General features: G+C 44.8%; 232 protein-coding genes, 3 tRNA genes, 1 other RNA gene and 1 pseudogene (2 of these 237 only partly in view). 109 read left to right on the top strand and 128 right to left on the bottom strand.

Features of this window, described 5'->3' with window-relative positions; genetic code table 11:
* From leuS to B2W60_RS02230, 7 genes are all read right to left on the bottom strand, one after another.
* Positions 1-2,190, bottom strand: the 5' portion of a protein-coding gene (gene leuS / locus B2W60_RS02260) for a leucine--tRNA ligase (RefSeq protein ID WP_292361643.1). It extends 264 nt beyond the left edge of the window; the window shows 2,190 of its 2,454 coding nt (coding positions 1-2,190); it begins with the start codon at positions 2,188-2,190; its stop codon lies beyond the left edge, outside the window.
* 161 nt (positions 2,191-2,351) lie between these two features.
* On the bottom strand, positions 2,352-2,738 hold the full coding sequence (locus B2W60_RS02255) for an H-NS family nucleoid-associated regulatory protein (protein WP_292363534.1): 387 nt from the start codon (positions 2,736-2,738) through the stop codon (positions 2,352-2,354).
* A 75-nt stretch (positions 2,739-2,813) separates the two neighbouring features.
* Positions 2,814-3,068 carry a YfhL family 4Fe-4S dicluster ferredoxin gene (locus tag B2W60_RS02250; RefSeq protein WP_292361641.1) on the bottom strand — a complete coding sequence of 85 codons (255 nt, stop codon included), beginning with the start codon at positions 3,066-3,068 and terminating at the stop codon, positions 2,814-2,816.
* Positions 3,069-3,126: 58 nt separating this feature from the next.
* Entirely contained in the window at positions 3,127-3,615 is a 489-nt protein-coding gene (gene coaD / locus B2W60_RS02245) for a pantetheine-phosphate adenylyltransferase (protein ID WP_292361640.1), read from the bottom strand.
* Positions 3,616-3,624: 9 nt separating this feature from the next.
* Positions 3,625-4,197, bottom strand: a complete 573-nt coding sequence (gene rsmD / locus B2W60_RS02240; RefSeq protein WP_292361639.1) for a 16S rRNA (guanine(966)-N(2))-methyltransferase RsmD — start codon at positions 4,195-4,197, stop codon at positions 3,625-3,627.
* On the bottom strand, positions 4,181-5,482 hold the full coding sequence (locus B2W60_RS02235; RefSeq protein ID WP_292361638.1) for a M16 family metallopeptidase: 1,302 nt from the start codon (positions 5,480-5,482) through the stop codon (positions 4,181-4,183). Before B2W60_RS02235 ends, rsmD begins: the two co-directional genes overlap by 17 nt.
* Positions 5,472-6,833, bottom strand: coding sequence for a M16 family metallopeptidase (locus B2W60_RS02230; protein ID WP_292361637.1), 1,362 nt, complete (start codon positions 6,831-6,833; stop codon positions 5,472-5,474). The genes B2W60_RS02235 and B2W60_RS02230 overlap by 11 nt, the downstream gene beginning before the upstream one ends.
* 63 nt (positions 6,834-6,896) lie before the next feature.
* On the opposite strand from B2W60_RS02230, the gene ftsY reads away from it, so the two are divergent.
* The 4 genes from ftsY (at position 6,897) to rpoH (ending at position 10,503) form a co-directional block, all read left to right on the top strand.
* Positions 6,897-7,961, top strand: coding sequence for a signal recognition particle-docking protein FtsY (gene ftsY / locus B2W60_RS02225; RefSeq protein WP_292361636.1), 1,065 nt, complete (start codon positions 6,897-6,899; stop codon positions 7,959-7,961).
* Positions 7,958-8,620, top strand: coding sequence for a cell division ATP-binding protein FtsE (gene ftsE / locus B2W60_RS02220; RefSeq protein ID WP_292361635.1), 663 nt, complete (start codon positions 7,958-7,960; stop codon positions 8,618-8,620). Before ftsY ends, ftsE begins: the two co-directional genes overlap by 4 nt.
* Positions 8,617-9,543, top strand: a complete 927-nt coding sequence (ftsX, locus tag B2W60_RS02215; protein WP_292361634.1) for a permease-like cell division protein FtsX — start codon at positions 8,617-8,619, stop codon at positions 9,541-9,543. The genes ftsE and ftsX overlap by 4 nt, the downstream gene beginning before the upstream one ends.
* Positions 9,544-9,642: 99 nt before the next feature.
* Positions 9,643-10,503 (top strand): RNA polymerase sigma factor RpoH, encoded by an 861-nt coding sequence (gene rpoH / locus B2W60_RS02210; protein ID WP_292361633.1) that lies wholly within the window; start codon positions 9,643-9,645, stop codon positions 10,501-10,503.
* A 59-nt stretch (positions 10,504-10,562) separates the two neighbouring features.
* Here the strand turns inward: rpoH and fdxA are convergent, their stop codons facing one another.
* Positions 10,563-10,886 carry a ferredoxin FdxA gene (gene fdxA / locus B2W60_RS02205; RefSeq protein ID WP_069296830.1) on the bottom strand — a complete coding sequence of 108 codons (324 nt, stop codon included), beginning with the start codon at positions 10,884-10,886 and terminating at the stop codon, positions 10,563-10,565.
* 152 nt (positions 10,887-11,038) lie between these two features.
* Here fdxA and B2W60_RS02200 point away from each other — a divergent pair, with 152 nt between their 5' ends.
* The 17 genes from B2W60_RS02200 to infA all read left to right on the top strand — a co-directional run bounded on the left by B2W60_RS02200 (position 11,039) and on the right by infA (position 22,004).
* Complete coding sequence (locus tag B2W60_RS02200; RefSeq protein ID WP_292361632.1) at positions 11,039-11,335, top strand: LapA family protein; 297 nt, start codon at positions 11,039-11,041, stop codon at positions 11,333-11,335.
* A 9-nt stretch (positions 11,336-11,344) separates the two neighbouring features.
* The gene (lapB, locus tag B2W60_RS02195; protein WP_292361631.1) at positions 11,345-12,526 is read left to right on the top strand and encodes a lipopolysaccharide assembly protein LapB; all 1,182 of its coding nucleotides are present in this window, start codon (positions 11,345-11,347) and stop codon (positions 12,524-12,526) included.
* The gene (gene arsC, locus B2W60_RS02190; RefSeq protein WP_292361630.1) at positions 12,523-12,873 is read left to right on the top strand and encodes an arsenate reductase (glutaredoxin); all 351 of its coding nucleotides are present in this window, start codon (positions 12,523-12,525) and stop codon (positions 12,871-12,873) included. Before lapB ends, arsC begins: the two co-directional genes overlap by 4 nt.
* Positions 12,874-12,882: 9 nt before the next feature.
* Positions 12,883-13,476 (top strand): NAD(P)H:quinone oxidoreductase, encoded by a 594-nt coding sequence (gene wrbA / locus B2W60_RS02185; RefSeq protein ID WP_292361629.1) that lies wholly within the window; start codon positions 12,883-12,885, stop codon positions 13,474-13,476.
* Positions 13,473-13,838 carry a DUF2069 domain-containing protein gene (locus tag B2W60_RS02180; RefSeq protein WP_292361628.1) on the top strand — a complete coding sequence of 122 codons (366 nt, stop codon included), beginning with the start codon at positions 13,473-13,475 and terminating at the stop codon, positions 13,836-13,838. Before wrbA ends, B2W60_RS02180 begins: the two co-directional genes overlap by 4 nt.
* Before the next feature lie 47 nt (positions 13,839-13,885).
* Entirely contained in the window at positions 13,886-14,110 is a 225-nt protein-coding gene (locus B2W60_RS02175) for a hypothetical protein (RefSeq protein ID WP_292361627.1), read from the top strand.
* Positions 14,111-14,200: 90 nt separating this feature from the next.
* Positions 14,201-15,004 carry a biotin--[acetyl-CoA-carboxylase] ligase gene (locus B2W60_RS02170; RefSeq protein ID WP_292361626.1) on the top strand — a complete coding sequence of 268 codons (804 nt, stop codon included), beginning with the start codon at positions 14,201-14,203 and terminating at the stop codon, positions 15,002-15,004.
* The gene (locus B2W60_RS02165; RefSeq protein WP_292361625.1) at positions 15,001-15,846 is read left to right on the top strand and encodes a type III pantothenate kinase; all 846 of its coding nucleotides are present in this window, start codon (positions 15,001-15,003) and stop codon (positions 15,844-15,846) included. The genes B2W60_RS02170 and B2W60_RS02165 overlap by 4 nt, the downstream gene beginning before the upstream one ends.
* 22 nt (positions 15,847-15,868) lie before the next feature.
* Positions 15,869-15,959, top strand: a tRNA-Ser gene (locus B2W60_RS02160).
* A gap of 285 nt (positions 15,960-16,244) precedes the next feature.
* Positions 16,245-16,341: signal recognition particle sRNA small type (gene ffs, locus B2W60_RS02155), an RNA gene on the top strand.
* 41 nt (positions 16,342-16,382) lie between these two features.
* The gene (dnaX, locus tag B2W60_RS02150; protein WP_292361624.1) at positions 16,383-18,167 is read left to right on the top strand and encodes a DNA polymerase III subunit gamma/tau; all 1,785 of its coding nucleotides are present in this window, start codon (positions 16,383-16,385) and stop codon (positions 18,165-18,167) included.
* Between the two features lie 16 nt (positions 18,168-18,183).
* A complete protein-coding gene (locus B2W60_RS02145; protein ID WP_292361623.1) occupies positions 18,184-18,492 on the top strand; it encodes a YbaB/EbfC family nucleoid-associated protein in 309 nt (102 codons plus the stop codon).
* A 12-nt stretch (positions 18,493-18,504) separates the two neighbouring features.
* On the top strand, positions 18,505-19,104 hold the full coding sequence (gene recR, locus B2W60_RS02140; protein WP_292361622.1) for a recombination mediator RecR: 600 nt from the start codon (positions 18,505-18,507) through the stop codon (positions 19,102-19,104).
* Positions 19,105-19,133: 29 nt separating this feature from the next.
* The gene (locus B2W60_RS02135) at positions 19,134-20,312 is read left to right on the top strand and encodes an EAL and HDOD domain-containing protein (protein WP_292361621.1); all 1,179 of its coding nucleotides are present in this window, start codon (positions 19,134-19,136) and stop codon (positions 20,310-20,312) included.
* Positions 20,313-20,338: 26 nt separating this feature from the next.
* On the top strand, positions 20,339-21,034 hold the full coding sequence (gene aat, locus B2W60_RS02130; RefSeq protein ID WP_339612335.1) for a leucyl/phenylalanyl-tRNA--protein transferase: 696 nt from the start codon (positions 20,339-20,341) through the stop codon (positions 21,032-21,034).
* Positions 20,949-21,737 carry an arginyltransferase gene (locus tag B2W60_RS02125; protein ID WP_292361619.1) on the top strand — a complete coding sequence of 263 codons (789 nt, stop codon included), beginning with the start codon at positions 20,949-20,951 and terminating at the stop codon, positions 21,735-21,737. The genes aat and B2W60_RS02125 overlap by 86 nt, the downstream gene beginning before the upstream one ends.
* A 48-nt stretch (positions 21,738-21,785) precedes the next feature.
* Positions 21,786-22,004 (top strand): translation initiation factor IF-1, encoded by a 219-nt coding sequence (gene infA, locus B2W60_RS02120; protein WP_009726411.1) that lies wholly within the window; start codon positions 21,786-21,788, stop codon positions 22,002-22,004.
* A 49-nt stretch (positions 22,005-22,053) separates the two neighbouring features.
* Here the strand turns inward: infA and B2W60_RS02115 are convergent, their stop codons facing one another.
* Positions 22,054-22,539 carry a disulfide bond formation protein B gene (locus B2W60_RS02115; RefSeq protein WP_292361618.1) on the bottom strand — a complete coding sequence of 162 codons (486 nt, stop codon included), beginning with the start codon at positions 22,537-22,539 and terminating at the stop codon, positions 22,054-22,056.
* A gap of 70 nt (positions 22,540-22,609) precedes the next feature.
* On the opposite strand from B2W60_RS02115, the gene B2W60_RS02110 reads away from it, so the two are divergent.
* Positions 22,610-23,122, top strand: coding sequence for a zinc ribbon-containing protein (locus B2W60_RS02110; RefSeq protein ID WP_292361617.1), 513 nt, complete (start codon positions 22,610-22,612; stop codon positions 23,120-23,122).
* A gap of 3 nt (positions 23,123-23,125) precedes the next feature.
* Here B2W60_RS02110 and B2W60_RS02105 read toward each other — a convergent pair whose 3' ends face one another.
* The 4 genes from B2W60_RS02105 to B2W60_RS02090 are packed head-to-tail and all read right to left on the bottom strand — an operon-like array spanning position 23,126 to position 26,271.
* The gene (locus B2W60_RS02105) at positions 23,126-24,304 is read right to left on the bottom strand and encodes a cupin domain-containing protein (protein ID WP_292361616.1); all 1,179 of its coding nucleotides are present in this window, start codon (positions 24,302-24,304) and stop codon (positions 23,126-23,128) included.
* Positions 24,301-24,900 carry a histidine phosphatase family protein gene (locus B2W60_RS02100; RefSeq protein ID WP_292361615.1) on the bottom strand — a complete coding sequence of 200 codons (600 nt, stop codon included), beginning with the start codon at positions 24,898-24,900 and terminating at the stop codon, positions 24,301-24,303. Before B2W60_RS02100 ends, B2W60_RS02105 begins: the two co-directional genes overlap by 4 nt.
* Before the next feature lie 5 nt (positions 24,901-24,905).
* The gene (locus B2W60_RS02095; RefSeq protein ID WP_292361614.1) at positions 24,906-25,346 is read right to left on the bottom strand and encodes an NfeD family protein; all 441 of its coding nucleotides are present in this window, start codon (positions 25,344-25,346) and stop codon (positions 24,906-24,908) included.
* A 1-nt stretch (position 25,347) separates the two neighbouring features.
* A complete protein-coding gene (locus B2W60_RS02090) occupies positions 25,348-26,271 on the bottom strand; it encodes an SPFH domain-containing protein (protein WP_292361613.1) in 924 nt (307 codons plus the stop codon).
* A gap of 154 nt (positions 26,272-26,425) precedes the next feature.
* Here B2W60_RS02090 and B2W60_RS02085 point away from each other — a divergent pair, with 154 nt between their 5' ends.
* Entirely contained in the window at positions 26,426-27,061 is a 636-nt protein-coding gene (locus B2W60_RS02085; protein WP_292361612.1) for a CsiV family protein, read from the top strand.
* Here B2W60_RS02085 and B2W60_RS02080 read toward each other — a convergent pair.
* Together B2W60_RS02080 and B2W60_RS02075 are read right to left on the bottom strand one after the other, a co-directional pair.
* Positions 27,045-27,779, bottom strand: coding sequence for an S-methyl-5'-thioinosine phosphorylase (locus tag B2W60_RS02080; RefSeq protein ID WP_292361611.1), 735 nt, complete (start codon positions 27,777-27,779; stop codon positions 27,045-27,047). The two genes, B2W60_RS02085 and B2W60_RS02080, sit on opposite strands and share 17 nt — an antisense overlap.
* Complete coding sequence (locus B2W60_RS02075; protein ID WP_292361610.1) at positions 27,776-28,312, bottom strand: hypoxanthine-guanine phosphoribosyltransferase; 537 nt, start codon at positions 28,310-28,312, stop codon at positions 27,776-27,778. The genes B2W60_RS02080 and B2W60_RS02075 overlap by 4 nt, the downstream gene beginning before the upstream one ends.
* Before the next feature lie 67 nt (positions 28,313-28,379).
* Here B2W60_RS02075 and B2W60_RS02070 point away from each other — a divergent pair, with 67 nt between their 5' ends.
* Genes B2W60_RS02070 through B2W60_RS02060 form a run of 3 tightly spaced genes read left to right on the top strand, consistent with a single transcriptional unit; the run spans position 28,380 to position 31,016 of the window.
* Positions 28,380-29,291, top strand: a complete 912-nt coding sequence (locus B2W60_RS02070; RefSeq protein WP_292361609.1) for an ABC transporter substrate-binding protein — start codon at positions 28,380-28,382, stop codon at positions 29,289-29,291.
* Positions 29,284-30,057 (top strand): ABC transporter ATP-binding protein, encoded by a 774-nt coding sequence (locus B2W60_RS02065; protein WP_292361608.1) that lies wholly within the window; start codon positions 29,284-29,286, stop codon positions 30,055-30,057. The genes B2W60_RS02070 and B2W60_RS02065 overlap by 8 nt, the downstream gene beginning before the upstream one ends.
* A complete protein-coding gene (locus B2W60_RS02060) occupies positions 30,054-31,016 on the top strand; it encodes a FecCD family ABC transporter permease (protein WP_292361607.1) in 963 nt (320 codons plus the stop codon). The genes B2W60_RS02065 and B2W60_RS02060 overlap by 4 nt, the downstream gene beginning before the upstream one ends.
* Positions 31,017-31,207: 191 nt before the next feature.
* Here B2W60_RS02060 and B2W60_RS02055 read toward each other — a convergent pair whose 3' ends face one another.
* The gene (locus tag B2W60_RS02055) at positions 31,208-31,621 is read right to left on the bottom strand and encodes a hypothetical protein (RefSeq protein WP_292361606.1); all 414 of its coding nucleotides are present in this window, start codon (positions 31,619-31,621) and stop codon (positions 31,208-31,210) included.
* A gap of 130 nt (positions 31,622-31,751) precedes the next feature.
* Between B2W60_RS02055 and B2W60_RS02050 the strand changes: the two genes are divergently transcribed.
* Positions 31,752-32,750, top strand: a complete 999-nt coding sequence (locus B2W60_RS02050; protein ID WP_292361605.1) for a rhodanese-related sulfurtransferase — start codon at positions 31,752-31,754, stop codon at positions 32,748-32,750.
* Positions 32,747-34,414 carry a gamma-glutamyltransferase gene (gene ggt / locus B2W60_RS02045; RefSeq protein ID WP_292361604.1) on the top strand — a complete coding sequence of 556 codons (1,668 nt, stop codon included), beginning with the start codon at positions 32,747-32,749 and terminating at the stop codon, positions 34,412-34,414. Before B2W60_RS02050 ends, ggt begins: the two co-directional genes overlap by 4 nt.
* A 10-nt stretch (positions 34,415-34,424) precedes the next feature.
* Here ggt and B2W60_RS02040 read toward each other — a convergent pair whose 3' ends face one another.
* Positions 34,425-34,886, bottom strand: coding sequence for a hypothetical protein (locus B2W60_RS02040; RefSeq protein WP_292361603.1), 462 nt, complete (start codon positions 34,884-34,886; stop codon positions 34,425-34,427).
* A 34-nt stretch (positions 34,887-34,920) separates the two neighbouring features.
* Between B2W60_RS02040 and B2W60_RS02035 the strand changes: the two genes are divergently transcribed.
* Complete coding sequence (locus B2W60_RS02035; protein ID WP_292361602.1) at positions 34,921-35,685, top strand: TatD family hydrolase; 765 nt, start codon at positions 34,921-34,923, stop codon at positions 35,683-35,685.
* On the opposite strand, the gene B2W60_RS02030 is transcribed toward B2W60_RS02035, so the two are convergent.
* Entirely contained in the window at positions 35,686-35,979 is a 294-nt protein-coding gene (locus B2W60_RS02030) for a ferritin-like domain-containing protein (RefSeq protein WP_292361601.1), read from the bottom strand. It lies immediately after the preceding gene.
* A gap of 92 nt (positions 35,980-36,071) precedes the next feature.
* Here B2W60_RS02030 and B2W60_RS02025 point away from each other — a divergent pair, with 92 nt between their 5' ends.
* The 11 genes from B2W60_RS02025 (at position 36,072) to B2W60_RS01975 (ending at position 45,283) form a co-directional block, all read left to right on the top strand.
* Positions 36,072-36,983 (top strand): AAA family ATPase, encoded by a 912-nt coding sequence (locus tag B2W60_RS02025; RefSeq protein WP_292361600.1) that lies wholly within the window; start codon positions 36,072-36,074, stop codon positions 36,981-36,983.
* On the top strand, positions 36,983-37,948 hold the full coding sequence (locus B2W60_RS02020; protein WP_292361599.1) for a DUF58 domain-containing protein: 966 nt from the start codon (positions 36,983-36,985) through the stop codon (positions 37,946-37,948). Before B2W60_RS02025 ends, B2W60_RS02020 begins: the two co-directional genes overlap by 1 nt.
* Complete coding sequence (locus tag B2W60_RS02015; RefSeq protein ID WP_292361598.1) at positions 37,938-39,992, top strand: transglutaminase TgpA family protein; 2,055 nt, start codon at positions 37,938-37,940, stop codon at positions 39,990-39,992. Before B2W60_RS02020 ends, B2W60_RS02015 begins: the two co-directional genes overlap by 11 nt.
* 74 nt (positions 39,993-40,066) lie before the next feature.
* On the top strand, positions 40,067-40,804 hold the full coding sequence (locus tag B2W60_RS02010; RefSeq protein ID WP_292361597.1) for a tRNA threonylcarbamoyladenosine dehydratase: 738 nt from the start codon (positions 40,067-40,069) through the stop codon (positions 40,802-40,804).
* Positions 40,797-41,297 carry a hypothetical protein gene (locus B2W60_RS02005; protein ID WP_292361596.1) on the top strand — a complete coding sequence of 167 codons (501 nt, stop codon included), beginning with the start codon at positions 40,797-40,799 and terminating at the stop codon, positions 41,295-41,297. The genes B2W60_RS02010 and B2W60_RS02005 overlap by 8 nt, the downstream gene beginning before the upstream one ends.
* 279 nt (positions 41,298-41,576) lie before the next feature.
* Complete coding sequence (locus tag B2W60_RS02000) at positions 41,577-42,131, top strand: TMEM165/GDT1 family protein (protein WP_292361595.1); 555 nt, start codon at positions 41,577-41,579, stop codon at positions 42,129-42,131.
* Between the two features lie 58 nt (positions 42,132-42,189).
* Positions 42,190-42,684: an aminoacyl-tRNA deacylase gene (locus B2W60_RS01995; protein ID WP_292361594.1), complete on the top strand. Its 495-nt coding sequence runs from the start codon at positions 42,190-42,192 to the stop codon at positions 42,682-42,684.
* A gap of 178 nt (positions 42,685-42,862) precedes the next feature.
* Positions 42,863-43,213 carry an ArsR/SmtB family transcription factor gene (locus tag B2W60_RS01990; RefSeq protein WP_292361593.1) on the top strand — a complete coding sequence of 117 codons (351 nt, stop codon included), beginning with the start codon at positions 42,863-42,865 and terminating at the stop codon, positions 43,211-43,213.
* Complete coding sequence (locus B2W60_RS01985) at positions 43,210-43,743, top strand: rhodanese-like domain-containing protein (RefSeq protein WP_292361592.1); 534 nt, start codon at positions 43,210-43,212, stop codon at positions 43,741-43,743. Before B2W60_RS01990 ends, B2W60_RS01985 begins: the two co-directional genes overlap by 4 nt.
* Positions 43,744-43,749: 6 nt before the next feature.
* Entirely contained in the window at positions 43,750-44,574 is an 825-nt protein-coding gene (locus B2W60_RS01980) for a sulfite exporter TauE/SafE family protein (RefSeq protein WP_292361591.1), read from the top strand.
* 13 nt (positions 44,575-44,587) lie between these two features.
* Positions 44,588-45,283: an MBL fold metallo-hydrolase gene (locus tag B2W60_RS01975; protein WP_292361590.1), complete on the top strand. Its 696-nt coding sequence runs from the start codon at positions 44,588-44,590 to the stop codon at positions 45,281-45,283.
* A 4-nt stretch (positions 45,284-45,287) separates the two neighbouring features.
* Here the strand turns inward: B2W60_RS01975 and B2W60_RS01970 are convergent, their stop codons facing one another.
* Together B2W60_RS01970 and dbpA are read right to left on the bottom strand one after the other, a co-directional pair.
* The gene (locus B2W60_RS01970; RefSeq protein WP_292361589.1) at positions 45,288-46,226 is read right to left on the bottom strand and encodes a sensor domain-containing diguanylate cyclase; all 939 of its coding nucleotides are present in this window, start codon (positions 46,224-46,226) and stop codon (positions 45,288-45,290) included.
* Between the two features lie 82 nt (positions 46,227-46,308).
* The gene (gene dbpA, locus B2W60_RS01965; protein WP_292361588.1) at positions 46,309-47,691 is read right to left on the bottom strand and encodes an ATP-dependent RNA helicase DbpA; all 1,383 of its coding nucleotides are present in this window, start codon (positions 47,689-47,691) and stop codon (positions 46,309-46,311) included.
* Between the two features lie 150 nt (positions 47,692-47,841).
* Here dbpA and B2W60_RS01960 point away from each other — a divergent pair, with 150 nt between their 5' ends.
* Positions 47,842-48,696 (top strand): hypothetical protein, encoded by an 855-nt coding sequence (locus B2W60_RS01960; protein ID WP_292361587.1) that lies wholly within the window; start codon positions 47,842-47,844, stop codon positions 48,694-48,696.
* A 40-nt stretch (positions 48,697-48,736) separates the two neighbouring features.
* Here B2W60_RS01960 and B2W60_RS01955 read toward each other — a convergent pair whose 3' ends face one another.
* Both B2W60_RS01955 and B2W60_RS01950 read right to left on the bottom strand, forming a co-directional pair.
* The gene (locus B2W60_RS01955; RefSeq protein WP_292361586.1) at positions 48,737-51,040 is read right to left on the bottom strand and encodes a mechanosensitive ion channel domain-containing protein; all 2,304 of its coding nucleotides are present in this window, start codon (positions 51,038-51,040) and stop codon (positions 48,737-48,739) included.
* 180 nt (positions 51,041-51,220) lie between these two features.
* A complete protein-coding gene (locus tag B2W60_RS01950; protein ID WP_292361585.1) occupies positions 51,221-51,700 on the bottom strand; it encodes a histidine phosphatase family protein in 480 nt (159 codons plus the stop codon).
* A 172-nt stretch (positions 51,701-51,872) separates the two neighbouring features.
* Here B2W60_RS01950 and B2W60_RS01945 point away from each other — a divergent pair, with 172 nt between their 5' ends.
* Together B2W60_RS01945 and B2W60_RS01940 are read left to right on the top strand one after the other, a co-directional pair.
* Entirely contained in the window at positions 51,873-52,568 is a 696-nt protein-coding gene (locus B2W60_RS01945) for a hypothetical protein (RefSeq protein WP_292361584.1), read from the top strand.
* Between the two features lie 120 nt (positions 52,569-52,688).
* Positions 52,689-53,180 carry a hypothetical protein gene (locus B2W60_RS01940; protein WP_292361583.1) on the top strand — a complete coding sequence of 164 codons (492 nt, stop codon included), beginning with the start codon at positions 52,689-52,691 and terminating at the stop codon, positions 53,178-53,180.
* 104 nt (positions 53,181-53,284) lie between these two features.
* Here the strand turns inward: B2W60_RS01940 and B2W60_RS01935 are convergent, their stop codons facing one another.
* Positions 53,285-55,390 (bottom strand): TonB-dependent siderophore receptor, encoded by a 2,106-nt coding sequence (locus B2W60_RS01935; protein WP_292361582.1) that lies wholly within the window; start codon positions 55,388-55,390, stop codon positions 53,285-53,287.
* 265 nt (positions 55,391-55,655) lie between these two features.
* On the opposite strand from B2W60_RS01935, the gene B2W60_RS01930 reads away from it, so the two are divergent.
* The 9 genes from B2W60_RS01930 to B2W60_RS01890 all read left to right on the top strand — a co-directional run bounded on the left by B2W60_RS01930 (position 55,656) and on the right by B2W60_RS01890 (position 62,722).
* A complete protein-coding gene (locus tag B2W60_RS01930) occupies positions 55,656-56,867 on the top strand; it encodes an MFS transporter (protein ID WP_292361581.1) in 1,212 nt (403 codons plus the stop codon).
* Between the two features lie 5 nt (positions 56,868-56,872).
* The gene (locus tag B2W60_RS01925) at positions 56,873-57,724 is read left to right on the top strand and encodes a hypothetical protein (RefSeq protein WP_292361580.1); all 852 of its coding nucleotides are present in this window, start codon (positions 56,873-56,875) and stop codon (positions 57,722-57,724) included.
* A 90-nt stretch (positions 57,725-57,814) separates the two neighbouring features.
* A complete protein-coding gene (locus tag B2W60_RS01920) occupies positions 57,815-58,405 on the top strand; it encodes a DUF5610 domain-containing protein (protein WP_292361579.1) in 591 nt (196 codons plus the stop codon).
* A gap of 167 nt (positions 58,406-58,572) precedes the next feature.
* On the top strand, positions 58,573-59,235 hold the full coding sequence (locus tag B2W60_RS01915) for an SDR family oxidoreductase (protein WP_292361578.1): 663 nt from the start codon (positions 58,573-58,575) through the stop codon (positions 59,233-59,235).
* Positions 59,236-59,260: 25 nt separating this feature from the next.
* Positions 59,261-60,478, top strand: a complete 1,218-nt coding sequence (locus tag B2W60_RS01910) for an RNA polymerase sigma factor (protein WP_292361577.1) — start codon at positions 59,261-59,263, stop codon at positions 60,476-60,478.
* Positions 60,479-60,589: 111 nt separating this feature from the next.
* Positions 60,590-61,027: a YybH family protein gene (locus B2W60_RS01905; RefSeq protein ID WP_292361576.1), complete on the top strand. Its 438-nt coding sequence runs from the start codon at positions 60,590-60,592 to the stop codon at positions 61,025-61,027.
* A gap of 10 nt (positions 61,028-61,037) precedes the next feature.
* Positions 61,038-61,874: a YciI family protein gene (locus tag B2W60_RS01900; RefSeq protein ID WP_292361575.1), complete on the top strand. Its 837-nt coding sequence runs from the start codon at positions 61,038-61,040 to the stop codon at positions 61,872-61,874.
* Position 61,875: 1 nt separating this feature from the next.
* The gene (locus tag B2W60_RS01895) at positions 61,876-62,250 is read left to right on the top strand and encodes a YciI family protein (protein ID WP_292361574.1); all 375 of its coding nucleotides are present in this window, start codon (positions 61,876-61,878) and stop codon (positions 62,248-62,250) included.
* Position 62,251: 1 nt separating this feature from the next.
* A complete protein-coding gene (locus B2W60_RS01890; protein ID WP_292361573.1) occupies positions 62,252-62,722 on the top strand; it encodes a VOC family protein in 471 nt (156 codons plus the stop codon).
* Here B2W60_RS01890 and B2W60_RS01885 read toward each other — a convergent pair.
* Complete coding sequence (locus B2W60_RS01885) at positions 62,707-63,708, bottom strand: permease (RefSeq protein WP_292361572.1); 1,002 nt, start codon at positions 63,706-63,708, stop codon at positions 62,707-62,709. The two genes, B2W60_RS01890 and B2W60_RS01885, sit on opposite strands and share 16 nt — an antisense overlap.
* A gap of 101 nt (positions 63,709-63,809) precedes the next feature.
* Between B2W60_RS01885 and B2W60_RS01880 the strand changes: the two genes are divergently transcribed.
* Positions 63,810-64,133 (top strand): ArsR/SmtB family transcription factor, encoded by a 324-nt coding sequence (locus tag B2W60_RS01880; RefSeq protein ID WP_292361571.1) that lies wholly within the window; start codon positions 63,810-63,812, stop codon positions 64,131-64,133.
* Between the two features lie 128 nt (positions 64,134-64,261).
* The gene (locus tag B2W60_RS01875) at positions 64,262-64,603 is read left to right on the top strand and encodes a zinc ribbon domain-containing protein YjdM (protein WP_292361570.1); all 342 of its coding nucleotides are present in this window, start codon (positions 64,262-64,264) and stop codon (positions 64,601-64,603) included.
* A gap of 64 nt (positions 64,604-64,667) precedes the next feature.
* On the opposite strand, the gene B2W60_RS01870 is transcribed toward B2W60_RS01875, so the two are convergent.
* Positions 64,668-64,910: a DUF4282 domain-containing protein gene (locus B2W60_RS01870; protein WP_292361569.1), complete on the bottom strand. Its 243-nt coding sequence runs from the start codon at positions 64,908-64,910 to the stop codon at positions 64,668-64,670.
* 235 nt (positions 64,911-65,145) lie between these two features.
* On the opposite strand from B2W60_RS01870, the gene B2W60_RS01865 reads away from it, so the two are divergent.
* From B2W60_RS01865 to B2W60_RS01855, 3 genes are read left to right on the top strand one after another with little or no spacing between them, the layout of a single operon-like run.
* Positions 65,146-66,486, top strand: coding sequence for a paraquat-inducible protein A (locus tag B2W60_RS01865; protein WP_292361568.1), 1,341 nt, complete (start codon positions 65,146-65,148; stop codon positions 66,484-66,486).
* Positions 66,479-68,152 carry an intermembrane transport protein PqiB gene (gene pqiB / locus B2W60_RS01860; RefSeq protein WP_292361567.1) on the top strand — a complete coding sequence of 558 codons (1,674 nt, stop codon included), beginning with the start codon at positions 66,479-66,481 and terminating at the stop codon, positions 68,150-68,152. Before B2W60_RS01865 ends, pqiB begins: the two co-directional genes overlap by 8 nt.
* 12 nt (positions 68,153-68,164) lie before the next feature.
* Positions 68,165-68,752, top strand: coding sequence for a PqiC family protein (locus tag B2W60_RS01855; protein WP_292361566.1), 588 nt, complete (start codon positions 68,165-68,167; stop codon positions 68,750-68,752).
* A 43-nt stretch (positions 68,753-68,795) separates the two neighbouring features.
* On the opposite strand, the gene B2W60_RS01850 is transcribed toward B2W60_RS01855, so the two are convergent.
* From B2W60_RS01850 to B2W60_RS01830, 5 genes are all read right to left on the bottom strand, one after another.
* Entirely contained in the window at positions 68,796-70,157 is a 1,362-nt protein-coding gene (locus B2W60_RS01850) for an NAD-dependent succinate-semialdehyde dehydrogenase (RefSeq protein ID WP_292361565.1), read from the bottom strand.
* A gap of 24 nt (positions 70,158-70,181) precedes the next feature.
* The gene (gene doeA, locus B2W60_RS01845; RefSeq protein ID WP_292361564.1) at positions 70,182-71,441 is read right to left on the bottom strand and encodes an ectoine hydrolase; all 1,260 of its coding nucleotides are present in this window, start codon (positions 71,439-71,441) and stop codon (positions 70,182-70,184) included.
* Positions 71,438-72,718 carry an aspartate aminotransferase family protein gene (locus B2W60_RS01840; RefSeq protein ID WP_292361563.1) on the bottom strand — a complete coding sequence of 427 codons (1,281 nt, stop codon included), beginning with the start codon at positions 72,716-72,718 and terminating at the stop codon, positions 71,438-71,440. The genes doeA and B2W60_RS01840 overlap by 4 nt, the downstream gene beginning before the upstream one ends.
* Positions 72,719-72,751: 33 nt before the next feature.
* Positions 72,752-73,930, bottom strand: a complete 1,179-nt coding sequence (gene doeB2 / locus B2W60_RS01835) for a N(2)-acetyl-L-2,4-diaminobutanoate deacetylase DoeB2 (RefSeq protein ID WP_292361562.1) — start codon at positions 73,928-73,930, stop codon at positions 72,752-72,754.
* A gap of 242 nt (positions 73,931-74,172) precedes the next feature.
* Positions 74,173-74,913: a ferredoxin--NADP reductase gene (locus B2W60_RS01830; RefSeq protein ID WP_292361561.1), complete on the bottom strand. Its 741-nt coding sequence runs from the start codon at positions 74,911-74,913 to the stop codon at positions 74,173-74,175.
* Positions 74,914-75,116: 203 nt separating this feature from the next.
* On the opposite strand from B2W60_RS01830, the gene B2W60_RS01825 reads away from it, so the two are divergent.
* The 8 genes from B2W60_RS01825 to B2W60_RS01790 all read left to right on the top strand — a co-directional run bounded on the left by B2W60_RS01825 (position 75,117) and on the right by B2W60_RS01790 (position 80,952).
* Positions 75,117-75,758, top strand: a complete 642-nt coding sequence (locus B2W60_RS01825) for a 2OG-Fe(II) oxygenase (RefSeq protein ID WP_292361560.1) — start codon at positions 75,117-75,119, stop codon at positions 75,756-75,758.
* Between the two features lie 3 nt (positions 75,759-75,761).
* Positions 75,762-76,130, top strand: a complete 369-nt coding sequence (locus tag B2W60_RS01820) for a YidH family protein (protein ID WP_292361559.1) — start codon at positions 75,762-75,764, stop codon at positions 76,128-76,130.
* A 9-nt stretch (positions 76,131-76,139) separates the two neighbouring features.
* Positions 76,140-76,472, top strand: a complete 333-nt coding sequence (locus B2W60_RS01815) for a DMT family transporter (RefSeq protein ID WP_292361558.1) — start codon at positions 76,140-76,142, stop codon at positions 76,470-76,472.
* Positions 76,473-76,545: 73 nt separating this feature from the next.
* The gene (locus B2W60_RS01810) at positions 76,546-78,804 is read left to right on the top strand and encodes a lipopolysaccharide kinase InaA family protein (protein ID WP_292361557.1); all 2,259 of its coding nucleotides are present in this window, start codon (positions 76,546-76,548) and stop codon (positions 78,802-78,804) included.
* Between the two features lie 66 nt (positions 78,805-78,870).
* Positions 78,871-79,116, top strand: a complete 246-nt coding sequence (locus tag B2W60_RS01805) for a DUF6868 family protein (protein WP_292361556.1) — start codon at positions 78,871-78,873, stop codon at positions 79,114-79,116.
* A gap of 99 nt (positions 79,117-79,215) precedes the next feature.
* Complete coding sequence (gene rnk, locus B2W60_RS01800; RefSeq protein WP_292361555.1) at positions 79,216-79,629, top strand: nucleoside diphosphate kinase regulator; 414 nt, start codon at positions 79,216-79,218, stop codon at positions 79,627-79,629.
* Between the two features lie 28 nt (positions 79,630-79,657).
* Positions 79,658-80,704 (top strand): META domain-containing protein, encoded by a 1,047-nt coding sequence (locus tag B2W60_RS01795; RefSeq protein WP_292361554.1) that lies wholly within the window; start codon positions 79,658-79,660, stop codon positions 80,702-80,704.
* 2 nt (positions 80,705-80,706) lie between these two features.
* Positions 80,707-80,952: a DUF2007 domain-containing protein gene (locus tag B2W60_RS01790; RefSeq protein WP_292361553.1), complete on the top strand. Its 246-nt coding sequence runs from the start codon at positions 80,707-80,709 to the stop codon at positions 80,950-80,952.
* Here the strand turns inward: B2W60_RS01790 and ribF are convergent.
* A complete protein-coding gene (gene ribF, locus B2W60_RS01785) occupies positions 80,937-81,881 on the bottom strand; it encodes a bifunctional riboflavin kinase/FAD synthetase (protein ID WP_292361552.1) in 945 nt (314 codons plus the stop codon). The genes B2W60_RS01790 and ribF overlap by 16 nt on opposite strands.
* Positions 81,882-82,005: 124 nt before the next feature.
* Here ribF and B2W60_RS01780 point away from each other — a divergent pair, with 124 nt between their 5' ends.
* The 5 genes from B2W60_RS01780 to folE2 are packed head-to-tail and all read left to right on the top strand — an operon-like array spanning position 82,006 to position 86,226.
* The gene (locus tag B2W60_RS01780; protein ID WP_292361551.1) at positions 82,006-82,251 is read left to right on the top strand and encodes an exodeoxyribonuclease VII small subunit; all 246 of its coding nucleotides are present in this window, start codon (positions 82,006-82,008) and stop codon (positions 82,249-82,251) included.
* Positions 82,252-82,277: 26 nt separating this feature from the next.
* A complete protein-coding gene (ispA, locus tag B2W60_RS01775; protein ID WP_292361822.1) occupies positions 82,278-83,144 on the top strand; it encodes a (2E,6E)-farnesyl diphosphate synthase in 867 nt (288 codons plus the stop codon).
* 15 nt (positions 83,145-83,159) lie between these two features.
* Positions 83,160-84,980, top strand: coding sequence for a 1-deoxy-D-xylulose-5-phosphate synthase (dxs, locus tag B2W60_RS01770; RefSeq protein WP_292361550.1), 1,821 nt, complete (start codon positions 83,160-83,162; stop codon positions 84,978-84,980).
* 47 nt (positions 84,981-85,027) lie between these two features.
* Entirely contained in the window at positions 85,028-85,408 is a 381-nt protein-coding gene (gene queD, locus B2W60_RS01765) for a 6-carboxytetrahydropterin synthase QueD (RefSeq protein ID WP_292361549.1), read from the top strand.
* A gap of 8 nt (positions 85,409-85,416) precedes the next feature.
* Positions 85,417-86,226: a GTP cyclohydrolase FolE2 gene (gene folE2 / locus B2W60_RS01760; protein ID WP_292361548.1), complete on the top strand. Its 810-nt coding sequence runs from the start codon at positions 85,417-85,419 to the stop codon at positions 86,224-86,226.
* Positions 86,227-86,277: 51 nt separating this feature from the next.
* On the opposite strand, the gene B2W60_RS01755 is transcribed toward folE2, so the two are convergent.
* Entirely contained in the window at positions 86,278-86,922 is a 645-nt protein-coding gene (locus B2W60_RS01755; protein ID WP_292361547.1) for a retropepsin-like aspartic protease family protein, read from the bottom strand.
* A 39-nt stretch (positions 86,923-86,961) separates the two neighbouring features.
* On the opposite strand from B2W60_RS01755, the gene mobA reads away from it, so the two are divergent.
* From mobA to ttcA, 3 genes are read left to right on the top strand one after another with little or no spacing between them, the layout of a single operon-like run.
* The gene (gene mobA, locus B2W60_RS01750) at positions 86,962-88,077 is read left to right on the top strand and encodes a molybdenum cofactor guanylyltransferase MobA (RefSeq protein ID WP_292361546.1); all 1,116 of its coding nucleotides are present in this window, start codon (positions 86,962-86,964) and stop codon (positions 88,075-88,077) included.
* A complete protein-coding gene (locus B2W60_RS01745) occupies positions 88,070-89,329 on the top strand; it encodes a bifunctional molybdopterin-guanine dinucleotide biosynthesis adaptor protein MobB/molybdopterin molybdotransferase MoeA (protein ID WP_292361545.1) in 1,260 nt (419 codons plus the stop codon). Before mobA ends, B2W60_RS01745 begins: the two co-directional genes overlap by 8 nt.
* The gene (gene ttcA / locus B2W60_RS01740) at positions 89,329-90,195 is read left to right on the top strand and encodes a tRNA 2-thiocytidine(32) synthetase TtcA (RefSeq protein ID WP_292361544.1); all 867 of its coding nucleotides are present in this window, start codon (positions 89,329-89,331) and stop codon (positions 90,193-90,195) included. Before B2W60_RS01745 ends, ttcA begins: the two co-directional genes overlap by 1 nt.
* Before the next feature lie 661 nt (positions 90,196-90,856).
* On the opposite strand, the gene B2W60_RS01735 is transcribed toward ttcA, so the two are convergent.
* Complete coding sequence (locus B2W60_RS01735; protein ID WP_292361543.1) at positions 90,857-91,243, bottom strand: VOC family protein; 387 nt, start codon at positions 91,241-91,243, stop codon at positions 90,857-90,859.
* 36 nt (positions 91,244-91,279) lie between these two features.
* The gene (locus B2W60_RS01730; RefSeq protein ID WP_292361542.1) at positions 91,280-92,164 is read right to left on the bottom strand and encodes a DMT family transporter; all 885 of its coding nucleotides are present in this window, start codon (positions 92,162-92,164) and stop codon (positions 91,280-91,282) included.
* 73 nt (positions 92,165-92,237) lie between these two features.
* Between B2W60_RS01730 and dapC the strand changes: the two genes are divergently transcribed.
* From dapC to B2W60_RS01695, 7 genes are all read left to right on the top strand, one after another.
* Positions 92,238-93,434, top strand: a complete 1,197-nt coding sequence (gene dapC, locus B2W60_RS01725) for a succinyldiaminopimelate transaminase (RefSeq protein WP_292361541.1) — start codon at positions 92,238-92,240, stop codon at positions 93,432-93,434.
* Positions 93,435-93,452: 18 nt separating this feature from the next.
* Positions 93,453-94,274, top strand: a complete 822-nt coding sequence (gene dapD / locus B2W60_RS01720) for a 2,3,4,5-tetrahydropyridine-2,6-dicarboxylate N-succinyltransferase (protein ID WP_292361540.1) — start codon at positions 93,453-93,455, stop codon at positions 94,272-94,274.
* 154 nt (positions 94,275-94,428) lie between these two features.
* Positions 94,429-94,773 (top strand): ArsC family reductase, encoded by a 345-nt coding sequence (locus tag B2W60_RS01715; RefSeq protein ID WP_292361539.1) that lies wholly within the window; start codon positions 94,429-94,431, stop codon positions 94,771-94,773.
* Positions 94,763-95,905, top strand: a complete 1,143-nt coding sequence (dapE, locus tag B2W60_RS01710) for a succinyl-diaminopimelate desuccinylase (RefSeq protein ID WP_292361538.1) — start codon at positions 94,763-94,765, stop codon at positions 95,903-95,905. Before B2W60_RS01715 ends, dapE begins: the two co-directional genes overlap by 11 nt.
* Before the next feature lie 5 nt (positions 95,906-95,910).
* Positions 95,911-96,198 carry a hypothetical protein gene (locus B2W60_RS01705; RefSeq protein WP_292361537.1) on the top strand — a complete coding sequence of 96 codons (288 nt, stop codon included), beginning with the start codon at positions 95,911-95,913 and terminating at the stop codon, positions 96,196-96,198.
* Between the two features lie 72 nt (positions 96,199-96,270).
* Positions 96,271-98,400 (top strand): TonB-dependent receptor, encoded by a 2,130-nt coding sequence (locus B2W60_RS01700; protein WP_292361536.1) that lies wholly within the window; start codon positions 96,271-96,273, stop codon positions 98,398-98,400.
* 104 nt (positions 98,401-98,504) lie between these two features.
* Entirely contained in the window at positions 98,505-98,858 is a 354-nt protein-coding gene (locus B2W60_RS01695; protein ID WP_292361535.1) for a hypothetical protein, read from the top strand.
* A gap of 8 nt (positions 98,859-98,866) precedes the next feature.
* Here B2W60_RS01695 and B2W60_RS01690 read toward each other — a convergent pair whose 3' ends face one another.
* The 5 genes from B2W60_RS01690 to B2W60_RS01670 all read right to left on the bottom strand — a co-directional run bounded on the left by B2W60_RS01690 (position 98,867) and on the right by B2W60_RS01670 (position 103,218).
* Positions 98,867-99,628 (bottom strand): SDR family oxidoreductase, encoded by a 762-nt coding sequence (locus B2W60_RS01690; protein ID WP_292361534.1) that lies wholly within the window; start codon positions 99,626-99,628, stop codon positions 98,867-98,869.
* A gap of 325 nt (positions 99,629-99,953) precedes the next feature.
* A complete protein-coding gene (locus B2W60_RS01685) occupies positions 99,954-101,150 on the bottom strand; it encodes a pyridoxal-phosphate-dependent aminotransferase family protein (protein WP_292361533.1) in 1,197 nt (398 codons plus the stop codon).
* A 42-nt stretch (positions 101,151-101,192) separates the two neighbouring features.
* The gene (gene purU, locus B2W60_RS01680) at positions 101,193-102,050 is read right to left on the bottom strand and encodes a formyltetrahydrofolate deformylase (protein ID WP_292361532.1); all 858 of its coding nucleotides are present in this window, start codon (positions 102,048-102,050) and stop codon (positions 101,193-101,195) included.
* 60 nt (positions 102,051-102,110) lie between these two features.
* A complete protein-coding gene (locus B2W60_RS01675; protein ID WP_292361531.1) occupies positions 102,111-102,461 on the bottom strand; it encodes a nucleotide pyrophosphohydrolase in 351 nt (116 codons plus the stop codon).
* Entirely contained in the window at positions 102,454-103,218 is a 765-nt protein-coding gene (locus B2W60_RS01670) for an alpha/beta fold hydrolase (protein ID WP_292361530.1), read from the bottom strand. Before B2W60_RS01670 ends, B2W60_RS01675 begins: the two co-directional genes overlap by 8 nt.
* 56 nt (positions 103,219-103,274) lie before the next feature.
* Here B2W60_RS01670 and B2W60_RS01665 point away from each other — a divergent pair, with 56 nt between their 5' ends.
* A complete protein-coding gene (locus tag B2W60_RS01665; RefSeq protein ID WP_292361529.1) occupies positions 103,275-103,445 on the top strand; it encodes a hypothetical protein in 171 nt (56 codons plus the stop codon).
* A 43-nt stretch (positions 103,446-103,488) separates the two neighbouring features.
* Here B2W60_RS01665 and fabB read toward each other — a convergent pair whose 3' ends face one another.
* The 6 genes from fabB to B2W60_RS01635 all read right to left on the bottom strand — a co-directional run bounded on the left by fabB (position 103,489) and on the right by B2W60_RS01635 (position 111,013).
* Entirely contained in the window at positions 103,489-104,706 is a 1,218-nt protein-coding gene (gene fabB, locus B2W60_RS01660; protein WP_292361528.1) for a beta-ketoacyl-ACP synthase I, read from the bottom strand.
* A gap of 9 nt (positions 104,707-104,715) precedes the next feature.
* Positions 104,716-105,231, bottom strand: a complete 516-nt coding sequence (gene fabA / locus B2W60_RS01655; RefSeq protein WP_292361527.1) for a 3-hydroxyacyl-[acyl-carrier-protein] dehydratase FabA — start codon at positions 105,229-105,231, stop codon at positions 104,716-104,718.
* Between the two features lie 146 nt (positions 105,232-105,377).
* Positions 105,378-106,697, bottom strand: coding sequence for a TolC family outer membrane protein (locus B2W60_RS01650; protein ID WP_292361526.1), 1,320 nt, complete (start codon positions 106,695-106,697; stop codon positions 105,378-105,380).
* 136 nt (positions 106,698-106,833) lie between these two features.
* Positions 106,834-107,484, bottom strand: a complete 651-nt coding sequence (locus B2W60_RS01645; RefSeq protein ID WP_292361525.1) for a response regulator transcription factor — start codon at positions 107,482-107,484, stop codon at positions 106,834-106,836.
* Positions 107,485-107,499: 15 nt separating this feature from the next.
* Entirely contained in the window at positions 107,500-108,828 is a 1,329-nt protein-coding gene (locus B2W60_RS01640; RefSeq protein WP_292361524.1) for an HlyD family type I secretion periplasmic adaptor subunit, read from the bottom strand.
* Positions 108,829-108,832: 4 nt separating this feature from the next.
* Entirely contained in the window at positions 108,833-111,013 is a 2,181-nt protein-coding gene (locus tag B2W60_RS01635) for a type I secretion system permease/ATPase (protein WP_292361523.1), read from the bottom strand.
* A 124-nt stretch (positions 111,014-111,137) separates the two neighbouring features.
* On the opposite strand from B2W60_RS01635, the gene B2W60_RS01630 reads away from it, so the two are divergent.
* Entirely contained in the window at positions 111,138-111,476 is a 339-nt protein-coding gene (locus B2W60_RS01630; protein WP_292361522.1) for a hypothetical protein, read from the top strand.
* Between the two features lie 393 nt (positions 111,477-111,869).
* Here B2W60_RS01630 and der read toward each other — a convergent pair whose 3' ends face one another.
* From der to B2W60_RS01615, 3 genes are read right to left on the bottom strand one after another with little or no spacing between them, the layout of a single operon-like run.
* Complete coding sequence (gene der / locus B2W60_RS01625) at positions 111,870-113,288, bottom strand: ribosome biogenesis GTPase Der (protein WP_292361521.1); 1,419 nt, start codon at positions 113,286-113,288, stop codon at positions 111,870-111,872.
* 2 nt (positions 113,289-113,290) lie between these two features.
* Positions 113,291-114,460 (bottom strand): outer membrane protein assembly factor BamB, encoded by a 1,170-nt coding sequence (gene bamB, locus B2W60_RS01620; RefSeq protein ID WP_292361520.1) that lies wholly within the window; start codon positions 114,458-114,460, stop codon positions 113,291-113,293.
* The gene (locus B2W60_RS01615) at positions 114,450-115,091 is read right to left on the bottom strand and encodes a YfgM family protein (RefSeq protein WP_292361519.1); all 642 of its coding nucleotides are present in this window, start codon (positions 115,089-115,091) and stop codon (positions 114,450-114,452) included. Before B2W60_RS01615 ends, bamB begins: the two co-directional genes overlap by 11 nt.
* A gap of 293 nt (positions 115,092-115,384) precedes the next feature.
* Between B2W60_RS01615 and B2W60_RS01610 the strand changes: the two genes are divergently transcribed.
* Positions 115,385-116,569 (top strand): ammonium transporter, encoded by a 1,185-nt coding sequence (locus B2W60_RS01610; protein ID WP_292361518.1) that lies wholly within the window; start codon positions 115,385-115,387, stop codon positions 116,567-116,569.
* 35 nt (positions 116,570-116,604) lie between these two features.
* Here the strand turns inward: B2W60_RS01610 and lpxA are convergent, their stop codons facing one another.
* The 13 genes from lpxA to rpsB form a co-directional block, all read right to left on the bottom strand.
* On the bottom strand, positions 116,605-117,375 hold the full coding sequence (gene lpxA, locus B2W60_RS01605) for an acyl-ACP--UDP-N-acetylglucosamine O-acyltransferase (protein WP_292361517.1): 771 nt from the start codon (positions 117,373-117,375) through the stop codon (positions 116,605-116,607).
* The gene (gene fabZ, locus B2W60_RS01600) at positions 117,372-117,821 is read right to left on the bottom strand and encodes a 3-hydroxyacyl-ACP dehydratase FabZ (protein WP_292361516.1); all 450 of its coding nucleotides are present in this window, start codon (positions 117,819-117,821) and stop codon (positions 117,372-117,374) included. Before fabZ ends, lpxA begins: the two co-directional genes overlap by 4 nt.
* A gap of 93 nt (positions 117,822-117,914) precedes the next feature.
* Complete coding sequence (lpxD, locus tag B2W60_RS01595) at positions 117,915-118,928, bottom strand: UDP-3-O-(3-hydroxymyristoyl)glucosamine N-acyltransferase (protein ID WP_292361515.1); 1,014 nt, start codon at positions 118,926-118,928, stop codon at positions 117,915-117,917.
* A 10-nt stretch (positions 118,929-118,938) separates the two neighbouring features.
* Positions 118,939-119,439: an OmpH family outer membrane protein gene (locus B2W60_RS01590; protein WP_292361514.1), complete on the bottom strand. Its 501-nt coding sequence runs from the start codon at positions 119,437-119,439 to the stop codon at positions 118,939-118,941.
* 21 nt (positions 119,440-119,460) lie between these two features.
* The gene (gene bamA, locus B2W60_RS01585; RefSeq protein WP_292361513.1) at positions 119,461-121,737 is read right to left on the bottom strand and encodes an outer membrane protein assembly factor BamA; all 2,277 of its coding nucleotides are present in this window, start codon (positions 121,735-121,737) and stop codon (positions 119,461-119,463) included.
* Between the two features lie 56 nt (positions 121,738-121,793).
* Positions 121,794-123,131, bottom strand: a complete 1,338-nt coding sequence (gene rseP / locus B2W60_RS01580) for an RIP metalloprotease RseP (RefSeq protein ID WP_292361512.1) — start codon at positions 123,129-123,131, stop codon at positions 121,794-121,796.
* Entirely contained in the window at positions 123,119-124,309 is a 1,191-nt protein-coding gene (gene ispC / locus B2W60_RS01575) for a 1-deoxy-D-xylulose-5-phosphate reductoisomerase (protein WP_292361511.1), read from the bottom strand. Before ispC ends, rseP begins: the two co-directional genes overlap by 13 nt.
* Complete coding sequence (locus tag B2W60_RS01570) at positions 124,309-125,133, bottom strand: phosphatidate cytidylyltransferase (protein ID WP_292361510.1); 825 nt, start codon at positions 125,131-125,133, stop codon at positions 124,309-124,311. Before B2W60_RS01570 ends, ispC begins: the two co-directional genes overlap by 1 nt.
* Positions 125,126-125,869, bottom strand: a complete 744-nt coding sequence (locus B2W60_RS01565; protein WP_292361509.1) for an isoprenyl transferase — start codon at positions 125,867-125,869, stop codon at positions 125,126-125,128. The genes B2W60_RS01570 and B2W60_RS01565 overlap by 8 nt, the downstream gene beginning before the upstream one ends.
* Before the next feature lie 24 nt (positions 125,870-125,893).
* On the bottom strand, positions 125,894-126,451 hold the full coding sequence (frr, locus tag B2W60_RS01560) for a ribosome recycling factor (RefSeq protein ID WP_292361508.1): 558 nt from the start codon (positions 126,449-126,451) through the stop codon (positions 125,894-125,896).
* Positions 126,452-126,459: 8 nt separating this feature from the next.
* On the bottom strand, positions 126,460-127,185 hold the full coding sequence (gene pyrH / locus B2W60_RS01555; RefSeq protein WP_292361507.1) for a UMP kinase: 726 nt from the start codon (positions 127,183-127,185) through the stop codon (positions 126,460-126,462).
* A gap of 3 nt (positions 127,186-127,188) precedes the next feature.
* The gene (gene tsf, locus B2W60_RS01550) at positions 127,189-128,070 is read right to left on the bottom strand and encodes a translation elongation factor Ts (RefSeq protein WP_292361506.1); all 882 of its coding nucleotides are present in this window, start codon (positions 128,068-128,070) and stop codon (positions 127,189-127,191) included.
* A 102-nt stretch (positions 128,071-128,172) separates the two neighbouring features.
* Positions 128,173-128,925 carry a 30S ribosomal protein S2 gene (gene rpsB, locus B2W60_RS01545; protein ID WP_292361505.1) on the bottom strand — a complete coding sequence of 251 codons (753 nt, stop codon included), beginning with the start codon at positions 128,923-128,925 and terminating at the stop codon, positions 128,173-128,175.
* A gap of 261 nt (positions 128,926-129,186) precedes the next feature.
* Here rpsB and map point away from each other — a divergent pair, with 261 nt between their 5' ends.
* On the top strand, positions 129,187-129,954 hold the full coding sequence (gene map, locus B2W60_RS01540; RefSeq protein WP_292361504.1) for a type I methionyl aminopeptidase: 768 nt from the start codon (positions 129,187-129,189) through the stop codon (positions 129,952-129,954).
* 12 nt (positions 129,955-129,966) lie between these two features.
* A complete protein-coding gene (gene glnD / locus B2W60_RS01535) occupies positions 129,967-132,603 on the top strand; it encodes a [protein-PII] uridylyltransferase (protein WP_292361503.1) in 2,637 nt (878 codons plus the stop codon).
* A gap of 56 nt (positions 132,604-132,659) precedes the next feature.
* Here the strand turns inward: glnD and B2W60_RS01530 are convergent, their stop codons facing one another.
* The 37 genes and pseudogenes from B2W60_RS01530 to B2W60_RS01350 form a co-directional block, all read right to left on the bottom strand.
* Entirely contained in the window at positions 132,660-132,926 is a 267-nt protein-coding gene (locus tag B2W60_RS01530) for a ComEA family DNA-binding protein (RefSeq protein WP_292361502.1), read from the bottom strand.
* Positions 132,927-133,082: 156 nt separating this feature from the next.
* Positions 133,083-134,042, bottom strand: a complete 960-nt coding sequence (locus B2W60_RS01525; RefSeq protein WP_292361501.1) for a DHH family phosphoesterase — start codon at positions 134,040-134,042, stop codon at positions 133,083-133,085.
* Between the two features lies 1 nt (position 134,043).
* A complete protein-coding gene (gene cysC / locus B2W60_RS01520) occupies positions 134,044-134,652 on the bottom strand; it encodes an adenylyl-sulfate kinase (protein ID WP_292361500.1) in 609 nt (202 codons plus the stop codon).
* A 75-nt stretch (positions 134,653-134,727) separates the two neighbouring features.
* The gene (locus tag B2W60_RS01515; RefSeq protein ID WP_292361499.1) at positions 134,728-135,297 is read right to left on the bottom strand and encodes a sugar transferase; all 570 of its coding nucleotides are present in this window, start codon (positions 135,295-135,297) and stop codon (positions 134,728-134,730) included.
* A gap of 15 nt (positions 135,298-135,312) precedes the next feature.
* Positions 135,313-136,284, bottom strand: coding sequence for a UDP-glucose 4-epimerase family protein (locus B2W60_RS01510; RefSeq protein ID WP_292361498.1), 972 nt, complete (start codon positions 136,282-136,284; stop codon positions 135,313-135,315).
* A 3-nt stretch (positions 136,285-136,287) separates the two neighbouring features.
* Complete coding sequence (locus tag B2W60_RS01505) at positions 136,288-137,739, bottom strand: phosphomannomutase CpsG (RefSeq protein WP_292361497.1); 1,452 nt, start codon at positions 137,737-137,739, stop codon at positions 136,288-136,290.
* A gap of 27 nt (positions 137,740-137,766) precedes the next feature.
* A complete protein-coding gene (locus B2W60_RS01500; protein WP_292361496.1) occupies positions 137,767-139,053 on the bottom strand; it encodes an O-antigen ligase family protein in 1,287 nt (428 codons plus the stop codon).
* Positions 139,054-139,812 carry a glycosyltransferase family 2 protein gene (locus tag B2W60_RS01495; protein ID WP_292361495.1) on the bottom strand — a complete coding sequence of 253 codons (759 nt, stop codon included), beginning with the start codon at positions 139,810-139,812 and terminating at the stop codon, positions 139,054-139,056. It lies immediately after the preceding gene.
* Positions 139,809-140,975, bottom strand: a complete 1,167-nt coding sequence (locus B2W60_RS01490; RefSeq protein ID WP_292361494.1) for a glycosyltransferase family 4 protein — start codon at positions 140,973-140,975, stop codon at positions 139,809-139,811. The genes B2W60_RS01495 and B2W60_RS01490 overlap by 4 nt, the downstream gene beginning before the upstream one ends.
* Positions 140,972-141,907 (bottom strand): NAD-dependent epimerase/dehydratase family protein, encoded by a 936-nt coding sequence (locus tag B2W60_RS01485; RefSeq protein WP_292361493.1) that lies wholly within the window; start codon positions 141,905-141,907, stop codon positions 140,972-140,974. Before B2W60_RS01485 ends, B2W60_RS01490 begins: the two co-directional genes overlap by 4 nt.
* Positions 141,907-142,761: a class I SAM-dependent methyltransferase gene (locus tag B2W60_RS01480; protein WP_292361492.1), complete on the bottom strand. Its 855-nt coding sequence runs from the start codon at positions 142,759-142,761 to the stop codon at positions 141,907-141,909. Before B2W60_RS01480 ends, B2W60_RS01485 begins: the two co-directional genes overlap by 1 nt.
* Complete coding sequence (locus B2W60_RS01475) at positions 142,751-143,338, bottom strand: acyltransferase (RefSeq protein ID WP_292361491.1); 588 nt, start codon at positions 143,336-143,338, stop codon at positions 142,751-142,753. Before B2W60_RS01475 ends, B2W60_RS01480 begins: the two co-directional genes overlap by 11 nt.
* A complete protein-coding gene (locus B2W60_RS01470; protein WP_292361490.1) occupies positions 143,317-144,144 on the bottom strand; it encodes a class I SAM-dependent methyltransferase in 828 nt (275 codons plus the stop codon). The genes B2W60_RS01475 and B2W60_RS01470 overlap by 22 nt, the downstream gene beginning before the upstream one ends.
* A 2-nt stretch (positions 144,145-144,146) precedes the next feature.
* Positions 144,147-145,058, bottom strand: a complete 912-nt coding sequence (locus tag B2W60_RS01465) for a glycosyltransferase (protein WP_292361489.1) — start codon at positions 145,056-145,058, stop codon at positions 144,147-144,149.
* Positions 145,051-146,538: a hypothetical protein gene (locus B2W60_RS01460; RefSeq protein ID WP_292361488.1), complete on the bottom strand. Its 1,488-nt coding sequence runs from the start codon at positions 146,536-146,538 to the stop codon at positions 145,051-145,053. The genes B2W60_RS01465 and B2W60_RS01460 overlap by 8 nt, the downstream gene beginning before the upstream one ends.
* An 8-nt stretch (positions 146,539-146,546) precedes the next feature.
* A pseudogene (locus B2W60_RS01455) lies at positions 146,547-147,242 on the bottom strand (acylneuraminate cytidylyltransferase family protein); the annotation flags it as partial.
* A gap of 2 nt (positions 147,243-147,244) precedes the next feature.
* The gene (locus tag B2W60_RS01450; protein ID WP_292361486.1) at positions 147,245-148,189 is read right to left on the bottom strand and encodes a dihydrodipicolinate synthase family protein; all 945 of its coding nucleotides are present in this window, start codon (positions 148,187-148,189) and stop codon (positions 147,245-147,247) included.
* Positions 148,182-149,225 carry a GDP-mannose 4,6-dehydratase gene (locus tag B2W60_RS01445; RefSeq protein ID WP_292361485.1) on the bottom strand — a complete coding sequence of 348 codons (1,044 nt, stop codon included), beginning with the start codon at positions 149,223-149,225 and terminating at the stop codon, positions 148,182-148,184. Before B2W60_RS01445 ends, B2W60_RS01450 begins: the two co-directional genes overlap by 8 nt.
* Complete coding sequence (locus tag B2W60_RS01440) at positions 149,218-151,038, bottom strand: N-acetylneuraminate synthase family protein (RefSeq protein ID WP_292361484.1); 1,821 nt, start codon at positions 151,036-151,038, stop codon at positions 149,218-149,220. Before B2W60_RS01440 ends, B2W60_RS01445 begins: the two co-directional genes overlap by 8 nt.
* Positions 151,039-151,068: 30 nt before the next feature.
* Positions 151,069-151,914, bottom strand: coding sequence for a phytanoyl-CoA dioxygenase family protein (locus tag B2W60_RS01435; protein WP_292361483.1), 846 nt, complete (start codon positions 151,912-151,914; stop codon positions 151,069-151,071).
* Entirely contained in the window at positions 151,901-152,659 is a 759-nt protein-coding gene (locus B2W60_RS01430; protein WP_292361482.1) for a hypothetical protein, read from the bottom strand. Before B2W60_RS01430 ends, B2W60_RS01435 begins: the two co-directional genes overlap by 14 nt.
* A gap of 1 nt (position 152,660) precedes the next feature.
* Entirely contained in the window at positions 152,661-154,445 is a 1,785-nt protein-coding gene (locus B2W60_RS01425) for an ABC transporter ATP-binding protein (RefSeq protein WP_292361481.1), read from the bottom strand.
* On the bottom strand, positions 154,442-155,530 hold the full coding sequence (locus B2W60_RS01420; protein ID WP_292361480.1) for a GDP-L-fucose synthase family protein: 1,089 nt from the start codon (positions 155,528-155,530) through the stop codon (positions 154,442-154,444). Before B2W60_RS01420 ends, B2W60_RS01425 begins: the two co-directional genes overlap by 4 nt.
* On the bottom strand, positions 155,523-156,608 hold the full coding sequence (gene gmd / locus B2W60_RS01415; RefSeq protein WP_292361479.1) for a GDP-mannose 4,6-dehydratase: 1,086 nt from the start codon (positions 156,606-156,608) through the stop codon (positions 155,523-155,525). Before gmd ends, B2W60_RS01420 begins: the two co-directional genes overlap by 8 nt.
* 40 nt (positions 156,609-156,648) lie before the next feature.
* Entirely contained in the window at positions 156,649-158,553 is a 1,905-nt protein-coding gene (glmS, locus tag B2W60_RS01410; protein WP_292361478.1) for a glutamine--fructose-6-phosphate transaminase (isomerizing), read from the bottom strand.
* Positions 158,554-158,719: 166 nt separating this feature from the next.
* Positions 158,720-159,727, bottom strand: coding sequence for a sulfotransferase (locus B2W60_RS01405; RefSeq protein ID WP_292361477.1), 1,008 nt, complete (start codon positions 159,725-159,727; stop codon positions 158,720-158,722).
* Positions 159,724-160,710 carry a hypothetical protein gene (locus B2W60_RS01400; RefSeq protein ID WP_292361476.1) on the bottom strand — a complete coding sequence of 329 codons (987 nt, stop codon included), beginning with the start codon at positions 160,708-160,710 and terminating at the stop codon, positions 159,724-159,726. Before B2W60_RS01400 ends, B2W60_RS01405 begins: the two co-directional genes overlap by 4 nt.
* Entirely contained in the window at positions 160,703-161,392 is a 690-nt protein-coding gene (locus tag B2W60_RS01395) for a WbqC family protein (protein WP_292361475.1), read from the bottom strand. Before B2W60_RS01395 ends, B2W60_RS01400 begins: the two co-directional genes overlap by 8 nt.
* A 1-nt stretch (position 161,393) precedes the next feature.
* Positions 161,394-162,563: a DegT/DnrJ/EryC1/StrS family aminotransferase gene (locus B2W60_RS01390; RefSeq protein ID WP_292361474.1), complete on the bottom strand. Its 1,170-nt coding sequence runs from the start codon at positions 162,561-162,563 to the stop codon at positions 161,394-161,396.
* A 139-nt stretch (positions 162,564-162,702) separates the two neighbouring features.
* Positions 162,703-163,881 (bottom strand): nucleotide sugar dehydrogenase, encoded by a 1,179-nt coding sequence (locus B2W60_RS01385; RefSeq protein WP_292361473.1) that lies wholly within the window; start codon positions 163,879-163,881, stop codon positions 162,703-162,705.
* Positions 163,882-163,905: 24 nt separating this feature from the next.
* Complete coding sequence (locus B2W60_RS01380) at positions 163,906-165,846, bottom strand: polysaccharide biosynthesis protein (protein ID WP_292361472.1); 1,941 nt, start codon at positions 165,844-165,846, stop codon at positions 163,906-163,908.
* Positions 165,847-165,880: 34 nt separating this feature from the next.
* A complete protein-coding gene (gene rfbD, locus B2W60_RS01375; protein WP_292361471.1) occupies positions 165,881-166,768 on the bottom strand; it encodes a dTDP-4-dehydrorhamnose reductase in 888 nt (295 codons plus the stop codon).
* Positions 166,769-167,317, bottom strand: a complete 549-nt coding sequence (gene rfbC, locus B2W60_RS01370) for a dTDP-4-dehydrorhamnose 3,5-epimerase (protein ID WP_292361470.1) — start codon at positions 167,315-167,317, stop codon at positions 166,769-166,771.
* Entirely contained in the window at positions 167,317-168,198 is an 882-nt protein-coding gene (rfbA, locus tag B2W60_RS01365; protein WP_292361469.1) for a glucose-1-phosphate thymidylyltransferase RfbA, read from the bottom strand. Before rfbA ends, rfbC begins: the two co-directional genes overlap by 1 nt.
* Entirely contained in the window at positions 168,195-169,265 is a 1,071-nt protein-coding gene (gene rfbB / locus B2W60_RS01360; RefSeq protein WP_292361468.1) for a dTDP-glucose 4,6-dehydratase, read from the bottom strand. Before rfbB ends, rfbA begins: the two co-directional genes overlap by 4 nt.
* A gap of 127 nt (positions 169,266-169,392) precedes the next feature.
* Positions 169,393-169,469: transfer RNA gene (locus B2W60_RS01355), tRNA-Arg, on the bottom strand.
* 36 nt (positions 169,470-169,505) lie between these two features.
* Positions 169,506-169,582 (bottom strand) — tRNA-Pro (locus B2W60_RS01350).
* 141 nt (positions 169,583-169,723) lie between these two features.
* On the opposite strand from B2W60_RS01350, the gene folD reads away from it, so the two are divergent.
* Positions 169,724-170,578 (top strand): bifunctional methylenetetrahydrofolate dehydrogenase/methenyltetrahydrofolate cyclohydrolase FolD, encoded by an 855-nt coding sequence (gene folD / locus B2W60_RS01345; protein ID WP_292361467.1) that lies wholly within the window; start codon positions 169,724-169,726, stop codon positions 170,576-170,578.
* Between the two features lie 59 nt (positions 170,579-170,637).
* Here folD and B2W60_RS01340 read toward each other — a convergent pair whose 3' ends face one another.
* The 4 genes from B2W60_RS01340 to B2W60_RS01325 all read right to left on the bottom strand — a co-directional run bounded on the left by B2W60_RS01340 (position 170,638) and on the right by B2W60_RS01325 (position 177,438).
* Positions 170,638-173,019, bottom strand: a complete 2,382-nt coding sequence (locus B2W60_RS01340) for a phosphoketolase family protein (RefSeq protein WP_292361466.1) — start codon at positions 173,017-173,019, stop codon at positions 170,638-170,640.
* Position 173,020: 1 nt separating this feature from the next.
* Positions 173,021-174,229 carry an acetate/propionate family kinase gene (locus B2W60_RS01335; RefSeq protein WP_292361465.1) on the bottom strand — a complete coding sequence of 403 codons (1,209 nt, stop codon included), beginning with the start codon at positions 174,227-174,229 and terminating at the stop codon, positions 173,021-173,023.
* A gap of 155 nt (positions 174,230-174,384) precedes the next feature.
* Positions 174,385-175,767, bottom strand: a complete 1,383-nt coding sequence (gene cysS / locus B2W60_RS01330) for a cysteine--tRNA ligase (protein ID WP_292361464.1) — start codon at positions 175,765-175,767, stop codon at positions 174,385-174,387.
* 3 nt (positions 175,768-175,770) lie between these two features.
* Complete coding sequence (locus tag B2W60_RS01325) at positions 175,771-177,438, bottom strand: glutamine--tRNA ligase/YqeY domain fusion protein (protein ID WP_292361463.1); 1,668 nt, start codon at positions 177,436-177,438, stop codon at positions 175,771-175,773.
* Positions 177,439-177,605: 167 nt separating this feature from the next.
* Between B2W60_RS01325 and B2W60_RS01320 the strand changes: the two genes are divergently transcribed.
* Positions 177,606-178,187, top strand: coding sequence for a peptidylprolyl isomerase (locus B2W60_RS01320; RefSeq protein WP_292361462.1), 582 nt, complete (start codon positions 177,606-177,608; stop codon positions 178,185-178,187).
* A gap of 17 nt (positions 178,188-178,204) precedes the next feature.
* On the top strand, positions 178,205-178,957 hold the full coding sequence (locus B2W60_RS01315) for a UDP-2,3-diacylglucosamine diphosphatase (RefSeq protein WP_292361461.1): 753 nt from the start codon (positions 178,205-178,207) through the stop codon (positions 178,955-178,957).
* On the opposite strand, the gene B2W60_RS01310 is transcribed toward B2W60_RS01315, so the two are convergent.
* The 8 genes from B2W60_RS01310 to ffh form a co-directional block, all read right to left on the bottom strand.
* Positions 178,949-179,674 carry a thioredoxin fold domain-containing protein gene (locus tag B2W60_RS01310; RefSeq protein WP_292361460.1) on the bottom strand — a complete coding sequence of 242 codons (726 nt, stop codon included), beginning with the start codon at positions 179,672-179,674 and terminating at the stop codon, positions 178,949-178,951. The two genes, B2W60_RS01315 and B2W60_RS01310, sit on opposite strands and share 9 nt — an antisense overlap.
* A gap of 13 nt (positions 179,675-179,687) precedes the next feature.
* Positions 179,688-180,173 (bottom strand): YajQ family cyclic di-GMP-binding protein, encoded by a 486-nt coding sequence (locus tag B2W60_RS01305; RefSeq protein WP_292361459.1) that lies wholly within the window; start codon positions 180,171-180,173, stop codon positions 179,688-179,690.
* A 69-nt stretch (positions 180,174-180,242) separates the two neighbouring features.
* A complete protein-coding gene (xerD, locus tag B2W60_RS01300) occupies positions 180,243-181,148 on the bottom strand; it encodes a site-specific tyrosine recombinase XerD (RefSeq protein ID WP_292361458.1) in 906 nt (301 codons plus the stop codon).
* 119 nt (positions 181,149-181,267) lie between these two features.
* Positions 181,268-181,612 (bottom strand): 50S ribosomal protein L19, encoded by a 345-nt coding sequence (gene rplS, locus B2W60_RS01295; protein WP_292361457.1) that lies wholly within the window; start codon positions 181,610-181,612, stop codon positions 181,268-181,270.
* 13 nt (positions 181,613-181,625) lie between these two features.
* Positions 181,626-182,369, bottom strand: coding sequence for a tRNA (guanosine(37)-N1)-methyltransferase TrmD (gene trmD, locus B2W60_RS01290; RefSeq protein ID WP_292361456.1), 744 nt, complete (start codon positions 182,367-182,369; stop codon positions 181,626-181,628).
* Between the two features lie 8 nt (positions 182,370-182,377).
* Positions 182,378-182,899, bottom strand: a complete 522-nt coding sequence (gene rimM / locus B2W60_RS01285) for a ribosome maturation factor RimM (RefSeq protein ID WP_292361455.1) — start codon at positions 182,897-182,899, stop codon at positions 182,378-182,380.
* Positions 182,900-182,920: 21 nt separating this feature from the next.
* Positions 182,921-183,169 carry a 30S ribosomal protein S16 gene (gene rpsP, locus B2W60_RS01280; RefSeq protein WP_226071152.1) on the bottom strand — a complete coding sequence of 83 codons (249 nt, stop codon included), beginning with the start codon at positions 183,167-183,169 and terminating at the stop codon, positions 182,921-182,923.
* An 86-nt stretch (positions 183,170-183,255) separates the two neighbouring features.
* Complete coding sequence (ffh, locus tag B2W60_RS01275) at positions 183,256-184,626, bottom strand: signal recognition particle protein (RefSeq protein WP_292361454.1); 1,371 nt, start codon at positions 184,624-184,626, stop codon at positions 183,256-183,258.
* Positions 184,627-184,782: 156 nt separating this feature from the next.
* Between ffh and B2W60_RS01270 the strand changes: the two genes are divergently transcribed.
* From B2W60_RS01270 to B2W60_RS01230, 9 genes are all read left to right on the top strand, one after another.
* The gene (locus tag B2W60_RS01270; RefSeq protein WP_292361453.1) at positions 184,783-185,580 is read left to right on the top strand and encodes a cytochrome C assembly family protein; all 798 of its coding nucleotides are present in this window, start codon (positions 184,783-184,785) and stop codon (positions 185,578-185,580) included.
* A gap of 4 nt (positions 185,581-185,584) precedes the next feature.
* Positions 185,585-186,868 (top strand): HlyC/CorC family transporter, encoded by a 1,284-nt coding sequence (locus B2W60_RS01265; RefSeq protein ID WP_292361452.1) that lies wholly within the window; start codon positions 185,585-185,587, stop codon positions 186,866-186,868.
* Between the two features lies 1 nt (position 186,869).
* Positions 186,870-188,798 carry a hypothetical protein gene (locus tag B2W60_RS01260; protein WP_292361451.1) on the top strand — a complete coding sequence of 643 codons (1,929 nt, stop codon included), beginning with the start codon at positions 186,870-186,872 and terminating at the stop codon, positions 188,796-188,798.
* Between the two features lie 58 nt (positions 188,799-188,856).
* Positions 188,857-191,325, top strand: coding sequence for an AsmA family protein (locus tag B2W60_RS01255; RefSeq protein ID WP_292361450.1), 2,469 nt, complete (start codon positions 188,857-188,859; stop codon positions 191,323-191,325).
* Between the two features lie 52 nt (positions 191,326-191,377).
* A complete protein-coding gene (gene mutY, locus B2W60_RS01250; RefSeq protein WP_339612300.1) occupies positions 191,378-192,427 on the top strand; it encodes an A/G-specific adenine glycosylase in 1,050 nt (349 codons plus the stop codon).
* Entirely contained in the window at positions 192,424-192,690 is a 267-nt protein-coding gene (locus tag B2W60_RS01245) for an oxidative damage protection protein (RefSeq protein ID WP_292361449.1), read from the top strand. Before mutY ends, B2W60_RS01245 begins: the two co-directional genes overlap by 4 nt.
* A gap of 307 nt (positions 192,691-192,997) precedes the next feature.
* Positions 192,998-193,207: a cold-shock protein gene (locus B2W60_RS01240; RefSeq protein ID WP_069295769.1), complete on the top strand. Its 210-nt coding sequence runs from the start codon at positions 192,998-193,000 to the stop codon at positions 193,205-193,207.
* A gap of 307 nt (positions 193,208-193,514) precedes the next feature.
* Positions 193,515-194,267 (top strand): DUF4197 domain-containing protein, encoded by a 753-nt coding sequence (locus B2W60_RS01235; protein ID WP_292361448.1) that lies wholly within the window; start codon positions 193,515-193,517, stop codon positions 194,265-194,267.
* A 66-nt stretch (positions 194,268-194,333) separates the two neighbouring features.
* Positions 194,334-195,098 (top strand): elongation factor-1 alpha, encoded by a 765-nt coding sequence (locus tag B2W60_RS01230; protein ID WP_292361447.1) that lies wholly within the window; start codon positions 194,334-194,336, stop codon positions 195,096-195,098.
* A 406-nt stretch (positions 195,099-195,504) separates the two neighbouring features.
* On the opposite strand, the gene B2W60_RS01225 is transcribed toward B2W60_RS01230, so the two are convergent.
* The 3 genes from B2W60_RS01225 to ung form a co-directional block, all read right to left on the bottom strand.
* Positions 195,505-197,394, bottom strand: a complete 1,890-nt coding sequence (locus B2W60_RS01225; RefSeq protein WP_292361912.1) for an ATP-binding cassette ATPase Uup — start codon at positions 197,392-197,394, stop codon at positions 195,505-195,507.
* Between the two features lie 3 nt (positions 197,395-197,397).
* The gene (locus tag B2W60_RS01220) at positions 197,398-199,290 is read right to left on the bottom strand and encodes an ATP-binding cassette domain-containing protein (protein WP_292361911.1); all 1,893 of its coding nucleotides are present in this window, start codon (positions 199,288-199,290) and stop codon (positions 197,398-197,400) included.
* Between the two features lie 64 nt (positions 199,291-199,354).
* A complete protein-coding gene (gene ung, locus B2W60_RS01215; protein WP_292361910.1) occupies positions 199,355-200,053 on the bottom strand; it encodes a uracil-DNA glycosylase in 699 nt (232 codons plus the stop codon).
* Between the two features lie 226 nt (positions 200,054-200,279).
* Here ung and B2W60_RS01210 point away from each other — a divergent pair, with 226 nt between their 5' ends.
* The 6 genes from B2W60_RS01210 (at position 200,280) to B2W60_RS01185 (ending at position 207,869) form a co-directional block, all read left to right on the top strand.
* A complete protein-coding gene (locus tag B2W60_RS01210) occupies positions 200,280-201,329 on the top strand; it encodes a response regulator (protein WP_292361909.1) in 1,050 nt (349 codons plus the stop codon).
* A complete protein-coding gene (locus B2W60_RS01205) occupies positions 201,298-204,828 on the top strand; it encodes a transporter substrate-binding domain-containing protein (RefSeq protein ID WP_292361908.1) in 3,531 nt (1,176 codons plus the stop codon). The genes B2W60_RS01210 and B2W60_RS01205 overlap by 32 nt, the downstream gene beginning before the upstream one ends.
* Positions 204,829-204,900: 72 nt before the next feature.
* Positions 204,901-205,296: a peptide-methionine (R)-S-oxide reductase MsrB gene (msrB, locus tag B2W60_RS01200; RefSeq protein ID WP_292361907.1), complete on the top strand. Its 396-nt coding sequence runs from the start codon at positions 204,901-204,903 to the stop codon at positions 205,294-205,296.
* Positions 205,283-205,552: a GIY-YIG nuclease family protein gene (locus B2W60_RS01195; RefSeq protein WP_292361906.1), complete on the top strand. Its 270-nt coding sequence runs from the start codon at positions 205,283-205,285 to the stop codon at positions 205,550-205,552. Before msrB ends, B2W60_RS01195 begins: the two co-directional genes overlap by 14 nt.
* 54 nt (positions 205,553-205,606) lie before the next feature.
* Complete coding sequence (locus B2W60_RS01190; protein WP_292361905.1) at positions 205,607-207,205, top strand: ABC-F family ATPase; 1,599 nt, start codon at positions 205,607-205,609, stop codon at positions 207,203-207,205.
* 100 nt (positions 207,206-207,305) lie between these two features.
* Positions 207,306-207,869: a YSC84-related protein gene (locus B2W60_RS01185; protein ID WP_292361904.1), complete on the top strand. Its 564-nt coding sequence runs from the start codon at positions 207,306-207,308 to the stop codon at positions 207,867-207,869.
* 5 nt (positions 207,870-207,874) lie between these two features.
* On the opposite strand, the gene B2W60_RS01180 is transcribed toward B2W60_RS01185, so the two are convergent.
* Together B2W60_RS01180 and B2W60_RS01175 are read right to left on the bottom strand one after the other, a co-directional pair.
* Positions 207,875-208,084 (bottom strand): dodecin, encoded by a 210-nt coding sequence (locus B2W60_RS01180; RefSeq protein ID WP_292361903.1) that lies wholly within the window; start codon positions 208,082-208,084, stop codon positions 207,875-207,877.
* Between the two features lie 12 nt (positions 208,085-208,096).
* Positions 208,097-208,915, bottom strand: a complete 819-nt coding sequence (locus tag B2W60_RS01175) for a formate/nitrite transporter family protein (RefSeq protein ID WP_292361902.1) — start codon at positions 208,913-208,915, stop codon at positions 208,097-208,099.
* A gap of 242 nt (positions 208,916-209,157) precedes the next feature.
* Here B2W60_RS01175 and B2W60_RS01170 point away from each other — a divergent pair, with 242 nt between their 5' ends.
* From B2W60_RS01170 to B2W60_RS01150, 5 genes are all read left to right on the top strand, one after another.
* A complete protein-coding gene (locus B2W60_RS01170; RefSeq protein ID WP_292361901.1) occupies positions 209,158-210,957 on the top strand; it encodes a DEAD/DEAH box helicase in 1,800 nt (599 codons plus the stop codon).
* A gap of 73 nt (positions 210,958-211,030) precedes the next feature.
* On the top strand, positions 211,031-212,260 hold the full coding sequence (locus tag B2W60_RS01165; protein ID WP_292361900.1) for a nucleoside recognition domain-containing protein: 1,230 nt from the start codon (positions 211,031-211,033) through the stop codon (positions 212,258-212,260).
* Positions 212,261-212,967: 707 nt separating this feature from the next.
* Entirely contained in the window at positions 212,968-213,618 is a 651-nt protein-coding gene (locus B2W60_RS01160) for a 2OG-Fe(II) oxygenase (RefSeq protein WP_292361899.1), read from the top strand.
* Positions 213,615-214,163 carry a peptide deformylase gene (gene def / locus B2W60_RS01155; protein WP_292361898.1) on the top strand — a complete coding sequence of 183 codons (549 nt, stop codon included), beginning with the start codon at positions 213,615-213,617 and terminating at the stop codon, positions 214,161-214,163. The genes B2W60_RS01160 and def overlap by 4 nt, the downstream gene beginning before the upstream one ends.
* A complete protein-coding gene (locus B2W60_RS01150) occupies positions 214,163-214,714 on the top strand; it encodes a pyridoxamine 5'-phosphate oxidase family protein (protein ID WP_292361897.1) in 552 nt (183 codons plus the stop codon). The genes def and B2W60_RS01150 overlap by 1 nt, the downstream gene beginning before the upstream one ends.
* 11 nt (positions 214,715-214,725) lie before the next feature.
* On the opposite strand, the gene B2W60_RS01145 is transcribed toward B2W60_RS01150, so the two are convergent.
* The 4 genes from B2W60_RS01145 to B2W60_RS01130 all read right to left on the bottom strand — a co-directional run bounded on the left by B2W60_RS01145 (position 214,726) and on the right by B2W60_RS01130 (position 220,782).
* The gene (locus B2W60_RS01145) at positions 214,726-215,778 is read right to left on the bottom strand and encodes a DUF3549 family protein (RefSeq protein WP_292361896.1); all 1,053 of its coding nucleotides are present in this window, start codon (positions 215,776-215,778) and stop codon (positions 214,726-214,728) included.
* A 13-nt stretch (positions 215,779-215,791) separates the two neighbouring features.
* The gene (argJ, locus tag B2W60_RS01140; protein WP_292361895.1) at positions 215,792-217,018 is read right to left on the bottom strand and encodes a bifunctional glutamate N-acetyltransferase/amino-acid acetyltransferase ArgJ; all 1,227 of its coding nucleotides are present in this window, start codon (positions 217,016-217,018) and stop codon (positions 215,792-215,794) included.
* On the bottom strand, positions 217,018-219,723 hold the full coding sequence (secA, locus tag B2W60_RS01135; RefSeq protein WP_292361894.1) for a preprotein translocase subunit SecA: 2,706 nt from the start codon (positions 219,721-219,723) through the stop codon (positions 217,018-217,020). The genes argJ and secA overlap by 1 nt, the downstream gene beginning before the upstream one ends.
* A gap of 138 nt (positions 219,724-219,861) precedes the next feature.
* A complete protein-coding gene (locus B2W60_RS01130) occupies positions 219,862-220,782 on the bottom strand; it encodes a M23 family metallopeptidase (RefSeq protein WP_292361893.1) in 921 nt (306 codons plus the stop codon).
* Positions 220,783-220,807: 25 nt separating this feature from the next.
* Here B2W60_RS01130 and B2W60_RS01125 point away from each other — a divergent pair, with 25 nt between their 5' ends.
* Positions 220,808-221,260, top strand: a complete 453-nt coding sequence (locus B2W60_RS01125) for a DUF721 domain-containing protein (RefSeq protein WP_292361892.1) — start codon at positions 220,808-220,810, stop codon at positions 221,258-221,260.
* Here the strand turns inward: B2W60_RS01125 and lpxC are convergent.
* The 9 genes from lpxC to ftsW all read right to left on the bottom strand — a co-directional run.
* Positions 221,257-222,174, bottom strand: a complete 918-nt coding sequence (lpxC, locus tag B2W60_RS01120) for a UDP-3-O-acyl-N-acetylglucosamine deacetylase (RefSeq protein ID WP_226071202.1) — start codon at positions 222,172-222,174, stop codon at positions 221,257-221,259. The genes B2W60_RS01125 and lpxC overlap by 4 nt on opposite strands.
* A gap of 71 nt (positions 222,175-222,245) precedes the next feature.
* The gene (gene ftsZ, locus B2W60_RS01115; protein ID WP_292361891.1) at positions 222,246-223,403 is read right to left on the bottom strand and encodes a cell division protein FtsZ; all 1,158 of its coding nucleotides are present in this window, start codon (positions 223,401-223,403) and stop codon (positions 222,246-222,248) included.
* Between the two features lie 36 nt (positions 223,404-223,439).
* Positions 223,440-224,690 (bottom strand): cell division protein FtsA, encoded by a 1,251-nt coding sequence (gene ftsA / locus B2W60_RS01110; RefSeq protein WP_292361890.1) that lies wholly within the window; start codon positions 224,688-224,690, stop codon positions 223,440-223,442.
* Positions 224,690-225,475 (bottom strand): cell division protein FtsQ/DivIB, encoded by a 786-nt coding sequence (locus B2W60_RS01105; RefSeq protein ID WP_292361889.1) that lies wholly within the window; start codon positions 225,473-225,475, stop codon positions 224,690-224,692. The genes ftsA and B2W60_RS01105 overlap by 1 nt, the downstream gene beginning before the upstream one ends.
* A complete protein-coding gene (locus tag B2W60_RS01100) occupies positions 225,475-226,413 on the bottom strand; it encodes a D-alanine--D-alanine ligase (RefSeq protein ID WP_292361888.1) in 939 nt (312 codons plus the stop codon). The genes B2W60_RS01105 and B2W60_RS01100 overlap by 1 nt, the downstream gene beginning before the upstream one ends.
* On the bottom strand, positions 226,410-227,300 hold the full coding sequence (murB, locus tag B2W60_RS01095; RefSeq protein ID WP_292361887.1) for a UDP-N-acetylmuramate dehydrogenase: 891 nt from the start codon (positions 227,298-227,300) through the stop codon (positions 226,410-226,412). Before murB ends, B2W60_RS01100 begins: the two co-directional genes overlap by 4 nt.
* Positions 227,300-228,718: a UDP-N-acetylmuramate--L-alanine ligase gene (gene murC, locus B2W60_RS01090; protein ID WP_292361886.1), complete on the bottom strand. Its 1,419-nt coding sequence runs from the start codon at positions 228,716-228,718 to the stop codon at positions 227,300-227,302. Before murC ends, murB begins: the two co-directional genes overlap by 1 nt.
* Positions 228,711-229,790: an undecaprenyldiphospho-muramoylpentapeptide beta-N-acetylglucosaminyltransferase gene (gene murG / locus B2W60_RS01085; protein WP_292361885.1), complete on the bottom strand. Its 1,080-nt coding sequence runs from the start codon at positions 229,788-229,790 to the stop codon at positions 228,711-228,713. The genes murC and murG overlap by 8 nt, the downstream gene beginning before the upstream one ends.
* Positions 229,787-230,686 carry the 3' portion of a putative lipid II flippase FtsW gene (ftsW, locus tag B2W60_RS01080; RefSeq protein WP_292361884.1) on the bottom strand. The gene runs 240 nt beyond the window's last position, so 900 of the gene's 1,140 nt are visible here — the last part of the coding sequence; its start codon lies off the right edge, out of view — the gene reads right to left on this strand; its stop codon occupies positions 229,787-229,789. Before ftsW ends, murG begins: the two co-directional genes overlap by 4 nt.

Below are 230,686 nucleotides of genomic sequence, written 5' to 3'. Positions count from 1 at the left end.
CCACAGTGCATGACAGATATGAGGCGTAATCGGGGCCAGCATCAATACGACAAGTTCCAGTACTTCCTGACGGACGGCACGCGCTTGTTCATTTTGCTCTGTAAATCGAGCTAATGCATTCATCAGTTCCATTATCGCCGCAATCGCGGTATTAAAAGTATGACGCCGCCCCAAATCATCTGACACTTTCGTCAGAGTTTGATGGGCCAGACGACGCAGATCTGTAGCGGCTTCTGATAAATCCGTTAACTTTTTATTTTTTACTACGCCAGCCTCTGCGTGTTCATGCACACTACGCCACAACCGCTTGAGAAAACGATTGGCACCTTCCACCGCATTATCAGACCACTCCAGGGACATTTCAGGTGGCGCAGCAAACATCATAAACAAGCGAGCGGTATCAGCACCATATTCATCAATCAGCGCTTGCGGATCGACTGTATTGCCTTTTGATTTGGACATTTTGGCGCCGTCTTTCAGCACCATGCCTTGAGTGAGCAGGTTTTTGAATGGCTCATCACCACTCACCAGTCCTTCATCACGCAATAATTTATGGAAAAAGCGCGCATAAAGTAAATGTAATACAGCATGCTCAATACCACCGATGTATTGATCAACCGGTAACCAGTAATCTGCACGCTGATCCAGCATTGCCTCATCATTATCCGCGCTGGTGAATCTTGCGTAATACCAGGAAGATTCAAAAAAGGTATCAAAAGTATCCGTTTCCCGACGTGCCGGCTTGCCACATTCGGGACAATCACACTGATAAAATTCCGGCATGGATTTGATGGGGGAACCTGAACCATCAACTACCACATCTTCCGGCAATAACACCGGTAAATCGGCTTCTGGTACAGGTACAGCACCACAGCTATCACAATAAATGACAGGAATAGGCGTGCCCCAATATCGTTGGCGGGAAACACCCCAATCACGCAGACGATAATTCACCTGACGCTCGCCTTTATTTTGCTTACTTAATTCATCAGCGATGGCATCAAAGGCTTCTGCTGAAGTTAAACTGGTGAATTGTGCCGATTGAATTAACCGTCCCTTTTCCGTGAAGGCAGCTTGCTGCAGATCGATACTGGTATCATCTAAAGGTGCAATGACCTGACGGATCGGTAAGCTGTATTTCTGCGCAAATTCGAAATCACGTTGATCATGTGCCGGTACCGACATAACCGCACCGGTTCCATAGCCCATTAACACAAAGTTAGCGACCCAGACCGGTATACGTTCACCACTGACTGGATGAATGACTGATAAGCCGGTCGCCATGCCTTTTTTCTCAGCTGTTTCCAATGCCGCTTCGGTGGTGTCAGTTTTCTTGCATTCTTCGATAAACTGCTGCAACTGCGCATTGGTTTCAGCCATGCGCAAGGCTAATGGATGTTCAGCCGCAATGGCCAGATAACTCACGCCCATCAGGGTATCAGGACGTGTGGTATACACCTCAATATCTTCTTCGCTATCCGCGACAGCAAAGGTGATTTTTAACCCTTCAGAGCGACCAATCCAGTTTGCCTGCATGGTTTTGACCTGCTCAGGCCAGCCAGACAACTGCTGCAAGTCGTCACGCAAATCTTCTGCATAATCCGTTATCTTCATAAACCACTGGGGAATTTCACGACGTTCTACTAACGCACCGGAACGCCAGCCACGTCCATCAATCACCTGTTCATTAGCCAAAACAGTTTGATCGACCGGATCCCAATTCACCGCTGCTGTTTTGTTGTAAACCAGACCTTTCTTGAATAACCGTACAAACAGCCATTGCTCCCAGCGGTAATAATCCGGTTTACAGGTGGCAATTTCACGATCCCAGTCATACGCCAGCCCCAGACGTTGCAGCTGAGCACGCATGTAGTCAATATTTTTATAAGTCCATTCTGCGGGTGGCACCTGGTGTTTCAACGCCGCATTTTCAGCGGGTAAACCGAATGCATCCCAGCCCATCGGTTGCAGCACATTTTTCCCCAGCATGCGCTGATAGCGGGAAATAACATCGCCAATGGTGTAATTACGAACATGCCCCATGTGCAATTGACCACTTGGATAGGGAAACATGGAAAGGCAATAGAATTTTTCTTTGCTCGTGTCTTCTGAAGCACGGAAAGTTTGATGCTGTTGCCACCACGTTTGGGCAGCAGCTTCGATCACATCTGGGCGATAATCAGCTTGCATGGGTTCTCTTTGTGAATATGGTGCAGAAAACGTGGAAGGATACCTCAGCGACAGAAATGCCGAAAGCACCGAATACTTGAAAGACCATCAGCGGAATGATTTCTGCAACCAGTGCTATAAAAACTAAAGTGCAGTTATGACACTGCACTATGATGTTCTGCTTAGATTCTGAATTCTTCGAGCTTACGCCCGCGATTTAATTCTTCAACCAACCATAATGGACGCTTACCAAAGCCTTTCCATGTTTTTTGCGGATCTTGAGGATGACGGTATTTATCAGCACTTTCAGCACGTGGCTTACGTGCGCCTGACAAACCTACTCGCATATTTTTAGCAACAGCTGTAAGCGCTTCTGCAGGGGTAACTTTTTTATCTTTTGCCAAAGCTCTTACGGCATCTGCAACAGCGACAACATCGCTGTCTTTACTATTGAGTTCCGCAACTTTTTTGGTTTTCAGTTTTTTAATCTGTTTTTTTGATTGACTAATCAATTTTTGTAATTCTTGTTCGGAGAGTTTTTCAAGTTGCAAAGCAGATAAAGTACTCATCACATTACCTTTAATTTAAAACATATAAAACAGAATAATATCAGTATTACTTACTTTGTCTATTTGAAAACTTTATTAATTCCCGACTGCCACTAAAACTTTATATTTTGCATAAAGTTGATCATGTGTTTCAACGTTATCAGGATCTTTCGGAATGCAATCAACCGGACAGACTTCAACACATTGCGGCGTATCAAAATGCCCTACACATTCTGTGCATAAGGCAGGATCGATTTCATAAATCTCCTCACCTTGCGAAATCGCGCCGTTAGGGCATTCAGGTTCGCATACATCACAGTTAATGCATTCGTCAGTAATAAACAGAGACATGATTTACTCCGATAACTCTTTAATTAAACGGTAATGAAACTGATAGATTTTAACTCGACTACTTTTTCACTGCCAGCTGCTTGTTTAACGCTTCCTGAACACAAGGGGCAACAAATTGTGAAACATCACCACCTAAAGCGGCAATTTGTCTGACCAGGCTGGAAGAAATAAAGGTAAATTGTTCAGCCGGCGCCAGAAATAAAGTTTCTACTTCACTTTGTAAACGACGATTCATTGCGGCAAGTTGTACTTCGTATTCAAAATCTGAGACGGCACGTAAACCACGAATGATTACCGAAGCATTTCGCTGCATTGCATAATTAACCAGTAAACCATCAAAACTGGTAATTTCCACATTCGGTAATTCATTTAACGTTTTTTTGGCTAATTCCAATCGTTGTTCTATTGAAAAAACCGGTTTTTTACCTGTATCTGCGGCGACGGCAACAATCACTTTTTCAAATAACCGACTGGCACGCTGTACCAAATCTATATGTCCATGTGTAATAGGATCAAAGGTACCGGGATAAATGGCGATAATTGACATGCCAAAACCTTATTTCATTGCGAATAAGCAATATTTTACATCACCGGCTTGTTTATCTTTAATTAAATGCCAATTATCTGGAAGCTGATTCACTTTTTGATGTTTATTAGATTCCAGATACACCAGACTATCTTTATGTAAAAGGTTTCTCTGAGATAATAAATCAGCCATTTCAGACCAGATATTCGCTTCAAATGGTGGATCCAGAAAAACAATATCGTAGGTCCCAGCTGATTGATTCAGAAACTGCTGAGCAGGCTGTCTGAATAACGCACACTGTTCAGCAGTTAACATTGCTTTATTGGTCTGCAACTGTTTATAGGCTTGCAGATCCAGCTCAATCATATCGACCTTGTCTGCACCTCTTGAGGCGGCCTCAAAACCTAATGCACCACTGCCACTGAACAAGTCGAGACAAACCGAGCCCGGTAAATGCGGTTGCAGCCAGTTAAACAAAGTTTCCCGAATACGATCTGAGGTTGGCCTCAGTCCTTCAACGGCGGGGAAAGACAAACGCCTCCCACGCCATTGACCTCCAATAATACGTACTGATTGACGTGTAGATTTATTCAGCTTCGCCACCTACCAGAATGGTGACCATCTTTTGTGGATGAATACGTTTTTTATAAGCGGCTTTAATCTGTTCAATCGTCACCGCATCCACTCTTTCATTAAAGGTGTCCAGATGATTCAGCGGCAAATTATAAAAACCGATCATCGCCAGATAATCGGCAATTTTACTGTTGCTGTCTAAACGCAAAGCAAAGCCACCGGTGATATTTTTTTGTGCAGCAATAAGCTGCTCTTCAGTTGGCCCCTGTTCAACGAAATCCACTAATGTCTGTTTCAATACTTCCAGCGCATGCTCAGCCTGATCATTGCGGGTTTGCAGACCAAACTGATAAGTCCCGGCCTCACGCATGGGCCGGAAGAAGCTGTAGGCACTGTATGATAAACCGCGTTTTTCACGAATTTCGTCGCTGATAATAGACACGAGTCCACCGCCACCCAGAATGTGATTACCTACATATAATGGAAAAAAATCCGCATCATCGCGGGTTAATCCTGGCTGTCCCATCAAAATCGTGGTCTGACTGGAAGGGTACGGTAGACGGACTTCCTGTGCTGTTTCCAGAGGGGAGACTTTAGGCAAAGCTGCTGCTTTTGTTCCAGCAGGCAGACTTGCAGAAATAGTTTCTGCTAAAGCTTTTGCCTGATTTTTATCAGCATCCCCCACAATGACCAATACCGCATTGCTGGCTACATAATATTGCTTATAAAACTGCTCCAAATCGGCAATGGTTATTTCATTTACCGAAGTTTCAGTTCCAATGGGCATGGCCGCATAAGGGTGGTCACCAAATAATTGCTGATAAAAAGCACGGTCGGCGATAGCTGAAGGTGACTGCTTTTCACTTTGCAAACTGGTTTTCACCTGATTGATTAATCTGGCAAATGACGCTTCGGGAAATGTCGGTTGACTGATGACTTCAACAAAGGTCTCAATCGCTGGTTCTAATGCATCGGGCTTGGATAATGTTCGCAGGCTCAATACCGCCATGTCCCGCTCAGATTCGGACTTGAATTCAGCACCTACATCATCAAACGCAGTGGCAATTGCATCGGTATCTTTATTCTGTGTGCCCTGGTTAAGCATGGAGCTCGTCAATAAGGCCACTCCGCCTTTCGGATCCCGGGCAGCACCTGCATCAAATACCAGACGAATATCCATCATCGGCAGCTGTTTCGCTTCCACAAAATAGACCTGCGTACCGTTAGCCGTTTGCCAATTTTCTATTTGTGGACTGGCAATCGCTGAACCAGCTAATAAGAGCCCCGCTATTGAGGCAATGAACTTAACGAGCATGTGGATCTCCCGAGGTAGGACGTGGTGTTGCATTGTCTGATGGCAGTGGAATTAATTCAGCAATGGTCAGACCGTCTTCAATAAAATATTTTTCTGCAACCTGCTGTACCTGTTCAGCGGTGATCTCACTGATTTTATCGGGATAACTATCAGCAAGCCGCCAGTCCAATCCGACAGTTTCCAGCATACCTAATTGCATGGCTTGATAAAATACGCTGTCGAGCTGGTAAACAGAGCTGGCGATCACCTGCGTTTTGACCCGTTGCAATTCCGCCTCGGTGACCGGCTCAGTTTTGACTTTATCCAGTTGTGCAAACACCGCCTGTTTAACCTCTTCAATCGTTTTTCCCTGTGCAGGCGTTGCCGCAATAGTGAAAATATCATCCAATCGGGAAAACGCGCTGTTATAGGCACTGACACCTGCAGCAACCTGTTGCCCACGAATCAGCTCGCGAGAGAAACGACTGCTGGCGCCACCATCCAGAATGCCCGCCAGCACGTCTAATGCATAAGGCTCCCAGTCCTCAATGGCTGTGGTGACAACAGGCACTTTCCAGCCCATCATCAGATAAGGTAATTCGGCAGGTGCTTTCAATTCCAAAGTCCGCTTACCGCGTTGGGGAATTTCAACCTGAGGTTTTACCGTCGCTAACACTTCAGGTTGCAATGGGCCGAAATATTGTTTAGCCAATTGGTAAACCGCTTCTGGCTCAACATCCCCAACGACCACAACCGTAGCGTTATTAGGGGCGTACCACATTTGATACCACTCGCGCAGATCCTCTGGATCGTAATGATTGATATCGTTCATCCAGCCAATCACCGGGTGATGATATGGACTGTTCATAAAAGCCATCGCATTCATGGCTTCACGTAACAACGAACGAGGATTGTCATCGGTACGCATGCGGCGCTCTTCGGCCACCACCTCCTTCTCCTTTAACAACTCAGCATCATCGATAATCAGTTTGCGCATTCTTTCAGCTTCAAGGCGGAAACTGATTTCCAGTCGCTCTTTTTCCAAAGTCTGAAAATAGGCGGTGTAGTCACGTCCGGTAAAGGCATTTTGTGAGCCACCATTTTCAGCAATAATGCGTGAAAACTCGTTTGGGCCCAGATTCTCCGTACCCTTGAACATCATGTGTTCAAGAATATGCGAAATACCGGTAATGCCATTGTGTTCGTAACTTGAACCCACTTTGTACCAGACCTGAGAGACCACGACAGGCGCTCTGTTATCCGGTTTGACCAGTAACTTGAGTCCATTGTCCAGCTGATATTCACTGACTTGTGCAAAGCCAATAACAGGCACTACCAGCAGCGCCCAAACAAGTTTTTTTAAGTTGTGCATCTGCATCTCACAATTGATGACATGATAAGATTATTAATCGAACACTAACGACAAACCGAGAATATGTTTAGTTTCCTCAGAAAAAAAGCCAAACCCAGCGAAAACAATAGCGAACCTGCAAAGCTCACTGATCAGCAGTCAGCCGCACATGATGCGGAAATTAGCGCAGATACTCAAGTTGCCGACATTTCAGATAAACCAAGTTTTTTTGGTCGTCTTAAACAGGGACTGAGTCGCAGCAGCTCAAAACTGACTGAGGGTTTTGCTGATCTGGTGCTGGGGAGAAAAACCATTGACGACGATCTGCTTGAAGAATTGGAAACCCAGTTATTAAGTGCTGATTTGGGTATAGAAGCCACGCAGACAATCATTAATGACTTAACGCAACGCGTAGCCCGCAAACAGTTAAATGATCCTGAGGCCTTGTTTGCCGCCATGCATGCGGATATGGTCGAAATCCTCAAACCGGTATCCAAACCACTCCAGATTCCACCCTCATCAAGTCCATTTGTCATTTTAATGGTGGGTATTAATGGTGTCGGAAAAACGACTACTATTGGCAAACTGGCCAAACAATTCCAGTTACAGGGCAAAAAAGTAATGTTAGCGGCAGGTGACACCTTTAGGGCTGCAGCGGTGGAACAGTTACAGGTATGGGGCGAACGCAATCAGATCCCGGTAATTGCCCAGCAAAATGGTGCCGATTCGGCCTCGGTCATTTTTGACGCATTGCAAGCTGCTAAAGCACGACAAATGGATATTTTAATTGCCGATACGGCAGGCCGTTTACACACCCAATCCAATTTAATGGAAGAACTTAAAAAAGTAAAAAGAGTGATGGCCAAACTGGATACCAATGCCCCGCATGAAATCATGCTGGTGCTGGATGCCGGTACTGGGCAGAATGCCCTGTCACAAGCTGAACAGTTTAATCAGGCGATTGGCTTAACCGGTATTACACTGACGAAACTTGATGGTACGGCAAAAGGCGGGATCATTTTTGCGATTGCCAAGAAAATCGGTCTGCCCATCCGCTATATCGGTGTCGGTGAACAGATTGATGATTTAAGAAGCTTTGAAGCAATAGATTTTGTTGATGCCTTACTGGGTCGTGAAACCACACCATGATACGTTTTGAACAGGTTTATAAACGCTATGAAAGCCAGCAGGAAGCGCTTTCCGGGCTTAGCTTTGAATTGCTGACTGGCGAAATGGCTTTTTTAACAGGCCATTCTGGCGCAGGTAAAAGTACTTTACTGAAACTGATCGCCCTTATAGAACGCAGTTCACACGGTCAGGTTATTGTCAATAATCAAAATCTGAACCGGTTACCGAAATGGAAAATCCCCTACTACCGCCGCAAAATAGGTCTGGTATTTCAGGAACATAATTTGCTGCATGATCGCACTGTGTTTGATAACGTTGCGTTACCGTTAATTATTGCCGGTGAAAATCATCGGGAAATCGGCCGCAGGGTTCGTGCAGCGTTGGATAAGGTCGGCTTACTTGGCAAAGAACGTAACCTGCCGATTGCCTTATCCGGGGGTGAACAGCAACGTGTGGGGATTGCTCGTGCGGTGGTCAATCGTCCGCCGGTTTTGTTAGCGGATGAACCAACCGGTAATCTGGATCCGGAACTATCCCGGGAGATCATGCATTTATTCGAACAGTTTAATCAGGTCGGCGTAACGGTATTTATTGCCAGCCATGATCAGGACCTGATCAACCAGATGCCCTATCGCCACATCACCCTGCAGCAGGGAAAACTCGCTGAAAATCATTCATGAAACTATTTAATATTCATAACTACCTGCTGCGCCACATACAGGTCATGCTCTCCAGTCTTGGTGAGTTATGGCGACAACCAGTCGCCACCATGATGACCCTACTGGTAATTGGTATCGCATTGCTCTTACCCGCAGGCCTCTATGTCATCCTGAAAAACGTCGAACAGGTAAGCGGAGAATGGCAACACGCCAATCGCATTTCATTATTTCTGCAAAATGATATTGCCGACAAACGCGGCCAGCAATTGGCAGAACAACTGTTGACCTGGCCGGATATAAATGAAGTTTCCTTTCAATCTGCCCAGCAGTCCTTAAATGAATTTCGCGAGATATCTGGCCTGGAAAGTCTGTTAGATACATTACCTGCTAATCCACTGCCCGCAGTAATCATTATCGAACCGGAAGAAAATCAACAGCAGGAAGCAACTGAGGCATTATTGGCAAGACTGGCTGCGTTACCTGAAGTGGATTTAGCTCAGCTTGATATGCAGTGGCTACAGCGTTTACGCAGTATTAATGAAACAGGCCAACGCGGCATTACTATACTGGCTATTCTATTGTCGTTAAGTGTGCTTCTGGTTATAGGCAATACTATTCGGCTGGCCATTCTTAACCGTCAGACTGAAATCCGCGTTATCAAATTAGTGGGCGGCACCAATACCTTTGTCAGACGACCGTTTTTATATACCGGTATGTGGTATGGCTTGCTTGGCGGCGTATTGGCGTGGATAACATTACTGATCAGTCTGCTTATCATCAGCGGCCCGATTGATGAACTGGCCGCATTATATGACAGTCAGTTCCAGTTAAAATGGTACGCTGGTCAAATGTTATTTGGTCTGCCGCTCTGCGGATTATTACTTGGCGTCATGGGGGCATGGCTGGCAGTCAGTAGACATTTGAATGCAATTGAGCCAAGCTAGTCGGCTAATGAAACTTTCTATCCCAACTTCATTCTAATAGAGAGTTTTTGGTATTCTATTTGGTAAAATGAATCAGGTTTTCTTAGGGAGAACGCATACATGACAACCCATGCAGCCCAATATCAACTTGCCACCGCACCGATTGGCAATCTGGATGCATACACCAATCTCGTGCATCAAATTCCCGTTTTAACGGCTGAAGAAGAGCACGATTTAGCAACACGGTTACAACAAAATGGTGACCTTGAGGCAGCCCAACGTCTGGTTCTGTCGCATTTACGCTTTGTTGTTCGTATCGCCAAAGGCTACAGCGGCTATGGTTTGCCGGTTGCCGATCTGATTCAGGAAGGTAATATCGGTCTGATGAAAGCGGTCAAACGCTTTGACCCTGAAAAAGGCGTGCGTCTGGTTTCATTTGCCGTGCATTGGATTCGCGCTGAGATTCACGAGTATGTGATTCGCAACTGGCGCATCGTCAAAATCGCCACGACCAAAGCGCAACGAAAATTGTTTTTTAATCTGCGTAGCGCCAAACAGCGTCTGGGCTGGTTGAACCAGGATGAAATTGAAGCTGTTGCTGAAGATCTTGGTGTTACCGCAGCCAATGTAATTGATATGGAACGCCGTCTGGCCCAGCCGGATACATCGTTTGATTTGCCAGTAGATAGTGATGATGACGATTCAACTTATTCACCTGCAGCCTATTTAAAAGCAACGGATAACAGTGATCCATCAAAACAACTGGAACAGGATGATTATGCTGATTTTCAACAGCAGAAACTGGTCAATGCGCTAGCGACACTCGATGATCGCAGTCGCGATATTATCAGTCAGCGCTGGTTGCATGATGATGATAAAGCCACCTTGCATACACTGGCCGAACAATATCAGGTTTCCGCTGAACGGATTCGTCAGATTGAAAATAATGCGATGAAAAAACTTCGTCTGTTAATGGATTAAACAACTGCCATAAAAAAGCCCGCTGACCTTATGGAAAGCGGGCTTTTTTTTACCTGAGCTTATCGTTCCAGCAAAGGCGTTTTGTTTGGTTTTCCATCCCACTCTTCAGCATCGTCTAATGGATCTTTTTTCTCGGAAAGCACCGGCCAGACTTGAGATAATTCCGCATTAATCTGCAGGAACTCCATTTGTTCATCAGGCAAATCATCCTCGGAGAAAATAGCTTCTGCTGGACATTCAGGTTCACAAAGCGTGCAATCTATACATTCATCAGGGTCAATAACCAAAAAGTTAGGACCTTCGTGAAAACAGTCTACTGGGCAGACATCAACACAATCAGTATATTTACATTTAATACAGTTTTCAGTGACAACAAAGGTCATGGTGAAATCTCCACAAATACAATTTTTTACAGGCCAGACCTGTCAGAATGTCGGATATTCTACATGATTTACCCACACTCTGGGCAATGAAGATAATTACGGTATGATCATCTTCACCCAGCGAATTCCCCGCCTGAAAACAGGATGAACAGATGATAAGAAAAATTTTTATTCTCGCCTTATTTATCAGTGCTTTTATACTTAGCACTGCATTTGCTGCATTTAACATGCAAGTCGTGTCGCTTGATTTGTTTTTTGTTCAGTGGCAATTACCTTTAGCCGTTTTATTAATTGCTGTATTGCTGTTGGGATTGATGATTGGAGCAGCACTTATAGCGCTCAGTACCATCCGTATCCGCTATGAAAACCATCGATTAGTCAATAAATTACAAAATGCCGAACAAGAATTAAACAGCCTGCGTATTTTACCTGTGCGTGATAGTCGCTAGGTCAATATGATGATGCAATGGCTATTTTTGTTATTACCGGTTGCGGCATTGTCAGGTTGGCTCCTCGCCAGGCGACATTACCAACGCCTTCCACAAAAGCATGCTAAGACCTTCAATCCAGAATACTTCAAAGGGTTGAATTACCTTCTCAATGAACAACCTGATAAAGCAATTGATGTGTTTATCGGCTTACTGGAAGTCAATAGTGAAACGGTTGAAACCCATTTGGCTTTAGCGAATCTTTTTCGCCGTCGCGGTGAAACCGAACGCGCCATACGCATTCATCAAAATTTAATTGCCAGACCCAGCTTACATGGTGAGCAACGACTGCAGGCAATGGTGGAATTGGGTCTGGACTACATGCATGCCGGGGTATTAGACCGGGCAGAACATCTTTTTTTAGAGTTACTGCAACAACCCCACCCCCACCCGGAAGCCGCAAAACAATTAATGCGCATATATCAGCAGGAAAAAAAATGGTCTCAGGCGATCGAAATGGGCAAACAGATTGATGCGAGTAAAACCGGCCAGGTCAGGCCCTTGATTGCCCAGTTTTACTGTGAATTAGCTGAACAACATGCCGATCAGGATCGACATGAAGCCTTTACTATGCTGAAACAGGCCCTGTTTCATGATGCCAATTGCGTCAGAGCAAGTCTCCTGGAAGCCAAACTTTATCTGGCATTAAAACAGCCGCGCAAAGCGCTGGATGCACTGCAGAATATTGAACAGCAAAACCCTAAATTTCTCTCAGAAGCATTATCATATTGGCACGAAGCCTATCAGCAAATGGGAGATTTACCAGCGTTTCGTGAACAGCTATCGCAACTGATTACCCGCCATCCGAATATGACTTCCGCCCGTATTATGTTGACGCATATTGTCGCACAGCTTGAAAACACTCAAGCCGCTCAACAAATACTCTTTGAACAGTTGCATCATCATCCTTCTGTTGAAGGATTACATACATTGATTAAACTTGGCGAAAGCAACCAGATTGCACTGATACCTTTGATTGAACGTATTACCAGAACCATGGTGGAAAAAGGTGATCGTTATACCTGTAAAAACTGTGGCTTCTCAGGAAAAACCATGCATTGGCTATGTCCCGGATGTGCCAGCTGGGGAACAGTCCGTCCAACTGAAATTCATCTCACTGCTTTGGAAAAATTACTGGATTCACCTTCATGAACAAGACACGTATTTATCACAACCCTCGCTGTAGCAAATCACGCGAAACCCTGGCGTTACTTGAAAGTCAGCAGCAAGATATTGAAATTGTCGAATATCTGAAATCGCCACCTTCAGTGGATGAATTGACGGCTATTCTACGACAACTGAAGCTTCGTCCCAGACAGTTGTTACGTTCTAAAGAATCGCTATACAAGGAATTACAATTGGATAATGCGGATTTATCTGATGAGGATCTGATCACAGCGATGTGTGCCAACCCGAAACTTATCGAACGCCCTATCGTCATTAAAAACAATCAGGCCATTATTGGCAGACCACCCGAAGCGGTGTTGAATATTCTTTGAGAACCCAGCATGCATGAAATTTTGATCCTCTATTACAGCCAGTCAGGCCATGTTAAATCCATGGCAGAACACATTGCACGGGGCGTAGAAAAACATCCGGAATGTACTGCGAGGCTCAGAACTGTTCCCAAGGTTTCAACCGTCTGTGAAGCAACTGAAGAAGAAATCCCACCTGGGGGCCATCTTTATGCCACGGCAACGGATTTACAGGAATGTGCAGGGTTGATTATCGGTAGTCCTACCCGCTTTGGCAATATGTCAGCTGCCCTTAAATATTTTATTGATGGCACCAGTGATCACTGGCTATCCGGGACATTGAGCGGTAAACCTGCCGCAGTCTTTACCTCGACCGGAAGTCTGCACGGTGGGCAGGAAACCACCTTGTTATCGATGATGTTACCGCTATTACATCATGGCATGGTAATCAGTGGCTTGCCCTATTCAGAAGCCGCATTGATGACAACACAGACAGGTGGCACCCCCTATGGTGCCAGCCATTTCGCAGGCCCGGATAATAAACACGCTATGAGCCAGGAAGAGATTGTTCTCTGTCAGGCGCTGGGGCTACGGGTAGCTGACCTTGCTGTAAGGCTGATCAGATGAAGTTAGTGCAATCCCTTAGAATGATTTCTTTAATCAGTTTTTTTGGACTGATGATAAGCTTGCTGATATGGATTTTGATCGCAGAACACAGTGAAAACTTTCCGGTAGCAGCATGGTTGATTATTGGTGTAATGCCCTTGCTGTTTCCAATGCGTGGGATCTTATATGGCAAAAGCTATACCCATGCCTGGGCCAGCTTTTTGATGTTATTTTACATTGCTCATGGTATTGGCGAACTCTACAGTCGCGATGCCATTATCTGGTATCCTTTATTTGAGGTCATATTCAGCAGCGTTTTCTTTATTGCAGCGAATCTTTATATTCGTGCCTTAGCAAAATTGCGAAGAAACTCACAGACTTAAGCTGTGAACAGTGTTGAAATACAACTACTATTTTTCCGGAATCCATTATGAGCACTATTCCAGCCATCCAATCAGCTTACCAAGGTATCCAGAGTGGTATGCAAAGCCTGAACAAAAACGCCTTTGCTGTGGCCAGTGAATCGACCAAAGGTGGTGATATGGTGACACCGATGGTGAATATGAACAGCGATAAACTTCAGGTTCAGGCTTCCGCCAAAGCCTTACAAATCAGTTCAGATACACTGGGTTCATTGCTCGATATCAAAGTTTAAACGGCTTTTTAATCTCAATATCTCATAACACTGGCAAAAAAATTACATTTGACGATACACTATAGTCGTTACTGACTATGAAGCCTTATTTTGAGTTTACCTCCATACGTTGCGCTCAACGCAAAAATTATCCGCGAAACGCTACCCCCTGAAATACTCCATCAGCTTGATAGCCTTCAGGTGTTTTCTGAAGTCACATCAACCAATGATATTCTCTGGCAAAAAGCACAAAACGGAAAAACCGGTACATCAGTGTGTCTTGCTGAAATGCAAACCGCCGGGCGTGGACGACGTGGTACCGAATGGGTTTCCCCTGCCAGTGGCAATATTTACCTTTCAATAATGCGTCAGCTGACAAGCGAGTCAGTTCGAAATGGTTTGAGCATTGCTATTGGTATTGCCCTGATAAACACGCTCAGAGAATATGGAATTGACGACCTGCAACTTAAGTGGCCCAATGATGTGCTACATAAGCGACGTAAACTTGCAGGAATTCTTGTAGAATCACGTTACGGAAGCCAAAACTACGTTACCGTCGGTATCGGCTTGAACCTCTCACTACCGGACAATATACAGACTGCCATCCCTCAGCCCATTATCAGCCTGGAGCAACTTTGTAACCCGCTCCCCTGTCGCAATCGGCTGGCAGCTAAAATAATTCAAAATATGATTGAAACTCTAGAACTGTTTTCTCATCGTGGTCTTAACGACTTTTTGCCTTTATGGCCACAATATGATGCTTTACATAATCAAGCCATCAATATCATCAGTGAAAACGGTCAATTTACCGCACTTGCCTGTGGTATCAACGAACAAGGTGAATTACGATATATGCGAGACCAGCAAGTAGCCTACTTGTCCAACAGCCACCTCAGCATCAGGTTTGCTTCATGATCCTATTAGTCGATATCGGTAACAGTCAGGTCAAGTGGACAACGATAAAATCCAAGGTTTTGGCTGACTCAGAAAGCTTTGCCAGACCAAAGACCGGCATCAAAGCAGCCCTGAATAAAGCCTGGAAATCACTTGATGGCATTACAGCAATTTTTGTCAGTAATGTAGCAGGTGAGAAAATGGCCGCTCAACTCAGCGAATGGGTTGAAAAACAATGGCAGCTCACTCCGGTATTTATTCGAAGTGAGAAAAGACGTTTTGGTGTCACCAATGCTTATGACCAGGCTGAAACGCTTGGTATAGATCGCTGGTTAGCTATTATCGCTGGCCGTCAGCACGCCAAAGAAGTCACTTGTATTATTGATTGTGGTACGGCAATTACGGTCGACATAGTCACTGAAAAAGGTCAGCATCAGGGCGGTTTGATTCTTCCGGGGTTATCACTGATGAAACAAATGTTGACCGATAATACAGATGCACTGAATAACGCCACACAGGAAAGTGAATTTAAATTATTGGCAACCAATACGCACAGCGCTATTCAAGCCGGTACGTTGTATATGGTGACCGCTACCCTGGAAAACCTTATCAACGATCTGCAACAGAATTTCAAAAACGAAATTCGGTTTTTAATCACCGGTGGTGATGCTGACGAATTAATCCGGTTATTGCCACAACTCCTTATTCATGAACCTGATCTGGTACTGAAAGGCCTGGCTCAATACGCAAGACAAACCAATCAACGCAATCAAAACAAACCCTCAAAACAATCAGAAACAAAATCATCGGCAGATGAAAACCATGTTGAAGACTCAACGGCATTGCCAGAAAACACGAACTGAGATAAGCTTTTGCCCCCTTATAGGAGAACTGGCCGAGTGGTTGAAGGCGCACGCCTGGAAAGTGTGTATAGGTTAATAGCCTATCGAGGGTTCGAATCCCTCGTTCTCCGCCAATTTAATTCCGATCATAGCGTCCTCGATTTATCTCTCTGATTTTTTTCTTACGCATGCCTCTTTCATATTTACCGCAAGCTTTTTGGTTTGTTACACCTAACTGAGAAAATGCAACAATTCTAAATAGTGTCAGTATCGGTCACTGCGTTATGCGAATGCCCTTTGCAACTTCTAACAAGAAAATCTTCATTACTCCGTCAATAACAAATTTCTTTGTTTTTATTACTTCTATGCATGGCACTGAAATCAAAAAAAGCATAGAATAGCTAACTCTATGGTGGCCCAGCCGGTCTCCTCGCGACGATATGTTGGTTACCACGTCAGGCCCGGAAGGGAGCAGCGCAGCCATCGGACTCGGGCGCCGAGATTGGGCTGGTTTGGGTCACCACCCTTATGACCACATTGGGTATCTGACAAGCTGCATGAGTTATCTGGTACTGGCCCGCAAGTGGCGCCCCAAAAAATTTGCCGAAGTTGTCGGCCAGCAGCATGTTTTACGCGCGCTGATCAACGGTCTTGATCAAGATCGCCTGCATCATGCTTTTCTGTTTGCCGGCACCCGTGGCGTGGGCAAAACCACATTGGCAAGGATCTTTGCCAAATCTCTCAACTGTGAACAAGGCATCAGCTCTACCCCTTGTGGTGTATGTAACAGCTGTGTTGAAGTCGACAATGGTCGGTTTGTTGATCTGATTGAGGTGGATGCGGCGTCACGTACCAAAGTCGATGATACCCGCGAACTGCTGGATAATGTTCAATACGCACCGAGTCGTGGACGTTATAAAGTCTATCTGATTGACGAAGTGCATATGCTGTCTACCAGCAGTTTTAATGCATTATTAAAAACGCTGGAAGAGCCCCCTCCCCACGTCAAATTCCTCTTTGCGACAACTGATCCACAAAAATTGCCAGTCACTATTTTATCGCGCTGTCTGCAATTTAATCTGCGTCGGCTGGATATCAGACAAATCGAAGATCATCTCGCGTTTATCCTGCAGCAGGAAAACATTGATTTTGAGGCCGAAGCTTTAAATCAAATTGCGTTTGCCGCCGATGGCAGCATGCGGGATGCGCTGAGTTTACTGGATCAGGCAATTGCCTTTGCCGGTGGAAAAGTCACCGCGGAAATTGTCAGCCAGATGCTGGGCAGTGTGTCACAGCAGCAGTTAATTCAACTTCTCCAAGCGTTTGCTACAAAAGATGCTAAAGCCCTGCTGGCGCATACCGATGAGTTGGCCTCTTTAGGGCGTGATTTTGTCGTGGTGCTGGATGGTTTGATGACCAGCCTGCAACGTATTGCCACAATTCAATTGATTGCCGACACAGAAACGCTCGACCAGCAAGATGATGCGGCACTTAAAAATTTCTCAGATGTTTTCAGCGTAGAAACGGTTCAACTGCTTTATCAGATTGCCCTGCATGGCAAGCGTGATATGCCATATGCAGCGGATCCACGCAGTGGTTTTGAAATGACCTTGTTACGGATGCTGAGTTTTCAGCCTCAAACAGTCAATAATAGTGCAGGACAGTCCCCCGCAAAAAAGCCGCAAACTAATGCGAAACCGGTGCCTGCTCCGGCACCGCTGAGTCCATCAATTGAACCTGAAGCAAATTATTCCCCGGATGCGAATACCACAACTCCATATTCTGTGGCAGCCACGGGACAAACGGTTGCGCAGCAAACTGATACAGTCGCCGTTAAGATAGAAGAACCAACAATTGATCATAAAACGGCTTCGGTTGCAGCGGTTGAAACAAAAACAGAATCAGCGGTAACTTCGGATTTGCCCATTTCTGAAGAAGTAGAGCAACTTGCCAGTTTAACCACTGCAAATTGGACGGCATTGATTGCGCAATTAAAGTTGTCGGCTTTTGCCAGACAACTTGCCGATCATTGTGCATTTATCCGCACGGATAACAATAAAATCTATCTCTCCGTCGCGCCTGAACTACAGCATCTGGCTAATGATAAATCGGTTACAAAACTACAAACAGCTGTCAGTAAACAACTGCAGTTTGAAGTCATATTAGTGTTCACTGAAGCAACAAATACAGAAAATATATCTACATTGGCTGCTGAGCGCGCGCAACAAGCCGCTGAGCTTCAGCAAAATGCGGTTGATGCCATCCACAATGATCCTGTTGTGGAACAGATCAAAAATGCATTTAATGCCCGTATAATCGATACTACAATTAAACCCTTATAACTAGTGAGGATCTCCTATGAAAGGTGGATTAGGCAATCTGATGAAGCAGGCCCAGCAAATGCAGGCCAATATGCAAAAAGCCCAGGAAGAACTGGCCAATGTTGAAGTGACCGGCCAGGCGGGTGGTGGCATGGTACAAATTACCATGACCGGGAAACACGATGTAAAACGGGTAAGTATTGAGGATAGTCTGTTTCAGGATGACAAGGACATGCTGGAAGATTTGATCGCTGCGGCAGTCAATGATGCCGTCAGACAGGTCGAAAAAACCACTCAGGAACGCATGGCCGGTATGATGCCTCCTGGTATGAAGATGCCTTTCTAATCTCAGGCAATTATGGCGACTCTTGGACCCAGCATTGATCAACTGATTCAGGCTTTACGCTGTTTACCCGGTGTCGGGCCTAAATCAGCCCAGCGTATGACATTTCATCTGCTGGAGCGCGATCGTAGCGGTGGTGAACATCTGGCTGAAATGTTAAGTAAGGCACTCGCCAATGTAAAACATTGCCGTCGATGCCGGATTTTAAGTGAAGAAGATATTTGCAGTCGTTGCAGTGACTCTTCTCGTCGTGACGATCAACTGTGTATTGTCGAGATGCCCAGCGATGTGATTGCAATTGAACAGGCTACCCATTATCGAGGTCAATATTTTGTGCTTACCGGCCATTTATCTCCGTTAGATGGTATTGGACCTGAAGCACTGGGGATTCCTGATCTTATCGAACGGTTTGATCAGAAGACTGTTTCTGAAGTTATTCTGGCAACCAATCCGACTGTTGAAGGACAGGCCACGGCGCATTACATCAGTGAACTGGCACGGGCAAGAGAAATACATGTAACACGTTTGGCGCATGGTATTCCATTGGGGGGTGAACTTGAATATGTTGACAGTGGTACACTTTCTCATGCATTTTCTGGACGAGAATCTTATTAACCGAACGTAAACATTAAGAGCGGCTTTACATGACGGATATCTATACGGCATATGACTCACTGAAAAGCTTTAACGGTCTCATTCACCGCCAGCCATTATTTCTATCCAAAAAGCTTGATGTTGACAGCTATCACCTGACATTTCTTGACATCAATGGTAACCCGCTAAATGAAGACTCACCGGTTCCCGATTTTTTGTCGCAGCTATCTGATATTCTGCAGGCAATAAACCACAATCAAAAAACCTTATTGACGATTCCCGCCTCATGGCAACAAGCGCTTTTTGATTACGCCATGCCAGGTATAGATTTAATTATTGAAGCAAATGAAAAATCGTTATCCAAACCGGCCAGTACGCATGTAAGTTATGCTACTGATGCCAGAAATAATGTAGGCCAGACCCAAACTTTATTGATCGACCTGGATACATTCTCTGCAGATGAGATAACCGCAAACTTACCCCAGTGGCGCCAACAACATGAAGTGCTATGTGCCTTGAACGTCAACGTACTCAAGCAGTTCAGTTTGTGCCAGCTTCACGATATAGACTTACTTCAGGGTTTTTTCTACACCTTACCGGATACTTCCCACGATAAGAATGTTGACCCTGCGGCGCAAACGCTGATGGAACTTTTAGTCAAGCTGCAGGATCCAGAGGTAGAAGTTGATGAACTGGCTGAAATTATTAATCAGGACGTGGCGTTAAGTTATAAGTTACTTCGTTTGATTAACTCAGCATTTTTTGGTCTACCCCGCGAAGTCGGCAGTACCCGCCAGGCTGTTGTGATGCTGGGACAAAATAAAATTAAAACCTGGGCCAGCCTGTTATGCCTGTCTGGCCTTGATAATAAACCCAGTGAGCTTCGCACCACCGCGATGATTCGAGGCAGAATGTGCGAATTGCTGGCGAAATACTATAAAGGCCATTCCGATGTCTTTTTTGCTGCTGGCTTGTTTTCCACGCTTGATGCCTTAATGGATAAACCGCTTGAAGTACTATTACAAGACCTGCCGTTAAGCGAAGAACTGCACTCCGCCCTTTTACTTAAAGAAGGCGTTGCCGGTACCGCACTTAACCAGGTATTGAATTATGAGCGGGGCAACTGGTCTGCAATTGATTATTCCGTAGTGAGTGCCGAAGCACTCCTGGCAGCCTATCTGGACGCACTTTTCTGGGCCAAAGAGCTTAATCTACAGTTAAACGATTAATGGCTATCAGCTGGTTAGGATCCTCAGTGGACAGTCCGTTCCCACCAGTTGAACAGACAACCTCACATGGCTTATTAGCTGCTGGTGGAGACCTGTCTGTTACGCGATTACTGAATGCTTACCGCCAAGGTATTTTCCCCTGGTTCAATGCTTATGATCCGATTTTATGGTGGAGCCCTGATCCCCGCATGGTATTCGAAACCGATAAGATCCACATCAGTAAAAGCTTAAAAAAAGCCTTACGACAAAAACCTTTTCGCATTACATTTGACCAAGATTTTAAAGCGGTTATGCAGGCCTGCGCCGCACCTCGACTGAAAATGCCTGTCGATCAACATGAAACCTGGATTCATAATGAAATGATAGCGGCTTATACAGAATTGCATCAGACAGGTTATGCCCATAGTGTGGAATGTTGGCAGGATGGACAGCTTTTTGGTGGTGTTTATGGTGTGGCCATTGGCAAAATGTTTTTTGGTGAATCCATGTTCAGTTTTAAAACAAATGCTTCAAAAATTGCCCTGGTTGCCCTCTCCCGGCAGCTCAGATTATGGGGTTATCCACTAATTGATTGCCAGGTGTATTCTGAACACTTGGCACGTCTTGGAGCAGTCACACTACCAAGAGAACAATTTGTTGAGCGGGTGCAAAAACTGTGTTCCTTATCTGGCCAGTCTGGCAGTTGGCAAACCAGCGCGTTACCGTTTGTTTATGAGCCTTGATTTTTATCAGGACAGGCCACATGCCTGCTCTTATCTGGAAGATCGTTTAGCGCGAAACATTTATCCGGATCCGCTGCGCCCACTGACAAATACGCTTTACAGTCAACTTATCCAGCATGGTTTCCGCCGCAGTGGAGAGCACGTCTACCGACCTTTCTGTCCGGCATGCGATGCCTGTGTACCGGTCAGGATTGATGTTAATAACTTCCGGCCAAACCGCAGTCAACGGCGTTGCTTGCGCAACAATAATGATATTGACATCGTTATCAAGCCAGCTAATTTTAATGCCGAACATTACGAACTTTATCAGCGCTATCTGGCACATCGTCATCCCGGTGGCGGAATGGATAATCCAAGCAAAGAAACCTATCTCCAGTTTCTCACCAGCAGCTGGAGCGATACGGCGTTTATAGAATTCCGAGCGCGAGAGAAGTTACTGGCAGTTGCCATTACAGATTTTGTCACTGATGCCGCTTCAGCTTTCTACACGTTCTTTGATCCTGAGTTGTCGGCGAGAAGTTTAGGTACTTTTGCTATTCTCAAACAGGTTGAATTAGCCCAACAACAAAATCTGTCGTGGTTGTATTTAGGCTACTGGATTGGTGATAGTCCTAAAATGCGTTACAAGAGTCGTTTCTCTGCTTTACAACAATTTAATGGTCAATGGCAAAACTGTGATAAAAAAACTTTGAATAATCAGTGATATTACGGCAAAATGGATCTTTTAATCGCTAGGTAAAATCAGACCTGTATGGCAAAAGAAGATCATATTGAATTCGAAGGCACTGTCATTGACACCATGCCTAATACTACTTTCCGTGTCGAACTGGAAAATGGTCATGTTGTGACAGCACATATTTCGGGGAAAATGCGTAAAAACTATATCCGCATTCTTACCGGAGACAAGGTGACTGTTCAGCTGACTCCCTACGATTTAAGCAAAGGCCGCATCGTCTATCGCGCCCGTTAATCGCTTAAGCTATCAATTCTCTTTACTAGTTTTGTTGTTCAATTACGTTTTAATGCTGTCGCCAGGCAGCAGCAATTGCCAAAACTAACATTCCCACAAAGGCCAGCAGCGTCCACGCAGGTATACTGAGGTTCAGGAATGTCCATGACACTTCCGCGCATTCTCCTGAGCCTCTTAACACTAAAGACAATGCGTCGGACAAGGGAAAGTTTTCCATAATAAAGCCCATTCCCGGGCCACAGCTTGGTACCTGATCGGCAGGCAGGTTTTGTAACCAGACATGTCGCGCAGAAATTGCCGCCCCCAGTATCGCCGAGAAACTAATTAGCCCTGCATAAACTTTAATCCCTTTTTTTGCCGGATTATGGATTGCTGCTACCAGAAAAAATATCCCCGTTATTAACACCATGACACGTTGCAGAATACATAATGGGCAAGGTTCTAATTCAAGTACATGCTGCATATAAACAGATGCCAGCAATAAACTCAGACAAAATAAAAACCCGCCAAACAAAAGCTTGCGTGCAGTGCTCAAAACGGTTTCCTCCGTTGGATTAATTTGTGCTAAGTTAACTTAAAAACCGCAGCAGATAAAGGGTTAAGTCATGTCAGATAATAACTTCGAAGAAAAGTTCACAGCGGCCTATGACAAAATGATGGAACGCATTCATCATTTTTTTGATGATGCCGAAAAAAATGCAGTTCCCACTCTCAAACAACGTATTGAGCTGGCGAAGCTAAGAGCCATTGAGCTGCGGGAAATAACGGCAGAAGAAGCCGATAAAATTGCTTATTATGTCGAGCGTGATTTGCAGGATGCCGCGAATTATCTGGAAACCACAGGGAAAGAATTTTCCACCTGGTTCAATTTTGATTTACAACTGGTTGAAGACCGGCTTTATGAATTATTTGCCTCTGTTGCCGACCGGACCCGGCTTGAACTTGGTCAATTAGCGAATCAGGCGCAGATGGCTCAGCAATATCACACCGGCGAAATTACCGGCATAGGCTCTCTGGTTTGCGATTCCTGTGGTTCAGAAATGCATTTTAAAAAAACCGGACGCATTCCACCGTGCCCAAAATGTCACCATACTGAATTCAAGCGCCATTCAAAATAAGTTTTAGACAAACTCTTCCGGCCAATAGAAGGCACCTTCGGCAATCAGTTCACAACAGACATCGGCTAATACAGGATATTTGCGTAAACACTGCCAGTCCTGATGATTAAGCTGGGCTTTAGTGGTGAACCAAGAGAGATGTTCTGCAGCGGCAAGTTCAACGCAATAGGCTTCCCCGGCTACAAATAAATACGCCTTGGCAGAGTCTTTATGCCAGGCAAAGCGAATATACACATTGCGTTGTAAATATTCGCCGTTATTAAATCGTTTCTCCAACTCATCGAGCTTAGGTTTATCGGTGATAAATTCGTCGGCCAAAACCTCTAAAGTTGATTTTGTCTCGGTGACCAGCCGCCCAACAGCTAATGACATCAACCCGGTATTTTCATTTATGGTGTCCAGCAATAATTTCTGAAACCGCTGTATTGCGTTAGCATCAATCTCCGTTGCTGAAAACGTTACGTTTATATCAGCATCGGCGTAGAGTCGCTCGGCAATATCCTGCTCCTGCAGTGTGTGACTGAAAGCATCAAGCAACTGTAACTGCGATGGGGCTCTAAAACCTACCGAAAACGTCAAACATGGATTTAATGCCACACCATGATGCGCATAATGAGGCGGTAAATAAAGCATATCACCCGGTTGCAAATCCCATTGTTGTTCCGCTGAAAACTGCTGCAAAATACGCATATCAGTATCATCTCTGAATATGGCGTTATCTAACGGTTTACCGCTGATTTGCCAGCGTCGCGTCCCCTGTGCCTGTAACAAAAAAACATCATAACTATCGGTATGCGGTCCAACGGATCCCCCTTCCGGTGCATAACTGATCATCACATCATCGTGGCGCCAGTCTGCCAGAAAGTCAAAAGCCGCCAGCAGATTCTGTAACGGTGGATAATGCTTATCCATATCCTGAACCAGCAAAGTCCAGTGCGTTTCGGGTAATGCAGCAAAATCGCTTTCATCGAAAGGGCCATGTTTTAACTGCCAGGGCTTTTCCCCAAACTCCTGAATCAAACGTGACTCAATATCCTCGTCGCCAGCAAAGCTCGCCAAATCATCGGGGGTCAGCTCGCTCACAGGCAGAGGAAAAGCCTGACGAATGACGAATGGTTTTTTTTGCCAGTACTCAGCCAGAAACTGCTGCTGGCTTAAACCGGTATTAAAAAACGCCGTCATAGTTTTCCTGCATGAAACTGTAATTGGGGATAGAGTCTGGGGCCTTCGTTGTAAATAACAATACGGCTAACCGAGGCATAAGGAACCTGGATGCGAAACATGGCTTCCAGAGGCATCGCCAGGACCTGAGTAAGAATCATACGAATAACACCTGAATGGGCAACCAGCAGAATATGTTTGTCAGCATGCTGTTCCAGCAAGGTTTGCCAGGCCTGTTGAATGCGCCGTTGAAAATCGAGCAATGGTTCTGCATTGGCAGGTGTATTACGGATGGGATCTTCATAGAAAGCATAAAATGCCGCTTTATCCTGTTGTTCCAGTTCACTGGCCGTTTTGCCTTCCCAGTCACCAAAACCTATTTCGGTAAATTGTGTATCCAGTTGTAGTGGAATGGCATGCTTAACTTCAAGCTCTTTGGCAAAATCCGCACAACGACTCAATGTCGAACTGACAATTTGCTGCCAGGGTGGATTATCCATGGTGGCAGATCGCATTTGCTGCCAGCCCAACTCACTTAACGGATCATCCAGTTGACCACGATATCGTTTACCGCCCTGGGGTTCACCATGACGTATCAAATCAATCAAAAAAGCCATAATGTTCAGATAATTATTTCAACGTTAAGAATGACGCTATCCACGGAGGTAACCTGAACACGGGTACCTGTCGGGCAATCGGGACCGTGTACCTTCCAGGTCGAATCATCGAGAATGACTTTCCCTTGTCCATTCACAATAGGATGGGTCAGGGTAATAATACGACCGACATGTTGTTCACCACGGCGATTTAACAACGGCTCATCTGTTTTAATCGGATGTTTTACGTAATACCTGCGCCAAAGCACGATGCTGAGCACTGATAACACGGCAAACATCAGCCATTGAAACTGCCATGGAATCTCGGGAAACAGCAGTAATACCAAGCCGGTGATAAACGCCGCAATTCCCATCCATAAAGCAAAAAAACTGGGCAGAATCACTTCCAGTGTAATCAGTACTACAGCCAATACCCACCAATGCCAGAAGTCTACGATAATCGGCATATTACTTCTCTTTACTGATGAAGGCTTCCTTGGCAAGCTCGGTTATACCTGCCAATGACCCTATTACACTGCTCGCTTCCAGTGGCATCATGATGATCTTATGATTATTTGCACTGGCCATATCTTTAAGTGCTTCAATATATTTTTGGGCGACAAAATAATTCACTGCCTGCAAGTCACCTTTGGCAATGGCTTCTGACACCATTGCTGTCGCTTTGGCCTCCGCCTCCGCCAAACGTTCACGCGCCTCCGCATCACGAAAAGCGGCTTCACGGCGCCCTTCAGCATCTAATACCGCGGCTTGCTTTTCCCCTTCTGCGCGCAGAATTTCAGACTGACGATGTCCTTCAGCTTCCAGAATATTGGCGCGCTTAATCCGCTCAGCTTTCATCTGCCGGCCCATAGCTTCAATCAGATCAGCCGGTGGCTCAATATCCTTGATTTCAATACGGGTAACCTTAATTCCCCACGGCGTTGTTGCATCATCCACTACAGTTAATAATCGAGTGTTGATTTCATCGCGTTTGGAGAGCAGTTCATCCAGATCCATTGACCCCATCACTGTCCGCACATTGGTCATGGTTAAGTTCAGAATCGCATTATCCAGTCCACTGACTTCATAAGCCGCTTTTGCGGCATGAATGACCTGATAAAACACCACACCATCAACACGCACCATCGCATTATCCTTGGTGATAATACCCTGAGAAGGTACATCCAGTACCTGTTCCATCATATTGATACGTGCACCCACCTTATCAATCACCGGCACAATCAGATTCAAACCGGGACGTAAGGTTCGGGTATAGCGGCCAAACCGTTCAACCGTAAATTCCCAACCCTGATCAACTGACTTTACGCCCATTAAAATCAGGACGACGGCGAGTACCAGCACGACGATGACAAATAGCGAAAAACCTTCCATTGAGTTTGCTCCATTGTGATTTTTGATGTTCACTGGATGATACCAGCAATGCAGAATATCAGGGGCTATTGATTGTTCATAGCCACCTAGATCTTGGACTTTTTCAGGTTGGCGTTAGACAATAGTCATATTCGTCATTCGGGATCACTTTTCTATGAAATTTATGGGCCTTATTCGCAGCATATTACTTGTCGCTTTAATGAGTTTTGGTGTCGTCGCACAGGCTCAGCAGTGGTATCACGTTGAACTGATTGTATTTGAAGTGCTCAATCCCTCCGACAATGAGCAGTCACCAGTATTTACTCTGCAGGATCCTGCACCATTAAGTGTTGGCATGACGAATAAAGCCATTCAACCGGCTGGAAATAAAAATCTGGGTAATATTGCACAACGTCTTCGCAATTCAGCAGGTTATCGGGTGGTGAGTCATCAATCCTGGCAACAAGCGGTAGGCAACCGTAATCGTGCCCAGGCAGTAGCGATAGAATCTGATCGGGTAAAAGGACAAGTACGTTTCCATATCGCCACCTACCTGCATGCAAATCTGGACTTATGGCTGCAGGATGGTGTCAGATCAGTTGAGAGTGACTCATTCCATACTTTGCATCAACCTCGTTTAGTGGAACTGCGCCGTATTCGCAGTAAACAGGTGCATTATTTTGACCACCCACGGTTTGGGGCGATTTTACAGCTAATTCCAGTATCGACACCGGATCAGGTGTTATCTAATATGACTGGGCCAGAAACCTACTCTCTGCCCTCTGAAGGTGAAGCTACAACAGCGGAATAACACCTTTTAACAGTCGATGTACCTGTACCATAGACTCTTCCATGGTTTCCAGGATTGCTTCAATGGTCAATGGGTGTGAGCTTAAGCCTGCGGCGTGATTTGCCACCACCGCTATGCTGGCATAAGCAATATTCAGCTCTCGCGCCAACACCGCTTCAGGCATGGCCGTCATGCCCACCATATCGGCGCCATCTTTTTTAAATCGGCCAATCTCGGCAGCAGTTTCCAATCTTGGCCCCTGTGTGACCGCATAGCTGCCACCATCGATCACTGACATTTCTTCACTATTGGCAGCCAACTGTATTTGCTGACGCAGTGTTTCATCAAATGGATAGGTGAAATCTATGTGTTTATCTGCCGCAAAATCCTCGCTGGCAAAACTGGACTCCCTGCCCCAGCTGTAATCTATCAGTTGATCCGGTAAGGCAATTACACCCGGTTTGTATTCTTCTGTAATGCCGCCCACTGAAGCAACAGCGAGAATCTGTTCAACACCTAATTGATGCATCGCCCAGATATTCGCCCGATAATTAATCAAATGTGGCGGAATCGTATGGTGTTCTCCATGCCGGGGCAGAAAAGCGACCTCTTTACCCGCAAAAGTACCCACCATTAACGGTGCCGAAGGTTCGCCAAAAGGGGTCGCCCGCTGCATTTGCTCTTGCAGAATCAACCCATCCAGCTGAGATAATCCGCTGCCACCAATCAATCCGATCATGATGCACTCTCCTTAACCGCATAAATACCGGGCGCATTGCGCAGATAGCCTTTGTAATCCATGCCAAACCCAAATACATAGCGATCGGGGATCTGTAAGCCGATATACTCCGGTTGGATGCCATATTTATCAGCATGTTGTTTATCTGCCAACACCACCGCTTTCACCGATATAGCACCACTTTGCTGACAAAATTTACGTAAGGCGGCTAATGTAATGCCTTCGTCGTAAATATCATCGACCAGCAATACATGGCGGCCACTCAGTTCAATGTTTGGTTTTGCTCGCCAGTTCAACTCACCCCCGACTGTTTTATCGCCATAGCGGGTGGCATGTATGTAATCGGTTTCCAGATTAAATTGCAGCTTCGGCAATAGATGTCCCATGGTCATCACAGCACCATTCATCACACAGAGTAATACTGGATTTTTATCAATATAATCCTGATTCAGCCTGGAAGCCAATTGCTCAAGACGTTTATCGATAACCTGCAAAGTAAATAAACACTCTGCTTGCTGCATAATCTGATTCATGCGCTTTACCTAATCTGTATCAACATCAGGCAGTATAATAGGCTGATTTGATTACGGGAAAGCCAAAATGGCTCGTTTTTGGCCGATTCTGGTGTTTATTGCAGTATTTGTTTTTGTCTGGTTGCAGCCTGAAAAACCGCAGCCAGTAAGTAATGTGCCTGCCATATCCAGTCCGCAGCGGATCATCAGCCTGGCCCCCAGTATTACCGAAACCCTGTTTGCCATTGATGCGGGAGACCGGGTGATTGCAGTAACCGACTACTGCCAATATCCCGCCAAAGTAAAAAATCTCCCCAAAGTGGGCGGCTATCTTGATCCAAACCTGGAACAGATTGTTCGTTTACAAACGGATATGGTCATCCTGCTGAAGCGTCAGCATGCGCTGAAAAAGCAACTGCAACAGTTAGGTATTCAAACGTTAAGCATTGACAATTCAAGCCTGGCCGGTATTCGTAACAGCATCCGCGATATTGCTGCCGCATTGGATAAATCGGCTAAGGCTGAAATTTTGCTCAATGATTTTGACCGGCGTCTTGAATCCATTCAGCAAAAAGTTGCGGGGCATCCGCAACCCAACGTGCTACTGGCCATTGCCCACAGTTCAAACACTCATTATCTGGATAAAGTGTATATCGCTGGACAACAGGATTTTTACAATGACTTATTGTCATTTACCGGTGCGAAAAACGTCTATCAAGGCAAACAGCTAAGAGTGCCAGCCTTGTCTACAGAAGGTCTGTTAAGGCTGAATCCGCAAATCATTGTCGATATTTTTCCGGATGCTGGGGTGTATTCCCCCGATATCAGTGAACTGCGCCAGCAATGGCAGCGCCTGGACCAAATTGACGCTGTCCGGAACAATCAATTGCATATTATTCAGGCCGATTATGCGGTGATTCCCGGGCCCAGAATCATTCAACTGGCTGAACAGCTGGCACGGATATTTCATCCACAGCTTGATTGGGACTCGCATGATTAACAGTCAAAAGATATCGGTAAAGATTGGCGATAAAACGCTGATTGAAAGTATCAGCTTTGATATCACGCAAGGCGATTATCTTTGTATTGTGGGCCCTAACGGCTCAGGAAAAAGTACTTTGTTAAAAACCCTGATTGGGATCATGCCAATCCACAGTGGCACAATCACAATTGATAGTCAGACAGTCAGCCAATTCAGCCATAAACAGTTAGCTCAGCGGGTCAGCTATGTACCACAAACCGGCGGCAGTCATCTGACCTTCACTGTTGAAGAGTTTGTCCGAATGGCAAGATACAGCCATCACCATGTATTTTCAGAATGGCAAACCCATGACCATGACATGGTGGAGAATGCCCTTGATATCACCGAATGCCGGCCATTCCGCCATCGCAAAATGTCGACCCTGAGTGGTGGTGAATGCCAGCGGGTCATGATTGCGGCGGCATTGGCACAGGATACGCCCATCATGTTACTGGATGAGCCCACAGCCTTTCTGGATCCGCATCATCAAGTGGCTGTACATCAATTGATCAGCAAACTGAATCAGCAGCATCACAAGACCATTATTGAAGTGACACATGACATTAATCATGCCGCACACCATGCCAGGCATGTTTTGGCATTACTGGGTGGAAAAGGCCTCTGGCATGGTAAGGCAGAAGACTTTCTGGATGCAGCCCGTCTGAAATTACTTTATCAACAGGACTTCTTATTTGTTCAGCATCCGCAGCATAACCGGCTGATTGCTTTGGCGGATGAATCATGAGTATACGGCTTAAACTGATTTTATTAACGCTGTTCACCGCTCTGGTCATGCTGGCCAGCCCCTGGCTGGACTTTTCAGAAGCTGGCTCCGCAGAGATTCAGCAAATGATCATTTATGAACTGCGTATTCCACGGATGTTATTTGGGTTTATCGCCGGCAGTGGTCTGGCGCTTTGTGGCATGGTGTTTCAGGCAATGTTTCGTAATCCTCTGGCCACACCCTTTACCTTGGGCGTCGCCAGTGGTGCATCGCTGGGCGCAGCAATCAGTGTCTATGCTGGCATCAGTTTTACGATATTAGGTTTAACGGCTACCAGCCTCAGTGCATTTGCCGGCGCGTTACTCGCGATAAGTTTTGTCTACAGTATCAGCCGTTTTCGCTTCGGTTTTTCCGGCGAAACCTTATTGTTAACCGGCGTTGCTATCAGTTTTTTCTTTTCCAGCCTGATTCTGTTTATTCAATATCTCAGCAATGTCGCCGATTCATTTCAAATTATTCGCTGGTTAATGGGCAGTTTAACGGTGGTGGGGTATCAGGAACTGAGACAACTATTGCCTTTTGTCGGCCTGACGGCAATAGTGATTATTTATCTGAGCCGCGAATTGAATCTGCTGATGGCCGGCGATGAAATCGCCTCCAGTCGAGGTGTTTCGGTGAAATATGTCCGTTACGCTTTATTTTTTGTTACCTCATTGTGCGTGGGCGCTATCGTGGCCTTATGTGGTCCTATTGGCTTTGTTGGTATGATGGTGCCACATATCTGCAGATTGATAATCGGTGAAGATCACCGTTATCTGATACCGGCAACTTTATTGTTTGGCGGCAGTTTTCTGGTGATTTGCGATACCCTCGCCAGATTAATCATTGCCCCTGCAGAATTGCCCGTTGGCGTTATTACCACGTTACTTGGCGGGCCGTTTTTCTTATGGTTGCTAATGCGCTATAAATCGCGGCATTAATACACATAATGCATAGCTTAAGGGTTGAGGCGCACCTTATGCTGAAACAACTACTTTTCGTTCACAAAATATCACTGCTTCTAATAAATATGGCACTGACGCAATTCGGCAAAAATCTTTTAAAAGAAATGGGATCCCGGGTTGTATAGCCATTAACCAAAACGGTGATGGCAATGAAAGAGCAACAGCAGCTAACCCTCGGCAATTTCCTGCATTAACATTTGTGCCTGTTCATAAAAGAGCTGCATCTGTTTTTTATATTGCTCGCTGAATTGTTGATGATGCAGTTGCATTTTATGGTGCAGCTTACGCAATTTATCGTGAAATGCCCGTTGCTTTTCCAGATCAATATAACTGTCACAGCTAGTCATGCACTGAGGGTCAAGTCCGCATTCATAACGGTTTATGGTTTCTTCATGTTGCATGATTAATTCAATATGTTGATCCAGTTTGGCGGTATGTTCAGGTAAACTTCGTTCCAGTTTATGCAGAACAGCGATTAGTCTTTGAGTATGATGGGTCCATGAATCGGCATCGGCCAACCAGCGAAGATGATCAGCGCGCCACTGTTCACTTTCTTGTTTGAGTTGTTGCAATTCATCCATTTCACACCTCAATGGGTTGATTGGTAAAATTATTTACTGCTTGCTAAGGCTTGCTGTCAAGTCAGCATACACGGCCTGACAATTTCCCTGTAAAATGTAGGGTCTATTTACTCGTTACGGAATACCAACTATGGCTCAAACTGTGGTCTGCGCACTCTATGAATTTGTGACATTAGAGGATTATCCTGCGCTCAAGCCATCGTTACTCAAATTCATGCTGGATCATGAGGTGCGCGGCACCCTATTGCTGGCACAGGAGGGTATCAATGGCACTGTCGCCGGCTCGCGAAAAGCGATTGATGCCTTACTGGATTATCTGCGGGCCGATTCCAGACTTAAAGATCTGAGTTACAAAGAGTCGTATACCGATACGCCACCATTTTTGCGCAGTCGGGTAAAATTAAAACGTGAAATCGTCACCATGGGTGTGGAAGGCATTGATCCGAAACAGTCGGTAGGCACCTATATCAAACCCAAAGAATGGAATCAGTTGATCAGCGATCCGGACGTCCTGCTGGTCGATACACGTAATGACTATGAAGTGCAGGTCGGTACCTTTAAAAATGCGGTAAACCCGCACACTGAAAGCTTCCGCGAGTTTCCGGAATATGTAAAACAGCATCTGGATCCGCAAAAACATAAAAAAGTTGCGATGTTCTGCACGGGTGGTATTCGTTGTGAGAAATCCACTGCCTATTTGAAAGAACAGGGTTTTGAAGAGGTCTATCATCTTGAAGGTGGCATCCTCAAATATCTGGAAGATGTGCCTGAACAGGAATCACTTTGGGAAGGTGAATGTTTTGTGTTTGATGAACGCGTTACCGTCAATCATAGTCTTGAAAAAGGCGAATACGATCAATGCCATGCCTGTCGGCTACCGATCACTGAAGAAGACAAACTAAGTGAAAAATACCAGCGCGGTGTGTCCTGCCCGCATTGCTTTGATAAAACCACTGCCGATCAGAAAGCCCGCTATGCCGAGCGTGAGAAACAGATACAGCTGGCATTAAAACGCGGGGAAGCACATATCGGTATGGAATCTAACGAAGCTGCCGAACAGCACCGACTGGAAAAAGCCAGACGAAAAGAACAGGATAGGCTTGCTGCCCTACAAAAACATCATCGATGAGATTAATCACCAGCCTACTGCTCTATGTTCTGATCGTTCCACTTAGCGTTGCTCAAAACCAAAGCGGACAAGCAGCGATTGCTTCGGCTCACCCGCTGGCAACTGAAGCCGGATTTGAAATTCTGCAACAAGGGGGGAACGCCTTTGATGCCGCCGTTGCTGTCAGTGCTGCTCTAGCGGTAGTGGAACCCGCCGGTTCAGGTCTCGGTGGTGGCGGTTTCTGGTTATTACATCGGGATGCTGACCAGCATCAGATCATGCTCGACAGTCGTGAAACCGCTCCTGCCAATGCCCATCGAGATATGTATCTGGATGACAATGGTGAAGTGGTACGCGACTTATCTTTAAACGGACCATTGGCTGCGGCCATACCCGGCACCCCAGCCGCTCTGGATTATTTAACTCAACATTATGGCAAGTTGCCGTTATCGATAACTTTAGCCCCGGCTATTCGTTATGCCAGAGAAGGCTTTGCGGTTACACCACGTTATCAGCGGTATATGGGGTTTAGAAAACAGGCATTAAATGCCGAAGCTAAAACAATCTTTCTGGATGGCAATGACATTCCCGAATTAGGCACGGTAATTATTCAACAGGATTTAGCCAACACCCTCGAAGCGATTGCCGAGAAAGGGCGCGATGGTTTTTATCAGGGGGATATCGCTCAACAGATGGTCGAATCGGTGCAGGCTGCCGGTGGTATCTGGACCCAACAGGATCTGGCCAATTACCAACTGAAAATACGCCAACCAGTGCAAACACAATTTGCTGGTTACACCATCACCACAGCAGCTTTACCATCAGCAGGCGGACAATTAATCAGCTTAATGCTGAATCAGTTGAATACACTGGATTACCTGCAAGCCACCGCCCAACAAAAACGACATTGGTTGATTGAAACAATGCGCCGGGCCTATCGCGAACGCACTCTACATTTAGGCGACAGTGATTTTGTTGAGGTGCCGGATTATTTAACCGATGCCAACTACGCGGCGCAGCTGGCTGCCGATATTGATGCAGAAGCTGCCAGCAAAAGTGATGATTTACCGGATGAATTCAGTAATAAAGGTGAAGACACCAGCCATTTTTCGATAGTCGATCATTACGGAAATCGGGTTTCCGCCACCCTAAGTATTAATCTGCCTTTCGGCAGCGGCTTTGTCGCTGGCAATACTGGCGTATTACTTAATAATGAAATGGATGATTTTTCTGCCTTAATTGGCAGCCCGAATGCGTATGAGCTGGTCAGTGAATCGGCCAATGCGATCGAACCAGGCAAACGCCCCCTCTCCAGTATGACCCCCAGTTTTGTTGAGGATGATCAGCGTTTACTGGTCATCGGCACCCCGGGTGGCAGCCGGATTATTACCATGGTGATGCAAGGTATCCTGCATTTCATCGACGGTATGGACGCGATGGAAATTGTTACTGCACCTCGATTACATCATCAATATCTGCCAGACCGGATACAAATGGAAACGCCCGGTTTTAGTGAGGCGGAGCAAGATGATTTGATCCACCGGGGTCATCAACTGGATATATTAAACCGGCAATTTGGCAATATGCAGGTGATTGTTGCCGATAAAACAACCCGCAATCTCAGTGCTGCCAGTGACCCACGTGGAGAGGGGCTGGCAAAAACTGAAATCATTACGCTCGATTAAAACTGTTTGATTACAGTTTCATCTCTGAAGGCATCACGCCTTTGCGTGCCTGCACCAATGCACTCCCCTCCAGCACAATCAAGGCGATTAACGTCAATGAAATCGGTACTAAAGCAAACCAACCGAGCACTGAACGCTGAATAAATCGCATGCTCTCATCGGCTTGTGACATGAGTAAAAATGAACCAAGACCAAATATGACGGCGGCAACCAGATAAGCACCCAGCAAGTACCAACATCGTTTCCAGGCAAGTTTCCAATGGGCTTGTACCAATGCAGTCTGGTCTTGTGAGTTGTACGCTTTATAGGCTATTGAGCCAATCATCACAAGGGAACCCAGCAGCGATAATGAGAAAATTAACCACAGGTTTCGGGTGCCAAACAAAATGGCCGGAACAAAAAAATGAAATATCGCCACGTTGAACATTAGGCGCTCATGTGGCTTACTGGCTTCATGATAGATTTCAGACATAAAGTGTTCCTCTGTTTATAAAGGCAGTATTAACATGTTGCACCTGATTGACAGTCATTGCCATCTCGACTTTCGCGAATTTGATACAGACCGCGACACTATCCTGCAAAACTGCCTTCAATCCGGTATCGAAAAAATTGTCATACCCGGTGTCACTGTCAGTAGCTGGCAAAAGCAAGTTAAATTATGTCAAAGCTCGCCAATGCTTTCGCTGGTTTTGGGATGTCATCCGATGTTTATGGATGAGCATCCGGATGATGCTGTGCAACTTCTGGATGACGCTGTACAACAATACAAGCCGATAGCAATCGGAGAAATCGGCCTGGATTTTTATGTTTCAAATGTCGATATGGCTGCCCAGTTAAGTTTGTTTGATGCCCAACTGGATATTGCCGTTAAATATGCTTTGCCGGTTATCCTGCACGTGCGTAAAGCCCATGATGAGGTGTTGAAACTATTACGCCAAAAACAATTACCTGGCGGCATCGTCCATGCGTTCAGCGGCAGCGCTCAGCAAGCTGAGCAATACCGCAAACTTAATTTTCTATTAGGTATCGGCGGTGCATTAACCTACCCAAGGGCACAAAGGCTGCAACGCCTGTTTACTGAGTTGCCACTATCGCAGATTGTGCTGGAAACCGATGCTCCTGATATGCCGCTTTGTGGTCATCAGGGGGAGCGCAATTCCCCCGAAAATATTCCGGTTATCCTGGAAAAGCTCAGTCAATTGCGCGGTGAATCCATCGCTCATATTGCTGAAATCACCTCCGCGAATTGTCGTCAATTATTTAATATCTGATTAATCGTGATGATGGGTGATTTCACCTTCAGTAAACAAATAATCGCGTAATTGCTCATCCATTTTTTTATCCTTGCGACGAATCCATTCCAGCGTCATCGCAGCGTGTTCTTTCTCTTCATCGCGATTATGCTCAAGAATTTTTTTCAATTCCGCATCTTTGCAGGCATCTACCCGCTGGTTGTACCAGTCAACAGCCTCCAGCTCTTCCATCAACGATACGATGGCACGATGCATATCTTTGGTTTCATCCGATAATTCATTAAACGGCTCGTGGTAACCTTCGTTTGACATATAAAACCCTCAAGTAAAAATAAAAGAACCCAAATCAAATTAACATGTCTATTCCGACAACAACAATAACCTATATCAATACAGGACTTTCCATGACGCAAGGCAGCACTGATCGCATACTCCACTCAATTAACGCGGTGATCCTGGGTAAACAACATGCCGTCAAACTGGCCTTATCCTGCCTGATTGCCCGAGGACATTTATTGATTGAAGATTTGCCGGGGGTCGGTAAAACCACGCTGGCACATACGCTTGCCACCACATTGGGTTTACGTTTTCAGCGGGTGCAATTCACCAGCGATATGCTGCCAGCGGATATTCTCGGTGTGTCGATTTATGATCCTGAAAAACACCAATTCAGCTTTCATCGCGGACCGATTTTTACCCAGTTACTGCTGGCTGATGAAATCAATCGGGCTTCTCCGCGCACGCAAAGTGCCTTGCTGGAAGCTATGGAAGAACAGCAGGTGACTATCGAAGGCGATAGCTATCCGCTGGAAGATCCTTTCTTTGTTATCGCCACTCAGAACCCAACCCATCAGATTGGCACATTCCCATTGCCTGAGTCACAACTGGATCGTTTTCTTATGAGGATTCAGCTGGGTTACCCCGATCATCAGGCAGAAAGGGCTTTGTTAATGGGAGAAGACCGACGACAATTACTCAGACAACTCGATGCCGAAATAACCCCGCACCAATTAATCAAATTACAACAAACTGCCAGCCATATCGCCTTGAGTGAAGCGTTAATTGATTATGTGCAGGCATTGTTACGTTACACCCGACAAAGTAGCCAGTTTTATAACGGTCTGTCGCCGCGCGCAGGCTTGGGGCTAATTCAAGCCGCCAGAGCCTGGGCGATGATCAGTGGACGGGATTTTGTACTTCCTGAAGATGTGCAGGCCGTGTTTCCCAGCATTGTGCAACATCGTCTGCAAGCCCGTGAACATCTGCAATCGGCGGATTGGGCGAACGATATTCTGCAGCAGGTGGTGATCCCCTGATGTGGGCCCGACAATACTGGCAGCGCTGGCGTCAGCAGCAGCGTTATCGCGTTTATATCCTGCCCAGCCGTTATGGATTAAGCTATTCGGTGTTGATTCTGGTGATGTTGCTGGGAGCGATTAACTACAACAACAGTCTTGGTCACTTGCTATGTTTTCTGCTGGTCGGTGTCGGCCATGTAGCCATGCATCACAGTTATCGCAATGTGCGTCAACTGGATTTTCAACTTGGTCAGGCTGAACCGGTATTTTGCGAACAGAACATACCATTGCCGCTAAATCTGACCAACCAGAGTCCCCGCCCCATCCGGCAATTGGAGATAGCCTATTTGCCATCAGGTCATCGATCAGCTTGGTGGCCGTTAAAACAATTTTCTCGCTATGTTGCAGTGTATAAGGCCTCAGCCATAGCTGCTGAGCAAACCAGTCAGCATCTGATCCCCATCCCAACCACCCGGCGGGGATGGCTGGAGTTAGGACGCCTCCGACTCTCCAGCATCTATCCTATCGGCCTGTTATTCAGCTGGTTTTTTATTGAGATCAAACAACGGGTTCTGGTCTATCCCAAACCAGTCGGCAATAAATCCCTACCGCTCGCTTCGGCACTGGAAGAAAGTGGTGTATTGCAACATCAGCATGGACTTGATGATTTTGCCGGCTTTCATCGTTATCGTGAAGGTGATGCCAGACAACATATTGCCTGGAAAGCGCTGGCGCGTGATGGTGTGTTACGCACCAAACAATTCAGCAGTCCGGCGGGCCAGTCATTGATGTTGCAGTGGGAAGCTGTGGCTGATTTACCTGATACTGAAGCCAGGTTGTCGCAGCTGTGCCAGTGGATTCTCACTGCTGATGCGGCCGGGATGCAATATGGTTTGAGCATGCCAAATCAAATGATTGCCGTCAGCAGTGGCGAACAACATCGGCACCAATGTCTGCAGAGTCTGGCGTTATATGGCGAATAAAAAACCCGTTATTGCCCCCTCAAAACCGGCTATTCACTGGCTGATGGTGACACTGACCATTATTGCGATTCCGCATTTCTTCTATCAGCCCATCTGGGTTGCACTGATATTCTTGTTCATGATGAGTTGGCGGCTGATGCACAGCTGGCGAGGATGGCCTCTGCCCGCCGATAAACGCTTGTTAAAAGGTCTGCACTCGGTCAGTGCCGTACTGACTATCTTGCTGGTGTTTTACAGCTATGGCATCACCATTGGCCGCGATGCAGGTGTAGCGTTATTGACTACCATGGCTGCCTTTAAGATTGTCGAAGTGAAAAGTCTGCGGGATTATTACCTGAGCTGTTTTATGGGATTTTTCCTGGTAATAACCCACTTTTTCTTTAATCAGACGATTCCGATAGTCATTTTAATGCTGGTCAATGTGATCCTGCTGACCAGCTGTCTGATTACCGTCAACGAAACTGACAGTTCTGCAAAAAGCCGGGTTAAACAGGCTAGTATTATGGTGCTGCAAGCCACACCGTTAATGCTGTTATTGTTTGTACTGTTTCCTCGTATTTCCGGTCCGATATGGGGACTACCGAATGACGCCATGGATATCCCTGACAGTTTGCCAGACAGCATGACATTGGGCGAATTACCGCCACGCAACAGCGCAACCACTGGAATGTCTGATGACATCACTATTGGCAATATCAGTCAGCTGATTCAATCCGATGCGATCGCTTTTCGCGTCAAATTTGATAACAACCGGTTTCCAGACAGACAAAATCTATACTGGCGTGGCCCGGTGCTGTGGCACACCGATGGTAAACGCTGGTTACCGTTGCAGGATAATCAAAAACAGTCCGATGCCGTATCAAAAATCCGCGTTTCTGGAGAAGCACTTTCCTACAGTATGACTCTGGAACCGCATGATCGGCGCTGGCTGTTTGCACTGGATTTTCCAACGGCCTATCCTGCAACCATGCAGACCCGACTGAGTGGTGATGGCGAATTAAACAGTCAGGAAACCGTCAAACAACGCATCCAATATCGGCTCAGCTCCAATACCGAGTATTTATTCAATCCGCTGAATGACCCATATCTGCGATATGGGTTAAATTTACCGGAAGATCATCATCCCCGCAGTCAGCGACTAGCCAGACAACTAATCGAAACAAGTGAATCAAATGAGGCTTATATTGATGCGGTTTTAGCATATTTCCGTCAGCAGAATTTCAGCTATAGCCTGACACCACCGGCTTTGCGTGGCGACACCATTGACCAGTTTCTATTTGAGACCCGGCAAGGGTTTTGTGAACATTATGCTGCAAGTTTCACCATATTGATGCGTGCCGGGGGCATTCCGGCCCGAATTGTGACCGGTTATCAGGGGGGTGAGATCAACCCAGTCGATCAGGTTCTGACCGTTCGGCAACGTGACGCCCATGCCTGGACTGAAGTCTGGCTTCCCAACAAAGGCTGGCTCAGAATTGATCCCACCGCCGCAGTATCGAGTAATCGGGTAGACTTCGGTATGAGGGATTTATTGCCAGCTGAACGACGCTCGCCCAGAGCGATTGCCAACAATGATCGGTTGGTGGAAATGTGGCAATCCGCCAAAAACAATTGGGATGCACTGAATAGCGCATGGGATATGTGGGTAGTCAGTTATGGACCGGAAAAACAATTGGAATTGCTTAAAAAGCTTGGCATGCAGCAACCGGACTGGCAAAAAATGATCCGCTGGCTGGCAATTGGTATTGCAATGGTATTCATCTGGATTGCCTGGACCACGCTAAGACTGAAGTCTCATTCGACAGACAGGGTACAGCGCGCCTATTTGAAATTTTGTAGCACACTGGCACGACATGGCATCGAAAGACAGCCGAATGAAGGTCCAGAGGCGTTTGCCATACGTGCGCAACAGGCTTTTCCTGCTTACCAGCAACAAATTTCTACCATAAGCACACTGTATATGCATGTCCGTTATCGTGGTGATGCCAGTGAAAACGATTTTATACAGTCAGTAAAACAATTTAAGCCTCAACATTCAGCCTGAAATAAGCCGGCTTTGCCATTAACGGGCGGTTATCGGAAAATAGCGGCAATTAAAATTGGTCCAGAGGTAAATTCATGGCGCACAACAACCCATTATTTGAGCGCACCCATATTTTGCTTGGCGATACTGGTATTGAACGGCTGCAAAACAGTCATGTTTTTCTGGCCGGTATGGGCGGCGTCGGCTCTTTTACGGCAGAAGCTTTAGCGCGCATGGGTGTGGGCAAAATGACACTGGTGGATCATGATGTGGTCTCAGCCTCCAATATGAACCGTCAGTTGGTAGCACTGAACTCAACAGTCGGTAAATTAAAAGTCGAAGTCATGGCACAACGGATCGCAGATATAAATCCGCAATGTGAACTGAACCTGATTACTGAATTTTTAACGCCGGAAACGATTCCTGACACGCTCAATCAAGGCTTTGACGTAATCATTGATGCGATTGACAGCATGAGCAGCAAAACCACCCTACTGGAAACCGCATGGCGTAATCAGTTGCCGGTATTCTCCAGCATGGGCGCAGGCGGCAAACTTGATCCGAACCAGGTGCGTACCGGCGATTTAATGAATACGTCTATTTGCAAACTCGCCAAACAGTTACGTTCACATTTACGCAAGCGCGGTGTCGGTAAAGGTATCCAAACCGTTTATTCGCTGGAGTACCCGTTACCACCATTGCCCCCGGAACCAGTCAGTCGCGGACGGGCCCGTGCTGTAAATGGCACGGTGAGTTATATGCCCTCTATTTTCGGTTTAACGCTGGCAGGCCTGGTAATTAATCATATTATTGGTGATGCCCGACGTGTCTGATCCGCAAAATGTGGTGAATTGCACAGCGTATTATCAGCAACATCTGCAAACACTGCTTCAGCCTTACGGTATTGAAATCAAACCGGTTGCTGAGCATGAAGCCATACCCGGCAGTTTCTTTGGTGAACGTGAAGCTGGACTGCTAGGCAATCAATTATTGCTGCGGCTTGATACGCCAGTACATTCGGCACTACATGAAGCCGGGCACTATATCTGCATGGATGGTCAACGGCGCATTACTTTAGATACCGATGCGGCCGGTGATTACGACGAAGAAAATGGCGTCTGTTATCTGCAGATCTTACTTAGTGATTTTCTGCCTGATCTCGGTCGAGATCGGATGATGCTGGATATGGATAGTTGGGGTTACAGTTTCCGCCTCGGCAGTGCCAAAGCCTGGTTTGAAGAAGATGCCGAAGATGCGCGGCAATGGTTAATCAAACACCACATCATTAATGAAAACGACCAGCCCACCTGGCAACTCAGAGAATAAAAAAACCATTCATTGCAGCAAATTAACAGCCTGCTTATAATGCCCCCTGTCTTAGGGGAGTAGTCTACCCATCTTAGGGCCTGTTTATCTCTCATCGACGATGAAAGACAAACAGACCCTAGTGCGTGAATCTGTCAACATACTTGTGTCCTCAAGACGCATGGCAGATTCGTGTCATTCGCTGGAATGGCATTGGCAAGACCTGAGGCAAATAACAACTCCATAGGCGGGTAGTTGTTATTTGCCTTTGGTTTTTTATCCCGCCTGAGTAGCCAAATCATGGAAGCTTTTTTTGTTTCAACCACCACCGTTGCCCTGGCGGAAATTGGTGATAAAACCCAACTCCTTTCGTTATTCCTGGCAGCACGTTTCCGTGCCCCCATTCCCATCATTTTCGGCATCTTATTCGCTACCCTGCTTAATCACGGTCTCTCCGCCTGGCTGGGAGTATGGATCACTGAATTCATCTCTCCTGAAACTGGCAGGTTACTTATTGGCATCAGTTTTATTGCGGTTGCTTTATGGATATTAATTCCTGACAAAGAAGAAGATGCTTCTTCCAACCTGAATCGTTACGGGGCATTTGTCGCAACTTTAGTGTTATTTTTTCTGGCCGAGATCGGTGACAAAACGCAAATCGCCACCGTTATTCTGGCCGCCCAATATCAGCAGTTCTTCCTTGTTACATTGGGCACAACCCTTGGCATGATGCTGGCGAATGTCCCTGTTGTCTTATTTGGTTATCAGTTGATGCAAAAATTACCGTTAAATGCAGCGCGTTATGCAGCTAGCAGTGTTTTTATGGTTTTGGGGCTGCTCACTTTTATGCTTTGACAGTTTCGGTGGTAAATTCATACAGTAAGCGTTTTCGAATCACTTAGATGGAGAATCCATGAGCCAGACTATCAGCTCCCCGGTCACTGAATTATTAACTCAGCAAGCAATAGAGTATGAAGTGATCGAAATTCCACTCAGTGAAGATAAAAAACCTATCCGTAATCTGGAGGAATTACTGAGTGGTCAGGGCCGTAATCCTAACTCGGTGATTCGTAGTCTGTTATTTAAAACCGGCTCGGATAAATTTATCTTACTGGCAGTCGCCGGCGGCGGACGAGCCGATTGGGCGGCTTTACGAAAGCATCTCGGTGAGAAAAAACTGCGCATGGCAGAGTTTGATGAAGTCTCAGAGGCAACAGGCTATGTCGTTGGTGCCGTACCGCCTATTGCTTTACCTCAAACTGTTACGGTTTTAGCTGATAACAGTGCATTTCAATTTGAGCAGGTCATTATTGGCAGTGGTGTACTGGGCTATGCGCTGTCATTAAACACCAACGATCTCCAAAAAGTCATGTCTGAGGTGCCGGCAGGCGAGTTTGTAAAAATATAAGGTTAACAACTTTAGGCTGGCGACCTGCTCGCCAGCTTTCATTTCACTAAACTGGAAACTATCTCTTACGACTGAGTAGCTAAAACGCCAGACAAGTTAATAATAAAAATCTAATTTAGATTTCTCTAATTTAGAAAAATCGAATATACTTGCAACATTATTTTTGCAAGGACATTCCATGACCACCCAGACCTTGTCATTTCCTGACATGAGCGAAATGCATACGCATGCCAAGGCGGCCGCAGAGTTACTCAAGCAAATGAGCAATGAGCACAGACTGATGATTTTATGTGCATTGGGAAATCAGGAACTGGCCGTGAGTGAGCTCAATCATTTGGTGCCGCTCAGTCAGTCTGCCCTATCACAACATCTTGCCAGCCTGCGCCACGCTGAATTAGTGGTCACCCGCAAAGTTTCACAAACGGTCTATTACCGTCTTAATGGCGACGCCGCATTGCGTATCATCGCGGTACTGCAATCACTTTACTGTCCTGAATATCAAACTTCTTCATGTGGAGAAAACTCATGAGTTATTCGATCGAAAAACCTGAAACCCTATTTGCGAGCAAATCACCCAATGATGCATGCATTATTGATGTTAGAACTTCTGCCGAGGTAAAAGCAAAAGCGTTACCTGGCGTTATTCATCTGCCTTTACAATCCTTTACAGTTGATGCGCTGCAACAGGCTATAAAAGAACAAGCGCTAAAACCTGAGAAGATTTACTTTTTATGCCATTCAGGACGTCGCGCCGAATCCGCCGCCAAACAAACAGATGGGCAAGTTAGCCAATCATTAGTTGTCATTGATGGTGGCATTCAAGCTGTTGAAAAGATGAATCCTGATTGGGTGATTACCCAAGGAAAAGCTATTTCAATTGAACGTCAGGTACGTATTACTGCGGGTGGTTTGGTGTTACTGGGGGTGATTTTAGGGTTTGCGATACATTCAGCCTGGTTTGCCCTATCCGGTTTTGTCGGCGCAGGACTGATGTTCTCAGGAATAACCGATAGCTGTGCGATGGGCATGATCATCGCCAAAATGCCATGGAATAAATAAAAAATCATGCTGCTGATACTGGGCATTGTGATTGGTTTATTGCTGGGCCTGACCGGCGCAGGCGGCTCGGTATTTGCCGTACCACTTTTGATTATGATTGGCGGCATTTCAATTCATGAAGCGGTGACATTGTCGTTAGCGGCTGTCGCTGCCATCACATTGTATGGCAGCGTACGAAATCTCACAAAACAAACTATTTTATGGCTGCCAGCGGCCTTATTGGCCGGTAGCGGCATATTGGCGGCACCGCTTGGCAAAGTGTTAGGCACGATGCTCAGTGAAACCATACTGATGGCAGGGTTCAGTATTTTAGCCATCCTCATTGCCATTCGTATGTGGTTGACGGCAACAACGATGCCGGAAGCCAGTAAAGTCGTACGTGGCAGTCATTTATCATTAGAAAGCACTAATGGCCTGCTGTGTAAATTCAGTCCAACCGGCCAATTTCAAATGCGTCCAAAATGTATGAGCGGCCTGCTGTTGGGCGGTTTAATGGTCGGCTTGTTATCCGGATTATTCGGCGTGGGCGGTGGGTTTCTGATTATCCCTTTGCTGCTTTTGCTCAGTCAGGTCAGCATGATACAAGCGGTCAGCACCTCATTAGTGGTCATAGCGCTTATCAGCAGCAGCGGTTTTATTGCTCATATTGTATTGGGCGAAACAACACATTTGTCATTGGTTTCACTGGCCTGGTTAATTACCGGCGGTTTAATCGGTATGTTTGCGGGACAGTTACTCAGTCACAGGATTGCCAATGCCAGCTTACAGAAAATCTTTGCCATCGGTTTGATGGCAGTTTCCGCACTGATGTTATTCACACAACTGATATAGGATATAAATCACCATGCTATTCAGACAACTTTATGAAAAACATTCGTCAACCTACACGTATTTAATTGCTGACAATGAAAGCAAAGAAGCCCTGTTAATTGATCCGGTGGTTGATGAAACAGATGGATATTTGAGGTTATTGAACGAACTGGGATTAACCCTCAAAATCGCCATGGATACCCATACTCATGCCGATCATATTACGGCTCTGGGCAAACTTCGTGATATAACGGGTTGTGAGACCTATATGGGACAACAGGCCAATTCTTCCTGCGCCAATGACAGTTTCCATGATGGAAGCCAAATTGTTGTCGGAAAGCTGACCCTGACAGCACTGCACACCCCTGGGCATACCGATGACTCTTACAGCTTTATGCTGGAGCATGCGGGTCAGAAATATCTGTTTACCGGGGATACGTTATTGATTCGTGGCACTGGTCGAACGGATTTTCAAAATGGCAGTGCAATAGAACAGTACAGCAGTCTGTTCGACAAATTATTGAAATTTCCAGAGGACACGTGGGTCTATCCGGCGCATGATTATAAAGGCTGGATGGTCAGTACCATCGGTGAAGAACGCCAGCATAATCCACGTTTGCAAGTGAAAGATGTGGTTGAATACAAGCAAATCATGGATAACCTGAATTTGCCCAATCCTAAAATGATGGATGTCGCCGTACCGGCTAATCGCGCCTGTGGCAATATTTAATTGCTCAGGCAGACTGAATGCAGTTACGGCCTTTTTGCTTGGCCTGATAGAGCTGTTTATCTGCTCTATCAATCAGTTCATTATGCTCATCATTTGCCGATGGAATCATGGTGCTGACGCCCAGGCTAATGGTGAGCAACTGACTGACTTTTGAGCGGTCGTGAGGGATCTGTTTTTTGAAAAGTGCCTGCCGACAACGCTCGGCTATGGACCAGGCGGCATTATTATCTGTTTCCGGCAACAGCATCACAAACTCTTCGCCACCAAAGCGTCCAAAAAAATCCCGGGAACGTACGGCAACATTATTCAAGGTTGCAGCAACCTGCTTCAGACAATCATCACCCTGCAAATGACCATAACAATCGTTGTATTCTTTGAAAAAGTCGATATCAATAACGATCAATGACAATGGCTGTTTATTCTGCCGAGCCTTTAGCCACTCAGTTTCAATGACCGTATCAAACATGCGACGATTGGCTACACCGGTCAATCCATCTTTGAAAGACAGTTCTTCAAGTTCTTTTTGTAACTTGATCAGTTCCTGTTCCGTTTTTTTACGTTCACTGATATCAAACATAAAACCAATTAAGGAATCGACCTCACCATTTTCCTTGCGAACCACATGAACTACATCGCGGATCCAAACATAGTCGCCATTTTTTGTCAGTGCTCGATAGTCGGCTTCATGATCAACGCCTGACTGGGATTGCGAAACACAGAAATCCACTACCCACTGCCGATCTTCCGGATGCATTCGGGTTGCCCAGTCTTCAACCGACTGCCAGCTGGAAGGCTCCCAACCCAGCAGTTCTTCAATCTGTGGACCGATATAGGTGAATTGCAAAGTTGCCCAATCAATTTTCCAGGGAATAGCCCTGGTCGATTCGAGCAGCGTTTTGTAGACACCGTTATCGGTGGGGTTGTCGTTTATCAAATCGGTCATGGCAACACTCGTTGAGACTTACCGTTAAGGGTACTTATTTCCACAACATAAACAAGGTTTTTATAATCCATTCTGAGTCAATTTAACGTATTTTTCTGGCCCGAATTGTACGGCCTTTGATTTTTCCATCGGCCAGATAATTCATTGCCTGTCGCAATGCGGATTTGCTTACAGCCACATAACTCGACATATCAAAAATATCGATCTTGCCGATATCGGCACCATCCAACCCAGCATCCCCCGTCAATGCCCCTAAAATATCTCCTGGTCGAAGTTTGTTTTTACGCCCGGCATCCAGTTGAATAGTCACCATATTGGCTTCAAGAGTATAACTGTCATCGCGATCCAGCGAAGCTGGTACATCACAGCGACACGGTTTTTTTTGATATTTCTCAATTGCCAGCATGCGTGGCACTTCGGCTTCAGCTACCAGACTCATAGCCAGACCTGACTCTCCTGCCCGACCAGTTCGACCGATACGATGTACATACACTTCCGGATCACGTGGTAATTCATAGTTAATCACCATTTCAATCGCTTTGATATCCAGCCCACGCGCGGCTACATCGGTGGCAACCAAAACAGGACAACTCTGGTTGGCAAAACGCACCAGGACCTGATCCCTTTCACGTTGTTCCAAATCGCCATGAATGGGCTGGGCATCAATTTTATGGTTACGAAGCCATTCTGCCACTTCATCACATTGTTTTTTGGTATGACAGAACACAATCGCGTTTTTAGGCTGATAATGCTGAAACAACATTAGCAATGAACTGTTACGCTCATGCTTTTTGATTTCGTAAAACAGCTGCTCGATGACCGCTTGTTGATGTTGTGACTCAACCGTCACTCGTGCCGGATCACGTTGAATGCTGCGACTTATCTGTTTAATGCTATCGGGAAAGGTGGCAGAAAAGAGTAACGTCTGCCGCGAGCTGGGCGTCTGTCCGATAATGTCCTGCATCGCATCGACAAAGCCCATATCCAGCATGCGATCCGCTTCATCCAGCACCACTGTTTTAACTTTATTGAGCTTCAAAGTGGATTTTTTCAGATGATCCTGAATCCTTCCCGGTGTGCCTACAACAATATGTGCACCGTATTCCAATGACGCAATTTGTGGGCCTAACGGTTTACCCCCGCATAACATCACCAGTTTAAGATTCGGGATAGAACGTCCCAGACGACGTAATTCTTTGCCTACCTGATCGGCCAACTCCCGTGTTGGGCAAATAATTAAGGCTTGCACGGCAAAAAAGTCAGGCTTAATCGTTTGTAAAAGACCAAGGCCAAAGGCAGCGGTTTTACCACTGCCGGTTTTTGCCTGAGCAATCAAATCCTTGCCCTGCAGGATCAGTGGCAGGCTCTGCGCCTGTACAGCGGTCATTTGTTTGTAACCGAGCGAATCAAGTACAGCCAGTTGTTCAGCAGGTAACTTCAGCTTAGAAAAATCATTTTCAGACATGGGAAACTTTAAACAGAGAAAGATAGCGCGCATGATACCAAAAAGCTCGCTGAAACATTGCTTTACCTGAATTTACATTCATGGCAATGAACCCCAACACAGACTGCAAGTCTGATAGTCATCAGCCAGCCAAACTGTGAGGTAATGGCTATGTCATTCATTAAAAATCTATTTCTTCCAGCTTTCACCGCCAGCCTGCTTACTGGACTAATGGTATTTATACCAAGTCAACACAGTTATGCCGATGTGTCGGTGAACGTGCAACTTGGTCAGAATCTGCATAATCGACCACACTATGGTATTTCGGGAAACCGGCATTATCGCTCCCCTTCTATCGGTATTACTGGCCACCGTTCATTTGGACTGGATCCCAGGCTCAACCACTTCAAGCAACCTCGTTATAAACCGTATTACCGACATTACGATACAACCCGACCTCGTCATCGAACAGGCTATTATGGTTTTCGAGGCAACAGTATCACCCTGATTACACCGATTGTTTATTCTCAGAATTATCAAAATGCCGACCCTATACGTCGCTATACAGCTAATTCATCACGGCCCCTTTCCACAGCTGCGTCTATATCAAACTATTCCAATATTGATGGTTGGGAAGCATTATCACGCTATGAATCAACAACAGCGATTAATGCCTTTAAAGCGCAATCCAGTAAAAATCCCAAAGCTTCTTTACCCAAAATTGGTTTTGCTTTAGCCACGGCTTTACAGGGTGAAACGGATAAAGCATTTTGGGCTTTGAACCTGGCATTAATTGCCGATACCAGTGATCTGCGTTATTTCAGCGCCGATCCCGGCCTGCAATTGGTGATTGATGATTTATTGGAAAATTATCATAACAAACCTTTGATGACGGCCACCCTGCTTTATTTGAAGCAGGATTACCGTTCAGCTCGAACACTGATACAAACGGCATTGAATGAATGCGATAACTGTTCCGCCACTCGGAATATGCAGCGGTTAATACAGCAACGGCTCCATGGATAAATAAAAAACACCCTGCCGTTATCAACAGGGTGTTTACTGTTTAATGTTCTTCATCGAAATCCTGTTTATGCTTTGGATTGGATTTTGATGATTTTGAGCTTGTTGTTTTTTCAGGCTTCTGCTCTAACTGAATGGCAGAATTTGCATCCGAGTCTCCGACCATTTTCAGCGGTGCAGGTGGCGCTGAGCCATCTTTATCCTGACCAAAGTAAATGGTCATATGCGGGAATGGAATCTCAATGCCCGCCGCATCCAGATGCTGTTTAACCAGACGATTATAAGCCCGGCCGACACCCCATTGTGTCCCCGGAAGGGTTTTAATACGTACCCGGATATTCACCGAACTGTCCGCCAGCGCGGTCACACCATGGACTTCCAGTTCGTCGATCAGAATTTTTTCACGCTGTTCAGGATCAGCCATTAATTCAGCAAACGCTTCACGCAGATGCACAATGACTTCATCTGTATTTTCACGATACGCCACACCATATTCACCAACATGGTAAGCAAACTCCCGCATAAAGTTGGAAACAGTATCCACCGCCGAAAACGGAATCATATGGTAGGTACCGGATAAATCACGTAAGCCTAACGAACGGATAGTAAGTTTTTCAGCGGTCCCCGTAATACCACCAGCTGTCACAATATCTCCGGCATTAATGGCATTTTCCATTTGAATAAATACACCGGTAATCACATCCTGAACCAGTTTCTGGGCACCAAAACCAATAGCCAGACCCAATACACCAGCCCCTGCCAGTAATGGTCCGATATTGACACCTATTTCTGCCAGCACAATCATCACTGTCATAATGATCAGAGCAATCGCTGCCGCATTACGGAAAATGGTCAATAATGTTTTTGCTCTGGCCGTAGGCATCTGACCATCATCATTAGGGTTTAGCCGATGCTCAATCCAGCTGGCCAGAGCAATCCAGATGGCCATCGCACCCACAAGGATCGCCGCCACACTGATTACTGTACCGATAGTCTGAATACCCGCATCTGAAGCTAACCAGGCCGAAAGACTGAATATTCCCCACGCATCCAGAATCACGGCAGCAACCACTACGACCAGCAAAATGCGTAAGGTTTTATAGATATTGGGCACAAATCCATTCAACCGTTCTTCGAGTAATGGAAAACGTGAACGCAAATCATCTGAAACATGTACCGGACGACCAATGGTTTTGGCCATAAATTTTGCCACTAAGCCGCCAATCACTAATGCCAGAATCGTTTGGAAAGTGGCTTTAAGCATCATCGGCAAGGCATCCTCCGGACGAAGTAATAATGCTCCCGCCATTACGGCAAAATAAACAATACCCAACACATGCCAGCTGCGCGCAAGAATTCCCAGACTGACCCGTGAAAAACTAAAGGTGGACTGCTGCGCGTGGAATAACAAACGTTGTTTGACTAACATGCGGTTTTGCATGATCACCAGGACGGCATAGATAAATGCACTTAATACCACCAATACACTGACCAACTGGCCAATCACCGGATTAATATTCAGATTGACAAGTGGCACCACCAATAGCATGCCGTAGCCGATATAATTGGTTAAACGCACCAGCCAGATATGCCAGTATGTCGCACTTTCAGCTGAGATGGGTAATAAACGCAAAGCATCATCCCGCCCAGCAAAGACGGTTCTCAGAATCACTTTGAATATTTCAATCGCCAGAAAGGCATTCAGAAATAGCGATTGACTGACATTCATCTCACCATTACTGCCAATGGCAAATAAAGCCACAGCATAACCGGCTACCCATGCCAAAATAACGGTTAGTAAATCAACAACTGCAGCCAGTAAAATCGCGCTGAATTTTCGAAAAACCGGATATTCGCCATCTGCTTCAGCCCAGTTATTGGCACGGCGAAAAGCATGGCGTGCCAGACTGCGCAGCACGTAAAACATCAATAACGTGGCAGCAATCACGACGACCAGAAAGAAGATTTCATCCAGTATCAGCTGCCAATCAAACGCGCTTTCTTGATCCGAATCCGTTCCGGTTAAAGCAGAAAAACCCGCACTCACTGTTGAAACAATTTCCTGGGCGACGGCTTGGGTTTTATTAGCAATTTGCCGGGCAAAAGTGGGCTCAGCTACCAGACTGACTGAATCAGTCTCTTTATCCATCGCGCCTGCGGCTTCGGCCAAATCACGCAGTTCGGTAATGAGTTTTTCACGTGCCTGCTCATTTTCAAGCGTATCGGCAAGTGCCGAGTAATGCGTTTCGTTATTGGATGAAGCAGCAGGTTCAGCCCATACCATGTCGGTAAAACTGAAGGCTAACAACAATGTCATCAGCAGACCCGAAGTTAACTTCCATTGCATATCAAAAATCCGCACGATGCTGAGATCTCCCTTGTTTGGTTTCGTTATTTTTTAATCGATTGCAAGCCTAAAGGCTTGAGACTGATGCCATTAGTAAATTTTTCCGGAATCCGAAAGCATTTTACTGAGCCGGCTAAAAGCGAGTGTTTGTGTTAAAGGACTCTAACAGGGCAAAAGGGTTCATTGCAAAACCGATACAATTTCCAACGCCTCATTTTCATCCACTTCCACTATGACCCCTTCACCGGATAAGATGAACTCATCTAACAGCCCGGAAATATTAACCTGATGAGTAATATAAATTCGGGGTTTCTCTGTTTGCTGCTGAACAATATGTGTCTTCCAGTCCTGCAGAAATTGTTTTTTTAAATGGCGATTTGATGCATGAAAAAACGAATTCAATGCCGTCAGCTTTTGGGGACTTCCAAAGCCCAGTAGTTCCGCTGTTTCCAGACAACGGCACCATTCACTTGAATAAACCTCTGCATCGCTGATACCCAGATCACGAAGTTTATCGCCCAGCTCAATGGCTTGTTGTCGGCCTTGCTCAGATAAATTACGTTGTGACTGGCAATCTTCCAGTTCGAATCCCGGCGGATCACCTACTCCAGGAGCAAGCGCATGCCGGAAAATAATGATTTGCTCGGCAAAAGCTTGCACGGGCAAGAATCCCAAAACGAAGAAAACTATTCGCAAATATGTCATTTGTTCGCAGTCATACAGTCAAACTCATTTTTCAATTGAGATTATTAATGAACATACGTAATTTAAAGGAATCACATGTGTATGATTCCATTAGGTTCAAACAGTTCATTTGAGTACCGGAGCCAATATGCCCGAAACATCCATGTCACGAAAACTTACTCTTTTTTTACAGTTTCTTTTGTTTATCGGGCTGGCCGGGGCAATTTGGGAACAACAATGGCTTAATGTGGTGATTACCACCGGCATAATCATCATCACATTATTCCCGATTTTGCTCGCCAAAAAATTCAATGTGCATGTGCCACCTGTATTTCAGCTGATGGCAATCGGCTTTATTTTCGCGTCAATTTTTTTAGGTGAAGTTCATGGCTATTACACCCGTTTCTGGTGGTGGGACATTGCACTGCATACTACTTCAGGATTTTTGCTGGGAATTACAGGTTTTCTTCTGGTTTATTTACTGAATGAAAATGACAGTATTCATATGCAGATGCAGCCCGGATTTGTGGCGTTTTTTGCTTTTATGTTTGCGCTGGGAATGGGGGCTTTGTGGGAAATATTTGAATTTTCGATGGATAAGATTTTCGGCACCAATATGCAAAAACCGATGTTCGGCGATCATTCAGGTTTAACGGACACAATGTATGACCTGATTGTTGATGCGATTGGCGCGTTGATTATCTCGATACTTGGTTATGGCTATTTGAAAAAAGCTCAGGCGAAATCTTTTCTCGAACGCTGGATCTTTTCATTTATCGTGAAAAACCCGCGTTTTTTTAACAAACACAAAAACACATCGAATAAATCCAATCTGCCAGACTGACTTGTAGCAGCTTGTGACATCTTCCCTAATAAATCAGGACTAACTCTGATGTACTTTTAGCCCTAGCACTCTAGTATGCCCCTAAATTGCTGTTTGTCAGCAATGTCATCTGGAGTACACATGTTAAAGCTGTCTTTTGCATTACCACCATTTTTCATATTGAGCTTATTACTGATGTTATCGCTGGGAGGCTGTGAAGGAAGTGATGCTGTTCCGGAAATGGAGACTGCACCGATAGTTGATGAAGATAAAATCCCCCTGTGGCTGGACGGACAAGTTGAAATGTCACCGCAGGAATGGCTGGTAAAACGCAGCCGTGCAGAAGTAACAGATGAAAGAGCAGAAATAGAACGAACCGCAGAATTACTGGTTATCGCGGCTGACCGGTTCGATGAAAGTCACCGGATGATTGCCAATCGTGCAGCACAACTGGAAGATATGTTGCTCGAACATCGCATTAATGAAACCGCGGTAGATCGATTGGAATGGTTTACCAAGCTGCCAACATTACAAACTCCGCACAGTTTCTCGGCACTTTGTCAGTACTATTACAATCTACGTACCCAAGGTAAAACCGAAGACGAAATCATTCAAAATCTGCTGCGGATCTAAGGCAGCATTTTTCTGGTAATAAGTGATTTTTAAACGGCTGGATATGCATTATATTACTATTATTCGGGCATCATGATGATGCCCGAATCTTTATATCCAGAGAATTAATATGTCCAGGTAACAGAGCCTATGGCACTTCTTGTTGCACCGTAATTAGCCTGTCCCCATTGCGGACTTTCAAAATATTTTTCATTGCCGACGTTATACAAATTCATAGCAAGTGTAACGTTTTGATTGAGCTGGTACTGGGCAAACATATCCACCAAGGCATAACTTCCCTGCACTTCAACATCGCCAACGTAAATTTCATTTTGCCATCTTACCCCGCCACCGACATTGAGTCCGACAACTTGAGGTACATGATAACTTGCGGCTACTTTGAATTGATTAGTGGGTATAAAGGTTCGAGTTTTATCACCATTTTCATCCTCTATATCCAAGTGTGTGTAACCCATACTCAGGTTTAATCGATCTACCACTTCACCAGATAATTCAATTTCATAACCTTTGCTCTCCATCTCAACACCACGGTAAATATTTAGTCCCGACGCAGCATCACGATCAATCCATTCACCAAAATTTTCCTGTCTGGACTCAAAACGCGCTAAGGTTAATACGGCGCGGCCATCATTAAATTCCTGTTTGATACCAATTTCTCTACTTTCACCTTTCACCGAACCTAATGGCGATAGATCTGCGCCAACCCATGTCTGGGCTTTGAACACTTCACTGTAGCTACCATAGAGCATGGTTCCATCAATAACTTCATAGGTAACACCTGCATAAGGCACCGTCTCTGAATCCGATACTTTTTGTGGGGCACCATAACTGTATCCATCCTGTTCAATCTTGACAGTTCTGGCACCTAGTAAAAAGGAAAGCCTGTCAGTGGCACTAAGTCTGGTTGAGAAATAGGCCGAGTCTTGGTCTTGATCAATATTGGTTGATTGGGTGTCTGCATCATAAACATCAAATGCTGGTCGAGGGGTGTATCCTGCAGCCCAATTAGAACCAACCGGGGCGTAATTCCATTCACTGGAGTAAATAGATCGTCCTGTAAGTTTAATATCAGCTTTATTGATGCCGACCACCAGCTCATGTTCCCTGCCGGCTAATTCAAACTGACCACTAAGATAAAGATCGAATATTTTTTCTTTATCTTGTGCATCATAATGACTGGCATGGGCTGTTAAACCTTCTTCAGTAAAGGCATCTGGGCTACCCGAAAGATAGAATGAATCCCACTGTTTTTCTTGTTTATTCTGAGTATAGATAGCTTTTACTGACCAGTTCTCACTTAACTCATGATCCAGTTCGGCAAAACTTCGTGTTTGTTTCACATCCTGATAAGCCCAATCTGGCGCGGTATTAGTCGACACGTCATAACTGGTTAACGTACCGTCGCTGTAAAAAAGTGGTAAAGCACCTGAAGAATTACCTTTGCTGTATGTATCATTTACACTGTGAGCTAAGGTCAATTCGGTTGTATCTGTCAGATCAGCTGAAACAATGCCATAAAATACATCCCTATCGGTCGTATATCGGTCCAGGTAAGAGTCGCCTTTTTCTTTTGCGACGACTAATCGACCACGTACTCGCTCATTTATAGGCCCCGAAAGATCCACATCAATTCGACGTGTATTCCATGAACCATAAGATGTTTTCGCAGAAGCATGAAACTCATCAGTAGGCCGTTTACGAACAAAGTTAATTGTCGCTGAAGGATTAGCAAGCCCGGTAATCAAACCACTTGCCCCCTTAATGACTTCGACTTTTTCATACATTGCCGTGTCATCATGACCTTGAGTCAGTCCAAATGAAAATGGCACTCCAAGACCATCGTACTGGAAATTGACTATGTCGAAACCGCGCGCGGTGTAATAGGTTCGTCCTGTTTCAACCTGCTCAACCGTTACGCCCGGGGCATATCTCAGTAGTGTATTCACATCACGTAATGCAAAATCCTGGATCTGGTCATTCGAAATAACCGATACGATTTGAGGTGTTTCAAAAACAGTCAAATCAAGTTTGGTTGCTGATTTGGTTTCTTCTGGTTCCCCATAAACATGAAGTGAATCCAGACTGACATTGTCAGACGTTTCTTGCTGTTGCTCTTCTACTTGGGATTGTTGTTCAGTATCGGCAATTGCCATTCCACAGCAAAGTGATGCTATAGAAAATGTGATAGCGCGTCGTGTATCAGACTTCATAAACCCACCTAGATAAATTTAAAAAAGTTTACACAATGATATTTGCTAATACAAACGATTTGCATTTACATTGCATTAATTAAGATATACAAAACTCGCCCTGGAACCCTTCCATCATAAAATTGATAAATCAATGGAACACTCGTGCCAGCAAACTTGGTTTAACCGGATTCGCACGCACTGATTCACTGCTTTATAATTTTTAGTGATTTACTTTTCTGCTATTGGAAAAGCTGCGGCCCACTTACCTTTCACGTCGGAATCTATGACCACACCTCAAGCAAACAGTTATTTCAGTTTGATCCGCAACCAGTTTGGTTTGCTGGCCATTGGTTTTATCGCACTGTTCACCGGTAATCTCGGACAAAGCTTTTTTATTGGTCTGTTTCAGTCTGATATTGCCAACTCATTAAATTTATCCGCGGGTGAGTTTGGTGCAGTGTATGCCGCGCTCACCATGATCAGTGGATTTCTGGTACTGCATTACGGCCAGAAACTGGATTGGATTGCTCCACGGCGCTATGCATTGTTAGTGCTGACCGCATTACTTACCGGCGTTATTTTACTGACCACTTCACCTTGGCTGATCCCCGCGGTCATTGGTTTAGGCCTGGTCAGATTATGCGGTCAGGGATTGATGACGCATTTTGGTAGTACTTTGGCTGGGCGCGAATTCACTGTTAATCGTGGCAGGGCTCTGGGACTGGTCAGTCTGGGTATGCCTTTGGGTGAAATTATTTTAGCGCCGGTTATCGCCTTATTAATCGGATGGTTGAGTTGGCAGCAAATCTGGTGGGCAGTAGCAGCGATTATTTTTCTCATTTGGATAGTGTTATTGTTTATGGCGCCCTGGCCTGAGGCACCTGAAATCAAGCGTGATAGTAGTGGCAACCAAATCAAGGGTCCCAATCCCTTGCTGGAAAAGCGATTCTGGCTGATTATTCCTCTGACCATGGCCTTGCCGGTCACGCTGACCGGTATTTTTATTTTTCAGGCACAAATGACATTGGATTTAAACGCTACCACCACAACCTATGCTTTGGGCTTAACAGCGATGGGCGTTGCCCGTTTTCCCGGAGCCTTGCTTGGCGGACGCTGGATTGATGAGTTAGGCGTGTCACTGCTTGCCAGAATTTATCTGATGCCATTTGCTTTAGCCATCATTCTGGCTGTTATTGTGGGAGGAAATGCAGGCGTTTTGATTTTAATGATTGGGGCCGGTATTTCACTCGGTATGTCCTCACCCGTCGTTGACAGTTTGTTGGTTGTGCTGTGGGGGCGGGAACATCTTGGCCGGGTACGCAGTGTGAAATCTGCCTTAATGGTGTTTTCAACCGGTCTGGCACCTGCCGTTTTAGGCTTTTTAATTGATGGTGGCGTGCAGTTTGAAGTTATCCTGCTGGGGATGCTGACCTTTATGATATTGGGTTGGTTACTGGCGTTAAGCCCTATTCGAGAAGCTCAAAAACAAGTTTGATTACAATGCTGTATCAACAACTCAAACAACAGCTTCAAGATAATCGGCAATCCGGTGCCAGTGAGCTGGCTATTGAAACCCTGTCTCATCTGCATGAATTTCTTCAGCAAACTGATACCAAAACTTCAGCAGAACTGGCAAATATTGTAGTGGAACTGAGCCAGATTCGCCCCAGTATGCATGCTGTTACTAACGCATTAAAACGCTGGCTGGCTCAGGTTATTACCCTGCACTTCAATGGCGAGTTTCGTCTACATTATCTGAAACAGCTGGCCGATATTCGCGTGTTATTAATTCAGGCCAGCGATCATGTTGTCGGGCATGCCTGTCAGCTGATTCAGCCTGGTCAAACTATTCTTACGCATAGCCGAAGCTCTCAAGTATTGGCCCTATTCAAGATGCTTAAACAGCAACAAACCGATTTTCGAGTGGTTGTTACTGTCAGTGCACCGGGCAATGAAGGGTTTCTGGTGGCTGAACAACTAAATCATTGGCAGATTCCGGTTTCGGTTATCACCGATGCACAAATGGGAAAGATAATGTCTGACATTGATATCAATCTGGTGGGCTGTGACACCTGGCTTGCCGATCAGTGTTTTGTTAACAAAAGTGGCTCTTATCTGCAGGCACTGGCCGCAAAAGACTGGCACAAACCTTTCTGGGTATTAGCAGATAGCTTTAAAAATTCGGACCAAACCAGCAAAGAGGTGATACTGGAAGCCATGGCTGCCGATGAGATTGGCTGTCCTTACGGAGCATTTATCCAGCCAATAAACCATTATTTTGAAATCATTCCAGAACGACTTATCAGTGGTCGGGTAGATGAAAATGGTCTGCATCCCTGCTGCCCGAATTGATTTTTATCGGCCAAAAAAGCAAATAATAAACTCAAGTTCTGATCATCGCGTCCGCTATAATTTGGGTAGCTCCTTCTAGAGGACAAGAATATGACCATTAATAGTACCCCATTCGGCCAGACTGTCAGTTCCATGGCAAAAGATCCTGTAAACAAACAGGATGGTCCATTTGGACAGCAGGTTTCTGCTCTGGCACAGGAAAAAAAGTTTTCGGTATCCGACACCAACAGCCAACTGAATTTATCCATTCTGCAGGTTTCTTTTAATATCAGTGAGGGCAATGGCGATGGTGCAATGTCATTGCTCTTCAAAACGGCTCTTGAAGGCATTAATGATGTTTTGCGACCCGAACTTGGTGATAACGCGATTCAAAAAGCCTATGAATCAGGCCTTGATGTCTCACCTGAAGCGACTTCAGATCGCATCGTGCAAATGAGCACTGCCTTTTTTGATGCCTATTACAGCACCCGTCAGGACATGCCATTGGATGAAGCCCTGGAATCATTTGTGAAAGTGATTGGTGGTGGAATCGATCAAGGCTTCAAGGAAGCCCGCGATATTCTTGGCGGACTGAAAGTACTTGAAGGTGACATAGCCAGTAATATCGATAAAACCTACGATCTGGTTCAGCAAGGTTTACAGGCCTTTTTGCAAAATTATCAATCTTCACGCGAAGCTTAATCCCCCTTTTACCGCCATCCATTTTGGATGGCGGTTTCGCTCTACCCTCATTTTCATATTGATTCCGCTCTTGAGTTCTACCTGATACTCGCCGTACTCTGTTTTCATGTTCTGAGTATTTCGAAGTTATCTCAGGTCATCCCGTGTTCCAGCCACAGGAGAAGAACATGAATAAAACATTAGTCATCGGCGCAAATGGTCAGATCGGTAAACTGTTGGTACAGATGATGACCGAACAGAAGCTGCCGGTAAAAGTAATGCTACGCAAAGCAGAACAAGCGACTGAATTTGAACAGATGGGCGCTGAAGTGGTGATCGCAGATCTTGAAGAAGAGCTGCCAGATGATACTTTTACTGATTGCGATAAAGTGGTGTTTACCGCCGGTTCAGGCGGCAAAACCGGGGCCGATAAAACTATCCTGGTGGATTTATGGGGCGCCTGTAAATCTATCGATAAAGCCAAACAACACGATATTAAACAATTTGTGATGATCAGCTCACGTGATGCCGGCGATCCGGAACACGGCACGCCCGCCATCAAGCATTACAACATCTGTAAACATTTTGCCGATAAGCATCTTATCGAAAGCCATCTGCCCTACACTATTCTGCGTCCCGGCAGATTAACCGATGGCCCGTTAACCGGTAAAATCACTACCACTCGTCCCGCTGATCAACAACAGCAATTTATTTCCCGGACCGATGTGGCAGCTTGCATTTTACAATGCCTGGATCATTCGGAAACAGTTAATCAGATTGAAGAGTTGTATCAGGGAGAAATGCCAATACAACAGGCTTTTATTAAATCTGTAAAAAACCGTCTGGGTTGAATTGGACTGGCCTTAAAATGCCCAAATGAAACCAATAGTTGATCAAATTTATCACACAGAATCACGACAGATTCTGAGTACATTAATTCGCTTACTGGGCGATTTTGATCTGGCTGAAGAAGCCATGCATGAAGCCTTTGCGATTGCCTTGCAAAAATGGAAGTTGGATGGCGTTCCAGATAATCCGCGAGCCTGGCTGATATCCACTGCTCGCTTCAAAGCCATTGATCAAATACGCCGACAGGCACGTTTTGATTATTCCCTTGATACCATTAATGATGTAATTGCCGCTGAAGATCCCTCGCTGGATGAACAGCAGATTGAAGATGATCCATTACGACTGATCTTCACCTGTTGCCATCCGGCATTAGCCGAAGACGCGCGACTAGCACTGACATTAAGAGAGGTCTGTGGCATGACCACCGAGGAAGTCGCCCACGCCTTTCTGAAAAAACCAACTACGATTGCACAACGAATAGTTAGAGCCAAAAACAAAATTCGTGAAGCAGGAATTCCTTATGAAGTTCCTGAAACTGATCAATTAACTGAACGGCTGCAATCCGTCTTGCAGGTTATCTACCTTATCTTTAATGAAGGCTATTCGGCCAGCAATGGCGAGCAATTGGTTAAACATGAATTAGCCACTGAGGCTATCCGCCTTGGAAAATTATTAAAAAAGTTGTTACCGGAACCGGAAGTAACAGGATTACTGGCATTGATGCTGTTACAGGATTCACGGCGTTATGCCCGGGTGGATACCAACGGCGAGTTGATTACTCTGGAAGAACAGGATCGTAATCTGTGGGATCAACAGCAGATTCAGCAAGGTTGTGAACTGGTAATACAGGCCTTGGCAAGCCAACGATTTGGTCTTTTTACCCTGCAAGCAGCTATTGCCGCCGTGCATGCAGAAGCCAAATCCTTTGAGCAGACGGACTGGCAACAGATTGTAGGGCTCTATGACGCGCTATTGCAATTTAACAATTCACCGGTAATCAGATTAAATCGGGCAGTAGCGATTGCAATGCACCAGGGACCCGCAGCGGGATTAACCATCATTGAAGATTTGCTTACTCAAGGTGAGCTTAACCACTATCATCTGATTTATGCCGCCAAAGCGGATTTATGTCGTCGAATAAATCAGTTTGATACTGCCCGTTTAGCTTATCAACAAGCACTCGCCTTAACCCAACAAGCTCCTGAACAACGCTTTTTGCAAAGACGATTAGACCAATTGGATTAATAAGGGACATACCCGGCATTTAAAAAATATTTCCGTGCTGTCGATTTTGCTGTTTTACATTCGACTAGTTAATAAGACCCACATTGCGGGGCTTTTAAACTGGAGGAAAAGATGAACGCAAAAACTGAAATTGAACACCAACTGGAAAACTGGAAACAAGCAGTTCTCAGCCAGAGCCTAGAAACAATTATGCCTTGTTATGCTGAAGATGTCCGGGCATTTGATGCGATTGCTGAACTGCAATTTACCCATCGCAGCAAGTATGAGACGCATTGGCAAAACTGCTTACAGATGTGCACCATGACGCAATTTGAAATCGGCCAGATTGATATCAAAGTGGATGGTGATCTAGCCGTGTGTTTTTTTCTTAATCAATGTGGCGGTATTGATGATAAAACCGGTGAAGAGCAGGTAGGCTGGGTCCGTGGAACACAGGTTTATCAAAAGCGTGATAACAAATGGTTGATTGTTCACGAGCATTTTTCATTGCCCTTTGATATGGCAACCGGTGCAGCTATGTTCCATCTGACACCCGAAACATCATGGTAAGGAGACCAAAATGAAATTTATGATTTTACGTAAGGCTGATAAACATACCGAAAACGGCGTCATGCCCAGTGAAGACTTGTTATCCGCGATGGGTGACTACAATATGCAACTGGCACAAGCTGGCATATTACGAGCCGGTGAAGGTTTAAAACCCTCTGCTGAAGCCGCCCGTATTCAATTCCAGCAGGGCAAGCCAATCATCACTGATGGGCCATTTACCGAGACCAAAGAAGTCTTGGCTGGCTTTACCATTATTGAGGTTAATTCCAAAGAGGAAGCGCTGGACTGGGTGAAACGCTGGCCGGTGGAAGATGCCGATGGCAATGTTGAACTGGAACTCAGACAGCTCTATGAAATGAGTGATTTTGCTGAAGGTCCGGGCTTACAGAAACATATTGATCTCGACCAGAAACGTCGTAAACAACCGCTTTCCACCAGTTCTTATCTGTTATTTGATGGCAACTGCCGGGAGGCGTTTGAGTTTTATGCCGAGGTGTTAGGTGGCGGTATCGTCATGATGATGAGCGGAGGCGAATCACCCATGGCAGACGACATGCCCGCCGAGTTTGCTGACAAAGTCATGCATGTCTCTCTGCAGGTCGGCAATTGGATGTTAATGGGCTCTGATTGCCCCCCCGGCATGTTTGAAAAACCGCAAGGCTTTCATGTGCAGATTGCTTTTGAAGATGAACAGCAGGCGGAAACCACCTTTAATCAACTGGCGGAAGATGGCATAGTCCAAATGCCATTTGAACCGACTTTCTGGGCTAAACGCTTTGGCATGCTGGTCGATCGGTTTGGCACGCCATGGATGATTAATTGCGGACAATGCTTACAAGGAAATTAAGATGAAATATCTGGCTTTGGTGTACTACCAGGAAAATATTATGAACGCAATGTCTCAGCAGGAATGGGACAGTCTGAATCAGGAATGTATAGCCTGTAGTGAAAAACTGCAAAACAGTGGCCATATGCTGGATGGTTCAGCGTTGCAATCAGTTGAAACCGCGACCACCCTTCGGGTTCGCAATGGCAAGGTCACAGTGACCGATGGGCCTTTTGCCGAAACCAAAGAGCAACTGGCCGGGTTTTATTTACTGGAAGCTCGCGATATCAATGAAGCCATTCAACTGGCCGGTAATATTCCTCCAGCCCGTTACGGCAGTATTGAAATCCGTCCAGTGCGTGAGTTGCAAACCGAGCAAAACATCAGAGGAGGCTGAGATGCAGAAAATCACGCCCTGTCTGTGGTTTAACGACCATGCCCAACAAGCTGTTGCCTTTTATCTGTCAGTATTTGGCGGTGAGGAAGTGGACCGACTGTATTACAACAGTGCAGGTCCTGGCCCTGATGGTTCGGTGCTTTCCATTACCTTCCGCATCGAAGGTCAGGAATTTATTGCGCTGAATGGCGGTGCTGACGTGGCCTTTAATCATGCACTGTCTTTGTTGGTCGGTTGCGAGAACCAAGCTGAAATAGATCGGCTCTGGGAGAGATTGTTAGTCAATGGTGGCAAGACATTGCACTGCGGCTGGGTACAGGATCAGTTTGGCGTGTGCTGGCAGATTGTGCCGACCATGCTGGATAAAATGCTGCAGGATAAACAGCGTGCTCCAGCAGTTATGTCAGCATTACTGTCGATGAACAAGCTGGATATCCTGAAACTCGAAGCAGCCTATCAGAATAGCAAATAAGTCAGATAACCCGCGGCAATAGCCATGGTCATCACCACAGCAACAAAGGCCACTAATAAACGCGTTTTGAATAATGAACGCAATAATATCAATTCCGTCAGACTGGCTCCGGCGCTGCCAATGATCAAGGCCATCACTGTCCCTGCCCCAACGCCTTTGGCTAATAATGAATAAGCCAAGGGAATCACGGCTTCAGCACGGATATACAACGGCACGCCGATAATCGCTGCCAATGGGATAGCGAAAGGATTATCACTGCCCGCATAGTGCTGCAGAAAATCGGTTGGCACAAAACCATAAATCACACTGCCAATCACTATCCCCACCAGTAAATACGGTAATACATCGATAAAATCCGACCAGGCTTGTTTGCTGATACGTTGAAATGGTGTTGTAGCAACCGGTTTATTATCACAACAATCGTCAGATTGGTTTTCAGCTGAGCAACATCCGGTCCCCTTATCTATAGTGTCTGTTGCTGACTCACCGCGACTTGCTGATTCTGCTGATGAACCGCAGCAGAAATCTGCCACTTTACTATTTTCGTAATGCGTATCCCGTACATAGCGTTCAAAGCCAATTTGGTTTAATAACCAGCCTCCACTCACGGAAACGATAAAAGCAGATATGACATAAACCAGCGTCAACTGCATCCCGAACGTCGCGAAAAGCAACACCACAATAATCGGGTTCAGCAATGGCGAAGCAAACAAAAACACCATCATCGGGCCAAACCCGGCTCGGGCTTTAATCAGCCCTTTCAGAATGGGTATGGTTGAGCAACTGCAAAAAGGCGTGATAGCGCCTAAACCTGCTGCAATTAAGTACCCACGACGTCGCTGATGACCGAGCAGACTCTGAATTTTTTCAGCGGGAATTTTCCATTGCACCAACCCCACCAGAACGCTCACTACGAGAAACAAAATTGAGAGTTCAATAGCTAAAAAAGCAAACATCCCTAACGCATCATGTAGATTCTGGCTCATCTTTAAATCCTATATTTCTAGAAAAATAGAAATATAAAATAACTTGCTTGTTTTATCTGTGTCAACTAAATTTCCATAAAAATCGAAATATAGGAGAAATCATGACCCATGACGAAGCAGCTTTGAGTTTGGCCGAGTTAGGCAATAGCAGTCGTCTGGCTATTTTCCGGTATCTGGTAAAAGCGGGACATGAAGGTGTGCCGGTTGGTGATATCCAGCGTAGTTTAGCCATACCGGGCTCTACTCTCTCCCATCATTTAACCAAAATGGCGCATGCGGATCTGATTATTCAGGATAAAAAAGGGCGCAGCATTTGCTGCAAGCCAAACTTTCCTCATCTGGAAAAGCTGATGGACTATCTGAAAGAAGAATGTTGTCAGGGTCATCAACCACCCGAAACCGAAACAAACTCCTGTGATTGTTAACGCATTTTTCGACCCTAACATTGACCAGCGATGCATCTTAATTTTTTGATCATGAGCAAAAAAATGGCCGTTCGCGTACTATATCGCGCGATGCCGCCGACGCGCTGGCTTATTAAATGAGGTTTGAAATGAGTGGTTTACCCAATTGTCCGAAGTGTGATTCTGAATATACCTATCAGGATGGCAATATTCTGATTTGCCCGGAATGCTCTTATGAATGGTCAGCCGATCAGGTGATGGACAAGGGCGAAGCCTCAAATGAGATTATCGATGCCAATGGCAATGTGTTACAGGATGGTGACACCGTAACGGTCATCAAAGATCTGAAAGTGAAAGGTTCGTCATTGGTGGTGAAAGTTGGTACCAAAGTCAAAAACATCCGCCTTGTGGATGGCGACCACGATATTGACTGCAAAATTGATGGCATTGGTGCGATGAAACTTAAATCGCAATTTGTGAAGAAAGTCTGATGTCATGCCGCCTTGCTAACAAAAATGCAAAGGGCTCTGTGAAGAGCCCTTTTTTGTGGACGATTTACTGATCTGCCACTTTTTTCATATTTTCATTGATTTTGAATAATACGATAAGCAGTTCACACCAGATGCGAGCGCCTACGGCACCTGCCAACATGGTAAAGATCCCCATTAAAAAACTGCCAAAGCCTCCAGCGAACATCATGCCAAGACCGGAAACCAGCGCGGCAACTAATAACAACCAGTAAACCAGCGTAATGATTTTCGGTGTTAACATGGAATCGAAAAACAGAATATCTCGCACTTCTTTCTCTCCTAGATTAATGAGTGGATGGCAGTATTCTTTAACCAACATCCTTTTCAGGATTCAGGGGCATCACAGCACCCTATGGCAATAAATGAACAGCGTTTTTAATTCAATGTCATATCAAAAGAACGGTATGTAACCTCTGTCTGCTGATGACCGACATATCTATTACCAATGCGTATAATGCCATTTTTTACCTTTCATTTGTTGGCCGACATCACGGAAAACTGAATTGAAGCACACTGCAACTGCCAATAATCTGTCTGCCGATATTGCCCCGGCATCACCGGAAAGCCGAACTTCGTTAAGAAGAATGCGCGCTTGCCATGAATGTGACTGGGTAGTGGTTTTGCCAACATTACGCCCGGGCGAACATGCGACCTGTCCACGCTGCGGGCATATTCTGGTTCGTCGACACTTTCGTCCTGCTCAGCGCAGCATGGCCTTAGCGTTAAGTGCATTAATCGCTTTGATTCTGGCGATCTCCTTTCCGTTTGTCAGCTTTGAAGCCAGAGGTATTGGCAATAATATTGAACTCACCCAAACAGCGACCAGCATGATTGGTTTTCATCAGCCGCTGGTGGCGATCATTGTGGCCTTAACCATTATCGTATTACCTGCCGTTTATTTATGCGGAGTGATTTGGTTGCAACTGGGTTTACTGCGTGCAGCACCCTTTCCATTCAGCCGTGGCATTGCCCGTTCACTTACTCATCTGAACCCATGGATGATGGCCGATGTGTTTATTATCGCGGCGCTGGTCAGCCTGATTAAAATTGCCGGTATGGCACAGATTATCTTAGGCGTATCATTCTGGGCATTTTGTGCGTTTGCTATCCTGTTATTAATGACGACCCGATCGATTGATGCAGATTGGATGTGGTTCTCACTGGCCGGAGAGCCACAGGCTCCTAAAGCTATTCGCACCGGAGAAACCGCAGCATCTCAAGGCTTGGCAGGTTGTTCAACCTGCGGTTTGATTAACGAACTCGATGACTCAGGTCATGGACATTGTCGTCGATGTGGTGAAGCTTTGCATTTACGCTTACCACACAGCCTGCAACGAACCTGGGCGCTTTTGGCCGCCGCCATCGTGATGTATATTCCGGCTAACGTCTATCCAATCATGACGACAACATTATTAGGACAGAGTAACCCTTCTACCATCATTGGTGGCGTGATTGAGTTATCGCAAAAAGGATCGTGGCCCATCGCCGCCGTGATTTTTTTCGCCAGTATTGTCGTACCGGTGGGCAAAATACTGGCATTAATCTGGCTGTCTATTGTGGTGCAAAAAAGTAGCGAACTGATGGCGAACACAAGAACCAAACTATATCGGATAACTGAATTTATTGGCCGTTGGTCCATGGTAGATTTATTTGTAGTCGCTATACTGGTGGCATTAATCAGAGCCGGTAATCTCATGTCGATTACCCCCGGTCCGGCTGCATTAGCGTTTGGTGCCGTTGTGATTTTAACCATGCTGGCCGCAATGACATTTGATCCACGGTTGATATGGGACTCGCCCCAAACAGCGAGAAAACAGCCGTCCAAGGAAACCATCAATGAGTGATGCACCCGTCACCACCGACGAAAAACCAACTGACCTGCACAAAGCCAGATCCGGCAAACAATCCCGGTTTTCACCTATCTGGATTATCCCCATTGTGGCCTTAATGATTGGATTGTGGCTGATATATGACAATTACACGCGCATTGGCCCCAGAATCACTTTGACCATGGCCAATGCAGAGGGCATCGAAGCCGGTAAAACCATGATCAAAACGCGTAATGTCGATATTGGCCAGGTTGAAAAGGTTCGTCTATCTGATGATTTAACCCACACCCAAATCATTGCCCGTATCAATCCGGAAGCTGAACCAATGCTGGTCGATGATTCACGTTTCTGGGTGGTCAAACCACGTATCGGACGTGAAGGTATCAGTGGACTGAATACAGTACTTTCTGGTGCTTATATCCAATTACAGCCCGGAGAAAGCACTATCGAAGAACGCCAATTTGAGGTTTTGGAACAACCTCCCATATCCACACTGGGTGTTCAGGGCTTGCGCATCAAACTCATCAGCCAACTCGGTAATTCTTTGCGGGTAGGTGATCCAGTAACCTATCAGGGCTTTAATGTAGGCCGTGTCGAAAGCGCAGAATTTGACAGTGAACGCCGGGAAATGCGCCACCAGCTATTTATTGAAAGCCCTTATGATGTTTTGGTCACCGAAAGTACCCGCTTCTGGTCAGCAAGTGGGGTCGATTTAAAACTGGACTCAGAAGGCTTCAAGGTCAATATCGCCTCTATGGAAGCGTTATTAGGAGGTGGCGTCACTTTTGGCGTGCTCGAAAACTTACCGATTGGCGCTCCCGCTGAAGCGGACACTACATTTACCTTGTATGGTGATGAAGAAAGTGCGCGTCAGGAAGCCTATACCCAATACCTTGAATATGTGCTGTTAATTGAAGATACCGTCCGCGGGCTTTCCAAGGGCGCTCCTGTAGAGTTTCGCGGGATCCGCATCGGCACCGTTTCCAGTGTACCGTGGAAGTTCACTTCCCCTGAACGTAATGCGCAGAGTGGCTTTGCCATTCCGGTGTTAATTCGTCTGGAACCCCAACGACTGGGCGGTAATGAAAAAGTTGATATCAAGGAATGGCAAGCTCGATTTGATCGCATGCTCAATGCAGGCTTAAGAGCCACACTTAAATCCGGTAATCTGCTGACCGGTTCGTTATTTGTCGATCTTAATTTTCAGCGTGATGATAAAGTTGAGTTTGTAGCCAGAACGTTTGAAGGTCATCAGGTGTTGCCAACGACTTCAACAGGTTTGGCACAAATTGAACTGAAGGTCTCTAATTTGCTGGATAAACTGAATCAGCTGGAAGTCGAGCCGATTTTAACCGGCATGGATCGTAACCTGGAAAGCTCTGAAACGATGCTGAAAGAAATCCGTGATCTGACAGCCAGCATTCAGACATTGGTCAATGCGTCAGAAACCCAGGAAATTCCAGCCAATATCAATCAGACATTGGCTGAAATTCGTACCACGCTGCAAGGCTTGTCACCTGATTCTTCGGCTTATCAGGAGATGACCGGTACCCTGCAACGACTGGAAAAACTGTTGCGGGATATTCAGCCCGTTGCCAAAACCTTGGGCGAACAACCCAATGCACTGATTTTTGATCGTCGTAACAGCAGCGATCCGTTACCTAGAGCCCCGACTGAATAATCAGGATGTCCCATGTTATTAACATTTTTTAAAACGTTATTTAGCGCTCTGCTTCTAATGAGTCTGGTGGCTTGCACTACCAAACCTGTCAATACTGAGCGTTATAATCTGCCTGAAACTGCTCAAGCTATGACACAGGTTTCAACCAGTGCTGAGCAGGTATTAGTCATTGGATCTATCCGTCTGGCCGAATTTCTGGATAGTGATCGTATTGTGCTACAACTGGACGATATTACCCTGCATCAGGCAAGAGAAAATCTTTGGGCAGAAAATCTGGCTCAACAAATACGTCGTGGTCTGCGTAACCGTTTGAGTTCACAGCTTCAAAATACATTAGTGGTCTCAGATAGCCGTGGATTGAAACAGGATGCGTTAACTTTACAGCTGGAGATTGAACAGTTTCAGGGCCATTTTAACGGCAAGGCCGTCAGCAGTGGACAATGGCAGCTTCAAGACAACCAGGGACACCTGCTGGCTATTTCACCATTCAATATAGAAACCACCTTGGCTACCGATGGTTATCCAGCTCTGGTTCGTGCATTAGGTAGCAATCTGGATAAGCTGGCAGAGCAACTGGCTTCACAAATTCAGCAACGTTGAACTTAATGGGGGTGAACACATTGGTGTCACCCCCGTTAGCAAATTATTTAATCCACACCTGTTTGGCATTCACAAATTCATGAATTCCATGCGGTCCCAATTCCCGGCCATAACCTGAACCTTTGATGCCACCGCTAGGTAAGCGTGGATCGGTTTTGACTATGCCGTTAATCGCGACCTGTCCAGCTTGCAATTGCATCGCCAAATGGCTGGCTAATTCGCTATTTCTGGTCCAGACACTGGCTCCCAGACCATATTCGGTGTCATTCGCCAGTTCTAACGCATGTTCGTGATTTTCGGCTTTTATTACCGCCATAATCGGACCGAAGGTTTCTTCACGAAATGCACACATGGTTGGTGTAACGTCAGTCAATAAAGTGACCGGATAGAAAAACCCTTCAGCATCTGGCAGTTCGCCTCCCAGTAGACATTTAGCGCCTGCGGCTACCGTATCTTCAACCTGCCGATGCAGATTCAATTGCAGATCTTTACGGGCAATCGGCCCGATATCAGTATTGGGCTGCAATGGGTCACCCAATTGCAATTTGCTCAGTCGTGTTGAAAGTAAGTCTATAAAATGATTATAGATTTCAGCTTCGACAATAATACGTTTGGCAGCAATACACGATTGACCGGCATTAATCACCCGTGAAAGACAGACCACATCGGCAGCTGTTTCCAGATCTGCATCTGCAAGAATAATACTGGGATCCGATCCACCCAGTTCGAGTACACAGGGTTTGATTTCACTGCCGGCTATTTCGGCTACTTTCCGACCTGCCCCACCCGAACCGGTAAACGAAATAGCCATGATGCGTGGGTCACGAATGGCTAATTCAACCTCGGGGGTTTCTAATGGCAGATTCACCATAATATTTTCCGGTGCACCAGCTTTAATAAAAGCATTGGCGATGGCCTGGGCGGTTTGCGGGACATTTGGATCATGCTTCATGACGCAAGTATTGCCTGCCATTAAAGCTGGTGCCAGATAGCGAAATGCCAGCCATAACGGTGCATTCCAGGGCAGAATGCCCAGTAAAGTTCCTAATGGCTGATAGCAGACGTAGCTAAGTGATGCATCTGAAGCGATGGTATCCCGAGCGAGAAACCTTTCAGCATTTTCGGCATAAAACTCTGCACAAAGCGCGGCCTTTTCAACTTCCGGTATCCCTTCTTTAATCGGCTTACCCATTTCCAATGCCATCAGTTGTGCCAGATCATGTTTTTCGGCGCGTAATTGTTTGGCAACGGCATGCAATACTTCGCCACGTTCATTAAAACTTCTGTCACTCCATTCGGCAAAAGCCGCATTGGCTTCACCAATACGTGCATACATTTCATTTTTAGTCAGGCAGGGAAAACTGTCGATTTTCTCTCCAGTGAACGGATTGGTTGCTGTTAGCATGTGAACCTCTTTAACTTTTTTTACTTAGCTAGCCGATTTCCGGGCTTGCTCGATTTGCTTATCGGCTTTTGCTTCGCTTTTAGAACTTTGATCCACCGAAATAAGCTTTTGTTTACCCTGATCGGCTTTCACCACAAAATCGCGATCCATGGTAAAAAACGACTCACAACCATCTTCAGTAATGTGGATGGTGTCAGAAATTCCACAGGTTTTATCGCCATCAACACCCCACATCCATGGAATGATATGAAACGTCATGCCGGGTTTAAGTACCGCCGATTCGCCTTGTTTGAGACTGACGATATAGCCTTCATCCCAGCTGGGGGGGAAAGCTATGCCAATTGAGTATCCCGAACGGGTGACCAGCCTCGCACCGATATCATTTTTGGTAATAATATTGCGGATCATATTGTCAGCATCTGACACTGTCATTCCGGGTTGGAAGTTTTTATGTACTGCATCCAAAGCCATTTTCATGATTTCCTGAGCCTTGTACATTGATGGACTCAGTGCTCCTAGAACAATGGTACGCATCATCGCGGTGTGATAACGACGATAGCAGCCACCTACTTCCAGAAATACATGTTCACCGGGTTGTACAATCCGACCTTCCCAGGTGGCATGACCAATCATGGTTCGCGGCCCCGAAGTCACATACGGCATAACGGCTGGCGGTTCACCACCCGCTTTGAACATGGCAGCACTGATTGCGGCACCAATTTCATTTTCAGTGACACCGGCCTGCACGGCGTCAATACCGGCTTGCATGCCAGCTTCAGTGGCTCTGGCCGCATTTTGCATTAACGCAATTTCCATCGGTGATTTGCAGACCCGACCTTCTTCGACAATGCCAAAACAATCCAGCAATTTGCCATCCGTAAGCGTGGTATGAATGCAATCCTGATGATAGGCCGGAAAGAAGTAGCTATTACGCTCATAACCAATGCGTTTTTTATCCAGACCAAATTCACGCAACGCATCAACCAGCATCTGAATCGCATCACCGGTATCCGGATAGGGCCGGGTAATTTCCACCCAGGTCCGATGAATTACATTGGACTCTTCCAGTTTACGGGTAATCATGAACGGTTCATCTTCCAGCGGTACCACCAGCGCCTGAAAGAAGGAATAACCGGTGGTCTGATAATCCGTCAGATACATAATGTTTTCCGGATCGGAAATCACCACGGCATCCATATGCCTTTCGGCAATACGTTCGCGTAATTCACGCAGTCGTCGTTCGTATTCTTCAAAAGGGAAAGTCATATCATCACGCTGTCTCATGCCGCTTCCTCCATTTGCATGACTTTTTCGGTCACTTTCACCAGGATATCCAGACCCGTCTGTAAATCCGCCTCAGGTATGGTTAATGGTGGTATCAGTTTAACCACTCGCCCACCCGTGCCACAGCTGGCAATCATTAATCCGGCATCAAAACACTGATTGACAATGGCTTTGGCTCGATCACCATTTCCAACATCCAGTCCCAGAATCATGCCTTTACCGGTGATATTCACATCTGAATACCTTGCAGCCAGTGGGGCTATGGCTTCAGCCATTAAGTGGCCGTTTTCTCTGACTTCTTTCATTAACACATCATCATCAAAATAGGTCAACGCCTGATCACCGGCCACAAAAGAAATATCCTGGCCACGGAAAGTACCGGTGTGTTCGCCGGGTGACCAATGCTTGTCGAGTTCTGGTTTAACCAGATTCATCGCCATTGGCGTTCCCATACCGCCAATGCCTTTGGCCAGGCAAATAATGTCCGGATCTATTCCCAGATCGTCGAAGCTGAAAAACGAACCGGTACGACCGACACCCACCTGAATATCATCGACAATAAGTAAAGCGCCCACTTCTTTTGCCAATGTTTCCAGTGCCTGCAACCATTCCTTAGAGGCGACTTTAACCCCGCCTTCAGCCTGTATGGTTTCCAGCAGAAATGCTGCTGGTGGAGCAATACCACTGGAGCTATCAGCATAGATAGCCTGTAACTGTTTAATACTCTTCATACCACAGCCCAAATCACAACCCGGACATGCTTTGTCACAACCAAAGGCAAAGTGTTTGACATGGTTCAGTGGCACACCGGCCGCATTACGGAAATATTGGTTAGCAGTGGCACTCAAGGCACCTAAAGTCATGCCATGAAAACCGTGGCTGAAGGCGACAACATCCTGACGTCCGGTGACCCTTCTGGCCAGTTTCATCGCAGCCTCTACGGCATTGGTACCCGTTGGCCCCATAAACTGCATTTTATGAGGCATATTGCGAGGTTTCAGAATGGTATCGGTGAAGTGCTGCATAAACTGCCGTTTGGCAGTGGTATGCATATCAAGACTATGTGTTACACCGTTGGATTGAATGTAATCCACCACCGCTTTGGTCATGCGTTGATTGTTATGACCAAAATTCAATACACCGGCGCCGGCAAAAAAATCGATGTACTCCTTGCCGTTTTCATCAGTCTGCCTCGCATTGATCGCGGTATCGAACACCACTGGATAAACTCGACAATAGGCGCGGATCTCAGACTCTCTTTCTTCAAATATACTCATTTAAATTTCCTCTTGAAACGTCTTACGGACGATTTATGGCAGTTCCTCCGGAACAGGTGCGCCCACTCCAACCAGGCGCGAAAACAATCGTGTGACCGCCGGAATCAGGCGATCGTTAAAGTCATAATGGGGGCTATGGCATGGCGCCTGATGATCAGGACCGTCATCACTGCCAATCAATGCAAATGCACCGGGAATATGTTGCAGGTAATAACTGAAATCCTCTGAAGCCATGATGGGTAAAGTTGTGACAAAATCCAGCGAATCTGCCCCATTTATTTCCTGCCATAACCGACGCATTTGCGTAGATTGAAGCGGATGATTAATGGTGGCGTCATAACGTGGCATTATTTCAACTTCAGCGACCACGCCATAGCTCATAGCCGTTTGCTGACTGATTTCGGTAATCAATTGATTGATCTCATCGCGAGTCTTTCTGTCCGGAACCCGAATACTGCCCCCCATCACAGCATGTTGCGGGATAACCGTTGGTGCACTGGGGGCTTCAATGGAAGTGACACTGATCACCGCAGCTTGCTGGGGTGCCAGACGTCGACTGATGATCTGTTGCAGATTAAGGGTGATAGCACTGGCCGCTAACACCGGATCACGACATAACTCCGGCTGACTGGCATGACCTCCTTGTCCATGCAGGGTGATTTTAAACGTGCCATTACCACACATAACCAAAGTATCGGGGCATAACATTTGGCCGAATGGTATAGCAGGCCAGTTATGCCAGCCATATATTTCATCAACGCCATCAAGCGCACCGTCCTTAATCATTTCTCTTGCGCCATGACCACCTTCTTCGGCTGGCTGGAAAATCAGACTGACAGGACCTTTTAATTCTGCTTCGTGATACTCGAGCCATTTGGCTGCCGCTAACAAGGTTGCGGTATGCCCGTCATGACCACAAGCATGCATACAGCCTTCATTCATTGAACTCCAGGCTTTTAACGTCGCTTCATGAATGGGTAAGGCATCCATATCACCACGCAGGGCAATATGAGGCGCTGCCGTGCCCGTGGGATTAAGAATACCTACCGTTCCGGTACCGGCGCAGCTGCGCCAGGCAATATTCAGTGAACTGAGAATCTCGCGAATACGTTGTGCAGTACGATGTTCCTGCCAGCCCATTTCCGGATGAGCATGGAATTCACGGCGTATGGTTTCAGCTGTGGTGATGGTGTCTTGCCAGACATCTGACATGAGCCCTCCCCTGTTTTGGACCGAGCAACAAAATTGTTTGGTGATCCGTTTTAAAACTTTAGTCAGGTCACAATGTGACTTTTTAGTGCAATTTGCAATGCGCTTTGATGGTATTTCCAGAGAATTCATCTCATCATTGATGATGAGCAATTGCTATGCCATTTGTGACTCATTCACTGAATGTATGGTTCAAATACTCTGTCATTTTGCCCCGTTCTGACTGTAACAAGTAGCGATACTGTCTACCAGTATTTTTCGATACTGATATGCCCGGGATCCCGACGACTATGTTTCTTCAATCCACGTTTTGTTAATACATTCATTGTGTCCTGCACCATATCCGGATTCCCACACAGCATCACGTGACTGTCAGTATCCATCCGTCCGCCAGCACGAAGTTCCAGCTTATTGTTCATAATGGCTTCCGGTATACGACCGGGAATCGCATAATCGCATGGCTCGCGACTGACCATAGGAATATAGCTGAACTGATGGGTATAGTTTTCGGCGATATTACGAACGGTTTGCTGATAGGTCAGCTCTTCCATGTAACGCACGGCATGAACCAGCGTTACCCGTTCAAATTGCTGCCAGATTTCAGACGTTTTAATAATGGATAAAAAAGGACCAATGCCGGTACCGGTTGCCAGTAAAAATAATTTTTTTGCCGGCGGTAACTGCTTCAAGGTTAATAACCCCGAAGCCTTGGGAGCTATCTTAATGGTATCCCCCGCTTTAAGATTGGCCAGTTTTGCGGACAACACTCCACCCGGCACTTCGATAAAGTAAAAATCCAGCGGCCGCTCGCCTGGCGCATTCACCAGTGAAAATGGCCGACTGATCTCTTCGCCATCGATATCCAGTGCCAGGCGAGTGAACTGTCCAGCCTCAAATGCTTCAATTTCGGCATCGACTCTCAGTGAATGCAAAGTGGTTGTCCATTGTTTGTTTTCCACTACAATGCCTTCATTCCACTTGGTCATTTTTCTCTCCTGCATAGCTTGGATCTATTAATTATTTTAGTAGTGACCATAGCAACAACTATGGGGTTGCAGCAAAACTTATCTTATCCCCTTGGCATATATTTTTCTTAGGGATATTCTGGCTTGCAATCAGATTGGCAAGTCATTTTGTATTATCATATTGTGCTTATACGTTCCTTACTATGCATTATCGAGAACACCATATGAACTCAGTACTGGATCTGCAGGCCTTAAGGGCCGCTCCTGTCAACACGGCTCCCTTCCCATTCTTTAAGGTGGAACGATCGATCCGCCCGGAAGCGCTGAAGGGGATTCTTGAGGATTTTCCAAACATTGATGATGGCGGTAGCTTTAATGTAGATGATGTATCGGTTAAACCGGATTTCAAGGCATTCCTGGATTCCATCGACAGCCCTGACTTCAGGCAACTTATTTGTGAGAAATTTGATGTTCAGGTAATGAGTCTGCCGATGATGATGACACTTCGTGGCTACTCAAGACAGAAAGACGGGCGTATTCATACCGATTCAAAAACCAAGCTGGTGACCATTCTCATTTATCTGAATGAGACATGGGATGCAACCACGGGCCGGTTACGGATTTTGAATAATGCCAATGATATGGAAGATTTTGTTGATGAAATCATTCCTGGTCCCGGCTCATTAGTCGCGTTTAAAGTCACTGATAACTGCTGGCATGGCTATCCAAGTTTTGAAGGTACTCGTCGTTCCATTCAAATTAATTTCCTGACGAGTGAAGCCGCTGGCAACAAACATCGTTTCTTCCACAAGCTAAGCGCCAAGCTCAAAAGCTACCTGAGAAAACGTAAAGCCAGGGCAGTTTAGTCTATGTCCTACCTTCAGGATCCACGCGTTTTATTTGCCGCCGAACGTACCTTACTGGCATGGAACCGCACCGGACTGACCTTTATTATGTTCGGATTTTTAATCGAACGTTCCGGCTTGTTGATTGAGGTATTATCGAACGGTGAGGAGCATCTTAATACCACCCTCACATTTCTTATTGGCATCGCATTTATCATGCTTGGCAGTTTTACAACAGTCTATGCAGCCAGGCAGTTTCAACGAGTATTAAAAACGCTTGGGGAATCAGAGTTTCCGGAAGGTTACAGGACACAATGGGGGGCAGTGATAAGTTTAATTGTTGCTTTGTTAGGCAGCTTGTTGGCTATCAGCCTGTTTTTCTCTTACAACTGAGTCTTCCTGATGTCTAAATGGTTACTATTAAGTATCGCTATTATTGCTGAAGTATTTGGCACCAGCTTTCTTAAAGCTTCGGAAGGATTTACCCGATTTTGGCCATCAATAGCTGTTATCCTCGGTTATAGTGTTGCCTTTTATTTTTTAGCCCTGTCGTTAAAAGTTATTCCAGTGGGCATTGCCTATGCTATCTGGGCAGGCATCGGCGTTGTGTTGATAGCATTAATCGGCTGGATTGTATTTGGTCAAAAACTCGATACAGCAGCCATCATTGGAATTTCAATGATTTTAGTTGGTGTGGTGGTATTAAATGTATTTTCCAACAGCATAACGCATTAAACTTCACCTCTGAATTAAGACCTTTTCTTTGCCTCAAATAGCCCACTACCGGGCATGAACTTTCGGATTTTTTATGAGCACGTCGGACAACTCGCAAAACAAGATTGAAAATGGCCCATTAATGGACGCAAATTCACTGGGCAATGCTTTGCGTTATGTATTTGCAGGCCGTTTGGCTTTACCTGACGGTCATTTACCCAAAGCTAAACATATTGTTCCGGTAGATTTTGTTGGCGTCGGTGTAACCACTTCCGACGATCCGGCCGTCGATGACTATATCCTGCAAAGACTGACTGAATTAGAAATTAAACAGGTTCGTCTTGACTACACATACGGTGATGAAGGCGGTCCAGTCACGCGTTTACTGGAACGCCTGCTGGCAACCGACATCAAGGTGTTACTACATTTAGTGCAGCCTTTTAGCGAAGCCCAGCAAATGAAAACGGGTAGCGCACAGCTACGCTGGCGTGATTTTGTACAAACAGTGGCCAGTCGATTTGGTTCAAGAGTCAGTGCTATTGAGGTCGGTTCCACCAGCAATCGTCGTCGTTGGGCTGGCTATGACACCGAGAGTTTTTTTAATGCCTGGCGCATTGCGTTTGAAGAAATCAAATCCCGTAATATAAAACTGGCTGGTCCAAATATTTCTGACTTTGAACCGCTGCACAACATTGCGGTACTGACGCGTCTGCGTCGTGAGAATCAATTACCGGATATTCATACGAATAATCTCTTCAGTGAACGTGTCACCGAACCGGAACGCTTTGACCACCGTATTTTTGGTACCAAATTAGCCATGCGGCTGAAAGTGAACCTGGTTAAAAAAGCAAGAATATTAAAAAAAATCAGCGACGATTTTGGCGTTAAGGAATTTATTTCGCCAGCAGCGTTCTGGACATTGCCGCGTATCCGCCGGGTATTGGTCAATGGTGAAGAGAAACAAGCGGACTATCTGAGTCGTTACCTGACCTTGCTTGCCGCGTCCGGAGCAATGCAGCAAGCCTATTGGGGCCCATTCATCTGCCACCGCGAAGGTCTGATTGATGATGGTTATGAGACTTATCCTGAGCTGGAGAGAATTACACATTACCGATCCGTGCTTGGACAGCGCCAGGATTTTCGGACGCGTCCGGCTTTTTATGCCATGAAAAATTTTAATCGGCTGATACCGGGCAGTCTGTACGAGGGTCCACTCGCCACAGCCGAAGCCATTGAAGTCCATGCTTTCCGCAGCAAAGACAAATTAATTCACGTGCTATGGACGGCCAATGGTCAGGCTATGCCAATGCATGCTTTATATGCTCCGGCACAACTTGAAAATGTTGAAGTCATCACTCGGGACGGAGAAATTGCGGTTGAGAAACCCGAGTTTGTTACCGAAACACCGGTTTTTCTGTGCTGGCCGGCCGGCGCAAAAATTGAACTTAAATCCAGCCCGAATGCGCGTGAACGCGTTTCAGTTTATCGTCATGCACCCGGCAAGAACTTGTATGAGTTTGAACAGGATGGCTGGAAAGGTTTATTAATTGCTGAAAATGCCGAACATGCTGCTGCACTGAAGCAAAAGCTGCATCCAGCCTATTTACCTGAAGCAACCGAAGCAAACACCTTACGCAAAGCCCGTAATGTTATCTGGCGGCTAGATAATATTTTAGACAAACCGATTGTCATCAAAAAACCATTACGTATGCCGCCGCATAAATTGTTATTGGATAAATTCAAGCCATGCAAATCCCGACGCAGCTGGAATGCAGCAGCTGAATTATTACGCCGAGGCATTCCGACCGGACTGCCAATCGCTTATTTTGAACGGGCCGATGATAAAACACTGACCGACAATTATTATCTGTGCGATTTAGTTGAACACGATTTCTCAGCCAGAGACATCCTCACTGCGTTTAATGAAGGTGCTACAGAATATCAAGGTGTCAGCGAAGACCAGCTATATCAGCAACTCAGTCAGTTTCTGTTAGAGCTGCACGGTCGTGGAGTGTTCTTCCGTGATCTGGCAGGCGGCAACATTCTGATCAAAAAACAAGCCGATGCTGAGCTTGAATTTACGCTGATTGATATCAATCGGGCCCGCTTTTTCAATCGTAATGCGACGCTTGCTGAACGTCTGTCTGATCTCACTCGGATCTGCAATAAACTACACTGGCCTGGCAGAGAAAAACTGGTTGGACATTATCTGCAACATACCAAATATAAATTGCCGTTTAACTTTCGTTGCCGTTTGCCGTTTTATCTTTATGATTTTAAAGTTAAATTCAAGCGCCGCTATGGACGCAAAGCAATCAAGCGTCTTATTAAAAAGCTGCGCGGCAACAGGTAAACACCGGCGACTTTTATTCAGCAATAACTCAGCGTAAATTAGGCACTGTTGAAAGGAGTATCTGCAATGACGCTGGAAACAATGACCTTTGTTTTGGGTTGGACCACTGTGCTCAATTATCTGCTGTTGACGCTGTGGTTCATCTTGTTTGCTGTTGGCCGTGACAAAATATATCGGCTGCATAGTCGCTGGTTCACTCTGAGCCAGGAGCACTTCTCACAACTCCACTACTTTGGAATGATGCTGTATAAGCTAGCCATTTTTTTGTTTTTACTGGCACCTTATATCAGTTTGAAATTTGTGCCATCATAATCAGGTCTCGGATTTTCCCCCAACGCCATGAAAATGAATGCCGTCAAACATAGATGGTAGTTTTTTGTGCGTCTTTTAATTTGTTGAATGGAGTTTATTGTGAATACGCAACCTGACATTATTATTTCTGAACTCGATTACGCACGTATCGAAAGCTTACTGCAGGTATCTGCAGGGATACCGGCGAATATTAAAACTGCTTTAGAAACTGAACTGGAGCGAGCTGAACTGGTTGAGCCTGAAAAAATGCCAGCCAATGTAGTAACAATGAATTCACAGGTGAAATTTTCCGTCATTTCCAGCGGAGCAACTTTTACGCTGAAATTGGTCTATCCAAAGGATATGGATGATTCTGGTGACCGGATTTCCATTTTAGCACCAGTAGGCAGTGCCATGCTGGGCTTAAAAGAAGGCGACGAAATCAATTGGCCAGATGGTAATGGTGGGATGTTACAGGTCAGAATAGAAGCCATTGAATATCAGCCGGAGCGTGCAGGTGAATTTCATCGATAGCTCCGGGCAACTTTAACCGGAGTTCAATATGTTGAAGTATGGGTTGATCTTGATGTCATTCCTGTTTATCAGTGCTTGCAGCACTGAACAAGCTGATGAGCGTCATTTGATTACCGACGATTTACCAGTCAGCTACAGCGGCACTTTGCCCTGTGCTGACTGCCCCGGCATTGATTATCATCTCAATTTATTTGCCGACCAAAGCTATTATCTTCAATTGCATTATCAGGACTCAGGCGATAATGCGACGTTTTATCAACTTGGACAATGGCAGCAACAAACGGGTCAGCTCCGGCTACTATCTGACGATCCTCAGCAAACGGCATTCCAAATCGAAAAAGATGGCAGTATCCGTTTGCTGGATCAGGAATATACGTTGATTAATAGTTCGCTGAATTATCGATTACAACGGGAAACACAATTCCGGGCTGTCTACCCTGCTATGCAGTTTCACGGGATGTATAGTTACATGGCTGATAGCGGCATCTTTACAGAATGTCTGACGGGTCAGCGCTGGTTTGTTGCTCAGGAAGCAGATAATGCAACACTTGAATCGCTTTATCTGGAGTATGCGGAAGAGGTTAATCAACCTTTATTAGTTGAGGTGACGGGTTACCTGGAGCCTCGTGCTAATAGTGATACTGGCGAAATTCAGCCAAATCTCATCGTCACGAGTGCCGACGATATCTGGCCTGGTGAAACCTGTGGCGAGCTGGGCTATAACGAAAACCTGCTCAACACCTATTGGAAACTGACTCGTTTGAATGATGAGCCGGTAGAAGTATATGAACAGCAACGTGAACCTTCAATTATTTTAGCCAGTGAAGAAAACCGTCTCTCCGGATCGGATGGTTGCAACCGGATCATGGGCAGTTTTCAACTTAGGGAAGACAAGCTGAAATTTAATCGTATCGCCAGCACCATGATGGCTTGCTCTGAAGGCATGGAAACGGCTCAGGCAGTCCATTTTATGCTGGAAAAAGTACGTTACTGGCAAATTGAAGGTCAACATCTTGAGCTGGCTGATGTGGAAGGTAATGTAATGGCCCGATTTGAAGCAGTACATCTGCAATAATCATGAAGCTGATATTTCGCGGTTCCAATATTCTTGAAGCACACATTGTGGCGGGCCTACTGGATTCACATGGCATAGAAACTCATGTTGGCGGGCATTATTTACAAGGCGCTGTAGGAGATTTACCTGCCAGTGATTTTGCCCATATCTTTGTCAACGATGAAGATCTCCACGCTGCAGAACAGCTAATATCAGATTATGAAGCGGGTAAATTTGCCAGCGACCAGGGCGACTATAACTCGATGTGACTCTCAAAATAATCTTTCGCCTGCGCGGAGTCGAAATGAATCTGTTCAATCAATTTTTCCAGACTGGCAAATTTCTGTTCATCACGCAGTTTTTTTAGAAAATAGACCTGTACGTGCTCACCATAAATATCACGCTGAAAATCAAACAGATGCACTTCGAGCAAAGCTTTATCGCTGCCTGAAATTGTAGGTCTGACACCGATATTGGCAACCCCATTTACCGGCTCTTCATCAATGCCGTACAACTGCACAGCATAAACACCATTTAACGGTACTTTTGCCCGATGCAGATGAATATTTGCCGTCGGATACCCCATTTTGCGACCACGTTTATCGCCATGTGCGACGCGGCCACTCATCCTGTAAGGTCGGCCTAGTAATTTTTCTGCCACGCTCAAATCCCCCTCACGCAAAGCGTCTCGAATACGGGTACTGCTGACCCGCATCGCATCAATGGCAAAGGTATGCATATTGACGACTTGAAAACCTTGATTTTTGCCGACTTGTTGTAACAGGTTAAAGTCACCTTGTCGATCTTTGCCAAAGCGAAAATCATCACCCACCACCAGATAGCGAACATTCAACCCTTCTACCAATAGTTTTTGAATAAAGGTTTCGGCCTGCATTTCGGCAAGCTGGCGATTAAAACGCAATACGCAGAGTTTTTGAATCGAATAGGCGCGTAATGCTTCTACTTTTTCACGGAAACGCGATAATCTGGCGGGAGCTTTTCCCGGTACAAAATATTCAAAAGGCTGGGGTTCAAAAGTGATCACCACAGCAGGCAAATTAAGCATGTCTGCTTTCATCGCCAATTGAGTCAGTACAGCCTGATGCCCCAGATGGACGCCATCAAAGTTACCAATCGTCGCCACGCAACCTTGTGCGGGGTCGGGTAAATTGTATAAGCCGCGAAAGATTTTCGGCATGAACAGTTCAGTGTAAGAGGAAAACGCTACAGACTAACGGGAAATTAACAAACATTCCAGCAGGCATGTCAGCTTCGATTGACTTATAATGTGACGTTAACGCGAAATTTGTACAGAGGCCAATATGGTGGCAAAACGCAAAAAACTGGATTATGAAGCGGCAGTCAGTGAACTGGAATCACTGGTAGAGCGTTTGGAACAAGGTGATATCAGCCTGGAAGAATCGTTAAAACTCTATGAACGCGGTGTATTGCTTACCCGTGATTGCCAGGAGGCTTTGCAGGCTGCAGAACAGAAAGTACAAATGTTATTGCAGCAATCCGGTCAGTCTGATTTAGTAGATTTTGATCCTGATTCCGAGGCCTCGTGACACAAGAATTTTCGCTTTCTGACTGGATGCCCGCGCACCAGCAACGTATTAGTCTGGCTTTACAACAACGATTACCCGATCAAAATACTGTTGCAGCTGCGACCTTGGCTGAAGCTATGCACTACGCGACATTGAATGGTGGTAAACGTTTGCGTGCAATGCTGGTCTACGCAACTGGAGAAGCCTTCAATGCAGATCCTGAGGCATTGGATTCAGCTGCCTGCGCAGTCGAGATGATACATGCCTATTCACTGGTGCATGATGATATGCCTATGATGGATGATGATGATTTACGGCGTGGTCAGCCGACTTGTCACAAAGCCTATGATGAAGCGACAGCTTTATTAGTCGGTGATGCACTGCAGAGCCTGTCATTTGAATGTTTAACTGATAACAATTTGCCACCTGCCCAGCAAATTGCCATGGTGAAATGTCTGGCAAACGCCTCTGGTGTTCTGGGCATGGCCGGAGGACAAGCTATTGATTTAGCTTCAGTGGGCAAACAACTCAGCCAATCCGACCTTGAGGCCATGCATTTATTAAAAACCGGGGCATTAATCAAAGCCAGTGTCATGTTAGGCGCCTATTGCAGCGCAAATCACAGCACAGCGGATTTAAAACAGCTGAACAATTATGCTGAGGCTATCGGTCTGGCATTTCAGGTACAGGATGATGTGTTGGATGTGATTGCTGATACTGCTACATTGGGTAAACAGCAGGGTGCAGATATTGCTCGTAATAAACCAACGTATCCGTCATTGATGGGACTGGAAGCCGCCCGTAACAAGGCACAGACGCTGGTAACAGATGCATTGGCAGCACTCGATAATCTAGAAAATCAATGTTTAGCACTGCGGGCACTGGCAACGTTTGTCGTGCAACGAACCTTTTAATCACACTGATTCAACATGACAAGCCTACTTGCCCAAATCGACTCCCCCGCCCAGTTACGTAACTTGGAACGTAAACAACTGGATCAATTAGCGAATGAGATCCGCGAACTGATTATCGACAAAATCCAGCAAACCGGCGGTCATATTTCGTCAAATTTAGGCGTTGTCGAGCTCACATTAGCTTTGCATTATGTGTTTAACACACCTGAAGATCGCCTGGTCTGGGATGTTGGACACCAAAGCTATGCCCACAAAATTCTGACAGGGCGCCGAGATCAACTGCATACCATGCGTCAACCCGGAGGACTTTCCGGCTTTCCCAAACGCAGTGAAAGTGAATACGACAGTTTCGGGGTTGGTCATTCGAGTACCTCAATCAGTGCCGCATTGGGCATGGCTATTGCTGCGCGTGACAGCGGAGAATCAAGACGTTCGGTAGCCATTATTGGTGATGGTGCTCTGACGGCTGGTCAGGCCTATGAAGCACTGGCGCATGCGGGTGATCTGAATGCCGACTTATTGGTCGTGCTTAACGATAATGAAATGTCGATTTCCAAAAATGTCGGCGGTATGGCCAATTATCTGGCCAGACTGCTCTCCGGACGTTTTTATCGTTCTGCGCGTGAAAGCAGTAAGAAAGTGCTGGAAAAAATACCCTCAGCCTGGGAGTTTGCCCGTCGAACAGAAGAACACGTCAAAGGCATGATGGTGCCTGGGACCCTGTTTGAAGAAATGGGTTTTAACTATATCGGTCCCATTGATGGACACGATCTCGACACGTTAATTACGACATTGAGCAATCTGCGCAACAGTAAAGGTGCGCAATTTCTGCATATTGTCACCAAAAAAGGTAAAGGCTTTGAACCAGCCGAACAGCAGCCTTGCAAATACCATGGCGTCAGTCCTGCTAACAGTAAAAAATCCGGTCCCACGTTTACCCAGGTTTTCAGTCAATGGCTGTGTGATATGGGTGCCGCCTCCGAAGAATTAATAGCGATTACGCCCGCCATGTGTGAAGGATCGGGCCTGAATGCCTTTGCGGAACGCTTTCCTGAACGTTACTTTGACGTTGGCATAGCAGAACAACATGCAGTAACGCTGGCTGCAGGAATGGCCTGTGAAGGTAAAAAACCTGTTGTGGCAATTTATTCAACTTTTCTGCAACGCGCTTACGATCAATTAATACATGATGTGGCATTACAGAATCTTCCCGTGTTATTCGCCATTGATCGCGCAGGGTTAGTTGGTGCGGATGGTGCGACACATGCAGGAAGTTTTGACCTTAGTTATCTGCGCTGTATTCCCAACATGTTGATCATGACACCAAGCGATGAAAATGAATGCAGGCAAATGCTGACCACCGGGTTTCATCATAATGGCCCTGCGGCCGTAAGATACCCGCGTGGGTGCGGCAATGGCACAACGGTTGAACCAAAACTGGACAGCATAGCCATCTGTAAAGCCCATACCTGCCGTTCGGGCAAAAAAATCGCTATTCTGGCCTTTGGGACGTTATTACACGCAGCGCTTGATGCTGCTGAGCAAGTAGATGCCACTGTGGTGAATATGCGCTTTGTCAAACCACTGGACACTCAGATGCTTGATGAGATTGCCGCCAATCATCAATTAATCATCACGATTGAAGAAAATGCCGTTCTGGGGGGCGCCGGCAGTGCTGTCAACGAGTACTATCAGCAACAGGATATTCGTACTCGCTTACATATGATGGGCTTGCCTGACCGCTTTGTTGATCATGGTGATCATGGTCAAATGCTTAGCGCCTGTGGTCTGGATGCAAGTGGTATTATCGATACCATCAATCGTTATTTTGCGTAATAATGGCCTGTTCGATAGCCTAATTCCTGAGTATAATAGTCAACATTATGAGCGCCACCTATACATTAAAAATTCTGGCTGATTTTGCCTCTGCACATACCCTGCGAGACTATCCTGGGGATTGTCGGCGGATGCATGGTCATAACTGGAAACTTGAAGTCGAAGTCACCGCCAATGCACTTAATCAGCATGGTATGGGCATGGACTTTAAAACCATTAAAACGGCGACTCGTGAATTAGCCAAAACACTGGATCACCGTTACCTGAATGATATTCCGCCGTTCGATGAGATTAATCCGACGGCTGAAAATATCGCCCAGTTTTTTTACCAGCGCCTTAGCAATACGCTAAACACCGACACAGCCAGAGTCTCTGGTGTCACGGTTTGGGAAACCGACCGTGCGTGTGTCAAATATAGTGAGGATTAACCCTAATCATGACTGATCAAAATAAGCCCGTGGCAGCAGCAGAAATCGAAGACGTACAGAACATTAAAGACAAACGTCATATAGCGATTGATAAAGTTGGCATCAAAGATATTCGCCATCCTGTTGTGGTCAGTGATCGCACTACCGGCGAACAGCACACTGTCGCCAATTTCAATATGTATGTGAATCTGCCACACCAGTTCAAAGGCACACATATGTCTCGTTTTGTTGAGATCCTTAATCAACATGAACGTGAAATTACTGTTAAATCATTTCATACCATGCTGGGCGAAATGACTGAGCGTCTGGATGCTGAATCCGGTTATATTGAAATGAGCTTCCCCTACTTTGTAAACAAAGAAGCCCCTATTTCAAAAGTCCGCAGTCTGATGGATTATCAGGTCAGCTTTATTGGTGAAATTGTTGGTAAAAAAACCAGCATGAATGTAAAAGTCATTGTGCCAGTCACCAGCCTGTGCCCATGCTCAAAAAACATTTCTGACTACGGCGCGCACAATCAACGCTCACATGTCACGTTAACCGTCAAAACCGACAGCTTTATCTGGATTGAAGATTTAATCGATCTGGTAGAGGACGAAGCATCCTGCCAAATTTACGGTTTGTTGAAGCGTCCTGACGAAAAGTATGTCACCGAGCATGCCTACGACAATCCGAAGTTTGTGGAAGATATGGTACGTGATGTCGCAGCGCGACTTAATGCAGATGATCGCATTAAAGCCTACACCGTTGAATCGGAAAACTTTGAATCAATTCATAACCATTCAGCTTATGCCTTGATTACCCATGGTTTTGATTGATTCGTTAATCATTCATAGTAAAAAAAGCCCGGTATAGCCGGGCTTTTTTTGTCAGAATTTCCGGCGCAAATCCATTCTTTCGCCTTTGCGTTCCATATCAAAGGCATTCAGAAAGCTCATACCGAGTAACGCGCGTTGTGGTTCCGGACCATCAATCACTACTGCGGCGACATTATTCAATGAAATATCTCCAAGCTGTACGGTCTCCAATTGAAGACTGTAAGCCAGTTCTACTCCGGAAGCCGTTCTGACAGAAATCTGTTTGGCATCCAGATAATTCAAACCTAAACGCTTAGCCGTTTTACCATTCAGCGCGATAACGGAAGCACCGGTATCCACGACAAAATCTACTGTAAAACCATTGACCGAGCCGCTGGTAAGATACATACCATTCGTTGGCCAGATACTGACTACGGGCATTTCTGGTGGTGCGGAATACACCCCGCCGACACGATTATTCAGCTCAAAAACACCGCGTTTGCCAGCGACCTCCAGTATCGCCTGACTACTATTGGCGCTGATTAAAGTCACGCCTTCGGGCGTCTGTTGATCGACAGACAAAAAATGTTGCTGACCGTTGATTTCCACCACAGCATGATCACGGTACAGTCCGGTAACCATAATTTGTAAATCCATCGACCATGCGTTAAGTGGAATACACAGTATAATAAACACCAGAATCGTAAATTTACGCATCGTCCCTACTCAACATAAAGCCATTAATTACAAAATATCATGACTGATTATTCCTACCCAACCGTGACCGGTGTCATACTTGCTGGTGGCGCTGCCCGTCGCATGGGGGGTAATGACAAAGGCCTGATAGCATTTCTTGACCGGCCGCTGGTCTCACATGTCATTGATCATATTGCACCCCAGGTTGAGCAGCTGCTGATCAACGCCAATCGTAATATCGAGCGCTATCGACAGTTCGGCTATCCTGTGATTAGCGATACACTTTCCGATTTTCAGGGACCATTGGCTGGCATGCTGGCCGGTATGCAGGCAGCAAATTCCGATTATATTCTGACTGTCCCCTGTGACAGCCCGGCACCCAGTACAAAATTACGACAACGTATGCTGGAAAGCCTGCTTCGCAGCGGTAAAAAAATCGCCGTTGCAACCGATGGTAAGCGTATTCAACCAGTATTTGCATTATTAGACTGTGAACTGGCTGACGATTTACAAAATTATCTCGCCTCCGGCGAAAGAAAAATTGATCGCTGGTTTACCCAGCAACCGATGATTGAAGTAGATTTTTCGGATCAACCGGATAGTTTCAGGAATTTCAATCATCCTGAAGACATACAAACAGCCGGATTCGACTGCTCGGTGCCAATACTGGGGATAGCCGCATTTAGTGGCACTGGCAAAACGACTCTGCTGACACAATTGATTCCTAAACTAAGAACCGCTGGATTAAACGTCGCCGTCATCAAACATGCACATCATTTATTTGATATTGATCAGCCCGGTAAAGACAGTTATCGAATTAGGGAAGCCGGCGCTAATCAGGTCCTGGTGGCCTCCCGGCGGTTATTGGCACTTATGCAAACCAGCAATATTGAGCAATCAGAACCCCTGCTTGCTGACTGTTTAGCCCGGTTAGATATGCGGCAACTGGACTTGATTCTGGTGGAGGGCTTTAAAAACGAGGCTATACCAAAACTGGAATTACATCGCGCCAGCATTGGTAAGCCATTGATTTATATAGATGACCCCAATATCATAGCGATTGCAACGGATTCCGCTTTGCCTGACGAACCCTCTATACCCAAATTGAATTTAAATGACTTAGACGCCATTCTGCTCTTTATCCAGACCTTTATCCGGCAATATCATCATGACTGAATTTACCCCACAGCCAAGCTGCGCCACAACTGAACCGGTTACCACATTACGAGTTGAAGAAGCCAGACAGCGCATTTTGCAACAAATAACGCCCATCAGTTGCTGGCGTAAAGTCGCTTTACGTGACGCATTGGGACAAGTGTTACATAAAGATGTTATTTCTCCGCTATCTGTTCCGCCTCATGCCAATTCAGCAATGGATGGTTATGCATTACGAGGAAAAGATCTTCAAAACCTGCCCATCTCCCTAAAACTCATTGGCAGCGCGTTTGCCGGTCGTCCGTTTGATAAATCAGTTAATGCTGGTGAGTGTGTTCGAATCATGACCGGTGCGATGATGCCGGATGGTTGTGATACTGTCATCATGCAGGAACAGGCCGAAGTTCATGATGATTTGATAACACTGCACGGTGAACATCATGCCGGTGAAAATGTGCGCCTTGCAGGTGAAGATATTCAGGCTGGCGCTGTAGTGCTTCGTGCTGGCCATCGAATTATTCCGGCAGATTTAGGGCTGCTTGCATCGCTTGGATTGGCCGAAGTATCGGTACGCCGACGGATTCGGGTTGCGTTTTTTTCCACCGGTGATGAATTACGCTCTGTTGGCGAAGCATTATCTCCAGGCGATATTTATGACAGTAACCGTTACACGCTGTATGCCATGTTAAAACGCCTGGATGCAGAAATCATCGACATGGGTGTGGTTACCGACACACCCGATGCGATACGCACAGCGTTGGTAGAAGCAACCAGGGAAGCCGATGTCGTCATTACCTCTGGTGGTGTCTCAGTAGGTGAAGCCGATTACGTTAAGCAATTACTGGAAGAACTTGGTGAAGTGAATTTCTGGAAAATTGCGATGAAACCAGGCAGACCCCTCGCCTATGGCAAAATTACGGATACACATTTTTTTGGCTTACCCGGTAATCCTGTGTCCGTTATGGTGACCTTTTATCAGTTTGTACAACCGGCATTAAACAAACTGGCCGGAGCCATTAACCAGGCCCCACTGATATTACAGGCCATAGCAGCAGAAAAGATTCGTAAACGTCCCGGCCGTTTCGAGTTTCAGCGTGGATTTTTACGCAATAATAACGATAATCACTTAGAAGTGACGATGACCGGCGAACAAGGCTCCGGTATTCTGCACTCCATGAGCCACGCCAACTGTTTTATTTTACTGGATGAAGATTGTGACGGTATAGCTCCCGGTCAATCGGTCACTGTCCAACCTTTTGCAGGTCTGATCTAATGTCTGAAAATCAACTTAAACAACAACATGAATTCAATAAACTGCATAAGCGTCTGCGTCGTCAGGTAGGCCAGGCGATCGCTGATTACGATATGATTCAGGATGGCGATAAAGTCATGGTCTGTCTCTCAGGCGGCAAAGACAGCTATACGATGCTGGATATTCTGCTGAATTTACGCGATCACGCACCAATCAATTTTGAGTTGATTGCCGTCAACCTTGATCAAAAACAGCCCGGCTTCCCAGAGCATGTATTACCCGAATATCTCAGCAACCTCGGTGTGCCGTTTCATATCATTGAAAAGGATACCTACAGCATCGTTAAAGAAGTTGTCCCCGAGGGAAAAACCACCTGTGGTATATGTTCAAGACTTCGTCGGGGGGCTTTATACGGTTACGCTCGTAAACATGGCATTACTAAAATCGCTCTGGGTCATCATCGCGACGATATAATTGAAACACTGTTTTTGAATATGTTTTATGGTGGCAAGACCAAAGCCATGCCGCCCAAACTTCTGAGCGATGATAAAACCAATATCGTCATCCGGCCGCTGTGTTATGCCAAAGAGTCTGATATCACCCGCTACTCTGAAGCGAAGGGCTTCCCGATCATTCCGTGTAACTTATGTGGTTCACAGGAGAACCTGCAACGTCAGGTAATTAAGGAAATGCTGCAAAACTGGGAAAAACAACATCCCGGGCGTGTTGAAAACATTTTCCGAAGCATTCAGAATGTTGCCCCCTCCCAATTGGCTGATCAGCAACTGTTTGATTTTAAGGGGTTAGAACAATCACGTATTGATGCCACCGGAGACGAAGACCCAGCTTTTGATGAACAAATCTATCCAGCTTTAGCGCGTGTGTGACTTTTTGATATCTGCACAATTAAAGTTATACACCTTTGATTGTTTTGTTACAGTGCGCTTAAAATAAATTTCGCTAAGTCATTGAATGCACACAACACACACCTAAGCTATTGATTTTATTGCAAATCACAACATGGTTAATTTTTAACCATATCGCGTTCCTCTGTTAAAGAATAAGGACTTAGCGATTTTCACCTATATTAACCACAGACTTATCCACAGAAAATGTGAGTAACTTGCTAAGTTATTGATCAACACTTTTAAGTGCTTGAGTTACCGGATACTCCCTAGGGCTTGTCATGAAAGCGTGTTAAATAGTCGCAATTTAATTAAATGAAATTGCCTGGCAAAATTAATCGAAAGTTAACTTGCTGGCACAGATTTTGATTTTTCTTCCAATAAAACTGGCTGAGTTATTCACTTTTTCCTGAATTGTTACAGTACTCTTACAACAAACTTCGCTAAGTGATTGAATGTACAAAATGATTAGCTAACCAATTGAATTTAAATAGAATTTTAAGTTGGTTAAATTTTAATCATTTTGAAGAGGGCTGTTACAGATTAACGACTTAGCGATTTTCAACAATGTTAACCACAGACTTATCCACAGAAATTGTGAGTAACTCGCTAAGCCGTTGATTGTCAGTTTTAAGTGACTGAGTTACTTGGTTACCGGGGTAAAGTCTTCGGCAAATTCCAGCGCATTTCCATCCGGATCGCGACAGAAAAAAGCAGCTCTTCCAGACTTACTGCGGGAGAATTCCACACCGGCTTGTTCCAGACGTAATGCAAGTGCTTCCAGATCTTCTACCAGCAGGGCCACATGCCGGTCCCGGCCACCATGTTCAGGGCGACCATCAGTCGAATCGGGGTTGGGCAACACCATTAAATGCAATTGTTGCTTGTTATCCAAGTCCAGCCAGGCGCCATCATAAGCAAACTTTGGACGATTAGGATTCAACGGGATCTGCAAGACATCACAGTAAAACTTCAGTGATGTAGGTAAATCTGCCACCAGAAAACTGGCATGTGCAATAGACTTAATCATAAACAATTCCTGCAAATCAAAAAAAAAGACATGGGTCTAACGATTGGTTTTTTCAACCTGAGCAATTCCAAAAGCCGCCGCAAAAATTAATGCACCACCCAGCCACTCCTGCAAAGTCATCACTTCCATAGTTAACAAGGCTGAAGAAATCGCTGCCACAATTAATTCAAATAACATAATAACAGCCGCCAGATAAACCGGCATTCTGGCGAGGCCATAAAGTACTGCGATAGTCATCGCAATGATGATACCGCCTCCCACCAGAACGGCACTTAGCCATACCGATATATCTACAGCAGGAATAGACGCCTGTTGCAGCAGTAAAACCAATATTGAAACAGCGACCACGCCCCACAGGACAATGGTGGTTTTTAACACCATCGGAACAGCTGCAAGTTTTCGACTCAGCACATTGTTTATCGCAAAACAAATACTGGCAAACAAAGCCAGCCAATCGGCCAGACCATGAGGCCAGGGAAATCCCACATCGGGACGCCACAACATCAGAACCGTGCCCCCCATCGCCAGAACAAACATAATGATGGCCGAGATAGACAGTTTTTCTCCCAGCCACCAGCGTCCTAATATGACCGACCATAATGGTGATAAATAAAATAGCAACATGACTCGCATCACCTGCCCCTCATTCAAGGCCACCAAAAATGCAAGATTTGTCATTCCGGCCGCCAGTGCCAGCCAAAGTAGATCCGCAGGAATCTGTTTCCAGTGATAACGTTGCCTGATAAATATCGGCAGACTGGCCAGCCCGGCAGTCAAATACATAATCAAAGTCACCCATATCACTGACATACCGGCCTGCTCAAACAACCGCATCGGATACCAGATGATGCCCCACATAGTGGCAGCAAATAACAGACTGAGAATCGCGAACTTGAATTCGATAGGTTTTATAACGTTCATCTGGATGCTTATAACACGAGAGGCGGTTGAAGCGTTATAATGCCCAGATTTTCTTATCCGGCGATATGTATTAATGAATCCAGATCTGGCCCTATTACATCCTTATCCTTTTGAGAAACTAGCCGAGCTCCAGCAGGGTTGCCAGCCACCGAATAACCTGGCACATATCTCATTATCGATTGGCGAACCCAAACACCCTACTCCCGGCTTTATTACCGAAGCAGTAATCAGTCATTTGCATGGGTTGTCTGTCTATCCAACGACTATTGGTAGTATCGAGTTACGGCATACCATCGCCAACTGGCTGGATCAACGGTTTCAACTGGCCGGTCACATTGACCCGTTATCACAGATTCTGCCGGTGAATGGTACGCGTGAAGCATTGTTTGCATTCGCCCAGGCGATTATTGACCGACGTCATGATCCACTGATTGTGATGCCAAATCCGTTTTATCAGATATACGAAGGTGCTGCATTTCTGGCCGGTGCCGAGCCTTACCTGCTTAACTGCACGGAAGAAAACGGTTTTGTACCGGATTTTGATGCTGTCCCGGCCAGTGTGTGGTCTCGTTGCCAGTTGTTATATCTTTGCAGTCCGGGCAACCCAACGGGTGCGATTGTGGATGCTGAAACCCTGACCAAACTGATTCAACTGGCACATGAATATGATTTTGTGATTGCCGCCGATGAATGTTATTCCGAAATCTATTTTGATGAAGCTTTGCCACCAGTTGGTCTGCTGCAGGCAGCTGTTGCCGCAGGTTATACAGATTTAAGCCGTTGTGTGGTATTTCACAGTCTTTCCAAGCGCTCCAACGCACCTGGGCTGCGCAGCGGATTTGTTGCGGGTGATGCCACAATAATGAAATCTTTCCTGCGCTACCGCACCTATCATGGTTGTGCCATGCCTCCTTCAACCCAGTCAGCCTCTATTGCCGCCTGGTCAGATGAAGCTCATGTTGTACATAATCGTCATTTGTACAGAGAAAAATTCACTGCCGTGCTCGATATTCTGTCACCGGTAATGAATGTGACTCAGCCTGAAGCAAGTTTTTATCTGTGGGCAGAAACACCAATTGCCGATACCGATTTTGCCCGTGGCTTGTTTGATCAATATAACGTCACCGTGTTACCGGGGCGTTTTCTGGCCAGAGATACCAAACAGGGTAATCCCGGCGTAAATCGAATCCGTATGGCATTGGTTGCACCACAAGATGAGTGCGTCGAAGCCGCAATGCGAATCCGTGATTATATTGAAACCCTATCTTAAAATAACCTGGAGAAACCGATGAGCGATATCCAACAGATTATCGAAACGGCATTTGAGCGCCGTGCAGAAATCACCCCAGCCAATGCCGATGCGGAAGTGCGTAATGCCGTCAACGAAGTTCTGGGAATGCTCGACAGTGGTAAAGCCCGTGTCGCTGAAAAACAAAATGGCGATTGGGTCGTCAATCAATGGCTGAAAAAAGCGGTTCTGTTATCGTTTCGTTTAAATGATAACCGTCCAATGTCGGGTGGTGAAACACAATACTTTGATAAGGTTGAACCAAAATTTGCCAACTTCACCGAAGCTGATTTCAATACTGCTGGTGTCCGTGTGGTGCCGCCTGCTGCGGCACGTCGTGGTTCCTACATTGCACCAGGCGTTGTATTGATGCCCTCTTACGTTAATATCGGTGCCTATGTTGATTCCGGCACCATGGTGGATACCTGGGCAACTGTTGGTAGTTGTGCACAAATTGGTAAAAACGTGCATTTATCAGGCGGAGTAGGTATTGGTGGTGTGCTTGAACCATTACAGGCCGGCCCGACTATCATTGAAGATAACTGTTTTATCGGTGCCCGCTCTGAAGTCGTTGAAGGCGTTATTGTGGAAGAAGGCTCCGTCATTTCGATGGGCGTTTATATTGGACAAAGCACCAAAATCTTTAACCGCATGACGGGGGAAATCAGTTACGGTCGCATTCCTGCTGGCTCAGTTGTGGTTTCAGGTAACCTGCCTTCTAAGGATGGCAGTTACAGCCTGTATTGCGCCGTGATTGTAAAACAAGTTGATGAAAAAACCCGAGGTAAAGTCGGTATCAACGAATTACTGCGTGATATCTAAATAAAAAGTAAAAGACGATAACGACGATTAAATCTTCGTTATCGTCTTTTTCACTGATATTCTCAGTGCAATCACTCATGCAATGACAGTTGATATACTGTATCATTTTCGCTTATTTCCGACTTCACTAACTCATGAATAGAACGGCATATTGATGAAACTGTTTGGCATCAAAAATTGTGACACAGTCAAAAAAGCCCGCCGCTGGCTGGATGAACATCAGGTGTCTTACCAATTCCATGATTTTCGCAAAGATGGCCTTAATGAGACCACCATCAAACAATGGCTAGAGAAAATTAGTTGGAAAGAACTTATCAACAAACGTGGTACCACTTGGCGTCAGCTGGACGACCCACGAAAAGAACAGCTTGATCAACAAGGCGCCATCGAATTAATGCTCGCTCATCCCACACTTATCAAGCGCCCCGTCATTGAAGATGCATCCGGCGTATCAATAGGTTTCAATGAATCTGATTTTCAGGCCCGCTATGCAAAATAATCTCTCTGAAACTGTCCAGCTTACGATTGATTTGATTCAGCGTGACAGTGTTACGCCAGCCGATAAAGGCTGTCAGATCATGCTGGCCGAGCGGTTGGCTGATAGTGGCTTTGATGCCGAATACCTGCGATTTGGTGAAGTCGATAACCTGTGGTGCCGCCGGGGCCATAATGGACCGTTATTTGTATTTGCCGGGCATACGGATGTCGTGCCTACCGGTCCAGTCGATAAGTGGACCCATGAACCGTTTGCCGCCAGAATCGACAATGGTATTTTATATGGTCGTGGCGCAGCTGATATGAAAGGCAGTATTGCCGCCATGGTGACGGCCTGTGAACGTTTTGTGGCAAAACATCCTCAACATGCGGGAAGCATTGCTTTTTTGCTGACCAGTGATGAAGAAGGTCCTGCTACTGATGGTACCGTTAAAGTCATTGAGACATTGCAGGCTCGTCAGGATCATATTGACTGGTGTGTAGTCGGTGAACCGACCAGTACCGACAAAGTGGCCGATGTAGTCAAAAATGGCCGCCGTGGTTCGTTAAATGGCTATCTGACGGTCAAAGGCAAACAGGGCCATATTGCCTATCCGCATCTGGCGGATAATCCGGTACATAATCTTGCCCCTGCTTTGGCTGAACTCTGTGCAGTGCAATGGGATCAGGGTAACGAAGATTTCCCACCCACCAGCTTTCAGGTATCCAATTTAAACAGTGGTACAGGCGCAACCAATATTATTCCGGGTACGGCGGAAATGGTTTTCAACTTCCGTTACTCTACTGAAGTCACCCATGGGGAACTTCAACAACAGGTCGAAGCCATTTTGGACAAGCATGGTGTTTCATATCAGTTAGACTGGGTATTGTCAGGTAAACCTTTTCGTACAGCCGGTGGTAAATTACTTGAAGCCGTGCAAATTGCTGTTCAGCAGGTAACGGGCTATACAACGACTTTGTCTACTTCAGGCGGCACTTCCGATGGGCGGTTTATTGCTCCAACCGGGGCCCAGGTAATCGAATTAGGCCCGTTAAACGCCACTATTCACCAGATTGATGAACATGTCACCATTGCCGATCTGGATACTTTGTCAGTCATTTATCAACAATTACTGACTGAACTGCTGGTGAACTAACCAACATGCAACTTCGGCACACCCAACATCTGTTATGGCTTTTTGCAGCGGTATTATTGCTGATGCAGTCCATGGCTGTCTGGCATGATGCCGAGCATGCTTTTCATGATCATATTGCCTTATGTGACCAGTTAAATGTTGTCAGTCATACTCCATCAACAGATTCCTACCCGCAGCTCATAGTCGGCATCTGGCAACAACATTTTCAGCTTGATACGGCTGTTACAGCTCCTGCTCATTTTGAAAACAGCTATCTCTCATTCGCGATTCGTGCGCCCCCCGTTTTTTCATAGCATTTGATTTTTTTTAACGCCTTTTCCTGTTTGGAGAATGGCTGCTGATATCTGCTATGAGGATTATTCGTGATGAATAAAAAACCACTTGTGGTGTTGCTTGCTGCGGCACTGTCCCCTATGGCTTCTGTAGCGTTTGCTGCTGAAGATGCTGTTGATATTCCCCGTCTGGTGGTCACGTCCGACCCATTAGGCAACCGTACTTCTGATGAATTAATCCAACCGGTTACTGTTATTGCGGGTGATGAACTCAATCAAAAACGTGCCAGCACACTGGGCGAAACGCTGGATGGCCTGCCAGGTGTACATAATGCCGACTTTGGACAAGGCGTTGGTCGCCCTGTAGTTCGTGGTTTACAGGGTTCCCGGGTACAGGTTCTGGAAGATGGCTTAAGTACCTCTGATATATCAGGTGAAGGTGCTGATCACGCAATCGGACTGGATACCGGACGCGCCGATCAAATTGAAGTATTTCGTGGTCCGGCGACCCTGCTTTATGGCAGTGGTGCTGCCGGTGGTGTTATCAATGTTCGCAGTAATCGCTTTAACCCGGAGTTTGGCGATTCACCAAGGGTTGATGGTCAAATGTCATATGGTTTGAATGGCCATGACCGCCAGGGTCGTCTTGGTTTGGAACTGCCGATGGGTGACAGTTTTGTTTTACGTACCGATTATGGGGTGCGTCGCAGCAGTGATTTTGATATTGATGGCTATCAGGAAAAAGGCCAACGAGTTGGTCGTAAAGACAAATTGCAGAATAGCGAAGTGGAAAATGATGTATTTTCCATCACCGGTTTATTCAAAGGTGATTGGGGCTTTGCCGGTTTAGGCTACAGCACCTGGGAAACGCAATACGGCATTCCAGAAGTGTTTTTGGGTGAAGGCGAAGAAGAGCAGGAAAGGATTCGTGCGAAAAATGATCGTTTTGATTTTCGCAGTGAATTCAATGATCCGTTGCCAGGCTTTCAGACTGCTCGTCTGAAAATGGCCTATACCAGCTATCGTCAACAGGAAATTGGTTCAGAATTTGATGATGGGACATTCGTTGAAAGCGAAGTTGAAACCCGCTTCAACAACAACGAAACTGAAATGCGTCTGGAAATGGTGCATAACCCGATTGGTGATTGGGAGGGTGTTATCGGTCTGCAATTTAATGATCGCGACTTTGAAGCCGAGGGTGAAGGTCATAGTCACGGTGATGGTGACGATGAACATGGCGGTGGCTTTTATATCCGTGGCAATGACACCCGCACCGTCGGTTTGTTTATTCTGGAAGAACGTCCCACACATTTTGGTCGCTTTGAAATTGCCGCCCGAGTTGATCACGTCCGTTCCAGCTCAGATAATCTGGATGAAGCACGCGATATTGACTTACCCAGTGGTGACGAGCTGGAGCAAGCTGCCAGCCTGAGCAGCCGCAGCTTCACACCGTTCAGTTTATCGGCCGGAACCATTATTGATGTCGATCCAGCACATCATTTAAGAATGTCGGTGACCCGTTCACAACGCGCGCCTTCTGCGGAACAACTGTATGCATTTGGCCGGCATGCTGCAGCAGGTACGGTGGAAATCGGTGACCCTAACCTTGGTAAGGAAACCTACACCAACTTTGAAGTCGGCTTTGATCGGCATATCGGCGCCTTCCGTTACGATCTGACCACCTTCTACAATTATGTAGATGATTTTATCTATTTAGCGTCGCAGGATGATGGTACCGGTCAGGCTATTGAGATTGAAGGCGATACACTGGTTGTCAATGAACAGCGAAATGCCAAATTCTATGGTGTGGAATTTGGTGCCATTACCGATCTGGTTGATGGTCCGATTCCGCTAAGCATGCGATTATCAGCTGATCATGTGCGCGGCAAACTCAGTGGTGGTGAAGATATACCTCGTATGAGCCCGACACGGGTTGGCATCGGTTTTGATACTTCCTATGCGGATTGGGATTTCAGTCTCGACTATCGCCGAGTCTTTAAACAAACCAAAACCGCTGTCACTGAAAACAATACCAGTGGCTATAACCTGGTCTCGTTTGATGCCAACTGGTCACCGGCCAGTCTGAAAGGTGCTGAAATCTTTATTCAGGGTCGTAACTTGCTTAATGAAGATGGTCGCAGACATACCAGCTTCTTTAAGGATGAATCCCCAATCCTTGGCAGAACCATTTATACCGGAATCCGCTTCGACTTTGGCGGCTAAGGTTAATAGTGTTTTTCCACCCAGAGGCCCGGCGTTGCCGGGCCTTTTTTATGGAGCAAATTCAGGGATTCTGCTAAATTGGCGTTTTGTATGGAAAACAACTAATGGCGTTAATTGAAACCGGCGACGATATCAGTAGCATTAAACTGATTTATATATTCAATCTGGTAGGCTCACTGATTTACCCGATTTTGCTTATTGGTGCTTATGTTGCCTATGAAAAAAAACCGGCAGCAGCCGAATGGCTGCAATCACATTATCAGTTTCAATTAAATGGTTTTTTTATCACATTACTTTGGCTGGTGACTTCCTGGGGACTGCTGTGGACAGGAAATTTATATGGGCTGGCCGTAATGGTGGTATGGATAGTATGGAATATCAGCCGCAGTGTGAAAGGCTGGAAAACATTAAAGGCACAAAAAGCTATTCCCAACCCCAGAAGCTGGTTCTTTGGCTGAGCAGATTGTTAACTGCGATAAATAGCTAACGGACCGGTTGCCTGTTGCGTGGGCATGATTTCCATAGTGGTCACATTCATATGTGCCGGCGTATTCACCAACCACCAGATAGTATCGGCAATATCCTGAGCGGTAAGTGCAACGGTTTTTTCATAAACCTTGTCAGCGCGTTGCTCATTATCTTTAAATCGTACCAGGGAAAATTCTGTTTCTGCATTGCCCGGCTCGATATTAGTGACACGGATTTGTGTACCCAGTAAATCCGCTCGCAAAGCCAGTGAAAACTGTCTGACGAAGGCTTTGCTGGCGCAATAGACATTGCCGCCCGGATATGGCCAGTTTCCGGCAACAGAACCAATATTGATAACATACCCGCTGTTTCTTGTTTTCATGCCCGGCAGAACCAGCCTGGTACAACGCATCAACCCTTTTATATTGGTATCCACCATGCGTTCCCAATCTTCCGGATCAGCGACATAGGCAGGCTCCAGTCCCAATGCCAGACCGGCGTTATTAACCAGAACATCAATCTGCTGAAACTCCTTTGGTAGTTCAAAAAAAGCCTGTTCTGTAGCCTGTCGGTCACTGATATCAAAACAACTGATACAGGTTTGCGTTTCTCCGCCTAACTCCGCCTGCAGACTTTGCAAACGCTCCAGACGACGTCCGGTAATAATCAAACGCCATCCTGCTTTGGCAAACAACCTGGCACAGGCTTCACCGAATCCTGCAGTGGCACCGGTGATCATGATGATTGGGGAAGAATTCATTTTTTACCTTAGAGTTTTTTGAACCACAGAGACACAGAGGGCACAGAGATTTTTTAAACGATGTAACTGTAAACAAACCCGAGTAATTTTAGGGCTTTCTAAATTCTAAAAATAATCCGCAGATTACGCAGATATTTTATCAAGTGTATTAACTCGGGTGTGTCGGGTTACGCTGCGCTAACCCAACCTACATTGTTTTATACTTTAGCTTCATTGAAGCTATTCATAAAAAATTTAATCTGCGTAATCTGTGTAATCTGCGGATATATTAATTAAAAAATCTTTGTGTCCTCTGTGTCTCTGTGGTTAATACAAATTAATAAACTTAGTTGTGATAAATCTTGTTAGCCGCGGATACCGCAACGCCTGAATTAATATTTGCGCCCATATCCGTCAACACCGCATCCAGAGCACCCAGACATAACAGCACATTTTTCTGATTGGCCGCATACCCCATCAGACCAATACGCCATATTTTCCCGGCCATTACGCCTAAACCGGCACCGATTTCCAGACTGTAATCTTTTAACAGACGGCTACGGACAGCAGCATCATCAATACCTTGCGGAATCGTGACCGAATTTAATTGAGGCAAACGGTGAGCTTCATCAACGACAAATTTCAGACCCATCGCTTCAATGCCGGCCTTTAACGCATTGTGATGCAGGCGGTGTCGATTCCAGGCATTTTCCAATCCTTCTTCTCTTAATAACACCAAGGCTTCATGCAAAGCATATAAGGCATTAATTGGTGCGGTATGGTGATAGGCACGTTTAGCCCCCTCCCCCCAATACCCCATCACCAGATTCAAATCCAAAAACCACGACTGCACTTTGGTCTTGCGATTGCGCACAACACCAGCGGCCTTTTCACTGAAACTGACGGGTGATAATCCGGGTGTGCAGGATAAACACTTCTGACTACCGGAATAAATGGCATCAATGCCCCATTCGTCCATCAGAATCGGCGTCCCGCCCAGCGAGGTGACAGTATCCATAATTGTCAGGCAATCATACTGTTGTGCCAGTTGGGCGATAGCTTTGGCATCGGATTGGGCACCGGTAGACGTTTCGGCATGCACAAAGGCGACTAATTTAGCTTCCGGGTGTGCTTTTAAAACCGCTTCCAGTTTATTGATATCTACTGGCTTACCCCACTCGTCTTCCACCATAATGGCAGTCGCGCCACAACGTTCAACGTTTTCTTTCATTCGCCCGCCAAATACGCCGTTTTGACAGATGATCGCGGTATCGCCCGGTTCAAGCAGATTCACAAAACAGGTTTCCATACCAGCAGAACCTGGGGCAGAAACCGGCATTGTTAATGCGTTTTCGGTTTGAAAAGCATATTGCAGCAAGGTTTTCATTTCATCCATCATGCCGATAAATGCCGGATCCAGATGACCAATAGTGGGTCGTGACATGGCTTCGAGAATGCGTGGATTTACATCTGAAGGGCCCGGCCCCATTAATGTGCGCTGCGGTGGATGAAAGCTGCCAATAGAAGTCGATGCTTTTGTCATGTTCTCTCTCTTAATCTGTTTATGTAATCCAGGTTTGAGTTATCAAGCGCCTTCTGCAAAAACAATAGTACGACGCCCGCTGACAATAATACGATGTTCAATATGAGCTTTAACGGCTCGCGCCAGCACCAAACGTTCAATATCTTTTCCAATCATCACTAAATCTTCAGGGCTGTTATCGTGGCGTACCCGTTCAACATCCTGTTCGATGATAGGTCCTTCATCAAGTTCCGCCGTTGCGTAATGTGCTGTGGCACCAATCAGTTTGACCCCACGCTCATAGGCCTGATGATATGGCTTGGCTCCCTGAAAAGCTGGTAAAAAGCCATGATGAATATTAATTACCTTGCCGGCAAACTCTTTGACAAACGGTTCTGACAAAATTTGCATGTAACGCGCCATGACGACCAACTCAATCTTGTATTCGGCTAACAACGCTTTGATCCGGGATTCCTGCTGTTGCTTGGTCTCTTTGGTGATGGGGAGATGATAAAACGGCTTATTGAACTGACGCGCCATCTGTTCCAGATCAGGATGATTACCGATGATAACCGGTATGTCACATTTCAATTCACCTTCCAGCTCTCGCAACAACAGATCATAAGGACAATGGGAAGCCCGGGTCACCAGCAAAGCAACACGATAAGGCATATCGGTGTAATGCACTGACCAGGTCAAATGCATGGTTTCTGCCAATAAACCAAATTGTTTTTGCAGGGTTTCACGAGGTATCTGGCCTTCATCTTCCACCTTAATGCGCATGAAGTAACGGCCGTGATCGGTATCAGTGTATTGCTGACAATGCAGAATATTGTAACCACGCTCTGCGAAAAAACCGGTGATGCCGGCCAGTAAACCTTTTTGATCGGCACATTGAATCAGCAAAACGATGGCTTTCATGGAAGAACAACCTCTGCGGGCATAAAATCAAAGCGCAAATGCTAGCACTTTGCAGCAGGTTTATGAATATTCATTGTATTTGTCAGCCCGGCCTTTGACTTTATCCACCGGGTACTTATTCGCGTTTTTAAGCATTTTCCGTTGTATGGCTTGCTCAAGATTAATATTCAAATCATGACATAGATAACTTAAATACACTGCAACATCGGCAATTTCATCTTCCAGCGCCTCGCGTTTATCACTGCTGAGCATTTGTTGAATTTCAGTCTTATTCCGCCATTGAAACCATTCCAGCAGTTCGGCGGCTTCGATTGACAATGAAATCGCAATATCTTTGGGGTTATGAAACTGCTCCCAGTCCCGTTCACGACGAAATTCAATCAGTTGCTTCAATAGTTCTTCATTAATCATCTGCAAGAAACCTGTTTACCTGTTGTATAAATGCATCGGGTTTTTCAGCATGAACCCAATGCCCAGCGCCATCGATGACTACATATTCTGCCTGTGGATATAAAGATTTAATCTGCAGCCAATCATCGTCGGTTACATAATCAGACTTACTGCCACTGAGAAATAAAGCAGGTAACTCTATTGAATTTTCAGGGCTCACGCTTTGCAACAATCCGGGGTAGTTACAAAACAGTCCCTGTAAATTGATACGCCAGCTCAAGCCATTGTCGCCCTTTTGTAAATTCAATAACAGGAACTGCCGGACTTGCGGATCTGGCAAAGCTTCAGCCAATGCGTCACTAACTTGGGAGCGGGTGGAAAATTTTGATAGATCCTGTGCTAACAGAGCTTTGAAAATCTGACTGTGCTCATCAGCATACTGACGTGGAGCAATATCTACGATAATCAATTTACGTAATCGATCTGTAAAATTTTGCGAAAATTGCATCGCCGTTTTACCACCAAGCGAATGCCCCAGCAGATCGATTACTGATAAACCCAAGTGATCCAGTAGATTCAGCAAATCCTCGGCCATTAAATCAAACGTTTGCTGAGAGTGATGGAATGATCGGCCATGATTACGCAGATCCACACTAATCACCTGTCGCTCGGATGATAGCGCTTTGGCTATGCTGCGCCAGTTATCTGCCGAACCGAATAAACCATGCAGAATGACCAACGGTTCACCATGACCAATAGATTGAAAGTGTAATCTCATAATGACTTACGTTAACACGTTATAATGCTGCGTTAATAATTTTGGAGAAAGCGAAAATGGACGAGGCGATATTAATGATTCTGGTCAAACAATATGCAGATCGATTTGGCATCACCTTCAGCTCCAAACATTTGGATGATGAAGATAAAAAACAGAAATTAGTGAGTTTAATGCAGGAATCACTTGCCGGAAAACGCGGGCCAGTAACGGATGCAGATTTAAATTAAAAAACACCCTTGGCAGTACGCCAAGGGTGCTATTTATTTAGCATCAAATTTTTTCGAACACCAGACAGGCATTGGTACCACCAAAGCCAAAGCTATTCGACATTACAGCTTGAATGCCTGAATTATCTTTGCGCTCGAGCACAATGGGCATGCCCTTCGCCTGCTCGTCCAGATTATCAATATTGGCTGAAGCAGCAACAAAATCATTTTCCAGCATCAGTAAACTGTAGATAGCTTCCTGTACACCAGCGGCTCCTAAAGAATGTCCTGATAACGATTTGGTTGAACCTACCAGTGGGATTTGGGTTTCGGCAAAAACCTGCTTGATAGCGCCTAATTCGGCCAAATCACCAACTGGTGTGCTGGTGCCATGTGCATTAATGTAGTCAACTTGGCTGTTACGCATGGTTGACATCGCCATTTGCATGCAACGTTGCGCACCTTCTCCAGAGGGTGCCACCATGTCATAACCATCTGATGTGGCGGCATAACCGGTCAATTCAGCATAAATTTTTGCACCACGTGATTTGGCATGTTCATATTCTTCCAGGACTAATACACCGCCACCGCCGGCAATAACAAAGCCATCTCGATCAGCATCATAGGCACGTGACGCTTTTTCTGGTGTCTCATTGTATTTGGTTGATAATGCACCCATCGCATCAAACAACGAACTCATGGTCCAATGTTCTTCTTCAGCGCCGCCAGCAAAAACAATATCCTGTTTCCCCAACTGGATTTGTTCCATTGCATTTCCGATACAATGGGCGCTGGTTGCACATGCGGAAGACATTGAATAGTTAATGCCCTTAATTTTAAACGGGGTTGCCAGGCAGGCAGACGTCGTACTTCCCATGACCTGGGTAACACGATAGGGCCCTACGCGTTTCAAACCTTTTTCACGCAAGATATCCGCGGCTTCAACCTGATTGGATGACGATGCACCGCCGGATCCCATCACCAGCCCTGTTTTAGGATTCGACACATCACTTTCAGTTAAACCAGCATCCTGAATCGCGTTCTTCATGGCGATATAGGCGTATGCCGCCGCATCTCCCATAAATCGCAGAACTTTGCGATCAATAAACTCTTTGAAATCTATATCAAAAAAACCCGCCACATGGCTTCGAAATCCCATATCAGCGTACTGTTGTTTAAAGCGGATACCAGAACGGCCGGCTCGAAGTGATTCAGTGACGGTGGCGAGATCGACCCCCAGACAAGAGGTAATCCCCATACCAGTAACAACTACACGTCTCATTGTCATGTCCTAAAAGTTGTCAGTTGAAGTAAACAGACCAACTCGTAAATCTTTGGCGAAGTAGATATCGCGACCATCCACCGATACTGTGCCATCAGCAATAGCAAGTACCAGCTTTCGTGAAATTACTCGTTTCAAATCAATACGGTAAGTCACTTTTTTTGCGGTAGGCAAAACTTGTCCGGTAAATTTCACTTCACCAGAGCCCAACGCTCTTCCTCTACCGGGATTTCCATCCCATGCCAGAAAAAAGCCAAGTAATTGCCACATGGCATCCAAGCCCAGGCAACCTGGCATGACTGGATCACCTGGAAAATGGCACTTGAAAAACCATAAATCCGGATGGATATCCAGTTCAGCAATGATTTCACCTTTTCCATAGGCACCACCATCATTGGAAATATGACTGATGCGATCCATCATCAGCATATTAGGGACGGGCAGTTGGGCATTGCCCGGGCCAAACATTTCTCCGTGGCCGCACTGCAAAAGTTCCTCGAAGGAAAAAGATGATTGCTTACTCATGAATTTCTAAAATAACCCTACAATTTAAGCACGACATAATAGCATGATAGTTTGATTGCAGAAAAAGTTGCAGCTATCAACGTACAGGTTCTAAAAAAAAGCCATACCCAGCAGGCATGGCTTATCGATATTCAGTTATACAATGATTAATTACGGTTATCAGCAACTGTTGTAGCCGCAGCAGGGGCGATGACCTCCAGACTTTCCAACAACAAACCGGCACTGTTAAGTACCCGGTACATGGTGAAAAGTTCATCGTACTGTGCGTTTGTCAGTGAAGTTCGGGCTCTGAACAATTCATTTTCAGAATCCAGCAGATCCAGTAATGTGCGCTGACCAATATTAAACTGTTGCTGGTAAGCATCACGGGTTTTTTCTGCTGACTCTGCATACTGCTGGAAGTAAGACATTTGTCTGCGAACAGTTTCCAGTGCATTCCATGATAAACGAACGCTCTGCTCTACCTGTCGATGCGTATTATTGCGAATTTCAGCTGCCTGGTTAATCAGAAATGCCGTTTCTTCCCGTCTTGCTTTATCTCTACCGCCATTGAGCAGGTTATAACGTAACCGAAACATGGCAGTAACATCTTTATCTGTTCCCCGAACCCCATCAATGTCATGATCAGAACGCGTACCTAATTCGAAATCAACGCGCGGTAAAAACGCGGCTCGAGTGACATCGTGTTGTGCATTTGCTGAAGCAACATCCGCTTGAGCAGAGCGCAGGGTTGGATGGTTTTGAATTGCTATATTAACCGCTTCATCCACCGTCAATGGCATAGATGGTTCAGGCGATGGAGGTTGTGATAATGAGCTGGGGGCTGCACCGATGACCCGCAAATAATTTGTTTCGGCATCCCGCAAATTGCTTTGCTCGGCCATCAGATTAGTCTCCGCCAAAGCCAATCGACCTAAACTCTGATCCATATCTGCTCTGCGTCCCACACCACGCTCGCTACGCAGCGTAATCTGGTCATGGGTACGTTGGTGAGACTCAAGATTGGTTTGTGCTAGTTCCACCAGCTTTTGACGGCGTAATACATTAAGATAGGCTTCGGTAGCCTCTAAAGCAGTATTCTCAGCGACACTGTATACTGAATGAGCTCGCGAATCAGTTCTGGCTTTTTGGCGCTCAACTTCGTTTTTTGTGAGGCTGCCATCATAAAGCATTTGCCGTAAATTCAGACTGGCTTCATCCCGATTTAAATGAACCTCACCATCTCCGCGGCTACGTGTAGCAGGGTTATCTGTTGATTCCCAACCAGTACCAATACCTAAATCAATAGTCGGAAAATAACCTGCTCTAGCCTGATCTATTTCTTTGGAAACAGCCTGACGTTCACTTATGGCAGCCAAAACATCGGGGTTGGTTTTTAAAGTAGTATGAATTGCTTCCTGTAAAGTTTCAGCTTGCACTGAACTAAAGCACAACAATGATGGGATTAAAAAAAGCGCTTTGTTCATAATATCTTCCTAATTCAAAGCAGTAATCGGTATACTTTTTAAGGGTAATTTACCGCTGAGAACACCCTCAAAGCATCACCCAATCTTCCATTTCCTGCCGATTGTAGACAAAACCCCTCAACTACACAATGCAGGCTTAGCGGAGATCGCGAAATACAATCGCCAATGAAAGACGATCCGGTAAATTCATTTTCTGGAAAATAGTCGTCAGATGTGCTTTGACTGTTCTTTCTGTGATATTCATATTACGGGCGATCATTTTATTAGTCGCACCGTGACTAACCATTTTTGCTACTTCCAATTCCTTGGGGGATAGCGTTTTTGCTGCCCGGCGCTGCTGTTCACTCACTTCTGGAATATGACTTATTTCATCAATCAACCCTGAAATAACATGGCGTTCGACCCAGACTTCACCATTTGAAATCAATAGCAAAGCTTCCTGCAGTTTACTCATCGGTAGATTTTGATTGAAGTAACCACGCGCTCCCTGCTTCAGCGCTGCGATTTGTACGGGAATCGGACGAGGTGGACCAATCACCAAGATACGGCTATCCGGACATAATTTTTTGAGTTCACTAATAACCTGCGATGGATTATCGTCCAAAAGGAACTGATGGCAGAGTACCAACTCAGCTGTTTGATTTTTTAATGCATTGAGTAAACCTTTGATATCCTGGTATAGGCTGACATCGTAGATAGCGGGCAACGCATCGGTTATAACCCGCGCCACTTCCGTATCTGCTGTAGCCAGATAAAGACTTCTTTCAGTCTCTGTAATTACTGTCATGGTTCAACCTTAGTCTCAACGCTCTCTCAATGCTTCGTTTTTTGCCTTCAGTATGGGCTTTAATAGGTAATCAAGCACGGTTTTTTCCCCAGTAAGTATGTCAACAGTAACAGTCATTCCTGGAATTATCCCCAACTCACCCATACCACTTTTTATAAAATTTTGTTCCGTGCGTAAATAGATAAGATAAAAACTTTCATCTTCATCATTGGTAATGGTATCTGCACTAATCCGTTCAAGTTTTGCCTGTAAACCACCATAAATTGAAAAATCATAAGCCGTAAACTTTATTATCGCCTCCTGTCCCGGTCTTAAAAAGGCAATGTCTGCTGGACGTATCTGAGCTTCTATCAGCAGATTATCTTCTAAAGGCACAATTTCCACCAGATCCATGCCCGGTTGAATAACTCCGCCAATCGTATTAATCATCAACCGCTTGATAGTGCCTTTCATCGGTGAACGAACATGTGTACGAGTAACCCGATCCGCCAGAGCCGATACTGATTCTTCTGTGCGCGCCATTTCAGCGCGTACTTCACTGAGTTCTCTGGCGGCTTCAGATTTAAACCGGGTATTTGCTTCATTGATTTTCTGCTGTACTTCATCCATTGAAGAACGAATTCGTGGGATAGCTAACCGGTTAGACTCCATTTCACCCTTGAGATCATTAACCGTTCGTCTGAGCCTGAGCAATTCCACTTCTGACATAACGCCTGCAGCAACCAGTGGCTCCGACATTTGCAATTCCTGATTGCTTAGCTCAAAACTGCGACTGAGCTGCTGTTGCCTCGCCTGCTTTTCTACCAGCTCCTGTCTGCGCTGCTCAGCCTGTCTTTTTAAGACATCAATCGTACTTTGTAATTGGAGTTGGCGGGATTGATACAATGCACGCTCTTCTGCAGCCAGCGCTGGCTGAGCAATCGTTAATTCCTCAGGAAGTTCCAAGGCTTTTCCTTCACTTTCCGCATCCAATCTTGCTGTTCTTGCGACCAACTCCCAATAGGTTAACTGTGATTCACGGAAAGAAGATGAAAACCGCGTATCGTCTATTTTTAACAGGACATCACCTTTCTCTACCATTTGCCCTTCACTGACCAGTACTTCAGCGAGTATTCCGCCTTCAAGATTCTGTATCACCTGAACCTTGCTGGAGGGTACGACTTTGCCCTGTCCCCGAGTGACTTCATCAAGGGCTGCGACACTGGCCCACCACAAGGCAATACCGATAAACGCAGCAATCAATAATAATAAAATATGTCCTCCCCAGTGAGTTGAAGCCATCGTGGCCGCACTGATTTCAGACATAAAACTGACATCGTCATTATTTTTTTTAAACCAGGCCATCAATTTACCCTTTCGAAACCCGGATATGACCGCTCTTTAATGCAGCCAAAATTTGTTCCCGAGGTCCATCTGCTACTAGCTTGCCTTGATCCATTACCAAAACCCGGTCAACCAGACTTAATAAAGACGCACGATGCGTTACCAGAATCAGGGTTTTATCTTTGATAACTTCACTGAGTTTGGTTTTGAAACGCTCTTCACTACTGTTATCCATCGCATTGGTTGGCTCATCCAACACTAATACCGGTGGGTCCAGCAATAAAGCACGCGCCACAGCAATGCTCTGTCGCTGTCCTCCTGATAATCCTTCACCACGTTCACCGACCGGCATATCAAATCCTGATGGATGCCGGTTGATAAACTCCGTCACACCGGCAATATCCGCCGCCCGTAGAATAGCGGCATCATCAGCAAAAGGAGCACCCAGAGCAATATTGTCGCGTACACTTCCGTGAAACAGCATCACATCCTGAGGAACATAGCCCACAGACCGACGCAAATCGACAGGATCTATCTGGCGAAGATCTGTTTCATCCAGCAAAACAGCGCCTTCAGCAGGTTCATATAAGCCCAGAATTAATTTTTCTATTGAGCTTTTACCTGAACCAATTCGTCCAATTATCGCTACTTTTTCACCTGAGACGAGTTTGAAGGAAACATCACTTAACGCTTCTATAGCTTGTTCGGGATAGCGGAAACTCACCTGTTTAAATTCAATACCACCCTTAAACTTATCACGGTGTAAAAACTCTCGGCCATTTGGCCGTTCAACCGGCAGGCTCATCATGTTATTCAATGAAGCCAAAGCGGCTTTTGAATGATGAAATCGCGTCAAAATACCTGCGAGCTGCCCCATGGGTGCCAGGGCTCTGCCGGCCAATATAGTGCTGGCAATCAAGGCCCCCATACTGATTTCATTTTCGCTGATTTTATAAACCCCATAAACCACCACGGCAATCGTCGTCATTTGCTGGACAAAACTGGTTAAATTAACAGCCGCAGACGATAGTAATTTTGCCCGTTGGCTGTATTTGGATATGGAACCCGCAGTTTGCTCCCATTTGCGTTGTAGTGGCGTTTCCGCTCCCAGACTTTTTATCGTTTCAAGCCCGGTTAATGTTTCAATCAGTGTGGCACTTTTTTGCCCTGAATGACGAAATAGCTGTTTTATTGCCCGACCAAGAGGTATCTGAATGATCAAACTGATCAGTATGGTTAATGGAATTACCGCTAGAGGGATATAGGCCAAATCTCCGGCAATCATCCAGATAACGGCAATAAACAAAAAGGTAAATGGTAAATCGATCAATGTCGCCAGGGTTGCCGACGTAAAAAAGTCCCGAAATGACTCAAATTCCTGCATGCTGTTAGCAAAATTACCCACCGAATTGGGTCTGGCAGACATTTTGATGCCCAGCACTTTTTCGAAGATAGTAGCGGATAAAATGACATCGGCTTTTTTGCCCGCAACATCAATAAAATAGCCACGTAAAGTGCGGAGTAACAAGTCGAAGACAAAAACAATGGCCACACCAATTGCCAGCACCCACAAAGTCGCCAGAGCATGGTTTGGCACCACACGATCGTAGACATTCATGACAAATAATGGTGAAGCAATGGCAAACAAATTGACCAATATCGACGCCACAAACACTTCACTATAGATTGGCCAGTAACGGGTCAGTGTCCCCCAGAACCAATGCCTGGCACGCGGTATAGCCGAATTTTCACTTCGATTATCAAAATGCTGTACTGATCGAATGAAAATAGCATAACCCGAGTAATACGGTTGTAGTTCACTTAACTCTACAATCGCTTCACTATCGCCGTTTTCCGGATAAATTACCGTCGCCTGCTTATCTTTTAGCTTAAGCAAAATACAGGCATTGCCATCATTAAGTAACAGCACTGCCGGCAGAACCAGAGGAGAAATTTTACTTAACGGACGTTTAATGACTTTAGAAGATAACCCCGCCCGTTCAGCGGCTCTGGAAAACAGGTCTGGCGTAAGACGGTTATCCACAAGGGGAAGCCCTGCAACCAAGGAATCTGGACTGTGGGGCTTTCGTAAAAGTTTAGTGAGAACAGTCAGGCAAGCTAATAACGGATCATCGTGTGTCAAATAAGCCGCACCTGCATTCCATTGCCGATTTTGTACCTGTTCTTTAGTTGCTTTCTGTTCCATGTAATATGACGATGCCATCCAACTCAAAATGTGAGGAGTTCCACAGTTTTTTTCTTTACTGTAAACCTGTGACCGCTTAACCTTGCACAAGGTAGCATAATCAAGTAACAGCGGGAACAATAAGATGGTATATGTCGATCGCGATGAGAATGGTCAAATAATTGGAGTATTTAATTCTCCACAGAGCGATAACAGCCAATATATCTCGCCGCAGGCACCAGAATTACTTGAATTTCTTGGTCAATCCAACCGTCACGAAGATATACAAACCATCCTCACTGCTTCTGATATGGCGATGGTTCGGGTTATTGAAGACTTAGTGAATACACTTATAGATAAAGGGGTAATTTTATTTACTGAGTTACCCGAAGCGGCGCGCGACAAACTGGTTCAGCGCCAAAAGATTCGCCATCATCTTAATTCACTGGAAAATTTAATGAATGAAGATGATGGTTTGCTCTAGGGCTTGTTTATCTTTCATCTCCGCCTCTGTTGTGAGCTGAAAAAGCGTCAATCAAGGCACGAGGAGCGCCTTTTAGTTATTCTAAATAAGTGACGAGCAAAGCTTCCGCGTCCTGCTCACGCCCCTGACCTACATCCATGTAGGCTACGCAGAGTGGCGCTTTTTCAGTCACAACCCGAAGGGCTGGGACTATTTTTGCGCCCGCCTGCGTTGTATGAAATACATCCCTGTATTTCACCGCTACGCGGCCAGCTAAGCTGTTCAAATGAGTTCCTGACTCATTTGTCAATCACTTATGTAGGAAGGCTACACGGCGTGCTTTCCGCCTTGTCGGACACAAAAATAGTCGCCAGCAGTGGTGGATATGAAAGATCAACAGCCCCGAAAGTTTTTTTAACTCTCTCTTTTTTTAGCTCGACTCGCTATTACACGTTTGCGCTTTTCCTGTGGCGTTTCAGGTTGCTTTTTTTTGCGCTCTTGAAACGGATTTTCGCTGGTTTTAAATTCAATCATCACCGGCGTACCCTGCAATTTAAGTGCAGTACGGAAGTAATTTTCCAGATATCGGCGATAACTGTTTGGCGTCGCTTCGGTCTGATTGCCATGGATGATTATGCGGGGAGGATTTTTACCACCCAAATGCGCATAACGGTATTTAATACGGCGTCCATTAACCAATGGCGGCTGATGATCGGCAACAGCTTCTTCCAATACCCGCGTCAGTTGTGGGGTCGGGATCTTGGCTAAGGCAGAACCATAAGCTTTTTTGACGGATTTAAGTAATAACCCCACACCACTCCCATGCAAGGCTGAGATAAAGTGAGTTTTGGCAAAATTCAAAAAAGGCAAGCGACGCTCAATATTGGTCGCAACCCACTCACGTTCCTGCTTCTCCAGACCATCCCATTTATTGACTGCAATAACCACAGCGCGGCCACTTTCGATAATCAGACCAGCCAGATGCAGATCCTGATCCACAACACCCTGGTGCGCATCTAACACTAACATAACCACATTAGCCGCCTCGATGGCTTGCAGGGTTTTTACAATGCTGAACTTTTCCAGTGCTTCGGAAACCTTGGAACGGCGTCTGACACCGGCTGTATCGATTAAAATATAGTTAGTACCGTCTTTTTCGAATGGAATATAAATACTATCCCGGGTAGTACCAGGTTCATCAAAAGCCACAACCCGGTCTTCACCGAGCAGACGATTGACCAGCGTTGATTTTCCTACGTTTGGTCTACCAACAACGGCGAGACGAATATCACCCGATGTATCTTCCTCTTTTTCATCTTCTTCAGACTGAACAATACGAATGGCGGGTAAATCGCGCATCAAGGTATTCATTAAATTACTAATACCTCGACCCTGGGTGGCAGAAATCACTTCCGGCTCTCCCAGTCCAAGTCGATAAAAATCTGCAGCCGCTAATTCGCGTTGTTCACTTTCTGTTTTATTAATCACTAATAAAACCGGTTTGCCGACATTGCGTAGCTGTTTAGCAATCAACTCATCTCCCGGTACCACACCTGCCTTGCCATCCACTACAAATAAGATCAGATCGGCTTCAACAATCGCCAGTTCAGCCTGTTTACGCATCAGTTCTGACATATCGTCACCTTTAACGGTCAAACCGCCGGTGTCGATCAGGATAAATTCAGCTTCGTCATGTCGGGCATTGCCGTAAATACGATCCCGGGTCAAACCGGCATAATCTGCAACCAAAGCATTACGGGTTTTGGTGAGTCGATTAAATAAGGTGGATTTGCCAACATTCGGCCGCCCAACAAGCGCAATAACAGGTTTCACAGTTAAGGGATCCGAATGGCGGTTAACTTGCCGCCTGTAGTCATTACATAAAGCACACCATCGCGAACGATTGGTTGGCTGCGAATAGCATTTTTATCCAGTCGTTGCCGTGCAACAAAACGACCATCAGAACGAGCGACCCAATGCAGATACCCCTCAAAGTCGCCTACAACAACATAATCACCCGCAATGACCGGCGCAGAAATCGTCCGTCTTAACAATAATGTCTGCCGCCATAATGAATCACCGGTACCATCAGCAATTGCCCATAAATAACTTTGATCATCGCTGACATAAACAGCATCGGATGGTGCCACGGAAATACCTGTTGTTGAAGACATTTCCCTGTCCCACAGAGGTCGTCCAGTATCGACGTCCATCGCTGCAAGATTGCCCTGAAATGCAACCACATACACAATGCCGTTATGGATAACGGGATCCGCATCAATATCAACTAACCGTTCTAACTCGGTTCGCCCACTCGGTATTGCGACACTTCTTTCCCAGATAACTTTGCCATCATTCAACGACAGTGCTATCAACTTACCATTATCATAACCAGCAATAACACTTTGCCCTTCAATCACTGGAGAGCTGACGCCTCGTAAACTTAATAACGGTACAGCCCGCTGGTAGTTCCACAGAACATTACCGCTGCTGGCTGAAATAGCCGTTAACCGACCATCAGCCGTTCTCACAACAACATTGTCGCCACCGACTTTTGCCGGTGCCAGTACTTCACTGCTGAGACGTTGACGCCAGAGTTCTTTGCCTGTGGTTTCATCCAATGCCACCACATCCCCGGACTGGGCACCTACGATGATAAGACCTTCTCCTCCACCAACCCCGGTAGCGACAGGAATATTTAATTTGCTACGCCATTCACGTCGGCCATTTTCAATATTATGGCTGCGCACATCTCCTTTATGATCCACTGTATAAATGAAATCACCTTGCAACCATGGGGCAAGATTTGCATAAGCTGTTTCAGCACCATCACCGGTACCAGTAGACCATAAGGTCTTAGGTTCAAACTCAACTTCAAACTCAGTAAGTTCGGTCGGCGGAGCTTCATAGCTGTCTGCAGCAAAAAATTCTTTAACTGTTCCACATCCTGACAATGTGGTGAGTACTATTCCGACAAATAGATATTTTATTAAATTAGCTTTCATTGATAACAGCCACATCATCACGCTTCATTTCTAATAGCGTTTTACGCGGATCATCTTCATCCATGCTGGAAAGTGCATTTCGGTAAGCTTCAAATGCTTCAGCTTTACTCTCCTGAGCAAGATAAATATCTCCTTCCAGTTCGGCGAACAGTGAAATAAACCCTTCTGACGAACTTTGCTGAGCCAACTGCAAGGCTTGCTCATATTCACCTTGATCGACCAATACGCGAACCATACGAAGTCTGGCTAAATCTTTTTGCCCCGTCAGTTTTGCCTTGTCAGCTGTCCATTTCAAGTATTCCAGTGCGGCTGCGGGCTGATCCTTGCGAGCCTGCTCAGCAGCAAGTTCCAGTGTGGCAAAGGCTGCATAAGGAGTTGAAGAATGCGATTGCATCAGTTCCTGAGTAAGATCTTCTGCTGCAGTTAAATCATCATCACTGATATTCATCTGTACTTGCTGGTACATTGCTGCAGCTTGCTCGGTCTTGGCATGTTGAAAATTGATCCAGTAACGACCACCAAAAATAACTGCACCACCTAATACCACACCGGTAACTACTGAGCGGCCATTTTCACGCCACCAATTTTTTATCGCTTCGCCTTTTTCATCATCCGATGCGTAGATATCCATCGTTTACTCCTTGCTTACCGCAATTAAGGACAGTTAACCAGTCACTGTTTAAAAGTGAAATTAAAGTGCCAGATTATACGTGTTTATCCACAGATTGTGCTAACCGTGGCGTGCCGCATTTTATCGCACCACATTAGTGCCAAATAAAACAGTGACGCACCACAATAGTTCATAAATTGAATTTTCACCGCATTCGTAAATAGCTATCTGATTGTTTTGTATGATTTTGTCTGATTTGGTGCAAGTCTTGCTATTTTGGTGCTTGCTCAACACTAATTATAAGGAAAACCATTGTGCAAAACGCAAGCGACGTAGTTTTTATATTAATTGGCGCCATTATGGTGCTGGCCATGCATGCAGGCTTTGCTTTTTTGGAAGTCGGTACTGTCCGCAAAAAAAACCAGGTCAATGCTCTGGTTAAAATCATCACCGATTTTGGCATGTCCACTATCGCCTACTTTTTTATCGGTTATGGCATTGCTTATGGACTGAATTTCTTTGAACCTTCACCGTTACTGGCTGAAAATAACGGCTACGCTTTAGTGAAATTCTTCTTTTTACTGACCTTCGCGGCGGCGATACCCGCTATCGTCTCAGGTGGTATTGCCGAACGCGCTAAGTTCAACCCTCAATTAATTGCGACATTTTTAATTGCTGGCTTTGTCTATCCACTTTTTGAAGGTATTAGCTGGAATGGCTTGTTTGGCATCCAGGATTGGCTGGAAAACCAATTTGGTGCAGCTTTTCATGACTTTGCCGGATCAATTGTTGTTCATGCTGTAGGTGGTTGGATTGCACTGGCCGCGGTGTTATTACTCGGCCCAAGACATGGTCGCTACGGCAAACAGGGTGAAATATACGCTCATCCACCTTCAAATATTCCTTTTTTAGCACTCGGTGCATGGATTCTGACGGTCGGCTGGTTCGGCTTTAATGTGATGTCTGCACAGGAAATCGAAGGCATTAGTGGTCTGGTTGCCATTAACTCATTAATGGCCATGGTAGGCGGTACATTGGCAGCTTGTTTAATCGGTCGTAATGACCCTGGCTTTGTTCACAATGGCCCACTCGCCGGTTTGGTTGCTATTTGTGCGGGCTCGGACATAATGCACCCGCTTGGTGCGTTAATTACCGGCTCACTCGCTGGGGGCTTATTTGTTATTACCTTTACCCTGGCGCAGAACAAATGGAAAATTGATGATGTATTGGGTGTATGGCCACTACATGGTCTCTGCGGTGTCTGGGGTGCGATTGCAGCCGGTATATTTGGTCAAGCCGCATTGGGTGGTATGGGGGGCGTAAGCCTGGCCTCACAATTCATAGGGGCTGCCATTGGCGTAAGCATTGCCTTTATTGGTGGGCTTATTGTTTATGGTGGTTTAAAAGCGTTGATGGGATTGAGGTTAACTGCTGAAGAAGAATTTAACGGTGCAGATTTGAGTATTCATCGAATCAGCTCAACTCCAGCCAACGACTAGTTTATGAGTAAAACAAAAATCATCCGGTAGAACTACTACCGGATGATTCCACCCTGCTGGTTTTGCAGAAATTCAATAAATATGGCTAACTCATGCGCATCTTGCTGGATATCATTTAAGCGTTGCTGAGCCTGTTCCATACGCAGCCCTGAACGATAAACCAATTTATAAGCCTGACGAATATTTCTAATCTGAGTATCCGTAAAGCCTCGTCTGCGTAACCCCTCAACATTGATACCGACAGGTTCTGCCATATGACCTGATACCAATACATAAGGCGGAACATTTCGAGAAATGACACTGCCCATGGCGCTGAAACAATGTGAGCCAAGATGATTAAATTGGCTAACCAGAGTGAAGCCCCCCAAAATAACATGCTGATCAACAATGACATGGCCAGCAAGTGAAGCATTATTGGCGAAAATATTATAGTCTCCAATAATACAATCATGAGCAATATGCACATAAGCCATGATCCAGTTGTTATTACCCACCTTGGTAATACCACCGCCTTGTACCGTGCCACGATTAATTGTGACAGATTCACGGATCAGGTTATTGTCACCAATTTCCAATAATGTCGGCTCACCATGATATTTCTTGTCCTGTGGTTCTTCACCAATTGAGGAAAATTGAAATATACGGTTATTTCGACCTATTTTCGTCGGTCCGTTTATCACTACATGTGAAGCTATTTCTGTACCTGAAGCGATTTCAACATGCGCTCCGATAATACTGTACGCACCGATAACAACGTCATCGGCGATTCTGGCAGTGGGATCTATTAGAGCAGTTTGATGAATCACGAAGGCATTTCTTGGTTAACACACATAATATCAGCACTGACAACGACCTCGCCGTCAACAGTCGCCTGACCATAAAACTTCCATAAATTACGTTTGTTTTTAATCAATTTAACTTCAAGGCGTAGTTGATCGCCTGGCTCTACAGGTTTTTTAAAGCGCGCATTATCAATACCGGCCAGATAATATAACGCTTCATCTGAACGAATCTGATCGGCTGTTTTAAATGCCAGCAATCCTGTAGCCTGAGCTAATGCTTCCAGAATCAATACGCCCGGCATAATGACACGCTGGGGGAAATGGCCCGTGAAGTGGGGTTCGTTGAAACTGACATTTTTAATACCAACCAGATGTTCACCCGGTGTAAATTCAATTACCCTGTCAATCAACAGGAATGGGTATCGATGTGGCAGTAAGCGTTGAATCTCATGTATGTCAATGGTGTTCAATCTGATTATCCTTTAGGATTTATATTTTTGCGTGCAGTAATCTTACGTTGAGACCCTGTTGCGGTAAAGCTAAGTGAATGACGAACACATTCATTACTTCAACTTGGCTTCCAATTGTTTTAATTTGTCATTTAATTTATCAAGCTGTCTATAACGAATCACATTCCTGTGCCATTCTCTGGTGGGCTCAACCGGAATTCCTGAAGAATAGGTTCCAGCAGTTAGAATTGATTTGGTTACCATACTCATGCCAGTCAATTGAACACCATCGGTTATTTCAATATGCCCGGCAATACCCGTTCCCCCCCCAATGGCACAGTGGGCTCCAATGCGAGTGCTACCTGAAATACCCACACATCCGGCAACTACCGTGTGTTCACCAATGAAAACGTTGTGACCGATTTGAATTTGATTATCCAGCTTGACACCATCACTGATGATAGTGTCATCTATAGCTCCACGATCAATAGTCGTATTGGCGCCAATTTCGACATCATTACCAATAATGACTTTGCCTACTTGCGGGATCTTCAACCATTTACCATTATCGTTCGCAATACCAAAACCATCCGCACCAATAACGACTCCGGGATGAATACGAACGCGCCCACCAATTTGAACTTTACGGCACAAAGTGACATTTGACATCAACCGGGTATCAGCACCAATCTCCACATCATTTTCAATGATACAGCCTGGTCCGATAATCACATTGTGACCAATCTTTACGTTCGAGCCGATATAAACCTGTGCAGCTATGCGTGCGGAATCGGCAATATGACAACTTTGCCCAATTACTGCACTTGAATGAATACCGGTATCCGGTTGTTCATCAGGATATAAAAGGGAGGCTGCTTTGGCATATGCGACATAAGTGTCATCAATAACCAAAGCATTGGTATTTACTTCGGCTAAATCTGCGGATGAAACAATGACACATCCAGCAGAAGTCGATTTTAGATATTGACGATATTTAGTATTCGCTAAAAAACTGATATCGGTATCCTTTGCATTTTGCAAGGTACCGACACCAGTTATAACTTTGTCTGCATTTCCAACCAGTTGTGCACCAATTTCAGATGCTATTTTTGCTAATGTCCAGACCACATCCAGACTCTTATTTCGCTTTAAGTCTTTCCAGCACTTTGGAGGTTAAATCTGCACGTTCACTGGCAAAAATAACACCTTGATAAAGTACCAAGTCATAAGATTCTTTTTTAGCAAGATCTACGATTGTTTCTGCAATTTCTTCTTCTAACTTACGTAACTCTTCATTACGACGGATAGACAAGTCTTCACTGTATTCATCCTGTAGGCGTTTCAATTCACGTTGATCGTTTAAAATCTTACGTTCCTGTGCCTGACGTTCGTCATTACCCAGTATTGCAGCATCACGATTTAATTTATCCTGAGCCGCACGTAATTCCTTGTGTTTGTTTTCGAGTGATTTGCTACGCGTTGAAAATTCTTTTTCCAATCGGGCTAAAGCACGTTCCTTCTGTGGAGACTGATCTAATACGACACTTGCATTTACAACGCCGATTTTCATTTCAGCAGCATAAACGGGGCTGACCATTAAAGATGCCAACAACAGGCCAACAATCTTGATGTTTTTCACTCTTAACTCCGATAGTTAAATTTAAAATGTTGATCCCAATGAAAACTGGAATACTTCGGTTTCGTCATCCGGTTGATCACGTAATGGAGCAGCAATACTAAACGACATTGCGCCAAATGGTGAAATCCAAATTGCTGATAAGCCGGTTGAATATCTCAGTAAATCAGCTTCAAAGCTTTGATCAACATCATATACGTTACCCACATCCACGAAAGTGCTCAAGCGGAAAGAGCGTAAAGCTTTTTTCATGAATGGAATTGGGAAAATAATTTCCGCTCCGCCAGTAACCATTAAATTACCACCGAGAGGTCGGTCAGCTTCCCTGACACCCAGGGTATTTGCTCTGAAACCTCTCACACTTCTGATACCACCAGCGTAAAAGTTCTGGAAGAAGGGAAATTGCTCACTATCACCATAGGCTTTACCGTACCCAAGATCCGTTCTCAAGGCAAAGGTAAAGGTATCGTTCAATGGGGTATACCAGTTATTGCGATAGCGAAGTTTGTAGTACTGCAGGTCACCAATAGGCGTAGCCACTTCTGCAGAAACACTTTGCGACATACCTCTTGTCGGTAAGATAGCATTGTTTCGTGTGTCACTTGACCAGCCAATAGTTACTGGAAACGCATGAAATGAATCCCCCTCTTTTTCGATAAAATCATCGTAACGGGTAATTTCATTATTACTTGGTACATCCAGTTGCGTATTTTCATAACCAAATGCCAGATTTATCCGGTTATTCTCTGAAATCGGGATACCGAAATTAATATCACCACCAAAAACGTCCGTGGTGTAGTTAGCAATATTCGCCTCAAATGCATCTGTTTCGCGATAGAAAAGATTAAAGCCCTGACTGATACCATCTACCGTGGCAAACGGATTGGTATAACCAAAGCTATAGACTGTGTTGACACGGCTATTATTAAAGCCGAAGCGAACATGCTTGCCACTTCCGAAAAAGTTTTTCTGTGTGACGTTTGCATTGAAGATAATACCATCAGATTGAGAGTAACCAATACCGGCTGACAGGCTACCGGATGCCATTTCCGTTACATTGAAATCCAGATCAACCTGATCAGATGTTCCGGCAACAGGCAAGGTTTCAACATTCACATCTTCGAAATACCCCAAACGAGAAATTCGTTCGCGAGACCGCTCAACAGCGCCCGTGGAAATCCAGGCTGACTCCTGTTGGCGCATTTCCTGACGCAATACTTCATCACGGGTTTTGCTATTACCTGAAATATTGATACGACGTACATAAGCCCGACGACCCGGGTCGACAAAGAAAGTCAGATTAACTTCCCGCGTTTCACGATCAATATCAGGTACGGCATTCACGTTGGCAAAAGCATAACCATCATTACCTAATCGATCTGTAAGTCTTTCAGAACTGGAGGTAATAGCCTTTCTGGAGAACACCGAGTTTTTACGGATGGTAACCAAATTAAATAATTCTTCTTCCGGCACAATCAAGTTGCCGGCCAATCTTACTTCATTGATTTTGTAGCGTTCACCTTCAGCAATATTGATGGTGATGAACATCTGTTTTTTATCATCTGAGATCGTTACCTGTGTGGATTCTACGGTGAAATCGACATAACCACGATCCAGATAAAATGAACGTAATGATTCAAGGTCAGCTGATAGTTTCTGACGGGAATACTGATTGTCTTTGGTTAACGAAGATAACCAGCCACCAGTAGTCGATTCAAACTCGCCAAGCAGTTCTTCATCATCATAAGAATTATTACCGACAATATTAATCTCACCGATGGTGGCAACCACACCTTCTGCCATATTAATCCGGACGGCTACACGATTGCGCGATAATGGCGTCACTTCTGAATCAATAGCCACACCATATTTACCACGGCTGAAGTACTGACGCTGCAGTTCCAGCTCAACCCTTTCCAGCATGGCCTGCTCAAACACCTGGCCTTCAGCAAAACCAATCTGGCGTAATGACTTGGTCAACTCTGCACTGTCCAAATCTTTGTTACCGACAAACTCGATGCTGGAAATTGCAGGACGTTCACTGACTTTAATGACTAACACACCATCATCACGCTCAACCTGTACATCGTTGAAATATTTCGATTTAAACAGTGAGCGGATAATGCCTCTGACATCATTTTCCGTCAGCTCATCGCCTACTTTGACTGGTAGGAAGTTAAAAACCGTCCCAGCGGAGATCCTTTGTAACCCCTCCACCCGGATATCTTTGATGATAAACTCCTCGGCCCAAGCTGCAGAGGATAACAAGATGAGCGTCAATGCTGTGATGATTTGTTTCATTGTTGTTTTACAGTCAGTCAGCCGAAGAAATCGTAAGTGTACCTGCAATGTGTGGATTAGCCAATGAGTCGAGCAATGTCATTTGTAAAAGCGAATACCATCAACAGCAGAATCAAAAATAATCCAATTTTTTGTACCTGGATTTGTACCGATTCCGGTAACGGTTTGCCACGAATCCATTCAAAAAAATACATCAGTAAATGACCACCATCCAGCACTGGTACAGGTAATAGATTTAATATCCCTAAACTGATACTGATCATGGCTAAAAAACTGATAAAGGCGACAAATCCTTGCTGAGCAGAATCTCCGGCAAATTGTGCAATAGCAATTGGCCCACCCAGGTTGTCACTGGAAACCGTACCGACAAGCATCCCCCATAAACCGCTCAAGGTCGTGACACTAAATTGCCAGGTTTGTGTAACGGCCTGAGGAATAGCCGTCAATGGTCCATAGCGTAACTCTGCTTGCAATTCTGTCGGTATTTCAAATGCATCTGTATTGACTGCGGCACCAATACGTCCCATTCCATTATCATCTGCAGCGGGGGTAATAATCAGTTGCTGTATGACGCCATTGCGTAGGATTTCGACTTCGATAGGTTGCTCAGCACTATTCTGAATTAACGTCACCCATGCCTGCCAACTCTGCAATGGTTTTCCATCAGCAGAAATTAATTCGTCTCCGGCTTGTAAGCCTGCTTTTTCTGCAGGACTATCGGCAACGATCTTGCCCAAAATCGGGGGCATTTCTGGTTGCACGGTTTTTATACCAATTTGATTAAACAGGGTTGCTGCATCGTCAAGACCAAGCTTTGGTAAAGTGAGTTGTTTGGTGGTTTCGATATCAGCACTACGTGTTGTCAGTGAGACGGTTTCACCAGATTGTGCCAATCTCAACCATTGCTGAAACAAGCTGTTTATTGTTGGTGTTGCTTTACCGTTAACGGCAATAATTTGCTCACCCGGAGTAAGCTGAGCCATGGCTGCTGGTGAGTCAACCGTGACTTCATCAATAATCGGCTTTATTCCCGGTACTCCAATGATCAGAATCATCCAGTAGGCAAACACGGCAAATAAAAGGTTGGCAACAGGCCCTGCTGAGACAATCGCAACGCGGTTTTTTAATGGCTGGCGATTAAAAGTTTGTCCCAGATCAGCATCTGCCACCGGCCCTTCGCGTTCATCCAGCATCTTGACATAACCACCTAAAGGCAGCGCTGCAATCACAAATTCAGTGCCATTTTTTAATTGTTTTGACCACAGTTTCTGGCCAAAACCGACCGAAAAACGCAATACTTTCACCCCACAACGCCGTGCTACCCAGTAGTGTCCAAATTCATGGATAACCACCAGCAGGCTGAGGGCGATAATAAAAAAGATTAATGATTGCATAACTTCCGCATCTGCTGTTGAGCGACCTTTCTGGCCATTTGATCGGCAGACAAAATGTGTTCCAGTGAATCTGCTGCTGTTGATTGTACGCCTTCTAAAACATCAGCAATGATCCGGGCAATATCAGTAAACTTAATTTTGCGGTTAAGAAAGGCTTCTACTGCCACTTCATTAGCGGCATTAAGTATAGCCGTACTGGTTCCCCCTGCATTTAATGCCTTATAAGCAAGGGCCAGGCAAGGGAATCGCGCAAAGTCCGCTTCCGAGAAATCCAGCCTTCCCGCCTTCACCAGATCCAAAGGCTCAACTCCAGAATCTATACGTTGCGGCCAGGCTAACGTATTGGCAATCGGTGTACGCATATCGGGATTCCCCATTTGCGCCAGCACCGAACCATCCGCATAGTCCACCATGGAATGAATAATACTCTGGCGGTGCAACACGACCTCAATCTTGTCACTGCTCACTCCAAATAACCAGTGCGCTTCGATAACCTCCAGTCCTTTATTCATCATCGTGGCGGAATCAACGGATATTTTCTGGCCCATCGACCAATTTGGATGCGCTACCGCCTGTTCTGGCGTAACCCTATCCAGATCGTCAATATCCCAATCCCGAAACGGTCCACCTGATGCCGTCAGAATAATTCTGCGGATACCTTTATTTTCAAAATGATATTGCTGGGTATCGCCGACTGGCATGCATTGCCATATCGCATTATGTTCACTATCAACAGGAAGCAATATTGCATTATTCGCTTCCACTTCGCGCATCAGTAAAGCACCACTCATCACCAGCGCTTCTTTATTGGCCAGCAAAATACGTTTACCGGCTTTTGCTGCGGCCAGGGTGGGAAGTAATCCTGCAGCCCCCACAATAGCAGCTACCACAATATCAGTTTCATCTGCACTAGAAATCATTTCCAAAGCTTGCATACCGCTTTGCACAGCAGTAGCCAAACCGGCTTTACGAAGTTTTATTTCGAGTTGTTCTGCCGAATCCGGGCATAACATAACGGCCACAGCCGGTTGAAATTGAATGCATTGCTCAAATATCGTATCAACTGATTTATTAGCCGCTAAGGCGTATACAGAGTATTTTTCAGGATGACGCTGTAAAACATCTAAAGTGCTGATACCAATTGAACCGGTTGAGCCGAGAATAGTAACCTGCTGCATTAAAACTGACCTGTCAGCCATAACAGCGCAGCAAAAAACGGAACGGCCGCCAGCAGACTATCCATCCTGTCCAGCATACCGCCGTGCCCCGGTATAAGTTGCCCACTGTCTTTTATCTGGTAACTGCGCTTAAACAGACTTTCAAATAAATCACCACTGACCGAAATCAAACCGCTTATCAGGCTGATAGCAAGCCAGCCGCTCAGTGATAAATTCTGGGAAATACCCAGCAAATATGCCAGAACGCTCCAGAGTGCTACTAACACCAGAGCTCCGGCAAGACCTTCAAGCGTTTTATTCGGACTGATAGCCCTGGCCAGAGCATGTTTTCCCCAGCGTTTACCTGCGAAATATCCACCGGTATCGGCCAGCCATACACTTATCAAAACATATAAAACCAAGACTGGACCATTCGGAGCTAAGCCATGCAGCCATACCGCGCTGTAAACAAACAATAACGTGACCAGCATGCTGAGCAGATAGGTAAATACTTTATTGTGGAAGCACCCAGCAAGAATGCCGGGTAAAGGTCGGTGTGCAAATAAAACAATGAGCAGACTGAACAGAATCCAGAACAGTAAGCCGCTGAACAATATATGGTCAATCGCTGCCGTCGTAAGCAATACTGCCAGAACAGCAACAAATGAAATACTGGCCAATACTTTGAACATGGGTTTGATTGCTGCCATGGAGAGCCATTCCCATATCGCCATCAACGCAACAACCGTCAGTAAAGCAATAAAACCGATACTGGGTAATAGCAAAATGGCCATTATCACTAACGGAATTAACACTGCCGCAGCCAATAAACGCTGTTTAAGCATCTTCTTTACCTGCTAACTGTTCCGATGTACGACCAAACCGTCGTTCACGGCTGGAAAACGAATCTATTGCTATATCCAAATTCTGGGCATTAAATTCAGGCCAAAGTGTCTCGGTAAAATACAATTCGGTATACGCCAGCTGCCACATCAGAAAATTACTGATACGTTGTTCACCGCCTGTACGGATGAACAGATCCGGTTCAGGCAAATCGGCCGTCACCAAATGACCGGCAATAACACTTTCATCAATCTGCTCTGGATCGAGTTCGCCGTTTTGGATTTTTTTCGCAATCTGCTTAACTGACTGAGTAATGTCCCAGCGCCCACCATAGTTGGCAGCAATATTCAGGATCAAACCATCGTTTTCAGCCGTTAATGCCGTTGCATCCGCAATCTGTTGCTGTAATGACACCGAAAAACGACTGATATCACCAATGACATTAAGACGGATATTGTTTTTATGCAGACGTTTAACCTGGTTATCCAGTGCATGACTGAATAACTCCATCAGTAAATTGACTTCCTTACCGGGTCGTCGCCAGTTTTCACTGCTGAAGGCAAACAGGCTGAGTACTTCCACACCGCAGGCGACACAATGTTTAACAATGCCTTCAACCGCTCGGACACCAGCTCGGTGCCCCATAAATCGCGGTTGTAGCCGTTGTTTTGCCCAGCGACCATTGCCATCCATGATGATAGCAATGTGTCTGGGTATGGAACGACCGGAAGAATTCATTTGGTATGGCTAAACCGTAATGGCTTAGACCGCCATCAAATCGGTTTCTTTTTCAGCCAGTAAGTCATCAATCTGTTTGATGGTAGTATCGGTCAGCTTTTGAATGGCCTCTTCCGCACCACGCTGTTCATCTTCCGAAATGGCTTTGTCTTTTAATAAATCTTTGAAGCTGCCATTCGCATCACGACGAATATTACGCACAGCGATACGTGCATTTTCAGCTTCAGATTTAGCCACTTTGACCAAATCTTTACGACGTTCTTCAGTTAAGGGCGGAATCGGAATACGAATAGTCATTCCTGCACTATTTGGATTCACCCCCAAATCAGATGTCATAATGGCTTTTTCGATCACCGGAACCATATTTTTTTCCCATGGCGCCACCGTGAGCGTTCTGGAATCTTCGATACCAACACTCGCCACCTGACTCAAGGGAACATCGGAACCGTAATATGGCACGGTAACATGATCTAATAAACTGGTATGTGCGCGGCCAGCACGGATTTTCGCCAGTGCAGTTGCCAGAGCCGCAACACTTTTCTGCATTCGGTCTGCTGCATCTTTTTGAATATCATTAATCATGATTTGTCCTATTTCACCAATGTACCAACATTTTTCCCATACACTATGTCAGTGAGATTACCGTATTCATGAACATTAAATACCCTTAAAGGCATTTTCTGTTCCTGACACATCACTACTGCCGTTGTATCCATTACTGCCAGGCGATTATTAATAACTTCATCATAAGACAGCGTGTCATAACGGATGGCTTCGGGATCTTTCCTTGGATCTGAATTATATACACCATCTACCTGGGTGCCTTTAAGCATGAGCTCAGCACCAATTTCTACAGCACGCAAACTGGCTGCTGAATCTGTGGTAAAAAATGGATTACCGGTACCCGCAGCAAAAATCACTACCCGGCCTTTTTCTAAATGCCGAATAGCACGGCGGCGCAGATAATCTTCACAGACTTCATGAATACGTATCGCGGACATGACACGGCAGAATGTTCCATTACGTTCCAGAGCATCCTGCAGTGCCAGCGCATTTAATACGGTTGCCAACATGCCCATGTGATCGGCACTGACTCTATCCATGCCACTGGCGGCAAGGCCAGCACCACGAAAAATATTGCCACCGCCGATAACAATACCCAGCTGAACACCCTGGGCATTCAGCTCGGATATCTCTTTCGCAAACCGGGAAATCACTTCGGGTTGAATGCCATACTCGGCATTACCCATTAAAGCCTCACCACTCAGTTTGAGCAGAATACGCTTATAAACAAGCTGATTTCCGGTTTCCGTCATGGTTTAGTTTCCTCGTGCCTGAGCCATAACTTCTTCGGCAAAGTTATCAACTTTTTTCTCGATGCCTTCACCGACTTCATAACAGGCAAAGGCTTCAACCGTTGCACCCGCTTGTTTAACCAGCTTTTCAACCGTGACATCAGGGTCTTTAACAAACGCCTGGCCCAGCAGGCTGATTTCGTTAACGAACTTGCTCATGCGGCCTTCGATCATTTTTTCAACAATCGCTTCCGGCTTACCGCTTTCACGTGCCTGGGTTGCGACGATATCACGCTCTTTTTGCAATAATTCTTCTGGAAGTTCAGCAGCAGATACCGCTTGCGGACGGCTGGCAGCAACATGCATTGCCAAATCTTTTGCCAGACTTTCATCACCACCGTTAAGCTTGACCAGTGTTCCGATACGGTCACCGTGGCGGTAAGCACCAATGACACCCGAATCAGTGTTCACCAAAGTAAAGCGGCGAACCTGAATATTTTCACCAATTTTAGCAATCAGCGATTGGCGGACAGTATCGATGCTTTCACCGTTACTTAATGTCAATTGCAACAATGCATCTAAATCAGCAGGCTGTGCTTCCAGAACTTTCTTCGCTACGGCATCGACGAAACCAATAAAATCATCTGCTTTCGCGACAAAGTCTGTTTCTGAATTCACTTCAAGCATCACTGCCTGTTTATTATCGGCACTGGTTTCGATGGCAATAATACCTTCGGCAGCAACACGGTCAGACTTCTTGTCAGCTTTCGCCAGACCAGATTTACGCATCTCTTCAATTGCTGCTTCGATATCACCATTAGATTCAACCAATGCTTTTTTGCATTCCATCATGCCGGAGCCGGTACGCTCACGCAGTTCTTTTACTAAAGCTGCAGTTATAGCCATTTTTGTAACCCTTAAAATCAATTTTTGTGAACGGCCTGTTTCAGACCACACATACGACACAGGCCCGCCTTTAAGCGAGCCTGTTTAAGTCATTAGCAGAACTTATTCAGCTGCGGCTGGAGCATTCTCTTCCGCAACTTCTACAAATTCATCTCCGGCATCACCTGTAGTGACAGATGCACGGCCTTCCAGAATAGTGTCAGCGATATTAGCTGTATACAGGCGAATGGCCCGCATGGAGTCGTCGTTGCCAGGGATAACGTAATCAACACCGTCAGGATTACTATTGGTATCTACAACCGCAATCACGGGGATACCCAGTTTGTTTGCTTCCTGAATAGCGATGCGCTCATGATCAACGTCGATAATGAACAAAGCATCAGGCAGGTTACCCATTTTCTTGATACCACCAATGCTTTTTTCCAGTTTTTCCTGTTCACGTGACAGGTTCAGAACTTCTTTCTTTTTCAAACCTTCTGTTTTACCTGATTCGATCATCGCCTGAATTGCTTCAAGACGTTTGATTGATTGGCGAACGGTTTGGTAGTTTGTCAGCATGCCGCCTAACCAGCGACGGTTGACGTAAGGCATGCCACAACGTTCAGCATCTTCACGGATAGCATCCTGTGCAGCACGCTTGGTGCCAACGAACAGAATACGGCCTTTTTTGGAAGCCAGTTTGCTGACGTAGTTGAGTGCGTCGTTGAACATTGGCAGACTGTGCTCAAGGTTAACGATATGAATATTGTTGCGCTTACCAAAGATGAAAGGACCCATTTTTGGGTTCCAGTAACGTGTTTGGTGACCGAAGTGAACGCCTGCTTCAAGCATTTGGCGCATTGTAATTTTAGCCATTTTTATACCTATATATATGGGGTTAAACCTCCACGCACCCCAGCTATCGACTGATCTGATGTTCAGACAGCACCCCGAAAACTGTGTCGGCACGTGTGTGATTTTGCCTTTGCTAAGGCGCGCATATTATTCCACAGTTACCAACTAAAACAAAGCACCAACCGTATATAGCTTGGATTAGCCCGCTTAGCTGGCAGTTCAATGCTTTTTGCGGCAAACTATGCTTTGTCTTTTTATCGTTAACAGCAATCAGGATCTGGCATGGGCGTGACCATCAAAACAGCCGAAGAAATCGAAAAAATGCGTGTGGCAGGCAAGCTTGCCGCTGACGTTTTAACCATGATCGAACCGCATGTGGTTGCGGGCATCACCACCGATGAATTAAACACCATTTGTCACGATTATATTGTTAACGAACAAAAAGCCATTCCTGCACCTTTGAATTATCATGGTTTCCCCAAGTCCATCTGTACCTCGGTCAATCATGTTATCTGCCACGGTATTCCCAGTGATAAAAAACTCAAAGATGGCGACATTATTAATATCGATATCACGGTTATTAAAGATGGTTATCACGGGGATACCAGCAAAATGTTTCATGTCGGCAAAACATCAATCCTGGCTCAGCGATTGTCTCGTGTCGCTCGTGAATGCATGATGATTGGCATTGATATGGTCAAACCGGGTATCAAGCTGGGCGATATCGGCCATGCCATTCAGCAACATGCGGAGAACGAGCACTTTTCTGTTGTCAGAGAATATTGTGGACATGGCATCGGCCAGGTATTTCACGAAGAACCACAGGTGTTGCATTATGGTTCACCAGACACCGGTATGACATTGCAGGCCGGCATGACATTTACTATTGAACCGATGATCAATGCCGGTAAACGTCAGGTCCGCCAACTTCCTGATGGCTGGACAGTGGTGACCAAAGACCGTTCCTTATCGGCCCAATGGGAACATACCATTCTGGTTACTGATGATGGTCACGAAATATTAACCCTTCGGGAAGAAGAACGCTCATAGGAGCATCCATTAATGGCAATTGCTGCACAATCTGTCTGGGAGTTCGGTCAGACGGATAAGGCGACTGGCTGTCGCGATATCCTCGCTAAAGCCTCCCAACATTTAAAGAAATGTTTTTTTGAAGATGAAGCTGACATTGACTGGCTGGTTCATCAACAATCACATTTTGTGGATGAAGTACTGCAATTTCTATGGAAAAAGCATCTTGCAGCAGAAACCACACTGAGTCTGATTGCTGTGGGTGGCTATGGACGAGGTGAATTACATCCCCATTCTGATGTGGATTTGCTGGTGTTACTGGATGATTCAGTAGCCGAAGCGCCGCCAGCCGCATTATCAGATTTCCTGACCCAATTATGGGATATCGGACTTGAAATCGGCCATAGTGTTCGCACAATTAGTGAATGCCGCCAGCAGGCTGAAGACGATATCACTATTGCTACCAACTTACTGGAAGCACGGCTTTTATCGGGCAATCAACAATTGTTCGAGCAGTTACAACAACTGACGGTTTCAAACAAAACGTGGGATACCCGACTTTTTTACGAGCGCAAAAAACAGGAACAGATTCAGCGGCATCATAAATACAACGATACCGGTAACAACCTTGAGCCAAATCTAAAAGAATCGCCCGGTGGTCTGCGGGATATTCAGGTGATCAACTGGGTTGCTCAACAACATTTTGATGTACGGAATCTGCAAGGCCTGAAATCCAAAGGCTTTCTGGCCGAAAGCGAGTTCGATATTCTGCAACAGGCACGACGTTTTCTGTGGCGGGTACGGTTTGCCCTACATCATCAGGCCGGTCGTAAACAAGAAAAAATGATGATAGATCATCAGCGCGAACTGGCTAAACAACTCGGTTATGCAGACACCAATAACCGTATGGCCGTTGAACATTTCATGAAGGATTATTACCGGACGGTTCGTGCCGTTGGTCAAATGAATGCATTGCTGTTACAACTTTTTGAAGAAAATATCATCCTGGCTGATGAACCCAGAGATATTGAACCGATCAACCGTCGTTTCCAATCTCATAACGGTTATCTGGAAACCATCAATTCCGGCATGTTTGCTTACTATCCCTATGCGTTGCTGGAAGTATTTCTGATCCTGCAACAACATCCGCATATTAAAGGCATTCGTGCCTCGACTATCCGCCAGATTCATGCCCATCTGCATTTAATTGATGAACGCTTTCGTGCAGACATTAAAAATCGTAGCCTGTTTATGGAAATCATCCGTCAACCGAAAGGCGTTACCCATGAATTTCGTCGCATGAATCAACTCGGAGTGCTGGGTGCTTATCTGCCTGAATTTGGTAGGATTGTCGGACAGATGCAGCATGATTTATTTCATGCTTACACGGTAGATGAACATACCCTGTTTCTGGTGGGAAATTTACGTCGTTTTTCCTGCTCCGAATTCAAGGATGAATTTCCGCTGTGTTCAGAAGTGTTTTATCAACTGCCAAAACCTGAATTATTGTATATCGCCGGTATTTATCATGATATTGCCAAAGGTCGTGGCGGTGATCATAGTATTCTCGGTGTTAAAGATGCAGAACAATTCTGTACGCAACACAATTTGAGTGATTACGACACCAGCATTGTGACTTTTCTGGTTCGCCAGCATCTGGCAATGTCATCCACCGCGCAAAAGAAAGACCTCGAAGATCCTGAAGTTATTCAAGACTTTGCCGCTCTGGTCGGCAGTGTCAATAGATTAAATTATCTGTATCTGTTGACGGTGGCTGATATCAGGGCAACCAATAACAATCTCTGGAATGGCTGGCGTGACTCACTGCTCAAACAGCTATATCACAGTACGCATCAATGGCTGGAACATACTGAGGCACAAGCAAAAAGTACGCAGGAAAAAAGCTATAAAAAGTATCAGTTGGCTTTGGATAAACTTTCAGAAATGGGATGGCCGCCCCAAGATATCACCCAACTGTGGCTTGAATATGATCTGGATTATTTTTTACGGCATTCAGTTGATGAAATTGCCTGGCAAACCAATGGCCGGCTTGAGCATCCCGATGAAGAACCATTGATTCTGGTACGTCCGCATAACGAAAAGCAAACGCTCGAGTTATGTATTTTTACACATGATCGCCGCGGTCTGTTTGCTTCTATGACAGCATGTCTGGAACAGTTGCAACTGAATATTCTGGATGCCAAAATCAATATCAGTAATGACGGTAAAACCTTAAATACTTTTATTGTTAATGGGACACAACAACGCTTTGAAGATATCACCGCAGCATTGCATAAGCAGCTTGCACGTGAACATTTGATTTCGGGTTATAAACCACAATTAATGCCACGAACCACAAAGCTGTTCCAGACCGAGCCCGTCATAAAGTTTTCGGTAAATCCCCAGCATACACATACGGTAATGGAGCTATACACCCATGATCGACCGGGATTGTTGTCTGTCGTAGCACAAGTTTTTCTGTCAAATCAGATACAGGTAATTAATGCTAAAATGGTGACATTGGGCGACCAGGTAGAAGACGTGTTTTTCATCACCAATAGCGACGACAATGCGTTAACCGAAACAGAACAACAAAGGTTAGATGCGGAATTGAAAGACAAACTGGTAATGCAAGCGGAAGCTGTTTTATCAAACTCAGTTGCCTTTTAAACAGACATAAAAAAGGTGAGGCATTTTAAACCTCACCTTTTTCAATTTATCAACGTTTAATCAGTGACAGTAACTTTCTCTGCTAAAGCAGCTACTTTTTTTTCACCAATACCTTTGATATTCACCAAATCATCAACACTGGAAAATGTCCCATTTTGCTCACGGTATTGCACGATAGCATCTGCAGTGGAAGGTCCTACTCCATCGAGAAGCTGTAATTCGTCTGCTGTAGCACTGTTGATATTGATTTTATCTGCTGCGAATGCAGCGAATGATGAAAGTGAAAATGCGAGTAATAAAGAAATAATCCATTTCTTAAACATCTTTCCTTGCTCCTTGTTTTGATTAAATGCAGCTCTCCTGAGCTGCATTTAAAGACTAAGCTATCAGGATGTTTAACGTCCAGCCCTAAAAAAGACAAAATTAATCAACAGGAAATTCTCCTGCCTTAAATCGAGAAACCGATCACAATTTAGTTTCTAAGCGTATTGTTTTTCCATTACATCAATCAACTGCTCCAACTGATTGATTGGAAGCGCATTAATACCTGCAGCCGCTTTACGTCCACCACCAGTAGGAAATTGGCCAGCAACTTCATCGGCGCCACTGCGATTGGAATTTGGAGCACGCAGGCTCACCAGATAATGATCAGCATCTTTTACCGACACAATGGCATGAGCCCGGTCAGGAAATTGATTGGCCAACTCGTTTCCCAAAACACCACTTACCCGGCGGGCCCACTTTTCGTCGGGTAAACAGATAACGGCCAGCTTTTCAGTTTTGTATTTTGGTTCAATGGTTAACCCCGAACGCATATCTTCATTGTAACCGTTTGAAAGCTTTTCATAGGCCGCACGGTTTTCGTGAATAAAATCAAAGGGCGAAGCATAAGCAACACATTGTTTAAACAGCTCAGCAGGATGAAATAACAGATCATCCGTCTTGGCACCATAGCCGTTGTAATTAAGATAAATGCCCAGCGATGCCAGTTCTTCACGTTGAGTATTTGTCATCCCGGCTTCACCGGCAAGCTTATCCGCCACTGCGGTTAAATTATCGCCATAGGCAGCAGTGATAGCCCATTGATGAAACTGTCCTTTAAGGTACTTATCAATGATTAATGAAGTGCAGGTAGTGGCTGCCATATCGATATGTGCAGACAGATTGGGATATTCAGGAATGTCGCCCGGTTGATGATGATCTGCATAGAACACCTCAACTCCAACATCCAGTAACCGGATCAAATCTGCCGTATTTTTCTCCATCGAAATATCCAGCACAGTGAGCTTATCACCAGCAGCTGCATCCACATGTTTCAACAGATTGATATCACGCTTGATTCCGGTAACCAGTTCCGCTTCTCTGGGCTCAGCCAGACGTAACTGAACCAGTGCACAAATACCATCGGCATCGCCATTAAAAACGTCAATAAAACGCATATTACCCCTGAGTTTGAATGATGTTGTTTATCCGTAAATACTCAATGACCTGCGCTACACATTCCGCAATATCACATTCCGCCGTATTCAAAGTGACTTCAGCCGCCTCAGGTGCTTCATACTCGGAATCAATACCGGTGAAATTCTTAATCTCGCCGCGACGGGCTTTTTGATAGAGGCCTTTTGGATCACGCTGTTCGCAAACACTGAGCGGTGTATCCATATAAATTTCAACAAATTCGTCCGCTTCAACCAGATCACGGACTAATCGACGATCCGAACGAAAAGGGGAAATAAAAGCGGTTAATACAATTAAACCGGCATCGGCAAAAAGCTTAGCCATTTCACCTATGCGGCGAATATTCTCAACCCGATCCTCGTCAGAAAACCCCAGGTCTTTATTCAAACCATGTCTGACGTTATCCCCATCAAGCAGATAAGTATGATGACCCAGCTCAAATAAAGCCTGCTCTACTGCCCCGGCAATGGTGGATTTGCCTGAGGCACTTAACCCGGTAAACCATAAAATGGCAGAACGCTGTTTTTTCTGCTGACTACGATCCGCTTTGCTGACTTTGTGCATATGCCAGACAATATTCTCCTTTTCCACAGGCGTCACTCCATAAGTTTATTTCTGAATGAATTTGGAAGAATTCGCTAAATGCGCCAAGCCATCAGGTAAGGTTTAGCTATCCTTACGAACTCTATCACCAGCACCTTTGCCGATAACCGTTTGAACGATGAGACCAAGATAGCGGATTACACTCATCTGCTCAATCATCAAAGCATCTGTTTTAGCCAGTAATTCAGGAGTCGACATATCAATATCATTTATTTGCGCCAGCCCTGTGATACCAGGCCTAACCTTAAATACGCCTTTTGCTTCGCGCTCTTCAATTAATTCAAGCTGGTTAAAAAGACAGGGTCTGGGGCCAACCAGGCTCATTTCACCTATTAACACATTCCATAACTGTGGTAGTTCATCCAGTTTGGTTCGACGCAGAAAACGACCGAAGGGGGTAATGGATGAGGCTGACGCCAGATGACTGGCAACATGCGCCGTATCTTTTGTCATGGTGCGGAATTTGACTAATGTAAAAGGCTTTTGATTTAGGCCTACACGCTGTTGCCTGAATATGGGGGCACCGGTATCAAACCAACCGATAATGATCAGAATTAATAAAATTGGTAAACCAATCAACAGGCCAACAACAGACAAAATAATATCCAGTAAACGGATAACAGTTCGGGTCATGAATTTCTCGTTTTATTATTTATTTTGTGTTGAGTTCCTATCTAACTCAGCCATTTTGTTAAGTTGTTGTTCCATTGAGGCAACAGGCTTCCATCCTAATAATTGTTGCGCTTTAGTAATGTCTATCTGTAAATTTCCAAACAACCGATCAGAGATATTATTTTTACCTGTCAGTTTGGCAATAAATATCATCAAGCAAACTGGAACTGGTATTAAACGTACAGGCCGGTTATAAGCTTTGGCAATTTTCGTCAACAGTGTGGTTGTTGAAATATCCTTGCCATCCGCCACTAGAAAAACCTGATTTACAGCGGCAGGATGGGCGGTACAAAGCATTACAAAATTAACCAGGTTATTGATCGCTAGTAATGAACGTTGATTGGCAGTTGCTCCAAATGGCAGTGGTAAGCCTTTTTTGATGATTTTAATCAAACTGGCAAAGTTGGCTTTAACCCCTGGACCATAAATGAGAGGTGGACGGATAACCACAACCTCCATTGGCGTTATCTGGGCTAACTCAAATAAAAGCTGTTCTGCTTCAAGTTTTGATTGTCCATAAGTATCTTCAGGAGCTGGTTTATCAGTCTCACGAAAAGCCTGTCTATTATTTGTAGATTCGCCATTCACTTTAATAGAACTGATAAATACAAACCTTTTCACACCCGCACTAACTGATTGCTTAGCCAATGCAAGAGTTGCGTTTACATTCGTTTTTCGAAATTCAGTCAACGGATCGGCTGCTTTATCTTGCATAATGTGTACGCGTGCTGCAGTGTGAATAACAACATCAATTTTTTTCAGCGTATCAATTATCGAATTCTGCTCACTCAACAAGCTTAAATCACCGATCTGCTGCTGTTCCACTTCAACTGGCAATTCCATCGAATAATTCCGTACACCTGCAACAATATTGTGTCCTGCACTAAGCAGTTCATTAATCAACGCTTTACCGACAAATCCAGTTGCACCTGTTACAAAAATCCGCATTAGTTAGTTCTGAATTATCTGTTCAATTTCTGACACTTTGGCTCTCATCAAGTCTTGATCAGCCCGAGTTTCTACATTCAGCCGCAGCAAGGGTTCAGTATTCGAAGAGCGTAGGTTAAATCGCCATTGTTCAAATTCCAGACTGATGCCGTCAGTTCTATCAATGACTGGATTTTCTGTGGAAAAATGTTTCAAAATTTTATCGAGAATGACACTGACATCTGCTACCCGATAATTAATTTCACCACTACATGGGTATTTCGCCATACGTTCATTGACCAGTTCAGACAAAGGTTTACCCGCAACACTGATTAACTCAGCAACCAGCAACCAAGGAATCATGCCGCTATCACAATAGGCAAAATCACGGAAATAGTGATGGGCACTCATTTCACCACCATAAACTGCATTTTCCAATCGCATACGTTCTTTAATAAAGGCATGGCCTGTTTTGGATTGGATAGGTTTTCCACCCGCTGCTTCAACTTGATCGATGGTATTCCAGGTCAGTCGTGGATCATGGATGATTTTTTCACCGGCTGACTTGAGCAAAAATGCTTCAGCCAACAAACCGACAATATAATACCCTTCAATAAATCGGCCATTTTCATCAAACAGAAAACACCGATCAAAATCCCCATCCCATGCGATACCCATATCGGCTTTATTAGCAATGACTGCATCAGCAGTTGCAGCCCGATTTTCGGGTAATAACGGGTTGGGGATACCATTCGGGAAACTGCCATCGGCTTCATGGTGGATCTTGATAAATTCCAGCGGCACATTGGCTGCTTTAAACTGTTGCTCAAGCGCATCAATAACATGTCCAGCCGCACCATTACCCGCGTTCACAACCAGTTTTAATGGTTTGATCTTTGTCAGATCAATATAGCTCAGCAAATGCTCAACGTAGGGATCAAGTATCGATTGCTGACTGTATTTATTGGCGTTATTGGTTCCACTGAAAACAGAATGTCCTGCTGGTGTAGCATCTGGAGTATTAGCCTTAACCGAGACAGTTTCTTTAGGAGTATTAAACGGTGAGTCAATATGTTCAGCCAAATCACGAATATCATTTAAGCCACTATCACCACTTATCGGCAAAGCACCACGCCCAACCAACTTCATGCCATTGTAATCCATCGGATTATGGCTGGCCGTAACTTCAATGCCCCCATCGACATCCAGATAAAATGAGGCAAAGTATATCTCTTCCGTGCCGACCATCCCGATATCAATAACTTCTGCGCCCGTATCCATAACACCTTGGGCCAAAGCAAGTTTAAGCGGCTCACTAGTGTGTCTGATATCACCACCAACTACTACCCGTTTAGCATTTAGGTGTTTTGCATAAGCGTAACCAATACGATAAGCAACATCCGGGTTGAGCTCATCACCTAGTTGGCCTCTGATATCGTAGGCTTTGAAACATTTAAGTTTTTTTACAGACACCATAATTCCCCAATAGAAAAGAGTGCAATTCTAAGCAGGTAAAGACTTATTAGAACTGACTCTTTGAATTTCATTGTTCATCACAATTGAAGACTTAATTTCAACATTGGTGATTACTTTAGAATATTTTCCACGAGATAATAATAAACCAGCGACTAAAGCTGAAAATATTCCCAATCTCATCTCAACCCCGATTGTATTGGCCATACCGACAATCAAACTCATCAGAATAGTTAAATAGAGCAAGCGACCCTCAACAATACATTTATTTTTGAGAGCGATCTCTAATAGCCAAAAATTCAAAGCAAGATAGGATATTAATCCAATAGCACCATACCGGCTAAGCATATAAATAAGATCATGATGTGGTGATGAAAGATATGGACCTGACTTTCCAAAAATTACAGATAAAAAATCTCTTGAAAAGAATTCGTATAATGCTGCATTCCAGAAATCTATTCTATAACCAAAAGTTCTTAAGTCTTTTGAGTTTTCTTCACCGGACTCAAACTCAAAAACAGCGAACAATTCAGCTGAATAAACAAATATTTCTTTTAGAGATAACAACATATAATAACTAAATAAAAATAAAACAGAAGCACAAATGAAACTAAAAAATAATCGTTTTAATAAACTTTTATCACTCAAATAGAACCAAGCTCCAATAATAATTGGATACGTCATAATTAATGATCTTGAACCGGACATTAATATGAGTAAACACCCCAAAACCACCCAAAAAATATTTTTTAAAGGGCCAGTCCGTGCTATAACAATTAACACTAAATAAGTGACGATATATGAGAAGAGAATGGGATTTCCTAAAGAACCACTAACTCTCACATCTCTATCCAACCCCATAGTATTAACACTTGACCAAAATAAAGAGAAAAAATCAGGCTTAAATAACTGAACAATTGAGATGCATAGCTGAATTAGTAATACTAATTTAGCCAAAAGCTCTAGACCCTTATAATTTTTATTAGAGCCTTGATAAGACAAAATTACCGCAACAAGCACAACAAGCCATGCAAGCCAATTGAACAACAATTTTCGATCATAAAAATCATGTACATATGAATTAAAAACTGATAGAAGCAACAAGGAAAATATTAAAATAAAGATAATATTTAGTGCTCTATCTGAAAGCAATAAGTGTAATTTTTTTACATTTAATGCGATTACCAATAAAGCCAATAAATAAATGGGATAGAATGTATTGAAGACTATAATCTCGCTTGGCCTGAACATGACATATAAATGCATAACATACACAAACCATAATCCATAATCCTGCTTCATTTCTGAATCAATCATCTAATCTTTAGGCTTAAAAATAAATTGTTTTAAACGATTTGAAATTTTACAATAGAAAAAATGTAATCGGCTTACTCTTCCATAATAGTCGTCAAGAAATCTCAAAACTTCTTTATTTTGGAAAATGATATTTTTTAAATTTTTATTTGTTGTCCCTCCCAAACGCATCTTTATTATCAGCTCAGGTAGATACATAAATCGTATTTTCTTAACCTCAAGAAATCTGAAAAGTAACTCTACATCTGATGCAATTTTGTAATTCAAATCAAAATTTCCATTTTCTTCATAGACGGACTTTCGACAAAAGAAGGTTGGATGTGGCGGCATCCAGCCACGTTTAAAAGCACCCGATATAAACGCCTCAGATCTCCAATAACGAACAACTTTATTGATATCGGTTTGATCAACATAAACAAGATCTGCATAACAGGCATCAATAGTGGGGTTTTTAAACACTTCTGCAATACTGGAAACAACATGAATGGATGTATAAAAATCATCAGCATTCAAAATTCCTACAACATCTCCAGTGGCCATAGCGATACCCTTATTCATTGCATCATAAATGCCCTTATCAGGCTCTGAAACATAACGAGCAATGCTAGAAGCATTGTCAATAAGTTTGACCGTGCCATCTGTCGATCCACCATCAACGATAATATGTTCTATATCAGGATACTCCTGATTTGCTACAGAACGAATTGTGTCAGAGATGGTTTTGGCACTATTAAAACAGACAGTGATAATTGAAATTTTCATAAACTTTTGGCGGCTGCCTCAACTACAGTTGTGAATTTCATCGCAAAGAGCGACATAAATGTTCTTGAGCGTTCAGCTGCTTGTTTCATATCTTCGATACGTTTATCAATCGAAATACTTGATAATGTAATCATTTGTTCTGCTAACTGTGCTGGCTTATCCTGTTCAAAAAAAAGGGCATTTTGTTCTGCTTGTTCGCGATGAACATTTATGTCCGATAAAAGCATTTCGACTCCAAGTGATTTGGCCTCTTCAACAGTAGTACTCCAGCCTTCAAATCGTGATGGATTAATAAGTGCGGCAGCACTTAACATTAGAGCCTGAACATCGTCATAAGGGATCATTCCCAAGACACGAAAATTGTCCTCGACTGATTCCGCGGCAATAAGTGATAACAACTTTGGAAAATAATCCGGATCACGTGAATCTTCATGATTACCAGATACCGCAACGATAATCTCTTTGCCCTCACGTTTAGCAATACCTAAGGCTTTTATGACGCACTCATGATTTTTATGCTGCCAGAACTGGTTGGGTAAATAGAAAAAATGCCTGGGTAGATTATATTTTGCTAATAAAACTTCAAAATCAAACTTTATCGGGCGAACTGGCACACTGAAATTAACCACATGCAGGCGCTCATTCGGTAATTTATAAAACTGTTGGAAGTCCTTTGCTGCATCGAGACTGCTAAGCATGATGTGACGTTTCGCATAAACTTGCATGCGAAAACCGATCTCTCTTTTCCAGAATGCAAAAAAACCAAAATACTGCCTAAGTTTACGATGCTGTAAATCTGGAATCCATGCAATTGTTGGTATATTAAAGTGCCAGCCATAAAAATCAGCAGCCTCAAATACCACATCGATCTCATGTACCTTAAATACTGCCAGTGCATCAGTATCACAACCAGTCACAATAGCTTTGAGAAGACGCCGATTTTTGTGGGAACGATTAAACTCCTGAGAATGAACAATTTTCAGCCCATCAAGTGCATTAAACCTCTCCAGCACATCTATTGCAACATCATCACCCAGAAATAAAATCGGTTCGACTCTCTGGTTTTCAAATTCTAATAATGCACTGATCAGATTCACTTGATAATTTAAGCCCCCCATCCACGCATGTCCGCCGATTAGCGTAAAGGCTACACGATGTTTCAAGCCAAGTTTCTCGCTTTGTACCAGCTCACTACTTCAGATATGCCTTGCTGTAATAATACCCTGGGTGAGAAACCCAACTCATTAGCCAACGAAATATCAGCAACTAAACTTTTAGGGTCGCCCTTACGAGAAATGCCGCTAAATTTAACACTATGATTTTGTCCCCACTGGCTACACACCAGCGATGCAATTTCAGCTATAGAAGTGCTTATCCCCGTGCCACCATTGACCACAGTAATTTCATTTAATGATTTATTCGCCAATAACCAAAGTAACTGTGAGGCATCGGAAATATGTATCCAGTCTCGAACTTCACTCCCAGTTCCATTTAACGTAATTGCATTTGAGTCTGACTTTTCAATTTTTTGGCATAAGTCCCACAACAGCTGTTTTTCCAACCCCGTTCCATAAACAGAAAATAATCTGATAACAGCAAGGTCTAAACCAAAACTATCACGATAAGAACTGAATAAGGACTCCAGCATCCATTTGTGGTAACCATAGGGTGAAAAAGGCTTACCGATGTCTTGCTCTAAGATGGGACCGTTGAATGCCGAACCATATACCGCAGCACTGGATGCACCTACCACTCGGCTCGCTGGAGAGCTCTGCCTCACCCACTCCAAAAGGCGTGCGGTGGTATCTACTGTGCGTTGAAAATCTTCGTAAGGATTTTGTATTGATGAACCAACAGCTGAACCGCCAGCAAGATGAAAAATAATATCAGGTTTACCAAAATCAGAAACCAGCTGATTCATTCCTGCAAAGTCTATTTCAGCATTTAGCCAATGACTAAATCCCCAGGTTCTAAAGTCATCATCCGTCCAAAACCCATGTCCAATTCCGTAAACTGTTGCATTTTTCTTCGCGATAAATTTGGCTAGATTGCGACCTATAAATCCCTTCCCACCTGTAATCCAAACTGTAGTCATTACTGCTCCTCGGGCTTGAAGCAGACAAATGAATATAACCTGCCAGGTCGTCTATCTACAAACGAAAGACAACGAAGCAGACTACGATAAAGAATATCAATATTAAGGATGCGTGATAGCTTGCCAAACAATGGTATTTTACTGATCCTCTGTTGAATTTCAGCTTTCAGCGATGCTTCTGTGTAAGGGGCGAAATTAATAACACTATCGAAAGAACGGAGAACGCGTTTAACCTTAAATCCAGCTTTTTTCAGTGCGACAAGATACTCATGAGATGTGTAGGCATTCTCACCACCATATAATGAATGTAATGGATGCACATCAAAAAATGCAGCTAAATCTTTTTTTGATGAAATCACATGGTCTCTAACGGCTATTAAACTGCCTCCTGGCTTTAAGACACGGAATAATTCTGCACATAACTGTTCAAGATCATTTGCATGATGCAATACTTGTCGGGCAAAAACCAGCTCAAATGTATTTGCATCAAAATTAATTCTCTCGCCAAATTCCTGAGAGACAGATATAGGCAGGTTGTTCTCCAAAGCAAGCGTTTTGATTGCGCCAGCTCCAACAAGCTCGCTGCTATCTGGTTCTAACGCGGCTACTTGCCAGCCATCACGAGCTAAAGCATAACTGGCTATCCCACGTCCTGCCCCAAGGTCCATTGCAAAACCTTTTGAATCTGGAACATATCGGCTTATAGCTTGCCACTCCGGGCTATTATAATATCTCTCCGCAGCTTGCTGGACGGATGGATCATAATAACAATCCCGAACTAATTGTTGTTTATCCGGTTGATTCATTAACCATGAGACTGCCGCCTCCCAGGAGACAAAGGTTTTATCGCTCATCGGGTCCTATCTCTCTGATTATTTTGGCTGGGTTGCCAGCAACAATAGTCCACGGTGGCACATCTTTAGTCACCACGGCTCCAGCTCCGACGATAGCACCTTCACCAACGGTTACACCCTTTAAGATTGTTGCCATTGCACCAACCCAAACATCATCAGCTATCATAACCGGAGACTCATCAAGGTCTATTGAAGATGGATGACCAACGCTTGCAATATTCATGAATTGCTCATGTCTTTCTGAGGCGCGTATTGGATGGGTATGGTTATCAAAAATATTGACATTATGTGAAATTAACACCCTGTTGCCGATGGAGATACGGCCAGCCGACCAAATCCTACAACCTTCTCCCACATAACAATCGTCTCCAACAACAATTTTTCCTCCATGGGCAAACACCAAAAGCTCCCCCAGAACATGACTATTTGAACCAATTGAAATTAATTCTGGTTTTCCTGGTATGTTGATAATTTTTGCCGAGGGATAAAGCACAACACTGGCTGCTCCAGTGAATTCCCTAAACTGTAAAAGCTTTCTGATAAAAGCTTTTAAAGCTATTTTGTAAGTTCTAAACATACAACTGCACGTGATGCGGCAGCATAGTCAGTGCCGTAATCTTTTTCGGTATGAATATCAAAATAAGTGGCATCACTGGCAAGTTCACGTGAAGAATTAACCCATCCGCTTTCATGATACTGAAAGTAGTTTTCTTTTATTTCCGTCGGTGAGAAAGTTGCCTTGATACTGTCCACCATTTCACCGTTAAATATCTGAAACCAACCACGCACTTTGTGCTCACCGAATGGAACACTGAGAAATAATTTTCCACCTGGCTTAAGAATTCGATGAAACTCTTTTATTGCAGCAAGATAACCGTCTCCATCACTCTCACGCTTTGCTTCATCACTGGTATATAGCATTGTATTATCCAGACCGATATGTTCAATAGTCGAAAGACTCGTGATCCAGTCAAAATAATCATTTCTGAAACAGGTGTTTCTCAAATCTTCATAGATATATGAAACCCCTTTGTTCCAGAAGGCATCCTGCTCTGGTGCCAAGGTTGATATAAATAAATTCTTATTCTGTAGTTTTTTATGATCGAGAAGAAACGAATAGTTGAGGATCGAACCGGCATCAAGGATTCTTCCTGCTGAATGTGGCAAAGACTGGAAAAACCACAGATATTCAACAACCCTCTCATCAAGCCTAAAGCCATAACCATCTGGCAATCTTGTTATATCGAGAAGTGGATCATTGATAGCAGTATTGATAGATGAAAATTTGTAAGGAACATAACCTAGCTTCCATGGTTTTTTTCCAAATAGTGGATACATCCAACTACAGGTAGAGTGATATATTTTTTTTATAAGCTTACGCATGTTTATACCTTGAAAGGCTTAATTAATCGACTTAGAAACGCTTTAATGCTGAACTTTGGTTTGGGAAGCTTTTTAATTAGTTCATCAAAAAAGGGAGAAGTCACACTATTAGCAGGAAACGTTTTTACCTCAAACGTCGCGTCAATAGGCGTATCATCAAATCCGCTAACCACACAATTTACACCGCTACCATCAAACCCTGAGTTCTCAACCAAACTTTTTCTAGGGTACAGTACCAGCCCATTTTTTATAAACACACTCAAGTACCAACGTATTGCCCATGAATCAACCTTAGCCTTTTTTTGGGCTTCAAGCATTTTAAAGTATGGGTAGCGTCCATCCAAATTAAACTGCTTTTTCAGGTCAGGATTATTTTTTATAGTGTTGAAACTACTAGCTGTTTTATCAAATTTTTCCCATGAGTTTTGCCACGTCGCCCACCCCCAAGAGGATGTCAGAGGTAGAAACAAAGCATCTTCGTTAGATTGAATATCGACAGGAAACATATAACCGGCTATCTGCATGACTTGTTCATCGTGCTCATACTTATCAAGCCCTGTATTCATATACGCCAGAAAATGCGGTGAAACCTGCAAATCATCTTCCAATACTACAACCTTACCGAACTCATTACATATGCGAGTTACACCATCAATGACAGAATTTGCCAGACCCCAGTTGCTATCTCGCTCATAAATAGTGACGGTTTTAAAACCGGAAATTTGACGAATATATTCTCTTACCTGCCTAACGGTTTCTTCAACACTTTTGTCCTTTGCTGCATCCGAAAAAACAAATAAATCAGACATTTCGGCTTGAGGATTTTTTAATAACGAAGTTACAGTTCTACGAGTATGTTCTGGTCGGTTGTAAACAAACAATATTATTGGGGCGAATGTCGTTTCTTTATTCATAGGCTTTACCATCAATGTATTGATTGATTACACCTACTAATCTTTGCATCGACTGACCATCGTTTGGTCCAAGGAATCGTTGTGAAAATATCTGCATTTTCTGTCTAACTGAATCAAATTGTTCAGGCTGTTGCTGAATTTGCAATACCTTATCAACGGCTGCTTCTGCCGAGTCAACAACAATTGCTGCACCGTGTTTTTCTGGAAAGGGATATACGCTGTGTGACTTATCCAGTTGTAAAATAACTGGAATAACACCACATGCAGCAGCCTCGGACAATGTTGTAGAAAAAAAGCCCACTGCACTCTGGGTATTTATCAATGTTGCAGCTAACGAAAACTCCGGTGCATTCATCGGACTAATTCTATGCGGATACTTTTGCTGTAAGTCATCAAAGCCAGGATGTTTATCAACAGGATGTTTTCTTACAATGATATCTATTCTTTCATCACGTTTTAGCAAGTCTTCTGCAAATTTAACAAGCAACAGATAATCCTGCTCACTAATATGTTTACTCACGGGCTGAGTATATATAACAACCCTATTCGGTTTTGTGGTGGTTACTCTTCGTTCATTTAGCCGATGAAATTCATCCAGCAAAGGACTACCAATCTCATGATAAGCTGGTTTTGGCGACACACTCTGGTAACGTTCAACAAAATCATTGCTCCAGCATAGCATCACATCAAAGCACATATTTCGATAACCACTATGTAACACCCCTGCGCGCCCACTCTGAATTCGGATAGTTGGAATCTCAAGTTGCTTTGCTGCTCTCGCCATTAACTCATCATAATGTGAGGTTCCCTCAGCAAATAAAAGTACTTCTGGACGCTCCTGTTGCAGCGCTATATAAGCCTGCTGAAAAAACATGCATAGACGTAGATAAACAGGAAACAATGGATGCCAAACTGACAAGCTCAATCCAGAAGAAAAACCTTTCGGCATTGGCAATAACGCTGGACATGCTCCTTGTTCTTTTACTTTTCCAGAAATCAACATGGGATGTGATGAGAAAAAAAGACATGTAGTTGATTTAAATTCAGATACCAAAGGTTGGAAGAAATCAACAAATCGGCAATTTATGGCAAAAAAACCAATAGGTCGTTTTTCAGTACTGCTAACTGATTTGGCAGATAAGACGTTTGAAATGATAGAGCGATAATAATCTCTGCCTAAACGTAACCAAGGTAAAGAGGTTGTAAACAGCCTTTTGGTAAGCGAAATTTCGGACGAATTTTCCCAATACCGATCGAATGTTTTGGTTAAATCCGACTCTTTGGCTGAATTACGCCATGGTTTTGTGAACTTGAGTAAGGGTAGTAAGCTATATGGCCTAGCCATAGCTTCAAAATAAAAATAACGCTCAAATGCTCCACGCAGACAATTATTTTTATAAGTCAGATAGTCTGGTTGTTGCTGTTCAATCCAATCAAACAACTCCGTCATTAAAGCGGTTAATTTTTCCTCTCCTGTCATTCGAGACTTTAGTTCCCGCTTGCCAGAATCGCATCTGCGACTAAAAAGTCAATGGGATTATCAATATCCACTGAATGCGTGCGACTCATCAGATAAGGCACAGCGTTTTGATAAAGTGTTAATAGTTTTGAATTTTGAAAATCCTTGATTTTTCTGACATAAATTGCACCATTAGGATGGTAAGCAATTTTTTGATCCTGACTCCGTGTATTACCTGTCAACATTGGACTATGTTCAAAAACAGGTGTCCACTGATCCCCCTCATCATAGAATGCAAATGAGATAGGGAATCCATATTCAGTTGCAGAAAAAACCGGTTTACCCTTTTCTTCAAAAAGTTCGATTGCTTCGTCAATGTGTTGTGAGTTACGTAAGGGTACGGTAGGTAAGCCCATCAAAAATACATCATTCGGGTCTGAGAATATCTTTTGATAACCGTCTTTCAGGTAGTCAAAAATCTTTACTTTATCTCCCGCCTGCTCGGGTTCACGATAATCAAGAACCAGTTTATCACTTTTAATATAGCGATTAGCGATATCCCAATATTCTTGAGAATCAGTCGAGAATATAACCCTATCAACCTTTTGCGCGTTAACAAAAGCCTCTAATGTGTGAACCACGAGAGGCTTGCCAGCCAGCATTTTTATATTTTTACCGGGTAATCGTTTTGAGCCGGATCGAGCGGGTACAAATGCCACATAAGCCATTAGCTGAAAAAGTCCTGGATAGCTTTGTCTACTTGATTATGGACGGTGACAACTTCCTGATATTCGGTATCGTTCAAATGTTTCAGAGGCATCCGATCTCGGCGATGCATAAAGCCAGCGGCCTGCAATAACGCTTTGTTTGTTCTGTGCCAACCATATTTTGAGGCACATTGGTCAAAGAACGGTGCTTCAAGTTGATTCAGAATAAAATCGATTGTTTTTTGATCATCATTTTTCCATGCTTGCCAAAACGCTTCACCAATACGGGCATCGAGCATGGAAATCCCATTCAGATAGGACTTAGCTCCAAAAGGCTTATATTGCATCAATGTTGATTTACGTCCTGCAATCACTACCCGTATGCGCGGCTCAAGTTCCAGAGCCAGACAAGTAGTTTCAAAATCTTTTGCATCTTCTTTCAACGCCACGATTTCAGGGATACTGGGCAGTTTTCTGAATAATGAATGCGGCCAATGCATTTGAGTACCGTCATAACCTGATAAAAATGGCATTTCATGTACCAGGATAGGCATATTTGAATTTCGGCCGACTTCAGCAAAATGATCCAAGATCTGTTCATCATTGAAATACTTTTCTCGCACAATCAATGAGATCAAATCGGCACCGGTTTCTTTTGCATGGACAGCGAATTCAGTACTTTCTTTGGTCGAGCAATGGATAGGATCACCAACCACCACAATGTTTTCAGGATCAAGCCGCTTCAGCAGTTTTATACAAAACTCATTCAATTCCATAATTTCTGAGTGTTTCAACTGAGAATAACGTGAGTTATAAGCCATTACATAAAACTTTCTGGCACCACCAATGTAGAGATGATTCAGATATCGTTCCAGAGACTCATAATCAATATTTTCCTGTTCATCAAAAGGAGTGAATACAGTGTAAACACAACCTTCCAGCCCCTGTTTCAAATGTTCATACATTGGTGATTCCTTTTGTTCTTCTGTCAATATCAGTGAATACCATTTCAGTTGCTATTTTTTCAACCGATCTGGAACCCTGCCAATTTATTTTGTTTAGTAATTTTTTAGCATTGCCGGCTCTTGCACTAGTATCGAAAGGTCTGAAATAACGTTCTGATACCACAGCTAAAGGCATTCCTGAAGATTTATCCACGCAAACTTCATCGACGCCCGTACCTTCAAACAATGGGTCAAATCCGGCTGCAATAGCAGAAAAACGCAGGAAATCTCTAACAGTTGTTAATTTACCCGTCGCAAATACATAATCATCGGCTTCTTTTTGTTCTAACAAGCTCATCATGGCGGCAGTGTAATCCTCTGCTGCACCCCAGTCTCTCGCTGACGATAGTGCGCCCAATTCAATAGGTATACCATTATCTATTTTTAATCTAGCCAGGTTAAATGAAATTTTCCGCGTCACAAAATTTCGACCGCGTAATGGCCCTTCATGATTGAATAAAATGCCAACTGAAGCATGAAGATTATATGTCTCGCGGTACATCCGAACTAACTCTTGAGCAGTAAGTTTGGATATACCATAAGGATTCGCCGGTTTAAGCCGGCTTTCCTCACTAAGTAACGTATTGGGTGCAGCCGGACCAAACACCTCAGAGCTTGAAGCAAAAAACAATCTGGCTTCCGGCACAGTGTGCCGGATAGCTTCCAGCACATTCAGCGTACCTAACGTGTTGGCCTGAAGTGTTGTCACGGGATGAATAAAAGAATCCGCAACAAAACTCTCGCCGGCAAAGTGATAAATATGTGCTGGTTGAATAGATTTCAGAACATCATTCAAGTTAAACGGTTCATCAATATTGATATTGACTAACTTAACCTTGTCGAGAATATTCAGGTGATGTAATCGCCAGGTTTTTGATGCTGAACCTCTGCGAAACCCACAATAGACTGTCCATCCGGCAGTCGATAGATGCTGAGCCAGATGCGCTCCATCCTGTCCTGTTGCCCCAATGATCAGTGCTGTCTTATAGTTAATCATCAAACAACTCGGCTAATCTGTTTAATGCCTTTGCAAACCCGGCTCCTTCATCAAGATGTCCTTGCCAGACTTCAATGACCTTCATACAGTCCAAATCCATTACAGAGCTAATTGCCGGCATGTTTTTTGTGTCCCCTTCACCAAAATGAAGTCCTTCACCATCAATTCCGGCAGCATCTGCAATATGTACATGCTGAATAAAACCTGAAAGTCTTTTAATAACCTCTGTAGCTTCAAAATCAAACACACTGTCACCCATACATAAATGACAAACATCCATGCATATCGGTAATTGGTACCGTTCAATTAACTCAACGTCTCTGGGTTGATTTACGGCTTCCAGTTTGACAGAACCACCAAAATACCATGCGATGGGAGGTAACCACTGGGGAAGAATGGAAACGCCTTGTTTTCGAAACCCCTCTATTAACTGCGAGTGCTGCTGATAAAACTGTTCAATAGATTCATGCACAACAGAGAAGCTTCCTACGATTGGTACATGCTGCCCTGTATGTTGCTGTAGTGCATCAGCTAAATCGACTGTTCGCTGGAGGATATTCTGGCTTTGCTCTGCTTGTAATGCATCTGCCGAGAATGGGTCCATCAGCTGAGTAGAATTGATGTAATCGGGCAAATGAATGCTGTATCGATTATCAGCATTGTATTGTTTTGCATCTACCTCAGATAGAACTTCGCCATAGGATAAATGAAACTCATAAGCACCCACCGGAAATTTTTGCTCAATGCCAGCCAAATCATGCAATCTAACTGGAATGGCAATTTTCCGGCTACGTGCAAAATCTATAGCGGTGTCAGATACTGGAGGTGTTTTTTCAAAAACAGAACGACTTAATACTTGCCCGGGCGTTACCTCCCGAACTGTAGGGTGTTTCAGAAAAGGTTGTATCTCATTTTGCCCCAGACCAACTCTGGGGGAGCGGAAAACTAACTGCTCTGGTTTAATTATTTCCCCGGCGCTAATAGCCTGTTTTGCATAAAAGCTACGACCAAGATTTTGCAAATTAAGGAGTTCCCCTTGGTTGGCAACTCGTGGACCATTCCCCGCCATCAGTAATCCGATATGGTCTGCGAACATCGCCATGCGAGAAAATTCGTCCGGGGTTGAACTTGTGGTGTGATCCAGCCCATTCGCATCTTTATCAAAGGTTATATGCCGCTCGATAACTGTAGCTCCCATAGACATTGCAATTAATGTCACTTCCCAGTCATTGTCATGGCTTGAGTAGCCAAATGGACGTTGCCATTTATTCGCCATGTGCTGTAGATAGCCTAAACGGGAATTTGTCAGCGATACCGGATAGTTGGATACGCAATGAAGGGCAAGCCAATTATCACCCTTGAATTGACTGATGGCATCATCGATCTCTGCTTCATTGTGACAACCCAGCGACAGATAAACCGGCTTGTCCAATCTCAACATGCTATTAACAAGTTCAATATTTGATAATTCAACTGAAGGCACTTTGAAAAAGTCAAAGGACGCTAAATCATCATTAAAGTCGAGCATATCCTGCGTATCAAAGAAACTAATCCCAACTGCAAGCCCGAGCTGTTTGCCCTGTCCTGTTAGTGACAATATAGTATCTGGTGAAAGGTAATTCCGACGAATTTCCGTCAGCAACATCTCATCGCCAATTTGTTTCGCATCATCAGCATAGGCATTTTCAAGGTTCCGATATTGAAACTTGACTCCCCATACACCGGCATTGGAGGCTGCTTTTATAAGATCCATTGCCTTATCGGCATCACCATCGTGATTAATGCCGATTTCTGCGATTATTTTTATATCCATTATCAAAAACTACATATCCTGATTTAGAAGTTAATTTTTATGTTTTTTACGATTTAAGGTGTGATCCTGCACTTGATCACCAAGGATTCTTTTTGAGGCATTTCCTGTCCATTTGTTTATGTTCAGGAATGATTTTAACCACCAGCCAGCTGATAAGGGTTTGTCACTATAGCGTCGTAGATTTTTAGGGTGTGTATGTCCTCTGAGCACGCGTCTTTCTTGATCAGGTTGAACAATGCCACCTCGATGGAAACCATCGGAATCAAATATCAATAGATCCCCGGCTTTCAATTCAAGTGATACAGGGTTTCTTATTAACGACTCATCAATATCATTCGGAATATCCTCTACTCCACAACCTTGAGAGAGATGAAATCCCGCTCGATAATGCCCTTCCCAATGTGTGCTGGGGCAATACTCAAAAGCACCATTTTCTTTAGTTGTATCCGTTAAGTAAAACCAAAATTTGATCGACTGCATCCTGTCAAAATGCCATGGAAGAATTGGAGTTTCAGCTGGTTTTTCGTGCGTTGCAAAAACCTCATCATTAAAATCTATTTCATGTGGTGCAAAGTAGGCTTCTGCGATTTTTTTCAAAAAGTCATTACGAAACAGCTTTGTAATCTCAGGGAAATCGGTCAATGCATCATTGTGCCATGGAGAAAATCTTGCGGTTCGACCATCAGGATTCATCGGATGGCCACTTTGAGAAATAATAGCTTTCGATGGATTAATGAGAATTTTTTCGAATTCTGTATTTATTAATCCAAGTTCACCTTCGGATATAAAGTTAGGAACATGTGTAATTCCAAAATTACGCATGTTTTTAACTGCCGAATCAATATCTTGTGAGCACGTAAAATCATAACTTTGCATTTGCATTGCCTTTTACCGACTTCAGTAAACCTCTGAATTTCGAAAATAATTTCTTAAATGATGACTTACTATCTGGTTGATATGTAAAACACGAAAACCTTTCATCATATAAAAAATCTGACTGAAGCGTTTTAGAGTTTCTATGATAAACATGCTCTGAAACATCAAGTTCAAAACCAGCCTGTTTAATTTTTTCTTCTATCAGAGGCTGAACACTTAAATCAAGATGAACAACATCTGCCATAAATTGAGATTTGATAGAATCATGATTCATAATATCTTCCATGATATCGATAAAAGGTATTTTATTGTTGCTACAGATAATTCTTAATTTTTTATTAAAGCAGTCTACATATTTATTTTGTTGAATTCGTTCGGAAGGAGTAATGTTAAATACAAGGATTTGTATATTAAAATTTTTTTTGGCCCATGTGAGAAAATCTCCATACCTTTGTGCACTTCGACTCAAGAGTTCAAAAGGCTCAGCAATCTCTTCAGAGGTTACAGGCTCCCAAGGCGTCCACCCTTTGCCTAAATAGTAACGAGTATCCGGCTCTCCAAGTACAAATAAAACTGGGGCATTATCTTCCAGATTCTTAAGGGCGGCACTAACTCTCTTTTTTAATTCATTAAGATGAGCATCGCTTATAAAACACATCTCTTTGCCTGGACCAATAAACAATGGGAAAAAATTATGGTTATTCGCAAAACTGCGCGTGTGACTATCGCCAATAACATAAATCATATTAATTTCCTGAACCCAAACTCGTTGAAATAAGCCTTCCTTGATTCATCGAAAAGACTTGGTCAGCATTCTGGAGAGTGGAGTGGCGATGAGCAATGATTAGGATAGTTTTTTCACCATGAAGACGACTGACAGCATTCATAACATCTATCTCAGTTTCCATATCAAGTGCACTCGTTGCCTCGTCAAGTATGAGTATCTCGGGATCATGATAAAGCGCTCTTGCAATACCAATACGCTGTCGTTGTCCGCCAGACAGCCTTACCCCTCGTTCACCTAATAAAGTTTCTATACCCTCAGGAAGTTCATCTATTAATGACTCTAACTGTGCTGCTTTAAGCGCTCTTATAACTGAAGCATCATTGATTTCATCATCTTTAATTCCAAAAGCAATATTGCGTCTTAAAGTATCGTCAGTTAAGTAAATAGATTGGGGTACATAACCAATCATACCTTGCCATGATCGTAGGTTATCAATTGTAATTGGCTGAGCATCAACTTTTATTTGCCCTTCATCAGGCATAAGTACACCCATAATGATATCAATGAGTGTACTTTTACCCGAGCCACTCTCACCGATAAAGCCGACCATTTGTCCTTTTTCAATGTTTATAGTGATATTACTCAGAGCCTTACGATCTGCGAATGGATAGCTATAGGCAATTTCTTCGAGAAAAACACTCTGTTTAAAAACTAATGGTTTGGTCTCAGGTTGATATTTATCAGCGACCGATGTTTCAAATTCTCTGTAAATAATATCGGTAATTGCTGTCCCGAAACGCAATAAATTGACTGATGACACAATACGATTAACAGAAGGCATTAATCTAAATGATACGGCACCAAAAAGAGCCAGAATCGGTACAACCTCACTAACCGTTTTTCCTTGATACACCATACCAATAAACAATAAACTCAACCCTGCTATTAGCAAAGTCTCTAACCATAGTCGGGTGAGATTTTGTACAAACGAGTTTCGCTGATGCATTTTAAGGCTTTGCTCGGTATGTCCGGCATACTCCGTTGAAAAGAACGCTTCTTTCCCGTACACCTTGACATCCTTTATAGCGCCAATGCCCTGCTGTGCGTGTTTCATACGTAAGGCTTCATGGTGCTGTCTTTGCTTACCCCAGGAAATAATTCTTCGCTTGGTTAGCCACTGGTAAACACCACCAGCAATAAAAAACACCAAAAACACTGTGATTGCCCCAATAGGCTCAAAATATAACAATAAACCTAAAAGCCCCAAAATAACCAAAGATTCTGCAATCAACAGCATGCCCGGGTTGAGCATATAGTTCATGAACAAGTTTAATTCCACCTGAAGGTTATTTATTAAATCTGCAGAGTTGCGTTGCAAATGAAATGTGTAGGGCTGATACAGATAGCGGCTAAATAAATCCTTTGCCATATCTGCTTGCGTTTCAAAGACAAACCGGGATTGCCTCCATGCCAGAAAAGTCAGATAGGTATTTTTTAATATATAAATCACAAGCAGAAACAACATTGCAGCAATCATCAATGTTTTATGTGATGGATTGCCAAAACTCTGAAGGGTTGATTTTACAATCGGGTATTGTGAGGCTGCATCCGGATCAGCAATAACTGCCATGATTGGCAGGATCAGGCCGACACCAATCATTTCAAGGAGCATTCCAATCACCATCAACAAAAGTAATCCAATAGCTCTGGGTTTCTTTTTTTCCGGCAACAAATCCCATACTTTGTTGATATCGCGAAATTTGAGTTTAGCCTGGAGTTTGGGTTTGGATGGGCTGGCGCTCAAAGTTCACCTTCAAATTCAGTATGTCTGGTCTGATAATCTTGGTATAACTTTGATAAATGCTGTTCTAAATTGGCATTTTTTTTCCAACCAAGCTGATTTAATCGCTCTACAGACATAAGCTTTTGTGATGTACCATCTGGTTTGGTTGTATCAAAAGCAAGTTTCCCATTAAAACCAGCCACTTTCTTAATCAACAAAGCTAGCTGAGAAATCGTAACATCTTCTCCCACACCAATATTTACAACGGGTGCTAATCCATTGTTTCGGCCGGCTGCTGTTAGTGAAACGAATTGATCCTCTGGCAGATTCATTAAATACACACAGGCATCAACCATATCCCCGCTGTACATGAACTCTCGTCTGGGATTGCCTGTCCCCCAAACCGTAACCTCGGGGGTATGATTCGTTTTACAAGATTGAAGAAGGTTTGTCCTGAGAGGTTCAGAAATTTGGCCATGCATTTTTTCATCAGCCAAGATGCCCTTTTCATCCCCTTTTCCTGCTAACTTTGCGAGATGAAATTTACGGATTAAAGCTGGTAGTACGTGAGAGTTACTAAGATCATAATTATCACCGGGGCCATAAAGATTGGTCGGCATTGCTGCCAGGAACTGTGTGCCATATTGTCGGTTGTAGCTCCAACACATTTCAATTCCGGCAATTTTAGCAAGTGCATACGGGCGGTTAGTTTCTTCTAAGGGGCCTGTAAGGAGATACTCTTCTTTAAGTGGTTGTGGTGCATTTTTAGGATAGATGCAACTCGACCCCAAAAACAATAAACGTTTTACATTATTCAGATACGCATGATGTATCACATTATTCTGAATGGCCAAGTTGTCACGAATAAACTCGGCAGGATAACTATTGTTGGCATGAATACCACCAACTTTTGCTGCCGCAAGAAAAACATAATCTGGTTTTTCAGCCTTGAAGAACTCGGCTACAGCATTTTCATCGGTCAAATCCAATTCGGCATGTGTTCTTTTAAGCAGATTAGTAAACCCCTTACCTTCCAAGTTTTGAACCAGCGCTGATCCGACTAAGCCACGGTGACCTGCAATATATATTTTGTCTGTTTTATTCATGGTAGTCGTAAGCGGTAAAACCATGTTTTTTAACTAACTCATCACGTTCTGCAGATTTGTAATCTTCAAGTACCATTTCTGTTACAAGTTCTTCAAAGGAAATTTTAGGTGTCCAGCCAAGTTTTTCTTTGGCTTTAGTTGGGTCACCTAGTAAGGTTTCGACTTCTGTGGGACGGAAATAACGTGGGTCCACCTGGACAATACATTTGCCTTCAGCGTCATACCCTTTTTCATCAACGCCTTTACCCTCCCAGCGAATCGTAATATCCAGTTCTTTTGCGGCGGTATCAACAAAATCACGAACGCTGTATTGCACACCTGTTGCGATGACAAAGTCTTCTGGCTGATCCTGCTGCAGCATTAACCACTGCATCTCAACATAATCCTTGGCATGTCCCCAGTCACGGAGTGCATCAAGGTTGCCCAGATAAAGACAATCTTGTAAGCCTAATTTAATGCGAGCTAATGCTCTGGTAATTTTGCGAGTTACAAAAGTTTCGCCACGGATTGGGCTTTCATGATTAAACAAAATGCCATTACAGGCATAGATGCCATACGCTTCGCGATAATTCACCGTAATCCAGTAGCCATATAATTTGGCAACAGCATAAGGACTACGTGGATAAAATGGTGTTGTTTCTTTCTGTGGAGTTTCCTGTACCAAACCATAAAGCTCTGAAGTTGAAGCCTGATAGAACTTGGTTTTTTTTTCCAGACCAAGAATACGAATTGCTTCCAGAATCCTTAATGTGCCAATTCCATCAGCATTTGCAGTATATTCCGGAGTTTCAAAACTGACAGCCACATGACTCATTGCGGCAAGGTTATAGATTTCATCAGGCCGAACCTGCTGGATAATTCGAATCAGATTGGTAGAGTCAGTCAAATCACCGTAGTGCAAAATGAAATTTTTATTATCGACATGCGGATCCTGATAAAGATGATCAACGCGATCTGTATTAAACAGTGAAGCACGGCGTTTGATACCATGCACTTCATAACCTTTTTCTAATAATAACTCTGCCAGATAGGCCCCATCCTGGCCGGTGATACCAGTTATTAACGCAACTTTGTTCATTTAAATCTCTACTTAATTTTAATTGTAATTACAGGATACTTCATTCAACCGTAACCGATTTCGCCAGATTCCGAGGTTGATCAACATCTGTCCCTTTTATCAGTGCAACATGGTAGCTAAGAAGCTGAAGTAAAATGTTGTAAGTTATTGGAGCGGTGATACGACCAACATTGGTGGTGGCTTTCACGACCTTAAAGCCTGATTCAGAGCTGATATCCGAGCGTTCATCTTCGAATACAATCATCTGACCACCACGCGCCTTCACTTCCTGGAGATTGGATTTGAGCTTTTCCAGCAAATCATCCAATGGCGCGATGGCAATCACCGGCATATTTTCATCAATTAAGGCTAATGGTCCATGTTTCAGCTCGCCTGCTGGATAGGCTTCAGCATGAATATAACTGATTTCCTTGAGTTTTAAAGCACCTTCAAGTGCAATCGGGTACATCGTTCCTCTTCCCAAGAACAGCGCATGCTGTTTATCTGCAAAGTCCTGAGCAATATCCTGAATTTCCTGCTCATGCATTAATGCATTTTGAATCAGGTTCGGTAGTTTTTGCAGGCCTTGGGTGATATGTTTTTCCCGCTCACGGGTAATGCGTTTTTTGACTTTGCCAATACACGTTAATAATAAAGCTAATGCCACTAACTGCGTGGTAAACGATTTGGTTGAAGCGACACCGATTTCAGGACCTGCATGGGTAAGGTAACAGAGGTCAGCCTCACGGGTCAGGCTGCTTTCGGCGACATTGCAGATGGATAATGTTGGAATATTTTTTAAGGCAAAAGCTTCTGGGCTTTCTGCCCCATGGGCTTTGATCTGTTGGAGGGCTGCCAATGTATCTGCTGTTTCTCCAGATTGGCTTATAGTTACAAATAAGGTGTTGTCTTCAATTACCGGGTTTCGGTAACGAAATTCACTGGCTACTTCAACCTGGCAAGGCAGACGTACAATATCTTCTACCCAGTATTTTGCCACCATGCCGGCATGATAACTGGTACCACAGGCAATAATATGAATTCGTTCAATACTTTTGAAAATGGATTCAGCACCAGGGCCAAAAGTGGACACAAGCACTTGATCCTGAGTGACTCGCCCTTCCAAAGTATCGATAACCGCTTGAGGCTGTTCAAATATCTCTTTGTGCATGTAGTGACGGTGTTCACCCAGCTCAACCGCGGTAATATTTAATGAAGATTGTTTGATAGGGCGTTCAACTTTCTCACCGGTCACAGAGCTATATATTTCAATGCTTTCCCGTGTCAGTTTGGCCACATCGCCATCTTCCAGAAAAATAAAGTTTTGGGTCACTGGTAGTAAAGCCGATACATCAGAAGCAATAAAATGTTCGCCAATACCGATACCAATCACTAACGGGCTGCCTTTACGGGCAGCTATCAGTGTGTTTGGCTCATCAGTGGCAATGACACCTAACGCATAAGCACCTTCAAAGTCTTGAATGGCTTCGACTACTGCATCAAACAGAGACAGATTAGTGCGTTTGGCCGATGGTGAGGCCTCACCATATAAATATTGGTAAATTGAATGCGCAACAACTTCGGTATCTGTTTCAGAGGTAAAGCGATAGCCTTGATTAACCTGTTGCTGCTTTAAAACCTGGTAATTTTCAATAATACCGTTATGAACAACGGCAACACGATGATTGCATATATGCGGATGCGCATTATTTTCAGAAGGTATGCCGTGTGTTGCCCAGCGAGTGTGTGCTATGCCCATTTGGCCAGCGAAGCTGCTGTTTTCCGCATCAATCTTGGCTTCGAGCTGCTTGATTTTACCCAGCGATCTGACACGATGAATATTGGCATCAGCATCCAGTAAAGCAACTCCGGAAGAGTCGTAGCCTCGATACTCCAGCCTGCGTAACCCTTCCATTAATATAGGGGCTACATTTCGCTCAGCAATACCACCGACTATTCCACACACTGATTGCTGTCCTCCAAATACGCAAACATAGATTATACATCAGCATGCGTTCAATAACTCCACTTGTTAAAAATCCTTTGAAGGAACAAGATCGTGAAGTTACTTTTTTACAACACCATCGTCATGATTGTTTGTTGAAATGGTTATATTTTTATTTTCAACTAGCTTAATTATTTCGTCTGAAATCATGCAGACCTTTGGCAATAAGTTCTGCATTCTTAATTTCTTTCTGACTTAATGTGAAATTAGACGGTCCGTTGTATTTCGTTGCTTGAAGACCTAATTTTTGAGTAAGCTCATTAAAGCAGCACTCTGGATTAATGCAAAAGTCCTCGTACTGAACCACCAATTTTCTGCTCTCATCTACATTCTTTAGACCGTTGTCGACAGCCTGATTAATGTAATGGATCTGTCCGCAAACTTGAGTAACCGGATCCATATCTTTTAATTGTTGATATTCAGGGATCTTGAAAGAATACCAATCTGACTCGCTGCCAAGTTGCCGTTTACGCGCTTCTAATACAGATGCAACATTTGTAACAGGGTCACGCTTGAGCTGAACAAACAGAATCTTTTCAAAAATACTATCCAGAAATGAAATGTTGTAGTTAAACAGCATGCCTTTTGCGGCAAACGGTTGCTGAAATACCTCCATCATGCCAATCAGCTCAGCACGCAGAGTATTAATATCCATACTTTGACTTAATTCGTCATCAGCCCACACATCTCGCTGAGGTTCAGCCAAGAATCGCCGCCAGAAATACCAGAATTCATTCGGTGCAAGTACGCCTTTCGTCTTGCCATTTTCAGAATGATATTCGGTTTGTTGAATAAACTCACCCAGTTCATCGCGAAAGTTAAAGCGGGGATCGGTCAGTAAAAGCTGGATTTTGGCACCCAGAACAGGCGCCTGATAAAAACGTGATAGGAGGTTTGTCGGGTAAGCAACAAGGCCGGTATTGGCAAGCCATTGCATAAATAAGGTTGTTCCACTTCTCATAGGCCCCATGATCAAAATAAGTGGAAAAGACTGTTCAATTCGCACTTTATTCAGGACTTCCTGTTCAGCTACGAAAAGGTCAGAGTTCAGTTCCCTCAACAACTTCTCAAGCAATACATTTCGTGAAAACTGTCCAGTTCTCTTTTCCAAATTATTATTTGTATCATTATTCATAAATGTACTGAATCGGAGAGCATTGAAAGCATACGATCCATCTCAATTTGCCCATATCTTTGATCAATGGGTAAAGGTAATAAACGATCAACCATCCGTTCTGAAACTTCAGGGCAAAGACGCTTAGTCGCATCATTCCAATAACATGGGATAAAAATCCTATTTTTTATAAACTTATCTCTCAAGTTACTATCAAGCGTAATTAGTGGATAACATAATGGCGCTAATAGATTATTTGTTGGAATACTCAGTAAATTAATCGATTTAAGCTTTTCATGAAGATAGCTGAAATTTTCCATTCTTTTTTGTTTTACCGCTTCATAATCAATTGAAGTTATTAAACGCTGAGTCAGCTTGGACATTAGCATAGGTTTACTATCTTCTATACTCTGCTCTGCCAATAAGTAGTCAGCATAGCCGCTCTCGGGCATTTCATTTAATCGTTTAAACAAATGAGACATTCTGCACAATGAACCATTATCCTGAACTATTGGTTGGTTAACTGCTATTTTGCTTTGCAACATTCCACCATCGGGAACACCAAAAAATTTTCGGGGAGAATAAATTGTTGCTAAAGCTTCAGATACTGGCGGATCAAAAAATGCCTGTGAAAAATCAAAAACAAGCTGATCTGGGGGAAAGTGTTGGATTACTCGCTCAACTTGGGCTTGGCTAATACCAAAATAATTAACATATACGAGCCATTCTTCCTCACCCAGCGCCAGTGAATTCGGCACATCTAATGTGTCATTAAGATCGTAGCATTCATAGTCGATCTTCTCTTCATGAAGTGGAGAAATCATTGCATCGCAAATATATTTTGGAATGAAAACTTTTCTCGGACGACCGGCTTGTAAAAGTGATCTGAATGCGGCTCTTGCAGATTGGTATAACTGCGCATTTTGATGGTAATGCATCTTACTATCAGGTAATTCGAGTTGGAAATAACCACCAATTGCTGCCGTTTGAATCAACTCAGACAAGCCCATACTCCTTAACCATCTGCTGACATTGTTGTTGATTGTTAAACATTAGCACATCAATGATGGATAGATTGGGAACGAACTCATTGATATTTTGCTGGTAGGGTTTTATAACCGGCTCAAGAAAAGATAATTGAATATCCTGCTCTGCAAAACTGCCATAATCGTATAAAGCCTTACCACCAGGCATGTTGATATACTTTTTCGCACCCAGCTCTTTACATATAGCTAAAACTTTTTGCTGTCCACGAAGGGAAATATCTTTGTTTAGATCTGACGAGAGATACCATTCCCTATCTAGTCCAAGATAACCACAGATTTGTCTCAGACTTAAATTCAGAAAAGCAGCTAGGTTTGTCTCATCAGAATAGAGAATATTTTCAATTAATGGCATCACATCGTGATAATAAGAGGCTCGTGAGTAGCTTTGTTGGATTGTTTTAAATAGCTTGTGATTATAATTGCCAACTTGGATTTGATTGATTAGATGATTGGGACTTGCACCTAATAGCTGGAGAGTGACTCGAAGCTTATCACCCTGTGAAAGAATAAAGTTACGATTAATCCATCCTCCCTTAATAAAGTTAACATCGTCGTAAACGACAAAGGTATCCGCAGCAGATATCAGTTGGAAATATCCGATATAGGGGAAAAAGTAGGGCTGCATGATAGCTAACTTCATGCTATCTGATTATGCAGGTTCTAATAATCTGGCAAACCATATCAACCGCTTCTTCAGTCATTGCTGTCCCTGTAGGCAAGACAATTACCCTCTCTGCAACTTCGATAGTCTTGGGTAAGAGTAAATCTGCATGCGGGTATAACTGTTTGTAAGGATGCATATTATGGCAGCCCGGCCAGAAGTATTTTCGCGCCCTGACATTTTCAGCATGTAACACCTCAACCATTTCATCACGACTGATGGGACAATCAGCACCGACTTCCATCACGATATATTGATAGTTGTTGTGTTCATTTTCGTCAAAACGAAAAAGACTGATTCCGGGGAGTCCGGCAAGTCCTTTTTGATAACTCCCGTAATGCTGTTTATTTATCTCAACGACATTATCCACATTTTCCAGATTCACCAGTCCCATTGCGGCAGCAATCTCAATCATTTTGCCGTTAGTGCCAGGATGAATAACATTATCCATACCAGAAAAACCAAAATTACGCATCAGACGCATTTTTTCAGCCAGTTCATCATCATTAGTCAGAACTGCACCACCTTCAAAAGCATTAAAAAATTTAGTGGCGTGAAAGCTTAATACTTCCGCTTGGCCAAAGTTACCGATTTTTGTCCCTTTATAAGTTCCGTTAAAGGCATGGGCGGCATCAAACATCAGCTTTAAATTATATTCATCGGCTATTTGCTGTAGTTCATCAATAGGCGCTGCATGCCCCCATAGATGTACGCCAATAATACCGCTGGTTTTGGGAGTGATCATGTTGCGAACCGCATCAGGATCTAAACAATGTGTCTGTGGATTGATATCAGCAAAAACAGGGGTAATCTCTTGCCAATGAAGTGCATGAGCAGTGGCGATGAAGGTATATGATGGAATAATCACTTCACCTGATAAATTCAAAGCACGAATAGCAATCTCAAGCGCAATAGTACCGTTGCACATCGCAACACAATTTTTGACTTGATGCTTTTCGGCAATGCGTTGCTCCAAAGTGCGAACAAAATCCCCATTGTTAGTCAGCCAACGATTGTCAAAGATCTTATCTACATACCGGATAAATTCTGACTTACTACCGATATTCGGTCGACCAACATGTTGGGTTTCGTCAAAAGCTGGGAGAGCCCCGTTAATTGCCAAGTCATTTTTAGAGCTAATTTTTTTCATTTCATCTGTTATCTCGAAATATGCCGATTTTTGAAGTCAAAACCAACTATTGAACCATAATATCTTTAGTCCTATTTCGAGCATACAGGATCCATGCCAAATGGTAGTTCAGCATTTGCCGAAGAATTAACATATTCATCTAGTCTTGACCAAATAGATCACGGGTATAAATTTTGTCTTTTACATCCTGAATATCGTCTGTAATGCGATTCGCGATGATTAATGAAGACAGCTGTTTGAAGGCTGCCAAATCATTTACCACTTTGGAACGGAAAAACTCGGCTTCTTCAAGCACCGGCTCATAAACAATAACTTCAATACCTTTGGCTTTAATGCGCTTCATAATGCCTTGTATGGCGGATGCTCTGAAGTTATCCGATCCTTGCTTCATTACCAACCGGTAAATCCCAACGACAGCAGGATTTTTCTTAATAATCTGATCTGCAATAAAATCTTTTCGGGTGGTATTGGCATCCACAATAGCCCGAATCAGACTATTCGGTACGGTGTCATAGTTAGCCAGTAATTGCTTGGTATCTTTTGGCAGGCAATAACCGCCATAGCCAAAGGATGGATTATTGTAGTGGTCGCCAATGCGTGGATCCAAACCAACACCTTCAATGATTTGCCGGCTATTCAGATTATGTGTTTCAGCATAGCTGTCGAGTTCGTTAAAATACGCTACTCGCATCGCCAGATAAGTATTGGAAAATAATTTAATCGCTTCGGCTTCAGTCGGGTCGGTAAATAATACCGGCACATCTTTTTTCACTGCGCCTTCTAATAACAAATCGGCAAATAAACGAGCACGATCACTACGCTCACCCACAACAATGCGTGAAGGATAGAGATTGTCATACAACGCTTTGCCTTCACGTAAAAACTCAGGCGAAAAGAATATTTTGTCACTGCCAAATTTTGCTCGAACGGTTTGGGTATAGCCAACCGGGATCGTGGATTTGATAATCATCACTGCAGCAGGATTAATATCCAAAACATCTTTTATTACAGCTTCGACCGAGTTGGTATTAAAGGTATTGGTGACTGTATCGTAATCGGTTGGGGTAGCAATAATGATGAAATCGGCTTTTTCATAGGCTTGTTTTTTGTCAGTTGTAGCCGTTAAATTTAATGGTTTATTGGTTAGAAAGTCTTCAATTTCTTTATCCACTATCGGTGATTTTCTGGCATTAATCAGATCGACTTTTTCAGCGACAATATCCAATGCGGTAACCTGGTGATGTTGTGCGAGCAAAACTGCAAGGGATAAGCCAACATACCCGGTTCCAGCAACTGCAATATTGAGTGTTTTTTCCATAATCTGTCTCTTAAAAGTTACACTTCAGTTTCCATTAATCGGACTAACCACTTTTTGACTCAGCCAATCTTCAATGCCGCATTGCGGCATAAACCCATCGACATATTCACTGAGAATAGTCCTGATTTGTTCATAATCTGAACCACTTACTGCATGTTGTAAATCCGTGAGTATCAATTGTAAATCGTCCCAGGGAATGACGCTTTCTTCGGCCCTCATGATTTTTTGGTGTGCTGTCTGGCTGACGTTTTCACCGATTAATAATTCTTCGAATAATTTTTCGCCGGGCCGCAGACCGGTATAGGTAATTTCAATATCACCATCTGGATTTTCAGCATTTTTAACACTGAAACCGCTGAGATGAATCATCCGTGTTGCCAGATCCACAATTTTTACGGCCGACCCCATATCGAGTACAAAGACATCACCACCCTGCCCCATCGCACCGGCCTGTATTACCAGCTCAGCAGCTTCAGGTATTGTCATAAAATAACGGATAATTTGTGGATCAGTTACCGTGACCGGGCCGCCCCTGGCTATCTGCTCCCGAAATAATGGCACAACTGAACCGGAAGAACCCAGCACGTTACCAAATCTTACCATGGTAAAACGGGTATCCGAGGTCTGTGCTAAAGCCTGTAAAACCAGTTCTGCCATGCGTTTACTGGCTCCCATGGTATTGGTAGGTCGAACAGCTTTATCTGTTGAAATTAACACAAACGTTTCAACTTTTGCTGCAATGGCAGCCTGAGCGCAATGCAATGTACCGAAAACATTGTTACGTATGCCTTCGCCCACGTTTTTTTCGACCATTGGCACATGTTTATACGCTGCTGCATGGTAAATAGTTTGTACCGAAAAATACTGACAGATTGATGTCAATCGTGCACGGTCCACCACAGATCCAATTAAAGCAATGACTTCCACACCACTTTCCAGATTGATAAGCTCCTGTTCGATTTGATACAAAGCGAATTCACTGATTTCAAACAATAACAATCTGCTGGGTTTAAGCTTGATGATTTGCCGTGACAATTCAGATCCAATGGAACCACCTGCTCCGGTAACCATTACACATTTACGACTGAGATTGGCTGTTAATAACTGCGGATCGGCTTCGACAGCCTCTCTGCCAAGCAAATCCGCAATATCAACCTCCTGAATATCTGAAACTTCCAGTTTGCCTTCGGCAATATCGGTTAAATCAGGCAATGTACGAATATGAACAGGTAAATCTTCGAGTGAATTCAGAATTTCACTACGGCGGCTTCGGGAGACGGATGGCATGGCCAGCAAAATCTCGCGAACTTTGAAGCGCTCGATTAATTTAATCAAATCTCGTGGTCGATAGACATTAAGACCATTTATCTGTTGTTTATATAAAGTTGCATCATCATCAATAAACGCTACTGGACGCAACTGGCGGCCCATCCTTAACAACGCTGAAAGTTGGGCCCCGGCCTGTCCTGCGCCATAAATCAATACCGGGGGAACATATCGCTCCATGGCACTACTTAAGGAAGCATTACGATTAGCAAATAACCAGCGGGCATATACTCTTAAACCGCCGATTATGACAAATAACATTAGCGCATTAATGATATAGACCGTTCTGGGAACCAGACCGGCAGCACTTCCTGCCAAAACGACAATAGTTGCAAAAATTAACGTGAATAAAGCAATAGCTTTACAAATTGTCCACATTACATCCAGGCCGATATAACGAACAATTGCACGATATAAACCGAGTTTGATAAAAATGGGGATCGCTATCAGTGGCGCAACAATAAATAGCCACCACTGGCTTGATGGGGGAATATAAAAAGTACTTAACCGCAGTGAATAAGATGACCAAAGAGCAAATATCACCACCACATAGTCAATGATGATACTGAGAATACGTTTGGTTGTTCGTGGACGATTCAAAAACCATTGCATCAGTCGGTTGAACTGGTTTTTAAACATCTTCCAATCCTAAAATTCAGCGTGATGAAAACAATTAATTAGAACGCTCGTCGGTTCTCATCACCCATTGCAGGCTTAGCTGCCAATCGGGCAGCTGCACTCCAAAGGTATTAACTAATTTAGAGTTGTCCATACAGGAGTTCAACAGTCTTTCTGCTTTGGTTGGATAGGCAGATGTAGGGATTGCATGAACCACAGGTATCTTCATACCTTCATGAGCCGCTAATTCGAAAATTTTATCAGCAAATTCCTTCCAACTCGTTTTGCCTGCAGCACTCATGTGAAAAATACCTGAATGCCTTTCCCAAAAATCCGGTATCAGTTTGGATTGCAGAATAATCTGTGCTGTCGCATCAGCAATATGTCGACTCCAGGTCGGTGCGCCAACCTGATCATCAACAATATTTAATTCATCTTTTTCTTTAGCCAGCCGGAGCATAGTATTGACAAAGTTTTTCCCGCGCCGGTCATAAACCCAGCTCACTCTGAAGATTAAGTATTTGCAACCAGTATCACTTACCGCTTGCTCACCTTCCAGTTTTGATTGGCCGTAATAATTCAAAGGGGCCGGTTTGTCTTGTTCATTCCAGGCACCAACTTTATGACCATCGAAAACATAGTCAGTTGAGTAATGGATCAGTGGAATATCAAGTTCTTTGGCCAGATTGGCCAGAACACCCGGTGCAATGGCATTCACCTGATGCGCCAGCGCTTGCTCTGTCTCAGCTTTATCAACCGCCGTATAAGCGCCTGCATTCACAATTAAATCCGGCTTTAGTTGCCGGATAAAATCCATGACTTTATCAACGTCCGTTAAATCTAAACTTGTCCTGTTCGTTGCAATCACTTCACCAAGACAAGCAAGGCTTCGCTGCAACTGAAAGCCAACCTGGCCATGGGATGCGATGAGTAATATTTTCATCTAAAAATAGTCTGCCTGCATGAATTCAACCGCTTTTTGATCTTTATCCGAGAGAGTTGGCTGCAGAATATCTGATATCGGCCATTCAATGCCAATATTCTTATCATTCCACAACACTGAACGATCATACTCAGGAGCATAGTAATTGGTTGTTTTATACAAAAAATCAGCTGTCTCACTCAGCACAAGAAAACCATGCGCAAAACCTTCAGGAACCCAGAATTGCTCCTGACCATCAGCTGTCAGTATCGTGCCTGCCCATTGACCAAAAGTTGGTGAATCCCGACGCATATCAACCGCAACATCAAACACTTCACCAGCGGTTACTCTTACCAGTTTTCCTTGAGGATGCCTGATTTGATAATGTAAACCTCTCAACACGCCTTTAGCAGATCTTGAATGATTATCTTGCACAAAATCAATCTTCATTCCTAATAATTCATCAAACACTTTTTTATTATAACTTTCCAGAAAAAAACCTCTTGCATCACCAAATTTCTTGGGTTTCAGCAATTTCACATCTGGAATATTAGTGTCAAAAATCTGCATTAATAAATGGTCTCATTAAGAAGATTCAAAAGATATTGTCCATAACCGCTTTTGAGCAAGGGTTGTGCCAATAGTTCCAGTTGGTCCTTAGTGATATAGCCCATACGATAAGCAATTTCTTCTGGACACATAACTTTTAACCCTTGGCGTTGTTCCAGTGTTTGAATAAACATCGATGCATCCAGCAAGGAGTCATGTGTACCGGTATCCAGCCAGGCCATACCTCGCCCCATCACCTGAACGTTCAGCTTACTGCTATTTAAATACACCTGATTGACATCGGTAATCTCAAGTTCGCCACGCGCGGAAGGTTTAAGAGTACGAGCAATTTCCACCACCTGATTGTCATAGAAATACAGGCCGGTAATCGCATAACGTGATTTGGGCTTTAACGGTTTTTCCTCGATACTCAGTGCTTTTCCGTTTTCATCAAACGCCACCACACCATAACGTTCGGGGTCGCTGACAGGATAGGCAAAAACCGTCGCACCCTCTTTGTTATTATCCGCTTCCTGCATCATATCGGCCAAATCATGACCATAATAAACATTATCGCCCAGCACCAAAGCGCAATCATCATTCCCAATAAAATCAGCCGCTAAGGTAAAGGCCTGTGCGATCCCTTCCGGTTTGTCCTGCACAATATATTGCAGATTCATCCCCCATTTGCTGCCATCACCAAGCAATTGCTCAAGGCGTGGCGTGTCCTGAGGAGTTGAAATAATACAGATATCCCGCATGCCCGCCAGCATCATGGTGGCCAGCGGATAATAAATCATCGGTTTATCATAAACGGGCAATAGCTGCTTGCAGATAGATTGGGTTACCGGATAGAGACGTGTGCCACTTCCACCTGCGAGTACGATTCCCTTACGACTCATTTATTGTCTCCCAATCCAAGTCTTTGTTGCTGATAACTGCCATCCATCACATTTTCACACCATTGACGATTATCCAGATACCACTGAACTGTTTTGCGTAACCCTGTGGCAAAGGTTTCCAGAGGTTTCCAGCCCAGCTCACGTTCAATTTTGCTGGCATCAATAGCGTATCGGGCATCATGTCCGGGGCGATCTGTCACAAATTCGATTAAGTTTTTATGCGGTCTGTGCGGTGACTCAGTTAATAATTCATCAAGAATGTTACAGATTAGCTGCACCACTTCCAGATTGGTATGTTCGTTAAATCCACCGATATTATAGCTTTCACACAAATTACCTTCAGCCAGCACCAGCCTTAAGGCTCTGGCATGATCATCGACATATAGCCAATCTCGAATATTTTCGCCTTTACCGTAAATGGGCAATGGTTTACCGGCCAACGCATTATTAATCACTACAGGGATCAGTTTTTCCGGGAATTGGTAAGGTCCGTAATTATTGGAACAATTGGTCATTAACACCGGTAAACCATAGGTATGGTGCCAGGCGCGAACCAAATGATCACTTCCCGCTTTGGTTGCTGAGTATGGTGAGTTGGGTTGATAAGGGGTGGTTTCAGTAAATAATCCGGTTTCGCCTAAAGTGCCATACACTTCATCGGTAGAAATATGGTGAAAACGGAATTTATCGGCATCTGCTGCGGATAAAGATTTCCAGTATTTTCTGGCCGCTTCAAGCAAGACATAAGTACCAACCACATTGGTTTGCACAAAATCTGCGGGGCCATCAATCGACCGATCCACATGCGACTCCGCTGCAAGATGCATAATGGCACTGGGTTGATATTGCGTGAATATCCGATCCATAGCTTCAGCGTCACAAATATCAGCTTGTTCGAAATGATAATTCGGTGAAGCATCAATCTCAGTCAACGATTCAAGATTGCCTGCGTAGGTCAGTTTGTCGATGTTGATAACGGTGAAGTCGGTTTCGGTAATTAATTGACGAATTAATGCAGATCCTATGAAACCGGCGCCGCCAGTTACGAGCAGGGTATTTTTATTCACGTTGCTGAGTTCACTGTTAAGTTTGAGAAATTCAGATATGCCATCCTTGGTCACGTGAAAGTTAGCACCAACAGGGCTTAAAAATCAACATGAAAAGTTTGGCCACAACATAAAGGGAAACAAAAGATGGTACGCCCGGCAGGACTCGAACCTGCTACCCTCGGCTTAGAAGGCCGATGCTCTATCCAGATGAGCTACGGGCGCATTAGTAACTAAGTGAGGCTGAAGCAGTCAATAAAGTGGTCGGGGCAGAGAGATTCGAACTCCCGACCCTCTGGTCCCAAACCAGATGCGCTACCAGACTGCGCTATGCCCCGACATTTCCAAGGACAGACATCCTCGAAGAAGGCAAAATAATACGCTGATGCCGATAGTGAGTCAACAACACATTTATATTTTTTGCTGTGGCTGACGCAACGTGCGATCATAGCCGCTTTTGAAAGGCCGGAACCCACAGAATGACTGCTCAAATCATCGACGGAAAAACAATTGCTGCCGAGCTAAAACAGAAAATCAAAGCGGCAACCCAAATGCGCCTCGCCACCGGTAAACGTCGGCCTGGACTGGCTGTTGTATTAATTGGCGATAACCCTGCCTCACAAGTTTACGTTGGCAGCAAACGTCGCAGCTGTGAAGAGGTAGGTTTCAAATCCGAATCATTTGATTTGCCTGAAACCACCAGCGAACAAGAGCTGCTTGACCTCATTACCCAGCTCAATCAGGATGATGAAATCGATGGTATCCTCGTTCAACTCCCCCTGCCCCCACATATCAATTCAGATGCTGTTATTGAACATATAGCGCCCAATAAAGATGTGGATGGCTTTCATCCATATAACATCGGCCGTTTGGCCCAACGTAATCCTCAGTTGCGCCCCTGCACACCGAAAGGCGTAATAACCATGATGCAAGCTGTTGGTATTGATCTTAGGGGTAAAGAAGCAGTAGTTGTGGGAGCCTCTAATATAGTAGGTCGTCCAATGGGACTCGAATTGTTACTGGCCGGATGCACTACTACCGTTTGTCATCGCATGACCAAAGATCTGGAATCACATGTTCGCCGTGCAGAAGTTTTAGTGGTGGCAGTAGGCAAGCCGGGCTTTATTCCAGGTGACTGGGTCCGTGAAGGTGCTGTTGTGATTGATGTCGGTATTAACCGTCTGGAAAACGGTAAGTTAACCGGCGACGTGGAATTTGATAAAGCCAGCGAAAAAGCCGCCTGGATTACACCTGTTCCGGGTGGTGTCGGTCCTATGACAGTGGCGACCTTGCTTGAAAATACGTTATTTGCTGCCGATCAGTTACATCAATAACAGCTGAAGCCAGTCCTGATGCCCCTCCAACACTGGAGGGGCAAATCGTCAAACCCAATCTAATTATTCCATTGCCAATCACGAATTTCCGGTAAATCCTGGCCATGTTCCCGAATATACTCATCATGTTCGGCAAGCTTCTGCTGAATAAATAATTCGATTTCCGACACCTTGTCGGTGGGTAAATCGGCTAAATGTTTGACGGCGTTTTCCATCAGATGAAAACGATCCAGACCATTGATAACAGCCATATCAAATGGCGTGGTAGTTGTCCCCTCTTCCTTGAATCCATGGACATGCAGGTTTTTATGATTGGTGCGGCGATAGGTCAGCCGATGAATCAACATCGGATAACCATGATAGGCAAAGATAATCGGTTTATCCCGGGTAAATAAATCATCGAATGCATCTTCCTCCAGCCCGTGTGGATGTTCGCTGGGCGATTGCAGTTTCATTAAATCCACCACATTTATCACCCTGACTTTCAACTCCGGTACAAACATATTCAGTAATTTCACTGCCGCCAGCGTTTCCATGGTCGGCACATCACCACAACAGGCCATGACCAGATCTGGTGTCTGGCCGTTATCATTGCTCGCCCATTCCCAGACACCGATGCCTGCCGTGCAATGTTTAACAGCAGATTCCATATCCAGCCATTGTGGCGAGGCCTGCTTTCCGGCGACCACCACATTGACATAATTCCGGCTGCGCAGGCAGTGATCAGTAACAGATAACAGCGTATTGGCATCAGGTGGAAGATAGACGCGAACCACTTCGGCTTTTTTATTCACCACATGATCGATAAAACCCGGATCCTGATGCGAAAAGCCATTGTGATCCTGACGCCAGACATGTGACGATAAAAGATAATTCAGTGATGCAACGGGTTTACGCCAGGGGATCTGATTACAGATTTTCAGCCACTTGGCATGCTGATTAAACATCGAGTCGATAATATGAATAAAGGCTTCATAGCAGGAAAAAAAGCCATGGCGGCCAGTTAACAAATACCCTTCCAGCCAACCCTGACATTGATGCTCACTGAGCATTTCCATCACTCTGCCATCTTTAGACAATTTGTCATCCCCCGGAATCATCTCGCCCATCCATGTTCTGCCGGTCACATCCAATACATCCTGCCAACGATTGGAGTTATTTTCATCGGGACTGAACAAACGGAAATTCCTGGCATCAAGATTCTGTTGCATCACATCGCGTAAAAATTTGCCCATCACACGAGTGGCTTCGCCTTTGGTGGCTCCAGGTTGTTTAACTTCTACAGCATAATCACGAAAATCCGGTAAGGTTAAATCCTGTATTAGTTGACCACCATTGGCGTGTGGATTCGCTCCCATACGACGATTGCCAATCGGCGCTAATGCCGCCAGTTCGGCATTAAGTTTGCCATTGTCATCAAACAGTTCTGCTGGTCGATAGCTTTGCATCCATTTATTTAGAATCTCGACATGGCCTTCCTGATCCATATCGCCCATTGGCACTTGATGTGAACGGAATGTGCCTTCGGTTTTTTTGCCATCCACTTCTTCAGGTCCGGTCCAACCTTTTGGTGATCGCAGGATAATCATTGGCCATCGTGGGCGTAAATGCACACCATGTTCCCGAGCATCGTTTTGAATATGCCGGATTTGTTCCATAGCTTTATCCAATGTTGCTGCCATCAATTGATGCATCTGCTTTGGATCATCACCCTCGACAAAATATGGCGTATAACCATAACCATAAAATAAGGCTTCCAGCTCATCATTAGGGATACGCGCCAACACTGTTGGGCTGGCGATTTTGTACCCATTTAAATGCAATATGGGTAATACCGCACCATCATGTTCAGGATTCAAAAATTTATTGGAATGCCAGCTGGTCGCCAGAGCACCGGTTTCCGCCTCGCCATCGCCGACCACACAGGCCACAATCAAATCGGGATTATCAAATGCCGCACCAAAGGCATGGGATAAGGCGTAACCTAATTCTCCACCTTCATGGATCGAACCGGGTGTTTCAGGCGCAACATGACTTGGCACGCCACCAGGAAATGAGAACTGTTTGAATAAACGTTTTAATCCCGCCTCATCCTCAGAAATATCAGGATAGGTTTCACTATAAGTGCCTTCCAAATACGTATTAGCAACTAACGCTGGCCCCCCATGACCTGGTCCGGCAATGTAGATCATATTGAGATCATGCTGGTTGATAACTCGGTTTAAATGCACATAAATAAAATTGAGGCCGGGTGTGGTGCCCCAATGGCCCAACAAACGGGGTTTGATGTGTTTTGCCTGAAGTGGTTGTTTTAATAAAGGATTGTCATAAAGGTAGATTTGTCCTACCGACAGATAATTTGCGGCACGCCAGTAAGCATGCATTTTGTCTAATATGTCCTGATCGAGTGGCTGTAATGTATGCGATGTTTCAGATGTCATTTTACTTTTCCCCTTGATGATTCAGGTTCAACAGATCGCACATTGACTGTGCAATCATTAATTCCTCGTTGGTCGGGATGACCCAGACAGTTACCCTGCTTTGTAGTGTTGAAATGCGCAGCGCATTTTGCTGATTTAATTCGTTATCCAGTTCAATACCGATAAATGCCAGTTGCTGACAAATCTGTGTCCGTATTTCCGCTACGTTTTCACCAATCCCGCCGGAAAATACCAGGGTATCCAAACCGCCTAACGCCGCCGCATAGGCACCAATCTGTTTTCTGGCCTGATAGCAAAACACGGCAATTGCATCCTCGGCATTGGTATCTGTCGTCCGTTGTTCCAATAACTGCTGCATATCACTGGTAGTGGTTGAAATCCCCAGCAATCCGGATTGCTGATTAATCATTGTTTCAAACTGTTCAGCACCCATGCTTTCACTTCGGTTAAGAACACCGAATAATCCGGGGTCAAGATCACCACTACGCGTCCCCATAACAAGACCTGCCGCTGGCGTCATCGCCATTGTGGTATCAATAGATTGCCCATTTGTGACAGCAGTCATGCTGGCACCATTACCCAGATGCGCCAGAATCATCTTATCTTGATTCGCTTTCTCAGCATCCTGCTGTTGTAAAACTTGCATTAAATATCGATATGACAGGCCATGAAATCCGTATCGATAAATACCTTTTTCATAATATTGACGGGGAATGGGGAGTAATTTGGCAACTGTTGGCAGATTCTGATGAAACTCAGTATCAAAACAAACCATTTGTTTTAACTGTGGGAAATGCTGGTCAAACGCTTCGATTAATTGAATTTCACCCGGTAAATGCTGTGGATCAAGAGGGGTTATTGCCGATAAATGCTTGAGTAATTGTTTGGTGACCCATTGGGGATTTTTATACTGATGACCACCATGAACAATTCGATGCCCAATAGCTTTAACCGAGCTGATATCAATATGTTTATAAAACCAGTCTATCAATACCGCAACAGCCTGCTGATAGTTATCAGCTTTGATATCTACAGCGGACGCTTCTGCCTGAATCGAGTTTGTGACGCGCAGCTTGGCTACAGGCAATCCCAGACCTGCGAGCTTGCCGGATAAAATGGAGGTAAGCGATTCAGTTACGTTATACAACGTAAATTTGATACTGGATGAACCGCCGTTGATAGTCAGTAAATACGTTTTATCTTTAGGCATAATCGATCCATTAATTTAAATTCGATCATGCCCACACTAAAACACTTTGTATAGCCGGGAAGAAGACTAATGACGCTATTGTTGATTTAGATCAGGAGAAAATTGCCATAAATTAAATTGTCTCAGCCACCACTAGCAGGCAGCTGAGACAAGTATTAAATTTTACGCCAGCTGGTTTTACCGGCAGCATCTTCCAGCACTATTCCCATCGCAGTGAGTTCATCACGAACTTGATCTGCGCGCCCCCAATCTTTTGCCGCACGGGCTGCATTTCTATCAGCAATCAATTGTTCGATTTTACCGGTTTCATCTTGTTGGCCACCGGTAAGAAAAGCCTCAGCAGATTGCTGGAATAATCCTAGCACTTCACCAAATGCCAGTAATAAACCGGCAAGATAAGCTGATTTTTGCTCGTCGCTTTCTTCACGAGCTTTGTTCAATGCCTGACGCACGTCTGCCAATACTGATAATGCCAGGGCCGTATTAAAGTCATCATCCATGGCTTCAGCAAAACGTGACGCAAACTCAGCATCCTCCCGCCATATCACTTTTTGTGGTGTGACATCACGCAGTGAATGATAGAACCTGGTTAAGGCTGTTTTGGCCTGATCCAACTGATCTTCTGCGTAATTTAATGGGCTACGGTAATGGCTCATTAAAATGAAATAACGCACGGCTTCTGCCGGATACTTGGCCAATACTTCACGAACGGTAAAGAAATTACCCAGCGATTTGGACATTTTCTCGTCATCAATCCGCACAAAACCATTATGCATCCAGTAATTCACATACTGGCAGCCATGCGCACCTTCGGATTGGGCGATTTCGTTTTCGTGATGCGGGAACTGTAAGTCCTGCCCACCACCATGAATATCAAAATGATGGCCTAAGGTATCTGCCGACATCGCTGAACATTCGATATGCCAGCCGGGACGACCCGGTCCCCATGGCGATTCCCAGGAAGGTTCTTCCGGCTTGGCGGCTTTCCACAAGACAAAGTCCAGCGGGTCAGTTTTAGCCTCATTGACAGCCACACGCTCACCGGCACGCAAGTCATCAATATGTCTGCCCGATAATTTGCCGTAACCTTCAAACTCGCTGACATCGTAGTAAACATCACCATTGTCAGCGACATAGGCCAGGCCTTTATCGATCAGCGTTTGCACCATCTTTTGCATGGCATCAACGGCTTCCGTGGCTCTTGGCTCCAGATCAGGCCGCAGAACACCCAACGCATCGGCGTCAGCATGCATTTCATCAATATAGCGATCAGTTAAGGTCTGAATCGATTCGCCGTTTTCCATCGCACGTTTGATGATTTTGTCATCAATATCGGTGATATTGCGGATATAGGTCACATCATAACCACTGGCCCGCAGGTAACGCGTCACCACATCAAACACTACCATCACCCGCGCATGACCGACATGACAGAGGTCATACACCGTCATGCCGCAGACATACATTTTGACTTTGCCGGGCTCGATGGGTTTAAAGACGTCTTTCTGCTTGGTTAAGGTGTTATAGAGTTTTAACATGGTTTATTTGTCTGAAGTCTCTTTTAGGCCAATGGTCAGATTGAATACCGGCGTATCGGGGCTGTGATCATAGCGATCACTGACAAAATAGCCTTCGCGTTCAAACTGGAAAACCGTTTCTGGTTCACAATTGACAATTGTCGGTTCGGCAATCGCTTTAATCACTTTTAAAGAATCCGGGTTAACGTCATCAAGATAGTTACCCGTTGCTTTTCCCGGGGCTTCCGCCAAAAACAACCGGTCGTATAACCGCAACTCAACTGCTTTGCCTTCAGTAGCTGAAACCCAGTGAATCACGCCGCGTGGTTTCATTTCAGGAGGTGGATTCTGGCCGACGGTATCAGGCACTAATGAGGCCATCACTTCAAGAATGTCACCGTTGTCATTCTTGATGACCTCATCAGCCTTGATGACATAAGCACCACGTAACCGCACATAATCACCAATCACCAGACGCTTGAACTTTTTCCGGCTCAGACTGGTGTCTTCAGTAAAGTCGCTGGCATCAATAAAAATTTCTTTAGTGAACGGCAATGCACGCTGCCCCATGGCTTCCTGTTGCGGATGATTCGCCACTTCCAGCCATTCAACGCTTTCAGCAGCATTGGTGATGGTCACTTTCAAAGGATTGAGTACACACATGGCACGTGCTGCGTTTTCATTCAAATCTTTACGGATTTCAAATTCCAGCTGGGCTATATCCACAATACCGTCTGTTTTCGCCACAGCCAGACCGTCACAAAAAGCACGTAACGCCGCAGCGGTATAACCACGTCTTCTCATGCCTGAAATGGTTGGCATTCTGGGGTCATTCCAGCCGGCAACGATATGTTCATCAACCAGTTGTTTTAAATTGCGCTTACTGGTCACGGTGTAGTTAATATTAAGACGTCCAAACTCATACTGCTTTGGCTGTGTGGGCACCGGCAGGTTTTCAATAAACCAGTCATACAACGGACGGTGATCCTGAAATTCCAGCGTACAGATACTGTGTGTAACACCTTCAATCGCGTCGCCCTGTCCGTGGGCAAAATCATAGCTGGGATAAATACACCATTTGTCACCGGTTTGATGATGCGATTTCTTGCGGATACGATACAGAATAGGATCTCGCAGATTCATATTGGGCGAAGCCATATCGATTTTTGCACGCAACACACAAAAACCCTCGGCAAAATCACCTTGCCGCATTTTTTCAAATAATGTGAGGTTTTCTTCTACGCTGCGATTGCGAAATGGAGACTCCTTACCCGGTTTGGTCGCCCAGCCCCGGTACTCACTGGCTTGTTCGGCGGTGAGATCACACACATAGGCTTTGCCTTGTTTGATCAGATGAATCGCCCAATCGTAAAACTGCTCGAAATAGCTTGACGCATAACGCACGTCACCCGCCCATTGAAAGCCCAGCCAATGGACATCTTGCTTGATGGCTTCAATGTATTCCTGCTCTTCTTTGGCTGGATTAGTATCATCAAAGCGTAAATGACAATCCCCACCAAACTCTTCCGCCAGACCAAAATTCAGGCAAATAGACTTGGCATGTCCGATGTGCAAATAACCATTGGGCTCAGGTGGAAAACGGGTGACCACTTTTCCGGCGACCCTGCCAGAATCAATATCTTCCTGAATAATGGGTCGTATAAAATTATGATTGACAGCAGATTCTGACATATTGAATGTTTACAGTTAAATGTGAACGCGCATTATACGCTGTCAGCGGCGTCGGGTAACAGTGCTGTTTCGTTATGTTGCCTCTGAAAAAGGTTTTTAATTGTCTTCACCTGAATGGCATTGATGCTCTATCATGATAGTTTTTTGCAATTTTTGGACAAGCTACCATGAAATTACTCTATCGCCATCTGGCCCCCCTGTTTTTTGCTTCGTTTTCGCTGGCAGCTCAAGCCGAAGGCGGTAGCGCACAACCAAAAGTAAAGCTCACCACCAATCATGGCGATATTGTTATCGCGCTGAATGCTGAAAAAGCGCCTGAAACGGTTAAAAACTTTATTCAATATGTTGAATCAGGCTTTTACGATGGCACCATTTTTCATCGCGTCATTGAAAACTTTATGATTCAAGGCGGCGGGTTTGATGAATCATTCAAACAGAAAACAACTGAAGCGCCAATTCAGAATGAAGCAGATAACGGCTTGAGCAATACAAAAGGCACTGTCGCGATGGCGCGGACAGGCGATCCGCATTCTGCAACGGCACAGTTTTTTATCAATACTAAAGATAATGACTTTTTGAACTATCGTGGCAAAACCATGCAGGATTGGGGATATGCGGTTTTTGGTGAAGTCATCGAAGGTATGGATGTGGTTGATGCGATTCGCAAAGTAAAAACCACTATGCGTGGAGGTCATCAGGATGTACCGGCTGATGCAGTAGTGATTGAAAAAGCGATTATGGTCGATTAATTCAACACATCCATCAAATGAAAACCCTGTTTATTTCAGATTTACATCTTAGTCCTGACCAGCCGGAGTTAATCCGGCTGGCCACTGAGTTTGTTGCAAAGCAATCTGCTGTGGATGCGTTTTATATTTTGGGTGATATATTCAACACTTGGCTTGGTGATGATTTAATCCCGGCTGAATTTGAGCCGTTTATTCAAGCGTTACAAAATCAACAGCAAAATGGCAGCAAAATTTACCTGATGCAGGGTAATCGTGATTTTATGCTTGGGGAAGGATTTGCCCGACTGGTTGGCGGAATTTTATTGGATGATCCTGTCGTGGTAAGTCTTTACGGGCATTCTATATTATTAATGCACGGAGATAGTTTGTGCACCGATGATGTGAGTTATCAGCGATATCGCAAAGTCGTCCGTAAGCGATGGTTACAAAAGCTGTTTCTGGCGATGCCGCTGACCATACGGCAACGTATTTCCGATAAAATCAAAGCCAAAAGCAAGCAGCAAAAACAATATAAACAAGCTCAGATCATGGATGTCAATCCAGCTGCTGTCCGACAGGTTATGAAGCAATATCACGTTAATTTATTGCTGCATGGTCATACTCATCGACCGGCTATCCAACCGCTTGAGCCTGTACGAAATATTTCAAACTATCGAATTGTATTAGGTGATTGGCAGCCTGCCCCCAGTTATGTCGAAATCACTGCTGAAAAAATACGTCTGGTAGATACGCGTTTACCTCAGGGTGAAACCCATCTCCTGTTAACTTGAACCAAGATATTCATCCAGAATTTCACGTAATTTTTCTGGTAGCACATACCCTGGTAACATTTGACCATCTTCCAGAAAAATAGCTGGCGTTCCACGAACACCTAGCTTTCCGCCAATTTCAAACTGCTCGGCAACCGGATTGTTTTCACATAAAGAGGTTTTTTTCACTTCACGCTGGGCTTTGGCATCCGTCATTGCTTTCTGAGGGTCTTTGGCACACCAGACTTCGATTAATTTATTCGCCGACTCCGATTCTGCGCCGGCACGAGGATAAGCCATATACCGAACGGTAATACCCAAATTGTTATAGTCTTTGATCTGACGATGCAACTCGCGACAGTATCCACAATCAATATCGGTAAAGACGGTTACGGTATAGACAGGTTTTTTAGCCGCGAAGACAATCAGATCATCCTCATTTAATTTGTCCAACAACCCTTTTTTCACTTCAATCCGACGGGTTTCGGTAATGTTTTCACGTGATTCGAGCGACAATAAATCACCTTGTACTAAGTATTTTCCATCCGCGGTAAAATAATAAATTCGATCATCGATAATGGCTTCATATAATCCTGACTCGCCAACAGGAGACAATGACTGCAATTCCATTTCGGGTAATTGTTTTTTTAGTTCGGCTTTGAGTTTTGTCATATCATCAGCATGAACAAGGCTCATGCATAACAATAATGGTAACCATACCAGTCGGCTTATTTTCATTCGTGTGGTTCTCTTAATCTCGAAAATTATTGAATTGCAGTGGCATATCAATTGAATCATGGTTTTTCAACAACGCCATGACCTGTTGCAGATCATCACGTTTTTTGCCAGTCACTCTGACGCTGTCCCCTTGGACTGCTGCCTGAACTTTAATTTTGCTCTCTTTTATCAGTTTAACGATGGTTCGCGATAAGTCTTTTTCGATGCCTTCACGCACCAGCACATCCTGTTTACGCATCTTGCCATAGCCAACCGGATCCTTAAGTTCAAGGCAACTGATATCAATACCACGTTTCACCAGTTTCATTCTGAGAATATCGAGCAACTGATCTAATTGAAAATCACTGTTGGCAAACATGGTCAGCGCTTTGTCTGACTGCTCGACTTTGGCTTCGGTTCCTCGAAAATCAAAGCGGTTATCCAGTTCACGGTTTGCTTGATCCACCGCATTGGTCAGTTCATGCTTATCGACTTCAGAAACAATATCAAATGAGGGCATTATGGCTTCTCCCAATCTAATTAAATTTTAACCCGGCAGTTTAACATCAGCTTACATAGCAGCGGAAACTCAACCTCGCGGATGATGTTGATTATGCATTTGCTGCAATCTGGCTTTGGCAACATGGGTATAGATTTGTGTTGTTGATAAGTCTGAATGACCCAGCAGAAGTTGAACGACTCTTAAATCTGCACCATGATTTAACAAATGCGTGGCAAAGGCATGACGCAAAGTATGTGGCGACAGCGGTTTATCGATATCTGCCAATTTGGCGTAGCGTTTGATAATGTACCAGAATGCCTGACGGGTCATTGATTGCCCGCGACGGGTTGGAAATAGGTCATCTGTGACCTGGCCTTGCAGTAACTGAGGTCGGCTTTCAAGCAAATACAATTGCAACCAGTCCAATGCCGTTTCACCTAATGGAACCAATCTTTCTTTATTGCCTTTACCAATACAGCGGATCAGGCCCTGTCGCATATTCAATTGTTCAAAGGTTAATGCCACTAATTCTGAAACACGTAACCCGGTGGCATACAACACCTCGAGCATGGTTCTGTCACGCATGCCCAAAGCGGTTTCCGTATCAGGCTGAGTTAACAAGTTGATAACATCTGCTTCAGATAAACTGCCTGGCAAGGATTTACCCAATCGCGGAGATTCCAACATTGCTGTAGGATCCGAATCACGGATCCCTTCACGACATAAATAACGATAATAACGGCGAAGACTAGATAATAAACGCGCATCACTGCGCACCTTTTTTCCATCCCGCATTCGTTGCTGCAGATAACGCTGAATATGTTCACGCTCTGCATTGGTTAATGTCACATCAAATGGTTGTAACCAGCTGGCAAACGCCACTAAATCATGTTGATAAGCGGTTACCGTATTATCACTTAACCCGGATTCCAGCCACAGCGAATCAATAAAGCTTTGTAGATGACTCAGTTGTATATCACTTGGCTTTGTCATGGGGCTGCATCAGTTAGACCATATCGCATAATAGCAACTTCAAGGCACAAAAAAGGGACAAAGCTGAAATCAACTTTGTCCCTTTTTCTATATGCAACGGATCAAACGACCCGTCGGACTTACAATTTTTCTTTGATGCGTGCCGCTTTACCAGTCAGGTCACGCAAGTAGTAAAGTTTCGCACGGCGAACATCACCACGACGTTTCAACTCTACACTGGCAATGGTTGGGCTGTGTGCTTGAAAAACACGTTCAACACCAACACCGTTAGAGATTTTGCGAACAGTGAAAGCTGAATGCAAACCACGGTTACGTTTTGCGATAACGATGCCTTCAAAAGCCTGTTCACGCTCACGCTCACCTTCTTTTATACGAACTTTAACAACAACCGTGTCACCGGCAGAAAAATCCGGAATATCGGTTCTCAATTGTTCAGCGTTCAGCTGATCGATAATGTTACTCATTGTTTGCTCCCAACTAATCCTGCCCGCGCTCGGCAATAAATTCTTCCAATAAAGCAGCCTGCTCTGTTGTTAAAGTTATCATTTCCAACAAATCAGGTCGCCGTAACCATGTTCGTCCTAAGGACTGTTTGAGACGCCACTGACGTATTGCCTCATGATTTCCACCTAACAGTACGGCTGGCACTGTCTGGCCATTTAACGTTTCAGGGCGGGTGTAATGCGGATGATCCAACAGACCACTCATAAACGAATCCTGCTCAGCAGATTCGGCATCACCCAACACACCAGGTAACAAACGGGCAATACCATCAATCATCACCATGGCTGCCAGTTCACCACCACTGAGGACATAGTCACCAATCGACCACTCCTCATCAATTTCCTGTTCTACCAATCGCTCATCGATACCTTCGTAACGACCAGCCAGCAGAATCATTGATTTACGTTTCGCCATTTGGCCTAACGCATGCTGATTCAGCTTTTGTCCCTGCGGTGATAGATAAATGACTTTTACCTTATCACCAAGCTGCTGTTTTGCCGTTTTAATCGCATCCAGCAGCGGACTTACTTTCATAACCATACCGGGGCCGCCTCCGTAAGGTCGGTCATCCACAGTCTGATGTTTATCAGCTGTAAACTCTCTCGGGTTTAGGTAATTAAGACTAAGTCTGCCCTGTTTTACCGCCCGCCCGGTTACGCCATATTCTGTTACCGCAGCAAACATCTCCGGAAACAAAGAAATTACAGATAGCTGCATTTCATTATTCAAAGATAGTCGGCTTGCCAATCAACCTGAATCAGTTTGTTTTCCAGATCAACCTGCAATACGGTTCTTTCCAAAACAAATGGAATCAGATATTGCGTATCCGCATCTTTTCCATTTACGACCAGAACATCATTGGCACCTGTTTCTAACAGGTGATCAACTATTCCCAGAACTTCATTTTCAGTGTTAATCACTGTCAGGCCAACCAGGTCAGCCCAGTAAAATTCATCTACATCAGTTTCGAGTAATTGCGACCTTTTAATCGCCAACTCTGAACCGATTAACGTCATGGCCTGATTGCGGTCAGTAACCTTTTCCAGGCTCATGACAACCGCTTTACCTTGTAACTGTCCGCCATTCACTTCGATTGGAACCCAATCACCATGGCGATGCACATAAAGCGGTTTGTATTCAAGGATATTGTCGCGAGGATCGGTAAAAGAAAATACTTTTACCCAGCCCTTAACGCCAAAAACTCCTGATATCTTCCCTACCGGGATAAATTCGCTGGCATCAGCCATCACGAGCCTCCCGGGTAGAAATTAAGCAGCTTTTTGTGCTTGCTTGATCAGCTGAGCAACACGTTCCGATGTTTGTGCACCCTGGCTGATCCAATGTTTGACGCGTTCTAAATCAATGCGTAACTCTTCTTCCTGGCCTTTAGCGATTGGATTGTAAAAGCCCAGACGCTCGATATAACGGCCATCACGTTTGCTACGTGAATCTGTTACGACAATGCCGTAGAAAGGACGCTTTTTAGCGCCACCGCGTGTCATTCTAATTGTTACCATAAACCTACCCGTTGGAAATCTGGATGGAAAAATAGAGTTATTTTACGCACTTATCGCAGCTTTGCAAAGCTGTAAATACGATTACCTTAAAATGGCATGCCACCACCGCCCATTGGCAGTTTTCCACCAAGGCCGCGCATCATTTTTGCCATACCACCTTTCTGCCCCATTTTTTTCATCATTTTTTGCATTTGAGAGAACTGTTTCAGTAAGCGATTTACATCCTGAATCTGTGTGCCAGAGCCTGCTGCGATGCGTTTTTTTCTCGAGCCTTTTATTAATTCAGGGCGACGTCGCTCTTTAGGCGTCATCGAATTAATCATCGCTTCCATTTTAACCAGCTCTTTATCATTGGCCTGGTTTTTAACAGCATCAGGAATTTGCCCCATGCCGGGCAATTTATCCATTAATGAAGTAAGCCCGCCCATTTTGCTCATTTGCTGCAATTGATCGCGAAAATCCTCAAGATCAAAGCCCTTGCCTTTTTTAAGTTTGTTGGCCAGTTTTTCAGCTGAACCCGCATCAATTTTCCGTTGTGCTTCTTCGACTAAAGAGAGAACATCGCCCATTCCCAAAATTCGGGAAACCACACGATCAGGATGGAAGACTTCCAAAGCTGTTGTCTTTTCACCCACACCCATGAATTTAATGGGTTTACCGGTAATATGACGAATAGATAAAGCCGCACCACCACGAGCATCACCATCCGTTTTGGTCAAAATCACACCGGTCAACGGTAAAGCCTCGTTGAATACCTTGGCAGTATTGGCAGCATCCTGGCCGGTCATACTATCAACCGTAAACAATGTTTCTGTTGGATTAATTGCCGCATGAATATGTTTGATTTCGCTCATCATGTCATCATCAATATGCAGACGACCTGCTGTATCAATAATCACTACATCAACATATTCAAGTTTTGCCTGTGCTACGGCAGCTTGTGCAATCGCCACTGGATCCTGGCTGGCATCACTGGGGAAAAATTTCGCTTCAACATCAATTGCAAGTGTCTTTAACTGTTCTATCGCCGCTGGCCGATAAACATCAGCACTCGCCACCATGACGGATTTCTTTTGTCTTTCTTTCAGAAAGCGGGCCAGTTTTGCCACACTGGTGGTTTTACCCGCACCCTGTAAACCCGCCATCAGAATAACCACCGGCGGCTGACTATTCAGATTAAGACTGTTGTCTTCATCGCCCATTATGGCAACCAGTTCGTCATTAACAATCTTGACGAAAACCTGGCCTGGGCTAAGGCTGCGCATCACATCCTGTCCCATTGCCCGTTCTTTTACTTTTTCAATAAAATCGCGGACAACCGGCAATGCAACGTCGGCCTCAAGCAAAGCCATACGTACTTCACGCAGCGTTTCTTTGATATTGTCTTCGGTGATTCGACCCTGTCCACGCAGTTTTTTGAGGCTACCGGCGAGTCTGTCACTTAGGCTGTCAAACATAATGTATCCTGCATCGTTTGGTGTCTGAAAATCAGTACTATGTAGATAGGTATGGCATTATAACTGATATGATATCCGGTGAAGCGGCTTATCGTTTATGATTTAAGCTTAGCGTTTAACCGGATAAACATTATTGGAACTTAAGGATCTCCCCTCATGGCCATTGCCAACGCATTAGCCTTCCTACTGTATTTAAGTAGCAGCGTTATTCTGATCCGTGACTTTGTCAAACGCGATCATAATGGGAATAAACTTGCCTTACCGATAGGCATATTGACCACATTAGCGCTGTTATTCCATGCTGCAGATATTTATTTCACCATGAAATTTGCCCAAGGTTGGGATCTTAGTCTGATGAGCACGTTATCTATTGCAGCCTGGTTAATGGCATTTATCGCGATGTTAACGGGTTTGCGTTCTCAGATAGCGCATCCTGGAATTGTAGTATATCCACTGGTAGCTTTATGTTTAATGTTCAGGGTCGAAGCACCGGGTAGCCAACAAACTCTCAGTGATCCTGCTTTGGAATGGCATATTTTACTATCACTTACAGCGTATGCCCTGCTTGCACTAGCCGCAATGCAATCGATTATTCTGGCCATTCAGGAAAAACAGTTACGACATAAGCATGCCGGCGGCTGGGTTCGCAAGCTCCCCCCACTCCAGACAATGGAAAAGGCATTATTCCAACTACTCTATGCCGGTTTTGCATTATTGACATTGGGACTGATTACGGGCTTTGTGTTTGTTAACGATTTTATAGCTCAGCATGTGGCACATAAAACCGTATTCTCAATTATTGCCTGGCTGGTTTTTGCAGCCTTGTTATGGGGCCGCAATCAATATGGCTGGCGTAGCCAGACTGCCGTAAAGTGGACCTTATCCGGTTTTGGATTTTTACTACTGGCGTATGTTGGTAGCAAATTAGTCCTTGAATTCTTAATACAAAGCTAAACTGATGCTGGAAGATACCTCCTTAATCGCGCTGTTTCTCATTCTGTTTTTCCTGTTGGTGTTATCAGCGTTTTTTTCCAGCTCTGAAACGGCATTGATGTCATTGAACCGTTATCGATTAAAACATCTTGCCCAACAGGGTCATCGCGGTGCAATGATTGCCAGCAGTCTTTTGGCAAGACCAGATCGTTTGATCGGTTTAATCCTGCTGGGCAATAATTTTGTGAATATTTTTGCCTCGGCTATTGCCACCGTTATCGGGATCAAGCTACTTGGCGAGAACGGTATCGTCGTGGCGACATTCACCTTAACTTTAGTGATTTTATTATTTGCTGAAGTCACGCCAAAAACACTTGCCGCCCTACATCCCGAACGCGTGGCTTATCCTGCCAGTTTTGTATTAAAACCTTTATTGTTCATCCTTTACCCTTTAGTGTGGTTTACCAGCATTATTACCAATCGTTTGCTGCGCTTGTTTGGTGTTTCTCGTGAAGATGCAACCTCAACAGCCATTAACATAGAAGAATTGCGGGTGGCTCTAATGGAAGCCGGCAGCATGATTCCAAACCGCCATAAAGATATGTTGATGAGTATTCTGGATCTGGAGCAGGTTACGGTAAACGATGTAATGGTCCCGCGTAATGAAATTGAAGGCATCGATATCAATCAGCCATTTGCTGAAATCGTTAAACAACTTTCCCATTGCGGGTATACCAGACTGCCCGTCTATCGTGACAGTATGGATAATATCGTTGGCATTTTGCATGTTCGTAAAGCACTGAATCTTATGACTCAGGACAACCTGAATCTACAAACGTTTGAGAGCATTGTTAAAGAAGCTTATTTCGTTCCAGAAGACACGCCTCTCAATACCCAATTGATTCAGTTTCAACGTAAACTGCGCCGCACCGGTCTGGTGGTAGATGAATATGGTGACTTATTAGGTTTGATCACACTGGAGGATATCTTCAGAGAAATTGTCGGTGAATTTACCGCCAATACCATTGATGATGAAAAAGAAATTCATCCTCAGAGTGATGGAAGTTATCTGATAAATGGTTCGGCAAATATCCGCGAATTGAATCGAACATTGGATTGGGGCCTGCCAACGGATGGGCCCAAAACCATCAACGGTCTGGTTTTGGAATATCTGGAAAGTATTCCTGATCCCGGGGTAAGTTTACGTATTAACGATTATATTATCGAGGTCATTCAAACCGCAGACAATGCCATCAGAACGGTTCGGCTTCGTCAGCTGCAGCCTTCTTCAGAGGCGGAGCAAAGTTAAATTGGCTAATCTGCGGATACGATGCTTCGGCTTCACAGATGCAGATCATCAACAGCTGCAGGCCTTATTATCGCAGTACAATTCATCGTTGAATTACCAATGGCAAATCAGCCGATTAGGACATGCCGTTTTATATTTTTACAATATCGACAATGCCGAAGGTTTAAAAGCCTGGCAACATCGGGATATCAACCTGCTTAATATTTACTGTAGCCGGCGTAAAATCAATCATGAAAAAAATCTGCTGCAGATAAAATTACCGTTAACCAGTAGTAATTTATTTTCTGTCTTCGCTTTTGCTGAAAGACATTTTGCCCAATCAACTAAATTATCAGCTAAAGGTTTTCATTTTCTGCAATCCCCTGCCAAAGTAATCAATCCCCGATTATTCAGCATGTGGCTGGGCACCAAATTGCTGGGAACACAGGCGAAGCCTGCAGCAGATCTTCCTAAACTGCATTTACTGACCTCGGTGGTGAGCAGTGAGCAACGCGGAGATATCATTACCGATCCTGTCCTGTTGAAAACCTGGTTATCTCAGCTTACAGATGATCTGCCGCAACGACTGTCCATCCTGCTGGCCAACTTACAATCCATTAAACAACAGCATATTTCCGAAAGCCGGCAGATTAACCTGCTCGATGTTTATTACCTCGAGCTTAAACGACTTTTATTAAGCCGTGACAGTAAAATTATTGCTGCCGAGTCCAGCCTGAAAAGACCCACACCAAAAAACCTGACTAACTTTAGCCAAACTTTGCGTTGTCTGGCCGAGTTATATTTCACTTTGGCGGACAAACACTATCAACGTGGTGAACGTCCGGCCGATCAGACCCGATTTCTGTTTTGTTTAAACCGCGGCAGTGAGCTAATTGCCTTACAAATTTTGCATGCCACTGTTCATTATCGAACCGCACCGAAAGATTGCTGGTTACAGTTAAATCAACTGTTAATTTACCTTGAGAAAGCCAAAGCTCTGGATCTTAAACCTGAAATATCGCCGCTGGTCAGCAGTGATAGCTTTGCACATATATATAAGCTCATTGCGTTAACGGTTATTGCCGACCCCTACAGCCTGTCGAAACATTCTGTCATACGCCTGTATTCAATGCTTTCAGAAGTGGTTAATAAAGTTTTGATTACTGATATTCCGCCACAACAGCAAGTTCTGGAGAATGCCTTTTTATTAACCGGCTTTTTCTGTATTGAAGCAGAGACAGATCAAGCCCCGAAGGCCATGTCAAAAACACCACAACTAATACGTCAGATACCTGATAACCGCATGTTACAGACTCAGGACGTGTTAACCATTCTCGGGCAAAAACTTATACCAATAAATAAGCAGGAAAACAGGTTGGATTTACTGCTGATTCGACAGGTTATGCCCCAACTGGCAGCCAGTTATCAACGACAGTCTCCCAGAAAACAGTTAATCGAATCTGGTTCTGTTGAACTGGTTCACGGGTATGCAGCCATTGTTAACTTTCTGAATGGGGCAGCCTCACCCAGTATGAAAACGATGGTATTAAATAACTCTGAACATGGCAGCTTACTGCTGATTACCGAATGCAACGATAATATTGATGTAAACGAACTGGTTTTGCTTAAAATGCAAAACTCACTGCAACTGGCCACCATTTGCTGGTTTTGCAATGATTGGCAGAATAATGCCCAGGCTGGTCTCAGCTTAATCGACGGTACGCCGGAAATTGCGACCTGTCAGCCTAAGTCCGGAAATCTTGTATATCCTGCATTACAATTAAATACTCAAATTCCAGCACTTATAACCCAGAAAGGTGTCTTTAGCCCTAAACGGCAGTTAACTGTATTTAATGCCAAAGGTGATCCTCTCAACGTGGAAACCAAGGATGTTTATTCGGCCACACTGGATTATGAACGCTTCACCTATATCATTAAAGCCGGTTCATAAACGTCGTCAAATGGCTTATCATCATTGTAATACACCCATCTAAGTACAGGATCAAAGCATGCGCACCTTTATCAAACTGATTATCGCAATCATCATCATCGCTATCGCTGCTCTCGCAGCACTTCCGTTTATCATTGATCCTAATGACTATAAAGACGAAATTGCGGCACAGGTTGAAAAAGCCACAGGTCGTAAATTGACCTTACAGGGAGATATAGGCTTATCTGTCTTCCCCTGGATAGCACTGGAGCTTGGTCCTTTATCTCTTAGTAATGCCAGTGGCTTTAAGGCTGAATCATTCGCCAGCGTCCAGGCGGCTGAAATTCGTATTAAACTGATGCCTTTATTGAAAAAGCAACTGGAAATGGACACAATTGTTCTGGATGGTTTGTTATTGAATCTGGAAACAAATGAACAAGGTGTGACCAACTGGGATGATCTGACAAAGGCGGATGAGATCTCAGATGATGCGACCGCCACTACTTCTGAAAGTCCTTCAACTGAACCTTCGGGTGGACTGGCTGCAATCAGTATCGCAGGGGTTAAATTGACTAATGCCAATGTATTGTGGTCAGACGCCAGTAAAGATGAAAATTTTCAACTGCGTAATCTCAATCTTGATACTGATCCTCTGGTTCCCGGACAACCAACCGCTTTAACAACATCGTTTGACCTTATCAGCAGTAAGCCTGAAGTCAAGGCCCATATCAAACTCGACAGCAAGGTCATCGTTGATTTAGAAAACCAGATATATGCATTGGAATCACTCAAATTCAACACGGTAGCCAATAGCTCTGCTATGCCGTTACAACAGGCTAATCTGGATCTTCAAGCCGATATTAACGCAAATATGGCCAGTGAACTGGTAACAATCAATAATTTGAAATTGGATTTACAGGCGACCGGTTCAGATCAAAAAATCAATGCCAGTGTTAATGGATTAATCGAAGCCAATCTGGGCAGCCAGCAGCATCGCATTACTAATCTGGCGATCACTGCAGACATCGAAGATGAAAAACTGCCAGGCGGCAAAGCCAAACTGGAAGTAAACAGCAATATTATTGCCAATCTGGCAGATGAAACCTTTCAAGCCAATGACCTCGTTATAAAACTAGCCGATCTGACAATGAGTGGCCGGTTGCAAGGCGACAGGATTTTGTCGGATGATCTGGCTTTTAATGGCAATGTACAGGTCAAACCGTTCAATTTACGTAAATTAGCTAACGATTTAAAAATTGAATTACCGGAAATGGCAGATAACACCACACTGGAACTGGTTCAGTTGAGCAGTGAAATCAGCGGCAGTAAAAATTCCATTAATGCCAAAGATTTACAACTGACACTTGACCAAAGCCAATTTGCTGGTCAATTTGGTATCAGTAATTTTGAAAAGCCGGCCTATACATTTAACCTGACATTGGATCAGATTGATGCCGATCGCTACTTACCACCGGCTAAAGAAGACAAAGAAAATACAGCCAAAGAAGTTGCTACACCATCCACTGCCGCCACAGGTGGTGCAAGTGAATTACCATTAGAGACATTGCGGGATATCAATGCCAAAGGCAGCTTCAAAATCGGCAAACTTAAAGCCAGCGGTATCAGTAGCGAAAATATACTCATTACGATTGATGCCAAAGACGGGTTGATTAAACTCAGTCCTTTAGCGGCAGATCTCTATATGGGAAAGTATCAGGGTAATGTCAGCCTGGATGCCCGTGCAGACAGCCTGAAACTGGCTGTAGATGAAAACCTGCAAGGTGTGCAGGCTGGGCCTTTATTAAAAGATCTGACCGGTAATGATCGTATTTCTGGAACCGCCAATGCCAGTGTAAAGCTTAATGGCAGTGGTAAGGATGTTGATGCCATTAAACAAAGCCTGGATGGCAACGGCGCATTTTCCTTTACTGATGGCGCATTGAAAGGCATTAATATTGCTGAAGCCATTCGTCAGGCTAAAGCACTGCTTTCCGGTCAGAAAGCTGCTGAGTCTAATGAACCGGTACAAACTGATTTCAGCAGTCTAAAAGGCACATTTACAGCAAAGCAAGGTATTGTTAATAATCAGGATCTTGAATTGATGTCGCCATTGTTACGCGTCACTGGTGCGGGCGATATTGATATTCCAAGAGAGGTCATTGATTATGCGGTTCGCGTTTCGATCGTGGGAACTGCTGAAGGCCAGGGGGGCAAAACACTGGAAGATCTTAAAGGTCTGACCATTCCGGTAAAAATTACGGGTAGTTTTGACAATCCAAGACCAAAAGTTGATATGGCCTCGGTTATCAAAGACCAGGCCACTGGTGAAGTAAAAGCCAAAGCCGAAGAAAAACTTAAGGAAAAGCTGGGCGACGGGCTTGGCGGTTTGCTTGGTGGTAAGCTCGGTATTGAATCTAAATCTGACGCCTCTTCAGAGCCCGTTGAAGAATCAGCAACAGAAGAAAAAACATCCGAAGAAGCGCCTGAAAAGGAATCTTCACCATCAACAGAAGACCTGCTGAAAGAAAAACTCAAGGGTTTATTCTAATCAATGACAAACTAAAGGCCGTGCTCATTCCGGAACACGGCCTGATTCTATTTTGACTTCAAGCACTTTCAGTGACCGTTTATTAGCGTGGTATGACCAACATGGTCGTAAGGATTTACCGTGGCAGCAAAATGCCTCGGCTTATCATATCTGGCTTTCGGAAGTGATGTTGCAGCAGACTCAGGTTGCTACGGTCATCCCCTATTATCAGCGTTTTATTGAGAAATTCCCGCATATTGATGCCCTGGCTGACGCACATGTCGATGACGTTCTGAGTCTCTGGTCAGGACTGGGTTATTATGCTCGTGGTCGTAACCTGCATAAAGCCGCCATTCAGATGCAACAACAGCATAATTCTCAGGTGCCTGAGGATTTTCAGTCATTGTTACATTTGCCGGGAATCGGGCGTTCTACAGCAGGGGCTATTATGGCACTTGCTTTTCATCAGCGTTTCCCGATTCTTGACGGTAATGTAAAACGGGTACTGGCACGATATGATGCGAGCAACATCTGGCCAGGAGAAAAACACGCTGAAACAGCCATGTGGCAACGCGCAGAAGAGTTATTACCCTCAACGCGAATTGCTAATTACATTCAGGCACAAATGGATTTAGGCGCAACCCTGTGTACTCGCAGTCGCCCGGACTGCCAAAGATGTCCACTAATAACCGATTGCCAGGCCTACGCTTCCGGTGACCCCACATTATTCCCAGTCCGTAAAACCAAAAAGCAGCAACCTGTACGTCAAACTAATTGGTATATATACATTCATCAGGATAACCACATATTACTGGAACAACGTCCACAAAGTGGCATCTGGGGTGGTTTGTGGAGCTTTCCTGAAGCCGCGGCTCAAGTAGCAGATAACATTCTGCCGGTAAAAAATGCTGTCTTTCAATCATCAATGCCTGAAATCAAGCATGTTTTCAGTCATTTCAAATTAACGATCCACCCCCATATTTTCACTGCAGATCCCATTAATATAGTTGCTGAGAATAATCAGCATATCTGGGTTAAAATAGACAAGGCGTTAACACTGGGCTTACCCGCCCCGGTTAAACAATTAATTGAATTCTTATCATCAACCGAGAGGATGCTATGACACGTACCGTGCATTGTGTAAAACTCAACAAAGAAGCAGAAGCACTCGACTTTCCACCTTATCCCGGCGATCTGGGCAAAAAAATCTATGAGACCGTCTCTAAAGAAGCCTGGCAAATGTGGATAGCACATCAAACTATGCTGATAAATGAATATCGTTTATCTCTTGCAGATCCGAAATCCCAGGCTTTTTTAAAAACCGAACTGGAAAAGTTTTTCTATGGAGAAGGTTCTGAAACGCCAGCTGATTTCAAACCGGTTTAAGCTGAAATTTGAGGGAAGTCGCGCATTTTAACTGTGCACGCAGTTTGAAATTTGCCAATCTACATTTTCATTAATGCCAGTTAACCAGAACGATAAAATCCTTATAAATTCATATATTTCAATAAATTACAGTTTTTTTTGCCGTTTTTACAGCTAATTTTAACCCTAAAAAAAAATTGTAAACTCCAAAATAAATGTGACTTTTTGTTAAATTTTGGGCGTACAATGCGATTAACCCCTTTTTAAGGGGTAGTGTAAGCTGACTTAGGAGTTAAGTTAGCAGAAGATTTAAGATATTGAGGTTGATATGGCAGAGCAAGTTACAGGTACAGTGAAATGGTTCAATGACGCAAAAGGATTCGGTTTTATTGAACGCGCCGATGGTCCGGATGTTTTTGTACATCACAGCGCGATTAAATCAGATGGTTTCAGAACTCTGAAAGAAGGCCAATCTGTCACGATGGAAGTGACACAAGGTCAGAAAGGTCCACAAGCGGAAAACGTTGTCCCTAGCTGATAACACGATCCGATACAGAAATGAAAAGCCGGTTAAACTTTTAGCCGGCTTTTTTTTGTTCGTTATTCTAAAACTGGCATAAAAGATGGCTTGACGCTTATTGAGTCATACAGGCACTATCAAAGTTTAGGTCTGATGATCTTTTTGCCTTTGTTATGAATTGAAAAACGTCACGCAATGCGCGAGGAATGCGTATAGCAGTTCCATATTAGCGACAGGCAATTACAGTTTGTGTGTTTTTCAATCCCACTCCTAAGGACTGGGCTCTGAAAGATCAGCAGCTCTTCGGTATGAAAGGAATGACATTATGAAATTTTCGGCAACGTTTACCTCCATCGTTTTTTTATTCTCGTTACTGGCAACCTCCCCCAGCCATGCAGACTGGAAAAAATTCCTGGAAGACTTCAGTAAATCAGGCAGTACAGCACTTGAATCGTCACAAGGTTCGGATTTAAGCGCTGATACTATTGCGAACGGCTTGAAAGAGGCACTGGAAACCGGTACCAGAAAGGCGGTGGAAAATGTCAGCAAAGAAGGTGGTTATCTGAACAACCCGCAAATCCGTATCCCTTTACCACCGCGTGTACAACAAGCCGCTGGCTTAATGCGTCAGCTGGGCCTGAATAAAATGGCAGACGATTTTGAACAAAGTATTAATCGGGCTGCAGAAAAAGCTGCACCACAGGCAACGTCAATTATGATTGATGCCATTAAAAGCATGACCATTGATGATGCCCGTAACATTCTTAATGGCGAGACTGACTCGGCTACGCGTTTTTTTGAAGATAAAACCCGTGGCAAGCTGGCCGGTTTATTTGAACCGATCATTGATACATCGCTCAATGAGGTTGGGGCTACCCGCTATTACAATCAACTGGACGATCAACTAAGCTCGGTCCCCGTTGTCGGACAGGATCTGAATCTGGATCTGCCGGACTATGTCACCGGTCAGGCGCTGGATGGTTTGTTTGTGATGATAGCGCAGGAAGAACAGAAGATCCGTAACAATCCAGCGGCACGAACATCGGAACTGCTGCAGCAGGTTTTTGGCAGTAAATAAAGTTTTCGGCTACTCAGAAAATGCGTGATGTAATAGAATAAACACAATAAAAATAAGGGAAACAACATGGCAAAAAATCACAACCTCAATCTCGCCAGTCAAGGCACATCATTAAAAGCACTATTTACCGGATATCTGGTTGTGGTCGCTGTGGGTTATCTGATGGCAATCGTACAGATTCAGCTGACTCATGGCCTTGCAGATGGAAAATATGGACTATCCGTTGATGACATCGTTTACAGCTATTACGGTAATAGAAGTAACTCTCTGCTCGAAAATAAATTACACGGTTCAATGAAATCCATGGCCACTGATGATGAACGTGAAAAAATCATTAGCTGGGTGCACGCTGGTGCCACCGAAGACGCGTATGAAAATGATGGTATTAAACAGATTTTTGAAACGAAATGTATTATCTGTCATAACGCAGATGCCGGTGGTGCAGTCCCGGATTACTCTGACTTCCAACAAATAAAAGAACGCGCGGTGGTGGACACTGGTGCCAGTATTACGGCTCTTGCCCGCGTTTCGCATATTCACTTATTTGGTATCGCATTTATCTTTATGTTTGTCGGCTTGATTTTCAGTTTAGCCGCCGGTGTACCAAAACCGTTAAAAGTGTTCGTTATTTCAATGCCCTATATTTTTCTGTTGATAGATATCAGTGCATGGTGGCTGACCAAACTGAATCCGAATTTTGCCTGGTTTGTAATGATTGGTGGTGGTGCAATGGCACTATCCTTTGCCTTTATGTGGGTAGTATCCATGTATGAAATGTGGATTCTGCCACGTATCCGTGAAGACAATCGTGACGCATTATTAGACGAATAACTCTTAACTTAAAAAAGCCGCTGTCTTGTCTCTCAAGGCAGCGGCTTTTTTTAGGGCTTGTTTATCTTTCATATCCACCACTGCTGGCGGCTATTTTTGTGTCCGACAAGGCGGAAAGCACGCCGTGTAGCCTTACTACATAAGTGATTGACAAATGAGTCTGGAACTCATTTGAACAGCTTAGCTGGCCGCGAAGCGGTGAAATACAGGGATGTATTTCATACAACGCAGGCGGGCGCAAAAATAGTCCCAGCCCTTCGGGTTGTGACTGAAAAAGCGCCACTCTGCGTTACTCGTCACTTATTTAGAATTACTAAAAGGCGCTCCTCGTGCCTTGATTGACGCTTTTTCAGCTCACAACAGAGGCGGAGATGAAAGATAAACAGCCCTAGCTGTAAATTTCTGACTAGGCGTTTTGCAATGCCTCCAGCTTTTCCCATTTATCAAAAGCGGCTTCCAGCTGCTTCTCTAAATCGGCCATTTGCTTTTGAGTTTCTTTAATTTTCTTAGCATCCTGTTGATAAAAGTCTGCTGCCGACATTTTTTCGGTTAACGCTGCAATTTTTTGTTCAAGTTTTTCAATTTCTAACGGCAAAGCTTTCAGATCCAGTTGTTGCTGATAGGTTAATGTCGCCTTTTTCTTAACCGGTTTTGGAGAAGCAGGCTCTAGTCTGACAGCCGGTTTATCCTGCTTAACGGACTGTTGGCGTTGTGCCAGCCAATCGTCATAGCCACCGACATATTCACGCACTTGCTGATCTTCATCAAACACAATACAGCTGGTGACCACATTGTTCAGAAAGCTGCGATCATGACTGACCAGCAGCATGGTACCGGTAAAGCCCAGTAACAAATCCTCCAGCAATTCCAGGGTTTCAGCATCCAGATCATTGGTCGGTTCATCCAAAACCAGTAAATTTGCGGGCTGGGTAAACAGTTTGGCCAGTAATAACCGATTACGCTCACCACCGGATAACGCTTTTACCGGGGTTCTGGCCCGATCCGGCGTAAACAGGAAATCCTGCAGATAACCAATCACATGTTTTCGGCTACCATTGATTTCAACAAAGTCTCTACCCTGCCCAACGTTGTCAACGACACTGGCTTCCTCATCAAGTTGACTACGTAATTGATCAAAATAGGCCACCTGCAGATTGGTGCCTAAACGCACTGTTCCGGATTCGGGTTCTGCCCGTCCCAGCAGAATTGACAGTAACGTACTTTTACCACAGCCATTGGGTCCGATAATACCAATGCGATCACCGCGCTGAATCACTGTTGAGAAATCTTTAAATAACTGCCGGCCATCAAATGCCTGACTGATATTCTCAACTTCGACCACCAGCTTGCCACTCCGATCGCCTTCCTGGATTTGCATCGACACATTGCCAAGCACTTCACGACGTTGGCCGCGTTCACGACGCAGTTTTTCCAACGCCCTCACCCGACCTTCATTACGGGTGCGTCTGGCTTTGATTCCCTGACGGATCCACACTTCTTCCTGGGCCAGCTTTTTATCAAACTGGGCATTCTGCTCGGCTTCGGCAGACAATAAGGCTTCCCGTTTTTGCAAAAAGCTTTTGTAGTCACCGGGAAAGCTCACCAGTTGCCCACGATCTAACTGCACAATACGTGTGGCCAAAGCCTGTAAAAAACTGCGGTCATGGGTAATAAACAATAAGGTGCCGCCGTAACTTTTCAGAAAACCTTCTAGCCAGGTGATAGAGCTGATATCCAGATGGTTGGTAGGCTCATCGAGTAGTAAGATATCCGGTTGGCGTACCAGTGCCTGAGCCAGAAGAACCCGTCTTTTCATACCACCGGATAAACTGGAAAACTCAACATCGGCATCCAGCGATAAACGGGAAATAACCGTTTCCACCTGCTGTTCGAGACTCCAGCCATCAACGGCTTCTAATTTATGCTGGGCTTTTTCCAGCTTGTTGAGTATTTGTTCACTACTATCATGTTGCAGTTGCTGAACAATATGGTGATATTCCACCAGCAAAGGCCCAACTTCACCGAGTCCATCAGCGACGACATCAAACACACTACCCGCCGTACCAGCAGGAACTTCCTGCTCCAGTCGGGCAATTTTTAACTCCTGCAAACCAACCATTTCACCGCTATCCGGCGTAATCTCGCCAGCAATGACTTTCATTAATGTGGATTTACCGGCGCCATTGCGGCCAACAAGGCAAACCCGTTCCCCCTTATCGAGCTGAAACTCGACTTTATCCAGTAAATTTGGGCCACCATAACTGACGGTCAGCTGTTTTAAAGACAATAATGCCACGGATTAAACCTCTGCAGTTTCTGCGTTTTCGAGTATTTCACTGGCATCAAGCCAGTCCATTTCAGCCTGCTCCAATGCAGACTTGGTTGCTGCTTGCTGTTGCAACAAGGTCTTCAGTTTTTCTTTATTCGCCATCTCATACAGTGAGGTATCAGCCAGCAAACCTTCAATTTTGGCTAACTCTGCATTCAGCTTATCAAGCACCTGCTCGGCTTTTTTGACCTGATTTCGCAAAGGCTGTAATTTTTGCCGTTGCTGTGCAGCGGCCTGACGGTCTAATTTTTTAGTGTTGTTACCAAGCGTATTTTTTTCGATGTTATTACTACTATCCCGGCCAAGTCTTAACTGACGATAGTCATCCAAATCGCCGTCAAATACCGTTGCCTTGCCATCCGCCACCAGCCATAAATCGTCTGTGACATTTCGCAAAAAATACCGATCATGGGAAACAACAACCAGTGCCCCTTCAAATTCCTGCAACGCCATATTCAGTGCCAGACGCATCTCTAAATCAAGGTGGTTGGTCGGCTCATCCAGCAATAACAGGGCTGGTCGCTGATATACTAATAAAGCCAGGACAAGACGCGCTTTCTCGCCGCCGGAAAACGGAGCGACGGGCTCCAGAGCGGTATCACCATTAAACCCAAAACCACCCAGAAAGTTACGGCAGTCCTGTTCGGTTGCCATGGGATCCAACCGCTGCAAATGATTTAAGGCACTATCCTCTGGCCGTAACTGTTCCAGCTGATGCTGAGCAAAATAGCCAATAACAATATCTTTACCTTCACGGCGTTTGCCAGTCAATGGTTGCAGCTCACCCGCAATCAGCTTGATTAGCGTGGACTTACCGGCCCCGTTCGGCCCCAACAGCCCGATGCGATCGCCGGGCGCAAGGTTAAGCTTGATATTGTCAATTAACGGCGTTTGCTGATAACCAACACTGGCTTTATCCAGCGCTAAAATTGGCGTGGTTAAACGCCGTGGTTGAAAAAAACTGAAATGAAACGGCGAATCCACATGCGCAGGGGCAATCTTTTCCATACGTTCCAATGCCTTGATACGACTTTGTGCCTGCTTGGCTTTAGTCGCTTTGGCTTTGAAACGATTCACAAAGTCACGGATATGCGCAATTTCAGATTGCTGTTTCTGATAAGCGGATTGCTGATTGGCCAGATGCTCGGCGCGTGCTACTTCAAAGTCCGAATAATTACCGGTATACAATTTAATGCGTTGCTGTTCTATATGGGCAATCTGCGTAACGACCCGATCCAGAAACTCACGGTCGTGCGAAATAACCAGCAGGGTTCCACTATAACTGCGTAACCATTCTTCCAACCAATATACGGCTTCAAGATCCAGATGGTTAGTGGGTTCATCCAGCAGCAGCAAGTCACTACGGCACATTAATGCCTGAGCAAGATTAAGTCGCATACGCCAGCCACCGGAAAATGTAGTGACGGCATTTTCCTGCTGATCAGCACTGAATCCTAGTCCATGAAGCAGTTTTGCCGCCCGACTGCGTGCGGTATAACCATCAATCAACCCTAATTTATCATGTAGCTGAGTTTGCAGATGGCCATCATTGGTTTGTTCTGCTTGTGTCAATTGTGTCAGCAACTGGTTAAGTTCTGCATCACCCTGCAACACATAATCAATTGCCGGTATATTAACCGCAGGGGTTTCCTGCGCGACATGCGCAATCACCCATGACTCAGGTAGAGTCAGGTCACCGCTGTCAGCGTGTATTTCATTCCGAATCATCGCAAATAAACTGGATTTACCCGTGCCATTAGCACCGGTCAAACCTACACGTTGCCCCGGGTGAATCACCAGGTTGGCCGCTTCAAACAGCAACCGTGGTCCGCGACGTAAAGAAAGTTGGCTAAGATTTATCATGGCGCGAATTGTATCAAGCCTGCCCATCGGCTGTATTGGAGAAATCTCTGTTACACAACAAAATTCAATCTGATGACAACTTGACCGAAGCAGGTAACTGCCAATCTATGGGCGTTTGACCGTGCTGTTGTAAATACTCGTTAGCCCGACTGAAATGTTTGCATCCCAGAAATCCGCGGTGTGCTGACAGCGGTGAGGGATGGGGTGCTTTTAAAACCAGATGTCGTTGGCCGTCAATGGCCGCCCCTTTTTTCTGCGCATAACTGCCCCACAACATAAATACGACATGGTCGCGTTGCTTATTAACCACACTGATCACCCTATCCGTAAACTGTTCCCAGCCTTTCCCCTGATGCGCATTCGCCTGACCGTGCTCCACGGTTAACACAGCATTGAGCAGCAAAACGCCTTGCCTGGCCCAGGCTTCCAGATAGCCATGTTTGGGGGGAATAATCTCCAGATCATTATTCAGTTCTTTATAGATATTCCTTAAGGAAGGCGGAATAGCCATGCCTGGCTTTACCGAAAAACATAAACCATGTGCCTGATCTGGCTGATGATAGGGATCCTGACCGAGGATCACGACTTTTACCTGTGATAATGGTGTCGTTTCCAACGCATGAAACCAATTGGACGAATGTGGATATATCACCTTATGTTGTGCTTTTTGCTGCTGTAAAAATGCCTTTAACTGCTGCATATAAGGCTGATCAAATTCATACTCAAGTAAAGCCTGCCATTCCGGCGCTTTTTGCAAAGCCATTTTCGCTTCCCGCTATTTAAAACCACATCATACTTATTTTGTTTTTATCCCTCATCATTGCAACTCAAATATAAACTTACCAGTCAGATGCAATTAGTTTGTCGATATTTGTTAAACCAGCTTTTAAGACTGATAGACAAGATCTATCGTTACTGTTATTTTCAGTAGATACCATTTGCAGTCACTAACTGATTGTCGCAAGAGTATCTATATACAAGGAATCGCGATGGATAATAACGCCAATGTTTTAATCGTCGATGACGTCCCTGACAATATTCAGGTGGCCATGAATTTTCTTAAGGAAGAGCCCTATAATCTTTCTTTTGCCACTCGCGGTCCAGAAGCACTCGCTTTGATGCGAACGCATGAATATGACCTGATTCTGCTTGATATCATGATGCCGGAAATGGATGGCTACGAGGTTTGCCGACGTATAAAGGCAGAACCCCGGCTTCAGGATATCCCCATTATCTTTGTCACGGCCAAAGTTGATGTCGACTCTATCAGTCAGGGCTTTCAGGCCGGAGCAGTGGATTACCTGTGTAAACCGTTTCACGCCGAAGAGCTGCTGGCCAGAGTCAACACCCATCTCACGTTATATCGTGCTAAAAAACTGCTGCAGCAAAACAATCTGTCTCTGCAGCAAAAATACGAATTAAATCAGCAACGGTTAATGACCGAACTGGAACAAAACCAGCTGGAAATGATTTACGTATTAACCGAACTGATGGAATCGACTTCCGATGAAACTGGCAAACATATCCGCCGGGTTGCCGAATGCTCCAGATTACTGGCGTTGTATCACGAAAGTCTGACCGATGAGGATGCCGATATTCTGTTTCATGCCGCACCGATGCATGATATTGGCAAAATCACCATTCCCCATTCCATATTGCATAAACCGGGCAAACTCACTGAAGACGAATTTGCCATTATGAAAACCCACACCACCCGAGCCTATAAAATTCTTGATAATTCAAAACGTAAATACACCAAAGCTGCCGCCATCATCGCTCACCAACACCATGAGAAATGGGATGGATCCGGTTATCCTCAGGGTTTAAAAGGTCAGGACATACATATTTATGGCCGAATTGTTGGGTTGATTGATGTCTTTGATGCTTTGTTACACAAGCGGGTTTATAAAGATGCCTGGCCATTAGATGCCACCATTGATTACATCAGGACACATAGCAGTAGCCAGTTTGATCCCTATCTGGTGAACCTGCTAATGGAACACATTGATGAATTTGTTGCGATTGCCGATCAAAACTAACTGGTTGCTATTGCTTGCTCTGCTGTTCATCAGTTGCCGCTTGTCGGCACTGACTTTCACCGAAGAAGAACAGGCATGGATAGCTGACAACCCAGAAATCCAACTCGGCGCAGACTTCAGTTGGGCACCTTATGATTTTCTGAATGACCAAGGCGAACATGATGGCATAGCGGCTGATGTATTGAAGCTTGTCAGTGAAAAAAGTGGCCTGAAAATTACCGTTCAGCCAGATGTATGGGCTAACACCATGGAAAAAATGCGTGCCGGCGAGTTAATGGGATTGAGCTGCGCAGCCGCTACCGAGGCAAGACAGGAGTTTCTCTTCTTTTCAAAACCCTATGTCAGTCTTTCACTGGGCATTATTGTCCAGAAGCAGCGCGATGATATTCAATCAATGGATGATTTGATTGGGCTTAAAGTCGCTGTAAATAAAGACTCCTATCTGCATAACTGGCTGAAAATCCATTACCCGGACTTGGCGCTGGTGTTGACTGACTCAAACGATGATTCGCTGGAAGCGGTTTCCTTTTCCAGAGCCGATGCCTATATCGGTAATATCGCAGTGGCAACCAACGTAATCAAACAACGTTATCTTTCCAATCTCAAAGTGGTCGCCAAAGTGCCCAATCTGACCACCGACACATCTGTTGCCATTGATAAACGTTATCCGCTGCTACACAGCATTATTGAAAAATCGTTATCGGCAATTACCGCGGCCGAAAAACAGCAGATCATTGATAAATGGTATGCCGTTGTCAGTGATAGCAGTGCATTTGAAGTATTGCCGTTTGAGCAGAGTCGACTCGAATTAACCGACAACGAACAGCAATGGATAAAAGATAACCCGATTGTCAGAATCGGTGTAGACCCTTATTGGCCACCTTTTGATTTTATAGACAAAAATGGTGAGCACAGTGGTATCAGCGCTGATTATTTTCAACTTATCAGCAAGCAAACGGGTCTGCAGTTTCAACTTGAACCCAATGCGGACTGGCAATCTGTCATTGAAGCGGCACAAAACCGTGAAATAGATCTTATTGTGGCTCTTTCACGTAATACATTTCGTGAAACATTTCTCGACATGTCCATTCCGTATCTGGATTACCCACTGGCCATGGCCACAACGAAATTCGGTCATCTCAGCAGTCTGAGTGAATTCAACAATAAACCTGTCGGCGTGGTAAAAGGCTATTTTGCCGAGTCGATTTTACTGGCCTACTATCCGGAAATTGACATCATCTATGTACCCTCTGTGCGTGATGGACTGGCGATGTTGGCGGCGGAAGAGATTGATGGTTATTTTGACATTCTTCCCACCATCACCTACAACGCCAGCCAGTCGGGTTTGACTCATCTGAATACCAGTATTGTCCGGGAGTACTCCTCAGCCTTACATGTAGGTATAGTCAAGGATCAGCCCGAACTTTTATCGATAATCAATAAAGCGATCACAGCCATCACAGAAGATGAAAAACGAGCCATCGACCAACGCTGGATGTCGGTTAATACGATTGAACGCACCAATTACACACTACTGATACAGGTCGCATCTGTCCTGCTGATTTTCCTGCTTGCCACTATCTACTGGAACCGTCGCTTACGTACTGAAGTCAATAAACGGCTTATTTCCGAACAGCAGCTCCGGGAAAGTGAAACCCAGCTATTTCATCTGATTAATGTGATGCCGATGAGCCTCATGGTAACGTCGGCCTTAGATGGCAGTATTCTGCTGGCGAACAAGTATTGTCATAAAGAACTGGGTTTTACCGCCGATCAGCAGAAAACATTAAAAGTTCAGGATTTTTATGCTGATATTTCTCAACGCGATGATGTACAGGCAAAACTTGCTTCTGCAGGCGAAATCAATGGTGAAATGGTCAACATAAGAAGCCGGAATGGTCAGCTTATTCAGGGCCTGTTTTCAATCATTTCCATTCAGTATCAGGGCAAACCGGCTTTTCTCGGCTTTTATCTTAATATGGATGAACGAATTGCGCTGGAAAATTCACTGAAAGAGGCCAAGAGCCATGCAGAAGCAGCAAATCTGGCCAAATCGCAATTTCTCGCCAATATGAGTCATGAAATCCGAACCCCGATGAATGCTATTCTGGGGTTTACCGAGCTGCTGGACGAACAGGTCACCGAACCCAGACTCAAATCCTTTATTAAAACCATTCGCAGTGCGGGCAATACACTGTTGCTGCTGATCAACGATATTCTTGATTTATCGAAAATTGAAGCCGGCAAACTGATTCTGAATAAAACGGCGACTGATCCACACCAGTTGTTTGATGAGATAGCCAATATGTTTATTCTGCAAATCCGTAATAAGGATTTAGCCTTGCATTTAGATATTGACCCACAGTTGCCTCACGGCCTGCTACTGGATGCCACCCGTCTCAGACAAGTCCTGTTCAATTTAATCAGCAATGCCGTCAAATTCACTGAGACAGGACATGTTCGTATTCATGTGCACGCCGATAATGTCGATGATCATCTGAGTAAGCTGGATTTACATATACGGGTTGAAGATACCGGGATTGGTATTCCCGAAGCTGAGATTGAACATATTTTTGAAATATTCGCCCAGCAATCTGGTCAGGATGTTCGTAAATATGGTGGTACGGGCCTTGGTTTATCAATCACCCGCCGATTGATAGAAATGATGGGGGGGCAAATCCATCTGCAGAGTAACAGCGGTGAAGGTTCGGTATTCAGTATTGACTTGCCCGGGATCGATATTGCCGCCATGGCCAGTGACAAACTCCGGCAACAGGCTTTGGCATTTGATGCCAGTCGCATACGTTTTGAGCCGGCGCATATGCTGATCGTCGATGACGTCGAACATAACCGTGAGTTGATTCGACAACACTTTATCAACAGTAACATTCAGACCAGTGAAGCTGAAAATGGCCAGCAGGCCGTTGAGTTTGTTGAAAATAATTCAGTGGACCTGGTGTTGATGGATATCCGAATGCCCGTGATGGATGGCTATGAAGCTGCCCAGAAAATAAAGGGCTTTAGTCCCGATCTACCTGTAGTCGCACTGACTGCTTCGGTAATGAAAGATGCCTACGAACAGGATAAACTGGAGCATTTTGATGCCTACTTGCGTAAACCGGTTTTACGCAATGAGCTGTTTCATGCCTTAAGTGTATTTCTAGATTACCAGACAATGGAAGTTGAAGTGACCGCAACAGCTCAGCAGAATTGGTCACAGTTAAACAAGCAGCAACTGATGTCCCTGTTGAAGCATTTTCAAACTGATATTGATGAAATCTGGCGTATGGCCACAAAAAGTAACAGCATGACTGATATTAAGCATTTTGCCCACGCAATTGCCAGACTGGCAGGTAGTTACCAGATTGACACTCTGGATCGCTATGCCAGCCAGTTACTGGAACGCATTGATGCGTTTGATATCGAAGGCATGCAGATATTGCTAAAACAATTCCCTTCAATGTGTTCCGACATACAACAGGTGATACGGGCCACTTGATCCACCAGACAGGTATGAATTGTTTGGCGATTTTTTATACAATGCCACAACGTTGTAATTAAGAAGAGCAAGATGAACTCCGATTTAAAAACGGATGCACAGTGGCGCCAGCAACTTAGTGACGAGCAATATCGGGTTACCCGGCAGGCTGGCACAGAGCCGCCTTTTTCAGGTGAATATGTCAATCACGATGAAACCGGACGTTATCACTGTATCTGCTGTGGCCAGGCCTTATTTGCTTCAGATGCCAAGTTTGATGCCGGTTGTGGTTGGCCAAGTTTTTCATCACAGCTGGAGCATGGTGTAGTCACTCATCATCCGGATTACAGTCATAATATGGATCGTACCGAGGTACGCTGTCAGCAATGTGAAGCCCATTTGGGTCATGTATTTGACGATGGCCCGGCTCCGACCGGCCTGCGCTATTGCATTAATTCAGTGGCCCTCGATTTTCATGACCAGGACTGAATGGACGCTCTACATTATTCAAGCGGCGAATGGTCATTTATATACCGGCATAACCACAGACCTGGAACGACGTTTAAAACAACATCAGAACCATAAAGGCGGCGCCCGTTTTTTCCATACCAGTGATGCACAGAAAGTAGTGTATCAGGAGCAGCATCCCGATCGCAGCAGTGCAAGCCGTCGGGAAGCAGTAATCAAAAAACTCAGCAGACAACAAAAACTGAACCTTATCGGCAAGCCATCAGACCATGTATAATGGCGGGTTTTTTCAGCACGTCTGAATTTCTCCTTTAGATACAGGATTTTAACCTTGTTAAGCACTGCTAACATCACCATGCAATTCGGGGCCAAGCCCCTGTTCGAAAATGTCTCCGTTAAATTCGGTGGCGGCAATCGTTATGGCCTGATTGGCGCAAATGGTTGTGGTAAATCGACTTTTATGAAAATTCTGGCCGGGGTGCAAGAGCCTACCTCGGGTAATGTGAGTTACGATCCTAATGAGTCTTATGCGGTATTAAAACAGGATCAGTTTGCGTACGAAGATCAACGTGTTATTGACGTTGTGATTATGGGACAACCTGAGTTATGGGATGTGCATCGTGAGCGCGATCGGATTTATAACCTGCCGGAAATGAGTGAAGAAGATGGCCTGAAAGTCGCAGAACTGGAAGGTCAATACGCCGAGATGGACGGTTATACCGCCGAATCCCGTGCGGGTGAATTACTGTTAGGTGTCGGCATTCCGGTAGAACAGCATTATGGTCCGATGAGTGAAATTGCACCCGGCTGGAAGCTGCGTATCCTGTTGGCTCAGGTACTGTTCGCTGATCCCGATATCATGCTGCTCGATGAGCCGACCAACCATCTGGACATCAATACCATCCGCTGGCTGGAAGAGGTATTAAGCCAGCGCAGCAGCACCATGATCATCATTTCGCATGATCGACACTTCCTCAATCGCATCTGTACGCATATGGCGGATATGGATTATGGCGAATTACGTATTTATCCGGGCAATTATGATGAGTACATGATCGCTTCCACCCAGGCGCGCGAACGTCTGCAATCAGACAATGCGAAGAAAAAAGCACAGATCAAAGAGCTACAGGAATTCGTATCACGATTCTCTGCCAATGCGTCCAAAGCAAAACAGGCAACTTCCCGTCAAAAACAAATGGAAAAAATTCAGCTGGATGACATTAAACCTTCCAGCCGGGTGAATCCGTTTATTCGTTTTAATCAGGAAAAGAAACTGTTTCGTAATGCATTGGAAGTCAGCAAACTGACACAAGGTTACGATAACGAAAAACCGCTGTTTGAAAATTTTAGTTTTATGGCTGAAGTAGGCGAAAAGATTGCTGTTATCGGTCCTAACGGTATTGGTAAAACCACTTTTGTGAAAACGCTGGTTGGTGAACTGGCGCCAAAATCCGGTCATGTAAAATGGTCTGAAAATGCCAATATCGGTTATTACGCTCAGGATCATGATCATCTGTTTAAGAGTAATATGACCTTGTTCGAGTGGATGTCGCAATGGGGCAGCCCGGAAGATGATGAACAGGTTATCCGTGGCACTTTGGGTCGTCTGCTATTCTCTGGTCATATGATTGATAAAAAGGTCAATGTGCTGTCAGGTGGTGAAAAAGGCCGCATGCTGTTTGGCAAACTGATTCTGCAAAAACCCAATATCCTGGTGATGGATGAACCGACCAACCATATGGATATGGAATCTATTGAATCACTTAACCTGGCATTGGAAAACTACGAAGGTACCTTAATTTTTGTCTCCCATGATCGTGAGTTTGTCTCCTCTCTGGCAACCCGCATATTTGATATGGAAAATGAAGGTATCACCGACTTTACCGGTACCTATGATGAGTATCTGAAAAGTCTGGGGATCAATAACTAAGCGGCATGGTCAGTACGTTTTATTATGTACTGACCATCTTCCATCCCTCCAGTCAGCGTGCTATGTTGAAGCCTCAATAACGAAGTTGAGGATTTACATCATGTTAAACCGAATTTCGACTTATCTTCCTGTTCTGTCAGCAATGATTTTTGCCTTTTCTTTACTGACGCTTTCTACACAATCCTTTTCCGCCTCAGCCGCCGAAATTGATATTAAAGTGGATGAAGCCCTGAAACGGTTTCAAACAGAAGTTTCCGGTGGTGATCGTTTTCTTGAAAAAGCTTCCGGGGTATTGGTTTTGCCCGATATCATCAAAGCCGGTTTTGGTATCGGTGGTGAATATGGTGAAGGTGCGTTACGCATCAGTGGTAGCACTGTGGATTACTACAATACTGCGGCTGCATCCATCGGCTTTCAGTTAGGTGCTCAGCAAAAAACCGTGATTCTGGTGTTTATGAATGATGAGGCATTACAGCAGTTTCGCGATAGTGATGGGTGGAAAGCCGGAGTAGATGGTTCTGTGGCTGTTGTCGAATGGGGAGTAGGTGAGGATATCAATACCACTGATATTAAAGATCCCATCGTCGGGTTTGTGTTCAGCAATAAAGGCCTGATGTATAACTTGACGCTCGAAGGCGCCAAGTTTACCAAGCTGAATAAATAGGGGATTTAATCCTCTATTCGAAAACCTATTTTGATAGTGACCTGCCAGTAGCGTACACCGCCATTTTCAATATAGCCGCGGGTGTCGGTCACCTCAAACCAATGTAGATTCTTCACTGTTTCAGCCGCTTTAGCGATTGCATTTTCAATCGCTTTATCCGAACTATCGGCTGAGCTGCCGGTGATTTCAATATGCTTATAAACATGTTCAGTCATGCTGTTTTCCTTTTATTTACGTAAATAGATAAACCAGTAAAACAAGCCTACAAATACACTCCCTCCCAGCATATTGCCTAAGGTCACCGGGATCAAGTTATGCCAGAAAAATCCCCCTATGGTCAGTTGCTCAGAGACAGCTAAAGTCGTCCCGATTTCAGTTTGTGCCAATAAGCCTGCAGGAATAAAAAACATATTGGCAACACTGTGTTCAAAACCTAAAGCGACAAATGCAGTAATTGGAAAGATCACTGCCAGAACCTTATCAGTCACGCTGCGGCCTGCCATACATAACCAGACGGCCAGACAAACAAGAATATTGCACAACACTCCTCGACTGAACGCTTCCATCCAGCTCATATTCACTTTACTGTCAGCAATTGCCACCACCTTCTGCCCAAGCGCCCCATCACCCTGCCACCATAAACCACTGAAATACATCAGCAGTAAAATTCCTAAAGCGCCAATGAAATTGCCAAGATAAACCATTACCCAGTTGTAAATCAGTTGTCTTATGCTAATCAGACCATCAATACAGGCCATGACCAATAAGTTATTACCTGTAAATAATTCTGCCCCGGCCACCACCACCAGAATTAATCCCAAGCAAAATGCCAGACCACCAATTAATCGCATCAAACCCGCTGGCATATTGCCAACGTCATAAGTCACCAGTGTAAAGAACGCCGCCCCAAGCGCGATAAATGCACCTGCCAGTAATGCCAACGCAAAGACTCTCAACGGATCCACAGTGCATTTGCTCATACTGATTTTTTCCAGGCGGCGAGCTATTTCTGCCGGGGTATACGCATCAACTGAAAAAGGATCCATAGTATTTTTCTCTATCTTAAAAAACCGGTTAGCTGATAATCACATAGATCAGGTATAAGCACCATGGCAAGCCTGAGCTGCTTATCCATCATCGTCTCTGCATGATGGTGCTCAAGAGTAAATAAGCACTAATTAAATGAATGATTTTGCTATCTTTTCATAGTTCAGGCACGTATAATTGCACGCTCGCAAATGTCACTTTTACAGCTTTGTTTCCAAAGCTGCCCATCACAGGTTATTCAATGTCCACACCAGAAAACGATTCAACACCCTCATTCGCTGAGTTAGGGTTAGCTGCTCCAATTTTACAAGCTGTACAACAAGCAGGTTATGAAACCCCTTCGCCTATTCAGGCGCAAAGTATTCCGCCTTTACTTGCCGGTAGAGATCTACTAGGCCAGGCCCAGACCGGTACAGGTAAAACGGCTGCTTTTGCTTTACCGCTGTTAAGTCGGCTGGATGTTAAAAATAAATCCACCCAGATGTTGGTGTTAGCACCGACTCGTGAATTGGCTATACAGGTTTCAGAAGCGATCCAAAGTTATGCCCGTCACCTGAAAGATTTCCATATTCTGCCGATTTATGGCGGTCAAAGCATGGGCATTCAATTACGCTCATTACAACGTAAACCACAAGTTGTTGTCGGTACCCCGGGTCGTATTCTGGATCATATTCGTCGTGGCACATTGAAGCTGGATAAACTTGAAGCATTAGTGCTTGATGAAGCGGATGAAATGCTGCGTATGGGCTTTATTGATGATGTCGAAACCATTCTTAAAGAAACCCCTGAAAATCGTCAGGTCGCTTTATTTTCAGCAACCATGCCGGGCCCAATTCATCGTGTCGCACAGAAATATTTGAAAGATCCGGTGGATGTTCGCATTCAATCCAAAACGTCAACCGTCACCACCATTAACCAGCGTTACTGGCAAGTCACCGGTATGCATAAGCTGGATGCGTTAACCCGTATTCTGGAAGTCGAAGACTTTGACGGCATGATCATCTTTGTCCGCACCAAAAACGCGACAGTTGAACTGGCTGAGAAACTTGAAGCCCGGGGATATTCAGCCGCTGCCATCAACGGTGATATGAATCAGGCCCTGCGTGAAAAAACCATTGAACGCATGAAAAAAGGCAGTATTGATATTCTGATTGCTACTGATGTAGCTGCACGTGGGCTTGATATTGAACGTATGAGCCATGTGGTCAACTACGATATCCCTTACGATACCGAATCCTATGTGCATCGTATCGGCCGTACCGGCCGTGCCGGTCGTAAAGGTGAGGCCATTCTGTTTGTCTCCCCACGCGAAACACGAATGTTAAGTGCCATTGAAAAAGCGACACGCCAGGTCATTACCAAAATGCAATTACCGAGCAGCGAAGATATTGCTGATCGTCGTGTATTGCAGTTTATGGAACAACTCAGTGAAACCATTGAGTCTCAGGAACTGGCTTATTTCGAGACGCTGATCAGCCAATATCAACAGGAACATAATGCGGATCCGATTGAAATCGCTGCAGCACTGGCCTTTTTAGTGCAGAAAGATCGTCCGTTGAAGCCGGTTAAACATGTCACGCAACGCCCTGCACGTGAAGAACGGGAACGTGGACCTCGTCAGGAGCGCGGTGAAAGACCTTCCAGAGGCGAACGTCCACCACGTGAAAAACGTGCACCACGCGCGCACCCTAATGAGCCGGATATGGATACCTACCGCGTTGAAGTAGGTCGTGCAGATAATATCGAACCACGCAATCTGGTCGGCGCGATTGCCAATGAATCAGGCATTGACAGTCAGTTTATCGGTCGTATTACTATTAATGATGATCATAGTTTGATTGATTTGCCACAAGGCATGCCAAAAGATATGTTCCAACAAATACGTAAAGTATGGGTCAACAATAAACAGCTGAACATGAGTCTGGCAACAGAGGAAGCAGTAGCTGAAAGTTTAGCGGCCCGTCCATCACGCCGGAATTTCAGCAAAGATCGTAAAGATGGACCTCGTAGCAAACCTGGTAAGAAATTTAAGAAAAGCTAACTGGTCAATACATCAATAACTAAAAGTCACTGGCAACAGTGACTTTTTTTTTGAGCATGCCACAATAGCCCCCATGCTGAATATTATCTGGATTGCCTTTTTTCTGATTGCCTTTGCAGTAGCTTTATTTAAGTTACTGGTGTTGGGTGACACAGAAATTTTTAACCAGATCATGCAGGCGCTGTTTGCACTTTCTAAAACCGCTTTTGAAATTGCCATTGGTTTAACCGGCATTCTGGCCTTATGGCTGGGGATTATGAAAATTGGTGAACGCAGTGGATTTGTCGAGTTATTAACCCGTGGGTTATCGCCCCTTTTCACTCGTTTAATGCCTGAAGTACCAAAGAATCATCCCGCGCTGGGGGCGATGGTGATGAATATATCAGCCAATGCACTGGGCCTCGATAATGCAGCAACCCCGTTGGGTATTAAAGCGATGCAGGAACTGCAAAAGCTTAATCCGTTAAAAGATACCGCCAGTAACGCCCAGATTCTGTTTCTGGTCATTAACACTTCTGCCGTCACCTTGTTCCCGGTCACCATTTTTACCTATCGTGCACAGATGGGCGCCGCTAATCCGACAGACGTTTTTATCCCGTTACTTATCGCCACCTATTTTTCAACCTTGATAGGTTTAATCACTGTCGCCGCGGTACAGAAAATCAATCTGCTGGATCGCATCGTGCTGATGTACCTGGGTGGTTTCAGTGCTTTTGTGTTCGGTTTACTGGCTTATTTTGCCAGTCTGGAACAACAACAAATGCTGGTGCAATCCGCTATTGTCAGTAATGTAGTGATTTTTTCATTAGTAATCGCCTTTATTGTGGCAGCTGCCTGGCAACGGGTAAATGCCTATGAGGCCTTTATTGATGGTGCCAAAGAAGGTTTTTCAACGGCGGTAATGATTATTCCTTATCTGGTTGCCATGTTAGTTGCCATTGGGGTTTTTCGTGCCAGCGGTGCACTTGAATTAATCGCTAGCGGTGTTCGTGCCGGAGTGCTCGCTGCAGGACTGGATGATCGTTTTGTCGATGCCCTGCCCACCGCCCTGATGAAACCATTCAGTGGCAGTGGGGCCCGGGCCATGATGATCGATACCATGGAAGTGCATGGAGCGGATTCGTTTGCCGGACGTTTGGCCTCCATTGTTCAGGGCAGCACTGAAACAACATTTTATGTTCTCGCAGTGTATTTTGGTGCCGTAGGGATTAAGAAAATCCGCCATGCTATTGCTTGCGGCCTTGCGGCGGATGTTGCTGGAATAACTGCAGCGATAATTATTGCTTACTGGTTTTTTGGTTAACCCATGAAAACTGATAACCCTAGGGCTTGTTGATCTTTCATATCCGCCTCTGTTGTGAGCTGAAAAAGCGTCAATCAAGGCACGAGGAACGCTTTTTGTGAGATACATCCATGTATCTCACCCCTTTGGGGCTTGCGCTCAAAAACGTTTATCTCCATGGATGGAGTGTATGCAAAAGCAATGTCTGGAACATTGCTTGTCCTGACGTTTTTGTAGTTATTCTAAATAAGTGACGAGCAACACAGACCGGCGCGCGCCTCCCTGGCGCGCCGGCATACCGTCCATCCATGGACATAAGTGGCGCTTTTTCAGACACAACCCGAAGGGCTGGGACTATTTTTGCGGCCGCCTGCGTTGTATGAAATACATCCCTGTATTTCACCGCTGCGCAGCCCGCTAAGCTGTTCAAATGAGTTCCAGACTCATTTGTCAATCGCTTATGTAGGAGGGCTACACGGCGTGATTTCCGCCTTGTCAGACACAAAAAAAGCCTCCAGCAGTGGTGGAGATGAAAGATCAACAAGCCCTAGCGACCGCTTTTAATAAAAGTTTGTTCACATGGTATGTGTCCGTGAAGTTTAGGTAAATCCGCGTGCCGATAAAAAAATAAATCGCCCTACAACCGTAAATTCTGCTACATTCTATCGCCCTTTCAAGGGCTTAGCTTTGTTCTTCATCAACAACAAAGCCACTTTTTCATCTGGAGAATGACTTTATTGAACACTCAATCGGTTGTTGATTATGCCGTATTCGATCTGATTGCCGATGCCTTAACCACCCATGGTTACTGCATCCTGCCACAGTTGTTGCCTCCAGCATTGACTCACAATTTATACCGGCGCGTATCCCGTCTTGACGAACATAATGACTTGTTGCTTGCTGGTATAGGTCGTGAACAAAAACATCAATTGAATGAAAATATTCGTAGTGATGAAACCCGTTGGCTGGATCCGGCTAACAGCATTGACCAGGCTTATCTTTCCCATATGGCTGACTTCCGACTGGCGATGAATCAACGTTTGTTTCTCGGCCTGTTTGATTACGAAGCGCATTATGCACATTATCCTACTGGGGCATTCTACAAACGGCATGTGGATGCATTTAAAGGTCAGTCAAATCGTATATTAACGACAGTGATGTACTTAAACCCGTTCTGGCAGGCTCAGGACGGCGGTCAATTGCAGATCTATGACATTAATAATGATAGTCTGATTACCTCAGTTGAACCCGAAATGGGCACCTTTGTGGTTTTTCTAAGTGAGCAGTTTCCGCATGAAGTTTTGTCCGCCAGGCGGGATCGTTACAGTATTGCAGGGTGGTTCCGGGTTCAGGATCCATTGCAGGCACCATTAATATGAAAACAGACTTTGACATTCTGGAATTGGGGCAATCCGATTTACGTCGTATCGCCGAACCTGTCACCGATATACAATCTACGGTATTTCAGCAAAAGATTGATGCATTAATTGAATTTGTGAAACAGCGTGGTGGTATGGGAATTGCCGCGACTCAAGTCGGTATTAACCAACGATTTTTTATTATGTCGAGCCATCCCAATGATCGTTATCCCTATGCACCGGATATGCCTGCAACCAGTGTTATTAATCCTGAAATTGTCTGGCATTCCGACGCTATGGAAAAAGACTGGGAAGGTTGTTTGAGTGTCCCCGGATTACGTGCCCTTGTTCCGCGTTATCAGCAGATAAAAGTTCGCTATCTGTTGCGTAATGGTGAGTTGGTTGAAACGGAATATCATGATTTTATGGCCAGACTGTTTCAGCATGAACTGGATCATCTTGATGGCAAAGTGTTTGTTGATCGAGTGGAAAGCAGCTTGGATATGATGACCGAATCCAGCTGGCGCTCCATGCTGACACAACAATCCGGAGACAATGACAAGTAATGGCACAGCAATTTACAGCTTTATCGGACCGCTTGATTGAATTCATTCATAAACAACATCTGTTTTTTGTGGCAACAGCAACAGCTGACAGTCGGGTTAATGTCTCCCCCAAAGGCATGGATTCGTTGAGAGTATTAAACAGCAACCGCGTGGCCTGGCTCAACGTGACTGGCAGTGGCAATGAAACTGCTGCACATATTGAAGAAATTCCGCGTATGACCATTATGTTTTGTGCATTTGAAGGAAAGCCTTTAATTCTGAGACTCTATGGACAGGCTCAGGCTATACATCATCATGACCCCGAATGGAAAAGCCATTATGCCTTGTTTGATCCGCTGCCCGGAGCCAGACAAATCTTTATTCTGGATATTGATCTGGTACAAACCTCTTGTGGCATGGCTGTACCCTATTTGGATTATGTCGGTGAACGCGAATTGCTGAATAACTGGGCTGAACGCAAAGGTGAAACCGGTATAAAAGACTATTGGCGGGAAAAAAATCAATTCACTGTGGATGGACTTGAAACCAATATTGTAAATAAGAATCTTTAGTCTGCTTGCCCCTAATGGCCGAACATTTCACCCACCGATTTTGCCAGAGATTCCGAACGTTTCGGATTACGCAGTGCCTGCATCACCGGTTCACGCATACCGGGAATGAATAACAGATCGGCCAATAACTGACTGAAGCCGGGTTGACCGGCATCATTGAGGGCGAGTTGCTCAAGATACAACGCACAGATTGCCGGTTTGGCCACTGCCAGCCAGATTCGCCCCGAAATTATTGCCAGGACTTCAATTTCCTTACTGCAGCGATGTTTCAGTACCTGGGTTACCATTCGCTCAACTAATCCACGCGCGGGGCTGTTTGATGCTGCCCGCAAGCAGGAAATAATCCTGGCCGTATCGGGTTGTTTTTCTTGTAATTGAATATCAACCTGCTGAGCCAGCACTTCTATTACCCCTGCAGCAGGACAGGCATGTTCCAGTAACACACAGAGATTATGAAATGGTTCTTCTGGCAGTTTTGGCAGCGTTTGAATTAAACCTAAAGTACCTTCATTAGTATCCAGTCTGATGGCAAAATCTGCCAATCCCTGCATGGCAAGTCCAGGCCATTTATCCAGTGGCAGATCACCAGTGAAATACCGATAGGCGGTATCATAATATTTCGATGGTGCTAACTTTAAAGTATAAGTAGCCTGGGCATTGAAAGCGGCCATTCGATCCTGGCGTGGTTTGAAGGTGTAGGGGCTATCGCGCAAAGCACCCTGAATTTTTTCACCATCTGCTGCAGCCAGCATGGCTTCACCCAGTCTTTCTAACAACATCAGCAGGAACGCATCACGGGCATCTGGAACCAACAGCCCCTGTTCATCCAATGGAAATTGCAGAAACCAGACATACTGCTTTTCCGCCATTTCAGGATGCCAGAAAATGATCCCCATTTGAGCTAAACGTTTGAAAGGATAAGGGTAGGGGCGCTGACAATTATCAAAACTGACAAACTGCTCAGGCGTTAATTTGCAGACCCTGCGCCCCATATCAAATACCCGGTATTGAGCACCACTCTGACGTAGAAACTTGCTCAGCGTATTGATCTGTCCAATATCCATATGCTGCTCCGTATCAGGTACGGTATTCGGCGTTGATTTTCACGTAATCGTAAGAAAAATCACAAGTCCAGACTGTTTTAGCGGCATCACCTCTACCGAGTTTAACCTGGATAGTTATTTCTGATTGAGACATTACCTGCTGACCTTTTTCTTCAGTATAGTCAGATGCGGGTTGTCCACCATCGACAATACAAACGGTATCCAGATATATTGCAATTTTTGATAAATCCAGATTAGGTAAACCACTACGGCCCACTGCCGCCAGAATACGTCCCCAGTTTGGATCTGAGGCAAATAATGCGGTTTTTACCAGTGGTGAATGGGCAATCGTATAGGCAACCTGCTGACATTCATCTACATCCGCACCCTGCTGCACATCAATACTGATAAATTTGGTTGCCCCTTCGCCATCCCGCACAATCGCTTGTGCCAGAAACCGACTTAATTCATTCAAAGCGGTTAAAAACTGTTGAGCATCAGCGGCGTTAATATCATCTATTAAAGGGTTAGCCGCCTGACCGGTGGCCATCAAAATACAGGCATCATTGGTCGACGTATCCCCATCCACCGTGATGCTGTTAAATGACTGTTCCATCGATATTTCAAGCATTGCTTGCAACACAGATGTGCTTATTGCCGCATCAGTGGCGATGTAGGACAGCATAGTGGCCATATCAGGCCGAATCATACCGGAACCTTTTGCAATGCCTGTCAGGGTGATTTGCTGTCCATTTAAAGACAGTTCTACACTACGGGCTTTAGGGATAGTATCGGTAGTCATAATGGCATGTGCAGCATTTAACCAGTTATCAGCCTGTAACTGGTTAAATGCTTCCGGTAATACACTGGTAATTTTATCCACCGGTAATGGTTGTCCAATTACGCCGGTAGAAAAAGGCAATACGGTCTTAGCGTCACACTGGCCAATCTTAGCCACCGCCTCACAACATGCTTTTGCAGCAACTAACCCTGCATCACCGGTTCCAGCATTGGCATTTCCCGAATTTATCAACAGAAAGCGGGTTGTTGATTGGGTTTGATGTTGCCGGGCAACCAATACTGGTGCAGCACAAAATGCATTGCGAGTGTACACCCCGGCTGTGTGACTACCTGGAGCCAGTTCAATTAATACCACATCTTGACGGCCAGGCTTTTTAATACCGGCACTGGCGGTGGCAAGGCGGATACCCTTAACCGGTTTTAATTCAGCAGCAATCGGAGCAGATAGATTGACTGCCATTATTTAATGGCGCCGTGGCAATTTTTAAACTTCTTGCCACTGCCACATGGGCACGGATCGTTACGGCCAACTTTCTTGCCATCACGTGTTAACGGTTGATTGGCTGTAGGGTGTTCGCTCTCTGCTTCAGCCGATGCACTTTCATGCTGATACTCTACATCCGCTGATTGACGACGTTGTTCGTCAACTGCAGCAATATCTTCAGGGGCACGCACTTTGACACGTGAAATCAAGCTGATAACTTCGTGTTTTAAGGTATCAAGCATTGCCGTGAATAACTGGAAAGCTTCCCGTTTGTATTCCTGTTTTGGATCTTTTTGTGCGTAACCACGCAGGTTAATACCCTGGCGAAGATAATCCATTTGTGCCAGATGTTCTTTCCATTGTGTATCCAGTGTTTGCAACATAATGGCTTTTTCAAAATGTCGCATCAGTTCAGCACCGACCGTAGCTTCCTTAGCCTGACAAGCTGCTTCAGCTTCATCAATAATACGTTCACGCAAGGTTTCTTCGTGCAGGTTATCATCGGCTTCAAGCCAGCCACTGATATCCAGATCCAGGGCAAAATCATCACGCAATGCCTGTTCCAGACCACTGATATTCCACTGTTCGTCGATACTGTTTGGTGGGATATAAAGACTGATAACGTCGTTAACAACACCTCTGCGCATGGAAACAATGGTTTCAGACACATCTTCCGCTGCCATTAATTCATTGCGCTGCTCGTAAATCACCTTACGCTGATCGTTGGCAACATCATCAAACTGCAGTAACTGCTTGCGAATATCAAAGTTATGTCCTTCGACTTTGCGTTGCGCATTCTCGATTGCTCTGCTGACCCATGGATGCTCGATGGCCTCACCTTCTTCCATACCCAGTTTCTGCATCAGCCCTGACATGCGTTCCGAAGCAAAAATTCGCATCAGATTATCTTCCAGAGACAGATAGAAACGGGTTGAACCGGGATCACCCTGACGACCCGAACGGCCGCGCAGCTGGTTATCAATGCGACGTGATTCATGACGCTCTGTACCGATAATATGCAAACCGCCAGCTTGTAACACTAAGTCATGACGTTGCTGCCAATCGGCTTTCACTCTGGCTTTTGCTGCGTCATCAGCATTTTCGTCTAATTTATCCAGCTCAGCATCCAAGCTGCCGCCCAAAACAATATCCGTACCACGGCCAGCCATATTGGTGGCGATAGTTACGGAACCGGGTTTACCTGCTTCAGCTATGATATGCGCCTCTTTTTCATGGAATTTGGCGTTCAGCACTTCATGCGGAATTTTGGCTTTGGTCAGTAATTTATCCAGATATTCTGAACTTTCAATCGAAGCCGTACCCACCAGCACCGGTTGTTTACGTTTTATACATTCCTGAATGTCCAACAAAATTGCATCAAATTTTTCTTTGGCTGTCAGGTAAATACGATCCGCTTCATCTTTACGTTGCATTGGCCGATGTGTCGGGATGACGACAACTTCCAGCCCATAAATCGATTGTAATTCGTATGCTTCCGTATCAGCGGTACCGGTCATACCGGATAATTTTTTATACAGACGGAAATAATTCTGAAAGGTTATTGATGCAAGCGTTTGATTCTCATTTTGAATCTTCACACCCTCTTTGGCTTCGATGGCTTGATGTAAACCTTCAGACCAACGACGGCCCGGCATGGTACGCCCGGTAAATTCATCGACGATTACAATCTGATCGTCCTGCACAATGTACTCAACATCCCGATGAAACAATACATGCGCTCGCAATGCCGCTGTAACATGGTGCATAAGTCCGATATTTGCCGCATCGTATAAGCTGGCATCTTCATCGAGCAGACCGGCATCGGTCAGTAATTGCTCAATTTTTTCATGACCGGCCTCAGTGAAATGAACCTGTTTGTTCTTTTCATCGACGGTGTAGTCACCGGGTACGGTAATATCCTCTTCTTCACCTTCCTGTTTCGTCAGATTTGGGATGAGTGAATTGATCTGTACATACCGTTCAGAGCTATCCTCGGCAGGACCAGATATGATCAGGGGCGTCCGTGCTTCGTCAATAAGAATGGAGTCGACTTCATCGATAACCGCAAAATTCAGGGGGCGTTGCACGCGGTCTTCAAGCCGAAAGGCCATATTATCGCGCAGATAATCAAAGCCAAACTCGTTATTGGTGCCGTAGGTAATATCCGCAGCATAGGCTTCACGACGTTCATCACCACTTAATCCGCTGACAATGACACCCGTTGTTAATCCCAGGAAACCATATAGCTTACTCATCCAGGCTGAGTCACGTTTCGCCAGATAATCGTTGACGGTAATTACGTGAACACCTTCACCAGTTAACGCATTGAGATAAACAGCCAGGGTTGCAACCAGTGTTTTACCTTCACCGGTTTTCATTTCAGCAACTTTGCCATCATTGAGCACCATACCGCCAATCAGCTGCACATCAAAGTGGCGCATTTCCATTACCCGCTTGCCGGCTTCACGTACGACAGCGAAAGCTTCAACCAGAATATCTTCCAGTGTCTGGCCATCTGCGAGTCGTTGTTTGAATTCTGTGGTTTTGGCTTTTAAGGCAGCATCATCAAGTTTTTCGTATTCGCTTTCCAAATCATTGATAAGGCCAACTTGTTTCTGCAGTTTTTTGATTACACGATCGTTACGACTGCCGAAAACCTTACTGAAAAACTTGCCTACCATGACTGAAACTACCTGTTGAATTGTGCCGAATTGACGACGGTTTGATTAATCGCGTGATTATAACGCGTACTGTTAAGAAGATCGAAAGACCTGCCACACTTTTTTAAGTGGTGACATTTTTTTCAATTGCAAGAAGCGTTATTCGATGTAGTTAAATGGATTGACTGATTTACCGTCTCTTAGCACTTCGAAATGAACATGCGGACCGGTTGAGCGGCCGGTTGAACCCATCAATGCGATAACATCACCCTTGCTGACGCGGTCACCCGTATTGACTTCCAGTGATTTGTTATGGGCGTAACGGGTTACATATCCATTGCCGTGATCGATTTCCACCAATCCGCCATAACCTCCCCGCATACCAGCCCAACTGACAATACCATCAGCAACAGAGATTACTGCGCTACCCGTTTTACCGGCAAAATCTATTCCATCATGAAAAGCTTTTTTGCCATTAAAAGGGTCCACACGATAGCCATAAAAAGACGATATCCATCCATCCTGAACAGGTCTGCCAGTTGGAATCGCACCAGTAATATTATCGTTTGTGATCAAATAATCCTGTAAAGCAGTCAGGGTATCCTGTTGATTGGCAAAGTCTTGAGAAAGCTTTACCAGGCTTTCTTCAAATTCAGCGTTGGACAACCAGTCACCGGATTTTTCAATACCCCCGATACCTGGTGAAAACTCCAAATCAAAATCGCTTAGTTCGAAACCGGCAATTTCAGCCAGGCGTTGGCTGAGCATTTTTAGTCGGATTGCTTCTGCCTGTAAGCCACCTAGCTGCTGTGCATAAAAACCTTGAATTTCTTCATTGGCAGTAGTGTCATCACTAATGGAATGAGGTGCGGTTTGGGGAGAAAGTAATTGTGCCGTAGGGAAAAACTTTGAATCTTCTGTCGTTGTCAGCGCCGTCTTTTCTTCAATATAATTCATTGCTGTGACAGTGATAGCAATGGTCATGGATAAAAGAAACATCGCTAATAACATCAAACTCGCTCGGCTTAAATGCCAATGCTTATGGCCGGTATTGTCGGCGGATATTATGATAATCTGCATACTTATCCTCGTCCCGGATTGAGACATGTCAAATAAACCGCTTCATTTCGCCACTGTTTGCCAAACAAATCAGCATTTACAGCAAATGTCGAAGCGCGCTCAGAAATTAACCCAGCTTAACAGTATTCTGCAAGAAATTTTACCCTCACAGTTCGTAGGGCATTGCCAGCTGGCGAATATGACAGATAACAAAATCATTATTCACACTGAAAATGCGGCAATTGCAAGCCTGTTACGTTTTCATTCCGCAACTATTTGTAAAACGTTTTCCAGTCAGTTGAAGGTTCAGATTCAACGAGCTGAAATCAAGGTAAAACCAAACTACCAGCCAGCACGGCCAGCCAAATCAAATATGATTGATATCTCTAATAACAACGCAGCGCTGATTGCTCAGACCGCCGCCGGAATGGACGATGGTCAGCTCAAAACAGCGCTGCATAAACTCGCTAAACGAGGTAAAACGTCTGATGATTCCTAACTTACAATTGACGCAGCAGGTCGACTGAAAACAATCGGAGCATCTGCATCCTCTTCAAATGTAACCAGTTCCCAGCAATCTTCCTGGGCGATAAGTTTACGTAACAAACGATTGTTTACTTCATGGCCTGATTTATGGCCAACAAACGCACCGATCAAACTGTGGCCAAGTAAATACAAATCGCCGATGGCATCAAGCACTTTATGACGCACAAATTCATCTTCGTAACGCAGACCATCTTCATTCAACACCCGGAAATCATCGACCACAATGGCATTATCCATGCTGCCACCCAGCGCCAGATTCATTTCCCGCAATTTTTCGATATCTTTCATAAATCCAAAGGTTCTGGCTCGACTGACTTCACGAACAAATGATGTGGAGGAGAAATCAACATCAACCTGTTGTGGTCTGCCAGTAAATGCAGGATGTTCAAAATCGATAGTAAAAGAGACTTTGAACCCCTCAAATGGCTCAAATTTAGCCCACTTATCCCCATCTTCCAGTAATACCGGTTTTTTAATACGAATAAATTGCTTGGCAACTGACTGTTCTTCAATACCCGCAGACTGCACCAGAAATACAAATGGGCCGGCACTGCCGTCCATGATGGGTACTTCAGCTGCATTCAGATCAATATAAGCGTTATCGATACCCAGCCCGGCAAAGGCTGACAACAAATGTTCCACTGTTGAAACCCGCTGACCATTTTGAATCAATGTGGTTGACAGGGCAGTCTCACCCACATTTTCAGCTTTGGCCTCAATTTCAACAACCGGGTCCAGATCGACTCGTCGGAAAATAATGCCAGTATTAGGGGCAGCCGGACGCAATGTTAAATAAACCATTTCACCGCTGTGTAATCCTACACCTGTGGCACGAATCACATTTTTCAATGTTCGCTGCTTAATCAAGGTGCTTTACCCCCTTCTAGTTTAATCATCCGACAATAATATCATAGGCTTATATTACTCGACCATCTACGTTAGTCAGCTTGTCTGCGTAAGAAGGCTGGAATGTCTAAATAATCCATATTGACATCACCATTAGCCGCTTGTTTGTGCTCATTATTCCGACCATTTCGTAAAACAGTTGGTTCATCATAATCAATATCAATCGGTTTCTTGACAATTTCAATTTGCGGCGAAGCAGTTGTTTCAACCGGTTTTACTGCCGCTGCTCTGGCAGCGCCTAAACCAGTCGCCACAACTGTGACACGTAATTCATCTGTCATTTCCGGATCAATTACGGTACCCACAACTACTGTGGCGTCTTCTGATGCGAATTCTTTAATGGTATTACCCACTTCTTCGAATTCACCGATACTCATATCAAGACCTGCAGTAATGTTTACCAGTACTCCACGGGCACCAGCCAAATCGACATCTTCCAATAAAGGACTGGAAACGGCCAGTCTGGCGGCTTCTGATGCACGGTTTTCACCTGAAGCACGACCGGTACCCATCATTGCCATTCCCATTTCGGACATAACTGTGCGTACGTCAGCAAAGTCGACGTTGATCATACCTTCGCGGGTAATCAGTTCAGCAATACCCTGAACAGCGCCCAGCAGTACATCATTGGCTGATTTAAAAGCATTAAGCAGGCTCATTTCCTTACCCAACACTTTCAGCAGTTTTTCATTTGGAATTGTAATCAGTGAATCTACATGCTGACTTAGCTCTTCGATGCCAGCTGTAGCGACTTTCAGTCTTTTGCCACCTTCAAATGGGAAGGGCTTAGTCACCACGGCAACCGTTAATATGCCCATTTCTTTAGCCACCTGAGCGACTACTGGAGCAGCACCGGTACCCGTTCCACCACCCATGCCGGCAGTAATAAAGACCATATCTGCGCCGCGGATCACATCCATAATGCGTTCACGATCTTCCAATGCGGCCTGACGACCAACATCCGGATTGGCACCCGCACCAAGCCCCTTGGTGATATCAGTACCTAATTGTAAATGCGTAGTGGCATTACTTTTACGTAACGCCTGAGCATCGGTATTGGCACAAATAAAATCCACACCTTCAATTTTATTGGCCACCATGTGTTCCAAAGCGTTACCGCCACCGCCACCGACACCGATGACTTTGATAACCGCATTTGCTGTATATGTATCAATCAATTCAAATGTCATGATTTTCTCCCCTCTTCATTTACTAACAAGGCTTGCTCAGAAATTGCCCTGAAACCAACTTTTCATTCTGGCAAGCATTCCTTTAAAACCATCCGAAATCACAGATTCACTGTGTCCGGTACTCACTTGTTCATTGCCAAACAGTAATAAACCCACACCTGTGGCATGGATTGGATTACGTACTACATCAACTAAACCACCAACATGCTGTGGTACACCAAGTCTTACCGGCAGATGAAAGACTTCTTCTGCCAGTTCAATTGCACCTTCCATTTTCGAACTGCCGCCGGTTAATACCACTCCGGCAGCTAACATTTCCTCAAAGCCACTGCGTCTCAATTCGGCCTGAACCAGCATTAATAATTCTTCATAACGTGGCTCAACCACTTCAGCCAGTGTCTGTCTCGCTAACTGACGTGGTGGTCTGTCACCAACACTCGGCACTTCAATGGTTTCGTCTTCCCGTGCCAACTGGGTAAGCGCACAGGCATATTTAATTTTGATTTCTTCGGCATACTGAGTAGGTGTTCTTAATGCCACCGCAATATCGTTGGTGACTTGATCACCCGCAATAGGAATGACCGCGGTATGACGAATTGCACCATCAATGAACACCGCAATATCCGTGGTGCCACCACCGATATCGACTAAGCAGACACCTAATTCTTTTTCATCCTGTTCCAGTACCGAATAACTGGAAGCCATTTGCTCAAGAATGATGCCATCTACCACCAGCCCACATCGCTCTATACATTTGGTGATATTTTGGGCGGCACTGACTGCCCCGGTAATCAGATGAACCTTGGCTTCCAGGCGAACCCCTGACATGCCGATGGGTTCACGAATACCTTCCTGGTTATCGATAATGAATTCCTGAGGCAATACATGCAGTAATTGTTGATCGCCGGGGAAATGCACCGCTCTGGCAGCATCCAATACCCGGTCTAAATCACCCTGGGTCACTTCCTTATCCCGAATAGCAACGGTACCATGCGAATTCAGACTACGAATATGGCTACCCGCGATACCGGCAAAAACCGAATGGATCTGGCACCCCGCCATCAGCTCGGCTTCTTCTACCGCACGCTGGATGGATTGGACTGTGGATTCAATATTGACAACGACACCTTTTTTCATGCCTCTGGCCGGGTGTGAACCAATACCGATAATTTCCAGCTTATTCTCGTTAGGCCCGGCATCCAGAATCGGGGCTGCAACAATCGCAACCACCTTGGAAGTTCCGATATCCAATCCGACAATCAGTTCTCTTTCAATTCGTTTCGACATTACACAATTCCATTAAAATCAGGTTGCTTACCGTTTTTCCAGACAACTGCTAGCCCGTTGGTATAGCGCATATCTACAATTTCGATTAGTTCGCGATAGCTCGCCAGAGGCCCTTCGAATACCCGAATAAATCGAGCTAAACGTTGTTCGCTTGCCGCTCGACCCAGCTGTAGTTGCATATCATCAGTAAATTTCACTTGCCATGAGCGACGTTCATCCATGGTCAGACTTTTCACTCTTAAACCTAATTTATCCACCGACTGCTGGATCGTGACTAACTGTCGTGCCATCAATTCACTGTTACCTTCAGGACCAAATAATTGAATAAGGCCTTCCGGCATTTTTCCACTATCGGGATAAAAAACTTGCCCACGCGTATTCACCAGACCGTTTTCATTCCAGCGGGCTATCGCCTGATGCTCACTCACCATCAGGTGCAATGTATCTGGCCAGACGCGTCTTACCTGTATCTGGGCTACCCATGGCAATGCCTCACCTGCCTGACGAATTCCCGCTACATTGACATCGAGGAAACTGCCGGTAACGTAAGGGGTTACCGCTTCTATCAAAGCCTGTTTCTCGGTATTTATTAACTCACCTTCCACCGTCACATGCAGAATCGGCAAGGTATCGGTATTGTTCAGATACACCGTGCTGACAATCAATGTCAGCAACACCAATACGGTGCTGATATTTCTCATTTTGATCTTCCAGCTCACGCGTTCACGTGGCTTAACCACACGCGTGCGTGTTGCTCCAGCAGTTGGGCGTTTTCTGATAGCCATCAGCGTTTTAGCTCCAATGTGCCTTGCAGGATCTGTGTAACCAGATTTTCGAAACTGATTCCCGCCTGACGTGCAGCCATCGGCACCAGACTATGATCTGTCATACCGGGCACACTATTGGCTTCCAGTAAATAAAAGTCGCCGTGCTGATCAGCCATTACATCGATGCGGCCCCAGCCCGACATATTGAGGGCATTAAATGCTTTCACTGCCAGCTGCTGACAACGCTTTTCATCTGCTTCTGTCAGACCGCATGGGCATAAATATTCTGTTGAATCTGCCAGGTATTTGGCTTCAAAATCGTAAAACTCTCTGGGCGTTTTTAACCGAATAACCGGTAATGCCTCATCGTTTAAAATACTGATGGTGTATTCAGCGCCATGAACCCATTGTTCTGCAATCACTTCATCGTCATAGTCAAAAGCTAAGTCAATCGCCTGTTGCAGAGCTTCGGCAGAATTCACTTTGCTCATGCCAATGCTTGACCCCTCATTCACTGGCTTGATCACAATGGGCAGTCCCAATTCTTCAATAAGTTGTTGCGTATTGGATTGGCGATTTAACTGCATATATTTGGGTGTTGGTAATCCCTGGCCCTGCCAGACTTGTTTGCTAAGTCGTTTATTCATCGACAGCACTGCACCAGTAATACCACTGCCGGTATAGGGGATCTGCAGAGATTGCAAAACACCCTGGATTTCACCATCTTCACCACCGCGGCCGTGCAAAATGATAAATGCCCGATCAATACCTTCCTGACGTAAACGTTCACTAACTGATTTATCTACGTCAATTTCGACAGCATCAATTCCGATTGACTGCATCGCAGCAATGACAGCACGACCACTTTTCAATGAAATCTCACGTTCAGCAGAGCGACCGCCCAATAACACGGCAACCCGACCAAATTTTTGCGGATTGAAAGTTACGTCGCTCATGCATGTTCTCCGATAATGTGAACTTCTGGTACCAGGTTTACCTTTGTTTCTGCTTCCACACGTTGTCTTACCAGGTTAATCAGGGCTTCAATATCGGCTGCGCTCGCTGAGCCATCATTAACGATAAAGTTGGCATGTTTAGATGACACACTGGCCCCCCCTACTCGCACCCCTTTCAAACCACAGTGCTCAATTAACCTTCCGGCAAAATCACCTTGCGGATTTCGAAACACTGAGCCTGCACAAGGCTGGTTAGTCGGTTGGCTGTCATTGCGCTTTTTCAATAATTGTCTGATCAGCGCTGTTTCGCTTTCAGTATCCCCACGCTGCAAGTCCAGTGTGGCTGATACAAACCATTCTTTTTCCGGGAGCTCGACATGTCGATAGCTCACTTTAAAGTCACTTGCCGGACGTTTTTTGAGCTCACCCTGACGGGTTACCGTAGTAGCCTCTGTTACCAGCTGCCAGGTTTCGGAGCCATGTGCACCGGCATTCATTGCCAATGCACCGCCAAATGTTCCCGGTATACCGGCTAAAAATGCTGCTCCACTTAATCCATGCTTTGCGGATTGTCTGGCAACTTTACTGCAGTAAACGCCTACTTCGGCAGTGACAGTCTGTCCATCAAACTCCAGGGCCTGCATGGTACCAGCCGTGCTAATCACCGTTCCGGCAAAGCCACCATCCCGTATTAATAAATTGCTACCCAGCCCCAACCAGAGCAAGGGTTCATTGGCTGGCAGCTGGCGCAAAAAAGTGGCCAGATCATGTTTATCTTTAGGTTGATAAAACCGCTGAGCAATGCCTCCCACACGCCAGGAGGTGTGTTGTGATAAAGGCTCATTTGTTTTTAACTCACCTTGTAATGCCGTAAACATGGAGACCATCAGTTCAGCCCCTCAAGTTTATTATCCAATTCTTTAGCTATTGCACCGATATCGCCTGCACCAAGTGTCAGCAGCAAATCATGTTCCTGGAGCAAACCGGGAAGCACTGAAAACAAGGCTTGTTTATCCTCAGCAAATACCGGCTCAACCTGACCACGCAGACGGATGGCACGGCATAAACTCCGAGCATCTGCACCGGCAATTTTATTTTCGCCTGCCGGGTAGACCTCCAACACAATCAAAACGTCAACTGTTGAAAGCACGCGGGCAAAATCTTCAAATAAATCTCGGGTACGGGTATAACGATGTGGCTGAAAGATCACCACTAAACGCCTATCAGGCCAACCGCCACGACTGGCGGCAATTGTGGCAGCAATTTCTGTCGGATGATGACCATAGTCATCAACCAACAGCACCTGTCCCTGAGGCATTTGTTTTTCACCAAGCAGGTTAAACCGCCGACCAACACCATCAAACTTCAATAACCCACGTTGACAAGCAGCAATGTCCACACCCAGGTTGCGAGCGACTGATAAGGCAGCAGTGGCATTCAGCGCGTTGTGTAAGCCAGGCATATTTAATCGAATCTGATATTGCTCACCACTTCGGGATTCGTTAACCGTAAACTCACTCTGTCCCTGATATTGCTTGAGATTACTGACTCGGAAATCGGCACGAGCATCTTGTCCGTAGGTGGTTACAGGACGGGTAACTTCCGGCAGAATGCTCTCAACTACTGCATCGTCGATACATAACACGGCCAGACCATAGAAAGGCAAGTGATGTAAAAACTCGACAAACGTTGCTTTGAGTTTCTCAAAATCGCCTTCGTAGGTTTCCATATGATCGTTATCGATATTCGTCACGATAGCGATCATCGGTTGCAGATATAAAAATGACGCATCACTTTCATCCGCTTCTGCAACAAGATATCGACCTGTGCCTAACCGTGCATTGGAACCCGCACTGTTTAAACGGCCACCGATAACAAATGTCGGATCCAGCTCACCTTCACTTAGCAGTGCGGCTGTTAAACTTGTTGTGGTGGTTTTGCCATGTGTGCCCGCCACGGCAATGCCATAACTGAAACGCATTAACTCAGCCAGCATCTCTGCTCTTGGCACGACTGGAATCCGTTGTTCGCGAGCAGCGATGACTTCTACATTGTCAGTACTCACTGCTGTTGTAACAACCACAACATCAGCACCCTTCAGATATTCAGCATCATGGCCAATCATGATGTTGGCACCCAGTTGACGCAGATGCTGGATTAAACTGTTTTCATGCAAATCGGATCCGCTGACCTGATATCCCAGATTCAACAATACTTCGGCAATGCCACCCATACCGACGCCACCAATACCAATGAAATGGATGTGTTTGACCCGACTTTGCATTGCTGAGGTTAATTTAGCCATGGGCATACTCCAGACAGATATCGGCTATCTGCATTGCTGTACCTGGTTTTGCCAGCTTTCTTGCCTGTATTGCCATATTTTCTAATTGTTTTCGGTCATCCAGTAACGATAAAAGCGATGCAGCAAGGTCTTCAGGATTGAGATCCGAATCGTTTATAAGTAGTGCGGCACCAGCATCTTTTAATGCCTGGGCATTATGTGTCTGATGATCATCCACAGCGTATGGATAAGGAACCAATATGGCCGCTACCCCTGCCGCTGCAACTTCTGCTACCGTTAATGCTCCGGCACGACATATCACCAGATCGGCTTCACCATAGGCTTTTGCCATATCATCAATAAATTGAGTCACCGTTCCATCAACACCGGCTTGTTCATATGCCTGTTGGCAATCAGTAAAATGGCTGTCGCCACATTGATGAGTAACTTCAATCACATGTTTTGTTTTGAGCATTGCCAGCGCCCGAGGTACAACCTGATTTAAACTTTTTGCTCCCAGGCTACCACCTAAAACCAGCACTTTAGTTGATTGCTTGGTTCGTGCAGCGTAACGAACCTGCGGTTCGGCTAACTGTTCTATTTGTTTTCGTACGGGATTGCCTACCCATCTGGTTTTAACTGTCTGGGTAAAACTGTTTTCAAAGCCCTGCAGGACTTGCCTTGCAATCTTGGCCAGTAAACGGTTTGTCAAGCCGGCGATAGCATTCTGTTCATGAATTATCAAAGGTTTACCCGACAGCCATGCTGCCAATCCACCGGGGCCAGAAGCAAACCCACCTAAGCCAATCACGACATCGGGTTGAAAGCGCTTAATCACTTTTCCGGATTCCAGTACAGCTCGCAATATTCTGAATGGAGCCACTAACCAGCCAAATAATCCGTTGCCACGTAAGCCTTTAATAGGAATCAAATTCAACTTAAATGCTGCCGCAGGTACCAGACGAGATTCGATACCGCGCTCAGTACCAATCCATTCAATGTCCACTGAACGGGTTCGCAATTCTTCAGCCACGGCCAAAGCTGGGAACACATGTCCACCGGTGCCACCTGCCATAATCAATACACGCGTCATCGTTTGACCCTCGCTGACGCTTTTTCCGGCTGGCGTGTTTCCAAATCAACGCGTAGTAGCAAGCCAATTGCCACACAAACAATGACAAGACTACTACCGCCATAACTCATTAATGGCAGGGTTAATCCTTTGGTGGGTAACACCCCCATATTGACGCCAATATTTACGCAGGCCTGCAGACCCAACCATACCGAAATGCCATAAGCAATTTGGGCACCAAATAATTGTCCGGCTTCTTCAGCAGCGCGACCAATGGCCAATGCACGCCAAATCATTACCAAAAACAAGCCAATCACAGTGACTGCGCCAATCAACCCCAGTTCTTCTGCCAAAATTGAAAAAAGAAAGTCAGTATGTGCTTCAGGAAGATAAAACAGCTTTTGCATGCTGCTACCGAGCCCGACACCCAACCAGTCACCACGCCCAAAGGCAATAAGCGCTTGTGTTAACTGAAATCCACTGCCAAACGGGTCGGCCCATGGATCCATAAAACTTTGCAGACGTTGTAAACGATATGGTGCGATCCACACCATCATCGCAAACAGTCCAGCCAGAATACCGATTAAACCGATAAACACATCGAGCCTTGCCCCGCCAAGGAACATCATCACCAGAACGGTAGATAAAATCACCACAATGGAACCCATGTCAGGCTGCATCAGTAACAATACTGCTGCCACACTTAAAAGCAGTAATGGCGAAAGGACCTTTAATAATGACGTATTTAACTGGCCATGATGACGCTGCAGATAATCTGCCACATAAATAATGGCAAACAACTTGATTAACTCAGCCACCTGAAGATTCACCGGCCCCAAAGGTAACCAGCGTGAGCTACCGTTCACTTCACGACCAACCCCCGGTATAAGCACCAGGACCAACAGTCCCACACCTAC

Origin of the sequence: Methylophaga sp. UBA2496, assembly GCF_002341635.1 — a bacterium.
Taxonomy (GTDB): Bacteria; Pseudomonadota; Gammaproteobacteria; order Nitrosococcales; family Methylophagaceae; genus Methylophaga.
This window is presented reverse-complemented; position numbering and strand designations above follow the sequence as displayed.

Excerpts from the sequence above, each read along its gene's own strand:
- ttcA (WP_292361544.1), top strand. The coding sequence starts at position 89,329 with ATGTCTGAAAATCAACTTAAACAACAACATGAATTCAATAAACTGCAT.
- B2W60_RS01505 (WP_292361497.1), bottom strand. The coding sequence starts at position 137,739 with ATGGTGTCTGTAAAAAAACTTAAATGTTTCAAAGCCTACGATATCAGA.
- B2W60_RS01510 (WP_292361498.1), bottom strand. The coding sequence starts at position 136,284 with ATGCGGATTTTTGTAACAGGTGCAACTGGATTTGTCGGTAAAGCGTTG.
- B2W60_RS01170 (WP_292361901.1), top strand. The coding sequence starts at position 209,158 with ATGTCCACACCAGAAAACGATTCAACACCCTCATTCGCTGAGTTAGGG.
- rfbD (WP_292361471.1), bottom strand. The coding sequence starts at position 166,768 with ATGAAAATATTACTCATCGCATCCCATGGCCAGGTTGGCTTTCAGTTG.
- B2W60_RS02025 (WP_292361600.1), top strand. The coding sequence starts at position 36,072 with ATGACGCAAGGCAGCACTGATCGCATACTCCACTCAATTAACGCGGTG.
- B2W60_RS01755 (WP_292361547.1), bottom strand. The coding sequence starts at position 86,922 with ATGCGTAAATTTACGATTCTGGTGTTTATTATACTGTGTATTCCACTT.
- B2W60_RS01440 (WP_292361484.1), bottom strand. The coding sequence starts at position 151,038 with ATGGATATAAAAATAATCGCAGAAATCGGCATTAATCACGATGGTGAT.
- B2W60_RS02235 (WP_292361638.1), bottom strand. The coding sequence starts at position 5,482 with ATGCTCGTTAAGTTCATTGCCTCAATAGCGGGGCTCTTATTAGCTGGT.
- def (WP_292361898.1), top strand. The coding sequence starts at position 213,615 with ATGAAAACAGACTTTGACATTCTGGAATTGGGGCAATCCGATTTACGT.
- dbpA (WP_292361588.1), bottom strand. The coding sequence starts at position 47,691 with ATGTCTGAAAATGATTTTTCTAAGCTGAAGTTACCTGCTGAACAACTG.
- B2W60_RS01160 (WP_292361899.1), top strand. The coding sequence starts at position 212,968 with ATGACTTTATTGAACACTCAATCGGTTGTTGATTATGCCGTATTCGAT.
- B2W60_RS01445 (WP_292361485.1), bottom strand. The coding sequence starts at position 149,225 with ATGATTAACTATAAGACAGCACTGATCATTGGGGCAACAGGACAGGAT.
- rpsB (WP_292361505.1), bottom strand. The coding sequence starts at position 128,925 with ATGGCTAAAATTACAATGCGCCAAATGCTTGAAGCAGGCGTTCACTTC.
- B2W60_RS01955 (WP_292361586.1), bottom strand. The coding sequence starts at position 51,040 with ATGCAATGGAAGTTAACTTCGGGTCTGCTGATGACATTGTTGTTAGCC.
- B2W60_RS01525 (WP_292361501.1), bottom strand. The coding sequence starts at position 134,042 with ATGCGTTTTATTGACGTTTTTAATGGCGATGCCGATGGTATTTGTGCA.
- dapD (WP_292361540.1), top strand. The coding sequence starts at position 93,453 with ATGAGCGATATCCAACAGATTATCGAAACGGCATTTGAGCGCCGTGCA.
- B2W60_RS01315 (WP_292361461.1), top strand. The coding sequence starts at position 178,205 with ATGAAAACCCTGTTTATTTCAGATTTACATCTTAGTCCTGACCAGCCG.
- B2W60_RS01990 (WP_292361593.1), top strand. The coding sequence starts at position 42,863 with ATGACCACCCAGACCTTGTCATTTCCTGACATGAGCGAAATGCATACG.
- B2W60_RS02070 (WP_292361609.1), top strand. The coding sequence starts at position 28,380 with ATGGCTCGTTTTTGGCCGATTCTGGTGTTTATTGCAGTATTTGTTTTT.
- B2W60_RS02095 (WP_292361614.1), bottom strand. The coding sequence starts at position 25,346 with ATGCCGATTATCGTAGACTTCTGGCATTGGTGGGTATTGGCTGTAGTA.
- B2W60_RS01940 (WP_292361583.1), top strand. The coding sequence starts at position 52,689 with ATGTTAAAGCTGTCTTTTGCATTACCACCATTTTTCATATTGAGCTTA.
- B2W60_RS01665 (WP_292361529.1), top strand. The coding sequence starts at position 103,275 with ATGGACGAGGCGATATTAATGATTCTGGTCAAACAATATGCAGATCGA.
- dnaX (WP_292361624.1), top strand. The coding sequence starts at position 16,383 with ATGAGTTATCTGGTACTGGCCCGCAAGTGGCGCCCCAAAAAATTTGCC.
- B2W60_RS02175 (WP_292361627.1), top strand. The coding sequence starts at position 13,886 with ATGAGCACTATTCCAGCCATCCAATCAGCTTACCAAGGTATCCAGAGT.
- B2W60_RS01830 (WP_292361561.1), bottom strand. The coding sequence starts at position 74,913 with ATGACCAAGTGGAATGAAGGCATTGTAGTGGAAAACAAACAATGGACA.
- B2W60_RS01815 (WP_292361558.1), top strand. The coding sequence starts at position 76,140 with ATGTCTAAATGGTTACTATTAAGTATCGCTATTATTGCTGAAGTATTT.
- B2W60_RS01430 (WP_292361482.1), bottom strand. The coding sequence starts at position 152,659 with ATGATTTATGTTATTGGCGATAGTCACACGCGCAGTTTTGCGAATAAC.
- fdxA (WP_069296830.1), bottom strand. The coding sequence starts at position 10,886 with ATGACCTTTGTTGTCACTGAAAACTGTATTAAATGTAAATATACTGAT.
- B2W60_RS01685 (WP_292361533.1), bottom strand. The coding sequence starts at position 101,150 with ATGACAAAAGCATCGACTTCTATTGGCAGCTTTCATCCACCGCAGCGC.
- B2W60_RS01230 (WP_292361447.1), top strand. The coding sequence starts at position 194,334 with ATGGCAAAAAATCACAACCTCAATCTCGCCAGTCAAGGCACATCATTA.
- B2W60_RS01570 (WP_292361510.1), bottom strand. The coding sequence starts at position 125,133 with ATGCTTAAACAGCGTTTATTGGCTGCGGCAGTGTTAATTCCGTTAGTG.
- B2W60_RS01270 (WP_292361453.1), top strand. The coding sequence starts at position 184,783 with ATGGCCATTGCCAACGCATTAGCCTTCCTACTGTATTTAAGTAGCAGC.
- B2W60_RS01715 (WP_292361539.1), top strand. The coding sequence starts at position 94,429 with ATGAAACTGTTTGGCATCAAAAATTGTGACACAGTCAAAAAAGCCCGC.
- B2W60_RS01470 (WP_292361490.1), bottom strand. The coding sequence starts at position 144,144 with ATGCGTAAGCTTATAAAAAAAATATATCACTCTACCTGTAGTTGGATG.
- B2W60_RS01945 (WP_292361584.1), top strand. The coding sequence starts at position 51,873 with ATGCCCGAAACATCCATGTCACGAAAACTTACTCTTTTTTTACAGTTT.
- folD (WP_292361467.1), top strand. The coding sequence starts at position 169,724 with ATGACTGCTCAAATCATCGACGGAAAAACAATTGCTGCCGAGCTAAAA.
- B2W60_RS02135 (WP_292361621.1), top strand. The coding sequence starts at position 19,134 with ATGACGGATATCTATACGGCATATGACTCACTGAAAAGCTTTAACGGT.
- B2W60_RS01960 (WP_292361587.1), top strand. The coding sequence starts at position 47,842 with ATGTCATTCATTAAAAATCTATTTCTTCCAGCTTTCACCGCCAGCCTG.
- B2W60_RS01795 (WP_292361554.1), top strand. The coding sequence starts at position 79,658 with ATGTTGAAGTATGGGTTGATCTTGATGTCATTCCTGTTTATCAGTGCT.
- ftsX (WP_292361634.1), top strand. The coding sequence starts at position 8,617 with ATGAAACTATTTAATATTCATAACTACCTGCTGCGCCACATACAGGTC.
- B2W60_RS02030 (WP_292361601.1), bottom strand. The coding sequence starts at position 35,979 with ATGTCAAACGAAGGTTACCACGAGCCGTTTAATGAATTATCGGATGAA.
- B2W60_RS01220 (WP_292361911.1), bottom strand. The coding sequence starts at position 199,290 with ATGATAAATCTTAGCCAACTTTCTTTACGTCGCGGACCACGGTTGCTG.
- lapB (WP_292361631.1), top strand. The coding sequence starts at position 11,345 with ATGATGCAATGGCTATTTTTGTTATTACCGGTTGCGGCATTGTCAGGT.
- B2W60_RS01875 (WP_292361570.1), top strand. The coding sequence starts at position 64,262 with ATGAGTGGTTTACCCAATTGTCCGAAGTGTGATTCTGAATATACCTAT.
- ribF (WP_292361552.1), bottom strand. The coding sequence starts at position 81,881 with ATGCCGAAAATCTTTCGCGGCTTATACAATTTACCCGACCCCGCACAA.
- glnD (WP_292361503.1), top strand. The coding sequence starts at position 129,967 with ATGGCAATTGCTGCACAATCTGTCTGGGAGTTCGGTCAGACGGATAAG.
- B2W60_RS02145 (WP_292361623.1), top strand. The coding sequence starts at position 18,184 with ATGAAAGGTGGATTAGGCAATCTGATGAAGCAGGCCCAGCAAATGCAG.
- B2W60_RS02065 (WP_292361608.1), top strand. The coding sequence starts at position 29,284 with ATGATTAACAGTCAAAAGATATCGGTAAAGATTGGCGATAAAACGCTG.
- B2W60_RS01890 (WP_292361573.1), top strand. The coding sequence starts at position 62,252 with ATGCAGAAAATCACGCCCTGTCTGTGGTTTAACGACCATGCCCAACAA.
- ffh (WP_292361454.1), bottom strand. The coding sequence starts at position 184,626 with ATGTTTGACAGCCTAAGTGACAGACTCGCCGGTAGCCTCAAAAAACTG.
- B2W60_RS01265 (WP_292361452.1), top strand. The coding sequence starts at position 185,585 with ATGCTGGAAGATACCTCCTTAATCGCGCTGTTTCTCATTCTGTTTTTC.
- B2W60_RS02105 (WP_292361616.1), bottom strand. The coding sequence starts at position 24,304 with ATGACGGCGTTTTTTAATACCGGTTTAAGCCAGCAGCAGTTTCTGGCT.
- B2W60_RS01640 (WP_292361524.1), bottom strand. The coding sequence starts at position 108,828 with ATGGCCTGGTTTAAAAAAAATAATGACGATGTCAGTTTTATGTCTGAA.
- B2W60_RS02060 (WP_292361607.1), top strand. The coding sequence starts at position 30,054 with ATGAGTATACGGCTTAAACTGATTTTATTAACGCTGTTCACCGCTCTG.
- B2W60_RS01700 (WP_292361536.1), top strand. The coding sequence starts at position 96,271 with ATGAATAAAAAACCACTTGTGGTGTTGCTTGCTGCGGCACTGTCCCCT.
- B2W60_RS02085 (WP_292361612.1), top strand. The coding sequence starts at position 26,426 with ATGAAATTTATGGGCCTTATTCGCAGCATATTACTTGTCGCTTTAATG.
- xerD (WP_292361458.1), bottom strand. The coding sequence starts at position 181,148 with ATGACAAAGCCAAGTGATATACAACTGAGTCATCTACAAAGCTTTATT.
- B2W60_RS01185 (WP_292361904.1), top strand. The coding sequence starts at position 207,306 with ATGTTAAACCGAATTTCGACTTATCTTCCTGTTCTGTCAGCAATGATT.
- murC (WP_292361886.1), bottom strand. The coding sequence starts at position 228,718 with ATGGCTAAATTAACCTCAGCAATGCAAAGTCGGGTCAAACACATCCAT.
- B2W60_RS01320 (WP_292361462.1), top strand. The coding sequence starts at position 177,606 with ATGAAATTACTCTATCGCCATCTGGCCCCCCTGTTTTTTGCTTCGTTT.
- B2W60_RS01335 (WP_292361465.1), bottom strand. The coding sequence starts at position 174,229 with ATGCCTAAAGATAAAACGTATTTACTGACTATCAACGGCGGTTCATCC.
- B2W60_RS01970 (WP_292361589.1), bottom strand. The coding sequence starts at position 46,226 with ATGACCGATTTGATAAACGACAACCCCACCGATAACGGTGTCTACAAA.
- B2W60_RS01995 (WP_292361594.1), top strand. The coding sequence starts at position 42,190 with ATGAGCCAGACTATCAGCTCCCCGGTCACTGAATTATTAACTCAGCAA.
- map (WP_292361504.1), top strand. The coding sequence starts at position 129,187 with ATGGGCGTGACCATCAAAACAGCCGAAGAAATCGAAAAAATGCGTGTG.
- B2W60_RS02200 (WP_292361632.1), top strand. The coding sequence starts at position 11,039 with ATGATAAGAAAAATTTTTATTCTCGCCTTATTTATCAGTGCTTTTATA.
- B2W60_RS01495 (WP_292361495.1), bottom strand. The coding sequence starts at position 139,812 with ATGAAAATTTCAATTATCACTGTCTGTTTTAATAGTGCCAAAACCATC.
- B2W60_RS01985 (WP_292361592.1), top strand. The coding sequence starts at position 43,210 with ATGAGTTATTCGATCGAAAAACCTGAAACCCTATTTGCGAGCAAATCA.
- B2W60_RS01630 (WP_292361522.1), top strand. The coding sequence starts at position 111,138 with ATGGTATATGTCGATCGCGATGAGAATGGTCAAATAATTGGAGTATTT.
- ispA (WP_292361822.1), top strand. The coding sequence starts at position 82,278 with ATGCCCGCGCACCAGCAACGTATTAGTCTGGCTTTACAACAACGATTA.
- B2W60_RS01305 (WP_292361459.1), bottom strand. The coding sequence starts at position 180,173 with ATGCCCTCATTTGATATTGTTTCTGAAGTCGATAAGCATGAACTGACC.
- B2W60_RS01730 (WP_292361542.1), bottom strand. The coding sequence starts at position 92,164 with ATGAACGTTATAAAACCTATCGAATTCAAGTTCGCGATTCTCAGTCTG.
- B2W60_RS01325 (WP_292361463.1), bottom strand. The coding sequence starts at position 177,438 with ATGTCAGAATCTGCTGTCAATCATAATTTTATACGACCCATTATTCAG.
- B2W60_RS01900 (WP_292361575.1), top strand. The coding sequence starts at position 61,038 with ATGAAATTTATGATTTTACGTAAGGCTGATAAACATACCGAAAACGGC.
- B2W60_RS02000 (WP_292361595.1), top strand. The coding sequence starts at position 41,577 with ATGGAAGCTTTTTTTGTTTCAACCACCACCGTTGCCCTGGCGGAAATT.
- dapC (WP_292361541.1), top strand. The coding sequence starts at position 92,238 with ATGAATCCAGATCTGGCCCTATTACATCCTTATCCTTTTGAGAAACTA.
- B2W60_RS02250 (WP_292361641.1), bottom strand. The coding sequence starts at position 3,068 with ATGTCTCTGTTTATTACTGACGAATGCATTAACTGTGATGTATGCGAA.
- B2W60_RS02180 (WP_292361628.1), top strand. The coding sequence starts at position 13,473 with ATGAAGTTAGTGCAATCCCTTAGAATGATTTCTTTAATCAGTTTTTTT.
- B2W60_RS01530 (WP_292361502.1), bottom strand. The coding sequence starts at position 132,926 with ATGTTTAAGAAATGGATTATTTCTTTATTACTCGCATTTTCACTTTCA.
- murG (WP_292361885.1), bottom strand. The coding sequence starts at position 229,790 with ATGACGCGTGTATTGATTATGGCAGGTGGCACCGGTGGACATGTGTTC.
- B2W60_RS02055 (WP_292361606.1), bottom strand. The coding sequence starts at position 31,621 with ATGGATGAATTGCAACAACTCAAACAAGAAAGTGAACAGTGGCGCGCT.
- wrbA (WP_292361629.1), top strand. The coding sequence starts at position 12,883 with ATGCATGAAATTTTGATCCTCTATTACAGCCAGTCAGGCCATGTTAAA.
- bamB (WP_292361520.1), bottom strand. The coding sequence starts at position 114,460 with ATGAAAGCTAATTTAATAAAATATCTATTTGTCGGAATAGTACTCACC.
- B2W60_RS01420 (WP_292361480.1), bottom strand. The coding sequence starts at position 155,530 with ATGAATAAAACAGACAAAATATATATTGCAGGTCACCGTGGCTTAGTC.
- B2W60_RS01465 (WP_292361489.1), bottom strand. The coding sequence starts at position 145,058 with ATGAATAAAGAAACGACATTCGCCCCAATAATATTGTTTGTTTACAAC.
- B2W60_RS02010 (WP_292361597.1), top strand. The coding sequence starts at position 40,067 with ATGGCGCACAACAACCCATTATTTGAGCGCACCCATATTTTGCTTGGC.
- ftsE (WP_292361635.1), top strand. The coding sequence starts at position 7,958 with ATGATACGTTTTGAACAGGTTTATAAACGCTATGAAAGCCAGCAGGAA.
- B2W60_RS01850 (WP_292361565.1), bottom strand. The coding sequence starts at position 70,157 with ATGCTAACAGCAACCAATCCGTTCACTGGAGAGAAAATCGACAGTTTT.
- B2W60_RS01450 (WP_292361486.1), bottom strand. The coding sequence starts at position 148,189 with ATGTATGAACATTTGAAACAGGGGCTGGAAGGTTGTGTTTACACTGTA.
- B2W60_RS01675 (WP_292361531.1), bottom strand. The coding sequence starts at position 102,461 with ATGATTAATGAAGAACTATTGAAGCAACTGATTGAATTTCGTCGTGAA.
- B2W60_RS01880 (WP_292361571.1), top strand. The coding sequence starts at position 63,810 with ATGACCCATGACGAAGCAGCTTTGAGTTTGGCCGAGTTAGGCAATAGC.
- B2W60_RS02255 (WP_292363534.1), bottom strand. The coding sequence starts at position 2,738 with ATGAGTACTTTATCTGCTTTGCAACTTGAAAAACTCTCCGAACAAGAA.
- B2W60_RS01935 (WP_292361582.1), bottom strand. The coding sequence starts at position 55,390 with ATGAAGTCTGATACACGACGCGCTATCACATTTTCTATAGCATCACTT.
- B2W60_RS01390 (WP_292361474.1), bottom strand. The coding sequence starts at position 162,563 with ATGAAAAAAATTAGCTCTAAAAATGACTTGGCAATTAACGGGGCTCTC.
- frr (WP_292361508.1), bottom strand. The coding sequence starts at position 126,451 with ATGATTAATGATATTCAAAAAGATGCAGCAGACCGAATGCAGAAAAGT.
- secA (WP_292361894.1), bottom strand. The coding sequence starts at position 219,723 with ATGGTAGGCAAGTTTTTCAGTAAGGTTTTCGGCAGTCGTAACGATCGT.
- infA (WP_009726411.1), top strand. The coding sequence starts at position 21,786 with ATGGCAAAAGAAGATCATATTGAATTCGAAGGCACTGTCATTGACACC.
- B2W60_RS01515 (WP_292361499.1), bottom strand. The coding sequence starts at position 135,297 with ATGACCCGAACTGTTATCCGTTTACTGGATATTATTTTGTCTGTTGTT.
- B2W60_RS01180 (WP_292361903.1), bottom strand. The coding sequence starts at position 208,084 with ATGACTGAACATGTTTATAAGCATATTGAAATCACCGGCAGCTCAGCC.
- B2W60_RS01805 (WP_292361556.1), top strand. The coding sequence starts at position 78,871 with ATGACGCTGGAAACAATGACCTTTGTTTTGGGTTGGACCACTGTGCTC.
- B2W60_RS01975 (WP_292361590.1), top strand. The coding sequence starts at position 44,588 with ATGCTATTCAGACAACTTTATGAAAAACATTCGTCAACCTACACGTAT.
- B2W60_RS01500 (WP_292361496.1), bottom strand. The coding sequence starts at position 139,053 with ATGATTGATTCAGAAATGAAGCAGGATTATGGATTATGGTTTGTGTAT.
- B2W60_RS01210 (WP_292361909.1), top strand. The coding sequence starts at position 200,280 with ATGGATAATAACGCCAATGTTTTAATCGTCGATGACGTCCCTGACAAT.
- B2W60_RS02090 (WP_292361613.1), bottom strand. The coding sequence starts at position 26,271 with ATGGAAGGTTTTTCGCTATTTGTCATCGTCGTGCTGGTACTCGCCGTC.
- B2W60_RS01980 (WP_292361591.1), top strand. The coding sequence starts at position 43,750 with ATGCTGCTGATACTGGGCATTGTGATTGGTTTATTGCTGGGCCTGACC.
- purU (WP_292361532.1), bottom strand. The coding sequence starts at position 102,050 with ATGAAAGCCATCGTTTTGCTGATTCAATGTGCCGATCAAAAAGGTTTA.
- tsf (WP_292361506.1), bottom strand. The coding sequence starts at position 128,070 with ATGGCTATAACTGCAGCTTTAGTAAAAGAACTGCGTGAGCGTACCGGC.
- rimM (WP_292361455.1), bottom strand. The coding sequence starts at position 182,899 with ATGGCTGATGCCAGCGAATTTATCCCGGTAGGGAAGATATCAGGAGTT.
- B2W60_RS02015 (WP_292361598.1), top strand. The coding sequence starts at position 37,938 with ATGGCGAATAAAAAACCCGTTATTGCCCCCTCAAAACCGGCTATTCAC.
- B2W60_RS01670 (WP_292361530.1), bottom strand. The coding sequence starts at position 103,218 with ATGAGATTACACTTTCAATCTATTGGTCATGGTGAACCGTTGGTCATT.
- B2W60_RS01380 (WP_292361472.1), bottom strand. The coding sequence starts at position 165,846 with ATGTTTAAAAACCAGTTCAACCGACTGATGCAATGGTTTTTGAATCGT.
- murB (WP_292361887.1), bottom strand. The coding sequence starts at position 227,300 with ATGGTCTCCATGTTTACGGCATTACAAGGTGAGTTAAAAACAAATGAG.
- ftsY (WP_292361636.1), top strand. The coding sequence starts at position 6,897 with ATGTTTAGTTTCCTCAGAAAAAAAGCCAAACCCAGCGAAAACAATAGC.
- rpoH (WP_292361633.1), top strand. The coding sequence starts at position 9,643 with ATGACAACCCATGCAGCCCAATATCAACTTGCCACCGCACCGATTGGC.
- rpsP (WP_226071152.1), bottom strand. The coding sequence starts at position 183,169 with ATGGTAACAATTAGAATGACACGCGGTGGCGCTAAAAAGCGTCCTTTC.
- B2W60_RS01480 (WP_292361492.1), bottom strand. The coding sequence starts at position 142,761 with ATGAGCGATAAAACCTTTGTCTCCTGGGAGGCGGCAGTCTCATGGTTA.
- B2W60_RS01790 (WP_292361553.1), top strand. The coding sequence starts at position 80,707 with ATGAAGCTGATATTTCGCGGTTCCAATATTCTTGAAGCACACATTGTG.
- B2W60_RS01690 (WP_292361534.1), bottom strand. The coding sequence starts at position 99,628 with ATGAATTCTTCCCCAATCATCATGATCACCGGTGCCACTGCAGGATTC.
- B2W60_RS01645 (WP_292361525.1), bottom strand. The coding sequence starts at position 107,484 with ATGACAGTAATTACAGAGACTGAAAGAAGTCTTTATCTGGCTACAGCA.
- B2W60_RS02230 (WP_292361637.1), bottom strand. The coding sequence starts at position 6,833 with ATGCACAACTTAAAAAAACTTGTTTGGGCGCTGCTGGTAGTGCCTGTT.
- B2W60_RS01810 (WP_292361557.1), top strand. The coding sequence starts at position 76,546 with ATGAGCACGTCGGACAACTCGCAAAACAAGATTGAAAATGGCCCATTA.
- fabB (WP_292361528.1), bottom strand. The coding sequence starts at position 104,706 with ATGAGACGTGTAGTTGTTACTGGTATGGGGATTACCTCTTGTCTGGGG.
- dapE (WP_292361538.1), top strand. The coding sequence starts at position 94,763 with ATGCAAAATAATCTCTCTGAAACTGTCCAGCTTACGATTGATTTGATT.
- B2W60_RS01905 (WP_292361576.1), top strand. The coding sequence starts at position 60,590 with ATGAACGCAAAAACTGAAATTGAACACCAACTGGAAAACTGGAAACAA.
- doeB2 (WP_292361562.1), bottom strand. The coding sequence starts at position 73,930 with ATGTCAGATGTCTGGCAAGACACCATCACCACAGCTGAAACCATACGC.
- B2W60_RS01195 (WP_292361906.1), top strand. The coding sequence starts at position 205,283 with ATGACCAGGACTGAATGGACGCTCTACATTATTCAAGCGGCGAATGGT.
- doeA (WP_292361564.1), bottom strand. The coding sequence starts at position 71,441 with ATGAGACAGCGTGATGATATGACTTTCCCTTTTGAAGAATACGAACGA.
- B2W60_RS01780 (WP_292361551.1), top strand. The coding sequence starts at position 82,006 with ATGGTGGCAAAACGCAAAAAACTGGATTATGAAGCGGCAGTCAGTGAA.
- B2W60_RS02165 (WP_292361625.1), top strand. The coding sequence starts at position 15,001 with ATGATCCTATTAGTCGATATCGGTAACAGTCAGGTCAAGTGGACAACG.
- mobA (WP_292361546.1), top strand. The coding sequence starts at position 86,962 with ATGACTGATTATTCCTACCCAACCGTGACCGGTGTCATACTTGCTGGT.
- B2W60_RS01820 (WP_292361559.1), top strand. The coding sequence starts at position 75,762 with ATGTCCTACCTTCAGGATCCACGCGTTTTATTTGCCGCCGAACGTACC.
- B2W60_RS01925 (WP_292361580.1), top strand. The coding sequence starts at position 56,873 with ATGCTGTATCAACAACTCAAACAACAGCTTCAAGATAATCGGCAATCC.
- dxs (WP_292361550.1), top strand. The coding sequence starts at position 83,160 with ATGACAAGCCTACTTGCCCAAATCGACTCCCCCGCCCAGTTACGTAAC.
- msrB (WP_292361907.1), top strand. The coding sequence starts at position 204,901 with ATGAACTCCGATTTAAAAACGGATGCACAGTGGCGCCAGCAACTTAGT.
- ggt (WP_292361604.1), top strand. The coding sequence starts at position 32,747 with ATGAGATTAATCACCAGCCTACTGCTCTATGTTCTGATCGTTCCACTT.
- B2W60_RS01615 (WP_292361519.1), bottom strand. The coding sequence starts at position 115,091 with ATGGATATCTACGCATCGGATGATGAAAAAGGCGAAGCGATAAAAAAT.
- ftsA (WP_292361890.1), bottom strand. The coding sequence starts at position 224,690 with ATGTCGAAACGAATTGAAAGAGAACTGATTGTCGGATTGGATATCGGA.
- ispC (WP_292361511.1), bottom strand. The coding sequence starts at position 124,309 with ATGCAGCAGGTTACTATTCTCGGCTCAACCGGTTCAATTGGTATCAGC.
- pyrH (WP_292361507.1), bottom strand. The coding sequence starts at position 127,185 with ATGACGGAAACCGGAAATCAGCTTGTTTATAAGCGTATTCTGCTCAAA.
- rseP (WP_292361512.1), bottom strand. The coding sequence starts at position 123,131 with ATGCAATCATTAATCTTTTTTATTATCGCCCTCAGCCTGCTGGTGGTT.
- B2W60_RS01340 (WP_292361466.1), bottom strand. The coding sequence starts at position 173,019 with ATGACATCTGAAACATCGCATACATTACAGCCACTCGATCAGGACATA.
- B2W60_RS01825 (WP_292361560.1), top strand. The coding sequence starts at position 75,117 with ATGAACTCAGTACTGGATCTGCAGGCCTTAAGGGCCGCTCCTGTCAAC.
- trmD (WP_292361456.1), bottom strand. The coding sequence starts at position 182,369 with ATGCAGCTATCTGTAATTTCTTTGTTTCCGGAGATGTTTGCTGCGGTA.
- B2W60_RS01930 (WP_292361581.1), top strand. The coding sequence starts at position 55,656 with ATGACCACACCTCAAGCAAACAGTTATTTCAGTTTGATCCGCAACCAG.
- rplS (WP_292361457.1), bottom strand. The coding sequence starts at position 181,612 with ATGAGTAACATTATCGATCAGCTGAACGCTGAACAATTGAGAACCGAT.
- B2W60_RS01840 (WP_292361563.1), bottom strand. The coding sequence starts at position 72,718 with ATGAGTATATTTGAAGAAAGAGAGTCTGAGATCCGCGCCTATTGTCGA.
- B2W60_RS01475 (WP_292361491.1), bottom strand. The coding sequence starts at position 143,338 with ATGTTTAGAACTTACAAAATAGCTTTAAAAGCTTTTATCAGAAAGCTT.
- fabA (WP_292361527.1), bottom strand. The coding sequence starts at position 105,231 with ATGAGTAAGCAATCATCTTTTTCCTTCGAGGAACTTTTGCAGTGCGGC.
- B2W60_RS01395 (WP_292361475.1), bottom strand. The coding sequence starts at position 161,392 with ATGAAGTTAGCTATCATGCAGCCCTACTTTTTCCCCTATATCGGATAT.
- B2W60_RS01310 (WP_292361460.1), bottom strand. The coding sequence starts at position 179,674 with ATGAAAATAAGCCGACTGGTATGGTTACCATTATTGTTATGCATGAGC.
- B2W60_RS01735 (WP_292361543.1), bottom strand. The coding sequence starts at position 91,243 with ATGATTAAGTCTATTGCACATGCCAGTTTTCTGGTGGCAGATTTACCT.
- B2W60_RS01245 (WP_292361449.1), top strand. The coding sequence starts at position 192,424 with ATGACACGTACCGTGCATTGTGTAAAACTCAACAAAGAAGCAGAAGCA.
- rfbC (WP_292361470.1), bottom strand. The coding sequence starts at position 167,317 with ATGCAGATTTTTGACACTAATATTCCAGATGTGAAATTGCTGAAACCC.
- B2W60_RS02100 (WP_292361615.1), bottom strand. The coding sequence starts at position 24,900 with ATGGCTTTTTTGATTGATTTGATACGTCATGGTGAACCCCAGGGCGGT.
- B2W60_RS01460 (WP_292361488.1), bottom strand. The coding sequence starts at position 146,538 with ATGACAGGAGAGGAAAAATTAACCGCTTTAATGACGGAGTTGTTTGAT.
- B2W60_RS01855 (WP_292361566.1), top strand. The coding sequence starts at position 68,165 with ATGTTATTAACATTTTTTAAAACGTTATTTAGCGCTCTGCTTCTAATG.
- recR (WP_292361622.1), top strand. The coding sequence starts at position 18,505 with ATGGCGACTCTTGGACCCAGCATTGATCAACTGATTCAGGCTTTACGC.
- B2W60_RS02110 (WP_292361617.1), top strand. The coding sequence starts at position 22,610 with ATGTCAGATAATAACTTCGAAGAAAAGTTCACAGCGGCCTATGACAAA.
- B2W60_RS02035 (WP_292361602.1), top strand. The coding sequence starts at position 34,921 with ATGTTGCACCTGATTGACAGTCATTGCCATCTCGACTTTCGCGAATTT.
- queD (WP_292361549.1), top strand. The coding sequence starts at position 85,028 with ATGAGCGCCACCTATACATTAAAAATTCTGGCTGATTTTGCCTCTGCA.
- B2W60_RS01635 (WP_292361523.1), bottom strand. The coding sequence starts at position 111,013 with ATGGAACAGAAAGCAACTAAAGAACAGGTACAAAATCGGCAATGGAAT.
- ftsZ (WP_292361891.1), bottom strand. The coding sequence starts at position 223,403 with ATGACATTTGAATTGATTGATACATATACAGCAAATGCGGTTATCAAA.
- B2W60_RS01910 (WP_292361577.1), top strand. The coding sequence starts at position 59,261 with ATGAAACCAATAGTTGATCAAATTTATCACACAGAATCACGACAGATT.
- B2W60_RS01650 (WP_292361526.1), bottom strand. The coding sequence starts at position 106,697 with ATGAACAAAGCGCTTTTTTTAATCCCATCATTGTTGTGCTTTAGTTCA.
- B2W60_RS01385 (WP_292361473.1), bottom strand. The coding sequence starts at position 163,881 with ATGGAAAAAACACTCAATATTGCAGTTGCTGGAACCGGGTATGTTGGC.
- arsC (WP_292361630.1), top strand. The coding sequence starts at position 12,523 with ATGAACAAGACACGTATTTATCACAACCCTCGCTGTAGCAAATCACGC.
- B2W60_RS01165 (WP_292361900.1), top strand. The coding sequence starts at position 211,031 with ATGCTGAATATTATCTGGATTGCCTTTTTTCTGATTGCCTTTGCAGTA.
- B2W60_RS01915 (WP_292361578.1), top strand. The coding sequence starts at position 58,573 with ATGAATAAAACATTAGTCATCGGCGCAAATGGTCAGATCGGTAAACTG.
- B2W60_RS01705 (WP_292361537.1), top strand. The coding sequence starts at position 95,911 with ATGCAACTTCGGCACACCCAACATCTGTTATGGCTTTTTGCAGCGGTA.
- B2W60_RS01145 (WP_292361896.1), bottom strand. The coding sequence starts at position 215,778 with ATGGATATTGGACAGATCAATACGCTGAGCAAGTTTCTACGTCAGAGT.
- B2W60_RS01565 (WP_292361509.1), bottom strand. The coding sequence starts at position 125,869 with ATGAATTCTTCCGGTCGTTCCATACCCAGACACATTGCTATCATCATG.
- folE2 (WP_292361548.1), top strand. The coding sequence starts at position 85,417 with ATGACTGATCAAAATAAGCCCGTGGCAGCAGCAGAAATCGAAGACGTA.
- B2W60_RS02050 (WP_292361605.1), top strand. The coding sequence starts at position 31,752 with ATGGCTCAAACTGTGGTCTGCGCACTCTATGAATTTGTGACATTAGAG.
- B2W60_RS01240 (WP_069295769.1), top strand. The coding sequence starts at position 192,998 with ATGGCAGAGCAAGTTACAGGTACAGTGAAATGGTTCAATGACGCAAAA.
- B2W60_RS01695 (WP_292361535.1), top strand. The coding sequence starts at position 98,505 with ATGGCGTTAATTGAAACCGGCGACGATATCAGTAGCATTAAACTGATT.
- argJ (WP_292361895.1), bottom strand. The coding sequence starts at position 217,018 with ATGGCAGTCAATCTATCTGCTCCGATTGCTGCTGAATTAAAACCGGTT.
- B2W60_RS02075 (WP_292361610.1), bottom strand. The coding sequence starts at position 28,312 with ATGAATCAGATTATGCAGCAAGCAGAGTGTTTATTTACTTTGCAGGTT.
- B2W60_RS01125 (WP_292361892.1), top strand. The coding sequence starts at position 220,808 with ATGTCAAATAAACCGCTTCATTTCGCCACTGTTTGCCAAACAAATCAG.
- B2W60_RS01920 (WP_292361579.1), top strand. The coding sequence starts at position 57,815 with ATGACCATTAATAGTACCCCATTCGGCCAGACTGTCAGTTCCATGGCA.
- pqiB (WP_292361567.1), top strand. The coding sequence starts at position 66,479 with ATGAGTGATGCACCCGTCACCACCGACGAAAAACCAACTGACCTGCAC.
- rfbA (WP_292361469.1), bottom strand. The coding sequence starts at position 168,198 with ATGAGTCGTAAGGGAATCGTACTCGCAGGTGGAAGTGGCACACGTCTC.
- B2W60_RS01150 (WP_292361897.1), top strand. The coding sequence starts at position 214,163 with ATGGCACAGCAATTTACAGCTTTATCGGACCGCTTGATTGAATTCATT.
- gmd (WP_292361479.1), bottom strand. The coding sequence starts at position 156,608 with ATGAACAAAGTTGCGTTAATAACTGGTATCACCGGCCAGGATGGGGCC.
- coaD (WP_292361640.1), bottom strand. The coding sequence starts at position 3,615 with ATGTCAATTATCGCCATTTATCCCGGTACCTTTGATCCTATTACACAT.
- B2W60_RS01435 (WP_292361483.1), bottom strand. The coding sequence starts at position 151,914 with ATGCAAAGTTATGATTTTACGTGCTCACAAGATATTGATTCGGCAGTT.
- B2W60_RS02040 (WP_292361603.1), bottom strand. The coding sequence starts at position 34,886 with ATGTCTGAAATCTATCATGAAGCCAGTAAGCCACATGAGCGCCTAATG.
- B2W60_RS01130 (WP_292361893.1), bottom strand. The coding sequence starts at position 220,782 with ATGCAGATTATCATAATATCCGCCGACAATACCGGCCATAAGCATTGG.
- B2W60_RS01235 (WP_292361448.1), top strand. The coding sequence starts at position 193,515 with ATGAAATTTTCGGCAACGTTTACCTCCATCGTTTTTTTATTCTCGTTA.
- B2W60_RS01205 (WP_292361908.1), top strand. The coding sequence starts at position 201,298 with ATGAATTTGTTGCGATTGCCGATCAAAACTAACTGGTTGCTATTGCTT.
- B2W60_RS01885 (WP_292361572.1), bottom strand. The coding sequence starts at position 63,708 with ATGAGCCAGAATCTACATGATGCGTTAGGGATGTTTGCTTTTTTAGCT.
- B2W60_RS01255 (WP_292361450.1), top strand. The coding sequence starts at position 188,857 with ATGCGCACCTTTATCAAACTGATTATCGCAATCATCATCATCGCTATC.
- B2W60_RS01485 (WP_292361493.1), bottom strand. The coding sequence starts at position 141,907 with ATGACTACAGTTTGGATTACAGGTGGGAAGGGATTTATAGGTCGCAAT.
- B2W60_RS01405 (WP_292361477.1), bottom strand. The coding sequence starts at position 159,727 with ATGAATAATGATACAAATAATAATTTGGAAAAGAGAACTGGACAGTTT.
- bamA (WP_292361513.1), bottom strand. The coding sequence starts at position 121,737 with ATGAAACAAATCATCACAGCATTGACGCTCATCTTGTTATCCTCTGCA.
- B2W60_RS02080 (WP_292361611.1), bottom strand. The coding sequence starts at position 27,779 with ATGATCGGATTGATTGGTGGCAGCGGATTATCTCAGCTGGATGGGTTG.
- B2W60_RS01175 (WP_292361902.1), bottom strand. The coding sequence starts at position 208,915 with ATGGATCCTTTTTCAGTTGATGCGTATACCCCGGCAGAAATAGCTCGC.
- B2W60_RS01895 (WP_292361574.1), top strand. The coding sequence starts at position 61,876 with ATGAAATATCTGGCTTTGGTGTACTACCAGGAAAATATTATGAACGCA.
- cysS (WP_292361464.1), bottom strand. The coding sequence starts at position 175,767 with ATGTTAAAACTCTATAACACCTTAACCAAGCAGAAAGACGTCTTTAAA.
- B2W60_RS01745 (WP_292361545.1), top strand. The coding sequence starts at position 88,070 with ATGACTGAATTTACCCCACAGCCAAGCTGCGCCACAACTGAACCGGTT.
- ung (WP_292361910.1), bottom strand. The coding sequence starts at position 200,053 with ATGGCTTTGCAAAAAGCGCCGGAATGGCAGGCTTTACTTGAGTATGAA.
- B2W60_RS01105 (WP_292361889.1), bottom strand. The coding sequence starts at position 225,475 with ATGGCTATCAGAAAACGCCCAACTGCTGGAGCAACACGCACGCGTGTG.
- B2W60_RS02020 (WP_292361599.1), top strand. The coding sequence starts at position 36,983 with ATGTGGGCCCGACAATACTGGCAGCGCTGGCGTCAGCAGCAGCGTTAT.
- B2W60_RS01100 (WP_292361888.1), bottom strand. The coding sequence starts at position 226,413 with ATGAGCGACGTAACTTTCAATCCGCAAAAATTTGGTCGGGTTGCCGTG.